Annotated in this window: 198 protein-coding genes, 2 tRNA genes, 1 other RNA gene and 3 pseudogenes; 133 read left to right on the forward strand and 71 right to left on the reverse strand. The window is 69.2% G+C overall.

The window, feature by feature from the left end; translation table 11 throughout:
• Positions 1–44 precede the first annotated feature (44 nt).
• The 17 genes from GTO19_RS17140 to GTO19_RS17220 all read left to right on the forward strand — a co-directional run bounded on the left by GTO19_RS17140 (position 45) and on the right by GTO19_RS17220 (position 17,951).
• Positions 45–401 carry a type II secretion system protein gene (locus tag GTO19_RS17140; RefSeq protein ID WP_291020578.1) on the forward strand — a complete coding sequence of 119 codons (357 nt, stop codon included), beginning with the start codon at positions 45–47 and terminating at the stop codon, positions 399–401.
• Positions 402–462: 61 nt separating this feature from the next.
• Positions 463–915 (forward strand): type II secretion system protein, encoded by a 453-nt coding sequence (locus GTO19_RS17145; RefSeq protein ID WP_291020179.1) that lies wholly within the window; start codon positions 463–465, stop codon positions 913–915.
• A gap of 55 nt (positions 916–970) precedes the next feature.
• The gene (locus tag GTO19_RS17150) at positions 971–2,140 is read left to right on the forward strand and encodes a type II secretion system F family protein (RefSeq protein WP_291020182.1); all 1,170 of its coding nucleotides are present in this window, start codon (positions 971–973) and stop codon (positions 2,138–2,140) included.
• 12 nt (positions 2,141–2,152) lie between these two features.
• On the forward strand, positions 2,153–3,814 hold the full coding sequence (locus GTO19_RS17155; protein WP_291020185.1) for a GspE/PulE family protein: 1,662 nt from the start codon (positions 2,153–2,155) through the stop codon (positions 3,812–3,814).
• Positions 3,815–3,818: 4 nt separating this feature from the next.
• Positions 3,819–4,865 carry a hypothetical protein gene (locus GTO19_RS17160; protein ID WP_291020188.1) on the forward strand — a complete coding sequence of 349 codons (1,047 nt, stop codon included), beginning with the start codon at positions 3,819–3,821 and terminating at the stop codon, positions 4,863–4,865.
• 116 nt (positions 4,866–4,981) lie between these two features.
• A complete protein-coding gene (locus GTO19_RS17165) occupies positions 4,982–5,263 on the forward strand; it encodes a DUF427 domain-containing protein (protein WP_291020191.1) in 282 nt (93 codons plus the stop codon).
• A gap of 2 nt (positions 5,264–5,265) precedes the next feature.
• Positions 5,266–6,462, forward strand: a complete 1,197-nt coding sequence (gene egtB, locus GTO19_RS17170) for an ergothioneine biosynthesis protein EgtB (RefSeq protein ID WP_291020194.1) — start codon at positions 5,266–5,268, stop codon at positions 6,460–6,462.
• The gene (gene egtD / locus GTO19_RS17175; RefSeq protein ID WP_291020197.1) at positions 6,459–7,478 is read left to right on the forward strand and encodes an L-histidine N(alpha)-methyltransferase; all 1,020 of its coding nucleotides are present in this window, start codon (positions 6,459–6,461) and stop codon (positions 7,476–7,478) included. The genes egtB and egtD overlap by 4 nt, the downstream gene beginning before the upstream one ends.
• Before the next feature lie 107 nt (positions 7,479–7,585).
• Positions 7,586–8,251, forward strand: coding sequence for a TetR/AcrR family transcriptional regulator (locus GTO19_RS17180; RefSeq protein ID WP_291020200.1), 666 nt, complete (start codon positions 7,586–7,588; stop codon positions 8,249–8,251).
• Positions 8,248–9,138, forward strand: coding sequence for an SDR family oxidoreductase (locus GTO19_RS17185; protein WP_291020203.1), 891 nt, complete (start codon positions 8,248–8,250; stop codon positions 9,136–9,138). Before GTO19_RS17180 ends, GTO19_RS17185 begins: the two co-directional genes overlap by 4 nt.
• Positions 9,135–10,748, forward strand: a complete 1,614-nt coding sequence (locus tag GTO19_RS17190; RefSeq protein WP_291020205.1) for an acyl-CoA carboxylase subunit beta — start codon at positions 9,135–9,137, stop codon at positions 10,746–10,748. The genes GTO19_RS17185 and GTO19_RS17190 overlap by 4 nt, the downstream gene beginning before the upstream one ends.
• A 35-nt stretch (positions 10,749–10,783) precedes the next feature.
• Positions 10,784–11,956: an acyl-CoA dehydrogenase family protein gene (locus GTO19_RS17195; RefSeq protein WP_291020208.1), complete on the forward strand. Its 1,173-nt coding sequence runs from the start codon at positions 10,784–10,786 to the stop codon at positions 11,954–11,956.
• Entirely contained in the window at positions 11,953–12,783 is an 831-nt protein-coding gene (locus GTO19_RS17200; protein ID WP_291020211.1) for an enoyl-CoA hydratase/isomerase family protein, read from the forward strand. Before GTO19_RS17195 ends, GTO19_RS17200 begins: the two co-directional genes overlap by 4 nt.
• Complete coding sequence (locus tag GTO19_RS17205) at positions 12,780–14,711, forward strand: biotin carboxylase N-terminal domain-containing protein (RefSeq protein ID WP_291020214.1); 1,932 nt, start codon at positions 12,780–12,782, stop codon at positions 14,709–14,711. Before GTO19_RS17200 ends, GTO19_RS17205 begins: the two co-directional genes overlap by 4 nt.
• Positions 14,708–15,856 (forward strand): acyl-CoA dehydrogenase family protein, encoded by a 1,149-nt coding sequence (locus GTO19_RS17210; RefSeq protein ID WP_291020217.1) that lies wholly within the window; start codon positions 14,708–14,710, stop codon positions 15,854–15,856. The genes GTO19_RS17205 and GTO19_RS17210 overlap by 4 nt, the downstream gene beginning before the upstream one ends.
• Positions 15,857–15,881: 25 nt before the next feature.
• Positions 15,882–16,370 (forward strand): thioesterase family protein, encoded by a 489-nt coding sequence (locus GTO19_RS17215; RefSeq protein ID WP_291020220.1) that lies wholly within the window; start codon positions 15,882–15,884, stop codon positions 16,368–16,370.
• Positions 16,371–16,382: 12 nt separating this feature from the next.
• Positions 16,383–17,951 carry an aldehyde dehydrogenase family protein gene (locus GTO19_RS17220; protein WP_291020223.1) on the forward strand — a complete coding sequence of 523 codons (1,569 nt, stop codon included), beginning with the start codon at positions 16,383–16,385 and terminating at the stop codon, positions 17,949–17,951.
• A 66-nt stretch (positions 17,952–18,017) separates the two neighbouring features.
• Here GTO19_RS17220 and GTO19_RS17225 read toward each other — a convergent pair whose 3' ends face one another.
• Entirely contained in the window at positions 18,018–19,772 is a 1,755-nt protein-coding gene (locus GTO19_RS17225) for a tannase/feruloyl esterase family alpha/beta hydrolase (protein ID WP_291020225.1), read from the reverse strand.
• 337 nt (positions 19,773–20,109) lie between these two features.
• Between GTO19_RS17225 and GTO19_RS17230 the strand changes: the two genes are divergently transcribed.
• Together GTO19_RS17230 and GTO19_RS17235 are read left to right on the forward strand one after the other, a co-directional pair.
• Positions 20,110–20,571: a MarR family winged helix-turn-helix transcriptional regulator gene (locus tag GTO19_RS17230; RefSeq protein WP_291020227.1), complete on the forward strand. Its 462-nt coding sequence runs from the start codon at positions 20,110–20,112 to the stop codon at positions 20,569–20,571.
• A gap of 88 nt (positions 20,572–20,659) precedes the next feature.
• Positions 20,660–21,031, forward strand: coding sequence for a hypothetical protein (locus GTO19_RS17235; RefSeq protein ID WP_291020229.1), 372 nt, complete (start codon positions 20,660–20,662; stop codon positions 21,029–21,031).
• A 52-nt stretch (positions 21,032–21,083) separates the two neighbouring features.
• On the opposite strand, the gene GTO19_RS17240 is transcribed toward GTO19_RS17235, so the two are convergent.
• Together GTO19_RS17240 and GTO19_RS17245 are read right to left on the reverse strand one after the other, a co-directional pair.
• Entirely contained in the window at positions 21,084–21,818 is a 735-nt protein-coding gene (locus GTO19_RS17240) for an HNH endonuclease signature motif containing protein (RefSeq protein ID WP_291020232.1), read from the reverse strand.
• Between the two features lie 117 nt (positions 21,819–21,935).
• Entirely contained in the window at positions 21,936–22,913 is a 978-nt protein-coding gene (locus GTO19_RS17245; RefSeq protein WP_291020235.1) for a Bug family tripartite tricarboxylate transporter substrate binding protein, read from the reverse strand.
• A 136-nt stretch (positions 22,914–23,049) separates the two neighbouring features.
• On the opposite strand from GTO19_RS17245, the gene GTO19_RS17250 reads away from it, so the two are divergent.
• Positions 23,050–24,030, forward strand: a complete 981-nt coding sequence (locus tag GTO19_RS17250) for an amidohydrolase family protein (protein WP_291020238.1) — start codon at positions 23,050–23,052, stop codon at positions 24,028–24,030.
• Here GTO19_RS17250 and GTO19_RS17255 read toward each other — a convergent pair.
• Positions 24,011–24,415, reverse strand: coding sequence for a DUF2784 domain-containing protein (locus GTO19_RS17255; protein ID WP_291020241.1), 405 nt, complete (start codon positions 24,413–24,415; stop codon positions 24,011–24,013). The genes GTO19_RS17250 and GTO19_RS17255 overlap by 20 nt on opposite strands.
• Positions 24,416–24,525: 110 nt before the next feature.
• On the opposite strand from GTO19_RS17255, the gene GTO19_RS17260 reads away from it, so the two are divergent.
• Positions 24,526–25,923, forward strand: coding sequence for an ATP-binding protein (locus GTO19_RS17260; RefSeq protein WP_291020243.1), 1,398 nt, complete (start codon positions 24,526–24,528; stop codon positions 25,921–25,923).
• Positions 25,924–26,060: 137 nt separating this feature from the next.
• Here GTO19_RS17260 and GTO19_RS17265 read toward each other — a convergent pair whose 3' ends face one another.
• From GTO19_RS17265 to GTO19_RS17290, 6 genes are read right to left on the reverse strand one after another with little or no spacing between them, the layout of a single operon-like run.
• Entirely contained in the window at positions 26,061–27,236 is a 1,176-nt protein-coding gene (locus GTO19_RS17265) for an ABC transporter substrate-binding protein (protein ID WP_291020245.1), read from the reverse strand.
• A 49-nt stretch (positions 27,237–27,285) separates the two neighbouring features.
• On the reverse strand, positions 27,286–29,142 hold the full coding sequence (locus tag GTO19_RS17270) for a long-chain fatty acid--CoA ligase (protein WP_291020248.1): 1,857 nt from the start codon (positions 29,140–29,142) through the stop codon (positions 27,286–27,288).
• Between the two features lie 22 nt (positions 29,143–29,164).
• Positions 29,165–29,953 carry an ABC transporter ATP-binding protein gene (locus GTO19_RS17275; protein WP_291020251.1) on the reverse strand — a complete coding sequence of 263 codons (789 nt, stop codon included), beginning with the start codon at positions 29,951–29,953 and terminating at the stop codon, positions 29,165–29,167.
• A complete protein-coding gene (locus tag GTO19_RS17280) occupies positions 29,950–30,777 on the reverse strand; it encodes an ABC transporter ATP-binding protein (protein WP_291020254.1) in 828 nt (275 codons plus the stop codon). The genes GTO19_RS17275 and GTO19_RS17280 overlap by 4 nt, the downstream gene beginning before the upstream one ends.
• 5 nt (positions 30,778–30,782) lie before the next feature.
• Positions 30,783–31,859: a branched-chain amino acid ABC transporter permease gene (locus GTO19_RS17285; RefSeq protein WP_291020257.1), complete on the reverse strand. Its 1,077-nt coding sequence runs from the start codon at positions 31,857–31,859 to the stop codon at positions 30,783–30,785.
• Positions 31,860–31,868: 9 nt separating this feature from the next.
• Positions 31,869–32,744, reverse strand: a complete 876-nt coding sequence (locus tag GTO19_RS17290) for a branched-chain amino acid ABC transporter permease (RefSeq protein WP_291020260.1) — start codon at positions 32,742–32,744, stop codon at positions 31,869–31,871.
• A gap of 122 nt (positions 32,745–32,866) precedes the next feature.
• Here GTO19_RS17290 and GTO19_RS17295 point away from each other — a divergent pair, with 122 nt between their 5' ends.
• The 3 genes from GTO19_RS17295 to GTO19_RS17305 are packed head-to-tail and all read left to right on the forward strand — an operon-like array spanning position 32,867 to position 35,435.
• Complete coding sequence (locus GTO19_RS17295; protein ID WP_291020262.1) at positions 32,867–34,270, forward strand: acyclic terpene utilization AtuA family protein; 1,404 nt, start codon at positions 32,867–32,869, stop codon at positions 34,268–34,270.
• A 5-nt stretch (positions 34,271–34,275) separates the two neighbouring features.
• The gene (locus GTO19_RS17300; RefSeq protein WP_291020579.1) at positions 34,276–34,647 is read left to right on the forward strand and encodes a hypothetical protein; all 372 of its coding nucleotides are present in this window, start codon (positions 34,276–34,278) and stop codon (positions 34,645–34,647) included.
• A complete protein-coding gene (locus GTO19_RS17305; RefSeq protein WP_291020265.1) occupies positions 34,644–35,435 on the forward strand; it encodes a crotonase/enoyl-CoA hydratase family protein in 792 nt (263 codons plus the stop codon). The genes GTO19_RS17300 and GTO19_RS17305 overlap by 4 nt, the downstream gene beginning before the upstream one ends.
• 13 nt (positions 35,436–35,448) lie before the next feature.
• On the opposite strand, the gene GTO19_RS17310 is transcribed toward GTO19_RS17305, so the two are convergent.
• Positions 35,449–35,898 (reverse strand): acyl-CoA thioesterase, encoded by a 450-nt coding sequence (locus tag GTO19_RS17310; RefSeq protein WP_291020268.1) that lies wholly within the window; start codon positions 35,896–35,898, stop codon positions 35,449–35,451.
• A 67-nt stretch (positions 35,899–35,965) separates the two neighbouring features.
• On the opposite strand from GTO19_RS17310, the gene GTO19_RS17315 reads away from it, so the two are divergent.
• The 6 genes from GTO19_RS17315 to htpX all read left to right on the forward strand — a co-directional run bounded on the left by GTO19_RS17315 (position 35,966) and on the right by htpX (position 42,666).
• Positions 35,966–37,783, forward strand: coding sequence for an ABC transporter ATP-binding protein/permease (locus GTO19_RS17315; RefSeq protein WP_291020581.1), 1,818 nt, complete (start codon positions 35,966–35,968; stop codon positions 37,781–37,783).
• 59 nt (positions 37,784–37,842) lie between these two features.
• Complete coding sequence (locus GTO19_RS17320) at positions 37,843–38,757, forward strand: LysR substrate-binding domain-containing protein (RefSeq protein WP_291020270.1); 915 nt, start codon at positions 37,843–37,845, stop codon at positions 38,755–38,757.
• A 146-nt stretch (positions 38,758–38,903) separates the two neighbouring features.
• The gene (locus GTO19_RS17325; RefSeq protein WP_291020272.1) at positions 38,904–39,815 is read left to right on the forward strand and encodes an amino acid ABC transporter substrate-binding protein; all 912 of its coding nucleotides are present in this window, start codon (positions 38,904–38,906) and stop codon (positions 39,813–39,815) included.
• A gap of 46 nt (positions 39,816–39,861) precedes the next feature.
• Entirely contained in the window at positions 39,862–40,908 is a 1,047-nt protein-coding gene (gene pyrC, locus GTO19_RS17330) for a dihydroorotase (RefSeq protein WP_291020274.1), read from the forward strand.
• Between the two features lie 15 nt (positions 40,909–40,923).
• The gene (locus GTO19_RS17335) at positions 40,924–41,661 is read left to right on the forward strand and encodes a DUF3025 domain-containing protein (RefSeq protein ID WP_291020276.1); all 738 of its coding nucleotides are present in this window, start codon (positions 40,924–40,926) and stop codon (positions 41,659–41,661) included.
• Between the two features lie 135 nt (positions 41,662–41,796).
• Entirely contained in the window at positions 41,797–42,666 is an 870-nt protein-coding gene (htpX, locus tag GTO19_RS17340; protein WP_288254187.1) for a protease HtpX, read from the forward strand.
• A gap of 69 nt (positions 42,667–42,735) precedes the next feature.
• Here htpX and GTO19_RS17345 read toward each other — a convergent pair whose 3' ends face one another.
• From GTO19_RS17345 to GTO19_RS17360, 4 genes are all read right to left on the reverse strand, one after another.
• Positions 42,736–43,443: a glycine zipper 2TM domain-containing protein gene (locus GTO19_RS17345; RefSeq protein WP_291020280.1), complete on the reverse strand. Its 708-nt coding sequence runs from the start codon at positions 43,441–43,443 to the stop codon at positions 42,736–42,738.
• Positions 43,444–43,493: 50 nt separating this feature from the next.
• Positions 43,494–45,362 (reverse strand): NAD(P)/FAD-dependent oxidoreductase, encoded by a 1,869-nt coding sequence (locus GTO19_RS17350; protein ID WP_291020281.1) that lies wholly within the window; start codon positions 45,360–45,362, stop codon positions 43,494–43,496.
• Between the two features lie 62 nt (positions 45,363–45,424).
• On the reverse strand, positions 45,425–45,904 hold the full coding sequence (locus GTO19_RS17355) for a type II toxin-antitoxin system VapC family toxin (RefSeq protein ID WP_291020283.1): 480 nt from the start codon (positions 45,902–45,904) through the stop codon (positions 45,425–45,427).
• On the reverse strand, positions 45,901–46,149 hold the full coding sequence (locus GTO19_RS17360) for an AbrB/MazE/SpoVT family DNA-binding domain-containing protein (protein WP_291020285.1): 249 nt from the start codon (positions 46,147–46,149) through the stop codon (positions 45,901–45,903). Before GTO19_RS17360 ends, GTO19_RS17355 begins: the two co-directional genes overlap by 4 nt.
• 96 nt (positions 46,150–46,245) lie before the next feature.
• Between GTO19_RS17360 and GTO19_RS17365 the strand changes: the two genes are divergently transcribed.
• The 4 genes from GTO19_RS17365 (at position 46,246) to GTO19_RS17380 (ending at position 49,232) form a co-directional block, all read left to right on the forward strand.
• Positions 46,246–46,815, forward strand: a complete 570-nt coding sequence (locus tag GTO19_RS17365) for a DUF2239 family protein (RefSeq protein ID WP_291020287.1) — start codon at positions 46,246–46,248, stop codon at positions 46,813–46,815.
• Positions 46,816–46,824: 9 nt separating this feature from the next.
• Positions 46,825–48,180 carry an MATE family efflux transporter gene (locus tag GTO19_RS17370; protein ID WP_291020289.1) on the forward strand — a complete coding sequence of 452 codons (1,356 nt, stop codon included), beginning with the start codon at positions 46,825–46,827 and terminating at the stop codon, positions 48,178–48,180.
• A gap of 36 nt (positions 48,181–48,216) precedes the next feature.
• An RNA gene (rnpB, locus tag GTO19_RS17375) (RNase P RNA component class A) lies at positions 48,217–48,566 on the forward strand.
• A 90-nt stretch (positions 48,567–48,656) separates the two neighbouring features.
• Positions 48,657–49,232, forward strand: coding sequence for a porin family protein (locus tag GTO19_RS17380; protein ID WP_291020292.1), 576 nt, complete (start codon positions 48,657–48,659; stop codon positions 49,230–49,232).
• A gap of 45 nt (positions 49,233–49,277) precedes the next feature.
• On the opposite strand, the gene GTO19_RS17385 is transcribed toward GTO19_RS17380, so the two are convergent.
• Genes GTO19_RS17385 through GTO19_RS17415 form a run of 7 tightly spaced genes read right to left on the reverse strand, consistent with a single transcriptional unit; the run spans position 49,278 to position 56,706 of the window.
• On the reverse strand, positions 49,278–50,978 hold the full coding sequence (locus GTO19_RS17385; RefSeq protein ID WP_291020294.1) for an MBL fold metallo-hydrolase: 1,701 nt from the start codon (positions 50,976–50,978) through the stop codon (positions 49,278–49,280).
• A gap of 53 nt (positions 50,979–51,031) precedes the next feature.
• Positions 51,032–51,772 (reverse strand): aspartate/glutamate racemase family protein, encoded by a 741-nt coding sequence (locus tag GTO19_RS17390; protein WP_291020296.1) that lies wholly within the window; start codon positions 51,770–51,772, stop codon positions 51,032–51,034.
• 7 nt (positions 51,773–51,779) lie between these two features.
• Positions 51,780–52,538: a GntR family transcriptional regulator gene (locus tag GTO19_RS17395; protein ID WP_291020298.1), complete on the reverse strand. Its 759-nt coding sequence runs from the start codon at positions 52,536–52,538 to the stop codon at positions 51,780–51,782.
• Positions 52,535–53,428: an ABC transporter permease gene (locus GTO19_RS17400; protein ID WP_291020300.1), complete on the reverse strand. Its 894-nt coding sequence runs from the start codon at positions 53,426–53,428 to the stop codon at positions 52,535–52,537. The genes GTO19_RS17395 and GTO19_RS17400 overlap by 4 nt, the downstream gene beginning before the upstream one ends.
• The gene (locus GTO19_RS17405) at positions 53,428–54,348 is read right to left on the reverse strand and encodes an ABC transporter permease (RefSeq protein ID WP_291020302.1); all 921 of its coding nucleotides are present in this window, start codon (positions 54,346–54,348) and stop codon (positions 53,428–53,430) included. Before GTO19_RS17405 ends, GTO19_RS17400 begins: the two co-directional genes overlap by 1 nt.
• A 10-nt stretch (positions 54,349–54,358) precedes the next feature.
• Positions 54,359–55,645: a PotD/PotF family extracellular solute-binding protein gene (locus tag GTO19_RS17410; RefSeq protein WP_291020304.1), complete on the reverse strand. Its 1,287-nt coding sequence runs from the start codon at positions 55,643–55,645 to the stop codon at positions 54,359–54,361.
• 53 nt (positions 55,646–55,698) lie between these two features.
• Positions 55,699–56,706 (reverse strand): ABC transporter ATP-binding protein, encoded by a 1,008-nt coding sequence (locus GTO19_RS17415; protein ID WP_291020306.1) that lies wholly within the window; start codon positions 56,704–56,706, stop codon positions 55,699–55,701.
• A gap of 221 nt (positions 56,707–56,927) precedes the next feature.
• On the opposite strand from GTO19_RS17415, the gene dapF reads away from it, so the two are divergent.
• From dapF to GTO19_RS17545, 26 genes are all read left to right on the forward strand, one after another.
• A complete protein-coding gene (gene dapF, locus GTO19_RS17420; RefSeq protein ID WP_291020308.1) occupies positions 56,928–57,806 on the forward strand; it encodes a diaminopimelate epimerase in 879 nt (292 codons plus the stop codon).
• Positions 57,807–57,832: 26 nt separating this feature from the next.
• Complete coding sequence (locus tag GTO19_RS17425; protein WP_291020310.1) at positions 57,833–58,531, forward strand: DUF484 family protein; 699 nt, start codon at positions 57,833–57,835, stop codon at positions 58,529–58,531.
• Between the two features lie 58 nt (positions 58,532–58,589).
• On the forward strand, positions 58,590–59,540 hold the full coding sequence (locus GTO19_RS17430) for a tyrosine recombinase XerC (protein ID WP_291020312.1): 951 nt from the start codon (positions 58,590–58,592) through the stop codon (positions 59,538–59,540).
• Between the two features lie 23 nt (positions 59,541–59,563).
• Complete coding sequence (locus GTO19_RS17435) at positions 59,564–60,748, forward strand: class I SAM-dependent methyltransferase (protein WP_291020313.1); 1,185 nt, start codon at positions 59,564–59,566, stop codon at positions 60,746–60,748.
• 64 nt (positions 60,749–60,812) lie between these two features.
• Positions 60,813–61,901 (forward strand): GTP-binding protein, encoded by a 1,089-nt coding sequence (locus GTO19_RS17440; RefSeq protein WP_291020315.1) that lies wholly within the window; start codon positions 60,813–60,815, stop codon positions 61,899–61,901.
• A gap of 256 nt (positions 61,902–62,157) precedes the next feature.
• Complete coding sequence (gene dksA, locus GTO19_RS17445) at positions 62,158–63,222, forward strand: RNA polymerase-binding protein DksA (RefSeq protein ID WP_291020317.1); 1,065 nt, start codon at positions 62,158–62,160, stop codon at positions 63,220–63,222.
• Between the two features lie 31 nt (positions 63,223–63,253).
• A complete protein-coding gene (locus tag GTO19_RS17450; RefSeq protein WP_291020319.1) occupies positions 63,254–65,074 on the forward strand; it encodes an STAS domain-containing protein in 1,821 nt (606 codons plus the stop codon).
• Between the two features lie 171 nt (positions 65,075–65,245).
• A complete protein-coding gene (gene hslV / locus GTO19_RS17455; protein WP_009519073.1) occupies positions 65,246–65,794 on the forward strand; it encodes an ATP-dependent protease subunit HslV in 549 nt (182 codons plus the stop codon).
• An 11-nt stretch (positions 65,795–65,805) separates the two neighbouring features.
• On the forward strand, positions 65,806–67,137 hold the full coding sequence (gene hslU, locus GTO19_RS17460; RefSeq protein WP_291020323.1) for an ATP-dependent protease ATPase subunit HslU: 1,332 nt from the start codon (positions 65,806–65,808) through the stop codon (positions 67,135–67,137).
• Between the two features lie 563 nt (positions 67,138–67,700).
• Positions 67,701–68,117, forward strand: a complete 417-nt coding sequence (gene mraZ, locus GTO19_RS17465) for a division/cell wall cluster transcriptional repressor MraZ (protein WP_070397235.1) — start codon at positions 67,701–67,703, stop codon at positions 68,115–68,117.
• Positions 68,118–68,125: 8 nt separating this feature from the next.
• Entirely contained in the window at positions 68,126–69,049 is a 924-nt protein-coding gene (rsmH, locus tag GTO19_RS17470) for a 16S rRNA (cytosine(1402)-N(4))-methyltransferase RsmH (RefSeq protein ID WP_291020325.1), read from the forward strand.
• 85 nt (positions 69,050–69,134) lie between these two features.
• On the forward strand, positions 69,135–69,446 hold the full coding sequence (gene ftsL / locus GTO19_RS17475; protein ID WP_291020327.1) for a cell division protein FtsL: 312 nt from the start codon (positions 69,135–69,137) through the stop codon (positions 69,444–69,446).
• The gene (locus GTO19_RS17480; RefSeq protein WP_291020329.1) at positions 69,443–71,179 is read left to right on the forward strand and encodes a penicillin-binding protein 2; all 1,737 of its coding nucleotides are present in this window, start codon (positions 69,443–69,445) and stop codon (positions 71,177–71,179) included. Before ftsL ends, GTO19_RS17480 begins: the two co-directional genes overlap by 4 nt.
• Positions 71,179–72,687 carry a UDP-N-acetylmuramoyl-L-alanyl-D-glutamate--2,6-diaminopimelate ligase gene (locus tag GTO19_RS17485; protein ID WP_291020331.1) on the forward strand — a complete coding sequence of 503 codons (1,509 nt, stop codon included), beginning with the start codon at positions 71,179–71,181 and terminating at the stop codon, positions 72,685–72,687. The genes GTO19_RS17480 and GTO19_RS17485 overlap by 1 nt, the downstream gene beginning before the upstream one ends.
• On the forward strand, positions 72,684–74,111 hold the full coding sequence (gene murF, locus GTO19_RS17490) for a UDP-N-acetylmuramoyl-tripeptide--D-alanyl-D-alanine ligase (RefSeq protein ID WP_291020333.1): 1,428 nt from the start codon (positions 72,684–72,686) through the stop codon (positions 74,109–74,111). Before GTO19_RS17485 ends, murF begins: the two co-directional genes overlap by 4 nt.
• On the forward strand, positions 74,101–75,279 hold the full coding sequence (gene mraY, locus GTO19_RS17495; protein ID WP_291020335.1) for a phospho-N-acetylmuramoyl-pentapeptide-transferase: 1,179 nt from the start codon (positions 74,101–74,103) through the stop codon (positions 75,277–75,279). The genes murF and mraY overlap by 11 nt, the downstream gene beginning before the upstream one ends.
• Entirely contained in the window at positions 75,276–77,138 is a 1,863-nt protein-coding gene (gene murD / locus GTO19_RS17500) for a UDP-N-acetylmuramoyl-L-alanine--D-glutamate ligase (protein WP_291020337.1), read from the forward strand. Before mraY ends, murD begins: the two co-directional genes overlap by 4 nt.
• Positions 77,135–78,457, forward strand: coding sequence for a putative lipid II flippase FtsW (gene ftsW / locus GTO19_RS17505; protein WP_291020339.1), 1,323 nt, complete (start codon positions 77,135–77,137; stop codon positions 78,455–78,457). Before murD ends, ftsW begins: the two co-directional genes overlap by 4 nt.
• Positions 78,454–79,533: an undecaprenyldiphospho-muramoylpentapeptide beta-N-acetylglucosaminyltransferase gene (gene murG / locus GTO19_RS17510; RefSeq protein WP_291020341.1), complete on the forward strand. Its 1,080-nt coding sequence runs from the start codon at positions 78,454–78,456 to the stop codon at positions 79,531–79,533. Before ftsW ends, murG begins: the two co-directional genes overlap by 4 nt.
• The gene (gene murC, locus GTO19_RS17515) at positions 79,530–80,930 is read left to right on the forward strand and encodes a UDP-N-acetylmuramate--L-alanine ligase (protein ID WP_291020343.1); all 1,401 of its coding nucleotides are present in this window, start codon (positions 79,530–79,532) and stop codon (positions 80,928–80,930) included. The genes murG and murC overlap by 4 nt, the downstream gene beginning before the upstream one ends.
• Positions 80,927–81,865, forward strand: coding sequence for a D-alanine--D-alanine ligase (locus GTO19_RS17520; RefSeq protein WP_291020345.1), 939 nt, complete (start codon positions 80,927–80,929; stop codon positions 81,863–81,865). Before murC ends, GTO19_RS17520 begins: the two co-directional genes overlap by 4 nt.
• Before the next feature lie 10 nt (positions 81,866–81,875).
• Positions 81,876–82,673 (forward strand): cell division protein FtsQ/DivIB, encoded by a 798-nt coding sequence (locus tag GTO19_RS17525; protein WP_291020347.1) that lies wholly within the window; start codon positions 81,876–81,878, stop codon positions 82,671–82,673.
• 13 nt (positions 82,674–82,686) lie between these two features.
• Positions 82,687–83,916, forward strand: coding sequence for a cell division protein FtsA (gene ftsA, locus GTO19_RS17530; RefSeq protein ID WP_291020349.1), 1,230 nt, complete (start codon positions 82,687–82,689; stop codon positions 83,914–83,916).
• Positions 83,917–84,149: 233 nt separating this feature from the next.
• The gene (ftsZ, locus tag GTO19_RS17535) at positions 84,150–85,364 is read left to right on the forward strand and encodes a cell division protein FtsZ (protein ID WP_291020351.1); all 1,215 of its coding nucleotides are present in this window, start codon (positions 84,150–84,152) and stop codon (positions 85,362–85,364) included.
• A gap of 395 nt (positions 85,365–85,759) precedes the next feature.
• On the forward strand, positions 85,760–86,683 hold the full coding sequence (lpxC, locus tag GTO19_RS17540) for a UDP-3-O-acyl-N-acetylglucosamine deacetylase (RefSeq protein ID WP_291020353.1): 924 nt from the start codon (positions 85,760–85,762) through the stop codon (positions 86,681–86,683).
• A gap of 13 nt (positions 86,684–86,696) precedes the next feature.
• Positions 86,697–86,873 carry a hypothetical protein gene (locus GTO19_RS17545; protein ID WP_009520413.1) on the forward strand — a complete coding sequence of 59 codons (177 nt, stop codon included), beginning with the start codon at positions 86,697–86,699 and terminating at the stop codon, positions 86,871–86,873.
• A 25-nt stretch (positions 86,874–86,898) separates the two neighbouring features.
• On the opposite strand, the gene GTO19_RS17550 is transcribed toward GTO19_RS17545, so the two are convergent.
• A complete protein-coding gene (locus tag GTO19_RS17550; protein ID WP_291020355.1) occupies positions 86,899–87,687 on the reverse strand; it encodes a hypothetical protein in 789 nt (262 codons plus the stop codon).
• A 102-nt stretch (positions 87,688–87,789) separates the two neighbouring features.
• Here GTO19_RS17550 and folE point away from each other — a divergent pair, with 102 nt between their 5' ends.
• From folE to GTO19_RS17590, 8 genes are all read left to right on the forward strand, one after another.
• A complete protein-coding gene (gene folE, locus GTO19_RS17555; RefSeq protein WP_291020357.1) occupies positions 87,790–88,518 on the forward strand; it encodes a GTP cyclohydrolase I in 729 nt (242 codons plus the stop codon).
• A gap of 25 nt (positions 88,519–88,543) precedes the next feature.
• Entirely contained in the window at positions 88,544–88,966 is a 423-nt protein-coding gene (locus GTO19_RS17560) for a BLUF domain-containing protein (RefSeq protein WP_009520410.1), read from the forward strand.
• Positions 88,967–88,970: 4 nt separating this feature from the next.
• Positions 88,971–89,852, forward strand: coding sequence for an EamA family transporter (locus GTO19_RS17565; protein WP_291020360.1), 882 nt, complete (start codon positions 88,971–88,973; stop codon positions 89,850–89,852).
• 10 nt (positions 89,853–89,862) lie between these two features.
• A complete protein-coding gene (locus GTO19_RS17570) occupies positions 89,863–90,696 on the forward strand; it encodes a DUF429 domain-containing protein (RefSeq protein ID WP_291020362.1) in 834 nt (277 codons plus the stop codon).
• Position 90,697: 1 nt separating this feature from the next.
• Positions 90,698–91,201, forward strand: coding sequence for a 6,7-dimethyl-8-ribityllumazine synthase (locus GTO19_RS17575; RefSeq protein WP_291020364.1), 504 nt, complete (start codon positions 90,698–90,700; stop codon positions 91,199–91,201).
• 47 nt (positions 91,202–91,248) lie between these two features.
• On the forward strand, positions 91,249–91,719 hold the full coding sequence (locus GTO19_RS17580) for a DM13 domain-containing protein (RefSeq protein WP_291020366.1): 471 nt from the start codon (positions 91,249–91,251) through the stop codon (positions 91,717–91,719).
• Positions 91,720–91,829: 110 nt separating this feature from the next.
• On the forward strand, positions 91,830–92,051 hold the full coding sequence (locus GTO19_RS17585) for a hypothetical protein (RefSeq protein WP_291020367.1): 222 nt from the start codon (positions 91,830–91,832) through the stop codon (positions 92,049–92,051).
• Entirely contained in the window at positions 92,051–92,578 is a 528-nt protein-coding gene (locus tag GTO19_RS17590; protein ID WP_291020369.1) for a thermonuclease family protein, read from the forward strand. Before GTO19_RS17585 ends, GTO19_RS17590 begins: the two co-directional genes overlap by 1 nt.
• Here the strand turns inward: GTO19_RS17590 and GTO19_RS17595 are convergent.
• From GTO19_RS17595 to gpmA, 3 genes are all read right to left on the reverse strand, one after another.
• The gene (locus GTO19_RS17595) at positions 92,564–93,331 is read right to left on the reverse strand and encodes a molybdopterin-synthase adenylyltransferase MoeB (protein ID WP_291020371.1); all 768 of its coding nucleotides are present in this window, start codon (positions 93,329–93,331) and stop codon (positions 92,564–92,566) included. The two genes, GTO19_RS17590 and GTO19_RS17595, sit on opposite strands and share 15 nt — an antisense overlap.
• A 47-nt stretch (positions 93,332–93,378) precedes the next feature.
• Positions 93,379–94,857, reverse strand: coding sequence for a S41 family peptidase (locus tag GTO19_RS17600; protein WP_291020373.1), 1,479 nt, complete (start codon positions 94,855–94,857; stop codon positions 93,379–93,381).
• A gap of 141 nt (positions 94,858–94,998) precedes the next feature.
• The gene (gene gpmA, locus GTO19_RS17605) at positions 94,999–95,742 is read right to left on the reverse strand and encodes a 2,3-diphosphoglycerate-dependent phosphoglycerate mutase (protein ID WP_291020375.1); all 744 of its coding nucleotides are present in this window, start codon (positions 95,740–95,742) and stop codon (positions 94,999–95,001) included.
• Between the two features lie 82 nt (positions 95,743–95,824).
• On the opposite strand from gpmA, the gene GTO19_RS17610 reads away from it, so the two are divergent.
• The 6 genes from GTO19_RS17610 (at position 95,825) to GTO19_RS17635 (ending at position 103,225) form a co-directional block, all read left to right on the forward strand.
• Positions 95,825–96,235, forward strand: coding sequence for a rhodanese-like domain-containing protein (locus GTO19_RS17610; protein WP_291020377.1), 411 nt, complete (start codon positions 95,825–95,827; stop codon positions 96,233–96,235).
• Between the two features lie 31 nt (positions 96,236–96,266).
• Complete coding sequence (grxC, locus tag GTO19_RS17615) at positions 96,267–96,527, forward strand: glutaredoxin 3 (protein ID WP_291020379.1); 261 nt, start codon at positions 96,267–96,269, stop codon at positions 96,525–96,527.
• A gap of 104 nt (positions 96,528–96,631) precedes the next feature.
• Positions 96,632–97,090, forward strand: a complete 459-nt coding sequence (secB, locus tag GTO19_RS17620; protein WP_291020381.1) for a protein-export chaperone SecB — start codon at positions 96,632–96,634, stop codon at positions 97,088–97,090.
• 10 nt (positions 97,091–97,100) lie between these two features.
• Positions 97,101–98,123 carry an NAD(P)H-dependent glycerol-3-phosphate dehydrogenase gene (locus tag GTO19_RS17625; protein ID WP_291020383.1) on the forward strand — a complete coding sequence of 341 codons (1,023 nt, stop codon included), beginning with the start codon at positions 97,101–97,103 and terminating at the stop codon, positions 98,121–98,123.
• A 281-nt stretch (positions 98,124–98,404) separates the two neighbouring features.
• Positions 98,405–100,819 carry a hypothetical protein gene (locus tag GTO19_RS17630; protein WP_291020385.1) on the forward strand — a complete coding sequence of 805 codons (2,415 nt, stop codon included), beginning with the start codon at positions 98,405–98,407 and terminating at the stop codon, positions 100,817–100,819.
• A 45-nt stretch (positions 100,820–100,864) separates the two neighbouring features.
• Positions 100,865–103,225 carry a hypothetical protein gene (locus tag GTO19_RS17635; protein ID WP_291020387.1) on the forward strand — a complete coding sequence of 787 codons (2,361 nt, stop codon included), beginning with the start codon at positions 100,865–100,867 and terminating at the stop codon, positions 103,223–103,225.
• A 57-nt stretch (positions 103,226–103,282) separates the two neighbouring features.
• Here GTO19_RS17635 and panC read toward each other — a convergent pair whose 3' ends face one another.
• From panC to panB, 3 genes are read right to left on the reverse strand one after another with little or no spacing between them, the layout of a single operon-like run.
• Complete coding sequence (gene panC / locus GTO19_RS17640; protein ID WP_291020389.1) at positions 103,283–104,137, reverse strand: pantoate--beta-alanine ligase; 855 nt, start codon at positions 104,135–104,137, stop codon at positions 103,283–103,285.
• Between the two features lie 58 nt (positions 104,138–104,195).
• Positions 104,196–104,984, reverse strand: a complete 789-nt coding sequence (locus GTO19_RS17645) for a hypothetical protein (protein WP_291020391.1) — start codon at positions 104,982–104,984, stop codon at positions 104,196–104,198.
• A gap of 7 nt (positions 104,985–104,991) precedes the next feature.
• Entirely contained in the window at positions 104,992–105,867 is an 876-nt protein-coding gene (gene panB / locus GTO19_RS17650) for a 3-methyl-2-oxobutanoate hydroxymethyltransferase (RefSeq protein ID WP_291020393.1), read from the reverse strand.
• A 100-nt stretch (positions 105,868–105,967) separates the two neighbouring features.
• Here panB and nadC point away from each other — a divergent pair, with 100 nt between their 5' ends.
• The 4 genes from nadC to GTO19_RS17670 all read left to right on the forward strand — a co-directional run bounded on the left by nadC (position 105,968) and on the right by GTO19_RS17670 (position 111,611).
• Complete coding sequence (nadC, locus tag GTO19_RS17655) at positions 105,968–106,831, forward strand: carboxylating nicotinate-nucleotide diphosphorylase (RefSeq protein ID WP_291020395.1); 864 nt, start codon at positions 105,968–105,970, stop codon at positions 106,829–106,831.
• A gap of 11 nt (positions 106,832–106,842) precedes the next feature.
• Positions 106,843–107,946: a quinolinate synthase NadA gene (gene nadA, locus GTO19_RS17660; RefSeq protein WP_291020397.1), complete on the forward strand. Its 1,104-nt coding sequence runs from the start codon at positions 106,843–106,845 to the stop codon at positions 107,944–107,946.
• An 85-nt stretch (positions 107,947–108,031) separates the two neighbouring features.
• The gene (locus GTO19_RS17665) at positions 108,032–108,583 is read left to right on the forward strand and encodes a CesT family type III secretion system chaperone (protein ID WP_291020399.1); all 552 of its coding nucleotides are present in this window, start codon (positions 108,032–108,034) and stop codon (positions 108,581–108,583) included.
• Between the two features lie 19 nt (positions 108,584–108,602).
• Positions 108,603–111,611 (forward strand): hypothetical protein, encoded by a 3,009-nt coding sequence (locus GTO19_RS17670; RefSeq protein WP_291020401.1) that lies wholly within the window; start codon positions 108,603–108,605, stop codon positions 111,609–111,611.
• A gap of 24 nt (positions 111,612–111,635) precedes the next feature.
• Here the strand turns inward: GTO19_RS17670 and nadB are convergent, their stop codons facing one another.
• Genes nadB through GTO19_RS17685 form a run of 3 tightly spaced genes read right to left on the reverse strand, consistent with a single transcriptional unit; the run spans position 111,636 to position 114,311 of the window.
• Positions 111,636–113,237: an L-aspartate oxidase gene (gene nadB, locus GTO19_RS17675; RefSeq protein ID WP_291020403.1), complete on the reverse strand. Its 1,602-nt coding sequence runs from the start codon at positions 113,235–113,237 to the stop codon at positions 111,636–111,638.
• Positions 113,234–114,088 carry a ScpA family protein gene (locus GTO19_RS17680; RefSeq protein ID WP_291020405.1) on the reverse strand — a complete coding sequence of 285 codons (855 nt, stop codon included), beginning with the start codon at positions 114,086–114,088 and terminating at the stop codon, positions 113,234–113,236. Before GTO19_RS17680 ends, nadB begins: the two co-directional genes overlap by 4 nt.
• A 10-nt stretch (positions 114,089–114,098) precedes the next feature.
• On the reverse strand, positions 114,099–114,311 hold the full coding sequence (locus tag GTO19_RS17685; RefSeq protein WP_291020407.1) for a DUF3460 family protein: 213 nt from the start codon (positions 114,309–114,311) through the stop codon (positions 114,099–114,101).
• Positions 114,312–114,469: 158 nt separating this feature from the next.
• Here GTO19_RS17685 and bamE point away from each other — a divergent pair, with 158 nt between their 5' ends.
• On the forward strand, positions 114,470–114,994 hold the full coding sequence (bamE, locus tag GTO19_RS17690; RefSeq protein ID WP_291020409.1) for an outer membrane protein assembly factor BamE: 525 nt from the start codon (positions 114,470–114,472) through the stop codon (positions 114,992–114,994).
• A gap of 6 nt (positions 114,995–115,000) precedes the next feature.
• Here the strand turns inward: bamE and metG are convergent, their stop codons facing one another.
• Positions 115,001–117,052 (reverse strand): methionine--tRNA ligase, encoded by a 2,052-nt coding sequence (gene metG, locus GTO19_RS17695; RefSeq protein ID WP_291020411.1) that lies wholly within the window; start codon positions 117,050–117,052, stop codon positions 115,001–115,003.
• 102 nt (positions 117,053–117,154) lie between these two features.
• Between metG and GTO19_RS17700 the strand changes: the two genes are divergently transcribed.
• The 5 genes from GTO19_RS17700 to GTO19_RS17720 all read left to right on the forward strand — a co-directional run bounded on the left by GTO19_RS17700 (position 117,155) and on the right by GTO19_RS17720 (position 125,282).
• On the forward strand, positions 117,155–117,676 hold the full coding sequence (locus GTO19_RS17700) for a hypothetical protein (protein ID WP_291020413.1): 522 nt from the start codon (positions 117,155–117,157) through the stop codon (positions 117,674–117,676).
• 95 nt (positions 117,677–117,771) lie between these two features.
• Positions 117,772–121,245, forward strand: a complete 3,474-nt coding sequence (locus GTO19_RS17705; protein ID WP_291020415.1) for a hypothetical protein — start codon at positions 117,772–117,774, stop codon at positions 121,243–121,245.
• A gap of 146 nt (positions 121,246–121,391) precedes the next feature.
• Positions 121,392–122,483, forward strand: coding sequence for an iron-sulfur cluster carrier protein ApbC (gene apbC / locus GTO19_RS17710; RefSeq protein WP_291020417.1), 1,092 nt, complete (start codon positions 121,392–121,394; stop codon positions 122,481–122,483).
• A gap of 73 nt (positions 122,484–122,556) precedes the next feature.
• Positions 122,557–124,344, forward strand: a complete 1,788-nt coding sequence (locus GTO19_RS17715) for a hypothetical protein (RefSeq protein WP_291020419.1) — start codon at positions 122,557–122,559, stop codon at positions 124,342–124,344.
• 86 nt (positions 124,345–124,430) lie between these two features.
• Positions 124,431–125,282: a GNAT family N-acetyltransferase gene (locus tag GTO19_RS17720; RefSeq protein ID WP_291020421.1), complete on the forward strand. Its 852-nt coding sequence runs from the start codon at positions 124,431–124,433 to the stop codon at positions 125,280–125,282.
• Positions 125,283–125,298: 16 nt separating this feature from the next.
• On the opposite strand, the gene GTO19_RS17725 is transcribed toward GTO19_RS17720, so the two are convergent.
• On the reverse strand, positions 125,299–126,876 hold the full coding sequence (locus GTO19_RS17725; protein ID WP_291020423.1) for a benzoate-CoA ligase family protein: 1,578 nt from the start codon (positions 126,874–126,876) through the stop codon (positions 125,299–125,301).
• A 25-nt stretch (positions 126,877–126,901) separates the two neighbouring features.
• Positions 126,902–128,479, reverse strand: coding sequence for a 3,4-dehydroadipyl-CoA semialdehyde dehydrogenase (locus tag GTO19_RS17730; RefSeq protein ID WP_291020425.1), 1,578 nt, complete (start codon positions 128,477–128,479; stop codon positions 126,902–126,904).
• 138 nt (positions 128,480–128,617) lie between these two features.
• Between GTO19_RS17730 and GTO19_RS17735 the strand changes: the two genes are divergently transcribed.
• From GTO19_RS17735 to boxA, 4 genes and pseudogenes are all read left to right on the forward strand, one after another.
• Positions 128,618–129,550: a helix-turn-helix transcriptional regulator gene (locus tag GTO19_RS17735; RefSeq protein WP_291020427.1), complete on the forward strand. Its 933-nt coding sequence runs from the start codon at positions 128,618–128,620 to the stop codon at positions 129,548–129,550.
• A 135-nt stretch (positions 129,551–129,685) separates the two neighbouring features.
• Positions 129,686–131,344, forward strand: a complete 1,659-nt coding sequence (gene boxC / locus GTO19_RS17740; RefSeq protein WP_291020429.1) for a 2,3-epoxybenzoyl-CoA dihydrolase — start codon at positions 129,686–129,688, stop codon at positions 131,342–131,344.
• A 37-nt stretch (positions 131,345–131,381) separates the two neighbouring features.
• A pseudogene (boxB, locus tag GTO19_RS17745) lies at positions 131,382–132,808 on the forward strand (benzoyl-CoA 2,3-epoxidase subunit BoxB).
• Positions 132,809–132,937: 129 nt separating this feature from the next.
• The gene (gene boxA, locus GTO19_RS17750) at positions 132,938–134,215 is read left to right on the forward strand and encodes a benzoyl-CoA 2,3-epoxidase subunit BoxA (protein ID WP_291020431.1); all 1,278 of its coding nucleotides are present in this window, start codon (positions 132,938–132,940) and stop codon (positions 134,213–134,215) included.
• An 80-nt stretch (positions 134,216–134,295) separates the two neighbouring features.
• Here the strand turns inward: boxA and GTO19_RS17755 are convergent, their stop codons facing one another.
• The gene (locus GTO19_RS17755; protein ID WP_291031243.1) at positions 134,296–135,987 is read right to left on the reverse strand and encodes an integrin; all 1,692 of its coding nucleotides are present in this window, start codon (positions 135,985–135,987) and stop codon (positions 134,296–134,298) included.
• A gap of 324 nt (positions 135,988–136,311) precedes the next feature.
• Here GTO19_RS17755 and GTO19_RS17760 point away from each other — a divergent pair, with 324 nt between their 5' ends.
• From GTO19_RS17760 to GTO19_RS17780, 5 genes are read left to right on the forward strand one after another with little or no spacing between them, the layout of a single operon-like run.
• Positions 136,312–136,929 carry a DUF3305 domain-containing protein gene (locus tag GTO19_RS17760; RefSeq protein ID WP_291020434.1) on the forward strand — a complete coding sequence of 206 codons (618 nt, stop codon included), beginning with the start codon at positions 136,312–136,314 and terminating at the stop codon, positions 136,927–136,929.
• 1 nt (position 136,930) lies between these two features.
• Positions 136,931–137,548, forward strand: a complete 618-nt coding sequence (locus tag GTO19_RS17765; RefSeq protein WP_291020436.1) for a DUF3306 domain-containing protein — start codon at positions 136,931–136,933, stop codon at positions 137,546–137,548.
• Positions 137,475–139,577 (forward strand): 4Fe-4S binding protein, encoded by a 2,103-nt coding sequence (locus tag GTO19_RS17770; RefSeq protein WP_291020438.1) that lies wholly within the window; start codon positions 137,475–137,477, stop codon positions 139,575–139,577. The genes GTO19_RS17765 and GTO19_RS17770 overlap by 74 nt, the downstream gene beginning before the upstream one ends.
• Positions 139,578–139,597: 20 nt before the next feature.
• Positions 139,598–140,215 carry a molecular chaperone TorD family protein gene (locus tag GTO19_RS17775; protein WP_291020440.1) on the forward strand — a complete coding sequence of 206 codons (618 nt, stop codon included), beginning with the start codon at positions 139,598–139,600 and terminating at the stop codon, positions 140,213–140,215.
• A gap of 21 nt (positions 140,216–140,236) precedes the next feature.
• Positions 140,237–140,542, forward strand: a complete 306-nt coding sequence (locus tag GTO19_RS17780) for a DUF1330 domain-containing protein (RefSeq protein WP_291020442.1) — start codon at positions 140,237–140,239, stop codon at positions 140,540–140,542.
• Between the two features lie 10 nt (positions 140,543–140,552).
• Here the strand turns inward: GTO19_RS17780 and GTO19_RS17785 are convergent, their stop codons facing one another.
• From GTO19_RS17785 to GTO19_RS17800, 4 genes are all read right to left on the reverse strand, one after another.
• A complete protein-coding gene (locus GTO19_RS17785; protein WP_291020444.1) occupies positions 140,553–142,268 on the reverse strand; it encodes an integrin in 1,716 nt (571 codons plus the stop codon).
• Between the two features lie 8 nt (positions 142,269–142,276).
• On the reverse strand, positions 142,277–144,031 hold the full coding sequence (locus GTO19_RS17790; RefSeq protein WP_291020446.1) for an integrin: 1,755 nt from the start codon (positions 144,029–144,031) through the stop codon (positions 142,277–142,279).
• Between the two features lie 140 nt (positions 144,032–144,171).
• A complete protein-coding gene (locus tag GTO19_RS17795; RefSeq protein ID WP_291020448.1) occupies positions 144,172–146,286 on the reverse strand; it encodes a cache domain-containing protein in 2,115 nt (704 codons plus the stop codon).
• Entirely contained in the window at positions 146,271–147,647 is a 1,377-nt protein-coding gene (locus GTO19_RS17800) for a sigma-54 dependent transcriptional regulator (RefSeq protein WP_291020450.1), read from the reverse strand. The genes GTO19_RS17795 and GTO19_RS17800 overlap by 16 nt, the downstream gene beginning before the upstream one ends.
• 408 nt (positions 147,648–148,055) lie before the next feature.
• On the opposite strand from GTO19_RS17800, the gene GTO19_RS17805 reads away from it, so the two are divergent.
• The 7 genes from GTO19_RS17805 to GTO19_RS17835 all read left to right on the forward strand — a co-directional run bounded on the left by GTO19_RS17805 (position 148,056) and on the right by GTO19_RS17835 (position 154,793).
• On the forward strand, positions 148,056–148,286 hold the full coding sequence (locus GTO19_RS17805) for a formate dehydrogenase (protein ID WP_291020452.1): 231 nt from the start codon (positions 148,056–148,058) through the stop codon (positions 148,284–148,286).
• Positions 148,287–148,375: 89 nt separating this feature from the next.
• Positions 148,376–151,336, forward strand: a complete 2,961-nt coding sequence (locus GTO19_RS17810) for a formate dehydrogenase subunit alpha (RefSeq protein WP_291020454.1) — start codon at positions 148,376–148,378, stop codon at positions 151,334–151,336.
• Positions 151,337–151,346: 10 nt separating this feature from the next.
• Positions 151,347–151,949, forward strand: a complete 603-nt coding sequence (gene fdh3B / locus GTO19_RS17815) for a formate dehydrogenase FDH3 subunit beta (protein WP_291020456.1) — start codon at positions 151,347–151,349, stop codon at positions 151,947–151,949.
• On the forward strand, positions 151,949–152,200 hold the full coding sequence (locus GTO19_RS17820) for a hypothetical protein (protein ID WP_291020458.1): 252 nt from the start codon (positions 151,949–151,951) through the stop codon (positions 152,198–152,200). The genes fdh3B and GTO19_RS17820 overlap by 1 nt, the downstream gene beginning before the upstream one ends.
• 11 nt (positions 152,201–152,211) lie before the next feature.
• On the forward strand, positions 152,212–153,417 hold the full coding sequence (locus tag GTO19_RS17825) for a formate dehydrogenase subunit gamma (protein ID WP_291020460.1): 1,206 nt from the start codon (positions 152,212–152,214) through the stop codon (positions 153,415–153,417).
• A gap of 22 nt (positions 153,418–153,439) precedes the next feature.
• The gene (locus GTO19_RS17830) at positions 153,440–153,835 is read left to right on the forward strand and encodes a hypothetical protein (protein WP_291020462.1); all 396 of its coding nucleotides are present in this window, start codon (positions 153,440–153,442) and stop codon (positions 153,833–153,835) included.
• A 109-nt stretch (positions 153,836–153,944) separates the two neighbouring features.
• The gene (locus GTO19_RS17835; RefSeq protein WP_291020464.1) at positions 153,945–154,793 is read left to right on the forward strand and encodes a formate dehydrogenase accessory sulfurtransferase FdhD; all 849 of its coding nucleotides are present in this window, start codon (positions 153,945–153,947) and stop codon (positions 154,791–154,793) included.
• Positions 154,794–154,827: 34 nt separating this feature from the next.
• On the opposite strand, the gene mdoH is transcribed toward GTO19_RS17835, so the two are convergent.
• The 10 genes from mdoH to GTO19_RS17885 all read right to left on the reverse strand — a co-directional run bounded on the left by mdoH (position 154,828) and on the right by GTO19_RS17885 (position 165,572).
• Positions 154,828–156,780: a glucans biosynthesis glucosyltransferase MdoH gene (mdoH, locus tag GTO19_RS17840; protein WP_291020466.1), complete on the reverse strand. Its 1,953-nt coding sequence runs from the start codon at positions 156,778–156,780 to the stop codon at positions 154,828–154,830.
• A complete protein-coding gene (locus GTO19_RS17845; protein ID WP_291020468.1) occupies positions 156,777–158,336 on the reverse strand; it encodes a glucan biosynthesis protein in 1,560 nt (519 codons plus the stop codon). Before GTO19_RS17845 ends, mdoH begins: the two co-directional genes overlap by 4 nt.
• Positions 158,337–158,525: 189 nt before the next feature.
• Complete coding sequence (locus GTO19_RS17850) at positions 158,526–159,935, reverse strand: sigma 54-interacting transcriptional regulator (RefSeq protein ID WP_291020470.1); 1,410 nt, start codon at positions 159,933–159,935, stop codon at positions 158,526–158,528.
• A 13-nt stretch (positions 159,936–159,948) separates the two neighbouring features.
• Entirely contained in the window at positions 159,949–160,656 is a 708-nt protein-coding gene (locus GTO19_RS17855) for a hypothetical protein (protein ID WP_291020472.1), read from the reverse strand.
• Entirely contained in the window at positions 160,646–162,064 is a 1,419-nt protein-coding gene (locus GTO19_RS17860; RefSeq protein ID WP_291020474.1) for an ATP-binding protein, read from the reverse strand. Before GTO19_RS17860 ends, GTO19_RS17855 begins: the two co-directional genes overlap by 11 nt.
• A 13-nt stretch (positions 162,065–162,077) precedes the next feature.
• Complete coding sequence (miaB, locus tag GTO19_RS17865) at positions 162,078–163,448, reverse strand: tRNA (N6-isopentenyl adenosine(37)-C2)-methylthiotransferase MiaB (RefSeq protein ID WP_291020476.1); 1,371 nt, start codon at positions 163,446–163,448, stop codon at positions 162,078–162,080.
• A 66-nt stretch (positions 163,449–163,514) separates the two neighbouring features.
• A complete protein-coding gene (locus GTO19_RS17870) occupies positions 163,515–163,988 on the reverse strand; it encodes a hypothetical protein (protein ID WP_291020478.1) in 474 nt (157 codons plus the stop codon).
• A 55-nt stretch (positions 163,989–164,043) separates the two neighbouring features.
• On the reverse strand, positions 164,044–164,604 hold the full coding sequence (locus tag GTO19_RS17875) for a YaeQ family protein (protein WP_291020480.1): 561 nt from the start codon (positions 164,602–164,604) through the stop codon (positions 164,044–164,046).
• 62 nt (positions 164,605–164,666) lie between these two features.
• Positions 164,667–164,743, reverse strand: a tRNA-Met gene (locus GTO19_RS17880).
• A 46-nt stretch (positions 164,744–164,789) separates the two neighbouring features.
• Entirely contained in the window at positions 164,790–165,572 is a 783-nt protein-coding gene (locus GTO19_RS17885; protein WP_291020482.1) for an enoyl-CoA hydratase, read from the reverse strand.
• Positions 165,573–165,692: 120 nt separating this feature from the next.
• Between GTO19_RS17885 and GTO19_RS17890 the strand changes: the two genes are divergently transcribed.
• From GTO19_RS17890 to GTO19_RS17905, 4 genes are all read left to right on the forward strand, one after another.
• On the forward strand, positions 165,693–166,487 hold the full coding sequence (locus GTO19_RS17890; protein ID WP_291020484.1) for an enoyl-CoA hydratase-related protein: 795 nt from the start codon (positions 165,693–165,695) through the stop codon (positions 166,485–166,487).
• On the forward strand, positions 166,487–166,927 hold the full coding sequence (gene paaI, locus GTO19_RS17895; RefSeq protein WP_291020486.1) for a hydroxyphenylacetyl-CoA thioesterase PaaI: 441 nt from the start codon (positions 166,487–166,489) through the stop codon (positions 166,925–166,927). Before GTO19_RS17890 ends, paaI begins: the two co-directional genes overlap by 1 nt.
• Positions 166,924–168,219 (forward strand): phenylacetate--CoA ligase PaaK, encoded by a 1,296-nt coding sequence (gene paaK / locus GTO19_RS17900; protein ID WP_291020488.1) that lies wholly within the window; start codon positions 166,924–166,926, stop codon positions 168,217–168,219. Before paaI ends, paaK begins: the two co-directional genes overlap by 4 nt.
• A 98-nt stretch (positions 168,220–168,317) precedes the next feature.
• Entirely contained in the window at positions 168,318–168,824 is a 507-nt protein-coding gene (locus GTO19_RS17905; protein ID WP_291020490.1) for a hypothetical protein, read from the forward strand.
• Positions 168,825–168,840: 16 nt separating this feature from the next.
• Here the strand turns inward: GTO19_RS17905 and GTO19_RS17910 are convergent, their stop codons facing one another.
• From GTO19_RS17910 to GTO19_RS17920, 3 genes are read right to left on the reverse strand one after another with little or no spacing between them, the layout of a single operon-like run.
• The gene (locus GTO19_RS17910; protein WP_291020491.1) at positions 168,841–170,643 is read right to left on the reverse strand and encodes a peptidase M61; all 1,803 of its coding nucleotides are present in this window, start codon (positions 170,641–170,643) and stop codon (positions 168,841–168,843) included.
• Positions 170,640–171,359, reverse strand: a complete 720-nt coding sequence (locus tag GTO19_RS17915; protein ID WP_291020492.1) for a DsbC family protein — start codon at positions 171,357–171,359, stop codon at positions 170,640–170,642. The genes GTO19_RS17910 and GTO19_RS17915 overlap by 4 nt, the downstream gene beginning before the upstream one ends.
• Positions 171,360–171,400: 41 nt before the next feature.
• Entirely contained in the window at positions 171,401–172,537 is a 1,137-nt protein-coding gene (locus GTO19_RS17920) for an FAD-dependent monooxygenase (RefSeq protein WP_291020494.1), read from the reverse strand.
• A gap of 76 nt (positions 172,538–172,613) precedes the next feature.
• Here GTO19_RS17920 and GTO19_RS17925 point away from each other — a divergent pair, with 76 nt between their 5' ends.
• On the forward strand, positions 172,614–173,498 hold the full coding sequence (locus GTO19_RS17925) for an MOSC N-terminal beta barrel domain-containing protein (RefSeq protein WP_291020496.1): 885 nt from the start codon (positions 172,614–172,616) through the stop codon (positions 173,496–173,498).
• Here GTO19_RS17925 and GTO19_RS17930 read toward each other — a convergent pair.
• Genes GTO19_RS17930 through GTO19_RS17940 form a run of 3 tightly spaced genes read right to left on the reverse strand, consistent with a single transcriptional unit; the run spans position 173,473 to position 176,928 of the window.
• Positions 173,473–174,396 (reverse strand): AraC family transcriptional regulator, encoded by a 924-nt coding sequence (locus tag GTO19_RS17930; RefSeq protein ID WP_291020498.1) that lies wholly within the window; start codon positions 174,394–174,396, stop codon positions 173,473–173,475. The two genes, GTO19_RS17925 and GTO19_RS17930, sit on opposite strands and share 26 nt — an antisense overlap.
• Positions 174,397–174,400: 4 nt before the next feature.
• The gene (locus GTO19_RS17935; protein ID WP_291020500.1) at positions 174,401–176,458 is read right to left on the reverse strand and encodes a molybdopterin cofactor-binding domain-containing protein; all 2,058 of its coding nucleotides are present in this window, start codon (positions 176,456–176,458) and stop codon (positions 174,401–174,403) included.
• Positions 176,455–176,928 carry a (2Fe-2S)-binding protein gene (locus GTO19_RS17940; protein ID WP_291020502.1) on the reverse strand — a complete coding sequence of 158 codons (474 nt, stop codon included), beginning with the start codon at positions 176,926–176,928 and terminating at the stop codon, positions 176,455–176,457. Before GTO19_RS17940 ends, GTO19_RS17935 begins: the two co-directional genes overlap by 4 nt.
• Before the next feature lie 126 nt (positions 176,929–177,054).
• Between GTO19_RS17940 and ychF the strand changes: the two genes are divergently transcribed.
• Complete coding sequence (ychF, locus tag GTO19_RS17945) at positions 177,055–178,146, forward strand: redox-regulated ATPase YchF (protein WP_291020504.1); 1,092 nt, start codon at positions 177,055–177,057, stop codon at positions 178,144–178,146.
• An 80-nt stretch (positions 178,147–178,226) separates the two neighbouring features.
• Here ychF and GTO19_RS17950 read toward each other — a convergent pair whose 3' ends face one another.
• The 6 genes from GTO19_RS17950 to GTO19_RS17975 all read right to left on the reverse strand — a co-directional run bounded on the left by GTO19_RS17950 (position 178,227) and on the right by GTO19_RS17975 (position 183,409).
• Positions 178,227–178,589: a hypothetical protein gene (locus tag GTO19_RS17950; RefSeq protein WP_291020506.1), complete on the reverse strand. Its 363-nt coding sequence runs from the start codon at positions 178,587–178,589 to the stop codon at positions 178,227–178,229.
• Positions 178,590–178,635: 46 nt separating this feature from the next.
• Positions 178,636–179,112 carry a type III secretion system chaperone gene (locus GTO19_RS17955; protein ID WP_291020508.1) on the reverse strand — a complete coding sequence of 159 codons (477 nt, stop codon included), beginning with the start codon at positions 179,110–179,112 and terminating at the stop codon, positions 178,636–178,638.
• 252 nt (positions 179,113–179,364) lie between these two features.
• A complete protein-coding gene (locus tag GTO19_RS17960; RefSeq protein ID WP_291020511.1) occupies positions 179,365–180,189 on the reverse strand; it encodes a hypothetical protein in 825 nt (274 codons plus the stop codon).
• Positions 180,190–180,294: 105 nt separating this feature from the next.
• Positions 180,295–181,458 (reverse strand): MFS transporter, encoded by a 1,164-nt coding sequence (locus GTO19_RS17965; protein WP_291020513.1) that lies wholly within the window; start codon positions 181,456–181,458, stop codon positions 180,295–180,297.
• Positions 181,455–181,937: a YqaA family protein gene (locus GTO19_RS17970; RefSeq protein ID WP_291020515.1), complete on the reverse strand. Its 483-nt coding sequence runs from the start codon at positions 181,935–181,937 to the stop codon at positions 181,455–181,457. Before GTO19_RS17970 ends, GTO19_RS17965 begins: the two co-directional genes overlap by 4 nt.
• Before the next feature lie 65 nt (positions 181,938–182,002).
• Positions 182,003–183,409 carry a hypothetical protein gene (locus GTO19_RS17975; protein WP_291020517.1) on the reverse strand — a complete coding sequence of 469 codons (1,407 nt, stop codon included), beginning with the start codon at positions 183,407–183,409 and terminating at the stop codon, positions 182,003–182,005.
• A 265-nt stretch (positions 183,410–183,674) separates the two neighbouring features.
• Here GTO19_RS17975 and dusB point away from each other — a divergent pair, with 265 nt between their 5' ends.
• The 3 genes from dusB to purH are packed head-to-tail and all read left to right on the forward strand — an operon-like array spanning position 183,675 to position 186,549.
• On the forward strand, positions 183,675–184,703 hold the full coding sequence (gene dusB / locus GTO19_RS17980; RefSeq protein WP_291020518.1) for a tRNA dihydrouridine synthase DusB: 1,029 nt from the start codon (positions 183,675–183,677) through the stop codon (positions 184,701–184,703).
• Positions 184,700–184,939 (forward strand): Fis family transcriptional regulator, encoded by a 240-nt coding sequence (locus GTO19_RS17985; RefSeq protein ID WP_291020520.1) that lies wholly within the window; start codon positions 184,700–184,702, stop codon positions 184,937–184,939. Before dusB ends, GTO19_RS17985 begins: the two co-directional genes overlap by 4 nt.
• A gap of 23 nt (positions 184,940–184,962) precedes the next feature.
• Positions 184,963–186,549: a bifunctional phosphoribosylaminoimidazolecarboxamide formyltransferase/IMP cyclohydrolase gene (gene purH / locus GTO19_RS17990; protein ID WP_291020522.1), complete on the forward strand. Its 1,587-nt coding sequence runs from the start codon at positions 184,963–184,965 to the stop codon at positions 186,547–186,549.
• Positions 186,550–186,639: 90 nt separating this feature from the next.
• On the opposite strand, the gene hemL is transcribed toward purH, so the two are convergent.
• Together hemL and GTO19_RS18000 are read right to left on the reverse strand one after the other, a co-directional pair.
• Positions 186,640–187,947 (reverse strand): glutamate-1-semialdehyde 2,1-aminomutase, encoded by a 1,308-nt coding sequence (gene hemL / locus GTO19_RS17995; protein ID WP_291020524.1) that lies wholly within the window; start codon positions 187,945–187,947, stop codon positions 186,640–186,642.
• A 4-nt stretch (positions 187,948–187,951) separates the two neighbouring features.
• The gene (locus GTO19_RS18000; RefSeq protein ID WP_291020526.1) at positions 187,952–188,902 is read right to left on the reverse strand and encodes a bifunctional hydroxymethylpyrimidine kinase/phosphomethylpyrimidine kinase; all 951 of its coding nucleotides are present in this window, start codon (positions 188,900–188,902) and stop codon (positions 187,952–187,954) included.
• 148 nt (positions 188,903–189,050) lie between these two features.
• On the opposite strand from GTO19_RS18000, the gene GTO19_RS18005 reads away from it, so the two are divergent.
• The 6 genes from GTO19_RS18005 (at position 189,051) to GTO19_RS18030 (ending at position 198,911) form a co-directional block, all read left to right on the forward strand.
• A complete protein-coding gene (locus GTO19_RS18005; protein ID WP_291020529.1) occupies positions 189,051–189,224 on the forward strand; it encodes a rubredoxin in 174 nt (57 codons plus the stop codon).
• Positions 189,225–189,315: 91 nt separating this feature from the next.
• Positions 189,316–189,711 (forward strand): response regulator, encoded by a 396-nt coding sequence (locus tag GTO19_RS18010; RefSeq protein ID WP_009517772.1) that lies wholly within the window; start codon positions 189,316–189,318, stop codon positions 189,709–189,711.
• Positions 189,711–190,076 (forward strand): response regulator, encoded by a 366-nt coding sequence (locus GTO19_RS18015; RefSeq protein ID WP_009517771.1) that lies wholly within the window; start codon positions 189,711–189,713, stop codon positions 190,074–190,076. The genes GTO19_RS18010 and GTO19_RS18015 overlap by 1 nt, the downstream gene beginning before the upstream one ends.
• Positions 190,077–190,099: 23 nt before the next feature.
• A complete protein-coding gene (locus GTO19_RS18020) occupies positions 190,100–190,636 on the forward strand; it encodes a chemotaxis protein CheW (protein ID WP_291020533.1) in 537 nt (178 codons plus the stop codon).
• A gap of 59 nt (positions 190,637–190,695) precedes the next feature.
• Positions 190,696–192,954, forward strand: a complete 2,259-nt coding sequence (locus GTO19_RS18025) for a methyl-accepting chemotaxis protein (RefSeq protein ID WP_291020535.1) — start codon at positions 190,696–190,698, stop codon at positions 192,952–192,954.
• A gap of 32 nt (positions 192,955–192,986) precedes the next feature.
• Positions 192,987–198,911, forward strand: a complete 5,925-nt coding sequence (locus GTO19_RS18030; RefSeq protein ID WP_291020537.1) for an Hpt domain-containing protein — start codon at positions 192,987–192,989, stop codon at positions 198,909–198,911.
• On the opposite strand, the gene GTO19_RS18035 is transcribed toward GTO19_RS18030, so the two are convergent.
• Positions 198,884–200,377: a deoxyribodipyrimidine photo-lyase gene (locus tag GTO19_RS18035; protein ID WP_291020540.1), complete on the reverse strand. Its 1,494-nt coding sequence runs from the start codon at positions 200,375–200,377 to the stop codon at positions 198,884–198,886. The genes GTO19_RS18030 and GTO19_RS18035 overlap by 28 nt on opposite strands.
• A 66-nt stretch (positions 200,378–200,443) precedes the next feature.
• On the opposite strand from GTO19_RS18035, the gene GTO19_RS18040 reads away from it, so the two are divergent.
• The 7 genes from GTO19_RS18040 to GTO19_RS18070 are packed head-to-tail and all read left to right on the forward strand — an operon-like array spanning position 200,444 to position 206,118.
• Positions 200,444–201,040 (forward strand): YqgE/AlgH family protein, encoded by a 597-nt coding sequence (locus GTO19_RS18040; RefSeq protein ID WP_291020542.1) that lies wholly within the window; start codon positions 200,444–200,446, stop codon positions 201,038–201,040.
• 1 nt (position 201,041) lies between these two features.
• Positions 201,042–201,443 (forward strand): Holliday junction resolvase RuvX, encoded by a 402-nt coding sequence (gene ruvX, locus GTO19_RS18045; RefSeq protein WP_291020544.1) that lies wholly within the window; start codon positions 201,042–201,044, stop codon positions 201,441–201,443.
• Positions 201,440–201,943 carry a bifunctional pyr operon transcriptional regulator/uracil phosphoribosyltransferase PyrR gene (gene pyrR, locus GTO19_RS18050; protein WP_291020546.1) on the forward strand — a complete coding sequence of 168 codons (504 nt, stop codon included), beginning with the start codon at positions 201,440–201,442 and terminating at the stop codon, positions 201,941–201,943. Before ruvX ends, pyrR begins: the two co-directional genes overlap by 4 nt.
• Positions 201,940–202,902 (forward strand): aspartate carbamoyltransferase catalytic subunit, encoded by a 963-nt coding sequence (locus GTO19_RS18055; RefSeq protein ID WP_291020548.1) that lies wholly within the window; start codon positions 201,940–201,942, stop codon positions 202,900–202,902. Before pyrR ends, GTO19_RS18055 begins: the two co-directional genes overlap by 4 nt.
• Positions 202,899–204,017 carry a histidinol-phosphate transaminase gene (gene hisC, locus GTO19_RS18060; protein ID WP_291020550.1) on the forward strand — a complete coding sequence of 373 codons (1,119 nt, stop codon included), beginning with the start codon at positions 202,899–202,901 and terminating at the stop codon, positions 204,015–204,017. The genes GTO19_RS18055 and hisC overlap by 4 nt, the downstream gene beginning before the upstream one ends.
• Positions 204,014–205,333, forward strand: coding sequence for a dihydroorotase (locus tag GTO19_RS18065; RefSeq protein ID WP_291020552.1), 1,320 nt, complete (start codon positions 204,014–204,016; stop codon positions 205,331–205,333). The genes hisC and GTO19_RS18065 overlap by 4 nt, the downstream gene beginning before the upstream one ends.
• On the forward strand, positions 205,330–206,118 hold the full coding sequence (locus tag GTO19_RS18070) for a 1-acyl-sn-glycerol-3-phosphate acyltransferase (RefSeq protein ID WP_291020554.1): 789 nt from the start codon (positions 205,330–205,332) through the stop codon (positions 206,116–206,118). Before GTO19_RS18065 ends, GTO19_RS18070 begins: the two co-directional genes overlap by 4 nt.
• Positions 206,119–206,136: 18 nt before the next feature.
• On the opposite strand, the gene GTO19_RS18075 is transcribed toward GTO19_RS18070, so the two are convergent.
• The gene (locus GTO19_RS18075; RefSeq protein ID WP_291020556.1) at positions 206,137–207,333 is read right to left on the reverse strand and encodes a helix-turn-helix domain-containing protein; all 1,197 of its coding nucleotides are present in this window, start codon (positions 207,331–207,333) and stop codon (positions 206,137–206,139) included.
• 242 nt (positions 207,334–207,575) lie between these two features.
• On the opposite strand from GTO19_RS18075, the gene GTO19_RS18080 reads away from it, so the two are divergent.
• Positions 207,576–209,714, forward strand: a complete 2,139-nt coding sequence (locus GTO19_RS18080; protein WP_291020558.1) for a PQQ-dependent dehydrogenase, methanol/ethanol family — start codon at positions 207,576–207,578, stop codon at positions 209,712–209,714.
• 117 nt (positions 209,715–209,831) lie between these two features.
• On the opposite strand, the gene GTO19_RS18085 is transcribed toward GTO19_RS18080, so the two are convergent.
• A complete protein-coding gene (locus tag GTO19_RS18085; protein WP_291020560.1) occupies positions 209,832–210,479 on the reverse strand; it encodes a glutathione S-transferase in 648 nt (215 codons plus the stop codon).
• A 109-nt stretch (positions 210,480–210,588) separates the two neighbouring features.
• Here GTO19_RS18085 and GTO19_RS18090 point away from each other — a divergent pair, with 109 nt between their 5' ends.
• The 4 genes and pseudogenes from GTO19_RS18090 to GTO19_RS18105 all read left to right on the forward strand — a co-directional run.
• The gene (locus GTO19_RS18090) at positions 210,589–210,975 is read left to right on the forward strand and encodes a DUF2946 family protein (RefSeq protein WP_291020562.1); all 387 of its coding nucleotides are present in this window, start codon (positions 210,589–210,591) and stop codon (positions 210,973–210,975) included.
• A 67-nt stretch (positions 210,976–211,042) separates the two neighbouring features.
• On the forward strand, positions 211,043–211,522 hold the full coding sequence (locus tag GTO19_RS18095; RefSeq protein ID WP_291020564.1) for a copper chaperone PCu(A)C: 480 nt from the start codon (positions 211,043–211,045) through the stop codon (positions 211,520–211,522).
• 22 nt (positions 211,523–211,544) lie between these two features.
• Positions 211,545–211,793: pseudogene (locus GTO19_RS18100) on the forward strand (PepSY domain-containing protein); the annotation flags it as partial.
• Positions 211,721–212,734: pseudogene (locus GTO19_RS18105) on the forward strand (PepSY-associated TM helix domain-containing protein); the annotation flags it as partial. The pseudogenes GTO19_RS18100 and GTO19_RS18105, both read left to right, overlap by 73 nt.
• Here GTO19_RS18105 and GTO19_RS18110 read toward each other — a convergent pair.
• Positions 212,721–213,833: an ABC transporter ATP-binding protein gene (locus GTO19_RS18110; protein WP_291020566.1), complete on the reverse strand. Its 1,113-nt coding sequence runs from the start codon at positions 213,831–213,833 to the stop codon at positions 212,721–212,723. The pseudogene GTO19_RS18105 and the gene GTO19_RS18110 overlap by 14 nt on opposite strands.
• Positions 213,834–213,920: 87 nt before the next feature.
• Here GTO19_RS18110 and GTO19_RS18115 point away from each other — a divergent pair, with 87 nt between their 5' ends.
• The 5 genes from GTO19_RS18115 (at position 213,921) to GTO19_RS18135 (ending at position 218,127) form a co-directional block, all read left to right on the forward strand.
• Positions 213,921–215,540 (forward strand): iron ABC transporter permease, encoded by a 1,620-nt coding sequence (locus GTO19_RS18115; protein WP_291020568.1) that lies wholly within the window; start codon positions 213,921–213,923, stop codon positions 215,538–215,540.
• Between the two features lie 46 nt (positions 215,541–215,586).
• On the forward strand, positions 215,587–215,844 hold the full coding sequence (locus GTO19_RS18120; RefSeq protein ID WP_291020569.1) for a type II toxin-antitoxin system prevent-host-death family antitoxin: 258 nt from the start codon (positions 215,587–215,589) through the stop codon (positions 215,842–215,844).
• 9 nt (positions 215,845–215,853) lie between these two features.
• Positions 215,854–216,273, forward strand: coding sequence for a type II toxin-antitoxin system VapC family toxin (locus GTO19_RS18125; protein WP_291020570.1), 420 nt, complete (start codon positions 215,854–215,856; stop codon positions 216,271–216,273).
• Between the two features lie 102 nt (positions 216,274–216,375).
• Positions 216,376–216,837 (forward strand): hypothetical protein, encoded by a 462-nt coding sequence (locus GTO19_RS18130; RefSeq protein WP_291020571.1) that lies wholly within the window; start codon positions 216,376–216,378, stop codon positions 216,835–216,837.
• Between the two features lie 36 nt (positions 216,838–216,873).
• Entirely contained in the window at positions 216,874–218,127 is a 1,254-nt protein-coding gene (locus GTO19_RS18135; protein WP_291020572.1) for a nucleoside recognition domain-containing protein, read from the forward strand.
• Positions 218,128–218,140: 13 nt separating this feature from the next.
• On the opposite strand, the gene GTO19_RS18140 is transcribed toward GTO19_RS18135, so the two are convergent.
• On the reverse strand, positions 218,141–218,569 hold the full coding sequence (locus GTO19_RS18140) for a VOC family protein (RefSeq protein ID WP_291020574.1): 429 nt from the start codon (positions 218,567–218,569) through the stop codon (positions 218,141–218,143).
• Between the two features lie 189 nt (positions 218,570–218,758).
• Here GTO19_RS18140 and GTO19_RS18145 point away from each other — a divergent pair, with 189 nt between their 5' ends.
• Complete coding sequence (locus tag GTO19_RS18145) at positions 218,759–219,949, forward strand: ATP-binding protein (RefSeq protein ID WP_291020576.1); 1,191 nt, start codon at positions 218,759–218,761, stop codon at positions 219,947–219,949.
• A gap of 31 nt (positions 219,950–219,980) precedes the next feature.
• Here the strand turns inward: GTO19_RS18145 and GTO19_RS18150 are convergent.
• Positions 219,981–220,055: transfer RNA gene (locus GTO19_RS18150), tRNA-Arg, on the reverse strand.
• A 55-nt stretch (positions 220,056–220,110) separates the two neighbouring features.
• Positions 220,111–222,692, reverse strand: a 2,582-nt coding sequence (locus tag GTO19_RS18155) for a translocation/assembly module TamB domain-containing protein (protein ID WP_291020577.1), incomplete at its 5' end; no start/stop codon positions are given.

Genomic DNA, 222,692 nt, shown 5'->3' on the forward strand with positions numbered 1-222,692 from the left:
TCAAATCCGCGCCGCGATGCCCCGCTGCGCACGCCGTTGGCTACATGCGTGAAATATCCGGGTTAGTGGTGCTCGCGGTGCTGGCCATCCTCGCGGCAATCGTGACCCCGGCCTACCTCGACCGCGTGGACGATGCCAAAGAAACCGTGCTGCGCCAGAACCTGGTTGGCATGCGCCAGGCCATTGACCAGTTCTTCCGGGACAAGGGCCGCTATCCGCAGACGCTGGACGAACTCGTGCAGCAGCGGTATCTGCGCGCCGTGCCCGAAGACCCGATCACGCAGCGCATGGACTCATGGGTCGCCATCCCCCAGCGCGCGGGCGAGACGGCTTCGGTGTTCGATGTGAAAAGCTCGGCCCAGGGGCGGGCTCGCGACGGGAGCTGGTTCCGTGATTGGTGACTGCCCTTGCCGCCGCGAAGCGAGGCCACATTCGGCGCAGCGCGAACAACGTGGGTTTACCTTGTTGTTCGCGCTGCTGATGATGTTCCTGCTGGCCCTGGCGACGCAGCGTGTCATGGCTGTGGTGTCGCAGCAGGCCCAACGCGAACGTGAGGCGGAGTTGCTTCGGGTGGGTTCGGCCATCGCAGCGGCCATCGGCCGATACCACGAGGGCACGCCCGGTACGGTGAAGCGTTGGCCGTCGTCGCTCGAAGACCTGCTGGATGACCGCCGCATGATCGGCCTGCGCCGGCACTTGCGCGAGGTCTACGCCGACCCGATCACGCGCCAGCCCCGCTGGGGCTTGGTGGCCGCTCCCGATGGGGGAATCGCGGGGGTCTACAGCCTGGGTGGCGGCGTGCCCATCACCTCCGGTTCTCTTGAAGCGGTTCGATGGGGCTTCGCGGGCGCGACGTCTTACCAGCAGTGGCGCTTCGTGTACGTGCCCACGTTGCCTCAGGCCGCACGGCCTTGAACGCGGAAACAGCATGGATTTCATGGTTCGATGCACCCGTCCCGGCGACGCCAGCGTGACCGAAGCGCGGCGCCAAGCCGGCTCTTTGGAGGCGCTTCGCGAGACTTTGCTGCACGAAGGCTGGATCGTGCTGGACGTCCGTCTGCTAGGTGTAGCGCGAGGCTCGAGCAATAGCCGGCAGGCATTGGGAAGGACGGCCTACGCGGTCTTCTGCCGCGAGCTGACAACCTTGTTGCGCGCCGGCATGAGCGTGGTCGAAGCGGTGGATACGCTCGCCGCGCGCCAACGGGTGGAGGCTCAGCCCAGGCGCATGGTGTCCCCGGCTCCGATGCTGCTGCAGCACCTTTCTCACGGCCTGCCACTCTCCCGCGCGCTGGGGATGTTGCCGGACACGCCCGGGGTGTTGGTAGCGGCGGTTCGCGCGGGTGAGCGCACCAGCGACCTCGTTCAGGCGCTGCAGGACTACCTTCGTTTCGACGAGCTCGTGGAGCGCTTGCGCAAACGAGTGGTCAGTGCTGCCATCTACCCCGCCATGGTCACGGCGCTTGGCCTGGGCATCTCACTGTTCCTCTTGCTGGTGGTGATGCCCAGTTTTTCCCGCATGTATGCAGGACTGCAAGGTGGTGCCACGGGGTCAGGCAATGCCATGGTGCTGTTGAGCGTGTGGATCAAGGCCCATCAGGGGGCGGCCTTCGCTACGTTGGCGTTGGCCGTGGTGCTGATCGCTTGGTGGGTGTGGCGCGGTGGGGCCAGGCGTGCGCTGGACGCGGCCATCGAGGGCGTTCCCTGGCTCAGGGTACGCGTGCGGGACTTCCGCCTGGCCATGATGTACCAGACGTTGGCCCTGATGCTCAGCGGGGGCTACGCCATGGTGGACGCCTTGCGTGTGGCGCGTGACGCGGCGCTGGACCGGCGCTTGCGCGAGGGGCTGGACGCCTGCATGGCGCAGGTGGAGCAGGGGAAAGGCGTGGCCGAAAGCCTGGCGTTGCAGGGGCTGTGTGACGAGGTGGGCCGGCGCCTCATGGCCGCGGCCGAGCGCAATGGCGCGTTTCCGCGAGCGGCGGCGGTGGTCGCCGATCTGCACGGCGAACGCTTCGAGCTGTTCATCGAGCGCATGACCCGCGTGGTGGAGCCCGTGCTGTTGCTGGCCGTGGCCCTGATGGTTGGGGCCATCGTGGTCACCATGTATCTGCCGGTGTTCGACATGGCCACGCGCCTTCGCTGACAAGGAGGATTCATGACGAGCACACCATCGCCCGCTGAAGGCTTCTCGCCAACGGACGACCTGCGCCTGAATCAAGCGGTCGAAGTGGCTCGGCAGGCCCATGCGGCGCAGGCCGCTTGCATCTGGGCAGGGCTCGTGCAAGGACTCGCCTTGGATGAACCCACCTTGTCGGCGGCGCTGCTGCGACAGCAAGGGATTGCCGTCATGTTGGGCTCGGCTCTGCCGACCGGCGCACACGTGAGGCGTGTCGGCGGCGCGGGCGCGAGTCTGTATCGTGTGGAGACGGATCAAGGTGTGTTGCTGGCAGGGCCAGATCCCTGGTCCACAGCGAGCCAGGCGGCACTGATGCGCCAGCAAGGTGCGTCCGTGCGACTGGCGCTTGCGGACGCGGCTTGTCTGGCCTTGCTCGCGCAGCGGGCCGCTCAGGCCACTACGAATGGTGCACCAGCGCTCACGGCACAGGCTTCTTCCGGTGCGGCCGGCGCCGACAGCCCCGTCGTGCGCTTCGTGGACCAGGCGATCGCGCACGGCCACGCCGAGGGCGCGAGCGACATCCACTTCGAAAGTGATCGCCGCGGTGTCGGCGTGAAGTACCGGTTGGATGGCGTGATGCTGCCGGGACCTCGCCTCGACGATGCCCAGCGGGCCGAGGAGGTGATTTCTCGCATCAAGGTGATGGCGCAGCTGGATATCACCGAGCGCCGCCGCCCTCAGGATGGACGCATCCGATGGAGCGCGCCAGTGAGCGCATCCGATGCGATCGACATGCGGGTGTCGGTGATGCCCAGCATCTTTGGAGAGGATGCCGTTCTGAGGCTGCTGGACAAATCACAGCTTCGTCAGGGGCAGGACGAAATCTCGCTCGACACGCTGGGGTTCAAGGGTGAGGCAGCCCGGACCATGCGGCAGCTCGCGATGCGTCCCCACGGTATGCTGTTGGTGACGGGGCCGACGGGCAGCGGCAAGACCACGACGGTCTATGGTGCTCTGTCTGAGGTCAACGATGGATTGGGCAAGATCATCACCATCGAAGATCCGGTGGAGTACGAGCTGCCCGGCGTGTTGCAGATTCCGGTGAACGAGCAGAAGGGGCTCACATTCGCCACAGGCTTGCGCTCGATCCTGCGGCACGACCCCGACAAGATCCTGGTCGGCGAGATCCGGGACGGCGAGACCGCGCGCATCGCGGTCCAATCGGCCCTCACCGGACACCTGGTTTTCACCACGGTTCACGCCAACAGCCTGCTCGACGTGCTGGGACGTTTCGAGCACTTCGACATCGATCCGTTTTCCCTGGCTTCGGCGCTCAATGGCGTGGTTGTGCAGCGTTTGCTGCGGCGTCTGTGCACGCATTGCCTGCGGTTGGACGATCCCTCGCAGGACGATCGGAAAGTGCTGGGTGCGCTGTCGATCGAGCTGCCTGCGCGAGTACCTGTGGCTTGCGGTTGTGATCTGTGCCGGCACAGCGGTTACCGAGGACGTATGGTGGTCGCGGAAGTCCATTCGCTAGACGATCGGGTAAGAGACCTCATGGTGCGTCGCTCCAGCATCGCAGAGCTGCGTGCGGCCATGCGGGGTGCAGCGGCTCGGCCTCTGCTGCACCAGGCCATGGACGAGGTGAAGGCGGGAGTGACCAGCCTGGAGGAGGTGCGACGTGTGGTCGGCTGGGCGTAAGCGCGTGTCGGTGTATCTGGGTGCCGGCCGCGCACTCGTCGTCCATCCATCGAAGGGGGAGATGGAGGTGGTCCTGCCATCAACGCGCCCGTTGATTGATCTGTTGGATGCGGTGGATCTCCAGACGGGGCGCGAGCAGGATCGCCCATGGACCGTCGATCTTCACCCCGGGACAGCCTTGTGTCCGGCGGTTGCGGTAAGCCTCCCGCGCGGCCTCAAGCGCGTGGACGAGGCAATGACGGTTGTTCGCGCGTTGGCATTGCAGGCGATGGGCTTTGCTGCCGATGAACAGGCCGATCTCAGGTGCGCCTTGCCCGTGAACTGGGCGGCTGGACGATCGGTGGTCTGCGCCGCGATGGCGGCGGGTACGCACGATCTGTTGCTGGACTGGTCGCAACGCCATGGCGGTCGCGTGGGTGCATTGCGACCGATGTGGTCGCGACTGACGCGGCCGAAGCCTGTGCCGATGGGGTGGGCGGATGCGCTGCGCTTCGAGCAGTATGTGGCGCATGGGGTATTCGATGCGACGGCCCAGGACTCCGTGTCGCTCGACATCGACTTCCTGGCGCTCCAGCGACAAGCCACGAGGCGGCGGCTCGCGCTGGTCGCCAGTTTGCTCACGTTGGTTGGCATCGGCATCGCAGATGTCTGGCTGTGGCGCGATGTTGGGCGTTTGCAGGCTGAAGTCGCGGCACTGGAGGCGGATGTGAACGCGCGGCGCGCAGCCGCCAGGGTTGAACCCGCACCGCTGACCGAGGCTCAGGCCAAGGCGCTCAAGGCTCTGTCCTGGGATTGGAACCGCGTCTACGGGCCGCTGGAGAGCATCGAGATTCCCGGTGTGCGCGTGATTTCTTTGGACGTTGACGCGATGGGTGGGCACGGGCGCGTCGAGTTTCATATGCCGGACGAGACCTCCATCCTGGCGATCACCGAGGGCTTGAACGATTCCGCTGCGCAAGTGGAGTGGCGCCTGCAGTCGGTGAACCGTGTCGGAGGTGGAGCGCCCGCCGGTGGAGGGGTGCGCGCCGTGTGGACGGGCGTCTTCAAGTAGGACAAGCGCTCAAATTCCCTGTCTACGCCCCCTGGTTTGCGCTGCGGGCTTGCATCACGTAAGAAATACGCCCAGGATTCGACCCATCCCATTCGAACAACACCCGAGGAGCGCGCATGAAGGCGATCTGGAAGGGCACCGTCGTTGCCGAAAGCGACGACATCGTGCTGGTCGAAGGCAACGCCTACTTTCCCGCCAGCGCCGTGCGCGCCGACGTGTTGCAGCACAGCAACCACCACACCTACTGCCCCTGGAAGGGACAGGCCAGCTACCACAGCCTGCTCATCGACGGCGAGCTCAACCGCGACGCCGCCTGGTTCTACCCCGACCCCAAGCCCGAGGCCGAGATGGTGCGCGACCGCGTGGCCTTCTGGCGCGGCGTGCAGGTGGTGGACTGAGCATGCGCCGCGACGCCATCGCCGACACGGCCGCGCGTTTTGCCGAGGTGCGCGCGCGCAGCGTGGCCCTGTGCGCCCCGCTGGCGCCCGAGGACCACGTGGTGCAGCCCGTGGTGGACGTCAGCCCGCCCAAGTGGCACCTGGCGCACACCACCTGGTTCTTCGAGGCCATGCTGCTCGCGCACGCCTCGCCGGGCTACACCGCTTTCCACCCGGCCTATGGCTACCTCTTCAACAGCTACTACGAAAACGAGGGCGAGCGCTGGCCGCGCGCGCAGCGCGGCCACCTGAGCCGGCCCACCGTGGCCGAGGTGCTGACCTACCGCGCGCACGTGGACGCCGCGGTGCACGCCTGGCTCGCCACCGAGCCGCCCGCGCACTGGCTGGAGCGCCTGGAGCTCGGCCTGCAGCACGAGCAGCAGCACCAGGAACTGCTGCTCACCGACATCAAATACATCCTGGGCCACAACCCCCTGCGGCCCGCCTATTCGCTCGACGACACCACCGCCGTGACCGTGACGACCGAGCACCTGCCGCAAGCCGCCGCGCTGCAATGGACGGACCACCCCGGTGGCGTGGTTGCCATTGGCCACGCGGGCGACGGCTTCGCTTTCGACAACGAGGGCGCGCGCCACGAGGTGCTGCTCGCACCCTTCGCCATCGCGGATCGCCTGGTGAGCAACGCCGAGTACATCGCGTTCATCGAAGCCGGCGGCTACCGGCAGGCGAGCCACTGGCACGCCGACGGCTGGGACTGGCTGCGGCAGAACGCCGTCGTCGCGCCGATGTACTGGTTTCGCGGTGAGGGTGGCGCGTGGTGGCACCAGACCCTGTGCGGCCCGCAGGCCCTGCCGCCGCACGCGCCCGTCACCCACATCAGCTGGTTCGAAGCCAGTGCCTACGCCGACTGGGCCGGCGCGCGCCTGCCCACCGAGTTCGAATGGGAGGCCGCCGCCGCGCAAGGCATGGCGTGGGGCCAGCGCTGGGAATGGACCGCCAGCGCCTACACGCCGTACCCGGGCTTCCACCGCGCCGAGGGCTCGGTCGGCGAATACAACGGCAAATTCATGGTGAGCCAGCAGGTGCTGCGCGGCGCGTCCTTCGCCACGCCGCCGGGGCACCAGCGCCTCACCTACCGCAACTTCTTCCAGCCGCCGCTGCGCTGGCAGTACACCGGCATCCGCCTCGTCAAACCATGACCCGACGCCGCCACACCGCCCCCGCCATGCGCCCCGCGCGCGACACCACACCGTCTCCGGCCATCGCGCCCGAGTTGCGCGGCTTCGCCGACGACGTGCTCGCCGGCCTGTCGGGCAACCCCAAACGGCTCTCGTCCAAGTACTTCTACGACGACCGCGGCTCGCGCCTGTTCGAACGCATCATGCGGCTGCCCAGCTACTACCCCACGCGCTTGGAAGCCGCCATGCTGCGCCGCCACGCGAAGGACCTGCTCGACGCGCTGGACACGGGCGGCTCGCCGATCGAGATGCTCGAACTCGGCAGCGGCGACGGCCGCAAGACCCTGGCCCTGTGCCGCGCCTGGCTCAAGGCGGGCGCGGAACTGGTCTATCGGCCGATGGACATCTCCGCCCAGGCGCTGGAACACCTGGGCGCGCGCATGGCGCGGCAGTTGCCCGCGCTCACCGTGCACCCCCTGTGCGGCGACTACTTCCAGACCTGGCCCATCCCCAGCGCGCGCCGCCGCCAGGTGGCCCTGTTCCTGGGCAGCAACCTCGGCAACTTCACCGACGCCGAGGCCGCGCGCTTCCTGCGGCGCGTGCGCGTGCACCTGCGCGTGGGCGACAGCCTGCTGCTCGGCCTGGACCTGCGCAAGGACCCGCACACCGTGCTGGCCGCCTACGACGACCCCGAAGGCGTCACCGCCGCCTTCAACCTGAACCTGCTGCGCCGCCTCAACCGCGAGCTCGGCATGGACTTCGACCTCAAGCGCTTTCGCCACTACGCGAGCTACTGCCCCTTGCAGGGCGTGGCGCGCAGCTTCCTGGTGAGCCAGACGCGCCAGACCGTGCGCAGCCACCTGCTCGACCACGCCTTCGACTTCGGGGCGGGCGAGTTCATCTACACCGAGCAATCGCAGAAGTACGAGCGCGCGGGCGTCGAGGCCCTGGCCCAGGGCAGCGGCTTCGAGGTGAAGGCCTGGTTCGAGGACCCCGAGCTGCCCTACGCGCTGGTGGTGTGCCGGGCCACAGGCTGAGCCCGGGCGACAGCGCAGGCCCCTGTCGGCCAGGCGACAGCGGGCATCGGTATTTTCACCAAGCATCCGCTTGCTGAAATTGACGGCCGCTGCTATGTTGGCGGCCGATGCCAACCGACACCCTGGCCGATGAGGCCCCCCAGCGCCGCAGCCGCGGCCGCCCACGCAAGACCGCGGATGAACGCGACGACGGCAACCGCCGCCAGGCCCTGCTGCGCGCGGCCGCGCACCTGTTCCGCCGCAAGGGCTTCGCGGCCACCAGCACGCGCGACATCGCCGCCGCCGTGGGCATGCGCTCGGGCTCGCCCTTCTATCACTTCGAGAACAAGGAAGCGCTGCTCGCCGCCGTGATGGCGGAGGGCATGCAGCGCGCGCTGCAGCACCAGCGCGAGCGCATGGAAGCGGCCGTGGCCGCCGCGCCCGAGGCCTTGAGCGCGCGCGAGTGCCTGCGGGTGCTGGTGCGCGGCCACTTCCACAACCTGCTGGGCCCCGAGAGCGACCACATCCCGGTGATGCTCTACGAATGGCGCTGGCTCGCGCCGCCGCAGAAGCAGGTGGTGAGCGAGCTGATGGCCGAGTACGAGGCCGTGTGGGTGCCGGTGCTGCAGGCGCTGCGGCGCGAAGGCGCGCTCAAGGGCGACACGGCGCTGGCGCGGCTGCTGATCTTCGGCGCGCTGAACTGGACGGCGCAGTGGTACGACGCCGAGGGACCGGCCTCGCTCGACGAACTGACGGAGGCCGCGCTGCAACTCTTCGTCAAGGAGCTTCAATGAGCGAGCACTACCGCTCCGTCTTTCGCCCCGGCCTGTTGGCGGGCCAGGTCATCGTCGTCACCGGCGGAGGCTCGGGCATCGGCCGCTGCACCGCGCACGAACTCGCCGCGCTGGGCGCGCACGTGGCGCTGGTGGGCCGCAAGCCCGAGAAGCTGCTGTCCGTGGTCGACGAGATCACGGCCGATGGCGGGCGCGCGAGTGGCCACGCGGGCGACATCCGCCAGGAGGACGCGGTGCGTTCGCTGGTGGGCGACATCGTGTCCGCGCACGGCCGCATCCATGGTCTCGTCAACAACGCGGGCGGGCAGTACATCAGCCCGCTGGAGAAGATCGGCGCCAAGGGCTGGCAGGCCGTGCTGGACACCAACCTCATGGGCGGCTTCCTGGTGGCGCGCGAGTGTTACCTGCAGAGCTTTCAGGCGCACGGCGGATCGATCGTGAACATCGTGGCCGACATGTGGGGCAGCATGCCCGGCATGGGCCACAGCGGCGCGGCGCGCGCGGGCATGGTGAGCTTCACCGAGACCGCCGCGCTGGAGTGGGCGAGGAGCGGCGTGCGCGTGAACGCCGTGGCGCCGGGCTACATCGCCTCCAGCGGCATGGACCACTACCCGCCCGAGGCCGGACCCATGCTGCGCGAGATGCGCCAGACGGTGCCCCTGGGCCGCTTCGGCAACGAGGCCGAGACCAGTGCCGCCATCGCCTTCCTGCTCTCGCCGGCGGCCAGCTTCATCAGCGGCAGCGTGCTGCGCGTGGACGGCGCGCGTCCGCAGGTGCGCATGGGCTGGGGCCAGGTGGCCGCGCCGGCCGAAGCGCAGTCGCGCGAGGCCGTCAGGCCGTTCGACGGCTTTCACCGCTACGTGCCGCCCAAGGTGTTCCAGTCATGAGCTTCGCCTCCCGCTTCAACCCGCACAGCGAGGCCGCGCAGCTGCGCCGCGCGGCCATGCTCGAACGCATCGCCCAACTGCGCGCGCTCGAGGAGCGCGCCGCCGCCGCGTCGGCCCAGGCCAAGCCCGTGTTCGACAAGCGCGGCCAGTTGCTGCCGCGCGAGCGCATCGCGCTGCTGCTGGACGCGGGCGCGCCCTGGTTGCCGCTGTGCACGCTGGCGGGTTTCCTGCAGGACACGAAGGACCCCGCCAAGTCCGTGGCCGGGGGCGGCGTGGTGGCGGGCATCGGCTTCATCAGCGGCGTGCGCTGCATGGTGGTGGCCAGCGACTCGGGCATCGAGGCCGGCGCCATCCAGCCGCGCGGGCTGGAGAAGATCCTGCGCGTGCAGGACATCGCGCTGGAGAACAAGCTGCCCTTCGTGCACCTGGTGGAGAGCGCGGGCGCCAACCTCACCAAGTACAAGGTCGAGGGCTTCGTGCACGGCGGCTCGCTGTTCCGCAACCTGGCGCGGCACTCGGCGGCGGGGCTGCCGGTCATCACCGTGCAGCACGGCTCGGGCACGGCGGGCGGGGCCTACATGCCGGGCCTGTCGGACATCGTGGTGATGGTGCGCGGGCGTTCGCGCGCCTTCCTCGCGGGGCCGCCGCTGCTGAAGGCCGCGACGGGCGAGGTGGCCACCGAGGAGGAACTGGGTGGTGCCGAGATGCACACCAGCGTGTCCGGCCTGGGCGAGTACCTGGCGGAAGACGACCGCGAGGCGCTGGGGCTGGCGCGGCGCGTCGTCGATCAGTTGCGCGAGGGTTTCGCGCGCACGGCGGCGCCGCCGGCGCCCGCTCCCCAGCTGTCCGCCGACGACCTGCTCAGCCTCATGCCCACCCACCACCGCGAGCCGGTGGACATGCGCGAGGTGATGGCCCGCCTGGCCGATGGCTCGGATCTGCTGGAGTTCAAGCCCCTGTACGGCGCCGCCACCGTGTGCGCGCAGGCGCGCATCGGCGGCCACGCGGTGGGCTTCATCAGCAACAACGGCCCCATCGACGTGGCCGGCGCCAACAAGGCCACGCACTTCATCCAGTGGATGTGCCAGCTCGGCCACCCCCTCATCTACCTGCAGAACACCACCGGCTACATGGTGGGCAAGGACAGCGAGCAGGGCGGCATGATCAAGCACGGCAGCAAGATGATCCAGGCCGTGACGGGCGCCACCGTGCCGCAGCTCACCATCCAGTGCGGGGCTTCCTTCGGCGCCGGCAACTACGGCATGTGCGGGCGCGGCTTCGAGCCGCGTTTCCTGTTCAGCTGGCCCAACGCGCGCACCGCCGTGATGGGCGGCGAGCAGGCCGCGCGCACCATGCAGATCGTGGCCGAGGCCGGCCTGGCGCGCAAAGGCCTCACGCCCGACCCGGCGCAGATGCAGCAGCAGTTCGAGCAGATCGTGCAGGTCTTCGAGAGCCAGGCCGACGCCTTCCACACCAGCGGCCTGGTGCTGGACGACGGCGTGATCGACCCGCGCGACACGCGCGCGGTGCTCATCTTCTGCCTGGACACCTGCGCCGAGGCCGCGCAACGCACGCCGCGCCCCTTGCCCTTCGGGGTGGCGCGCATGTAGGTCCGTCACGCACGCATCCAAAGAGGAGACAAGCCATGCAGTTCACGCACGAGCACCGCGAAATCCAGAAGACGCTCAAGCGTTTCATCGACGACCACATCAACCCCCACGTCGACGAGTGGGAGGCCGCCGAGATGTTTCCCGCGCACGAGGTCTTCAAGGGCCTGGGCGATCTGGGCCTGCTGGGCCTGACCAAGCCCGAGGCGCACGGCGGCGCGGGCCTGGACTACAGCTACAGCGTGGCCATGGCCGAAACGCTCGGCCACATCCACTGCGGCGGCGTGCCCATGGCCATCGGCGTGCAGACCGACATGGCCACGCCCGCGCTGGCGCGCTTCGGCAGCGAGGAGCTGAAAGCGCAATTCCTCGCGCCCGCGATCCGCGGCGAAGCGGTCGGCAGCATCGGCGTGAGCGAGCCCGGTGCCGGCAGCGACGTGGCCGCGATCAAGACCACGGCCAGGAAGGACGGCGACGACTACGTCATCAACGGCCAGAAGATGTGGATCACCAACAGCCTGCAGGCCGACTGGATCTGCCTGCTGGTGAACACCAGCGACGGGCCCGCGCACAAGAACAAGAGCCTGGTGATGGTGCCGCTGCGCGAGAACGGCAAGCCGGTGAAGGGCTTCGAGGTCGGCAAGAAGATCCGCAAGATCGGCATGCACAGCAGCGACACCGGCCTGCTGTACTTCGACGAGCTGCGCGTGCCGCAGCGCTACCGCATCGGCCAGGAAGGCGCCGGCTTCGTCTACCAGATGCAGCAGTTCCAGGAGGAGCGGCTGTGGTGCGCGGCCAGCACGCTGCAGAGCCTGAACAACTGCATCGAGTGGACCATCGAGTGGGCGCAGGAGCGCAAACTCTTCGGTGCGCAACTGGCCGACCAGCAGTGGGTGCAGTTCAAGCTGGCGGAGCTCAAGACCGAGGTGGAGGCGCTGCGCGCGCTCACCTACCTGTCGTGCGACCGCTACGTGGCCGGCGAGGACGTGACCGAGTGGGCCACCATGGCCAAGCTCAAGGCCGGGCGCCTGAACCGCCTGGTGCCCGACACCTGCCTGCAGTTCTGGGGCGGCATGGGCTTCACGCTGGAGAACAAGGTGGCGCGCATGTACCGCGACGGGCGACTGGCCTCCATCGGCGGCGGGGCCGACGAGGTCATGTTGGGCATCCTGAGCAAGATCATGGGGATCGCCAAGAGGCCGGTGCGATGAACCGGGCCCTGATCGTCGACCGCGACGGCGCGGTGGAGCGCTGGACGCTCAACGACCCGGCCTCGCGCAACGCGCTGAGCGACGCCATGGTGGTGGGCCTGTACGCCGCCTGCCTGCGCGCGAAGAACGACCCCACGCTGCGTGGCGTGGTGCTGGCCGGGGCTGGCGGTGCGTTCTGCGCCGGTGGCAGCCTGGGCGGATTCGCCCACGCCATTGGCCAGCCGCTGCAACCGGGCCAGACGGACCCTTTGATCGAGGTGAACCGCGGCTTCGGTGACCTGCTGCACGCCTTGAGCAGCTTGCCGCAGTGGCTGCTGTGCGCGGTGGACGGCCCCGCCATGGGCGGCGGCTTCGGCCTGGTGTGCTGCGCGGACGTGGTGATCGCCACCGAGCGCGCCAGCTTCGCCACGCCCGAGGTGACGCTGGGCCTGCCGCCCGCGCAGATCGCGCCCTTCGTGTGGCGCCGCCTGGGGGACGCCACGGCGCGCCAGTGCCTGCTGAGCGGTGCGCGCTGGGGCGCACGCGAGGCGCAGGCCGCGGGCCTGGTCAACCGCGTGGTGGCCGATGGCGCGCTCGACGCCGCCGTGGCCGAGGCCACCGCCGCGCTGAACCGCGCGGCGCCGGGCGCGGTGGCGGCCACCAAGCAGCTCCTGCTGCGCCTGAGCGACGACCGCCCCGACCTGCGCGACGAAGCGGCCATCGCCTTCGCCAGCGCGCTGCGCGGGCCCGAGGCCGCGGCCGGCCTGGCGGCGTTCGCCAACAAGCGAGCCGCGCCCTGGGCGCAGGAGCCACCGTCCACGGACGCGCCGAAAGCGAGCCGGTCATGAGGCGCCTGCTGATCGCCAACCGCGGCGAGATCGCGCGCCGGGTCATTCGCACCGCGCACCGCATGGGCATGGGCACGGTGGCCGTGTTCAGCGAACCCGACGCGAACGCCCTGCACGTGCGCGAGGCCGGCCGCGCCTTCGCGCTGGGCGGCGCGAGTTCGGCCGAGTCCTACCTGCGCATCGACCGCCTCATCGAAGCCGCGCGCGCCACCGGCGCCGACGCGGTGCACCCGGGCTACGGCTTCCTCAGCGAGAACGCCGACTTCGCGCAGGCCGTGATCGACGCCAGGCTCACCTGGGTGGGACCGCCGCCCGCCGCCATCCGCGCGCTGGGCAGCAAGTCGGCCGCCAAGGCGCTGGCGCAGGCGCACGGCGTGCCGGTGCTGCCGGGCTACTTTGGCGCGGACCAGCGCGACGGGACCTTCATCGCCGAGGCCCAGCGGATCGGCTACCCGGTGATGGTGAAAGCCGTGGCCGGTGGCGGCGGGCGCGGCATGCGCTTCGTCACCGAGGCCGCGCAACTGCCCGCCGCGCTGGCCAGCGCGCGCGCCGAGGCGCTGGCGGGCTTTGGCAGCGCCGACCTGCTGATCGAACGCGCGGTGCAACGCCCGCGCCACGTGGAGGTGCAGGTCTTCGCCGACACGCACGGCCGTTGCATCCACCTGGGCGAGCGCGATTGTTCGGTGCAGCGGCGGCACCAGAAGATCATCGAAGAAGCGCCGAGCCCGGCCGTGGGCCCTGAGCTGCGCGAGCGCCTGGGCGCGGCGGCCGTGGCGCTGGCCCAGGCGGCCGGGTACGCGGGCGCGGGCACGGTGGAGTTTCTGCTGGACGACAGCCAGTTCTTTTTGATGGAGATGAACACCCGCCTGCAGGTGGAACACCCGGTGACGGAGATGCTGAGCGGCCTGGACCTCGTCGAGTGGCAGATCCGCGTGGCGCGTGGCGAGCCGCTGCCGCTGGCGCAAGACCAGGTGCGCCTGCAGGGCCACGCCATCGAGGTGCGCCTGTGCGCGGAGGACGAGCGTTTCAACCCCCACACCGGCACCGTGCGCGCCTTCGCGGAACCGCCGCCAGGCGATGGCGTGCGCTTCGACCACGCCATCGAAACCGGCACCGAGGTGACGCCGCACTACGACGCCATGCTCGGCAAACTCATTGCGCACGCGGCCACGCGCGAGCAGGCCATCGAACGCCTGGCGCAGGCGCTGGACGCGACCGTGCTGCTGGGCCTGCCCAGCAACCGCGCCTTTCTGGCGGCCTGCCTGCGCCACCCGGTGTTCGGCGCGGGCCAGGCGCTCATCCCCTTTCTCGCCGAGCAGGGCGACGGCATCCGCGCGGCCTTGCAGGCACCACCCCATGCCGTGCTCGCCGGGGTGTTGACGGCCGCCTACGCCGGCCAACCCGCGCCGGACACGCTGCCGTGCCCCTTCGCGCGCCCGCTGCGGTGGCGCCATGGCGAGGCGGTGTTCGACCTCGCCGTGCTCGAACAGGGCAAGGGCCGCCTGAACCTCACCGTGGATGGGCGAGCGCACAGCGCCGTTCTCGAGGCGGTGGGCGTCGCCGTCGATGGCGTGCACCACGCCGCGGCCGCCGTGCCACTGGGTGACGGCGGCTGGCACGTGCAGGTCGGCCCGCACACCCTCACGCTGAGCGACCTGAGCCATGCGGCGCGCGCCAGCGGCGGCGCCACGGGCGCGGTGAGCGAGCTGCGCGCGCCCTTCAACGGCAAGCTCGTGGCCGTGCACGCGCAGCCCGGCGCGCGCGTGGCCAAGGGCGACACCCTGTTCGCCATCGAGAGCATGAAGATCGAACACCAGATCGTCGCGCCGCGCGATGCCACGGTGCAGTTGGTGTCCGTCTCGGCGGGCCAGCAGGTGGCGCCGGGGCAGTTGCTGGTGAGCTTCGCTTCCCCAGAGGTGGCGGCATGAGCTGGGACCGCGCCGACACCGAGGCCCTGCTCGACACCGTGGACCGCTTCGCGCGCGAGGCCCTGGTGCCGCATGTGAACGACTGGGACGCGCAGGCCAGCTTCCCGCGCGAGCTGTACCGCGAGGCCGCGCGCATCGGTCTGCCGGGCCTGGGCTACCCCGAGCACCTGGGCGGCACGCCCGCGCCCTGGCGCGCGCGCAACGCGGTGTCGCAACTGCTCGCGCGGCGCACCGCCAGCGGCGGCCTGCTGGCCAGCCTGTTCAGCCACAACATCGGCCTGCCGCCCATCCTGAAACACGGTTCGCCCGAGTTGCAGGCCGAGATCATCCCGCCCGTGCTGCGCGGCGAGAAGATCGCCGCGCTCGGCATCACCGAACCCGGTGGCGGCAGCGATGTGGCCAGCCTGCGCACCACCGCGCGCCGCGACGGCGGCGACTACGTCATCGACGGCGAGAAGACCTTCATCACCTCCGGTGTGCGCTGCGACTGGATCACGCTCGCCGTTCGAACAGACCCGCAGAACAAAGGCGCCAGCGGCATCAGCCTGATCGCCGTGCCCTGCGACGCCAAGGGCATCAGCCGCACGCCGCTGCACAAGATGGGCTGGCACGCCAGCGACACCGGCCACCTGCGCTTCGACGGCGTGCGCGTGCCGGCGCGCTGCCTCATCGGCGAGGAGCACAAGGGCTTTCGCTACATCATGGGCAACTTCAACGGCGAACGCCTGGGCATGAGCGCGCTGGCCCTGGGTTTCGCCGAGGCCTGCCACGACGAGGCCCTGGCCTGGGCGCGCGAGCGCAAGACCTTCGGCGAGGCGCTCATCCAGCACCAGGTGATCCGCCACAAGTTGATGGACATGCGCATGCGCATCGCGTCGACGCAGGCCTGGCTGGACGCGCTCGGCGACCGCATCGACGCGGGCGACGAGGGGCCCGACTGGGTGGGCAACGTCTGCCTGCTCAAGAACCACAGCACCCAGGCCATGCAGGCCAACGCGGACGCGGCCGTGCAGATACTGGGTGGCATGGGCTACATGCGCGGCACCGCCTGCGAACGCATCTACCGCGAGGTCAAGGTCATGATGATCGGCGGCGGCGCCGAGGAGATCATGAAGGACCTGGCCGCGCGCCAGTTTGGCGCCTGAGCCCCGGTCGACGGGAGACAACACCATGAGCATCGCCAATCCCAACCCGCCCGTTCGATTCGAACCCGAGTTCGTGCAGGCCATCGTCGAACTCTTCGAACAGAAGATCGTCTTCAACCAGCACATCGGCTTGAAGATCGACGAGGTGCTGCCCGAGCGCGTGAGCGGCCACCTGGACATGCGGCCCGAACTCATCGGCCACTACGCCCACCATCGGTTGCACGGCGGCGTCATCAGCGCCGCGCTGGACGCCATGGGCGGCCTGGCCGTGCTGGCCGGCATGGCCGCGCGCCACATGGACGACAGCGTGGAGCAGCGCATGCACCGCTTCGCCAAGCTCGGCACCATCGACCTGCGCATCGATTACCTGCGCCCGGCCGTGGGCAGCGCGCGCTTCACCATCCACGCCGAAGCGCTGCGCCTGGGCTCGCGCGTGGCCAGCACGCGCATGGCGTTTCATGGGGCCGACGGCACCTTGCTGGCGGTGGGGGCGGCGGCGTACATCGTGTCTTGAGGAGGCTTGGTGATGAGCGATTTCCAGCTGACCTATTCCACGATGTTCGCGCCACCGCGCGCGCTGCACGAACGCTTCGAGGCTGCGCTGAAAACGGTGCGCGCCGGGCTCGGGCAGGACCACGGGCTTTTCATCGACGGCGCCTTCGTGTCACGCACCGCGCTGCTGGACAAACACAACCCCGCGCGCCAGAGCGAGCTGCTGGGCCGCTTCGCCCAGGCCTCGGTGGCCGACGTGGACCTGGCCGTGGCCGCCGCGCGGCGCGCGCTGCCCGCCTGGCGCCGCACCCCCTGGCCAGAGCGCGTGGCCCTGCTGCGCCGCGCCGCGCGCCTGGTGGACGAGCGCCTCTACGAGATGGCGGCCATCGTCTCGCTGGAAGTCGGCAAGACCCGCATGGAAGCCCTGGGCGAGGTGGCGGAGGTCAGCGCCTTCTGCGACATCTACGCGCGGCAGATGGAAGAGAACGGCGGCTACGACCGCGCCTTGCCCGACGACCCGCTGCCCGACATGAAGAGCCGCAACCGCAGCGTGATGAAACCGTATGGCGTGTGGGCCGTCGTCGCGCCCTTCAACTTCCCCTTCGCGCTGGCGGGCGGGCCCACGGCGGCGGCGCTGGTCACCGGCAACACCGTGGTGCTGAAGGGCTCGGTGGAGACGCCGTGGTCCGGCCTGCTGCTGGCGCAGTGCCTGAAGGACGCGGGCCTGCCCGACGGCGCCTTCAACTGCCTGGTGGGCGACGGCGCGAACGTGGGCGAAGCGCTCATCCAGCACGACGGCATCGATGGCGTCACCTTCACTGGCTCGTACGATGTGGGCATGCACATCCTGCGTGCGCAGGTGAACCGGCGCTGGCCGCGCCCCTGCATCGCCGAGATGGGCGGCAAGAACGCGGCCATCGTCACTGCGCGCGCCAACCTCGACGTGGCGGCGCAGGGCATCGTGCGCTCGGCCTTCGGCCTGTCGGGGCAGAAGTGCTCGGCGCTGTCGCGCGTGTATGTGGACCGCTCGGTGGCCGACGCGCTCATCGAGCGCCTGCGCGCGGCGGTGGCGAAGGTGGCCGTGGGCGAACCGCAGCGCGAGGCCAGCTGGACCGGCCCCGTGACCACGCGGGCCGCGCAGGCGCGCCATGCCGACTGCCGGCGGCAACTGGACGGCGCGGGCGCGCGCATCGTGGCCGAAGGGCCCTTGCCGCCCGACGCGGGCGAGGGCTTCTACTGCGCGCCCCTGGTGGCCGAGGCACCGCTGGACCACCCGCTGTGGCGCAAGGAAATGTTCGCGCCGCTGGTGATGCTGGGCCGCGTCGACAACGCCGAACAGGCCATGGCCGAGGCGAACGCCAGCGACTTCGGTCTGACGGCGGGCTTCTTCGGCGCGGAGGACGAGGTCGCCTGGTTCCTGGAGAACATCGAGGCCGGCGTCACCTACGTCAACCGGCCCCTGGGCGCCACCACCGGCGCCTGGCCGGGCTACCAGCCCTTTGGCGGCTGGAAGGGCTCGGGCAGCACAGGCAAGGCGCTGGCGTCGTTCCACTATCTGCCGCAGTACATGCGGGAGCAGTCGCAGACGCGGATCGAGCCCTGATCCGCGTGTGAACCCATGAAGAAGCCCCGCGGATGCGGGGCTTGCGACTGTCCGGGGTGCGAGACCTCAGTCAGCGCAGGTGTACGAGGCGGCGAGCGCCACGTCGCCCGACTGGTACTGCGGGTGTTGCGGGTACGAGCACATGGGCAGGGACTTGGCGCCGGCCGTCACGGTCGGGTTCTTGCTGGGCGCTTCGTTCTTCTCCACCCAGTCCACCACCATCTGCAGCCCGTTGAAGCTGTTGGGAATGGCCACCGAGGGGATGGCGTTGCCGTCGCCATCGACGGCCAGGTTGGTGCCGCTGAGGCCATGACCCGTCTGCGGCAGCACCCACAGGCGCGCGAAGGCGTCCACCACCGGGCGGGTCATCTTGTCCAGCACCGACTGGTAGTAGTCCAACTGCGCGCCCGTGGAGGCCAGGCTGTCGTTGCTGCCGATGGTGATGAGCACCTTGCCGCCGCGTTTGTAGAAGGTCGACAGGTCGGGGTTGGTCGCGTCCAGGTGCCGCGAGATCTCCACGCGGCGCGCGTTCAGCATGCCGCCTTCCACGTAGTCCAGCGGGTTGGCGTTCAGGTCCTTGAACAGGAAGCCCGTCACTCCCAGGATGCCCAGGTGGCTGTGGATGGTGGCGCCGGGATCGGCCCCTTCCTGTCCCACGTGGCGCGTATTGATCAGCAGGCCCGAGCCGCCCGGATCGGTGGTGGGGGCCCACATGCCGAAGGACGTGGTGCCGTTGGCCAGCGGCGTGGCGAACGCGTAGGGCGAATAGATGAACTTGAGGGTCTCGATCTGGCCGTCGGTGAAACAGGCGGTGGCCGTGTTGTCCGTCGGGTTGGGATCGACGTTGCCGGGGCATCGTTTGTCCAGCCAGGGATTGCGGCCCGGTGCGCCGGCCTTGACGTTGAAGATGTCGCGACAGGCCGTGTAGTTGTTGATGATGCCGTCGACCAGGCCGTCGAGCTTGTCGCACTGGCGCATGAACTCCGTGCGGATGGCGGCCACCTTCACCGGCGGTACCCAGTTGGCCAGCGGCTTCTCCTGAATGCGGATGAGCTCGGGCGCCAGCGTCAGCGTCGAGAAGCTGACGATGGGCACGGTAAGCGCGGCGCCGTCGTAGTCCTGCGGGTAGCGCTGCATCACCGTCAGGCCTTCGCGGCCGCCTTGCGAGCCGCCTTGCCAGTAGGTGAAGCGCGGCTTTTCGCCATACATGCGCTGCGTCAGCGTCACGCCCACGTCGCGGGTCTTCTTCATCTGCATGAAGCCCAGGTTCTTCATGGCCTCTTCGTTCAGCGCCCAGTTGGTGTCCATGAAGCTGTGGCCCGAATCGCTGCCCCAGGTGGCCGCGCGCAAGCCCAGGATCGCCGCCGAAGGGTTGCCCGGCGGGAAGCCGTTCATGCCGCCGCCACCGGTGTGCACCGCACGCCGCGCCCAGTTCTCCGGCAGGGAGACGCGGAAGTTGATGACGGGCGCGCTCGGGTCCACCGCGTAGATGGCGCCGGTGATCGAGCAGTAGGCCTGGTTGCCGCCAGCGGCGGCGGTCCAGGTGGGCGCGTTCAGCGTCACCGCGGCCACGGGCTCGCCAATGTCGGCCGGCGCAATGGACGTGCCCAGCTTCGCGGCCGAGCAATCGGCCTGGGCGATCGAGATGTCGCTGGCCGCTGGCAGCAGGGAACCCGGTGCGGGAATGGACAGGCTGGCTTCGGCCGGCGGGGGAGCGGCAGGCCCGCCGCTCCCCCCTCCGTCACCGCCTCCCCCTCCACAAGCCGCCAACAGGGCTGCGCTACCGGCCAACGCGAGGGCCGATCGCAAAAAGTAGGTCATGTTTGTCTCCTCGGATTGTTTGATGCGAAATGGACCGCTTGTCGTTGCGGCCTCAACAAAAGGTTAGTTTGCTTAACTAAATTTCTGGATAGGTGAATACCCGCGAGACCGACTTTCACGAGCGGGCAGAATCGGTTCCGCATGGCGGCGCCTTGGTGGTGCCCGCATGGAGGAGTGAGTGCTCATGACGGCGCGCAACGCCACAACGAAACAGAAAGCGCCCGCTGCGCCGGCGGCCGCGCGCCGCGCTGCGGCACCCGCGGCGAATGCGGCGAATGCGGCCCGGCCCCGGTCCGAGGACCCCAGGCCGGCCGACGTCTCCACGCCGGCGGGCCGCTTGAACGAAGGGGATCTGCAGTGGCTGGTGGGCTACCAGCTCGCGCAGGCGTCCATCGTGACCATTGCCGCTTTCGACGACGTGGCGGGCATTCCGCATGGCCTGCGCACGGTCGAATACACCCTGCTGGCCCTCGTGCATGGCAACCCGGGGGTGTCACCCGCGCAGTTGGCCAAGGCCCTCGGTTTGAGCGCGCCGTACATCACCACCGGCCTGGACAAGCTGGTGCGCCGTGGGCTGATCGTTCGCGAAGCGAACGAAAACGACCGCCGCGGGCAGCACCTTCGGTTGACGAAAGCGGGCGAGGCGCTGGCGGTTGACCTGACGGCGCGCCTGCTGGACAGCGAGCGTGCGGCCTTCAAGACCCTGAGCGCGGCCGAGCAGATGATGTTGGCCGAGCTGCTGCACAAGCTGGCGCGTTCGCGGCATGCGCCGGGACGTGCGCCTGGCGCGGAAACCTGAGGTGTCGGGTCCCGTGCGCCTTGCAACCAAAGCGCGCCACCGGTCACTCACGGCCTCCCTCGGCCGTCGCCGTCTGCACTTCTCCCGCATGAAGATCCGCCCTCCGTCTCCTTTGCTAGCTCAGACCCAGCGCGGCGACCCGATCCGCACCGTCAATGCGGACATCGCCGCGGCCGAACTAGACCCCGACAGCGAGGAAAGCCGAGCCTTGTACAAGAAGCCCGGCGTCCGCTTGACGCTGCCGCCGACGCAAGACGGCCCTCAGAACCGCCCGCCGATCGAACTGGCCGATTTTTTCGGTGAGCGGATCGCCGCCGAGCAACTGGCCAAGGACCCGGACGCTCGCGTCGCTGCCGAACTGTTGAACCGACGCGACGAGACGCTCGACATCGGGGAACGGCAGCGCACGAGGGAGGAACAGCGAAAGCAGCGGGCGGGTCGCTACGGGCGGCGGGGGTGAAAAGACGTCGCAGGACACCCCGAGGTTGAAAATGTCCTTCCTTGTTGAAAAGTCATGACGTTTTCAACCTGTCTGAAGGCTCAACCCTTAGGCGATCCACCCTTGCATAGAGCCTAGCTCTGAGCTCGAGTGCACCAGTTCCGTGGTGCAACTCTCTATGGCAGTTCGGGCAGATCGCGACTGTGTTGTCCACGGTGTCTGCACCGCCACTGGCGAGCGTTCTGACATGGTGAACTTCAAGATAGGGCAGGTCATTCACCGTTCGGAAGGGCGCTGACTTTCCGCAGCATTCGCACATGCCCTGGGCATTCTTGAGCACCCAAGCCTTGACCGCCGCATCACGTGCATGGTCGGTGACCAGTTTCGTGCTCGTCGCGGGCCTTTGTTGCCCCGACGGGACGGGTAAGTGGGGCTGATTCAGCAGGGCGAGCACCTCCGGTTCATAGGCCGTTCCGGTGTCGCTGTCCCCAACCAGGATCTCCTGCATGAGGCGTTCGAGACGAGGACGAACGTTCGCGCCAACGTTCTTTTGAGGCTTGAGCCCTGGAACCCAAGGTTGGCCCCGTTCGCTCAGAACGGCTGAGATGTTTTGCATCCGCCGTTCGTACGCACCGGGGGCGCGCGAGAACCGTTGGCTCAACTCACGGTAGAGACCGGCCTTGCTAAGGCGCTCACCGTTCAGCAGCCGCTTGTAGGCCTCCAGCGTGGCCTTGAGTTCAGCATCGCTCCAAGCTTCTTCTGTTCGAAGGAGTTGGGGTGGCGGCGCTTCGTGAGGTCCTTCGGGCATTGGCGCATTGACGATCCGGCGGGGATCGCCGTTCTGCGCGCGTTTATACCGGGTACGGGTATACCGTGTGGGTGAAATTCAAGGAGTGGCGATACGCGTCCTCACGCGAGGGCACCCTCACTCCGGCTTAAACCCCGACGCCTTCACCGGCGCCTCCCACCGCTTCAGGTGCTCCGCCACCATCGCCCCCGTCGCCGCCGGCCCCGCGTGGCTGGGCACCAGGCCATACCCACGGATCTTTTCCTGGATGCCCGGGTCGGCCAGCGCCTGCCCCACCGCCTGGCTGATGCGTTCGGCGGTTGGCGGGTTCAGGCCCGCCGGGCCGAAGTAGGCGAAGAAGGCGTCGGCCGCCATGTTGATGCCTTGCTCCTTGAGCGTGGGCACGTCGGGCAGCGCGGCCGAGCGCTGTTCGCCCGTCACGGCGAGGATGCGCAGGCGCCCGGCGCGGTGGTGTTCGATGGTCTCCGATGCCGTGTCCACCATCAGCGGGATCTGCCCGCCCAGCAGGTCCTGCGCGGCGGGCGCGCCGCCGCGGTAGGCCACGTGCGTCATGGGAATGCCCGTGGCCTGGCCGATGAGCAGGCCGGCGAAGTGCGGCACCGTGCCCGCGCCGGAGGTGCCGTAGCTGGCCTTGGTGGGGTTGGCCTTCATCCAGTCCAGCACGTCCTTGAGTTTGCCCTGCGGCGCGCCAGGGCCGGCGGTGACGGCGAAGTCGAACACCGTGGCGCGCGCGATGGGGCTGAAGTCCTTGAGGGGGTCGTAGCCGACGTTGCTGTAGAGGTAGGGCGAGATGACCAGCGCGCCGCTGGGCGCCAGGATGATGGTGTTGCCGTCCGGCGCGGCGCGCCGCAATTCGCCCAGCGCCAGCCGCCCGCCCGCGCCCGGCTTGTTCTCCACGATCACGTTCTGTTTGAGCGTGTCCTTCATCTTCTCGGCCACGATGCGCGCCACCGTGTCCACCGAGCCGCCCGGCGGAAAGCCCACCCACACGCGCAGGGTGCCTGCGTCTTGCGCCTGGGCCAGTTGCGGCAGGCCCAGTTGGGCGGCGGCCAGCAGGGCAGCGCCCGCCAGGGCGTGGAAGTGTCGGCGTTGCATGCGTGTCTCCTCGTTGTGATGCACCGATTCTGGGATTTCGCACCACACTGACGCATGCGTGTTTACCCGTGAAGGTATGCTTGCTAACGGTTGCGCGACGACGCCACCCGCGACACAACAACACCGGAGACAAGACATGCCCGTCATCGACGTTCACACCCACATGTACACGCCCGCCTGGCTGGAGTTGCTCAAGGCCAAGGGCGGGGCCTACAACATCCAGCGCCGGCCCGACGGGCAGGACGAGATCTTTCGCGGCGACACGCCGGTGGCCATTCCCCAGCCCGGCCACTTCGACTACGCGCTGCGCATCCAGCAGATGGACGCGGCCGGCATCGACATCTCCATCGTGTCGCTCACCTGCCCCAACGTGTACTGGGGCGACGAGGCCACGAGCTGCCAGGCGGCGGTGGAGTCGAACGACGCGATGGCGCGCGCGCAGGCGCAGTACCCGGACCGCATCCGCTGGTTCACCTCGCTGCCGTGGGAGTACCCGGAGCGCGCGGTGCAGGAGCTGGAGCGCTCCTGTGCGAACGGCGCGGTGGGCGTGATGGTGCTGGCCAACATCTCCGGCCGCAGCCTCACCGACCCGTTTTTCGAACCCGTGTGGGCCGCCATCGACCGGCGCGGTCTGCCGGTGTTGGTGCACCCCACGGACCCGCCGGGCGTGGACCTGATGGACATGACGAAGTACGACCTGAGCTGGTCGGTGGGCTTCATGTTCGACACCACGCTGGCCTTCACGCGCATGATCTTCGACGGCTTCTTCGACCGCTTCCCGAACATGAAGCTGATCGCCTCGCACGGCGGTGGCACGCTGCCTTACCTGGTGGGCCGTTTCGAGAAGGGCGACGAGGTGGAGATCCCCCAGCGCCGGCGCATGAAGCGCAAGCCCACCGACTACCTGCGCCACATTTACTACGACAGCATCACCTACGACCCGCGCTCGCTGCAGTACCTGGTGTCGGTCGTGGGCGCTTCGCAGGTGATGCTGGGCACCGATTGGCCGCACCAGGTGCACGACGTGAAAGGTGCGCTGGGCAAGATCGACACGCTGGGGGCGGAGGCGCGCGAGGCGGTGCGCGGGGGGAATGCGCTCAAGGTGTTCGGGCTTTGAGCGGCCGCACCCACCACCACGCCAACCCCACCAGCCCCGCGAACGCGGTGTAAGCCGCCACGAACACCCACCACGGCGCCTCCCAATACAGCAGCCGCGAGAGCCAGTGCTCGATGAAGCTCTCGCGGTAGCCGCTCTGGCCGGCCAGGCGGCGCAGGTCCTGTTCCCACACGGTCAGCGGGCACAACTGGCCGAGCCAGGCCTGGGCCGCGATGAAAAGCATCAGCCCCAGGTGCGCGGCGCGCAGGCCGAAGCGGCGCACCCAGCGCCAGCCCAGGGCGCCGCCGGCCAGCACCAGCGGCAGCAGGCCCACCACGAACAGCACCACGCCCACGTGAAGGGCGAGCAGGGCGTCGGCCAGCCAGCGGGCGGTGTCGGGGCTCATGGGCCATTGTGTTCACCGCACCGTTGCGGCGCGAACACCCCTCCGTGAGAACCCGGTGGCGCGGATGTATCCATATGTCACACTGCCGCCGTTCGGGCTGTGGAGAGAGGATGGACTGGCTCACGCTGTTCGGTGATCTGCGCTTCATGACAGGCGCCCTGGTGGCCTTGTTGGGGGTGATCTTCATCGCCTATGCGCACGAGGATTCCTGGCCTTATGTGCGCTGGCTCGCGGGCTCGGCCATGCTGTTCGGCCTGACCGCGGTGGCGTTTCGCGTGGCGCAGAAGTTCTTCGGCGTCACGGCCGAGGGGGTGGGCCCGCCGGCCGCCCTGATGGTGGCTGTCTCGCTGGCCGCGCTGCTGGTGGGCCTGCACACCTACCTGTCGCACCGCAGCGATCACCAGTGGCGGCGCTTCTTCCTGCTGTGCGCGCTGGGCATGGCCTGGGTCGCCCTGGTGGTGACCGTGCTGCGCGACCACCCCTTCCGCGGGCCGCTGGCCTCGGCGAGCCTGCTGCTGGCAGCGGCCGTCTGGTTGCTCTGGCACTGGTGGAACGAGCGCTGGTCCGGGCAACTGGCCCTGGCCGGCGCGTTTCTCGTGCAGCCGCTGCTGCTGTTTGCCGCCATCCGCGTGGGCATGGACGTGAAGGCGTTTCGGGAGCTCACGCCGCTGCCCATCGTGGTGGTGTATTTCTTCGTGCTCACGCTGATCCTGCAGCGCGACGCGCGCCGCCTGGCGCGTGAGCTGTACCGCAGCGAGCGGGCCGAGGCCGCGTTGAAGCGCCTGGCCGACAACCTGGACCGCACGGTGCACGAGCGCACCGCGCAGCTGGAGGCGCTCAACCAGGGCCTGCGCGCTTTCTCGGGCATGGTGTCGCACGACCTGCGTGGCCCGCTGCGCAACATCCACGGGCTGAGCGAGATGGCGCGCGAAGCGATCGAGGAGGGCCAGCCCGTGCAGGCCCTGCCGCTGGTGCGCAAGCTGGGCCATGAGTCGCTGCGCGCCAGCCGCATGGTGAGCGATCTGCTGGACCTGGCGCGCGTGGAGCAGCAGGCCCTGCAGAAGGCGCAGGTGGATTTCAACGAGCTGGTGCGCGAGTGCGTGGAGCAGTTGGCGATGGAGTACCCCACTGCGCAGCAGGCCGTGCGCGTGGGGCAGCTGCCCGTGGTGGAGGTGGACCGCGGCCTGATGGCGCACGTGGTGACCAACCTGGTGGGCAACGCGCTCAAGTACGGCCAGGGCCGCCCCGGCTTGGCGGTGGATGTGCACGCGCAGCGCGAGAACGGCCGCTGGCGCTTCGCCGTGAGCGACAACGGCCCCGGCTTCGACGAGTCGCGCGCGGGCGAGCTGTTCCAGCCCTTCAACCGCCTGGCCGGCGAGGCCGTGCCGGGCACCGGCCTGGGCCTGACGGTGGTCAGGCGCGTGGTGCAGGAGCACGGCGGCGAGGTGGGCGCCACCGGCCGGGTGGGCGAGGGCGCGCGCTTCTGGTGGACCTTGCCAGCCACCTGAGCCAGTCGCACAGAGCGCGCAGACAAAAAAAAGCCACCGGGGCTTGCAACACCGGCGGCTGCCGCGCATGGCCCGTTGACCGGGCGGCGCGAAGTCTCAGGAAGCTGTCGTTCCTCCAGAACCCCTTGGCTGGCGCCTCATTTGGCGGCGTTGGTGTTCATGTACTCCGTGACCACCTTCCAGCGGTTGTTCTCCAGCACGGACATGCGCGTGGCGTTGCTGCCCAGGCGCTTCTGCGCGGTGAAGGTCATCTCGGCGCTGCCGAAGATGTCGGGCGGAATGGTCATGGTGTCCATGGCCTTGATGAAGCTCTCGGTGGTGAGGTTGGGGCCGGCCTTGGTGGCGGCGCGGATGAAGGCGTCGACGGCCGAGTAGCCATAGACCGAGAACACCGTGGGTTCCTCGTTGAACTTGGTCTGGTACTTGTTGGCCCAGAAGCGGATGGGCTGCGAGGCCGCGTCCAGGTAGGGGTGCTGCACCGTCATGGTGGCGTACAGGCCGTTCATGGCCGGGCCGCCCAGCTTGTGGATCAGGTCGGTGTAGGCGGCGCTGGAGCCGATGAAGGTGGGGTTGAAGCCCAGGCGCTTGGCCGTGGCAATGCCGCCGATGGTCTCGCGAATGATGGTGCCCAGCACCACCATGTCGCACTGCTCGGAGGCCAGCTTCTGCATCTGGGACGAGAAGTCGGTGGCACCGCGCTTGTAGCTGGTCTCCACCGCGAGCGACATGCCGGCGGCCTTGAGGCCGTCCTCGGCACCGCGCTTGACCTCCAGGCCGAACTCGTCGTCCTGGTACATGGTGCAGATCTTCTTGGCGCCCTTTTCCTTGGCCAGGCGGGGCACGGCCACGCGCATCTGGTCGTAGTAGGTGGCGGCGAAGCTGTATTTGAGCTTGTGGAAGGGCTCGTACATCTCGCGCGCGGCCGTGACGGGGAAGAAGTTGATGACGTTCTTCTGGAACTGCACCGGCATGGCGGCCATGTTCTGCGCCGTGCCGATGTGGCCCACCATCATGAAGATCTTGTCCTGGTTGACCAGCTTCTGCGCCGCGAGCACCGCGTTGCGCGGGTCGTACTTGCTGTCCTCGACGATGAGCTTGATCTTGCGGCCATTGACGCCGCCTTGCTCGTTGAGTTCGTCCACGCGCAGCATCATGCCCAGGCGCACCTGCTTGCCGAAGCCGGCGATGGGGCCGGAGAGGTCCTGGATCGAACCGAGGACGATCTCGTCCTTGCTCACGCCCTGGCTTTGCGCCAGCGCGCTGCCGGCGGTCAGCGCGACTGCCGCGCCGATCAGGCTCAGTGTGGTCTTCATCGCTTGAGTCTCCTGGTGGTGGTGATGAGGGAGGGAAGGGGGCGGCCGCTCACTGGTACATCGCCTCGATGCGGTCGGCGTATTTCTTCTGCACCAGCTTGCGCTTGAGCTTCATGGTGGGGGTGAGTTCCTCGTCCTCGGCGGTGAGCTGGGTGTCGAGCAGGAAGAACTTCTTAACCTGCTCGACGCGCGCGAACTTCCTGTTCACGCGGTCGAGTTCACCCTGGATGAGCGCCTGCACCTCGGGGGCGCGCGTGAGGCTGGCGTAGTTGGAGAAAGGCACGTCGTGGTCCTGCGCGAACTTCTCCACGTTCTCCTGGTCGATCATGATGATCACCGTGAGGTAGGGACGCTGGTCGCCGATGACAACCGCATCGGTGATGTAGGGCGAGAACTTGAGCTGGTTCTCGATCTCGCTGGGCGTGACGTTCTTGCCCCCCGCGGTGATGATGATGTCTTTCATGCGGTCGGTGATTCGGAAAAACCCTTCCTCGTCCACCACGCCCACGTCGCCCGTGTGCAGCCAGCCGTCGGCGTCGATGGTCTCGGCGGTCTTCTCGGGCAGGTTCAGGTAGCCCATGAACACGTTGGGCCCACGCACCAGGATCTCGCCGGTCTGCGGGTCCAGCTTCACCTCGTTGTATTGGGCGGCCGGGCCGATGCTGCCGGGCTTGATGCGCTGCGCCGGCACGCCGGTGGAGGCGCCGCAGGTTTCCGTCATGCCCCAGACCTCGAGCATGGGCACGCCCAGGGCCAGGTACCAGCGCACGAGTTCGGGCGAGATGGGGGCCGCGCCGGTGACGAGGAAGCGCGAGCGGTGGATGCCGATGAGCTTGCGCACGTTGTCCAGCACCAGCAGCCGCGCGAGCCGGAAGCGCAGCTTGAGGCCGGCGGGCACGGCCTCGCCCTTGAGCACGTGGTCGGCCACGCGCTGGCCCACGCCGATGGCCCAGGCGTAGGCGGCCTGCTGCAGGCGGCTCGCCTCCTTCAGGGCGATCATCACGCCGGAGTAGAACTTCTCCCACACGCGCGGCACGGCGGTGAAGACGGTGGGCGCGATCTCGCGCACGTTCTCGGGCACGGTCTCGGGGTTCTCGACGAAGTTGAGCCGCGCGCCGGTGTAGAGCGAGAAGTACTCGCCGCCCATGCGTTCGGCGATGTGGCACAAGGGAAGAAAGCACATGCACTCGTCGTTCTCGTCGCGCGCGATGAGGGTGTTGTAGCCGCGCACGGTGTAGACCAGGCCCTGATGCGAGTGCATGGCGCCCTTGGGCTTGCCCGTGGTGCCCGAGGTGTAGACGAGGATGGCGAGGTCCTCGGCGCGCACGCCGGCCACGCGCTGTTCCAGCATCTGCGGGTGCTGTGCCAGGTGCTCGCGGCCCAGGGCGCGCAAGGCGTCCAGGCTGATCACCTGCCCGTCGCGGAAATCGCGCAGGCCTTCCATGTCGATCACCACGATCTTCTTGAGCAGCGGCAAACGCTCCCGCACGGCCAGGGCCTTGTCGAGCTGTTCCTCGTCTTCCACGAACAGCACGGAGGTGCGCGAGTCCTCGCAGAGGTAGTGCACCTGATCGGGCGCGTCGGTGGGGTAGATGCCGTTGGCCACGCCACCCGCGCTGAGCACGGCCAGGTCGGTCAGCACCCATTCGATGGTGGTGTTGGACAGGATGGAGGCGGTGTCTTTCGGCGCAAAGCCCAGGGCCATCAGGCCATGGGCGATCTCGCGCACCGCCTGGCCGGTCTGGTCCCAGGTCCAGCTGCGCCACAGCCCCATGTCTTTCTGGCGCATCCACACCTTCGGGCCGCGCGCCTTCACGGCGTTCCAGAACAGTGCGGGGATGGTGTCGCCGTCCAGGACGATGCGCGTCTCGGGCTGGATGTGGGAGAGGTCCCAGAGGGTGCTCATGTCGTGTTCCCTTCGTCGCCGCTCAGCGCCAGTTCTTCTTTTTCTTCCAGCGGCGGTCGGCGCGCACGCCGGCTTCCTTCATGCCGAGGTAGAACTCCTTGATGTCGTCCTTCTCGCGCAGGTGGGCACAGGTGTCTTCCATCACGATGCGCCCGTTCTCCAGCACGTAGCCGTAGTCGGCCGCGTTGAGCGCCATGTTGGCGTTCTGCTCGACCAGCAGGATGGTGGTGCCGCGCTCGCGGTTGATGCGCACCACGATCTCGAAGATCTCCTTGGTGAGCTTGGGCGAGAGGCCCAGGCTGGGCTCGTCGAGCAGGACCAGGTCCGGGTTGGCCATGAGCGCGCGGCTGATGGCCAGCATCTGCTGCTGGCCGCCCGAGAGCAGGCCGGCGTCCTGCGCGGCGCGTTCCTTGAGGATGGGGAAGTAGCCGAACACCATGTCCATGTCGCGTGCCACGCCGTCGCGGTCCTTGCGGGTGTACGCGCCCATGAGCAGGTTGTCGCGCACGCTGAGCAGGGGGAACACCTCGCGGCCCTCGGGCACGTGCAGCAGGCCCTGCTGCACGATGTGCGCCGGGTCTTGCGCGGTGATGTTCTCGCCCTTGAACTCCACCGAGCCCTTGCGCGGGTCGATGATGCCGCTGATGGTCTTGAGGATGGTGGTCTTGCCGGCGCCGTTGCTGCCCAGCACGGTGGCGATCTCCCCGCGGCGCACCTGCAGGCTCACGCCGCGGATGGCCTTGATGGGGCCGTAAGCGCTCTCGACGTTGGAGAGCTTGAGGACGGGGGCGTCGGAGGTGGGGACGCTCATGCAGGCACCTTCGCGTTTTCGCGGCGCAGGCTGGACACGTCGTCCACGCTGCCCAGGTAGGCTTCAATCACGCCGGGGTCGGCCTGCACCTCGGCCGGCGTGCCGGTGGCCAGTTCGGTGCCCATGCTCATGGCCAGCACACGGTCGGACACCTTGGACACCAGGCTCATGTCGTGTTCCACCATCAGCACCGTGACGCCGAGTTCGTTCTTGATGTCGGTGATCCAGAAGGCCATGTCCTCGGTCTCTTCCACGTTCAGGCCGGAGGAGGGCTCGTCGAGCAGCAGCAGGCGCGGCTCGGTGCACAGGGCGCGCGCCAGTTCCACCACCTTGCGCACGCCGTAGGGCAGGCCGGCCACCAGGCTTTCGCGGTGGTGCTGCAGGTCCAGCAGGTCGATGACGTGCTCGACCTTTTCGCGCGCCTCGATCTCGGCGGCGCGGGTCTTGCGCGTGAAGAAGAGCTCGCTCCAGAGCCCGGTGCGGCGGTGCGTGTGGCGCCCGATCAGCAGGTTCTGCAGCACGGTGGCGTGTTCGAACAGCTCGATGTTCTGGAAGGTGCGCGCGATGCCCAGGCGCGCGATGGTGTGCGGCGCCTGGTCCGTCAGGCGCACGGGGCCCCCGTGGCCTGCGTAGTCGATGGTGCCCGTGGTGGGCGTGTAGATGCGGCTGATGAGGTTGAACACCGTGGTCTTGCCCGCGCCGTTGGGGCCGATCAGGGTGAAGACCTCGCCCTTCTTCACGTCGAAGCTCACGTTGTTGACCGCGAGCACGCCGCCGAAGCGCACGCTGAGGTTCTTGGCCGAAAGCAGGGTGTCGTCGTTCATCGCGTTCACTTCAAGCGGTCGGATTTCTGGAACGCCTTCTGCCGCTTGAACATGCCCTGGCGGTAGAACGGGAAGAGTTGGAAGTACGCGCGGATCTTGAGCCAGCGCCCGTACAGGCCCATGGGTTCGAACAGCACGAAGGCGATGAGGACCGCGCCGTACACCGCGCCCTGCAGGCCGGCGGACTGGCCGATGGCCTCGGGCAGCACGTCCTTGCCGAGCGCGATGAGCTGCGGCATGACGATGAGGAAGATGGCACCGAGGAAGGCGCCGTGGATGGAGCCCAGCCCGCCGATGACGACCATGAGCAGCAGGTCGATCGACTGGATGATGGAGAACTGCTCGGGCGAGAGGAACTGGATCTTGTGCGCGTACAGCGCGCCACCCAGGCCCGCCAGCGCGGCCGACAGTGCGAAGGACAGGGTCTTGTAGCGCGCCAGATGGATGCCCATGCTCTGCGCGGAGATCTCCGAGTCGCGGATGGCGACGAAGGCGCGGCCGGTGGACGAGCGCATGAGGTTGACGATGGCCAGGGTGCTGAGCACGCACACCACCAGGCAGAGGAAGTAGAAGGCGCTGGTGGAGGAGAGCTCCCAGCCGAACAGGGCCGGCGGGTTCACGATGAGGCCCTTGTTGCCGCCGGTGACGGACTCCCAGCGGGCGATGCCTTCTTCCACGATGAAGCCGAAGGCCAGCGTGGCCATGCCCAGGTAGATGCCCTTGACGCGCAGCGCCGGCAGGCCCACCACCACACCCACGGCCGCCGCCAGCAGGCCCGCGCAGGCCAGGGCGATGGGAAAGGGCACGCCCGCATTCACCATGACGGCCTGCGTGTACGCGCCCACGCCCAGGAAGGCCGCATGGCCGAGCGAGAACAGCCCCGTGAAGCCGGCCAGCAGCATCAGGCCCAGGCCCACGATGCCGTAGATCAGCACGAAGGTGAGCTGGGCCAGCCAGTACTCGTCGATCGCCCAGGGCGCCACCAGCAGGAACAGGCACAGCAGGCCGTACCAGAACAGGTGCCCGCCGTGCTTGGCGAGGCGGATGTCCTGGTCGTATTGGGTCTTGAAGAGGAATCGCATCGTTCGGCCTCAGACTTTTTTTCTCAGCTTCTCGCCGAACAGCCCATTGGGCTTGAGCACCAGCATGATCAGCACCACGATGTAGGGCGCGATGTCCTTGAAGCCCTCGGGCAGGTAGAAGCCGGCCACGGCCTCGACGATGCCGATGATGAGACCGCCCACGATGGCGCCGGGCAGGCTGCCGAAGCCGCCCACCACCGCCGCCGGAAAGGCCTTGAGGCCGATGAAGCCCATGTTGGCGTGCACGAAGGTGATGGGCGCCAGCAGCAGGCCCGCGATGGCCGCCACGCCGGCCGCCAGGCCCCACACCAGGCCGTTGAGCCGCTTGACCGGAATGCCCATGTAGTAGGCGGCCAGCTGGTTCTGCGACGCCGCCTGCATGGCGATGCCCAGCTTGCTGTAGCGGAACATGGCGAACAGCAAGGCGCAGAGCACGGCGGTGGCACCGATCACGACGATCTGCTCGGCCGAGATGACCAGCGCGCCGAGCTTGAGCACCTGCCCTGCGTAGGGCACCGGCAGCGTGTGCGTCTCGGTGCCGATGGTGGGGATCATGGTGATGAGCCCGCGCAGCAGGTAGCCCACGCCGATGGTGAGCATGACGATGGAGAAGGCGGGCTGCCCCAGGATGGGGCGGATGACCAGGCGTTCGAGCGCGATGCCGAACAGGGCCATGCCCGCGATGGCGGCGACGACGGAGAGCCAGAAGGGGAAACCCAGCAGCGTCATGGTGAGCAGGCCGCCGAAGGCGCCCACCATCATGAGGTCGCCCTGCGCGAAGTTCACGGTCTCGGTCGCCTTGTAGATGAGCACGAAGCCCAGCGCGATGAGGCCGTAGATGCATCCCTGGGCCGCCCCGCTGATCAGCAGTTGCAGCAGTTGCACGGAACTGTCTCCTGTCGTTGTATTGCCACCGGGGGGCTGAAGATTTATAGCTGTCCTCCCCGGGACTGCCGCTAGGGGTTCTCCCCCATCGGCAGTCGCGCAGGCGCCAGGATGATGGGGCGATGAAGTCAGTACGCATTGGCGCCGGCCTGGGTTTCTACGGTGACGCGTGGGAGCCCGTCGCCGCGAGCATCGAACGCGGCGACGTGCAGTTCATCGCCAGCGACCACCTGGCCGAACTCACGCTGGCCATCCTGCAGAAGGACCGCCAGCGCGACCCCGCGCTGGGCTACGCGCGTGACGTGGTGCCGCTGCTGCTGCGCCTGTGGCCGCTGATGCAGCGCCATGGCGTGCGCTTCGTCTGCAACGCCGGCGGACTCAACCCGCGCGGCGCGGCGCAGGCGGTGCTGGCGGCCTTCGCGGCCAAGGGCCTGAAGGCGCGCATCGCGGTGGTGACGGGCGACGACGTGCTGCCGCGGCTGGCCGACACAAGCGGTGCCGGTGGTGCATTCGCCCACCTGTTCACTGGCGCGCCGGTGGACGCGGTGCGCGAGCGCCTGGTGTTCGCCAACGCTTACCTGGGGGCCGATCCCATCGTGCAGGCGCTGGACGAGGGCGCGCAGATCGTCATCACCGGCCGCGTGGCGGACGCGGCGCTGTTCCTGGGCCCGATCGCGCACGCGCATGGCTGGAGCATCGAGGGCGCACTGGAAGGGGCCGAGCTCGACCGCCTGGCGCAGGGCCTCGCGGTGGGACACCTGCTGGAGTGCTCGGGCCAGGGCAGCGGGGGCAACTTCGGCGCCCAGGGGCACTGGCAGACCATTCCCGATCTGGCGCACATCGGCTACCCGATCGCCGAGGTCGCCGCCGACGGCAGCGCGCTCATCACCAAGGCGCCGGGCACGGGCGGGCGCATCAACTTCGACACCGTGCGCCAGCAGTTGCTGTACGAAGTGCACGACCCGCACGCGTACCACAGCCCCGACGTGGTGCTGGACATGGGCGGCATCCGCCTGGAGGACGAAGGACAGGACCGCGTGCGGCTCACGGGCGCGCGCGGCCGCGCGCCGGGCGACCGGCTGAAGGTGGTGGCGGGATTCCGCGACGGCTACAAGGCCGAGGTGACCTGGGGCTTCTCCTGGCCGGACGCCTGGGACAAGTCGCAGCAGGCGCAGGCGACCATCCGCGCCTTGCTGAAGGAGCGGCGCATGCCGCACGAGGAGCTGTATGTGGAGTACCCGGGCCTCAATTCCGCGCACGGGCCGCTGGCGCCGCTGCCGGCGGTGGACGCGCTCAACCAGCTCAACGAGATCTGGACGCGGCTGGTGCTGCGCACCAACGAGAAGGCCGCGGCCGAGGGCTTCGGGCGCCTGTTCCCGTGGATGGGGCTCAGCGGCCCGGCCTACACCTGCGGCTTCACCGGGCTACACAACGTGAGCGAGCTGCTGGGGATCTGGCCGACGCTGGTGGAGCGCGAGGGTGTCGAGGCGGGCGTGCGCATCGAGCTGCTGGGAGACGAATCTTGAGCCGGGTGCGCATTCCCCTGGCCCGCATCGCCCACGCGCGCAGCGGCGACAAGGCCGACTGGGTGGATTTCGGCCTGTTCGCCTGGAACACCGCGGGCTACGCGATCCTGCAGCGCGAGGTCACGGCCGAGCGCGTGCGCGAGCACTTCGCGCCCTGGCTGCCGGGCGAGGTGGATGCCTGGGCCCTGCCCAACATCCTGGCGATGAAGTTCGTGCTCAAGGGCGCGCTGCAGGGCGGTGGCGCCCGCAACCTGCGCCTGGACAACCTGGGCAAGGCCATGGCCGCGGCCCTGCTGCGGCTGGAGATCGAGGTGGAGGCGGCCGAGCTGGATGCCGCGCGGAAACAGGCACCCGTCGGCTGGTGGGGAACACCATGACAGTCCGCACCGAATCCTTCGACGACATCCGCGTCGTCACCCTGGACCGCCCCGACGTGCGCAACGCGGTGGACAGCGCCACCGCGCGCGATTTGCATGCGGCCTTCCTGGCCTTCGAGGACGATGCGGCGGCGAAGGTGGCGGTGTTCCACGGCGCGCACGGCCACTTCTGCGCCGGCTGGGACCTGCAGTTCGGCGCCCGCGCCGCCCGGGCGGGCGAGGGCGGCGCGCTCGCCGACCTGGACTTCGACCGCGCCGACGCCCGCGCGATCGGCCCCATGGGGCCTTCGCGCCTGCGCCTGTCCAAGCCCGTGATCGCTGCCGTGAGCGGCGCGGCCGTGGCCGGTGGCATGGAGCTCGCCCTGTGGTGCGACATGCGCGTGATGGAAGCCGACGCCTACTTCGGCGTCTACTGCCGGCGCTGGGGCGTGCCGCTGATCGACGGCGGCACGGTGCGCCTGCCGCGCCTGATCGGCATGGGCCACGCGATGGACCTGATCCTCACCGGGCGCAAGCTCGAGGCGGACGAGGCCCTGCGCATGGGCCTGGCCAACCGTGTGGTGCCGCACGGGCAGGCGCGCGAGGCAGCCATCGCGCTGGCGCGCCAACTGGCCGCGTTCCCGCAGGCCACCATGCTGGCCGACCGCGAGAGCGCCTACGCTCAGTGGGACATGCCGCTGCCCGATGCCTTGCAGCAGGAGTGGCAGCGCGGCAAGGCCCGCATTCCCGACGCGCTGGAGGGCGCGCAGCGGTTCGCCGCGGGACAGGGGCGGCACGGGCGGTTCTGAGGCCGCCGCCGGCTCAGACCGGCGCTTTCCAGCCAGCCTTGGACTCCTCGGGAATGGGCCGGGGTCGACCTTCGTGATCGATCGCCACGTAGGTCAGGCTGGCCTCGGTCACCTTCAGGTACTGGCCCTGAGCCGAGATGCGCTCGGCGAAGACCTCCACCATCACGGTGATGGAGGTGCGTCCGATGCGCGTGACCTGCGAGTAGAAGCTCAGGATGTCGCCCACGCGCACCGGCTGCTTGAAGACGAACTGGTTCACGGCCACCGTGGCCATGCGCCCGCGCACCAGTCGGGCCGGTACCACGGCGCCGGCCAGGTCGACCTGGGCCATGACCCAGCCGCCGAAGATGTCGCCGTTGGCGTTGACGTCCGCCGGCATGGGGATCACCTTGAGCACCAGTTCGCGGTGGTCCGAAGGCAATGAGGGCAATGGCGCGTGGGCGGGGCTTGAATCGTTGGGCATGGGCACAATCTCCGGCTGACTCCCACGATTGTCTTGCATGCGCCGCGACAACCCCAGCCAAGGCCACATGGCCTTGCCTCCCACCTCTGCCAATGCCGCGCCCGTGTCCACGGGCCGCTCCGACTGGTCTACCCTCCAGCGCCTGCTGCCCTACCTGTGGCAATACAAGTGGCGCGTGATGGCCGCGCTGGCGTTCATGGTGGCGGCCAAGGTGGCCAACGTCGGCGTGCCGGTGCTCTTGAAGCAGTTGGTTGATGCCATGAACATCCCCGCGGGCAGCGCGCAGGCCCTGCTGGTGGTGCCGCTGGGCCTGCTGCTGGCCTATGGCGGCCTGCGCCTGTGCACCAGCCTGTTCACCGAGTTGCGCGAACTGGTCTTCGCCAAGGCCACCGAAGGCGCGACGCGCCACATCGCGCTGCAGGTGTTCGGCCACCTGCACAGCCTGAGCCTGCGCTTCCACCTGGAACGCCAGACCGGCGGCATGACGCGCGACATCGAGCGCGGCACCCGCGGCGTGCAGTCGCTCATCTCGTACTCGCTCTACAGCATCGTGCCCACGCTGATCGAGGTGGTGCTCGTGCTCACGCTGCTGGGCACGCAGTTCGACATGGGCTACGTGTGGATCACGCTGGCCGCGCTGGTGCTGTACGTGGGCTTCACCGTGGTGGTGACGGAGTGGCGCACGCAGTTTCGCCGCCGCATGAACGAACTCGAATCGGCAGGCCAGACGCGGGCCATCGATTCGCTGCTGAACTACGAGACGGTCAAGTACTTCAACAACGAGCTGTACGAGGCCACGCGCTACGACGAGGCCTTGCAGAAGCTGCGCAAGGCGCGGCTGGTGAGCCAGCGCACGCTGTCCCTGCTCAACGCGGGGCAGCAGCTCGTGATCGCGACGGCGCTGGTGCTGATGCTGTGGCGCGCCACGAACGGCGTGGTGGCGGGCGAGCTCACGCTGGGCGACCTGGTGATGATCAATGCCTTCATGATCCAGCTCTACATCCCGCTGGGCTTCCTGGGGGTGCTCTACCGCGAGATCAAGCAGAGCCTGACGGACCTGGAGAAGATGTTCTCGCTGCTGGAAAAGGAGCGCGAGGTGGCCGACGCGCCCGGCGCGCAGCGGCTCTCGCTCGATGGTCCGCCGGCCGTGCGCTTCGAGAACGTGCACTTCGCGTACGAGCCTGCGCGCGAGATCCTGCACGGCGTGAGCTTCGAGATCCCGGCCGGCAGGACGGTGGCCGTGGTGGGGCCTTCGGGCTCGGGCAAGAGCACGCTGGCGCGCCTGCTCTACCGTTTCTACGACGTCAGCAACCACGGGGAGGGTGGCCGCATCACCATCGACGGCCAGGACATCGCCGAGGTCACGCAATCGAGCCTGCGCGAGGCCATCGGCATCGTCCCGCAGGACACGGTGCTGTTCAACGACACCATCGAATACAACATCCTCTACGGCCGGCCCGAGGCCGGGCACGACGCGGCGGTGGCGGCGGCCGAGGCCGCGCACATCCGCGGCTTCATCGAGCGCTTGCCACAAGGCTGGCGCACCATGGTGGGTGAGCGCGGGCTCAAGCTCTCCGGTGGCGAAAAGCAGCGCGTGGCCATTGCGCGCACGCTGCTCAAGAACCCGCCGATCCTCATCTTTGATGAAGCGACCAGCGCGCTCGATTCGGCCAACGAGCGGGCGATCCAGGCGGAACTGCGCCAGGTGTCGAAGCACAAAACCGCGCTCGTCATTGCCCACCGCCTGTCCACGGTGGTCGACGCCCACGAGATCCTCGTGCTGGACAGCGGACGGATCGTCGAACGTGGGCGGCACGCCGATCTGGTGGCGCAAGGCGGCGCCTACGCCCGCATGTGGGCACTGCAGCAAGCCGGCAACGATTGAGCCCCGATCGCGAAAACCCCAGCGGGTTTCGAGCCTTCACCACACCATAATCGCGCGCCATGGAAACCAAGTGGCTGGAAGATTTCGTCAGCCTTGCCGAGACCCGGAGCTTCAGCCGCTCGGCGCAGCTGCGGCACGTCACCCAGCCGGCGTTCTCGCGCCGCATCCAGTCGCTGGAGGCCTGGGCCGGCACGGACCTCGTCGATCGCTCGTCGTATCCCACGCGGCTCACGCCGGCGGGGCAGACGCTGTACGAACAGGCGCTGGACCTGCTGCAAACCCTCAACACCACGCGCGCCATGCTGCGCGCACACACGGCGGCGGCGCAGGACGTCATCGAATTCGCCGTGCCGCACACCCTGGCCTTCACCTTCTTTCCGCAATGGCTGTCGGGTCTGCGCGAGACGGTCGGCCCCGTGAAGAGCCGGCTGATCGCGCTCAACGTGCACGACGCCGTGATGCGCCTGGTGGAAGGCAGTTGCGATCTGCTGATCGCCTACCACCACGCGGCGCATCCCATCCAGCTGGACACCTCGCGCTACGAGATGCTGCCCCTGGGCACCGAGGTGCTGGCGCCCTACAGCCGGCCCAACGCGCAGGGCGGGCCGCTGCATGCACTGCCTTCGCCCAGCGGGCAGGCCCAGCCCTTCCTGGGCTACGCGCCGGGGGCCTACCTGGGCCGCGCGGTCGAGCATTTGCTCAAGGACACGCCGCTGGCCGCCCAGCTCGAGCGCGTCTACGAAACCGACATGGCCGAAGGCCTGAAGGCCATGGCCATCGAAGGCCACGGCATCGCCTTCCTGCCCGCCAGCGCCGTGCGCAACGAGGTCGCGGCCCGCCGCCTGGTGCCCGCGGCCGAGGGCCTGAGCCTCACGCTGGACATCCGCCTGTACCGCACACGGCCGATGGACACCAGCAAGGGCAAGCGCGCCGCCATCGGCTTCTGGAATCGCCTGAGCGACCTGCTCCCCTGAGCCGCCGCTCACCGCCGATCGGCACGCCGATTCCTTTGGTGCGGTCGTGCAAAGAAATACCGCATTGGCGGTAGCGGTCACTGGCGAAGTGCGACGTATCGTCCCGTCCCACCGTGGATGCACGACACACCGACAGGACGCTCGCCATGCCCCAGCCCTCACTTCCCGTCTTCCTGCGCACGGCCCTGGCTGCGCTGGCCTTCGTGTCTTCAGCCGGCCCCGCCCCGGCCAATGACGCGGGCCCCGTGATCAACCAGATTCGCGCGCAGGGCCGCATCGTGATCGCTCACCGCGAATCCTCGGTGCCGTTTTCCTACCTCGGGCCGGACAAACGCCCCATCGGCTACGCGGTGGACCTCTGCCGCCGCCTGGCCGCCGCCGTGCAGGCCAGACTGGGCTTGCCCGGTCTTCAGATCGATTTCCTGCAGGTGACACCGGCCAACCGCATCGACGCCATCGAGACCGGCAAGGCCCATCTGGAATGCGGCTCCACCACCAACAACGCCGCGCGGCGCGAGAAGGTGGCCTTCACCATCCCCCACTTCATCACCGGCGCGCGCATGCTGGTCAAGGCCGGCAGCGGCATCGAACGCATCGACCAGCCCGAGATCAAGCGCGTCGCCGTCACCCGCAACACCACGCCGCTGGGCGCGGTGCGCCGCATCAAGGCCGAGCGCGGGCTGCGCATGGACATCGTCGAGAGCGAGGACCACGAGAAGGGCGTGCAGATGGTCGAGCGCGGCGAGGCCGACGCCTTCGTGATGGACGACGTGCTGCTCTACGGCCTGGCGTCCACGCGGCCCGATCCGGCTGCGTTGAAGGTGGTGGGCCGCTTCATGACGACGGAGCCGCTGGCCATCATGCTGCCCAAGGGCGATGCGGGCTTCAAGAAGATCGTGGACGACGAGATGCGCCGCCTGATCTTCAGCCGCGAGATCCATGGCATCTACCAGCAGTGGTTCGAGCAGGCGATTCCGCCCAACAACGTGCCGCTGAACCTGCCCATCAGCTACCTCCTGCGCGACTTCTGGAAGTTTCCCACCGACCAGGTGCCATGAGGCCTTGAACGGCCCCCGTGGTGGCGGCTGCGACAATCGCGGCACCATGAGCGCCGCCACCCCCGATACCCTGACCCTCACCCGTCCCGACGACTGGCACCTGCACGTGCGCGACGGAGCCGCCCTGCAGGCCGTGGTGCCCCACACCGCCGCGCAGTTCGGCCGCGCGATCATCATGCCCAACCTCAAGCCGCCGGTGACCACGGCGGCACAGGCGCAGGCCTACCGCGAGCGCATCCTCGCGGCCGTGCCCCCGGGCCTGGCCTTCGAGCCGCTGATGACGCTATACCTCACCGACAAGCTGCCGCCCGATGAAATCGCGCGCGCCAGGGCGGCCGGCGTCGTGGCCCTCAAGCTCTACCCCGCCGGTGCCACCACCAACAGCGACGCGGGCGTGACCGACATCCGCAAGACCTACAAGACGCTGGAGGCCATGCAGCGCGAGGGCCTGAAGCTGCTGGTGCACGGCGAGGTCACCTCGGCCGACATCGACCTGTTCGACCGCGAGGCCGTGTTCATCGACCAGGTGCTGATTCCGCTGCGGCGCGACTTCCCCGAGTTGAAGATCGTGATGGAGCACATCACCACCAAGGAGGCCGCGCAGTACGTGGCCGAAGCGGGTGCCCATACGGCGGCCACCATCACCGCGCACCACCTGCTCTACAACCGCAACGCCATCTTCCTGGGTGGCATTCGCCCGCACTACTACTGCCTGCCCGTGCTCAAGCGCGAGACGCACCGCGTGGCCCTGGTACAGGCCGCCACCAGTGGCAGCGACCGGTTTTTCCTCGGCACCGACAGCGCCCCGCACCCCGCGCACCTGAAGGAGCACGCCGTGGGCTGCGCGGGCTGCTACACGGCGCACGCGGCCATGGAGCTCTACGCCGAGGCCTTCGAGGCCGCTGGCGCGCTCGACAAGCTCGAAGGCTTCGCCAGCTTTCATGGGCCCGACTTCTACGGTCTGCCGCGCAATGCCGGCACCGTCACGCTCAAGCGCGAGAACTGGACGACGCCCGAGTCCTATGCGTTCGGCGAGGCCGAGCTCAAACCCCTGCGCGGCGGCGAAGCCTTGCGCTGGCGGCTGCTGGCCTGAGCGCGGCCCGAGGCCATGGCCATCGACTGGTCGGCCCCGTGGTTCGCGCCCCTGGCCGGGTCGGGCCGCGCCGTACAGGCCGCGCAGGCGCAAGGCCTGTCCTTGCCCCTGGCGCTGAACCGTGAAGCCCCGGGCCCGCTGCGCGCCGTGCCCCAGGCAGCGCTGCCAGAAGGCGAGGCCTACGAAGCGTTCATCGCGAACAGTGGCAGCGTGCCCACGCGCGAGAACGCCCACGATCTGTTCAACGGCCTGATCTGGCACCGCTTTCCCGCGAGCAAGCGCCAACTCAACCGGCTGCAGGCGCAGGCCATCGCGGCCGACGGCGTCGGTGCGGTGCGTGGGCCCCTGCGCGACGCCATCACCCTGTTCGACGAAAACGCGGCGCTGCTGCGGGCGCCGGAGCCGCTGTGGCGCGCCCTGCTGGCGCGCGACTGGCACGGCTTGTTCCTGGAGCAAGGGCCGATGTGGCGGCAGGCACGGCTGGTGCTGTTCGGGCACGCGCTGTTGGAGAAGCTCGCGCAGCCTTACAAGTCGATCACGGCGCACGTGCTGGCCTTGCCCGTGCCCGAGGCGCTGGGTGACGACCTGACGGCCTGGGACGCCTGGCTGGCCGAGCGCCTGGACGCCGGGCGCCTGCGCGCCAAGCCCTTCACACCGCTGCCCGTGCTGGGCGTGCCCGGCTGGTGGCCCGCCAACGCCGACCCCGCGTTCTACGCCGACCCCACGGTGTTTCGCCCGCCGCGCGCCGCTTGAATCCGGCGCCATCAACCCCACTTGTCGTGCCGGTATCATCCGCTGCCCTTGACGGGGCACAGGGAACCTGCAGGCCCGAACCAGGGTCATCTTGCGCAGCCGGCACGCACGAGGCCGGCGCCTAACGGAGCACACATGAAACGCATCCTGCTGTTCGTTCTGACCAACTTCGCCGTCATGGCGGTGTTGTTGATCACCACGCGCATCCTCGGCGTGGACCGTTTCCTCACGGCCAACGGCCTGAACATGACGGCGCTGGCCGGCTTCTCCCTCGTCATCGGTTTTGGCGGCGCCATCATCTCGCTGCTGATGAGCAAGCCCATGGCCAAGTTCAGCACGGGCGCGCGCGTGATCAACCAGCCGCAGACGGCCGACGAGGCCTGGATCGTGCAGACGGTGCAGAAATTCGCCGACAAGGCCGGCATCGGCATGCCCGAGGTTGCCATCTTCGAGGGCGCGCCCAACGCCTTCGCCACCGGCGCGTTCAAGAACAGTGCGCTGGTGGCCGTGTCCACCGGCCTGCTGCAGAACATGACGCGCGAAGAGGTCGAGGCCGTGATCGGCCACGAGGTCGCGCACGTGGCCAACGGCGACATGGTCACCATGACGCTGATCCAGGGCGTGATGAACACCTTCGTGGTGTTCCTGTCGCGCGTCATCGGCTACGCGGTGGACAGCTTCCTGCGCCGCGGCAGCGACAGCAACTCGGGCCCCGGCATTGGCTACATGGTCACCACCATCGTGATGGACATCGTGCTGGGCTTCCTGGCCGCCATCATCGTGGCCTGGTTCAGCCGCCAGCGGGAGTTCCGCGCCGACGCGGGTGCCGCGCAGCTCATGGGCCGCAAACAGCCCATGATCAACGCCCTGGCCCGCCTGGGTGGTCTGACGCCGGGCGAGTTGCCCAAGACCATGCAGGCCCTGGGCATCACGGGCGGCCTGGGCAAGCTGTTCAGCACCCACCCGCCGATCGAAGAGCGCATCGCCGCGCTGCAGGCGAGCTGATCGCGCCGCGAGCGCCCAGCAAAAAGGCCACCCGAGGGTGGCCTTTTCTTTTGTCCGTGGAAACGGCGTTCAGCGGTTGCGGTCGTGGTGCGGGTGGCCGGGGTAGTAGCCGGGACCAGGGTGGCCGCGCCAGCCCGGGGGGCGGTGGTAACGCTGGCCGCCGATGATCACGACCTCGGTGGAGATGTTCGAGTAGCCGGACGGGTAGCCGTTGTCGTAGACCACGTGCGGGGGCGGCGTCTCGTAACGCACTTGCGGGCGCGACGGGTACGTGACGGGCGGCGGGGGCATGGCGTCCACCGGCGTGACGTTCAGGCGCACGTAGCGGCCCGGGTCTTGCGCCATCTGCGTGCGGTACTGGCGGCCGGCGTACTCGTAGACCACGTCGTACGCCACGGTGCGCGGCTCGTAGAAGGTTTGCGTGCCGCAGCTGCGGACGATTTCGGTCTGTGGCGGGCTGGCGCCTTCGATGCGGTTGCCCAGCATGGCGCCGCCGATGAGACCGATGACGGTGGCCGCGGCGCGGCCGCTGCCGTCGCCGATGGCGTTGCCCGCCGCGCCGCCCGCGATGGCGCCCATCACCGCGCCCGCGCCCGATTTGCGGCCCGGGTAGGTGACCTGCTCATCGGTGCAGACCTGCTGCGGCACCGCCACCTGCTGGATGATGGGCGTGCTGCTGATGACGCGGCCTTGCTCTTCCTGGGCGTGGGCCGTGCCGGTGGCGGCGGCCGCTGCTGCCGCCAGGGGAAGCCAGACAAGCGTTCTGAGGGTGTTCACGGAAGGCTCCTGATAGAGGAATGGGGAGACTGCATGCTGCCCCCGCTGCGTCAAGCCGGCGTGCCGGCCTTGTCACTTTTTGTAAAGGCGCCGACGGGCGGCTGGCCGAGCAGTTCGCGGGCCAGGGCCTCGGCCACCTTCAGGCCGTCCACGCCGGCCGACAGGATGCCCCCCGCGTAGCCGGCGCCTTCGCCGGCCGGGTACAGGCCGCGCGTGTTGGGGCTCTGGAAGCTGTCGTCCCGGTCGAGGCGCAGCGGCGAGGAGGTGCGCGTTTCCACGCCGGTGAGCAGGGCGTCGGGCAGGTCGTAGCCGCGGATCTGGCGGCCGAACACGGGCAGGGCCTCGCGGATGGCGTCGATGGCGTAGGCCGGCAGGGACGGGGCCAGGTCGGTGAGGTGGATGCCGGGTTTGTACGAAGGCTCGACCTCGCCGAGCGCGGTGCTGGGCCGCGCGGCGAGGAAGTCGCCCACGCGCTGGCCCGGTGCGCTGTAGTCGCGTCCGCCGAGCTCGTAGGCGCGGCTTTCCAGTTGACGTTGCAGCACCACGCCGGCCAGCGGGTGGTGTTCGCCCCGCTCGCGCAGGGCCTGGGCCTGTGCGGCGTAGCGCGCGCCGTCGGCCTCGCCGAAGGCGGCGGTCCACAGCGGGGTGTCTTGCGGAAAGGTCTGCGGGTAGTCGGCCGGCTCGATGCCCACGACCAGGCCCGAGTTGGCGTTGCGCTCGGCGCGCGAGTACTGGCTCATGCCGTTGGTGACCACGCGGCCGGGCTCGGACGTGGCGGCCACCACCGTGCCGCCCGGGCACATGCAGAAGCTGTAGACGGCACGGCCGTTCTTCGCGTGGTGCACGAGCTTGTAGTCGGCCGCGCCCAGCAAGGGGTGGCCGGCGTGGCGTCCCCAGCGGGCGCGGTCGATCAGGCTTTGCGGGTGCTCGATGCGAAAACCCACGGAGAAGGGCTTGGCCTCCATGGCCACGCCCATGTCCCACAGCCAGGCGAAGGTGTCGCGCGCGCTGTGGCCCAGGGCCAGCACCACGCGCCGCGCAGGAAGTTCGACGGGCTCATCCGTGTCGAGCCGGTGCACGCGCAGGGCGCGCAGGCGGCGCCCGGCGCCCTCGCCCGCGGTGATCAGCCCCGTGAGCTGGTGCTGGAAGCGGATCTCGCCGCCCAGCGCGAGGATCTTCTCTCGCATGGCCTCCACCACCTTCACCAGTTTGAAGGTGCCGATGTGCGGGTGCGCGGTGGTGAGGATGTCCTCTGGGGCGCCCGCCTCCACGAATTCGCGCATGACCTTGCGGCCGAGGAAGCGCGGGTCCTTGATCTGGCTGTAGAGCTTGCCGTCGGAGAACAGCCCGGCGCCGCCTTCGCCGAACTGCACGTTGCTCTGCGGGTTGAGCGCGCGGCGGCGCCATAGGGCCCAGGTGTCCCGGGTGCGCTCGCGCACCGGCTTGCCGCGCTCCAGCACGATGGGTTTGAAACCCATCTGCGCGAGCGCGAGCGCGGCGAACAGGCCGCAGGGGCCGAAGCCCACCACCACCGGACGCTCGTCCCCGGATGCCGGGAAACCCGCCGGCGCCTGGCCCGGCGCCGTCCACGACATGTCGGGTGTGGGCCGCACGTGCGGGTGCTTCGCGTGGCGCGCCAGCAGGTCGGCTTCGGTGGCTGGGTCGGCCAGTTCGACGTCGACGATGTAGACCGCCAGCAGCTCGGCCTTGCGGGCGTCGAAGCTGCGCTTGAAGACCTGCAGCCTGGCGATGGCGGTGGGTTCGACGCCCAGCACCTGCGCGGCCTGGCGGGTGAGGGCGTCGACCGGGTGAGGCGGCGGCGCGCGGTCGGCCTCGGTTTCGGCGGGGGCGTCGGCGGCGCGGCGCTCTTCGGCCGGCAGCTCGGCCAGGGTGAGTTTGAGTTCGGCGATGCGGATCATGGGTCGTGGGGCTTGTGGCGATCAAGCGGACCAGGAAGCGGGCGATTGTCGCCGGCCCGCGCTCAGGACGGCGTGACGAGGGGCAGCCGAGGGAAGTGGCGCCGGAAGCGGTTCGGATCGCGCGTGAGCAGTTGCAGGCCCTGCAGCCAGGCGTGGGCGCCGATGTAGAAATCGGGCAGGGGCGCGCTGCGCTGGCCCTGCTCGCGGCGGTAGAGCTTGAAGGCCTGGCCGGCGAGGAAGGCGGCGTCCCAGGGCAATTGCGCGCGCTGCAGCGGCAGTCCGGCGAGCGTGGCCTCCAGGTCGGCCGCTGTCTCGAAGCGCGGGCTGAGCTCGGCCAGGATGATCGGGTTGATCAGCAGCGGGCCGGTGTCGGCGCAGCGTTCGAGCTGGTCGATCGACCAGTCGGCCCAGTTCGGGTCGTCGGCGAACACATCGATGAGCACGCAGGTGTCCACCAGGGTGCCGGACACGCCACCCTCGCGCAGGTAGCGCGGGTCGGGTTCGGCCACGTGGCCGCTCGCGAACGGCCCGGCGCCGCTCATGGCAGCGGCCCGCGCAACCACTGCACGAAGGCGTCCGTGTCCATGTCCTTGAAGCCGCTGGCGTTGGCGCTGCCGCGCGTGCGCTCGAAGGCCCGGCGCGTGCGCGAGACGGCGGGTTTGACGGCGCGCATCAGCACGTCGCCGTTGGGCAGCACCTCGAAGTCGACCTCGCTGTGCGGCAGCAGGCGCGCCCGTTCGCGCACCGCCTGGGGAATGGTGACCTGGCCCTTGCTGGTGATCTTCATGGTAAGACTCTGGTGGAGTAAGAATCTTACCGACTTCGAGGGGCGTCTGGCACAATGACCCGGGTAAAAATAAATAACCCGGGTATAATTCGCCGCATGTCTGAAGAAGCTACCCCCCAATGCACCGCCTTCCTGGGCGCCCGCCGTGTGGCCTTCGGCGCCTACGACGAGGTGGCCCGCGCACTGGCCGCCCTGGATCTGTCGGCTGGTGGTCTGCTGGTGTTCGACGACGCCAGTGGTGCCCAGATCGACTATCCCCTGCCGTCACCACCGTCCCCGCCCCGCGAGGCCCCGGCCCCCCAGGTGGGCCGCCCCCGCCTGGGCGTGGTGGCGCGCGAGGTGACCCTGCTGCCGCGCCACTGGGACTGGCTGGGCCGTCAGCCCGGCGGTGCCTCCGCCGCATTGCGCCGGCTGGTGGACGAGGCGCGTCGCGCGAACGCCGGGCGCGACGCGCAGCGCGAGGCCACCGAGCGCGCCTACCGCTTCATGAGCGCCATCGCGGGTGGCTTCCCCGGCTTCGAGGATGCCTCGCGTGCGCTGTTCGCCCATGATGCGAGCGCCTTCTCCCGCCACATCGCCCCCTGGCCGCCCGACGTGCAGGCGCACGCCAACTGGCTCGCGCGCGACGCCTTCACGCTCACCGAACCCATAGCCCCCCATCACTGATTGCCTCCCATGCCACCCTCCACCCAAGGCCCGCTCTGGCGGGTCTATCTCGTGTTCCTCGTGCCCATGGTGCTGTCCAACATCCTGCAGGGGCTGTCGGGCACGCTCAACGGCATCTTCATCGGGCAGATGCTGGGCACGCACGCGCTGGCGGCGGTGTCGGGCATGTTCCCCATCGTGTTCTTCTTCATCTCGCTGGTGATCGGCCTGGGCGCGGGTGCGTCGGTGCTGATCGGCCAGGCCTGGGGCGCGCGCGAGCCGCACAAGGTCAAGGCGATCGCGGGCACGGCGCTCATGCTGGGTGCGCTCATCGGCATCGCCGCCGCGGTGCTGGGTGTGGTGTTCGCGCGGCCCGCCATGCAGGCCCTGGGCACGCCGCTGGACGTGCTGGACGACGCCGTGGCTTACGCGCGCGTGATGCTGCTGATCATGCCGCTGCTGCTGGTGTTCATCCTGTTCACGCAACTGCTGCGCGGCGTCAGCGACACGGTCTCGCCGCTGATGGCGCTGCTGATGTCCACCGCGATCGGCCTGGCGCTCACGCCGGCGCTGATCAAGGGCTGGCTCGGCCTGCCGCCGCTGGGCATCCAGAGCGCGGCCTACGCGGGCCTGGTGTCGTACGCGATGGCACTGGCGTTCCTGGGCTGGCGCCTGGCGCGCCGCAGCAGCGTGTTGGCCTTCGACGCCGAGATGCGCGCCGCGCTCCGGCTGGACCGCGCCATCCTTGGCAAGGTCATGCGCATCGGGCTGCCCACGGGCGTGCAGATGGTGGTGATCTCGGTGTCGGAACTCATCATCCTGGCGCTGGTGAACGGCCATGGCTCACAGGCCACGGCCGCGTACGGCGCGGTCACGCAGGTGGTGAACTACGTGCAGTTCCCTGCCTTGTCCATCGCCATCACCACTTCCATCCTGGCGGCGCAATCCATCGGCGCGGGGCGGGTCGATCGCCTGGGCGACATCCTGCGCACCGGGCTCTGGCTCAACCTGGTGCTCACGGGCGCGCTGGTGCTGCTGGGCTACGCGCTGTCGCACCACCTGCTGGGCCTGTTCCTCACGCAGGCCGAGGTGCGGCTGCAGGCCGAGCACCTGCTGCACATCATGCTGTGGAGCATCCTGATCTTCGGCTTCCAGGCCATCGTGGGCGGGCTCATGCGCGCCAGCGGCGTGGTGATGGTGCCCATGGCGATCTCCATCTTCTGCATCCTGGGTGTGCAGTTGCCGGCGGCCTGGCTGCTGGACGCGCGCTTCGGCCTGCCGGGCATCTGGATTGCCTTCCCCGTGGCCTACGTCGCCATGCTGTTGCTGCAGACGGCGTTCTACCGCTTCGTGTGGCGGCACCGGCGCATCGAAAGGCTGATCTGAGCACCCCTCAAGGACGCGGGAGATAATCCCGCCCGTGAAGCGCGCCAGACCGCCGCTGGCACGAGACCCGAAAGGGTGTGCTGGAGGAACGTCCGGACTGCACAGGGCAGCGTAGGAGGTAACACCTCTCCACCGACAAGCCCCGAGGGTTCGCCCGAGGGGCCCTAAGGTGAGGATCAGAGCAACAGAGACGAGCCGATTCAGTTCGGGTGAAACGGGCAATCTCTACGCGCAGCAACACCAAATAGGCCAGCGTTGATGTGGTCCCGCGGAGCTGGCGGGTAGGTGGCATCGAGCCGTCCGGGTGACCGGCGGCCCAGAAGAATGGCGGTCACGTTCCGGGCAACCGGGACGCACAGAATCCGGCTTATCGGCGCGCTTCACACTTTTCTTTCCGTCATGCGCAAGGCCCCAGGGGTGGGAACGGCAATTGCCATCGGGTCCGGGAGTGTTTCTCTCCAACGAAAGGACCGCACATGACGAACCTCAGCAAACCCTTGCTCGCCTCCCTGCTCGCCGTGGGGGTGGTCACCGCCGCCTCCGCCCAGCAGCGGGTCCAGTCCACGACCGACCCCAGGCTGTACGGCGAGATCGGTTTGTCGCAACTGAAGCTCGAGGCCGAGGATGGCCCCTTGCGCGCCGAGGCCAAGCCCGGCCTGCTGACCGGCACGCTGGGCTATCAGTTGTGGCCCTTCCTGGCCATTGAAGGCCAGGTGGCCGGCAACGTGATGAAGGACGAGATCAAGCTCAATGGCGTGAACACCGGCGTCGATGCCAAGATCCCGCACATGTATGGCCTGTTCGTGAAGCCGACGCTGCCCATCGGCGACCGCGTGGAGCTCTTCGCCCGGGCGGGCGTGGTGCGCACCAAGCTGAAGCTGTCCACGGGTGGCATCGACGTGGACGACACGGGGACCAGTGGCGCCTATGGCGTGGGCATCAACGTCAACCTGAGCCCGGTGTCGTATCTGCAGGCCAACTGGATGAATTACTACGACAAGGACGACATCAAGCTCCAGGGTGTGGGCCTGATGTACGGGCGGCGCTTCTGAACGAGCCCCATCGTCCGAGGGCAGGCCGCCTCGCGCGGCCCGCGCTCAGGCGTTGAAGCCGCCGAGCGCGCGGATGCGCTCGACGTGCGCCAGCAGCGAGCGCCGCGCCACCGGCCACAGGCGCTCGGGCACGTCGTCGTAGGCCAGCGGCACCCAGTCGTCCAGGCCGCCGTCGGGCCGCGCCTGCATGGCGCGCGCGATCTTGGCCTCGCGGGCGAGGCGGTGGGCCTTGAGCTGGTCGATGGCGCGCCGCGCGCCGCCCTCCACGGGAGCGGACAGGTTGTCGGCCGTGCGCCTCAGGTCGCCCAGCACATGGCCATGCGCGGGCAGGATGAAGTCGATGCCGTGCCCGTCGCACAGCGCCGCGAGGCGCTCGAGCGAGCCGAGGTAGGCGCTCATGTCGCCATCGGGCGGGTCGATGACGGTGGTGCTGCCGTTGAGGATGTGGTCGCCTGAGAACAGCAGGCCGTCTTCCAGCAGCACCAGGCAGAGGTGGTTGGCCGCGTGGCCGGGCGTGTGCACGGCCATCAGCGTGTGCGTGGTGCCGTCCGCCGCCTGCAGCACCAGGCGCTCGTTGTCGGCCAGGGCGCGATCGGGTGTGAAGCGGCTGTTCTCGCGCGCCGTGGCCGCGCTGGCCAGGCCCAGGATGGGGGGCGGCGTGGCGCCGGCCCGCGCGCACAGGCTTTGCAGGCGGGCGGCACCGGGCGAATGGTCGGGGTGCGAGTGCGTGCAGACAATGGCGCGCAGATCCGCGCCGCAGGCGCGCCACAGGCGCTCGATGTGCGCGCTGTCGTCCGGGCCGGGGTCGATGGCGATGTAGCCGCTGGCCGGGTCGCCCACGATGTAGCTGTTGGTGCCGGGGCCCGTCATCACGCCGCTGTTGGGCGCGGTCAGGCGCATCACGTGCTTGAGCAGCGGCACAGGCTGTTCGTGCTGCCAGTCCAGCGGGTGCACGATCTGACCGTCGGGACACACCAGCGCAAGCTCGCCGAAAGGCGGCTCGTGCTCCATGTGGCGCGACTCGCGGCCGCGCACCTGGCCCGCGCGCGGGCAGCTCGTCCACAGCGGCTCGTCGTGCGCGGCGCAGGCGTCGAGCACCGATTGCACCGTGGCGTGCGCCTGCAGGCGCTCCAGCGTGCGGATGGTGGGGAAGATGATGAAGAACTGGCCGGCCGCGTGGCGCGCCAGCGCGTCGGCCGGGCGCACCCACTGCGGCTCGAACTGCTCGCTCTCGTCGGCCACGGGTTCCTGGCCCTCGGGCATGCGGGCGATGAGGAAGGGCACGTCGAAGCGGCGCGGGAGGTCGCGGTCGGTGATCCAGTGCGCGAAGACGAAGACCTCGTCGGCCGCCAGCCGCAGGCCGCGCGCGGTGCACTGCGGCGCGAAGGGGGCCCGGCGGTCCAGCGCGGCGATGTCCTCGGCCGTGGCCCAGGCGCCGTCCGCGCGGCGCGCCAGCAGCACGCCCAGTTCCTCGAAACTCTCGCGGATGGCGGCGATGGCGTGGGTCAGGCGCAGGTCGGTTTGCGTGGGCCGTCGCGCGGCGGCGCCGAAGGCCTGGGCGTCGGCGGCGTCGATGCCGCCGCCCGGGAAGACGTAGGCGCCGGGCGCGAAGCTGGCCGTCATCGAGCGTCGCGTCATCAGGACTTCGACGCCGTCGGGGCCGTCGCGCAGGAGCAGCACGGTGGCGGCGGGGCGCAGCGGCGCGATGGGGCGGGGCGGGTGCAGGAGCTGGGTGGGGCGGACCATGCGCGCGATTGTGCGCGAGGGACCGCAGGCGCGCAGTCGCCGGCAGGCGGGGCTCAGGCAGCGGGCCCGAGCGCGCGCATTTCCGCCGACAGGCCCTGCCAGGCGATGTCGAAGCCCGGCGTGCCACGCACGGGCGGCAGTGGTGGGCTGCGCAGCGCCCAGTGCGTGCCCGCGACCACGCTGTCGATCACCGGCACCGGCACCATGGCCTGCACCGCCGCTGCCATGCCCGCCAGCCCGGCGCCGCCCAGGATGACGGCCTGCACGCCCAACTGGCGCGCGGCATCGGCGCAGGCCTGGGCCAGCAGGCGCTGCGCACCCGCCGGATCGGCCGCGAGCTGCGCGCCCGTGGGCACCACGGTGTGGATGCCCGCGAGCTGCTGCGCCTGGCCGAGCGATTGCGCGAGCCGCTGCAGCATGGGGCCCCAGCGTTCGCCACCGGTGACGATGGCGTAGCGTCCGTGGCGCGCGGCTTCGATGAAGGAGGCCTCGGCCAGGCCCGTCACCGGTGCCGGGCTGGACTCGCGCAGGGCCATGAGGCCCGGGTCGCCGAAGCAGCCGATGAGCACCGCGTCGGGCGTGCGATCGGGCGTGGCCAGCGCCGCCGCCCAGGCGTCCAGCGCCGCGTGGCCCGCCACCGCGAAGCTGGCCTCGTCGGCAATGTAGGGCGCGCCGAAGCGCGCCGTGACGGTGCGCACCCGCACGTGCGAGCCGGCCGCGGCCTGCACGTGCCGCTGCAGCAGCGCGCTCACCGAGGCCGAGGTGTTGGGGTTGATGACCAGCAGCTCGCGCATGGCGCGTTCAATCCGGCGCGCCGAACAGGTCGAGCAGGTCCGGTCCGCCGTCGCGCGCGGGCGGGAACACCAGCTGCGCCTCGAGCCGGCGCAGGTGCTCGTCCATCAGCCGCGCCGCTTCTTTCGCGTCGCGCAGCTTGATGGCGGCCAGCAGCGCGCGGTGTTCCTGACAGCCGCAGGCGGTGGCGTCCTCGCTGGCGCGGCCGTGCGTGGGGCTGTAGGCCATCAGAATCAGGGAGGTGCGCGAGACCATTTCGCGCAGCACGCCGCCCAGGGTGCCGTGGCCCGAGCGTTCGGCGATGTGCAGGTGGAAGTCGCCCGAGAGGCGGATCGCGCGGTGCATGTCGCCCGCGCCGCGCGCGGCCTCCTCGTCGCGGATGCAGCGGGTGAGCACCTGCATGTCCGCGGTCTCGGCGTGGGCGATGAAGCGCGCCACCAGCGGCGCCTCCACCAGGCGGCGCACCTCGAACACCTCGCGCGCCTCCTGCTCGCTGGGTTGCGCCACGGTGGCGCCGCGGTTGGGCGTGAGCGTGACGATGCTCTCGTTGGCCAGGCGCACCAGCACCGGGCGGATGCGCGTGCGCGACACGCCGAAGGCCTCGGCCAGGCGGTCCTCCACCAGCTTGGTGCCGGGCAGCAGGCGGTGGTCCAGCACGGCGGAGATCATGCGGTCGTAGATGTCCTGGTCGCTCGGGCTGGCGCTGGCGGCGGCGCGTCGGCCGCGCGGCGATGCGGCGACCGCGCCGCGCGGGGGCATGCGTGTCATCGGCGCCCCTTGCCCTGGCGCCGCCCCAGCCACACGGCCAGTCCCACCGTGAGACCCATCACCAGAAAGGACACGACCGTCGTCACCGTGCCCAGCGCGTAGATGGCCGGCGTGGTCACGGTGGAGGTCAGGCCCTGCAGCTCCAGCGGCAGCGTGTTCACGTCGCCGATGGCCTGCGAGGTGCGCGCGATCTCGTCCCAGCTCAGCGTGAAGCCGAACATGCCGATGCCGATCACCGACGGCCCGATCAGGGGCAGCACCACGTGGCGAAAGCTCTGCCAGCGCGTGGCGCCCAGGTCGCGCGCGGCCTCCTCGTAGGCCGGGTCGAAGCGGTTGAACACCGCGAACATGATCAGCAGGCCGAAGGGCAGGGTCCAGGTGAGGTGCGCGCCCAGGGCCGAGGTGAACAGGCCCAGCGCGGTGCCGTAGCCCTCCAGCGTGGCGGTGGCGCCCAGCGCTTCCAGCGCCGACTTGATGCCGCCATCGAGCAGGCGGAACTGCAGGCCGATGCCCAGCGAGACGATGATGGACGGCATGATCAGGCTGGCCACGGTGACGTAGAAGAGCGCGTCGCCGCCGCGCAGGCGCTTGCGAAAGGCCAGGCCGGCCAGCACCGACAGCACCACGGTGAGCAGCATCACCACCGCGCCCAGGCCCAGCGAGCGCAGGAAGGCCGAGCCGATGTCCACCGTGCCCAGGCCCTCGGCGAGCTGGCGGAACCAGTGCAGGGAGAAGCCGCGCAACGGGAAGGTGAGGCCACCCTCGGGCCCCTGGAAGCTCAGCACGAAGATCACGAACATCGGTCCGTACATGAACAGCACGAACAGCGCGAAGACGAAGGCCAGCGGCCAGAAGCCGGGTGCGCGGGCATCGGAGACTCGGGCCTGCATCAGAGTTCTTTCCGGATGTCGACGAGCCGCGTGAGGCCCCAGATGATCATGAGCACCACCGCCAAAAGGATCACCGCGTTGGCCGCCGCCAGCGGGAACTGCAGGTAGCTGGTCTGCACCTGGATGATCTTGCCCACCGAGGCGATCTGCTGGCCGCCCATCACGCCGATGGTGACGAAGTCGCCCATCACGATAGTGATGACGAAGATGGAGCCGATGATGATGCCGGTCTTGCACAGCGGCACGATCACGTTCCACAGCGTCTGCCAGGCGCTGGCGCCGGCGTCGCTGGCCGCTTCCAGCAGGCTGCGGTCGATGCGCATCATGCTGTTGAAGATGGGCACGATCATGAACATGGTGTACAGGTGCACAAAGGCCAGCACCACCGAGAAGTCGGAGAACAGCAGCCACTCCACCGGCTCGTCCACCACGCCCAGGCCGGTGAGCGCCTGGTTCACCAGGCCGTTGCGGCCCAGCAGCGGCACCCAGGAGATCATGCGGATCACGTTGGACGTCCAGAACGGCACGGTGCACAGCACGAACAGCGCCGTTTGCACGCCGCTGGAGCGCACATGGAAGGCCAGGAAATAGGCCACCGCGAAGCCCAGCACCAGCGTGATGAGCCAGACCAGGAAGCTGAACTTCAGCGTGGACAGGTAGGTCGAGAGCGTGACGCAAAAATCGCCGTGGTCGGTGAGCGCGCCACAGCCTTCGAAGATGCTGGCGTAGTTGCGCAGCGTGAAGCCGGGCAGCAGCTCGTACTCGTTGAAGTCCCAGAAGCTGACCATCAGGATCAGCCCCAGGGGCAGAAGGAAGAACAGCACGAACACCAGCGTGTACGGCGTGGCCTGCCACCAGGCCGCCACCGGCCGCTCGGGCGTGTCGGCGACGCCGTGCGCCGCTGGTGTGGTGCTGCTCATGGGTGGCGCCTCAAGCCGCGACGAACTCGTTCCACTTGCGGACCATGTACTCGTTCTCGTCCATCACCGCGTTCCAGCAGGCGATGCCGCCCATGCGCTCCTCGTACGAGCCGCCGTCGCGCTTCTCGCCGGCCTTGGCCAGCAACTGGCCATTGGGGCTCTTGATGTCCTTCTCGGCGGCCTTGCCCTCCATCCAGTAGGCCCACTCGTAAGCCTCCATTTTGGCCTTGGCGGTGTCGAGCACCGCGCTGTAGTAGCCCTGGCGGTTGAGGTAGGCGCCGGCCCAGCCGTCGAGGAACCAGTTGATGAACTCGTAGGCACCGTCGAGCTTGCGCCCGCTGAGGGTGGCCGGCAGACCGAAGCCGGCGGCCCAGGCGCGGTAGCCCTCCTTGAGCGGCTGGAAGGTGCAGGCTAGGCCCTTGGTGCGCACGGCGGTCACGGCCGGGCTCCACATCGACTGGATCACCACCTCGCCCGAGGCCATGAGGTTCACCGACTCGTTGAAGTCCTTCCACAGCGCGCGGAACTGGCCGGCCTTCTTGGCCTCGATCAGGGTCTTGATCGTGAGGTCGATCTCGGCCTTGCTCATGTTGCCCTTGTCGGGGTATTTGTGCAGGCCCATGGCCTCCACCACCATGGCCGCGTCCATGATGCCGATGGAGGGGATGTTCAGGATGGCGGCCTTGCCCTTGAACTCGGGGTTGAGCAGTTCGGCCCAGGAACCGATGGGGCGCTTGATCAGGTCGGGCCGGATGCCCAGCGTGTCGGCGTTGTAGACCGTGGGGATCAGGCTCATGAACTGCGTCGGCGACTTGGCGAAGGCCTTGCTCTTCTCGCCCTCCAGGAAGATCACCTTCTTGGGCGCCGTGCCCTGGTCGCCCACGGCCTTGCCACCCACCGTGCCGGTGGTGAAGAGCGTGGTGATCTTGTCGGCGTTCTTGATCTTCTTCGTGTCGATGCCCTTGAGGTTGCCCGTGGGCACGATCTTCTTGAGCGAGAAGTACTCGGTGTCGATCAGGTCGAAGCTGTTGGGCGCGGTCACCGCGCGTTTGGTCACGTCGTCGGTGGTGACGGCCACGTACTGGATCTCGATGCCGGTGTCGGCCTTGAACTTCTCGGCGATGGCCTTGTCCTGGTTCACCGCGGTGCCGAGGTAGCGCAGCACGATCTTCTCCTGCGCGTGCACGGCCGGCGCCAGGCCGCTGGCCAGGATGCCGGCCATGCCGGCGCTGCCCTGCAGCAGGCTGCGGCGCGAGATGCCGGCGGGGCCGGGTTTGCTGTCGATGGGGTCGGACATGGGTGTGCTCCTGAGTGGGTGGGTGAAGGGGAGGGCGGGGAAAGGGAAGGGCATCAGGCGGCGAAGCGGTGGGCGCGCTGGGGGTCCCAGGTGAGGCGCGCGCGCTCGCCGAGGCGGTAGGGGCGCTGCAGGAAGCGGGCCTCGGGCAGCATGACGGAGACCGCCTCGTTGCCCGCGCCGTCGAGCCGCAGGCCCAGCAGCACGTAGGTGCCCTGGTACTCCACGTCGCTCACGGTGGCCTGCCAGTCGGCGCCGGCCTGGGCCTCGTCGAGGCTGATGTGGTCGTTGCGCACGGCCACCTTGCCGTCGGCGGTGGCCAGCACGTTGTGCCCGCCCATGAAGCGGGCCACGAATTCGGTGGCGGGGCGGTTGTAGACCTCGTGCGGGCTGCCGACCTGCTCGATGCGGCCCTGGTTCATCACCACCATGGTGTCGGCCAGGGCCATGGCCTCTTCCTGCGAGTGCGTCACGTGGATGAAGCTCAGGCCCAGGTCCTTCTGCCACCGGCGCAGCTCGGCGCGCATCTGGATGCGCAGGAAGGGGTCCAGCGCGGACAGGGGCTCGTCCAGCAGCAGCACGCGCGGCTGCGTGACGAGCGCCCGCGCCAGGGCCACCCGCTGCTGCTGGCCGCCCGAGAGCTCGCCGGGCTTGCGCTGCGCCAGGTGACCCATGGCCACGCGCTCCAGCAGGGCCTGCGCCTTGGCCTGGCGCTCGGCCCTGGCCACGCCCTTCATCTTCAGGCTGAAGGCCACGTTGTCCAGCGCCGTCAGGTGCGGGAACAGGGCGAAGCTCTGGAACATCATGGCCGTGCCGCGGCTGGCCGCCGGCAGCGTGGTGATGTTGCGGTTCTCCAGCAGGATGTCCCCGCTGGTGGTGCTTTCGTGCCCCGCGATCATGCGCAGGGTGGTGCTCTTGCCGCAGCCCGATGGCCCCAGCAGGCAGCAGTAGCTGTCGGGGGCGATGCGCAGGTCGATGCTGTCCACGGCCACGCTGGCGGGGCCGTAGCGTTTGGTCAGCGCGATCAGCTCGACGGCGGCGGGGGTGGGGGCTTCGGCGTGCATGCGCCACCGGCTTGCACGAGTTGTGCCAGGCGGTTTGTACGCAATCCGGCACCGATTGCGTACAAGAATCCGGCCGTTTGTGCACGGTACTGGGGCGCGGGGGAGCCGGGCGACGCCCGCCGGTGCGTGCGCACCGTGGCGAGGCGCACCAGCCCTGCGCGCCGTGGGTCGATTGCGTGCGCCGCGCCCGCACAGGTTCCGTGCGCGGATAATTCGCGCCCATGCAGATCCGCTTCACCAAGATGCAGGGCGCGGGCAACGACTTCGTCGTGCTCGACGAGACGCGCGGATTGCTCGGCCTGAACGCGGCCCAGTACCGCTTCCTGGCCGACCGCCACTTCGGCGTCGGCGCCGACCAGATCCTCTCCGTGCGCCCCGCGCCCGGGCCCGGCCTGGACTTCGAGTACGTCATCCACAACGCCGACGGCGGCGAGGTCGAACACTGCGGCAACGGCGCCCGCTGCTTCGTGCGCTACGTGCACGACAAAGGCCTGAGCGAGCGCAACCCGCTGCGCGTGCAGGTGAAGAACGGTGTGCTGGAACTCAAGCGCCTACCCGATGGCCGCGTCACCGTGGACATGGGCCCACCGGTCTTCGCTTTGGCCCAGGTGCCTTTCGACGCCAGGGGCCTCAAGGCCGAGAAGCTCGGCAACTTCGAGCGCTGGCCGCTGCCCGTGCCTTACGCGGGCGACCAGCCCGTGGCCGTGCTGTCCATGGGCAACCCGCACGCCGTGCTGCGGGTGGACGACGTGGACAGCGCGCCCGTGGCGGCGTGGGGCCCGCTGATCGAGAACCACGAGCGCTTCCCGCAGCGCGTCAACGCCGGCTTCCTGCAGGTGGTCGACACCCGCACCGTGAAGCTGCGCGTGTACGAGCGCGGCGCCGGTGAAACCCTGGCCTGCGGCACCGGCGCCTGCGCCGCGGTCGTGGCGGGCATCCGCCTGGGCTGGCTGGGCTCGCGCGTTGACGTGCACACCCGCGGCGGCGTGCTCACCATCGAATGGATCGACACCGCCAGCCACGACGCCCCGGTGTTCATGACCGGCCCCGCCACCCCCGTGTTCGAGGGCGAGATCACCGTCCCCGATGCATTGAACTGAAACGATCGCTTCTTCCGCCCAAGACCATGAACCAGCCGATCCCGCCCATCACCGAAGACGACATCGCCCAGTACCTGGCCAACAGCCCCGATTTCTTCGAGCGCCACGCCAGCCTGCTGGCGGCGGTTCAGCTCACCAGCCCGCACGGCGGGCGCGCGGTGAGCCTGCAGGAACGCCAGGCCGAGATGCTGCGCGAGAAGATCCGCGGCCTGGAGCTCAAGGGCGCCGAGCTGCTGCGCCACGGCAAGGAGAACACCGCCATCGCCGACAAGCTGCAGCGCTGGATGCGCGAGCTTCTGCTGGTGCGCGACGCGCGCGAGCTGCCGCGCGTGGCCGCCACCGAGCTGGCGGCGCAGTTCCTGGTGCCGCAGGTGGCCATCAAGGTCTGGGACGTGTCGGCCGAGTTCGACGACGAGGACTACGCCCACGGCGCCAGCGAAGACGCCCAGGCCTTCGCCAGTTCGCTCGCGCTGCCGTACTGCGGCCACAACCCGGGCCTGGAGGCCGCGCAGTGGCTGGCCGATCCGGAATCGGCCAGTTCGCTGGCGCTGATTCCCCTGCGCGCAGGCGCCGCGCCCGAGGCCTTCGGCCTGCTGGTGCTGGCCTCGTCCGACCCGCAGCGCTTCGCCCCCGACATGGGCACCGACTTCCTCGAACGCATCGGCGAACTCACCAGCGCCGCGTTGTCGCGGCTGCGCCCGGTGGTGCCCGCGGCGGTGGAATGAGCGCGGCCCGGCCACCCGAGCGCGCTCGCACCGCGGCGCGTGGCGCGGAGGTCTTCTGATGACGCCACCGGCCCGCCACGACGACGCGGGCCTGGTGCGGGCCTACCTGGACCACGTGCGCGTGGACAAGCGCCTGGCCGAGCGCACCCTGGCGCTCTATACCGCCGACCTGGAAAAACTGCAGGCGAACGCGCGCGAGGCCGGCGTGTCCCTGGTGGACGTCACGCCCGCGCATGTGCGGCGCTGGGTGGCGCAGATGCACTCGGGCGGGCGCAGCGCGCGCGGCATCGCGCTCATCCTCTCGGGCTGGCGCGGCTTCTATGGCTGGCTTGGCCGCCAGGGCCTCATCCAGCAGCACCCGGTGAACGACGTGCGCGCGCCCAAGGCCGGCAAGCCCCTGCCCAAGGCCCTGCCGGTGGACGAGGCCGTGCGGCTGGCGAGCTACGAGGACGCCGAGGACGACCCGGCGCTGGAGGCGCGCGACGCCTGCATCGCCGAGCTGCTGTACGGCTGCGGCCTGCGCATCGGCGAACTGGTGGGCCTGGATGTGGCGGCCAGCGGCACGGCGCGCGGCTGGATCGATCTGCAGGAGGGCGAGGCCCACGTGCTCGGCAAGGGCAGCAAGCGGCGCAGCGTGCCGGTGGGACGCGCGGCGCTGGAGTCGCTGCGGCGCTGGCTGGACCTGCGCGTGGCGTTCGCGCGCGAGGACGCGGCGCTGTTCATCGGCCAGCGCGGCCAACGGCTCACACCGCAAACCATCCGCGTGCGGCTCAAGCGCCGCGCCCTCAAGGCGGGCCTGGCCACGCCGGTGCACCCGCACATGCTGCGCCACTCCTTCGCCAGCCACCTGCTGGAGTCCAGCGGCGACCTGCGCGCGGTGCAGGAACTGCTGGGCCACGCCAACATCGGCACCACGCAGGTCTACACGCAGCTCGATTTCCAGCACCTGGCGCGGGTGTACGACGCCGCCCACCCGCGCGCCCAGGCCCGCAAGCCGCGCGGCAAGTGAGCGCGGCCGCGACAATCGCGGCCATGAAATCCATCCGACTCAAGCCCGGCAAGGAACGCTCGCTGCAGCGACACCACCCCTGGGTGTTCGACGGCGCCATCGCCAAGGGCGGCGCCGACCCGGGCGAGACCGTGCGCGTGGACAGCGCCGACGGCCAGTTCCTCGCCTGGGGCGCCTACTCCCCGGCTTCGAAGATCCGCGTGCGCGCCTGGAGCTTCGATCAAGGCCAGCGCATCGACGCCGCCTTCTTCAAGGACCGCCTGCGCGCCGCCATCGCCCTGCGCGAACGCCTGGCCATCGCCAGCGATGGCGTTCGCCTGGTGCACGCCGAGTCCGACGGCCTGCCCGGTCTGGTGGTGGACCGCTACGGCGACACCCTGGTCGCCCAGTTCGGCGCCGCCGGCGTGGAGCGCTGGAAGGACGTGATCGCCGACGCCCTGGTCGATCTCACGGCTTGCGAGCGCCTGTACGAGCGCAGCGACACCAGCAGCCGCCGCCTGGAAGGCCTGGCCGACGCCACCGGCTGGCTGCGCGGGCAGGGCGGCACCGCGCTCGAGCTGAACGAGCACGGCTGGCGCCTCGGCCTGGACGTCGCCAGCGGCCACAAGACCGGCTACTACCTCGACCAGCGCGACAGCCGCGCCGCCTGCCGCGACCTCGTCCAGCGCTTCAAGCTGGCCGAGGTGTTCAACGGCTACTGCTACAGCGGCGGCTTCACCGTGGCCGCGCTCGCGGGCGGCGCCCGGCGCGTGCTCTCGGTCGATTCCTCCGGCCCCGCGCTGGAGCAGGCCCGCGCCAACGTGGCCTTGAACGGCTTCGACGCCGCGCGCTGCGAGTGGCTCGACGCCGACGTCAACGCCAGCCTGCGCCGCCTCATCGACGAGGGCCGCCAGTTCGACGGCATCGTGCTCGACCCGCCCAAGCTGGCGCCCACCGCGGCGCACGCCGAGCGCGCCGCGCGCGCCTACAAGGACATCAACCGCCTGGGCTTCAAGCTGCTGCGCCCGGGCGGTGTGCTGTTCACCTTCTCCTGCTCCGGCGGCGTGGGCGTGGAGCTGTTCCACAAGATCGTGGCCTCGGCCGGGCTGGAGGCGGGCGTGGACGGCGTCTTCCTGCAGCGCCTGGGCGGCGCCTGTGACCACCCGATGACGGTGAACTTTCCCGAGGGCGAATACCTCAAGGGCCTGGTGGTGATGCGCCGGCCCTGAAGCGGGCGTGCATCTTGCTGGCCTACACTCGTCCGCCTTCGCTGTCCCCACCCCTCCAAGCACCATGGCCCTGATCCCCGCCACCATCCTTACCGGCTTCCTCGGCTCCGGCAAGACGACCCTGCTCAAGCGCGTGCTCACCGAGGCCCACGGCCAGAAGATCGCCGTCGTCGAAAACGAATTCGGCGAAGAGAACATCGACAACGAGATCCTGGTGGCCGACACCACCGAGAACATCATCCAGATGAGCAACGGCTGCATCTGCTGCACCATCCGCGACGACCTGCGCGCCACCCTGGCCGACCTGGCGCAGAAGAAGCGCAAGGGCGAGCTCGACTTCGAGCGCGTGGTGATCGAGACCACCGGCCTGGCCGACCCCGGCCCCGTGGCCCAGACCTTCTTCATGGACGACGAGGTGGCCGAGCAGTACCTGCTCGACGCCATCGTCACCCTGGTGGACGCCAAGCACGCCGCCGACCAGCTCAACGACCGCCAGGAGGCCCGCCGCCAGGTGGGTTTCGCCGACCAGATCTTCATCAGCAAGGCCGACCTGGTCTCCCCGGACGAGGTGGAGGCCCTGACCCACCGCCTCAAGCACATGAACCCGCGCGCGGCCATGCGGCCCGCGCACTTCGGCGAGGTCGCCATCAAGGAGGTCTTCGACCTGCGCGGCTTCAACCTCAACGCCAAACTCGAGATCGACCCGGACTTCCTCAAGGCCGACGAACACGATCACGACCATGGCCACGAGCACCACGGGCACGACCACCACGACCATGACCACGCCCACGGCGAGCATTGCGACCACCCCTCGCACCAGCACGGCCACGGCCACGGCCATCACCACCACCACGACGACGACGTCAAGAGCTTCGTCTACCGGGCCGAGCGCCCCTTCAGTCCCGAGAAGCTCGAGGATTTCCTCGGTGCCATCGTGCAGGTCTACGGCCCGCGCATGCTGCGCTACAAGGGCGTGCTGCACATGCAGGGCACCGAGCGCAAGGTCATCTTCCAGGGCGTGCACCAGCTCATGGGCAGCGACCTCGGGCCCGAATGGGGCCCCGACGAAAAGCGCGTGAGCAAGATGGTCTTCATCGGCATCGACCTGCCGCGCGACATCCTCGAACAGGGACTCGAGCAGAGCCTGGTCTGACGAACCGGCCGGTGCACGGGGCCTGCCGTGTCGTTTGTCTCGCTTCGGCGCACCGCGGGCTGCCGGCCGGCGCCGATCCCGTTTCGCGCATGGCTACAATCGCGCCCCGAATCGAACGGGACTTTTGTCACACAGCATGGGGGTATAACAGCCCCTTCGCCGAAGGCGGGTCCGGGTTTCGACCTGTCGCCATCGGTCCACGCGCCGGGCATGATCCCTTGTCAGGGGCGCCCCAGCCATCCTAAGGAGACCCGTTGTGAAAGCCCCGGCTTCCAAGGCAGCGAAAGCAGGCAAGTCCGTCGCCTCGGGCGCCTCCGCGCGTGCCGCCAAGCCGGCTGCAACGGCCAGGTCTGCCTCGGCCAAGGCCGCGCCCAAGAAGGCGCCCGCGGTGAAGAAGCCCGTGGCCAAGGCGCCCGCAAAGCCCGCCGTGAAGGCCGCTGCCAGGAAGGCGCCCGCCAAACCGGTGGCCACGAAGGCGGCTGCCAAGCCAGTGGCCAAGGCGGCAGCCAAGAAGGCCGTGGCCAAGGCGCCCGCGAAGGCCCCGGTGAAGAAGGCACCTGCACAAGCGGCCGTGAAGCCCGTCGCGAAAGCGGCCGCCGCGCCTGTCAAGGCCGTCACGTCGGCGGCCAAGGCGGCGTCAGCGGCCAAGGCCGTCATTTCCAAGGCCAAGGTGGCCAGTCCGCCCCCGCCGATCGTCATCGAACCCTCGCCCCCTCCCATGGGCAAGCGCGAGGCCCGCAAGGTCATGCTGGCGCAGATGTCCCAGCCGGCCTCGGTCCCCAGCCACGCCCCGGACGCCGCCAAGGCGACCTTCTCCCACATGAATGAACGAACCGTCATGACGCCCCCCGCCCCCTCATCCCTCCAGAAGGACCCCAAGCGGGCCAACAACTGGAAGACCCTGCCGGTCGAGCAGCTCACCGATCAGGACGTGCAGGCCATGCCCGACAGCGAGTACATGAACGACGTGCAGCTGGCCTTCTTCAAGCTCAAGCTGCAACGCCTGCGCGCCGACATGCTGAACAACGCGGGCGAGACCACCGAGCACCTGCGCGAGGACACCGTGGTCGTGCCCGATCCGGCCGACCGCGCCACCATCGAGGAAGAGCACGCCCTGGAGCTGCGCACGCGCGACCGTGAGCGCAAGCTGCTCAAGAAGATCGAGCAGGCCCTCGCCCGCATCGACGCGGAAGACTACGGCTACTGCGACGAAACCGGCGAGCCCATCGGCGTGGGCCGGCTCATCGCGCGGCCCACCGCCAGCCTCTCGCTCGAAGCGCAACAGCGCCGCGAACTCAAGCAGAAGATGTTCGGCGACTGAGCGCCGGCTGATCGATCCACGGCCCGGTTCCATGTCCAAGGACGACTCCAGCGGCGGCTTTCTTTCCAAGGTGGTGAAGTTCGTTCGCCACCCGACCACGAGCTGGGCGGATCTGGACACGCGCCAGTCGGACCGCGAAAGCGAGTACAGCAAGGCCGCGCTCAAGGAAATGATCGAGCGCAAGCGGCGCAACGACTTCGTGCGCAAGCGCGAGTTCGACATGCTGCGCAAGATCCGTTCGCGCGAGGGCAGCCCGGCCGAGGCGCAGGGCATGCGCCCGTCCTTCTTCCAGAGCAGCATCCCCTCCAAGCCCGACGACCGGGCCATGACGCTCAAGAAGATCGACGAGATCGAAGCCCAGATGTCCATGCAGTGGTGGAAGACCAAGGGCGCGGACTCGATCACCAGCACCGGCTCGCCCGGCCCCAACAGCGCCGCGCAGCCGCCCGGCACCCTGCCGCAGAAGGGCCGCGAGGCCTCGCCGATCCGGCCGCTGCCGCAGGTGGACCCGGCTCGCCTGCGCGCCCAGTACGACGTGACCGAACCCGCTCCGCTGCTCAACGCCGCGGCGCCGCGTGAGCACCAGCCCACCGAACCCATGGACCTGCGCGCGGCGACCGCCGCAACGGCGCCGGCGCCCGTGAAGCCCGCCAGCGCCGGTCCACGCACCGGCCTCATGGCGCCACGCGCGGGCACGCCCAGCGGCCAGGGCTCCGAATTCTCCGCCTCGCACTTCTACGCGCTCGACGTGCAAGAAGTCGCGCAGGACCCCGAGGTCGAGGAGGCCGCGATCCGCTTCGCCAACGGCGACGACGCGGGCGCCGAACAGGGCCTGCTCGAGGCCGTGTCCGAAGGTGGGCCGCGGGTCGACCAGGAGGCCGACTGGCTCGCCCTGTTCGATCTGTACCGCGCCACCGGCCAGCTGGCCCCCTTCGAAAGCCGCGCGGTGGAGTTCGTGAACCGCTTCAGCCGCTCGGCCCCGCAGTGGTACGACATGCCGGCCGCGGTGCACCGCATGGTCGGCGCGGCCCAGGAACCGGCGGCGGCCACGCAGGCCCGCGCCGTCTGGGCCTGTGAGCCCGAACTCGACGCGCACGCCGTGGGCACGCTGCAGAACGTGCTGTCGCGCGCGCGCTCGCCCTGGGTGCTCGACTGGACCTTGCTCACCAGCATGGACCAGAAAGCCGCCCGCGCCCTGCTGGGCATCGTCACGCTGTGGACGGATCAGGACGTCGACCTGCGTTTCGTGGGCGGCTCCAAGCTGCGCGACGTGCTCAAGAACATGACGCACTCGGGCCGCCGCGATGTCGAGCAGCTCTGGTGGGAGCTGCGCATGGCGGTGCTGCGCCTCATGAACCGCGCCGACGAGTTCGAACTCACCGCGCTGGATTTCTGCGTCACCTACGAACTCTCGCCACCGGGGTGGGAACGTCCCCGCTGCCGCTACCAATCCGTGCGTGGTGATGGCGACGAAGGCCACTCGGTGCTCGGCGAATCGGTGATCGAAGCCGTGCAGTCCACCCTGTCGGGTGAGGCGGGCATCGACTCCCAGCCCGGTTCGTCGATCAACCACCTGGGCCTGGTCGAACTCTCGGGCGAGATCCGCGGCGACGCGCAGAGCACCATCGACATGCTGGAGCAGCGCCTGGAGGGCGCCGACGTGCTGATCCTGTCGTGCCGCAACCTGATCCGCGTCGATTTTTCGGCCGCGGGCACCTTGCTCAACTGGGTCTCCAACCACCACGCGCAGAACCGGCTGGTGCAGTTCGTCGATGTGCATCGGCTGGTCTCGGCCTTCTTCCACGTCATCGGCATCACCGAGTACGCGAAGGTCGTTCTGCGCAATGACTGAAGTACACCCCCGCCGCGCTGCGCGCGACCCCCTCTAGGGGGCGGCACCTGCGGCCCGGCAAAGCCGGTTCCGCGGTGCCCCCGGCTGGACCACGTCGTGCGGGCGGGTCGCGCGCCGGCTTTTTCTCAGTGGCCCCTTGAGGGGGGCTCTCGCATCCCCATTTGGCATCCCATGGAATCCTTTCACGGCACCACCATCGTCTGCGTCCGCCGGGAAACCCCGCAGGGCGTTCAGGTCGCCATCGGCGGCGACGGCCAGGTCACGCTCGGCAACATCGTGATCAAGGGCACCGCCCGCAAGGTGCGCAAGCTCTACAACGATCGCGTGCTCGCCGGCTTCGCCGGCGCCACGGCCGACGCCTTCACCCTGTTCGAGCGCTTCGAGGCCAAACTGGAAAAGCACCAGGGCCACCTGGCGCGCGCCGCCATCGAACTCACGCGCGACTGGCGCACCGACCGTGTGCTGCGCCGCCTGGAGGCCATGCTGGCCGTGGCCGACCGAACCGCCGCGCTCGTGATCACCGGCAATGGCGACGTGCTCGAACCCGAGCACGGCATCGTGGCCATCGGCTCGGGCGGCGCCTACGCGCAGGCCGCGGCCAAGGCCCTGGTCGACCACACCCAGCTCAGCGCCGAAGACGTGGTGCGCCAGTCGCTCGCGATCGCGGGCGAGCTGTGCATCTACACCAACATGAACCACACCATTGAAACGCTCGACTGAGGCCGTTTGACATGTCTTCGATGACACCCCAGGAAATCGTCTCCGAGCTCGACCGGTTCATCATCGGCCAGAACGACGCCAAGCGCGCCGTGGCCATCGCGCTGCGCAACCGCTGGCGCCGCCAACTCGTCGATGAAAAGCTGCGCCCGGAGATCACGCCCAAGAACATCCTCATGATCGGGCCCACCGGCGTGGGCAAGACCGAGATCGCGCGCCGCCTGGCGCGCCTGGCCGACGCGCCCTTCATCAAGGTCGAGGCCACCAAGTTCACCGAGGTCGGGTACGTCGGCAAGGACGTGGACAGTATCGTGCGCGACCTGGCCGACATCGCCATCAAGCAGACGCGCGAGGCCGAGATGCGCAAGCAGCGCTCCCGCGCCGAGGACGCAGCTGAGGAGCGCATCCTGGACGCGCTGATCCCGCCGCCGCGCGCGGTGGGCTTCGAGCCGCAGGCGACACCGGACAGCGCCACGCGCCAGGCGTTCCGCAAGAAGCTGCGCGAAGGCGAACTCGACGACCGTGAAATCGAGATCGAGCTGGCCGAGCCGCGCCCCACGATGGAAATCATGGGCCCGGCCGGCATGGAGGAAATGGCCGAGCAATTGAAAGGCCTGTTCGGCCAGTTCGGTGCGGGGCGCAAGCAGGTGCGCAAGCTGCGCATCGCCGAGGCCATGAAGCTGCTGATCGATGAGGAGGCGGCCAAGCTCGTCAACGAGGACGAGATCAAGACGCGCGCGCTGCACAACGCCGAGCAGAACGGCATCGTGTTCATCGACGAGATCGACAAGGTGACCTCGCGCAGCGACACCGGCGGCACGGCCGAGGTGTCGCGCCAGGGCGTGCAGCGCGACTTGCTGCCCCTGGTGGAGGGCACCACGGTGTCCACCAAGTACGGCCCGATCAAGACGGACCACATCCTGTTCATCGCGAGCGGGGCGTTCCACCTGTCCAAGCCGAGCGACCTCATCCCGGAGTTGCAGGGACGCTTTCCCATCCGCGTGGAGCTGCAGTCGCTGTCGGTGGACGACTTCGAGGCCATCCTGACGCAGACGCACGCCTCGCTGGTGCGGCAGTACCAGGCGCTGCTGGCCACGGAAGGGGTGACGCTGGCGTTCCAGGCCGATGGCATTCGTCAGCTCGCGCAGATCGCGTGCGAGGTGAATGAGCGGACCGAGAACATCGGGGCCCGGCGGCTGTCGACGGTGATGGAGCACCTGCTGGACGAGGTGAGTTTCGACGCGGCGAAGCTACAGGGGCAGACGGTGACGATCGACGCTGCCTTCGTTCAGGAACGCTTGGGGGCGCTGAGCAAGGACGAGGATCTGTCGCGGTACATCCTCTGAGTGCTGTTCGGTTTGCGCTCGGCGGGTTTCGCTCGTTGCACCTCGCGGGCTCGCGGCCACTGGGTGCCTTGCTCCGCGAATGTCCCCCGGACCGGGCTGTGCCCGGTCCTCCTCCTTTATTTCGCTGCGCAAGGCACCCAGCGTCCGCGAGCACAGACACGGTGGNNAGGAGGAGGAGCGGAGCGCGCCAGCGATCCGCTCCGGGGGACAGTCGCGGAGCCGGACACCCGGTCGCCGACGACCGGACCAGCCGGAGAAAGTCGGAGAAGGTCGGGGAAAGCAGGAGAACGCCGAGCCACCCAGACCCCCACCGCCCGTCGCCTCGTGAAACGCCCCTGGAACGTCCCACGGGCGTTTCCGTTTTGAAGCTTCACTTGCACTGCCTGTTGTAAGTGCTTGCTTTTTATGTGCTTTTTGGCGTCCCAACTCCCTCGAAATCGGCTCTAAGTGGTTGATTTCATTGAAAAAATGTGTACTCAACCCCTGGCGCGGGAGTGTTTTCCTGCTACAGTGGGATTTAGTGCAATTAAGTGGTGGTATCTGCCATCCGAGGGTCCAAAGCGGTGTTCCAGGGCGCGTCTTCGCTCAGTCTCGATGCCAAGGGGCGGCTGTCTGTGCCGACCCGGCACCGCGACGCCCTGGGCGGCTCCCTCACCATCACCAAACACCCCCACGGCTGCCTCATGGTCTTCCCCCGCGAGGCCTGGGAAGACTTCCGCGGTCGCATCGCCAACCTGCCCATGCAGGCCCAATGGTGGAAGCGCATCTTCCTCGGCAACGCCATGGACGTGGAGGTGGATGGCACCGGTCGCGTGCTCGTCTCGCCCGAATTGCGCGCCGCCGCCGGCATCAGCAAGGACGTCGTGCTGCTCGGCATGGGCGCCTACCTTGAACTCTGGGACGCCCAGGTGTATGCCGCGCAGGAGGCCGAGGCCATGAAGGCCGAGATGCCCGACGTGTTCAAGGACTTTTCCTTCTAAGGGTGGTGGTGGAGACCTCATGGACCCATCTGACCGTCCTGTTGACCGAAGCCGTGCAGGCGCTGTCGATCAACCCGGACGGCCACTACGTCGATGCCACCTTCGGGCGCGGTGGGCACAGCCGCGCCATTCTGCAGAGGCTGTCGCCCCAAGGGCGGCTGACCGTCTTCGACAAGGATCCCCAGGCCATCGAAGTGGCGCGCCAGCTCGCCGCGCAGGATGCGCGCGTGTCGGTGCACCACAGCGGCTTCGCCTCCATCGCCGACCTGCCGCCGGCCAGTGCCGACGGGCTGCTCATGGACCTCGGCGTGAGCTCCCCGCAGATCGACGACCCCGCGCGGGGTTTTTCCTTTCGCCACGACGGCCCGCTGGACATGCGCATGGACACCACGCGTGGCCAGAGCGTGGCCCAGTGGCTCGAAACGGTGCCCGTCCCCACCCTGTCGGAGGTCATTCGTGACTATGGCGAAGAACGGTTTGCTTCACAGATTGCAAAGGCGATTGATCGTCGCCGACAGGAACGGGGCCCTGTTCGAACCACCGGCGAGCTGGCCGAAATCGTGGCTGGCGCGGTCAAAACCCGCGAGCCGGGCAAGGACCCTGCAACGCGCACATTTCAGGCTCTTCGGATTTTCATCAACGCCGAGCTTGAAGAGCTGCAACAGGCGCTAGAGGCCAGCCTGCACCTGCTCAAGCCCCAAGGTCGCCTCGTGGTCATCAGCTTCCATTCCCTGGAAGACCGCCCGGTCAAGCAGTTCATGGCGCGCCATTCGCGCACCGTGGTGGACCGCCGCGCGCCGTTCGCCGAGCCCGCGCCCACGCGCCTGGCCGACGTGCACCGCGTGATGCCCTCCGACGCCGAGGTGCAGGCCAACCCGCGCGCGCGCAGCGCCGTCATGCGCGTGGCCACGCGCACGGAGGTGGCGGCATGAGCGCCGCGCCGGGCCGCCCCAAGCAAGCTCGCACCCCCTTGGGGGGCAGCGCAGCACACGCAGTGGCAAGCGCGGGGGCCTTGTCATGATCAGGCTCAACCTCGTGCTGCTGCTGGCGGTGCTGGCCAGCGCCTTCTACCTGGTGCACACCCAGTACGAGTCGCGCCGCCTCTACTCCGCGCTCTACCGCGCACAGAGCCAGGCCAAGCAGCTCGATGCCGACCACGAGCAACTGGCGGTGCAGCGCCGCGCGCAGGCCGCGCCGGCCCGGGTGCAGCAGCTCGCCACGCGGCACTTGCAGATGCGCCAGGTCACACCCGGCATCACGCAGTACGTGAGCGGTCGCGCCACCGCGCCGGCAGCCGCGCCGCGGGCCGAGGGGGAGGGCGCGCGATGAGCCGCAGCATCAACTACGCCTCCAGCCCGCTGCTGGCCAGCAAGACACCGGTGTGGCGCAGCAAGTTCATCGTGGCCGGCCTGGCGCTGGCCTTTGCGGGGCTGGCGGGGCGCGCCGCCTACGTGCAGGTCATCGGCAACGACTTCTTCAAACGCCAGGGCGAGGTGCGCTTCGCGCGCAACCTCGAACTGCCCGCCAACCGCGGCCGCGTGCTCGACCGCAATGGCCTGATCCTCGCCTCCAGCGTGGTGGCGCAGAGCATCTGGGCCATCCCCGAGGACGTGGAGAAGAACCACCCGAAGATGCGCGAGCTGGCGAAGCTGCTCGACATGCCGCTGGCCGATCTGCGCAAGCGCCTGGCCGACAACGACAAGACCTTCGTCTGGGTGAAGCGCCAGGTGGACGAGCCGATCGCGCAGAAGATCGCCGCCCTCGACATCAAGGGCATCTACCAGCGCCGCGAGTACAAGCGCCGCTACCCCGAGGGCGAGGCCACGGCGCACGTGGTCGGCTTCACCAACGTGGAAGACCGCGGTCAGGAAGGCGTGGAGCTCGCCTTCAACCAGCAGCTGGCCGGCAAGGCCGGCTCGCGCCGCGTCATCAAGGACCGCCTGGGCCGCGTGGTCGAGGACGTGCAGGACGTGGTGCCACCTGTGGACGGTCCGGATCTCGCCCTGTCGCTCGACAGCAAGGTGCAGTACTTTGCCTGGCAGAAGCTGCGCCAGGCCGTGCTGTTGCACAAGGCCAGGGCCGGCAGCGTGATCGTGATCGACACCATCACCGGCGAGGTGCTGGCCCTGGCCAACTACCCCAGCTACGACCCCAACCTGCGGCGCAACCTCAGCGGCGAGCAACTGCGCAACCGCGTGCTCACCGACACCTTCGAGCCCGGCTCGACGATGAAGCCCTTCATCGCAGCGCTCGCGCTCGACAAGGGTCTGGTGCGCCCGAACACGTCCATTGCCACGGCCCCGGGGCGCATCACCATCGGCGGCTCCACCATCCGCGACACGCACCCGCACGAGGTGCTGACGGTGGCCGAGGTGATCCAGAAGTCCAGCAACGTCGGCACGGTCAAGATGGCCATGCAGATGAGCCCGCGCGAGATGTGGGAGATGTACGCGCAGGTCGGCTTCGGGCAGAAGCCGCAGGTGCCTTTCCCCGGCGCCGTGGCGGGCCGGTTGCGGACCTACAAGAGCTGGCGCCCCATCGAGCAGGCCACCATGAGCTACGGTTATGGCCTGTCCACCTCCCTGTATCAACTCGCGCAGGCGTACACCGTCTTCGCGCGCGACGGCGAGCTCATTCCGCTGACCCTGCTCAAGAGCGACGTGCCCGCGCAGGGCGTGCGCGTGTTCAGCGAGCGCAACGCGCGCGCGGTGCGCGACATGCTGGCGCTGGCTGCGCAGCCCGGTGGCAGCGCCACGCGTGCGCAGACCATGGGCTATTCGGTGGGCGGCAAGACCGGCACCGCGCGCAAGCAGGAGGGCAACGGCTACGCCGAAGGCAAGTACCGCGGCTTCTTCGTCGGCATGGCGCCCATCGAGCAGCCGCGCATCATCGTCGCGGTGATGATCGACGAGCCCACCGACGGCAAGTTCTACGGCGGCGTGGTCGCCGCGCCCGTGTTCAGCGAAACCGTGCAGGAAACGCTGCGCATCCTCGGCGTGCAGCCCGACATGAACGTCAAGCCGCAGATCGTCACCACCGATCCGGTGGAGGAGGCGTTTTGATGGTGCAGACGCTCGTCCACCCCGAAGCCGTGGCGCAGTGGCTGCGCGCCAGCGTCACCGGCGCGCTGGTGTGCGACAGCCGCCGCGTGCGCGAGGGCGACGGCTTCGTGGCCTGGCCCGGCGCGGCCACCGACGGACGCCGCTTCGTGGTCGATGCGCTTCGCACCGGCGCCAGTGCGGCCGTGGTCGAGCGCGAAGGCCTGGAGGCCTACGACTTCCGCCACGACCCGCGCGTACTGGCCGTGCCCGGCCTCAAGGCCCAGGCCGGCCCCATCGCCAGCGCCTGGTGCCACGAGCCCAGCGGCGCGCTCGACGTGATCGCCATCACCGGCACCAACGGCAAGACCTCCAGTGCCTGGTGGGCGGCGCAGTTGCTGGCGGCCTGCAACCGCCCGGCGGCGGTGGTGGGCACGCTGGGCATGGGCCGCCCGGGCGGCGATCTGCAGGTCACCGGCCTGACCACGCCCGACCCGGTGATGTTGCAGCACGGGCTGCGCGCTTTCGTTGAACAGGGCCTGCGCGCCTGCGCCATCGAGGCCTCGTCGATCGGCCTGGAGGAAGGCCGGCTGAACGGCACGCGCGTGGCGGTGGCCGTGTTCACCAACTTCACGCAGGACCACCTCGACTACCACGGCAGCATGGACGCCTACTGGGCCGCCAAGCAGCGCCTGTTCGACTGGCCCGGCCTCAAGGCTGCGGTGGTCAATGCCGACGATGCGCACGGCGCCGGCCTGCTTGCCCGCCTGCAGGGCCGCGGGCTCGACCTGTGGTCCCTCGCCATCGACCGCGAGGCGCGGCTCGAGGCGCGCGGCCTCACCACCACCCCCGCGGGCCTGGCCTTCGAACTGATCGAACGCGACGAACGCGGCCAGGAACGCCAGCGCCAGGCGCTGAACCTGCCGCTGGTGGGCCGCTACAACGTGCACAACCTGCTGGGCGTGCTGGCCGCGGCGCGCGCGCTGGGCGTGCCCTTCGCGGTTGCCGTGCAGGCCTGCGCTGCACTCACGCCCGTGCCCGGCCGCATGCAGCAGGCGCAGGCCGACACGCCCGGCGCGCCGCTGGTGCTGGTGGACTACGCGCACACGCCCGACGCTCTGGAGAAGGCCCTCCAGGCGCTGCAGCCCCTGGCTGCGCGACGCGGTGGCGCGCTGTGGGTGCTCATCGGCTGCGGCGGCGACCGCGACCCGGGCAAGCGCCCGCTGATGGCCGCCGTGGCCGAGCGCGAGGCCCGCCACGCGGTGCTCACCAGCGACAACCCGCGCGGCGAGGATCCGGTGGACATCCTGTCGCAGATGGCGCGCGGCCTGAGCCGCGCCGACGCCGCGCGCACCGTCGTGGACCGCGCCGAGGCCATCGTTCTGGCCGTGCGCGAGGCCGCGCCCGCCGACGTGGTGCTGGTCGCCGGCAAGGGGCACGAGGACTACCAGGAGGTTCGCGGCGTGCGGTCGCCGTTCTCCGACATCGAACACGCGCGCCGCGCGCTCGCCCTGCGCAAGGAAACCGCATGAAGACCTTGGCCGAACTCCTGCCCACGCTGCCCGGCGCGCGCGCCGTCGGCCGCATCGCCTCGCCCATCCAGCGGGTGCACTCCGACACCCGCAGCCTGCGCGCGGGCGACCTGTTCGTCGCGCTGAAGGGCGAGCGTTTCGACGCGCACGACTTCCTGCCGCAGGCAGCCGCCACCGGTGCGGTGGCCGCGCTCGCGCAGCGCGGGCTGGCCGAGGCCGGTCTGCCCGGCGTCGAGGTGCCCGACACCCGCGCCGGCCTGCTGCAGCTCGCACAGGCCTGGCGCGCGCAGTTCGCGCTGCCGCTGATCGCCGTGACCGGCAGCAACGGCAAGACCACGGTCACGCAGATGGTCGCCAGCATCCTGCGGGCCCACGCGGGCGAGGCCGCGCACGCCACGCAGGGCAACTTCAACAACGACATCGGCGTCCCGCTCACCCTGCTGCGCCTGAACGCCTCGCACCGTTGCTCGGTGGTGGAGCTGGGCATGAACCACCCGGGCGAGATCGCCCAGCTCGCCGCCATTGCCGCCCCCACCGTGGCCTTGGTGAACAACGCCCAGCGCGAACACCAGGAGTTCATGAGTTCGGTGGAAGCCGTGGCGCGCGAAAACGGCACGGTCATCGCCGAGCTGGACGCCGACGGCGTGGCCGTGTTCCCCAGCGACGACGTGCACACGCGCATCTGGCAGGCGCTGGCCGGCGCGCGCCGGACCATCACCTTCAGCGACAACGACCCCGATGCCGCCGTGCGTGCGCTCGCCGCCGAGTGGCAGGACAACGCCTGGGCGCTGCACTTCGCCTCGCCCCTGGGCGAAGGTCAGGCGCAACTGCGCATCGCCGGCCGCCACAACGTGCGCAACGCGCTCGCCGCCGTGGCCTGCGCGGTGGCCGCCGGCGTGCCGCTCGCCGCCATCGTGCAAGGGCTGAACGACTTCGAGCCCGTGGGCGGTCGCTCGCGCGCCATCACGGTGCGGGTCGACGCCCGCGTGGTCACGCTGATCGACGACACCTACAACGCCAACCCCGACTCCGTGCGCGCCGCCATCGACGTGCTTGCCACGCTGCCCGCGCCGCACCTGCTGGTGCTGGGCGACATGGGCGAGGTCGGCGACCAGGGCCTGGCCTTCCACCTCGAGGTGCTGCGCCACGCCTACGCGCGCGGCATCGACGAAGTGCGCGTGAGCGGCACGGCCATGTGCGAAGCCGCCGAGGCCATGCGCTCGGCCAGCGAGCCGGCGCCGCGCTGTGTGCCCGAGGTGGACGCGCTGGCCACCGACGTGGCCGCCGAAGTCGCCACCGGCGTGGTGGCCAGCGTGCTGGTCAAGGGCTCGCGCTTCATGCGCATGGAGCGCGTGGTGCGGGCGGTGCGCGCGCTCGACCCGACGCAGGCCGTCAACGACAAGGATTCCTCCCATGCTGCCTAGCATCGCCCTCTGGCTGCAAGGTCTCTCGCCCGACCTGGGCTTCCTGCGCGTGTTCCAGTACCTCACCTTCCGCGCCGTCATGGCCGCGATGACGGCGCTGGTGCTCGGCCTGGTCGCCGGCCCCTGGTTCATCCGCCGCCTGGCCGCGCTCAAGATCGGCCAGCCGATCCGCGAGTACGCCATGCAGACGCACCTGAGCAAGGGCGGCACGCCCACCATGGGTGGCGTGCTGATCCTCTTCGCCATCGCGCTGTCCACGCTGCTGTGGTTCAACTGGAGCAACCGCTTCGTCTGGATCGTGCTCATCGTCACCCTGGGTTTCGGCGCCGTCGGCTGGGCGGACGACTGGCGCAAGGTGGTGCACAAGAACCCCGAGGGCATGCGCTCGCGCGAGAAGTACTTCTGGCAGTCGCTGATCGGCCTGGTCGCGGCGTTCTACCTGGTGTTCGCGGTGTCCGAGACCAGCAACGCGCGCGTGCTCGAGCTCTTCATCGACTGGGTGAGCTCCGGCTTCACGCTGGACCTGCCGCCGCAATCCGGTTTCATCGTGCCCTTCTTCAAGGAAGTGAGTTACCCGCTGGGCGTGGCCGGCTTCGTCATCCTCACCTACCTCGTGATCGTGGGCGCGAGCAATGCGGTCAACCTCACCGATGGCCTGGACGGCCTGGCCATCATGCCGGTGGTGATGGTGGGCTCGGCGCTGGGCATCTTCGCCTACGTCACCGGCAACGCGGTGTTCGCGCGCTACCTGCTGCTGCCGCACATCCCCGGCGCGGGCGAACTGCTCATCTTCTGCGCCGCCATGGCCGGTGCGGGCCTGGCCTTCCTGTGGTTCAACACGCACCCGGCGCAGGTCTTCATGGGCGACGTGGGCTCGCTCGCGCTCGGCGGCGCGCTCGGCACCATCGCCGTCCTGATCCGCCAGGAGATCCTGCTCGCCGTGGTGGGCGGCATCTTCGTGGTCGAGGCGCTGTCGGTGATGCTGCAGGTGACCTACTTCAAGTACACCAAGAAGCGCTTCGGCGAAGGCCGGCGCCTGTTCCAGATGGCGCCGCTGCACCACCACTTCGAGAAGAAGGGCTGGAAGGAGACGCAGGTGGTGGTGCGCTTCTGGATCATCACCATGCTGTTGTGCCTCGTCGGGCTGTCCACCCTGAAGCTGCGATGAAAGACCAGCCCGTCCTCATCCTCGGTCTCGGCGCCTCCGGCCTGTCGATGGCGCGCTGGTGCGCGCGCGAAGGCGCGCGCGTGACCGTGGCCGACACGCGCGAGGCGCCGCCGCAACTGGTGGCCCTGCAGGGCGAGTGCCCCGACGCGGTGTTCATTGGCGGCGCCTTCGACGACGCCCTGCTGGCCCGCGAGCCCTGGGCGCTGATCGCGCGCAGCCCCGGCCTGACGCCGGCCGAGCTGCAGGGCGTGTTCGCCTTCGCGCGCGAGCGCGGCGTGCCGGTGCTGACCGAGCTCGACCTGTTCGCCCAGGCCCTGCAGGCCCTGGCGCAACGCGAGCGCTTCCCCTACCGGCCCCAGGTGCTGGCCGTCACCGGCACCAACGGCAAGACCACCGTCACCTCGCTCGCGGGCCAGTTGCTCGACCGCGCGGGCTGGTCCGTGGCGGTGGCGGGCAACATCGGCCCGGCCCTGCTGGACGTGCTGGCCGCCGCGCTGCATGCGGAGGCGGTGGCGCAGGCAGCGGACGACGAACGCGAAGCCGCGGAAGCGGCCGAGGCCGAGGCGAAAGCCGCCGCCCAAGCGCAGGCCGAGCAGGCGACAGCCGCCGTGGCGGCGCCGCCTGCCGAACGCGAACCCGAAACCGGTCCCCTGTTCGACGACGCGCCCGGCGAGTCCGCGCAGGCGGGTGAGGCCATCGAGGCGGGTGCGAGCGAGCCGTCTGGCGAGGCCGTCGACGAACCCGCCCCCGCCGCACCCGACGACGAAGGCCCCACGCTCATCGCACCGCCGCCGCCCGAGCCGCCCCAGCCGCCGCACCTGCCGCGCGCGTGGGTGCTCGAACTGTCCAGCTTCCAGCTCGACGGCACCGCGCAGGGCGCCTGGGCCGGCGTGCCCACCGCGTCCACGCTGCTCAACCTCAGCGAGGACCACCTCGACTGGCACGGTGACATGGGCGCCTACACCCAGGCCAAGGCCGCCGTGTTCGGCGCCAATGCGCTCATGGTGCTCAACCGCGACGACGAACGCGTGATGGCCATGAAGCCCGGCCTCGTCACGGTCAAGATCGGCAACCGCAACCGCCAGGTGCCGGCGCGCGCGTGGTGCACCTTCGGCCTGGACGCGCCCACCCGCGCGGGCGACTGGGGCCTGGAAACCGTCAACGGCATGACCTGGCTGGTGCGCGCACTGGCGCTGGACGAGACGCGCGCGAAAGGCCGTGCTCAGGAAGACGAAGAGATCTACTTCCAGCGCCTCATGCCCGCCGAGGCCCTGCGCATCCGTGGCCGCCACAACGCCGCCAACGCGCTGGCCGCACTGGCGCTGGCCACCTCCACCGGCGCGCCGCTGGCGCCCATGCTGCACGGCCTGCGCGAGTACCGCGGCGAGCCGCATCGAGTCGAGCCCGTGGCCATCGTGGACGGTGTCGAGTACTTCGACGACAGCAAGGGCACCAATGTCGGCGCCACGCTGGCGGCCGTCAACGGCCTGGGCGCCGAGCGCCGCCTCGTGGTGATCCTCGGCGGCGACGGCAAGGGCCAGGACTTCACGCCACTGGCCGCGCCGCTGGCCCGATACGCGCGCGCGGTGGTCTTCATCGGCCGCGACGCGCCGCTGCTGCGTGCCGCCGTCGAGGACGCGCTGCGCGGCGCCGGTGTGCCGATGCACGACGCGGGCGAGCTCAGGGCCGCCGTGCCGCTGGCCGCGGAACTCGCGCAGTCGGGCGACGCGGTGCTGATGTCGCCCGCCTGCGCCAGCCTGGACCAGTTCCGCAACTACGTGCAGCGCGCCGAGGTCTTCGTCGCCGCCGTGCGCGAACTCGCCGAGGCGCGTGGCATGAGCCTGGAGGGCGGCCTGTGAGCCAGCGCAAGGCAGCCAAGCCCGCCCAGGGCCCCGGTCTGATGGCTCGCCTGGGCACCCGCCTGCGCGGGTGGCTGCAGGGCCTGCTGCCCGCCTGGGCCGCCGGTGCGCTGGCGGGCGCGGGCGGCGATGGCATCCCCGTGCGCCTGTCCAGCCGCAGCTACGGCCGCCAGCGCGGCGCATCCGTGCACGTCACCGGCTTCGACCAACCGCTGCTGTGGGTGGTGTTCGCGCTCATGGCCTGGGGCCTGGTGATGGTCTATTCGGCCTCCATCGCGCTGCCCGACAACCCGCGCTTCGAGAACTACGCGCACACGCACTTCGTGCTGCGCCATGGCCTGTCCATGGCCATCGCCTTCGTCGCCGCGCTGCTGGCTTTCCAGGTGCCCATGCGGCGCTGGGAGCAGCTCGCGCCCTGGCTGTTCGCGCTGGCGCTGCTGCTCATGGTGGCGGTGCTGGGCATCGGCAAGGGCGTCAACGGCGCGCACCGCTGGATCTCGCTGGGCGTCATGAACTTCCAGCCGTCCGAACTCGGCAAGCTCGCGGTGCTGCTTTACGCGGCCAGCTACATGGTCCGCAAGATGGAGATCAAGCAGAACTTCTGGCAGGCCGTGTGGCCCATGGCCGTGGCGCTGCTGGTGGTGGGCATGCTGCTGCTGGCCCAGCCCGACATGGGCGCCTTCATGGTGATCGTGGTCATCGCCATGGGCATCCTGTTCCTGGGCGGCGTCAACGCGCGCATGTTCTTCCTCATCGCGCTGGTGGTGGTGGGTGCCTTTGCCATGATGATCATGGCCAGCGACTGGCGGCGCGAGCGCATCTTCGCCTACCTCGACCCCTGGAGTGCCGAGCACGCGCTGGGCAAGGGCTACCAGCTGTCGCACGCGCTCATCGCCTTCGGCCGCGGCGAGATCTTCGGCGTGGGCCTGGGCGGCAGCGTGGAAAAGCTCAACTGGCTGCCCGAGGCGCACACCGACTTCCTGCTCGCCGTCATCGGCGAGGAGTTCGGCCTCTTGGGCGTGCTGGTGCTGATCTCGCTGTTCCTGTGGATGACGCGGCGCATCATGCACATCGGCCGCCAGGCCATCGCGCTCGACCAGGTCTTCTCCGGCCTGGTGGCGCAGGGCGTGGGTTTGTGGATGGGCTTCCAGGCCTTCATCAACATCGGCGTGAACCTCGGCGCCTTGCCCACCAAGGGCCTCACGCTGCCCTTCATGAGCTACGGCGGCTCGGCGATCCTGTTGAACCTGATTGCGCTGGCCATCGTGCTGCGCGTGGACTTCGAAAACCGCCAGATGATGAAAGGCGGTCGATCATGACAAGGGAACCCTGCGCCCTCGTCATGGCCGGCGGCACCGGCGGCCACATCTTCCCCGGGCTCGCCGTGGCCGAGGCGCTGCGCGCGCGCGGCTGGCGCGTGCACTGGCTGGGCGCACCGGGCAGCATGGAAAGCCGGCTCGTGCCGCCGCGCGGCTTCCCGCTCGAAGCCATTGATTTCGGCGGCCTGCGCGGCAAGGGCCTCGTCACCAAACTGCTGCTGCCGCTGAACCTGCTGCGCGCCTTCTGGCAAAGCATTCAGGTGGTGCGCCGCGTGAAGCCCGACGTGCTGGTCGGACTGGGCGGCTACATCACCTTTCCGGGCGGCATGATGGGCGTTCTGCTGGGCAAGCCCCTGGTGCTGCACGAGCAGAACTCGGTGGCCGGCCTGGCGAACAAGGTGCTGGCCGAGGTGGCGGACCGCCGCTTCAACGCCTTCCCGGACGCGCTGTCCAAGGCCGAGTGGGTGGGCAACCCGATGCGCGCGGCCTTCCTGAACCAGCCCGCGCCGGCCGAGCGTTTCGCCGGCCGCACGGGGCCGCTGCGCCTGCTGGTGGTGGGCGGCAGCCTGGGCGCGCAGGCGCTCAACCGCATCGTGCCGCAGGCGCTGGCCCTGATCCCCGAGGCACAGCGCCCACGGGTGCTGCACCAGAGCGGTGAGAAGCAGATCGAGGAACTGCGCGCCAACTACGCCCAGGCCGGCGTGCATGCCGAACTCACCCCGTTCATCGACGACACCGCCAGCGCCTACGCCGAGGCCGACCTGGTGATCGGCCGCGCGGGCGCCAGCACCGTGACCGAACTCGCCGCCGTGGGCGCGGCCTCGCTGCTGGTGCCGTTCCCGGCCGCGGTGGACGACCACCAGACGCACAACGCGCGCTTCCTGGTGGACGCGGGCGCGGCCTGGCTGGAATCGCAGGCCGGGCTCACGCCCGACAAGCTCGCCGTGCTCTTGCAGGGCATTGACCGCGCGCAGCTGCAGGCCATGGCCGAGAAGGCGCGCGCCGTGGCCAGGACAGGCGCCACCGAGGCCGTGGTGGGCGCCTGCATCGAACTAGCAAAGGTCAGAGTGCAATGAAGCACGCCATCCGTCACATCCACTTCGTCGGCATCGGCGGCGCCGGCATGAGCGGCATCGCCGAGGTGCTGCTCAACCTGGGCTACACCATCTCCGGCAGCGACCTGGGCGAAAGCGCCACCACGCGCCGCCTCGAATCGCTGGGCGCCAAGGTGTGCATCGGGCACGAAGCGAAGCACATCGAAGGCGCCGACGCCATCGTCACTTCCACGGCGGTGAAGGCCGACAACCCCGAGGTGGTGGCCGCGCACGCCAAGCTGGTGCCCGTGGTGCCGCGCGCGGTGATGCTGGCCGAACTGATGCGCATGAAGAAGGGCGTGGCCATCGCCGGCACGCACGGCAAGACGACGACGACCAGCCTGGTGGCCAGCGTGCTGGCCGAGGCCGACCTGGACCCGACCTTCGTGATCGGCGGGCGGCTCAACAGCGCGGGCGCCAACGCGGCCCTGGGCAGCGGCGAGTACATCGTGGTCGAGGCCGACGAGTCCGATGCCTCCTTCCTCAACCTGCTGCCGGTGATCTCGGTCGTCACCAACATCGACGCCGACCACATGGACACCTATGGCCACGACTTCGGCCGCCTCAAGGGCGCCTTCGTGGAGTTCCTGCACAAGATGCCGTTCTACGGCGCGGCCGTGGTCTGCGTGGACGACCCCGCGATCCGCGAGATCCTGCCGCAGATCGCGCGCCCCATCACCAGCTACGGCATCGCCAGCGACGACGCGCAGGTGCGCGCCATCGACGTGCGCGCCGTCGGCGGTCAGATGCACTTCACCGTGCAGCGCCGCAACGGCGTGGCCCTGCCCGACCTGGACGTGGTGCTCAACCTGCCCGGCCAGCACAACGTGCTCAACGCGCTCGCGGCCATCGGCATCGCGGTGGAGCTGGGCGTGCCCGACGCCGCCGTGCTCAAGGCGCTCGCGGGCTTCAAAGGCGTGGGCCGGCGCTTCCAGCGCTACGGCGAGGCCGCGCTGCCCGGCGGCGGCCACGCCACCATCGTCGACGACTACGGCCACCACCCGGTGGAGATGGCCGCCACCATCGCCGCCGCACGCGGCGCTTTCCCCGGCCGCCGCCTGGTGCTGGCCTTCCAGCCGCACCGCTACACCCGCACACGCGACTGCTTCGAGGACTTCGTGAAGGTCATCGGCCAGGCCGACGCCGTGCTGCTGGCCGAGGTCTACGCGGCCGGCGAGGCACCCATCGTCGCGGCCGACGGCCGATCGCTGGCGCGCGCGCTGCGCGTGGCCGGCAAGCTGGAGCCGGTGTTCGTGGACGACGTGGCCGACATGCCGCAGGCCGTTCTGGACAACGCGCGCGGCGGCGACGTGGTGCTGTGCATGGGCGCGGGCACGGTCGGCGCGGTGGCGGGACGAATCATGGAGTTGGCGAAATGACGACGATGGATTTCGGCAAAGTGGCCGTGCTGATGGGCGGGCGGTCCGCGGAGCGGGAGGTCTCGCTCATGTCGGGCACCGGCGTGCTCAAGGCCCTGCAATCGAAGGGCGTGGACGCGCACGCCTTCGATCCGGCCGAGCGCGAGATGGGCGAACTCAAGCGCGAGGGTTTCGCGCGCTGCTTCATCGCGCTGCACGGCCGCTTCGGTGAGGACGGCACGGTGCAGGGCGCGCTGGAGCTGCTGGGCATTCCCTACACCGGCCCGGGCGTGATGGCGTCCGCGGTGGCCATGGACAAGCTCATGACCAAGCGCATCTGGCTGGCCGAGGGACTGGCCACGCCGGCCTGGCGCCAGGTGCGCAGCGCCGCCGACACGCGCGCCGCCTTCGAGGCCCTGGGCTCGCCCATGATCGTCAAGCCCGTGCGCGAAGGCTCCACCATCGGCCTCACCAAGGTGATCCGTGCCGACCAGTGCGAGGCCGCCTACGCCCTGGCCGCCAAGCAGGACCCGATGGTCATGTGCGAGCAGTTCATCGCCGGTGACGAGGTCACCTGCCCGGTGCTGGGCACGGGCGAGTCGGCCCGCGCCCTGCCGGTGATCCGCATCGTGGCTCCCGAAGGCAACTACGACTACCAGAACAAGTACTTCACCGACGACACGCAATACCTCGTGCCCTGCGGCCTGCCCGACGGCGAGGAGGCCGCGATCCAGGCGCTGGTGCTCAAGGCCTTCCGCACCCTGGACTGCCGTGGCTGGGCGCGCGCCGACGTGATGATCGATGCCGCCACGCGCAAGCCCTGGCTGCTGGAAATCAACACCTCGCCCGGCATGACGGGCCACTCGCTGGTGCCGATGTCGGCTCGCGCGGCCGGCATCTCCTACGAGGACCTGTGCGTGCAACTGCTGGCCACCGCCAGCCTGGACAACGCCTGAACCGTTCGATATGCCCCCGACGACCGACATGCCCCTGGACGTGAAGCTGATGGCCCTGGCCACCCAGCTTCTGCTGGGCGTGTTCGCGCTGCTCGCGCTCGGTGCACTGGGCACCTGGGCCGTGCGCCACCCGGCCTGGACGGTCAAGGGCATCAGCGTGCACGGCGACGTGGCGCACCAGAACGCCGTGGGCCTGCGCGCCCAGCTCGCCACGCAGATGCGCGCGCGCCTGTCGTCGAGCTTCCTCACCGTGGACCTGGAGCAGGTGCGCCAGATGTTCGAGCAAGTGCCCTGGGTGCGCCGCGCGGTGGTGCAGCGCGAGTTTCCCAACCGCCTGCGTGTGACCCTGCAGGAGCACGACGCCGTGGCCTGGTGGGGCGAGCAAGGCTCCGGCGAACTCGTGAACTCGCACGGCGAGGTGTTCGAGGCCAGCCCCGACGACGTGGACGGGCTGCCCGAACTGGCCGGCCCCGACGGCCGCGCGGCCGAGGTGCTGGCGCTGCATCAGGCGCTGCAGGCGCAGTTCGCGCGGCTCGAGCTCGGCCTGGACCGCCTGCAACTCGGCGAGCGCGGCGGCTGGCGCGCGCGCCTGCACAGCGGCGCGGTCATTGAACTCGGCCGCGGCACGCCCGAGGAACTGCAGGCCCGCGTCCAGCGCTTCGTCGGCACGCTGCCGCAGATCACCGAACGCTACGCGGGTGCGCTGCAGACCGTGGACCTGCGCTACCCCAATGGCTACGCCCTGCGCGTGCGCGGCGTGACGACCACCAACGACCAAGCCACACCCAATACACCTTCGAACCGGTAACGCCCACACCATCATGCCCAAGGAATACAAGGACCTCGTCGTCGGACTCGACATCGGCACCGCCAAGATCATGGTGGTGGTGGCCGAGGTGCAGCCCGGTGGCACGCTCAAGCTCGCCGGACTGGGTGTGGCCGCGAGCCATGGCTTGAAGCGCGGCGTGGTGGTCAACATCGACGCGACCGTGCAGAGCATCCAGCAGGCCCTGAAAGAGGCCGAGCTGATGGCCGACTGCCGCATCGCGCGCGTCTACACCGGCATCACCGGCAGCCACATTCGCGGCATCAACAGCAGCGGCATGGTGGCCATCAAGGACCGCGAGGTGAGCGCCACCGACGTGGCGCGCGTGATCGAGACCGCCAAGGCCATCAACATCTCCACCGACCAGCGCCTGCTGCTGGTGGAGCCCCAGGAGTTCGTGATCGATGGCCAGGAGGTGAAGGAGCCGATCGGCATGAGCGGCATCCGCCTGGAGGCCAAGGTGCACATCGTCACCGGTGCGCAGAGCGCGGCCGAGAACATCATCAAGTGCGTGCGCCGCTGCGGGCTGGAGGTCGACCAGCTCATGCTCAACCCCCTGGCCAGCAGCCAGGCCATCCTCACCGACGACGAGAAGGAACTCGGCGTGGCGCTGGTGGACATCGGCGCCGGCACCACCGACGTGGCCATCTTCTCGGGCGGCGCGATCCGCCACACGGCGGTGATTCCTATCGCAGGCGATCTCATCACCAGCGACATCGCGATGGCGCTGCGCACGCCCACCAAGGACGCCGAGGACATCAAGGTGGAAAGCGGCTGCGCCAAGCAGTTGCTGGCCGACCCCGATACGCAGGTGGAGGTGCCCGGCCTGGGCGACCGCGGCCCGCGCCTGCTGGGCAAGCAGGCCCTGGCCGGCGTGATCGAGCCGCGCGTGGAAGAAATCTTCTCGCTCGTGCAGCAGGTGCTGCGCGACAGCGGCCACGAGGAAATGCTCTCCAGCGGCATCGTGCTCACCGGCGGCAGCGCCGTCATGCCCGGCATGGTGGAACTTGGAGAGGACATCTTCCTCAAGCCTGTGAGGCGCGGCGTGCCCAACTACCACAGCGCGCTGTCGGACATGGTGGCGCAGACGCGCGCCGCCACCGTGATGGGCCTGCTCGAGGAAGCGCGCCTGGCGCGCGTGCGCGGCCACAAGGTGGCGCAGAAGGCGGGCTCGGTGTCGGGCACCTTCGAGCGCGTCAAGAACTGGTTCATGGGAACGTTCTAGACATGAAACACCCCTGCCACGCTGCGCGTGACCCCCTCAAGGGGGCGGCACCCGAGGCCCGGCAAAGCCGGTTCCTCGGTGCCTCTGGGCTCGACCCGGGCGTGCGAAGGCGCCGACGACGAGGACGGTGTGACGAACACACCGGGCCTCCCGGATGACCCGAACCGTTTTCCCGATTTCCGTTTTCGCATTCAAGGCATCAGACAAAACTGGCAACTGCAAAGGAGCACCCAATGAGCATCGAAATGATCGAAGTTGAAGAATTCAACCTGGGCACGCAGATCAAGGTCATCGGCGTGGGCGGCGGCGGCGGCAACGCGGTCGAGCACATGATCGCCCGCCAGGTGCAGGGCGTGGAGTTCATCTGCGCCAACACCGACGCCCAGGCCCTGGCCCGCAGCGCGTCGCACAAGACCATCCAGCTCGGCATCACCGGCCTGGGCGCGGGCAGCAAGCCCGAGAAGGGCCGCGAGGCCGCCGAGGGCGCGGTGGACGCCATCCGCGAGGCCATCGAGGGCGCGCACATGCTGTTCATCACCGCCGGCATGGGCGGCGGCACGGGCACCGGCGCGGCGCCGGTGATCGCGCGCGTGGCCAAGGAGATGGGCATCCTCACGGTGGGCGTGGTCACCAAGCCCTTCGACTGGGAAGGGGGGCGCCGCATGGTCAACGCCGACCAGGGCCTGGCCGAGCTCGAGGCCAACGTGGACTCGCTGATCGTGGTGCTCAACGAGAAGCTGCTGGAGGTGCTGGGCGACGACATCACCCAGGACGAGGCCTTCGCGCACGCCAACGACGTGCTGAAGAACGCCGTGGGCGGCATCGCCGAGATCATCAACGAGTACGGCAACGTCAACGTCGACTTCGAGGACGTGCGCACGGTGATGGGCGAGCCGGGCAAGGCCATGATGGGCACCGCCACCGCGGCCGGCCCCGACCGCGCGCGCATCGCCGCCGAGCAGGCCGTGGCCTGCCCGCTGCTGGAGGGCATCGACCTGTCCGGCGCCAAGGGCGTGCTGGTGCTGGTGACGGCGGCCAAGGGCTCGCTGAAGCTGGCCGAGTCCAAGCTGGCGATGAACACCATCCGCGCCTACGCCTCGGCCGAGTCGCACGTGATCTACGGCGCCGCCTACGACGACAGCCTGGGCGACGAGATGCGCGTGACCGTGGTCGCCACGGGCCTGTCGCGCCAGGGCCAGCAGCGCCGCCAGCCGCCGCTGCAGGTGCTGCGCACGGGCACGGACGATGTGCCGTTCAACGTGCCGACGGTGAACCAGGCCGTGGGCGGCCCGGGCGCGGGCTCGGCCCAGCCGGACTACCAGCACATGGCGGTGCCCAGCGTGTGGCGCACCAACCGCACGCAGGCCGCGGCCAAGGTGGACGCGCTGGCTTCGGGGGGGATGGACGACTTCGAGATTCCTGCTTTCCTTCGTAAGCAGGCGGATTGAGGTTGTCTGCGTTCGTGGCGGTAGCGAGCCTGCACCTCGCGGGCTCACGGCCACTGGGTGCCCTGCTCCGCGAATGTCCCCCGCCAAGGGCTGCGCCCTTGGCTCCTCCTTTATTTCGCTACGCAGGGCACCCAGCGTCCGCGAGCCGAAGAAGCAGTGGCGCGCCCACAGACCGAGTGCCAACGAGGTCGTCGGTGATCGGGTGTCCGGCGTAGCGACATAAAGGCGGAGGAGCGGAGCGCGCCAGCGATCCGCTCCGGGGGACAGTCGCGGAGCCGGACACCCGAGCGCCGATGACCGACCCCTCCGGAGAAAGACGCTTCGAGAACCCAAACCTATTAAGGCCATCGCCATTTGCAACCATGCTCTGGGGCCGTGAAAACTACAATCCGAGGATGCTCGCTCAACGCACCCTCAAATCCCTGACCAAGGCGGTCGGCGTCGGCCTGCACAGCGGTCAGCGCGTTGAGTTGACGCTGCGTCCCGCCGCCCCCGACACCGGCATCGTGTTCCGGCGCGTCGACCTGCCCGAGCCCGTGGACATCCCCGTCAACGCGCTCGCCGTCAGCGACACCCGCCTGGCCTCCACCATCTCCAACGGCGGCGCCAAGGTGCATACCATCGAGCACCTCATGAGCGCCTGCGCCGGCCTGGGGCTGGACAACCTGCTCATCGACATCACCGCCGAAGAGGTGCCCATTCTCGACGGCTCCTCCGCTTCTTTCGTCTACCTGCTGCAAAGCGCCGGCATCGTGGCCCAGAACGCGCCCAAGCGCTTCATCCGCATCGTCGAGCCCGTCGAGGTGCGCGAGGGCGAGGGCCGCGGCCTCAAGTGGGCGCGGCTCGACCCGTACCACGGCTACAAGCTCAGCTTCGAAATCGAGTTCGACCACCCGGCCGTGAACGCCTCCGGCCAGCGCGTGGAATTCGACCTGGGCAGCGGCAACTACGCACGCGAGATCGCGCGCGCCCGCACCTTCGGCTTCACCAGGGACGTGGAGATGATGCGCTCCCACGGCCTGGCGCTGGGCGGCGGGCTGGACAACGCCATCGTCATGGACGACGTGAAGGTGCTCAACGCCGACGGCCTGCGCTACGGCGACGAATTCGCCAAGCACAAGATCCTCGACGCCATGGGCGACCTGCACATCGTCGGCAAGCCGCTGCTGGCCGCCTACAGCGCCTTCCGCAGCGGCCACGCCATGAACAACCAGTTGCTGCGCGCGCTGCTGGAGCGGCCGCAGTCCTATCAGATCGTGAGCTTCAGCAACGAGCGCGAGGCGCCGCAGGGCTTCGCCCAGGTCGCGCCGGCCTGGTGAAGCGGGCCAGCGCATGCTGCTGTTCCGCTGGACCGTCCTGCTGCTGCTGATCGCAGCGGGCGTGTGTTTCGCGTTCTACATCGGCACCGGCCAGGCGCGCTACCGCCAATGGGGCCTGGTGATCCTCAAGTGGACGGTGATCGCGGCCCTGGGGTTCTTCGCGGTGTTGGCGCTCGAGCGGCTGCTATGAGCGCGCCGGCCCCGACGACGCTTTCTCAGGGCCGGCCCTTCACCCGACACCGCCGTCCCGCGCCGTCGCGCTCCTCGAAGGTTTCCCTTGCGCGTTGCGCGATGTGGGGCTCCGGGTCTTTGGCCAGGTCCAGCAGCGTGGGGCAGGACAGGCGGGGATTGTTCAGCAGCGTCAGCTTGTCCGTGCCGGATCCGCTGGCCAGCACGAAGGCCTCGATCTCCGGTGTGAGCTGCGGGCTGCGCGCCAGTTGGTAGCCCAGCAGCGACGACCCCCGGCCGCTGCGCGCGATCGCCATCAGCAGCGCCGCGGGCGCATTGGGGTTGCCCGCAATGGCGGCGCCGGCATGCCCCTGACGGTACAGCGTCCACAGCTCCTCGGCCTGCCAGACCGGTGAGGCCAGGGCAGCGTCGCGCACCAGCGCGCTCGGGTCTGCGAACAGGCGCAGCAGTGCGGCCCGGGGCAGGCTGGGGTGGGGGGCGGTGTACTGGCGCACGCCGATGTCGGGGTCGCCCGCCAACGCGACGAGTGTGTCGGCCGGGGTAGCCGGATTCATGGCCACGTAGGCGCGCGTGTCCCGCGAGGGCGACCGGGCCAGATCGGCGAGCAGCTCGGGCGCGATAGGCTGCCGCTGCAGGAAGTTGTACTTGTCGGATTCGCTGACGTCGGGGCGGGTGGCCAGGTAGCGTTCGGCGCCTTCCCGGGGCCGGCGCGGCCCGAGCCAGGGGTCGAAGGCGTCGTTGATGCAACCCGCGAGAGCGCCCGTCAGAACGAGGCCCGACAGCCACCGCCGGCTGCAATTTCGCCAATGGGTCATGGGGTGCTCCAGAAGCTGTGGCCCGCGCCACCCGGGCCGATCCTGCTCCGGCGCGCAAGGCCATACGCCCGGGGGGAATGCGCGCCGGTGTTAGCATGCCCGATGCTCATGAAGACCGACCCTGACCAGACCCCGGCCACGCCGCCTTCCGGCGACGAAGGCGTGCCCGTGTCCGTCAAGATCCGCGAACGCCTGAAGGCCGCGCGCCAGCGCTTTCACTCCAACGACAACATCGCCGAGTTCATCGAGCCCGGCGAGCTGGAGAAGTTGCTCGACGAGGTCACCGAGAAGATGCAGGGTGTGCTCGAGTCGATGGTGATCGACACCGAGAGCGACCACAACACGGGCAACACCGCGCGCCGCGTGGCCAAGATGTACCTGAAGGAGGTCTTCGCGGGCCGCTACGTCAAGGGTCCCTCGGTCACCGAATTTCCCAACGCCGAGCACCTCAACGAGCTCATGATCGTGGGCCCGATCACGGTGCGCAGCGCCTGCAGCCACCATTTCTGCCCGGTCATCGGCAAGCTGTGGATCGGCGTCATGCCCAACGAGCACACCAACGTCATCGGGCTGTCCAAGTACGCTCGCCTGGCCGAGTGGATCATGGGCCGTCCGCAGATCCAGGAAGAGGCGGTGATCCAGCTCGCCGATCTGATCCAGGAAAAGACGCAGCCCGACGGCCTGGCCATCGTGATGGAGGCCAGCCACTACTGCATGGCCTGGCGCGGCGTGAAGGACATGAACAGCAAGATGATCAACTCGGTGATGCGCGGCGTGTTCCTCAAGGACGCCAACCTGCGCCGCGAATTCCTGGCCCTCGTTCCCCGCTGAACCACTTTCCGCAAAGAAGCCCACCATGCTGGTCCGCCTGCTCTATGTCAGCCGCGCCGTCGACAAGGACCCCAAGGCCATCGACAGCATCCTGGAGTCCTCCCGCCAGCACAATCCCTCCCACGGCATCACCGGGGTGCTGTGCTACGGCGGCGGCATCTTCCTGCAGGCCATCGAGGGCGGTCGCCGGGCCGTCAGCCAGCTCTACAACCAGATCGTGGCCGACCCGCGCCACCAGGACGTGGAGCTGCTGCACTACCAGGAAATCACCGAGCGCCGTTTCGGCGGCTGGACCATGGGCCAGGTCAACCTCGCCAAGCTCAACGCGTCCATCGTGCTCAAGTACTCCGAGCGCCCCGAGCTGGACCCGTACGCCGTGTCGGGCGAGGTCTCGCTGGCGCTGCTCGAAGAGCTGATGGCCACGGCCAGCATCATCGGCCGCGCGTGAGCGGGTGTCGCTCGACGCCTTCCTGCTCGTCCTGCTCGCGGGCCTGATCCACGCCGGCTGGAACATCGCCGCCAAGCACGCGGGCGGCGACACGCGCTTCGCCTGGTTTTCCTCCGCGCTGATCGCCGTCATCTGGGCGCCCGTGGGCTGGTGGTTCGCGCGCACCGAATTGCCGCGCTGGGGCGCTGCCGAATGGGCCATGGTGGTGGCCAGCGGCGTCATCCATGTCTTTTACTTCACCACGCTGCTGCGCGGCTACCGGCGCGCCGACCTCACGGTGGTGTACCCGCTGGCGCGCGGCAGCGGCCCGCTGATCACGGCGCTGGTGGCGGTGCTGTTCCTGGGGGAGCGGATCAGCGCACTCGGCGCGGCGGGCATCGCGGCGGTGGTGGGCGGGGTGTTTCTCATCGCCGGCGGGCCCGGCCTGTGGCGCGCGGCGCACGACCCGGCGGCGCGCGAGCGCGTGCACCGCGGCTTGTACTACGGCGCGCTCACTGGCCTGTCCATCGCGGCCTATTCGGTGGTGGATGGCTACACGGTCAAGGTGTTGCTGGTGTCGCCCATCGTGCTGGACTACATGGGCAACCTGGTGCGCCTGGTGCTGTTCTCGCCGCGCGTGCTGCGCGACCGCGCCGAGGCCTGGCGCCTGTGGCGGCTGCAGTGGCGCCACGCGCTGCTGGTGGCGGTGTTCAGCCCGGTGGCCTACGTGCTGGTGCTGTTCGCCATGCAGCGCGCGCCGCTGTCGCATGTGGCGCCCGCGCGCGAAGTGTCCATGCTGTTCGCCGCGCTGATCGGCGGGCACTTGCTGCGCGAGGGTGACCGCGGCGTGCGCCTGCTCGGGGCGTTGTGCATCGGGCTGGGCGTGGCGGCGCTGGCCCTGGCCTGAGAAGCGGGGCATGGACTTCACGCTGCTCGGCTGCGATTTCACCAGCGCGCCCACGCGGCGCAAGCCCATCGTGCTGGCGGTGGGCCGCGCGGAGCGGGGCCGCGTGGTGCTCGGCGGCATCGAGCGCTTCGAGTCGCTGGACGCCTGGGCCGAACGGCTGCGCGCGCCCGGCCCCTGGGTGGGCGGCTTCGACCTGCCCTTCGGTCTGCCGCGCGAACTCGTTCAGGCCCTGGGCTGGCCCCTGGACTGGCGTGGCTGCATGTCGCACTACGCCGCTTTGCCGCGCGCGGCCATCCGCGAGGCCTTCGCGGCGTTCTGCCAGGCCCGACCCGCGGGCGGCAAGTTCGCGCACCGCGCCACCGACGGCCCGGCCGGCTCCAGCCCGAGCATGAAGTGGGTCAACCCACCGGTGGCCTTCATGATGCACGCGGGCGTGCCACGCCTGATCGCCGCTGGCGTGCACCTGCCCGGCCTGCTGGACGGCGACCCCCAGCGCGTGGCACTGGAGGCGTACCCGGGCCTGCTGGCGCGCAGCGTGCTGGGTGCCACCTCCTACAAGAGCGACGACAGGGCGAAGCAGACCGGCGAGCGCCTGATCGCGCGCAAGACCCTCATCAACGCGCTGGAGAACGGCCAGGCACCGCTGCTGCAGACCGCGGGCCTGCGCCTTCGGCTCACGCACGCGCAGCGCGACGACCTGGCCGACGACGCCAGCGGCGATCGCCTCGACGCGGTGCTGTGCCTGCTGCAGGCTGCCTGGGCCCTGCAATGCCAGCGCGCGGGCGATGCGCGCTGGGGGCTGCCGGCGTTCGACCCGCTCGAAGGCTGGATCGTCGGCTCCTAGAATGCCCGACATGGCCGAAGCACCCCCCCTCATCGACCCGCCCCCGTTGCCGCGCGATCTGCGCTTCGCCTTCGTCGAGGCCTCCTGGCACGCCGACATCGTCCAGCGCTCGCGCGACGCCTTCTTCGCCGAGATGGCGCGCGCCGGCTTCGGCCCCGAGACCATCGACGTGTTCGACGTCGCTGGCGCCTTCGAGATCCCGCTGCACGTGCAGCGCCTGGCGCAATCGGGGCGCTACGCGGCCGTGGTGGGCAGCGCGCTGGTGGTCGATGGCGGCGTGTACCGGCACGACTTCGTCGCCGACACCGTGGTGCGCGCGCTGATGGACGTGCAACTGAAGACCGGCGTGCCCGTGATCTGCGCGGTGCAGGCGCCACACCACTTCCACGAACACGTGGAGCACCGCAAGTTCCTGCAGCAGCACTTCGGCGCCAAGGGCACCGAGGCCGCACAGGCGCTGCTGAGCACGGTGGCCAGCCTGCGCGGCCTGGACGGACGGCGGTAAGAAGCCGGTGCCCACGGCGACCGACGGACGTACCGACAGGAGTCGCGATGAAACGTTTCCTCTGGCTGACGCTGTCCCATGGCCTGGTGCTCGCCCTGGGCTTCGCCGCCGGCATTTACACGCTGCCGCTGCTGGTCGCACCCGCGGCGCCCGACGCGCAGCAGGTCGGCCAGGCCAGTGAAGGGGCGCTGTTCACCGGCCTGTTCCGTCGCGACCTGAAGGACAGCGACCCGCTGCACTGGGGCGAGGGCGAGGTCAGCGTGGGCGCCACGCGCATCACCCTGCGTGGCCGGCTCGCGCCGGGCCCCGATTACCGGCTCTACCTGTCGCCCGAGTTCGTGGAAACCGAGGCCGACTTCGCGCGTCTGAAACCGCGCATGCAGCAAGTGGGCCCGGTCAAGACCTTCGAGAATTTCATTGTCGAACTTGCACCTGGCGTGGAGCCGGCGCGCTACAACACGGTGATCGTCTGGTGTGAAACCTTCCAGCAGTTCATCACGGCCGCGCGGTACCGGTGACATGCGTCTATCAGGCGGCGTCGCCGGGGGTGTCGTCGCCGCACGCCGGTCCGGCGCCGGCCCCGGGCTGGTGCATCATCGGGCCTTCCCAACGCGGTAACGGAGCCACCATGAATCTCGCCAAAGTCGTCGGTATCGTCCTCATCGTGGCGGGGGCCATCGGCCTCGTCATGGGCGGCTTCAGCTACACCAAGGACACCGAGGCCGTGAAGCTCGGCCCGGTCGAACTCTCGGTGAAGCAGAAGGAAACCATCAACGTGCCCGTGTGGGCGGGCATTGGCGCCATCGCGGTGGGCGTGGTGCTGTTGGTCATGGGCGGCCGCAAGGGCTGATGCGGCGCCTGGCGGGGGTGGCGGCCGGCGCGCTGCTGGTCGGCGTCACCGCGTCGTCTGGGGCCGACGAGTCGGTGTACGCGGCGCGCGTGATGCGCGTGTTCGACGCCGACACCGTGTGGGTGCAGCCCGACACGGGCGGGCGTTGGCGCAAGCTGCGGCTGGACGGCGTGGACGCCCCCGAAATCTGCCAGGCCATGGGTGTGGCCGCGCGTGATGCCCTGGCGGCGCGGCTGCTGGCACAGGCCGTGACCGTGCGCGAGCGCGCCCACGACAGCTATGGCCGGGGGCTGGTGGTCATCGAGCGTGAGGGTGAGGACGTGAACGCCTGGCTGGTGCGCACCGGCTGGGCCTGGGCCTCGCGTTGGCGGGGGCAGGGGGTCTATGGGAAGGATGAGGACCGCGCACGCGATGCGCGCCGCGGCCTATGGGCGACAGGAGAAGCGCCCGAGACGCCGCGCGACTTCCGACGCCGCCATGGACCTTGCGAGCCGCCCTGGCCCGCGCCGGCCTCAGTGGCCCGCTGAGCCGTGGCCTGACCCGCAGACCGGGCAGGCCGGATCGCGCTGGAGCGCGACCTCGTGAAAAGCCAGGTCGCGGCCGTCGACCATGAGCAGGCGGCTGGTGAGCCGCGAACCCAGGCCCGAGAGGATCTTCAGCGCCTCGGCCGCTTGCATGGTGCCCACGATGCCCACCAGCGGGGCAAACACGCCCATGGTGGCGCAGCGCACCTCGTCCACGGCCGCGTCGGGCGGGAACACGCAGGCGTAGCAGGGGGCCTCGGGCTGGCGCGCATCGAACACGCCGACTTGGCCATCGAGGCGGATGGCCGCACCCGACACCAGCGGTTTGCGGTGGCGCACACAGGCGCGGTTGACCATCTGGCGCGTGGCGAAGTTGTCGCAGCCGTCGATCACCACGTCGGCCGTCGGCACCAGTGCGTCGAGCAAGGCGTCGTCGGCGCGCTGGCGAATGGCGTTGACCTGCACGTCGGGGTTGATGGCGGCGATGGCCTCGCGCACGGAGTCGGCCTTCGGCCGGCCCACGCGCGCCAGGTTGTGTGCGATCTGGCGCTGCAGGTTGGTTTCGTCGACCGTGTCGTGATCGATCACGGTGATGCGGCCCACGCCCGCGCTGCCCAGGTAGAGCGCCACCGGAGAGCCCAGGCCGCCCGCTCCGATGAGCAGCGCGTGCGAGGCCAGCAGGCGCTCCTGGCCTTCGACACCGAGTTCGTCGAGCAGGATGTGGCGCGAGTAGCGCAGCAGTTGGGCGTCGTTCACGCGGTCTCGCGCGAGGGAAGGGCAGGCCGGCACGCGGCCTGCGGGGCTCAGTTCTCTTTCTTCTCTTCGGTGCGCACGGTCTGCGACTTGCTGATCACCACCGGCTGACCCTTGAGCTGGTTGAGGGCCTGCATGAGCTGGAAGTCCTTGTCGCTGCCGAACTCGGGCACCAGGCGCTGGCCGGGGTTCTTGCGGGCTTCCTCTTCGAGCTTTCTGCGCGCCGCCTCACGGGCTTCCTCGCGCTTCTGCTCGGCTTCCCGCTGAGCGTCCGTCATGGGGCCGTGCGGGGTGCTCCCGAGGCTGTTGTTCAGATCGGCCTCGCGCGTGCGCAGCGCGGCAAACAGGTTGCCGTCGGCGGTTTCGTCCACCATCACGTTGGGCACGATGCCCTTGCCCTGGATGGACACGCCCGAGGGCGTGTAGTAGCGCGCGGTGGTGAGCTTGAGGCCGGTGTCGGGGCCCAGCGGGCGAACGGTCTGCACCGAGCCCTTGCCGAAGGTCTGGCTGCCCATGATCGTGGCGCGCTTGTGGTCCTGCAGGGCGCCGGCCACGATTTCGCTGGCCGAGGCCGAGCCTTCGTTGACCAGCACCACCATCGGCACGCGCTTGTAGAAGCCCTTGGTGTTCTCGGTCAGGCGGCGGATCGGGTCGTTGCCGCCACGGCGCAGGTAATGCTGCGGAATGGCCTTGTAGATGAACTGGCTCTCGGCGAGCTGGCCGTTGGTGGACACCACGGTCACGTTCTCGGGCAGGAACACGGCCGACAGACCCACGGCCGCGTCGAGCAGGCCGCCCGGGTCGTTGCGCAGGTCGAGCACCAGACCCTTCATGTTCGGATCGGCGCGGTAGAGATCTTCCAGCTTGCGCGTGAAGTCCTCCATGGTGCGCTCCTGGAACTGCGAGACACGCACCCAGGAATAGCCCGGTTCGATCGTGCGCGACTTGACGCTGACGGTCTTGATCTCTTCGCGCGTGATGGTGACGGTGAAGCTGCGGTCCTCGTCCTTGCGCAGGATGCTCAGCAGCACCTTGGTGCGCGGCTCGCCGCGCATGAGCTTGACCGCCTGGTTGATGTCCAGGCCCTTGACGGCGGTGTCGTCGATGCGGGTGATCAGGTCGCCGCTCTTGAGGCCGGCGCGGAAAGCGGGCGAGTCCTCGATGGGCGAGACCACCTTGACCAGTCCGTCTTCCATGGTGATCTCGATGCCCACGCCCACGAAGCGGCCGCTGGTGCCCTCGCGAAATTCCTTGAAGGACTTCTTGTCGAAGTACTGGGAGTGCGGGTCGAGGCTGGCGACCATGCCCGAGATGGCGTCCGAGATGAGCTTTTTCTCGTCCACCGGCTCCACATAGTCCGTCTTGACCATGCCGAACACGGCGGCCAGTTGCTGGAGCTCTTCCAGCGGCAGGGGGTTGAGCGTGTTGCGCGCCACCGCCTGCAGTTGCACCGTGGTGAGAGCACCCGCCACCGCGCCAATGGCCACCCAGCCAACGGTCCTGAGCCTGGATCCGACCCGCTTCGTCATGGAATCACCTTTGCAATCTGCCCAACAAGGGCCCTTGACCCTGCGGCGGGCCAATATACACCTTGGAGAATGGGCCTTCGTGAGGGTTCCCCGCCGGCCGGCGGCGGTTTTGCACGCCCCGGCGGGTGCGGGCCCGGGGACTCAGGCTTTACCCTGATTCGCCACCGCGGCGGCGGCCTTGGCGGCGGCCTCGGCGTCGCCCAGGTAGTAGTGGCGGATCGGCCTGAGCTGCGCGTCCAGTTCGTACACCAGCGGAATGCCGTTGGGGATGTTCAGCCCCACGATGTCGGCGTCCGAGATGCCGTCCAGGTACTTCACGAGGGCGCGAATGCTGTTGCCGTGCGCGGCCACCACCACGCGCTTGCCCGACTGGATGGCTGGCGCGAGCGCCTCGTTCCAGAAGGGCATGACGCGGGCCACGGTGTCCTTCAGGCATTCGGTCAGCGGCACTTCCTCGGGCTTGAGGCGGGCGTAGCGGCGGTCGCTGCGCTCGCTGCGCGGGTCGCTCGCCTCCAGCGCGGGCGGAGGGGTGTCGTAGCTGCGGCGCCAGACCAGCACCTGCTCATCGCCGTATTTGGCGGCCATGTCGGCCTTGTTCAAGCCCTGCAGGGCGCCGTAGTGCCGCTCGTTCAGCCGCCAGTTCTTGACCACGGGCAACCAGGTGCGGTCCATGCCGTCCAGCACGTGCCACAGGGTGTGAATGGCCCGTTTGAGCACGCTGGTGTATGCGATGTCGAAATCGTAGCCCTCGGCCTTGAGCAGGCGGGCGGCTTCCCGGGCCTGCGCCACGCCGGTGGGGGTGAGGTCCACGTCGGTCCAGCCGGTGAATCGGTTTTCGAGGTTCCAGGTGGATTCGCCGTGGCGGATCAGGACGAGCTTGTGCATGGCGGAGTGCGGGGCGGCGGGCGCCGGAAAGGTCGGAAACCGCGCATTTTAGAATCGCGGCCTTTCCCACCAAGGTATCACCGTGAGCTTCTTCATCGAGAACTGGGTCCTGATCGCCGTGGCGTTCGTCTCGGGCGCCCTGCTGGTGTGGCCGGCCGTCAAGGCCGGCGGCAGAACCGGCACCCTCAACGCCAACGACGCCGTGACGTTGATGAACCGCCAGAAGGCGGTCGTGATCGACGTCTCCGAGGCCAAGGAATTCGCCGAGGGCCACATCGTCGGCGCGAAGAACGTGCCGCTGGACGAGCTGGAAACCAAGCTGCCCGCCGTGGTCAAGAACAAGGCCCTGCCGCTGATCTTCGTCTGCCCGAACGGCGCGCGCGCCAACCGCGGCGTGGCGGTGGCCAAGAAGCTGGGCTACGAAAACGCCCAATCCCTGACCGGCGGCATGGGTGCCTGGCGCACCGCCGGCCTGCCGGTGGAGAAAGCCTGATCATTCAGGTTTTGCCCCGGCGAGCACGCGTATGTCCAAGGTCACCATCTACTCCAGCGATTACTGCCCCTACTGCCACCGCGCCAAGGCCCTGCTGCAGGCCCGCGGCGTCACGGACTACGAGGAGATCGTGGTGGACGGCCGGCCCGACTTGCGGGCCCGCATGACGCAACTGGCCGGGCGCACCAGCGTGCCGCAGATCTTCATCGGCGACACCCACGTGGGCGGCAGCGACGACCTGCACGCGCTGGACGCGCGCGGCGGCCTGGTGCCGCTGCTGCAGGCGGCCTGAAGCGCTGCCAATCTGTCATGGGCGGCTGACATAATCCGCCGTTGCGCCCGCTGAGGGTTCTCCCCGGCGGGCTTTTTCATTTCCCGACACACCCGAGACGCACCATGGCCGACACCGACACGCCCGTTTTCCAGATCCAGCGCATCTACCTGAAAGAGGCCTCGCTGGAGCAGCCCAACTCGCCGGCCATCCTGCTCGAGCAGGAGCAACCCACGGTGGACATCCAGCTCGGCGTGGACGCCCAGCCCGTGGCCGAGGGCGTGTTCGAGGTGCGCGTCACCGCCACCGTCACCACCAAGATCAAGGACAAGACCGTTTTCCTGGTCGAGGCCCGGCAAGCCGGCATCTTCGAGATCCGCAACCTGCCCGACGAGCAGATGGGCCCGATCATGGGCATCGCCTGCCCGCAGATCGTCTATCCCTACCTGCGCGGCAACGTGGCCGACCTGATCCAGCGCGCCGGCTTCCCGCCGGTGCACCTGGCCGAAATCAACTTCCAGGCCATGTACGAGCAGCAGCAGGCCGGCCAGGACACGGCCGAGGCGCCGCGCATCATCACCTGACCCCCGGCGGATGGGTTTCGCCTCTCCCTCGCACACCGTGGTGCTGGGCGCCGGCGCCTGGGGCACGGCGCTGGCCATCTCGGCCGCGCGACACGGATCCACCCGCGTGAGCCTGTGGGCGCGCGACCCGGCGCAGGCCATCGCGATCGACCGCGAGCGCGAGAACCGGCGCTACCTGCCGGGCCTGGCCCTGCCCGAGGGCTTGCGCGTGGTGTCCGGCGAGGCCGCACCCTGGGTGGCCGACGCCGACCTGGTCATCGTGGCCACACCCATGGCGGCGCTGCGGAGCTGGTTGAACGAACTGCGCGGCCTGGCGGTACCCGTGGCCTGGCTGTGCAAGGGCTTCGAACGCGCCGCCTCGCCCGGCGCGCCCGGCCTGCTGGGTCACGAGATCGCCGCTGCCGTGGCGCCCGGCGTGAGCACCGGCGTGCTCAGCGGCCCGAGCTTCGCTCAGGAGGTGGCGCGCGGCCAGCCCACCGCCCTGGTGGCGGCGAGTGCACACGCCGAGGTCCGCGACGCCCTGGTGGCCGCTTTCCACGGCCCCACACTGCGCGTGTACGCCAACGACGACGTGCCCGGCGTCGAGGTGGGGGGCGCGGTGAAGAACGTGCTGGCCATCGCCACGGGTCTGTGCGATGGGCTCAACCTGGGCCTGAACGCACGCGCCGCGCTGATCACGCGCGGCCTGGCGGAGATGACGCGCCTGGGCCTGGCCCTGGGCGCGCGCGCCGAGACCTTCATGGGGCTGTCGGGTCTGGGCGACCTGGTGCTGACCGCCACCGGCGACCTTTCGCGCAACCGGCAGGTGGGACGACTGCTGGCCAAGGGGCAGACGCTGGACGAGGCGGTGGCCTCGCTGGGTCACGTGGCCGAGGGCGTGTACAGCGCGCACACCGTGGCGCAGCGCGCGCGCCAGCTCGGGGTGGACATGCCCATCACCGAGGCGGTGGTGGAACTGCTCGAAGGGCGGCTGCGGCCCGATGAGGCGGTCGCCGCGCTGATGGGGCGTGACCCCAAGACCGAAGGGCTCTAGGCAATCGGCGCACGGGTCGATGGCATCGAGCCGTCGGCGACGCGCGCGGTGGCGGCGCCCAGCGGCCCGCAGATCACGGGGCTTTGACGTCGGCCAGGCGCCGGAACCTGGCGCCTGGTGGCAGCACTTAACGCCGCCATTGCAACGGTCAACTCTTAGCCATGCACCCCTCCGGTCGCCTGCGTTCGACATCAGCGCCTGCGCGTCTCTCCGATCATCGTGTATCGCAGTCTGCCGATCCGGCGCCACGGATCTTCGTGCCAGCGGTGTCCCGGGACGACATGTCCCTGGACACGCGCGAGGCGTTCGAGCGCGGCCTGAACCACTTCTCTGCGTTCGCTGACGCCTACTCGGCAGACGACGTGCACAGCCAATGGCTGTGCCTGTTGCAATTCGCCGTCCTCGTGGGCGACCAGGATGACCTGCTGGTGTTGTTGAAGGCGGCGCATGGGACGCTGGCGAGGCCTGTCGCCATGCGTGTGCTGCTCGCCACGCTGGATTTCGTGCCACACGCCTACCAACGCCTGTCCCCGGGTGCCGCGGAACGGCTGCTACGACAGTGCCTGAGCTGGGCCGGTTCACACGCCGATGGCGATTGGTGGCATCTGCTGGAGCGGTTCCGCCAAGTCTGCGTGCCTTTGCCCAAGCCTGTTGAATCCGGGCTGAAGTGGATGCTGCTTCGCCTGCTGGGGGTCAATGTCGGCGCTGTCTCGCCTCAGGCGCTGATGCGGTTGACCATGGCCTTCGGTGTCGGCCCGCTGTGCGGCGATGTCGCTGCCGCTTCCTCACGCGTTGGCGGAAACCTCCCGCTCGCGCCCGAGTCCCCGTTCACGAAACTGCCGCAGGACGTGCAACGGGTCATCCTTGCGTGGGTCTTGGAGGACCTGGTGTCCGTGCAGAGGTATGGCAAGGGGTTGATGAGCGTTTGCAAGGGGATCAACGCCCTTGCAGCCCCGTTGCTGCAGTCTTTCGAGGAAACATTGCCCCACTACTGGTGTGATGCCTCCCGGTTGAAGGCGTCCCCGCGTGCGTCCGTCCTCGGGTGGGTGGCCGTCATGGCTCGCCGCATTTTTGAACCCTTGCAGCAATGCTGGCCATCGGAGACGAATGCTGTCGAGCAGTCAAAGTGGAACGCATTGGTCAACTCCATGCGGAGCGAAACCCACAAGATGGCCTGGGCGGTATGCCAGCTGCAGAACGCCGAGCAGATGGGTGCCGCAATGACGGCGCTGTTCGACGGGATCCGCGAACACGAAAAGGGGCCGAACTACCTCCACGATCTGCCCGACACCTTTGCGCAGATGGTGTGTCTGGCAGCAGCGGACGCATCGCATTTCGGCGCACTGCTGGCGACGCTGCTGAAGTGCATCGACAACTGGAGCGTCGAAGCCAGCTTCTTCAATGGCATATGGCTTCATGTCGAGGCTTGTGCGCCCGCGGATGTCCGAGACGCGTTCGATCGGCGGAGGAAGGCGGCGCTCCAGGAGAACGAGCCACCCGGGTTCTTGTACGCAAAAATTCTGGACATCCTGTCGCCAGCGCAGGGCTTTGGCGCCCTCAGGTCTCTGAGGTCGCTTCTTGGCGGCACATCCCTGTCGTGGCTGCAACTGATAGGCAAGACGCACCAGGCATCCGAGGCGAAGGCTTGTGGTCTCGTCGAATCGGCTTCGTGGTGGGACTACGCGCAAACCGAGGTGGCGCAGTTTTTGTGGCATTTGCACAAGGCCTTGCCGCGCCAGGCCCCCGTGCCGGTCGCCGTGTTCGAGCACGTTCCCCTGAAGCTGTTGCGCCAGGCGTTCACGGTGTTGGAGCCGACGCTGCGCCAAGCCCTGCTTCGGCGGCCAGCGGTGTTCTCCGGGAGCGGAGGGTGTCTGCAATTGCCGCTGTTGTGCGACTACTGCCTGGATGAGGCCATCGATCCGGACAGCCGCATGGCGTTCTTGCGATGGTGGGTGGCGGCGCAGGAACCCGAAGCGGTCTCCGGTTGGGGTGCGCTCGCGCTCCAGTGGGTGGTACCACCTCAGGAGCCCAGTGACGAGTACGTGTTCCGGCGCGCCCAGGGGGGCGAAAGATTCCAGGCTGGCATCAGCGAGGTCCGGTCGCTCTTGGCGCTGGGCATGTGGAGCGACAGCCAGTTGCGGGCGTGGTTGACGCAGTTGTTGTTTCGGGCGACCGGTGCCGCGGATATCGACCAGGTGCTTGCATTGGCGGAGCAGCAGCTGCCCAAGCCGATCCACAAGGACTTTTGGCTTCAGGTGCTCGATTGGATGCCCCTCATCTGCGAAGACGACCCGGCCATGCCGGGTCCGTTGCAGGTGTGCCTGGCGGCCATCCAGAGCTTCCCTGAAGACGACCAACTGGAGTTGCTGACGGCATTCTCCGAGGCGAGTGTGCTCCTCCCCCTGCCCACAGCCCTGTGGATGTGTCTGGTTCTGCGTCAGCAATGTGGCGAGGCGGGCTTCTCGGTGACCCTGCTTCAGAGATTGCGCGTCGAGCAGCTCAAAGTGCTGGAGGCGCACTTTCACGACATGCGCATGACGAAGGGCTGGACCTTGGCTGAGGAAGCGCTCCAACGCCTCGACGCTGAGTTTGACAAGACGGATGGGATCGTCGACGCGGCGCTCATCGGCGAAGCACTCTCCGAATTCCGCGATCGCGCCATTCGGCCTGCCGCTGACGGCACGGACAGCGATTGAACGTCTGCCCGGCAGGCGCGCTGGTCCACAACACGCCCTTGCACCATGAATCGATCCCACCCGCGACTGACACGCTCGTTCTCCGAACCCGCCTTCCGGCGTTTGCATCACCGGGTGCCCCAGGCGCCGGCTGAAAACGAAGACGCCATCGACCTGCAGGTCCTGGCGCTGCCGGACGCGGTGGCCCAGGCCCGGACGCAGGAGCTGCTGGCCGAGCTCGAGCACGGGGACGCCTGTCTCAAAAAGCCGGTCAGCCGTGCGTTTCTGTTCGCGGCGGTCGAGCATCTACCCGGGATCTTCCAGCACACCTCTTCCCAGGCGGCCGAGAGCGTGATGCGGCACTGCCTGAAGTGGGCCGGCGCTTTGCCACGCGGCGACCAGTTGGCTTTGCTGGACCGTTTGCGCCGTGCCTGTCCCCCCGCCATCGAAGCGGAATTGCAGGACATGTTCCTGCGCCTGCTGGGCGTCGACAGGGTCCGCTTGACCATGTTCACGGGGCCGTTCCCGAGAGCGTTCAAGCCCGCGGACTGGCCACTGGACCACGCCGGCTCGGCGTCCACGGAGGTGTTCCCGTTTTTCGCGCTGCCAGAGGAATTGCGCCGAACCATCCTTCATTGGGTCATCCCCGAGCCGGGCCAGGCGCACTTCCTGCCGTCGGTGCGGGCGCACGCGGCGACGCTGATGCCGGTGTGCCAGACGTTCCAGCACGAACTCGCCCCACGGGTGGACCTGGCGCACCGGTGGCCGTGGACCCGCGTCGATCGCCTGCCGGCTTCGGCGCAGGAGGCCATTGAGGGCTTCCAGCGGCTGTGCATCGGTACCTGTGGCCGTCTGCGGGAGCGCCCGCTCAACCAATTCACGCGGAAAGAACAGGTGCAGTTGTCCGCAGAGATGACGCATCTGGCGCAGCACCTGAAGCAATTGGCCTGTGTGATTGGTCTGACGTCGTCCGATGTCGGTGAGGTATCCACGGCGATGGCGTCGCTGTTTGCTGCTGCCAGACAACTGGACTGGTTGTGGCTGGATTTCGGTCAGGGGATGGTGGCCGACGTGCTGGGCCAGGTCCTGTGCCTGGCTTACGAGGGCCGGGAGTCGGCGCACGACTTCCAGGCGGTGCTCCAGGCCTGGCGGGCTGGCGCCGAAGAAAGTATTCCTTGCCTTGACATCGAGCTTCATCTCGGCGCCTACGCGCCAGCACACTGCCTATCGCTTGTGAGCGCGGCCAAGCCCAAACCGTGGAGCCAGAGCCCCGCCCGCAAGTACCAGCTGGAATTCCACAAGCTGTCGGACGGTCAGCGGTGGCGAGACCTTCAATGCCTGAGGGCGCGCCTTTCCTCCTTCAATGGGAGCCTGTCGACGCTTTGGCTCATCGCCGCCACGCACCAGGCGTCCGTGACCGAACACGGCTGCCTCGTCGCATCGGAAAAATGGTGGAACTTCGCCGCGGCTGCCCTGCGCGGGTTCCTGGTCGAACTGGACACGTACTGGCCCCACGACGCAGGCCTGCCGGTGCTCACCCTCTTCCGTCGCCTGCCCGGCGATCTGCTGCGCTGGACCTTCCAGACCCTGGATGTCGAGGTGCGTGAGTCCTTGCTGCTCCGGCCCCTCGCCTTTGACGAGAAAGGGGACTGCCTGCAGTGGGCGCTGCTGTGCGACTTTTGCCTCGATCCCAGCATCCCTGAGGCAAGGCGCGCCAATGGCCTGGGCCTCTGGCAGAGGCTCTACCCGGCGCTGGCGAAGCCGATGCAGGCGGCGGCATCGCAATGGGAGACGCTGTCCGGCCCCCCCTTGCACGCCTGGCCGGCGCCTGGCACCGGCGACAGCCCGGGATTTCAACAGGCCCTGGCCGATCTGGACGCTGACCTGACCCATGCGGGTGCGGTGGGGCCGAAGACCCTGCGCAAGCGCTTGATGGCCTTGATGCGTCAGGCGGGCGGGCCCGAAGACTTCGCGGCGGCGCTCGGGCTGGCGGGGCGGCAGGGCGTGTTCCACCTGGACTTCCTGTTCTGGGTGCTGGACCGCCTTCCGCGGGTCTGCCGCGACAGCCCCTGGATGCTTGCTGATCTGGTCTGGGATCCGCTCAGCTCGGCCAGCGCCCATCTGACGGACGACGGCCAGCAGGCGTGCCTGGATCGATTGGTCCTGGCGTGCGAGGTGTTCCCTGCCCCCGTCGCCGCGCAGATGTTGTCGGCCCTCACCGTCAAGCTGTATGGACGCGGGCAGGAGGTGCCCGACGCGATCCGCGCGTGCCTGCCAGCGCTGTGCAAGCAATGCCTGGACCAGTACCGCGGCGTGGTTGGCGATCAGGTGCCGGTGAAGGAGGCCTGGGTCTCACTGGCGGCGTGGCGGCAACAGCTGCAGGCGGCGGGCGCTCCGGCGGAGGTGCTCGAAGGCATCGGGTACTGACTGGCACAGCGGGCCCGCCAGGTTTACGGGCGGGTGCTGTCCCGCAACAGCGCCCGCTCAGCCCACCTCCAGGTTGTCGATCAGGCGCGTCTTGCCCAGCCGCGCCGCGCCCAGCACCACCAGCGCATCGCCGGCTTTGGGCGGCTGCAGGTCCTCGCGGCGGCGAACGGTCAGGTAGTCGGGCTGCCAGCCGCGCGCGGCCAGGGCCTGCATCGCACGCTGTTCCAGGCCGGGCAACTGGCGCTCCAGTCCATCGGCCGCGGCCAGCGCGTCGCGCGCCAGGCCACGCAGCGCCAGCGAGAGCTGCACCGCCTCGGCGCGCTCGGCCTCGCTCAGGTACATGTTGCGCGAGCTCAGCGCCAGGCCGTCGGGGGCGCGTTCGGTCGGGGCGCCCACGATGTCTACCGGCAGGGCGAACTGCTTCACCATGCGCCGCATGATGAGCTGCTGCTGGTAGTCCTTGAGCCCGAACATCGCGGTGCGGCGGCCCTTGGCCTCGCTGAACACGCATTGGAAGAGCTTCATCACCACGGTGCACACGCCGGTGAAGAAACCGGGGCGGAAGTGCCCTTCGAGGATGTCGGCGAGCTCGGCGGGCGGATGCACCTTGAAGCCCTGCGGCTCGGGGTACATCTCGCGCTCGCTGGGCGCGAAGACCACGTCGCAGCCCGCGCCGCGCAGCTTCTCGCAGTCGGCCTCCAGCGTGCGCGGGTAGGTGTCGAAGTCCTCGTGCGGCGCGAACTGCAAACGGTTGACGAAGATGCTGGCCACGGTCACGTCGCCCAGTGGCTTGGCGGTCCTGACGAGGGCCAGGTGGCCCGCGTGCAGGTTGCCCATGGTGGCCACCAGGGCGGGGGAGTCGTGGGGGCGCAGCGCGTCGCGCAGGTCGGCGATGGTGTGAACGAGTTTCATGAAAGCGATCGAGGAAGGCCGGGTGGGCGTGGAGCCCGATGGAATTATCTCCCTGGCGTCATGGGCGGCCGGTGGCGTGGCGCAGCACCTCGCCGAGCGAGCGGGCGTCGGGGGCGTACCACGCCATCGCGGCGCCGCACAGCAGCAGGAACACCGCGGTCAGCGCGAAGGGCAGGGCCGTGCGCCGCACGGCGGTTTCGATCCAGTGGCGCGTCGACAGGCCGCGCAGCCGGCGGTACAGCGTGGCAGCCAGCACGCCATCGAGCAGCAACTCGGCCAGCAGTGCGGGCGCCGTGTAGACGACGTAGAACGAAGACAGGGCCAGGCCGATGGCCAGCGCGATCACCACCAGCGGCAGGGCGAATTCGTCGGCGTCCCCGACATCGAAGCCGCTGCTGGAGCCGCCCGAGGCGATGGGGCCGGGGGGCGCGGAGGCCGGCGCGTCGAATCCGGCCGATGCGCCCGCGCCCCCGAAGTCGCCGCCGCCACCGGACACGGGTTCGTGCGGGCCCGACGAAGCGGCGCCACGCGAAGCGCCTGCGCCGCCATCGCCCGAGCCGGCCGGCGCGTCAGCGAGCCAGTCCTCGGCCCGCGTGCGCAGCCACAGCCAAAGCAGGGCGAGAAAGACCAGATAGGCCAGGGCCAGCGCCAGGGGGTAACGCAGCCACATGGCGGACAAGCCCGCCTGCAACAGCAGGAACGACGCCAGCAGCCCCGCGGCGCCCGTCAGCGCGACCAGCAGGCCCATCTGCAGGCGCGGCCAGGCGTCGGCCTCCAGCCGCCGCTGCAGGCGCAGCAGCAGCAGCGAGCGGGTCAGGGCCGCATCGCGCGGGCGCGTGGGCCGCATGGGCGCCTCACCAGGCGTGGACCGCGTCGTCGGGGAAGCTGCCGTCCTTGACGGCGCGCACATAGTTCGCCATGGCGTCGCGCACCGAGCCCGCGCCGTCCATGAAGTTGCGCACGAACTTCGGGTTCTTGCCCAGGTTCACGCCCAGCATGTCGTGCATCACCAGCACCTGGCCGGCCGTGCCCTTGCCCGCGCCGATGCCGATGGTGTGGCAGCGCGGCAGTTGCTGCGTGATCTCGGTCGCCAGCGTGGCGGGCACCATCTCCAGCACCAGCATGGTGGCGCCAGCGTCCTGCAGTTCGAGCGCATGGCGCTTGAGCGCGAGCGCGGCCTGGTCGTCGCGGCCCTGCACGCGGTAGCCGCCGAGCGCGTGCACGGTCTGCGGCGTGAGGCCCAGGTGCGCGCAGACCGGAATGCCGCGTTCGACGAGGAATCGCACGGTGTCGGCCGTCCAGCCGCCGCCTTCGAGCTTGATCATGTGCGCGCCCGCATGCACCAGTTGCGCCGCGCTGCGCATGGCCTGTTCTTTCGACTCGTGGTACGCGCCGAAGGGCAGGTCACCCAGCAGCCAGGCCGTGCCCTGCACGCGGCGCAGGCCGCGCGCCACGCTTTCCACGTGGTAGGCCATGGTCTCGAGCGTGACGCCCGCGGTGCTGGCCAGGCCTTGACACACCATGCCGAGCGAGTCGCCGACCAGGATGCATTCGACGCCGGCCGCGTCCGCCACCGCCGCGAAGGTGGCGTCGTAGGCGGTCAGCATGGTGATCTTTTCGCCGCGCTCGCGCAGCTCGTTCAGGCGCGGCAGGCTGACGGGTTTGCGGGCGGGCAGGGGAGAGGCCGCCGGCAGCGTGCCGTAAGGTGTGGCGGGGGTGGGGTTGCTCATGTCGTGGTCCGGCGCGGGCCGGGCGGTGAACGAGAATGCGGGGGACTATAGTGCATTGCACCATGCGGGTGCACACCCGGCCGATGGCCCTTTCCCCACGATGAAACACCTCAGCGAATACACCTCCGCCGACATCGCCGCGCTGGCCGCGCAGGACGTCGCGCGGGCCCTGGCCGAAGACGTGGCCACCGGCGATCTCACCGCCGCGCTGGTCGATGCGGCACGCCCCGCGCGGGCCCGCGTGCTCGCGCGCGAGAGCGCCGTGCTCTGCGGCGCGCCCTGGGTGGAAGCCGCCGTGCGCGCGCTCGATCCGCAGGCGGTGATCACCTGGCATGTGGCCGAAGGCGCGCGTTGCGAACCCGACCAGACCGTGCTCACCATCGAAGGCCGCGCGCAGCCGCTGCTGACGGCCGAGCGCACGGCGCTGAACTTCCTGCAACTGCTCTCGGCCGTGGCGACGCAGACGGCCACCTACGTGGCCGCCGTGGCCGGTACGCGCGCGGCCATCGTGGACACCCGCAAGACCCTGCCGGGCCTGCGTCTGGCGCAGAAGCACGCGGTCACGGTGGGCGGTGGCGTGAACCACCGCATCGGCCTGTTCGACGCGGTGCTGATCAAGGAGAACCACATCGCCGCCGCGGGCGGCGTGGCCCAGGTGCTGCAGCGCGTGCGCGACACCGCGCCGGCCGCGCGCTTCGTCGAGATCGAGGTCGAGACGCTGGAGCAGCTCGACGAGGCGCTGAGCCACGGCGCCACCATGGTGCTGCTGGACAACATGGACCTGCCCACGCTGCGCGAGGCCGTGCGCCGAAACGCCGGCCGCGCCATCCTCGAGATCTCGGGCGGCGTGAACCTCTCCACCGTGCGGGCGCTTGCAGAAACAGGTGTCGACCGCATCTCCATCGGGGCCCTGACGAAGGACGTCAAGGCGATCGACTTTTCCATGCGCTTCGAGGCGCTGTGAGGAGGACTGGCATGAGCAACGAAGCCATCATCGACGTCGAGTACGAACAACCCGCCTGCCCCACGCAGCACGCCTGGGCGCGCGTGCCGGTGGAGCCCGGGCCGAAGCAGCGCGCCGAGCTGAAGGCGCGCATCAAGGCGCTGCTGAAAGAGCGCAACGCGGTCATGGTGTCGCACTACTACGTGCACCCCGACCTGCAGGACCTGGCCATCGAGACCGGCGGCATCGTGAGCGATTCGCTGGAGATGGCGCGCTTCGGGCGCGACCACCCGGCGACCACGCTGGTGGTCTCTGGCGTGCGCTTCATGGGCGAGACGGCGAAGATCCTGAGCCCCGAGAAGACGGTGCTGATGCCCGACCTCGACGCCAACTGCTCGCTCGACCTGGGCTGCCCCATCGATCAGTTCAGCGCCTTCTGCGACGCGCACCCCGACCGCACGGTGGTCGTCTACGCCAACACCAGTGCGGCCGTGAAGGCGCGCTCCGACTGGCTGGTCACCAGCAGCTGCGCGCTCGACATCGTGCGTGCGCTGAAAGACAAAGGCCACAAGATCCTGTGGGCGCCCGACAAGCACCTGGGTGGCTACATCCAGCGCGAGACCGGCGCCGACATGCTGATGTGGAACGGCTCGTGCATCGTGCACGACGAGTTCAAGGCCTTCGAGCTGGAGGCGCTGAAGAAGGAGCACCCCAAGGCCAGGGTGCTGGTGCACCCGGAAAGCCCGGCGGACGTGGTGGCGCTGGCCGACGCGGTGGGCTCGACCTCGGCCATTCTCAAGGCCGCCAAGGAGTTCGACGCGAGCGAGTTCATCGTCGCCACCGACAAAGGCATGATGCACATGCTGCGCCAGCAGAACCCCGGCAAGGTGTTCATCGAGGCACCGACGGCCGGCAACAGCGCCACCTGCAAGAGCTGCGCGCACTGCCCCTGGATGGCCATGAACGGCCTGGCCGGCGTGGCCCAGGTGCTGGAGAAGGGGCTCAACCAGATCCACGTGGACCCGGCGCTGATCCCGCGCGCGCGCCAGCCGATCGACCGCATGCTGGCCTTCACGGCCGCGCACAAGGCAGGGCAGGACGCCGGCGCGCTGGTGCCGAACATCGGCGCGGCCTGAGCGTCGCGCGCTGCCTGTGCGCAGCGTAAGAAGTCCGTGAGGCGGAGCGGGTTGCAGAAGGGGCAGAGGGCGTTACCCACTGCCCATGAGCAACGGGCAAGACCTCCATCACGACGAAGACCGTGCAGCCACATCGCCGCTGCACACCGCGATACGGCAGCACCTGTCGCGGCCCGGTGCCACCAACCTGGGCTTCCTGCAGGTGCTGGCCGAGTTGTGCGAGGTCACCGGCTGGGTGCCACCCGACGTGTCGGCCCTCGGGCCGTTCGATCCGGTGTCGTTCGAGGCGGCTGTCGCGGGGGTCGGCATGTGCCTGTCCTGCGTGCCGGGGGGCGGTGGCGGCGTGTACCTGGCCTGCCTGTTCGGGCAGTTGCCCGAGCGGGCCGCGTTGCAGGCGGCGACGCGCCTGCTCGAACTCAACCTGTTCCTCCACACCCACGGCCGGTCGGCCTTCTGCATCGATTCACAGTCCGGGGACGTGGTCTGCGGGTGCCGCTTCGATGAGGGCAGCTTGTCCGCTGCCTCGCTGTTCGATGGCATGCGACTGATGAGCGAGCAGGCCCTGCGGTGGCGCGAAGGGTGGTTTCTGGACCCGGCCCCGGCCTGCGATCCGCTGGCGCGATCGGTGTACGCCTGAGGGCGCGCGAGCCGGTCCCATGAAGCTGTCATCACGCGCCAGGAGCAGCGCATCCTCGTCCGGCAAGGCCTCGTTGAACAGCAGTTGGGTGGGAGACGATTCGGTCGGCCTTGGCGACTCGTCCCGATCGCGCCCGTGGGCCGAGCGGGTGCCCAGGCCCGGCTTCCTGCGGAAGGAGTCCGCTCTGCAGGCCTCGATCAGGCACCACAACCTGATGGCCGTCGCCACGGTGCTCGGCCCGCAGGCGATGGCGGTCGGGCTCGATGGCACGCCGATCGTCGACGACAAGCAGGTCCTGGCCTTGTGGTCGGTGCTCAAGAAGCGATCCCGCCTCGGCCACGCCGAGATCGTGGAGTCGCTCGTCGACGTGGCGCGGCAGTGCCTGATTCACGATTGCACGCCCCGTGAATTCGCCAAGCGCCTCAGGCACGCACCGGTTGACCCCGTGATGTCCTTGCACGAACCGAACGCGGACGACGTCACTGGCCAGGTGCGATGGGTCCTTCTCCTGGGCAGGCTGACGCTGGACAAGGTCGTGACGAGCCTGCCGCTGGCCGGTGCCGGTGGTGTGCCCCATCGCCAACTGCGGGAGAAGCAGGCCATGGTCGACCAACAGGCCGCCCGCCTCGTGGCCCTGGAGATGTGGTGCGAGATGGCGCGGGGCGACGCGCGCTTCGGGCAGGACGCGGACGCGGTCGACATCCTTGTCGATGCGGCGGCGCGCCATGCGAAGGACGACGTCGGCGGTGCGCTGGCCGCGTTCAGGGAACTCGTCCTGCTCTGCGAGGACCTGGGACCGCAGGACCTGCTGGAAGACACCAGGGCGGTCCTCCGGGAGGCCGAGGAGACGCTGGAGCGGGACGGGGCCGTGTTCGCGCAGTACCTCGAACCCGTTGCAGCCGCCCCCGCCGTCTCCATCGCCGATCGGATCGAGGCGCTGCTGAAGCGGCAGCCCGAGCGGCCGCTCAGCTATTGGACGTACTGCTGCGAGCACTGGATGCAGGCCAGGCAGCGCGCACTCGAAGACCAGCGGCGCAGAATTCAGAGCGCCCGGGATCACCTGACGGGCCAGTTGCACAAGCAGCGCCCATCCCGGCTCGTGGTCGGGCGAACCCTTCAGGTGCTCGAGGTGGCGCGCACCGTCAAGGAGCTGTCCGGGTACCTTGCCCGGTGCGACCGTGGGGCCGAGGCCGAGCGGACGCTGTTCCAGCTCAGGGCCTTGCTGGTGGACATGCGCACCAGCGAAAAGGCGGACAAGCGATTGGGTGGCGCGGCGCGCCCATGGATGCGCCGCCTGGTGGACGAGACCTGCCTGCCCAGGGGCCGGAACTGCCATGCCAAGGCCATGGCGCGCATCTGGGTCTCCCTGGGGCAGCACCTGGCGCTGCTGGATGAGCTGGTCAACGCGCTGGTGGCCAGCGAGCTGGCGCGGCTGGAGGCGGCGTTGGCGGAGGTGCTCGCCGAACGCCAGGCCCTCGCGTCGACGACCGGGCCGCTGCACCAACTGCGCGTGGCCCTGCTCGTGCGCGTGTGGGAGGCCTCGCTGCCACCGACCACCGTGCCCTATGCGTCCGACACCCGTGGGTTCTGGGGGACGGCGGCCTATTCGATGCTCCGGGACGGCGTGTGCACCTACGTTTCGCGCCTGGTCATGGACAGCATCGCCACGGCCATCCGGGACCTCGCCTGCGAGAGCGACAGCGTCCCCGACGAACTCGTCGACTGGCTGGCCTTCGCGTTCGGCGGTGGTTTGACGGTCTATTCCCTGTACCGGATGCACGCCATCCGCCGGGTGCCCGAGATCGAGCACCGGCAATCGACCTTCGCCGACGTGCTGAAGTGGTCGTCGGGCCTGCTGGTGGCGGTGCAGGCGGTGGGCGGGCTGGGCGTCACGGTCGCCCAGGGGGTGATGGGCGCCAGCGGTGTGTCCGCCGTGGCCTATCGCTTGTGGAGCGAGGCTGTGTGGTCCAGCGCCGTGATCGAAACCTCGCGATGGCTGCGCGAGGCCCTGCAAAGACCGCTCACCTTGCAGGCGCCGGGCATTCCCGGTCTCGGCCCGCGCATCAAGACCATCGAGCTGCGGCGCCTGGATGGCCAGATGATGCCGCCGGCGCACGCGATCGAGTTCCACTCGATACGGGACGGCGGCTACACGGCCGCGACGACGCTCTTGAGCGGCTCCCTGGGCCAGGTGGACCTGAAGACACTGGCGTTCGGCTTGTCGCGCATCGGCCTGGCCGTGGGCGAGGCCGCGGACGCGGCATGGCCAGAGATCGCGAAGCTGATCTTCGCGGCCCGCCACCCCGAGGAATACCGCGTGGTGGTGAAGGACATGGGCCCGACGTCGTGGAGCGACACCCTCGAGCAAATCGACACCCAGGCCGCGGCCCGCTCCGCGTTCGGTGGCTGGGTGAACTGGTGGGCCAACTTCACGGCGATGATGTACGAGCTGTACGCGGAATCACACACCGAGGCCATGCGCGTGCTGGCCTTCGTCGGTGGCTTCGTGCTTGGCGCGACGACGGCACCGCGCAGCCGCACCATCGACGACTACATGAACGCTTTCAAGGGGTATGTGGTGACGTCCGGCCTGATGCCGCGGCTGTACGGCGCCCTGGTGTCCGGCATACCGCCGCTGAAGCGCCAGCACGACGCGCACGAGCGGCAGAAGATCGAGCAGCGTTGCCTGGCCCTGGACCAGACGATCGGCCGGGCCGCGTACCAGACGGCGCAGCGGTTCCGCTGCTGGGTGGAGGCGCTGGCGAAGACCCTCGCCTCGGTGCCGGCCGATGCGCGGCCCGACTTCAACACCGTACTGCACCAGCAGTGGCGGGACGACGCCAATCCGCTGGCGCACCTGGACGAACCCGTCGACGTGAGAGACCTTCTGCAGGCGTGGCGCAAGGAGGTGAAAGGCGATTCCCGGCAAGCGGCGCATCGCCTGACGATTGGCGAGCTGCTGAAGACGGTGCCAGCCTCGCCGGTCATCGGCGACGCCGACATGCAGGCCCCGCAGGCGCTGGTGTAGCGGCCCGCGGCGCGGGCCCCGGCCTCAGCGCGCCGGCGGCACCAGGATCGTGGGCTTCGCTTCCGGCAGCATCGCCGGGTAGTCCCGGCTGAAATGCAGGCCGCGGCTTTCGCGGCGCAGCATCGCCGACATCACGATCAGGTCGGCCACCTGCACCAGGTTGCGCAGCTCCAGCAGGTCGCGCGTGACGTGAAAGCGCGCGTAGAACTCGTGGATCTCGCGCTGCAGCAGGGTGATGCGGTGCGCCGCACGCTCCAGGCGCTTGTCGGTGCGCACGATGCCGACGTAGTCCCACATGAAGCGGCGCAACTCGTCCCAGTTGTGCGAGATCACGACCATCTCGTCGGCGTCGGTCACGCGGCTGTCGTCCCACAGGGGCAGCGCGGGCGGCTCGTTGGCCTGCTGCGCGCGGATGGCGCCAGCGGCCGCCTGCGCGAAGACCATGCACTCCACCAGCGAGTTGCTGGCCAGCCGGTTGGCACCGTGCAGGCCGGTGCAGGTGGTCTCGCCCACGGCGTACAGGCCGGCGATTTCCGTGCGGCCCTGCAAGTCGGTGACCACGCCGCCGCAGGTGTAGTGCGCGGCCGGCACCACGGGGATGGGCTCCTTCGTGATGTCGATGCCCAGTTCGGCGCAGCGCGCCAGGATGTTGGGGAAGTGCTCGCGCAGGAACTCGGGGCTCTGGTGCGAGATGTCCAGGTGCACGCAGTCCAGGCCATGCTTCTTCATCTCGAAGTCGATGGCACGCGCCACCACGTCGCGCGGCGCGAGTTCGGCGCGCGGGTCGTGGTCGGGCATGAAGCGGTGGCCGCCCAGGTCGTCGCCCAGGTGCGGTGGCAACTTGAGCAGGCCGCCTTCGCCGCGCACGGCCTCGGTGATGAGGAAGCTCTTGGCCTGCGGGTGGTACAGGCAGGTGGGATGGAACTGGATGAACTCCATGTTCGCCACCTGGCAGCCCGCGCGCCAGGCGGCGGCGATGCCGTCGCCCGTGGCCGTGTCGGGGTTGGTGGTGTACAGGTACACCTTGCCCGCGCCACCCGTGGCCAGCACGGTGTGGCGGGCCGAGAAGGTGACCACCTCGTCTCGCACGGTGTCGAGCACATAGGCGCCGAAGCAGCGGCGTTCGCCGTCCGGGGAGCCGAGGTGACGCTCGGTGATCAGGTCCACCAGCATGTGGTGCTCGAACACCTGGATGCTGGGCGTGGCCTTCACGCGCTGCACCAGCGTGGCCTGCACGGCGGCGCCGGTGGCGTCGGCCGCGTGCACGATGCGCCGGTGGCTGTGGCCCCCTTCGCGGGTGAGGTGCAGCTCGCCGTCGGCGGTGGAGAAGGGCACACCCAACTCGCGCAGCCAGGCGATGGCGGCGGGTGCGTTCTCCACCGTGAACTCGGTGGCCTCGCGGTCGCTCAGGCCGGCGCCGGCCACCAGCGTGTCTTCCACGTGGGACGCATAGCTGTCGCCCTCGGCCAGCACGGCGGCGATGCCGCCCTGGGCCCAGTTGCTGGAGCCGTCCAGCAGCGCGCGCTTGGTGATGACGGCCACGCGGTGCGTGGCGCTCAGGTGCAGGGCAGTCGACAGCCCGGCCAGGCCACTGCCAATGACCAGGACGTCAAAGTGTTGGTTCATGTTGCTGGGGTGTAGGCTAGGCGCACGTAGATCGGTGCGAAGGCCTCGGCCTGGGTGAGCTCGATCAGGGTTTCCTTGGCGAGCTCGAGCATGGCGATGAAGGTGACGACCACCACCGGCACGCCCTTGCTGGTGTCGAACAGGTCGCCGAATTCGACGAACTGGCGGCCCTGCAGGTGGCGCAGCACGATGCTCATGTGCTCGCGCACGGAGAGCTCCTCGCGGCTGATCTTGTGGTGCTGCACCAGCTTGGCGCGTTTGAGGATGTCGCGCCAGGCGCTCTGCAGGTCGATCATCTCCACGTCGGGAAAGCGCGGTTGCAGCGCCTGCTCGACGTAGATCTGGGCGCGCAGGAAGTCGCGGCCGTACTGGGGCACTTCGGACAGGCGCTGCGCGGCCAGTTTCATCTGCTCGTATTCGAGCAGGCGGCGCACGAGTTCGGCGCGCGGGTCCTCGGCTTCCTCGCCCTCGGCCGTCTTCTTGGGCGGCAGCAGCATGCGCGATTTGATCTCGATCAGCATCGCCGCCATCAGCAGGTACTCGGCGGCCAGCTCGAGGTTGCTCGCGCGGATTTCCTCGACGTACTCGAGGTACTGTCGCGTGACGCCGGCCATGGGGATGTCGAGGATGTTGAAGTTCTGCTTGCGGATGAGGTAGAGCAGCAGGTCCAGCGGGCCCTCGAAGGCCTCGAGGAAGACCTGCAGCGCGTCGGGCGGGATGTACAGGTCCTGCGGCAGCTTGAACAGCGGCTCGCCATAGAGCCGCGCCAGCGCCACGTTGTCGATCACCGTGGGCAGCACCTCGTCAAGGCCCTGCGGGGCCTCGTCCAGAGAGGGTGCCGGTTCGGTCATCGCGCCCGGCTCACTGGAAATCGGAATTCGTCTGGTAGACGTAGGGCTTCTGCGGCACCTCGGCCGCCTCGGCCGCGGCCGAGAACTCTCGGTCGATGGTCTTGTCCCAGAGCAGGCCGCGGCCCTCGCGTTGCTTCGCTTCCAGTTCGGGCCGGGCGGCCTTGAGCTGGTCGATGAACTGGGTGACCTCGGAGCGGTAGTCGGGGCGGCGGAAGAAGGACATGGCGTGGGGGTGTCCGGTTCGGGAAAACCATCGATTTTACCGACGGGTCCGACCCGCCGTGCGGCGAGGCGAGACGAGGCCAGAAGCCCGGCGGTTACCGATCGCTACGCGGTCCCGGGTGCCTCGGCCTACACTGCCGGTCCACTCTGGAGACCCGCATGACCCGACCGAACACCCGCAGCGCCTGGTGGCGCCTGGGCCGCCTCATCACCGGCGTGCTGGCCGCCGTGGGGTTCGTGGGCGCCTGCGACCTGCAGAACATCGCCGAGCTGGAGCCCGGTGTGTCCACCGAGGCCGACGTGCGCGAGAAGTTCGGCCAGCCCGAGGCCGTGTGGGAGGGCGAGGAGGGCGCCCAGATCTACGAATACAACCGCCAGCCCGAAGGCGTGGTGAATTACATGATCACCATCGGTCCCGATGGGGTGCTGGTGAAGGTGTCGCAGGTGCTCACCGAAGAGAACTTCGCCAAGGTGCAGCCGGGCATGCCGCTGGAGCAGGTGCGCCGCCTGCTGGGCAAGCCCCGCAAGGTGCAGACGTTTGCTCTCAACGGCGAGACGCACCAGGACTGGCGCTTCCAGGCCAAGGGCCAGACCGAGCCGATGATCTTCAGCGTGGCCTTCGACAAGGACCTCCGGGTGATCAGGTCCGGGACGATGCCCGACCCGGACCTGCGGAAGAACTGAGCCGGTTCAGCGAACTCTCATGCCCGGCTGCGCGCCGGGCGAAGGCTCCAGCACGAAGATGCCGGGCTGGGCCTTCTCGTCGGCGTGGCTCGCCGCCAGCACCATGCCCTCGCTCAGGCCGAACTTCATCTTGCGCGGCGCCAGGTTGGCCACCAGCACGGTGAGCTTGCCCTTCAACTGCTCGGGCTGGTAGGCGCTGGCGATGCCGCTGAAGACATTGCGGGTCTTGCCCTCGCCCACGTCGAGCGTGAGGCGCAGCAGCTTGGTCGAGCCCTCGACGCGCTCGCAGTCCACGATCTTCGCGATGCGCAAATCGATCTTCGCGAAGTCGTCGATGGTGATGGTGTCGGCCAGGGCCTCGCCGCCGGGCAGGGGCGCGGCCTCCACCGGCGCGGCTGGAGGCTCGAACAGGGCTTCCAGCTGCTTCGGGTCCACGCGCTGCATCAGGTGCTGGTAGGCCTTGATGGCGTGCCCCGCACCCAGCAGGCCGCTGGCGTCGGCCCATTGCAGCGGCTTCACGTTCAGGAAGGACTCGACCTGTGCGGCCAGCGCGGGCAGCACGGGCTTGAGGTAGAGCGTGAGCAGGCGGAAGGCCTCGATGCAGGTGCTGCACACGTCGAGCAGGCGCGCCTCCTGGCCCTCCTGTTTGGCCAGCTCCCAGGGCTTGTTCTGGTCGACGTAGGCATTGACCTGGTCGGCCAGGGCCATCACCTCGCGCAGCGCCTTGCCGTACTCGCGCGTGTCGAACAGCGTGGCGATGGCAGGCGCCTTGGCCTGCAGCGCCCGCAGCAGCGCGGCACCATCGGCCGAGGCGGTACCCAGCTTGCCCTCGAAACGCTTGGCGATGAAGCCCGCCGCGCGGCTGGCGATGTTGATGAACTTGCCGATCAGGTCGCTGTTGACGCGCAGTTGGAAGTCGTCCTGGTTGAAGTCCAGGTCTTCGTTGCGCGGGGTGAGCTTGGCGGCCAGGTAGTAGCGCAGCCACTCGGGGTTCATGCCGAGGCTCAGGTACTTCAGCGGGTCCAGGCCGGTGCCGCGGCTCTTGCTCATCTTCTCGCCGTTGTTCACGGTGAGGAAGCCGTGCACGAACACGGCATTGGGTGTCTTGCGACCGCTGAAGTGCAGCATGGCCGGCCAGAACAGCGTGTGGAAGGAGATGATGTCCTTGCCGATGAAGTGGTACTGCTCGGTGGACGGATCGGCCATGAAGGCGTCGAAATCGACCTTCTGCTTGCCCAGCCAGTTCTTGAGCGAGGCCAGGTAGCCCACGGGCGCATCCAGCCACACGTAGAAGTACTTGCCTGGCGCGTCGGGGATTTCGATGCCGAAGTACGGCGCGTCACGCGAGATGTCCCAGTCGCCGAGCTTGGTCTGGCCCTTGTCGTCGGGTGCGATCCACTCGCTGATCTTGTTCAGCACCTCGGGCTGCACGGCGCCGCTGTTCGTCCACTGCTTGAGGAAGTCCAGGCAGCGCGGGTCGGAGAGCTTGAAGAAGAAGTGCTCGGAGTTTTTCAGCAGCGGCTTGGCGCCCGACAGCGCGGAATAGGGGTTGATGAGGTCCGTGGGGCTGTACACCTTGCCGCAGACCTCGCAGTTGTCGCCGTACTGGTCCTTGGCGTGGCAGTTGGGGCATTCGCCCTTGATGAAGCGGTCGGGCAGGAACATGTTCTTCTCGGGGTCGAAGAACTGTTCGATGGTGCGGGTCTCGATCAGGCCGGCGGCCTTGAGGTCCTTGTAGATGTGCTGCGCGAGCTCGTGGTTCTCCGGCGCGTCGGTGCTGTGCCAGTTGTCGAAACCGATGTGAAAGCCATCGAGGTAAGGCTTGCGGCCTGCGGCGATATCGGCCACGAACTGCTGCGGCGTTTTTCCCGCCTTGTCGGCCGCGATCATGATCGGCGCGCCGTGCGCGTCGTCGGCGCAGACGAAGTGCACCGTGTGCCCCTGCATGCGCTGGAAGCGCACCCAGATGTCGGCCTGGATGTATTCCATGATGTGGCCGATGTGGAAGTGGCCGTTGGCGTAGGGGAGGGCGGTGGTGACGAAGAGCTGACGGGGCATGACGGCACTCATGATGAAGCCGTGCATTTTATGAGGGGCAGGAACCGCGCCGCGGCGTGTGAGCACTGAGGCGGTCATTGCGCTGCGCTTCGGGAGCCCTTCATGGCCGAACTTCATCACCAGCTTGACCAGTACCTGACCTCCATGGGCCTGGGCTTCGCAAGAAGCGATCCTCTGGGATGCCTTCTGTTCGACACCGCGGAGGGTCTGCCTCTCGGGGCGGTGCCTGCTGGCGGCGACCGCATCCGCTTGTTCGCGTGTGCGGGCTATGTGAGCGCCGAGCAATTGCGCGGCCTTCACGAAGGCATCGGAGAACGCGGCACCGACGCGGCCGACGACGCGCAGGCGCCGTTCGATGGGCTGGAGCAAGACGCGGTGGCCCGTTGGTCCGCCGAAGGCGCCGACTGGGCCGTCGCCGTCGAGCGCACCAGTGGCGCCGTCACCCTGTCCATGTTCCTGAGCGGGTTGCCGCGCCGTTCACACGACTGGCAAGCCTGCCTGGACGGTTTCGCTCGGCAATTCGACGACTGGCGCGGGCGCCTGCGGGCCGCGCCGCCCGCGCCGCACCGGTGCGCCATCGAACATTTCCCGGGCTTGAACGCGGGCCACGCGCTGCGTTGTTGAGCAGGAGGCCTCCCCGCCTGCCCCGTGTTGGCCTGCATGCAACAGCCCGATCCACCTCCCTCTGTCCTCCCCTTGCAAGAGCATTTCCCACTGCCATGACTCCACAGAAATCCCCCCCAAAGAACCTGTCGACAGGAACCTCGGGCACTTCATACCAGTCGAGCAAGCCCGCGTCGACGAAGCGACATCCGTCGGCGTCGAAAAATGAGGGCGGCCACGCAAAAGGCAGCCACGCATCGCCCACCACCGGCCTGAGTTCACAGCACAAGCACCAGGCCTCATCACGCGGCCAGCGGAGGGGCCCTTCGTCGATCGCGCGCAAGGACTTCGTTGATGTCGAGCACCTTGACCTGCTGCTCGGCGCCATCGATGTCCTTGCCATGAAGGGGATGCCTGGTCTCGCCACGAGCGGCGAAGGCGTTGTTCCGAAGGAGCACCTGCGCCTGCGGGACGAGGAGCGCCAGGTGTGGCAGGCCGCCATCGAACTCATGGCGGCGAAAGGCGAATTCACCGTCGCCCGGCGCTTGCTGGCCATGTGCGACACGGCCACGCGGGCCGCCCTGTTTCAGGCGCTGTCGCAGCCCTGTCTCCAGGCGATGCTGTCAAACCCCGTCAAGCGCGAGCAGCGGTCCTTCGTCCAGCTGATTCGCACCACCATTGAGCACGCCATCGTGAAAGGCCGGAGCGAGTGGGCGCTCCCCCTGCTGGACATGCTGCCGCCCTTCGATCGGGCCGATGCGCTCCTGAGCCTGACCGATCTCCACTCCTCGCCCCAACCCCTGGTGGCGAGCAAGGCGCCAGAGGCCCTGACGAGGAGCGCTGCCATGTCCGACGAGTGCTGGGAGGTGTTGGTGCTGGTGCTCCAGCCGGTGGTGGACAGCGTGGCGGATCAAAAGGGGCAGCCCGTGCTCGAGCTCGGCCCCAAGCAGATAAGCGTTTCCCAACCGCTGCAGGCCGGGCGTGATGTCTCGCACGCCTTCTCCCAGGCGATCGCCTATCTGCAGACACAGGGGCATGTCTTGCAGGCCTGCCAGTTGCTCTCGATGTGCGATCCCCTGGCGTGCGCCTACGTGCTGCAAGGTCTCATGCAGGAGTCACCCGCCTGCGTCGAGCATCTGGTGGGGCACAGCCTGTTCGCTAAGGCCGTGGCCGGCTGCCTGGCGCACGTGGAGGGCATGCCGCTGGATGACCGGACCAGGCTGCAGGGCACCCTGAAACAACTGGAGAAGTACCGCCCGAAACCCGCGATCGCCGGCGTGAGCGCCGAGCGGGCGAGCAGCTTCTGGCAAGCCTACGCCGAGTGTTCCGACGCAGAGCGCAAGGACCTTCGGTGGCGGGTGCCTGCTTCGTTTCCCCCCCGCGAAGCGGCGGGGATCGACACCGGGCAATTGCCGTCCGACGTGTCCCAGGACATCGATCTCGCGTTCGCGGTCAGCCCCGAGGCCGGCCTGCTGGCCTGCGAGGGGTGGCTGGGCCAGTTGCCGGCATTGACGCTGAGCCATCCGGCGAAAGCCTTGTCCCTGGCATGGACCGTGGTGTGCGCCCTGGAGACGCATGCACCGTCGGAGCAGTGGACCGAGGCGCAGCGCAACCGGCGAACCCGCTGGATCGAGCGGCCACTGGAACAGCCGCTGGGCGTGTGGACGCTGGCGGTGCTGCCCGGCATCGCGCAGGCGGATCAGTCGGTCGTGCTGGCGGCGCTGGTCGAGCAGGCCGCCAATGTGCCTGTGCCGCGATGTGTGGCCCTTCTGGCGCAATGGGTGGACGTGCATGCCCAGCTGCTGGGTGCCGCTGGATCCAGCGGCCTGGCAGCGAGCGCGCAGCCCTTGCGCCATGGCCTGCTCCAGGGACTCACCAGCCTCCTGAACGATCTCGGGCCTTACGGGGATGAAGGACTTCGGTCCTCGATGAAGGCGCTCATGACGCGGCTGTCTGGCGGGCTGGGCAAACGCTTCGAGAAGGCATTGGCGGGCGGGCGGCTTGAGGAGGCCGCGGACTGGGTCGGCGAAATGTTCCAGTCGGGCGACCCTGAGGCGGGCGATTGCTTCATGAGCCTGGTGGCCGCCATCAAGAAGACCCTCGGGGCGGTCGATCTGGCGTTCGGCCAAGGCGAGGGCGGGCTGAGCGTGGTGTCCACGCTGGCACCGCAGGGTGAAGCCGTTCCCCTCATCGCTCCTGGGTTGGGCCAGCAACAGGTGGTGCTTGAGCGCGCGGTCTTGTGCCTGGAGATCTGCGGCAACGGCGACGAGTCGCCCTTCCTGCCGGCCTTGCACCGGTGGCTGCAGGCGAATCCGGTCGATGGGTCCCTGCTGGCACCCGATGACCGGCGCAAGATCGAGGCCTATCGGACGCGTGTCCAGGTGGCCAGGCAGAGCCTGACCACCTGGACGCCCGGCGCCAGCTCGCTCCATCAGGTGCGGCGCTGGCTGGGTGCACTGCGTCTCCTGGGGCAGCCGCTCGGCCAGGAGGACGCGCAGGCCATCCTGGATGAGCTGTCCCGGCCCGAGTTCGGCCAGTGGATGGACGCCGTGATGCAGACGAGTGAAGGGCGGGCCGTCATCGAACGTGTCTTGTTCGACCTGTTGTGCAGCCCGCATGTCGATGAGCGCACGCTTCGCTGGCTCGTCGGCCGGCATGCGCACCGCATGAACCTGTCGGCGGCCCTGGGCCGGGCGCCGCAGCCGAACGGACAGGGTGAGGTGCCACCCACGGGCGTCGAGGGCCTGTTGTCACTGGTCAAGGCCCTGGTGCGGTTTCCCTCCGTGCTTCAGATGCACATCGACACCGAGGGCCCTCGCGGCACCGAATGGCGGGAGTTGATGGAGTTGAGCCGCTGGTTGAGCACGCACTACCAGGATCCCTTGCAGCCCACCGCGGGCGAGACCTGGACGTCGCCCTTCTGGAGCTACGTGGGCGATCATGGCCAGGTCGAGGGGCTGGTGAAGAAGGCGTGGAGCACGAGCTTGGTGCATGGCTTGCCCTGCCCCGACTGGGTTCACAAGGGATGCCTGACAGCTGAGCGGATGGTTCGCCAGAGCTTCAATCTGTGGGATGGCAAGGTTCTGAACGCCTTCGCGCAAGCGCTGGCCAGCGCCAAAGGGCTTGAGGCCACGGCCGTCTGGCCCACCCTGTTGCACCACCTGATGCTGGCCATCACCAGCAGTTCGACAACCATCGATGCCTTCGCCAAGAGTGCCCGTAACCGGCTCTACAGCCTGGCGGATGCCCAGCCGCACGAGAGCTTCCAGTTCGACCCCTCGTGGGCCGTGGCTTCGGTGACGGCGTTTCGTGCGCGCCTGAACCAACACCAGGCGCAGGGTGCCACGGTGATCGACGAGCAGCTCCTCGTTCGCGCGGCCGCTCTGGTGGCGGTGTGGCTGGCCGCGACGCGGCGGCATCCCCAATGGACGCAGGCCTTGAATGACGACGACCGCCGCTGGGTCGAGGGCCTGGTGAAACTGGCGCAGGGGATGGACTGGAGCCGTCCCAGTCTGAAGGATCAAGAGAGTCAGCACCTGAAGGACTTCGCCACCCAGTGGTTTGACAGCTTGGTGAAGGCCGACCACTGATCGATCGGGCCCGGCGGCGGGGTGGTTGAACCCCCTGGATGGCAGGGGTGCCTCTGCGGCGGTAGACTTCCGCCGCCGCAGAGCACCCGCCCCCGCGTCCCCGCGCGGCGTGGCGGTCTTCCCCACACCCCAGGAGCCATCCCCCCATGCCCGTCGACCAACAGGCGCTGATGCAGGCGCTGCAAGCCGTGCAGGACCCGAACACCGGGCGCGATTTCGTCTCCACCAAGGCGCTCAAGGGCCTGCAGGTGAACGAAGGCGACGTGTCTTTCGAGGTTGAACTCGGCTACCCCGCCAAGAGCCAGATGCCCGCGCTGCGCAAGGCGCTGATCGCGGCGGCGCGATCGGTGCCGGGCGTGGAGAACGTGTCGGTGAACCTGCAGACCAAGGTCACCGCGCACGCGGTGCAGCGTGGCGTGCAGCTCATGCCCAATGTCAAGAACATCATCGCCGTGGCCTCGGGCAAGGGCGGCGTGGGCAAGAGCACCACGGCCGTGAACCTGGCACTGGCGCTGGCGGCCGAAGGCGCCAAGGTCGGCGTGCTCGACGCCGACATCTACGGCCCCAGCCAGCCCATGATGCTGGGCATCGAGGGCCGGCCCGAGAGCATCGACGGCCAGACCATGGAGCCGCTGGAAAACTACGGCGTGCAGGTCATCTCCATCGGCTTCCTCATCGACCGCGACGAGGCCATGATCTGGCGCGGCCCCATGGCCACGCAGGCGCTGGAGCAGCTGCTGCGCCAGACCAACTGGAAGGATCTGGACTACCTCATCGTCGACATGCCGCCCGGCACCGGCGACATCCAGCTCACGCTCTCGCAGCGCGTGCCCGTCACGGGCGCGGTCATCGTCACCACGCCGCAGGACATCGCCCTGCTCGACGCGCGCAAGGGCCTCAAGATGTTCGAGAAGGTGGGCGTGCCCATCCTGGGCATCGTCGAGAACATGGCCGTGCACGTGTGCGAGAAGTGCGGTCACGTGGAGCACATCTTTGGCGCCGACGGTGGCAAGAACATGGCGGCCGAATACGGCATGGATTACCTGGGCGCGCTGCCGCTGAACATGAGCATCCGCGTGCAGGCCGACGGCGGGCGGCCCACCGTGGTGGCCGACCCCGAGGGCGAGATCGCGGGGCTGTACAAGTCGGTGGCGCGGCAGGTGGCGATCAAGATCGCGGCCAAGGCCAAGGACTTCAGCTCGAAGTTCCCGAGCATCAAGATCTCCAGCGACACCTGAGCGGCGCGAGCGCGGAACCGCGCGCCAGTCCTTGCCCACCCAGGCGATCGCTGTCGTTTGGGAGGAGAGAAGGATGCTGCGCAAGGTTTCAAGCCCGGGTGCTGTCGGGGGCGCTCATGCGGTGTCGCTGCCTCGCGGCACTCTTGTCATAGAAAAAGCCGGAGTCAAGCTCCTCGACGTCGAGCAGCTCCGCCGTGTGGCGTTGAGCGACATCGAGTCCGTGCTGAACGACGCGCTGCAAGACGCGGTCGATGACCCGAACTGGTCCGATCACTTGCTGCACTACGCCGGGCTTTTCGATCAACTGCAGAGCGACTCGCAATGGCCGGACGGGCTCATCGTGGCCCGCGCCTTGCGGGACGGTCTTCTGCAGGCCCTCGACCAGAGGGGTGCGTCGGCCTTGGGCCTGGATGAGCTGTCTCGCCGGGCGCTGATCGAGCAGCGCCTGGACGATGGGCCGATCGGACGGTTTGGCTGGGCGCTGCGCACGGGGGACTTGCACGCGGCGGCGGCGTGCGTGCAGGAGGTGCAGGCCTTGAACGAGGTCCTGGCGCTGGAGATGGCGAGCGATGTGGTGGAGGTGCTGACCACGGAGTTGGCGCATGCCGATTTGCGGGTGGGATGGGCGACGATCGAGACCCGGCCCGTCTTCGAGGACCAGATCGGGTACCGGATGGCCGATCTGCGACGGCAGTTCGTCGTGGTGTTGCGAGCGTGGTCTGTCCTGCAATGCCTGAACATGGCGCCGTCCCTTCCTTTGGCTTCGTCCTGCCAGCGCTGGCTGCTGGAGCGGCTGCCCACCGACGAAGTCCAGCCGGCGGTGCTGGACTTGCTCAAGGAGTCACGGAACGACCGGGCGCTGCGCTCGGTCCTGATGGACCTGTTCGAGCAGGCGCTGTGCTCGTCCAGCGCCAAGCCTGAGGAACTGGAGTGGCTGATCCTTCAGTACGCGGAGCACATCGACCTGGCCGATGTGCTGGCGCCCATACGCCCGCCCGCAGACCCGAAGGCACTGCCGGTGTCCGGCTTTGACCGCCTGATCGAACTGGCCCAGAAACTCGCCGATCCTTCCCACCGGGAACGGGTGGGGCAAGCCCACCAGGATGCCTGGCGTACCGGCTGGGCGGTGCTGCTGGACCTGAGCCAGTACCTGTTCGAGCACAAAGGCGAGACATCCTGCCTTGACGTTGGCGAGGAGGAAATCCCTCTTGCGGCGTGGCAGCAATTGCCTCACTACCTGCGCCGGCGAGACCGCGAGCCAAAGGTGTCCGGCGCCGACACCCTCTTCTTCGGTATCTGGCTGTGCTCGGCCTCGAATGGACTCCGATCTGTCACTACCGATGGGTACATGCTGTCGAGACTGGGGCTGAAATGGTCGCAAATGAAGGGCTACGACCTGCTGCCGTTCTGGGAGCCGCCGGTGCGGGAGCGTCTGTTCGCCAGCCTGGCGTCGCACGCCTTGAAGGGATTGTCCCAACCGCAGCAGCAAGCGCTGCTGCGGCGCAATCTGATGGGCATTCTCTTGCGATCGACCGTCGCGGTGCTGACGATCGCGGTGAAACTCGCTGCCCAGATGCGGTTCGCACCTGGACCCGACTGGGCCACAGCGAGTGTCGAGGCTTGCCTGCAATGGGCCGATGAGGTGTGCGGCGATACCACCATCCAGGGGACAAAAGGCGAAGCACTGGCCCAACTGTGGCGGTACTACGCGGACCGGCATCCCGAATGGCTCGATGCGATGAAGACCCGCTATCCCTGGGTCAGCGAGGCCATCGACGAACTCGAACAGGGTGAGAAGCAGGGCTACCGCACCGAAGCCATCATCTCTCGACGCTTGAAGGAGCAACTGATCAAGCAGTGACGCAGCGTGCACTTACCGCCTCCGCGGTATGGCCATTGCTTGCGGCTTGGGCTTTCATCGCGGGTATCCACGAGGACCCCCTTGCCATGAAGACGCCCGCTCACCGCATCCAGCGCATGTCGCGCACCGACCTGGCGCTGGCCCTGCAATGGGCCACGCGCGAGGGCTGGAATCCCGGTCTGCACGACACCGACCTGTTCCACGCGATCGATCCGCGCGGCCACTTCATGGCCTGGATCGGCGAACAACCCGTGGCCTGCATCAGCGGCCTGCGCCACGGTGTGGGGTATGGCTTCGTGGGCCTCTACATCGTGGAGCCCCGCTTTCGCGGCAAGGGCCTGGGGCTGGCGGTGTGGAACGCGGCGCTGGAGCACCTCAAGGGCTGTGTGGTCGGGCTCGACGGGGTGCCTGAGCAGCAGGGCAACTACGCGCGCAGCGGCTTCGACCTGGCCTGGCGCAACCGGCGCTACAGCGGCGTCGGCCTGGGCCCGCGCCCGCCGCACCCGCGCATCGTGCGCCTGGCGGGCATGCCGTTCGACAGTGTGGCCGCCTACGATCGGCGCTTTCATCCGGAGCCGCGCCCGGCCTTCCTGCAGGGCTGGATCCGCCAGCGCCGCGGCACGTCGCTGGGCTGGCTGCAGGACGGCGAGTTGCGCGGTTACGGGGTGCGGCGCGCCTGCGTGCAGGGCCACAAGATCGGCCCGCTGTGCGCCGATTCGCCAGCCATTGCCGACGGCCTGATGCAGGCCCTGTGCGCAGGCGTGGGGCCGCAGGAACCCGTTCACCTGGACATGCCCGAGCCCAACCGCGAGGCATTGGCGCTGGCCGAGCGGCACGGCTTCGTGGCGGGCTTTCCGACGGCGCGCATGTACCGCGGGCCGCGGCCCCATGTGGACCTGGCGCGGCAGTACGCGCTGACGGCGCTGGAGATCGGCTAGGACTGCGCCGCCGGGCTCAGCCCGCCGCCTTCTCCCGTTCCCGCAGCCGGAAGCGCTGGATCTTGCCGGTGGCGGTCTTGGGCAGTTCGTCCACGAACTCGATGAAGCGCGGGTACTTGTAGGGCGCCAGGCGCTCCTTCACGAAGGCCTGCAGATCGGACGCGCTGGCCTGCTGGCCGGGCTTGAGCACCACGTAGGCCTTGGTCTTGGTCAGACCGTCGCTGTCTTCCTTGCCGATGACGGCGGCCTCCAGCACGGCGGGGTGCTGCACCAGCGTGGCCTCCACCTCGAAGGGGCTCACGTAGATGCCGCTGACCTTGAGCATGTCGTCGTTGCGGCCGGCGTAGGTGTAGGTGCCGTTGGCGTTGCGCAGGTACTTGTCGCCGCTCTTGGTCCAGCCGCCCTGGAAGGTGTCGCGGGTCTTGGCGCGGTTGTTCCAGTACATCAGCGCGGCGCTGGGGCCCTTGATGTAGAGGTCGCCGATCCCGGAGGACCCATCGGCGTTGTCGGCCACGGGTCGGCCATCTTCGTCGCGCAGCTCCACCTCGTAGCCCGGCACGGGGCGGCCGGTGCTGCCGTAGTGCACCTCGCCCGGCACGTTGGACAGGAAGATGTGCAGCATTTCAGTGGAGCCGATGCCATCGATGATCTCGACGCCGAAGTGGCGCGTCCAGCGCTCGCCGATGTCCTGTGGCAGCGCCTCGCCGGCCGAGGAGCACAGGCGCAGGGCCACCGCGCTTCTTGCGGGCAGATCGGGGCTGGCGAGCATGCCGCCGTAACCCGTGGGCGCGCCGCAGAAGATGGTGGGCCGGTGCTCGGTCAAACGCTTGAAGCAGGCCTGCGGCGTGGGCCGCTCGGCCATCAGTACCACGCTGGCGCCCACGCTCAGCGGAAAGCTCAGCGCGTTGCCCAGGCCGTAGGCGAAGAAGAGCTTGGCGGCGGAGAAGACCACGTCGTCCTCGCGCATCTTGAGCACGCCCTTGCCGTAGAGCTCGGCCGTCCAGTACAAGTTGCCCTGCGTGTGCACGGTGCCCTTGGGCGCGCCGGTGGAGCCGCTGGAGTAGAGCCAGAAGGCGGGCTCGTCGGCGTGCGTGTCGGTGGGCTCGGCGGGCCGCGCGCGCGACAGCAGGTCGGCGAAGTCGTGCGCGCCCGCGGGCAGCTTGTCGGCGCGGGAGACGATCAGGTGCTTGACGTCGTGCGTGCGCAGCGCCAGAGCATCTTCGATCACCGGGACCAGCGCGCCCGACACGATGGCGGCCTGCGCGCGGCTGTCGCCCAGCATGTAGGCAATGTCCTTGGCCGGCAGCAGGGTGTTCACCGCCACGGGCACCACGCCTGCGTACAGCGCGCCCAGGAAGGCCACCACCCAGTCGCTGCTGTCCTGCGCGAACAGCAGCACGCGCTCCTCGCGGCGCAGGCCCAGGGCCTGCAACGCACCGGCGCAGCGGCGCACGGCCTCGTCGAGCTCGCCGTAGCTGAGGCGGCCGCGGTCGTCGATGAGGGCGGTCTTGTCCGCGCGCGCGGCGTTGGCCGCGAGCAGGTGGCGCGCGAAGTTGAAGCGCGCCGGTGGCGCGGCCACGGTGTCGGTGCTCATGGCTTGTCTCCTCGGGATCGTGGACTCAATACGTCAGGGGCGTGGCGCTGGCGGCCAGCGCGTCGAGCGCGGCCGTGCTCGCCTGCACCGCGCTGCGGCGGTGGTAGAAGCCCAGGGCGCGCAGGCCGCCGAGTTCTTCGCCGCCGCCCGCGCGGCCGGGGCCGCCGTGCAGGGAATGCGGCATCACGTTGCCATGGCCGGTGTGCAGGCTGGCTACGTCGGGCGAGATGGCGTGCACGCGGCCGTGGCTGTCGGCCAGCTCCAGCGCGGCGCGCGCGGTGAAGGCCGGGTCGGCGCTGTAGACCGAGGCCACGAGCGAGCCCTGGCCGCGGCGGATGAGTTCGAAGGCCTGGACCTCGTTGTCGTAGGGCATGAGGGTGGAGACGGGGCCGAAGACCTCCACGTCGTGCAGCACGCGCGCGCCGACGGGGTCGGTGGTGCCCAGCAGCACGGGCTGGGCGCAGGCGGCGACGGCGGGATCGGCGTCCACCAGGGCCTGGTTGCGGCCGTCGTACAGGGGCTTGGCCTCGGCCAGCAGTTGCGCGAGGCCTTCGCGCACGCCGTCGAACTGCGCGCGGCTCACCAGCGCGCCCATGCGCACGGCCTCATTGCGCGGGTTGCCCACGCTGATCCTGGCGAGCTTGGCGCCGATGGCCTGGGCCGCCGCGTCGTACAGCGCGCGCGGCACGAAGGCGCGGCGGATGGCGGTGCACTTCTGGCCGCTCTTGACGGTCATCTCGCGCACCACCTCGCCCACGAAGAGCGCGAAGGCCTCACTGTCGGCGGTGGCGCTCGGGTCGAGCAGGGCGCTGTTGAGGCTGTCGGCCTCGATGTTGCAGCGCACCGAGCGCTCGGCGATGGCCTTGTGCCCGCGGATCTGCGCCGCCGTGCCGGCCGAGCCGGTGAAGGACAGCACGTCAAAGGGCTGCAGCGCGTCCAGCAGGCCGGCCGACGAGCCGCAGATGACCGACAGCGCGCCGGCCGGCAGCACGCCGGCCTCCACCACGTCCTGCACCATGCGCTGCGTGAGCCAGGCGGTGGGCGTGCCCGGCTTCACCACCACGGGCACGCCAGACAGCAGCGCGGGCGCGGCCTTCTCCCACAGGCCCCAGCTGGGGAAGTTGAAGGCGTTGATGAACAGCGCCAGGCCGCGCGTGGGCGTGAGGATGTGCTGGCTCTGGAAGGCCGGGTCCTTGCCGAGGCGGATGCGCTCGCCGTCGAGCAGGGCGCGCGCGTCGCCGAGTTTTTCACCCCAGCGCGCGTACTGGCCGATGGTGAAGATGCCGCCGTCGATGTCCACGGCCGAGTCGCGCGTGACGGTGCCCGAGTTGGCGGTGGCGATGGCGTAGTAGTCGTCGCGTTTGGCCTGCAGCACCTGGCCGATGGCGCCGAGCAGGCCGGCCCGTTCGCGGTAGCTGAGCGCGCGCAGCGCGGCGCCGCCCTGTTCGCGGGCGAAGGCGAAGGCACTGGCCAGGTCCAGGCCCTCGCGGCTCACGCGCACGAGTTCGGTGCCCAGCACCGGGTCGAAGAGGGGGGTGCCGGGGCCTTGGCCCGCCTGGGCCTTGCCGGCGACGATGTTGGGCAGCAATTGGGTGGTGGTCATGGCTGGGGACTGGTGTCGGGACCGCCTAAGCGATAAAGTGCACTATGTTGCGTGCGGCGAAATGTGCATTAAAGTGCATGTCTTGCCAATTTGCAAGCCCGCAAACCCTTAGCCCGAGTCTCCCGACCGCCGCCAACCATGGACGCCGACGCCAGCGCCGCCGCTGCCACCCCCCCCTCCGTCGAAGACGAGGGCCGGCACCCCTTCCTCGTGGCGCTGGGCGAGCGCGTGCGCACCCTGCGCTCGCGCCGCGGCATGACGCGCAAGGCCGTGGCGCTGGCGGCCGACGTCTCCGAGCGCCACCTGGCGAACCTGGAGTACGGCACGGGCAACGCCTCCATCCTGGTGCTGCTGCAGGTGGCCGAGGCCTTGCAATGCTCGCTGGCCGAGCTGCTGGGCGACGTCAGCACGAGCTCGCCCGAGTGGCTGCTGATCCGCGAGATGCTGGCCGGCCGGCCCGAGAGCGACCTGCGCCGCGTGCGCGTGGCCATCGGCGGCGCGCTGGGCCAGGGCCGCACCGAGAGCGACAGCACGCGGCACACGCGCATCGCGCTCATCGGCCTGCGCGGGGCGGGCAAGTCCACCCTGGGGCAGCGCCTGGCGGACGATCTGGGCTACGCCTTCATCGAACTGAGCCGCGAGATCGAGAAGTTCGCTGGCTGCAGCATCGAGGAGATCCACGCGCTCTACGGCACGCCGGCCTACCGGCGCTACGAGCGCCGCGCGCTGGAAGAGGCCATCCAGATCTACCCCGAGGTGGTGATCGCCACGCCCGGCGGGCTGGTGTCGGACGCGGCCAATTTCAACGTGCTGCTGGCCCACTGCACCACCGTGTGGCTGCAGGCCGACCCGGCCGACCACATGGGCCGCGTGGCGGCCCAGGGCGACATGCGGCCCATGGCCGCCAGCCGCGAGGCCATGGAAGACCTGAAGCGCATCCTCGGGGGCCGCTCGGCCTTCTATTCCAAGGCCGACCTGCACTTCAACACCAGCGCCTACGCGGGCGTGGACGAGGCCTTCCTGGCCCTGCGCGACCAGGTGCAGCGCCTGATCGCGACCCCGAGCCGCTGAACGACGGCCGACGAACGGCTGAAACATGCAGCAAAATGCATTGACTGCGTTTGAATGCATGCACTATTATTCGTGTCATGCCGCTGGCACCGGAAATCCAGTGCCGCCGATGCCCCACCGCCCGAGGAGACTTTCATGAGCCAACCCGCCCCCGTCGACTACCGCACCGAGCCCGGCCAGTACCGCCACTGGAAGCTGTCCGTGGACGGTGCCACCGCCACCCTCGCCGTCAACATCGACGAAGACGCCGGCATCCGCCCGGGCTACAAGCTCAAGCTCAACAGCTACGACCTGGGCGTGGACGTGGAGCTGCACGACGCGGTCAACCGCATCCGCTTCGAGCACCCGCAGGTGCGCACCGTGGTCGTCACCAGCCTGAAGGACCGTGTGTTCTGCTCCGGCGCCAACATCTTCATGCTCGGCCTCTCCAGCCACGCCTGCAAGGTGAACTTCTGCAAGTTCACCAACGAGACGCGCAACGGCCTGGAGGACTCGTCGAGGCACAGCGGCCTGAAGTTCATCGCCGCCGTCAACGGCGCCTGCGCCGGCGGCGGTTACGAGCTGGCCCTGGCCTGCGACGAGATCGTGCTGGTCGACGACCGCAGCAGCGCCGTGAGCCTGCCCGAGGTGCCGCTGCTGGGCGTGCTGCCCGGCACCGGCGGCCTGACCCGCGTGACCGACAAGCGCCACGTGCGCCACGACCTGGCCGACATTTTCTGCACCACCAGCGAAGGCGTGCGCGGCCAGAAGGCCGTGGACTGGCGCCTGGTCGACTCCATCGCCAAGCCGCAGCAGTTCGCCGCCCACGTGGCCGCGCGCGCCCAGGCCCTGGCCGCCCAGAGCGACCGCCCGGCCGATGGCAAGGGCGTGGCCCTGCCGCGCATCGAACGCACCGACAGCGCCGACGGCATCGCCTACCAGTACGTCAACGTCACCATTGACCGCGCCAAGCGCACCGCCACGCTGACGGTGAAGGCGCCGACCAGCGCCCAGCCCACCGACATCGCCGGCATCGAGGCCGCGGGCGCCGCGTGGTGGCCGCTGCAGATGGGCCGCGAGCTCGACGACGCGATCCTGAACCTGCGCACCAACGAGCTGGACATCGGCACCTGGCTGATCAAGACCGAAGGCGATGCCGCCGCCGTGCTGGCCAGCGACGCGACCCTGCTCAAGCACCAGGACCACTGGTTCGTGCGCGAAACCATCGGCCTGCTGCGCCGCACCTTCGCCCGCATGGACGTGTCCTCGCGCAGCCTGTTCGCGCTGATCGAGCAGGGTTCCTGCTTCGCCGGAACGCTGGCCGAACTGGCCTTCTGCGCCGACCGCACCTACATGCTCGCGCTGCCCGACGACGAAGCGAACGCGCCGAAGATCACGCTGGGCGAGTTCAACCTGGGCCTGCTGCCCATGGTCAACGGCCAGTCGCGCCTGCAGCGCCGCTTCTACGAAGAGACGCCCGCCATGGAGGCCGTGCGCGGTGCCGTGGGCCAGGCGCTGGACGCCGACGCCGCCTTCAAGCTGGGTCTGGTGACCGCCGCGCCCGATGACATCGACTGGGCCGACGAGGTGCGCATCGCCATCGAGGAACGCGCCGCCATGTCGCCTGACGCCCTGACCGGCCTGGAGGCCAACCTGCGTTTCGCCCAGAAGGAGAACATGCTGACGCGCATCTTCGGCCGCCTCTCCGCCTGGCAGAACTGGATCTTCATCCGCCCCAACGCCGTCGGCGACAAGGGCGCGCTCAAGGTCTATGGCAAGGGCGACAAAGCGCTCTTCGACTTCAATCGCGTCTGACCCACCAACCCCGCCACCGAACCCGAGGAAGAACGACATGTCCACGATCAACTACAGCGAGAAGATCCCGAACAACGTCAACCTGTCCGAAGACCGCACGCTGCAGCGCGCGCTGGAAGGCTGGCAGCCCAACTTCATCAACTGGTGGGACGACGTCGGCCCCGAGGGTTCGACCAACCACGAGGTCTACCTGCGCACGGCGGTCAGCGTGGACCCGCAGGGCTGGGCCCAGTTCGGCCACGTGAAGATGCCCGACTACCGCTGGGGCATCTTCCTCAACCCCGGCGAGGCCGATCGCAAGATCCATTTCGGTGACCACAAGGGCGAGGCCGCCTGGAACGACGTGCCCGGCGAGCACCGCGCCAACCTGCGCCGCATCATCGTCACGCAGGGCGACACCGAGCCGGCGTCGGTGGAGCAGCAGCGCCACCTGGGCCTGACCGCGCCCAGCATGTACGACCTGCGCAACCTGTTCCAGGTCAACGTGGAAGAGGGCCGCCACCTCTGGGCCATGGTCTACCTGCTGCACAAGCACTTCGGCCGCGACGGCCGCGAAGAGGCCGAGGCGCTGCTGGAGCGCCAATCGGGCGACCAGGACAACCCGCGCATCCTCGGTGCGTTCAACGAGAAGACGCCCGACTGGCTGGCCTTCTTCATGTTCACCTACTTCACCGACCGCGACGGCAAGTACCAGCTCGCCGCGCTGGCCGAGTCCGGGTTCGACCCGCTGGCCCGCACGACCAAGTTCATGCTGACCGAGGAAGCCCACCACATGTTCGTGGGCGAGACCGGCGTGTCGCGCGTGATGCAGCGCACCGCGAGGTGATGAACGAGCTCAAGACCGACGACCCGGCCAAGGTGCGCGCCGCCGGCGCCATCGACCTGGGCACCGTGCAGCGGTACCTCAACTTCCACTACTCCGTCACCATCGACCTGTTCGGTGCCGACCAGTCGAGCAACGCCGCCATCTTCTACAGCTCGGGCCTCAAGGGCCGTTACGAAGAAGGCAAGCGCAGCGACGACCACGTGCTCAAGGGCCAGACCTACAAGGTGCTCGAGGTGAAGGACGGCCAGCTCGTCGAGAAGGAAGTGCCCATGCTCAACGCGCTGAACGAGGTGCTGCGCGACGACTTCATCACCGATTCCGTGGCGGGTGTGAACCGCTGGAACAAGGTGCTGGAGAAGGCCGGCATTCCCACGCGCCTGACCGTGCCGCACAAGGCCTTCAACCGCCAGATCGGCGCGCTCGCGGGCATCAAGATGTCGCCCGAGGGTCGCGTCGTCAACGACGCCGAGTGGAACGCGAAGAAGGGCGAGTGGCTGCCCACGCCGGAAGACTTCGCCTTCGTGGCCTCGCTGATGGGCCGCGTGGTCGAGCCGGGCAAGTTCGCTGGCTGGATCGCGCCGCCGGTGATGGGCATCAACCGTCAACCGGTCGACTTCGAGTACGTAAGATTCGGCTGACCCCCTGCGCGGCTTCGCCGCTCCCCCCTGGAAGGGGGGCGATGCCTGAGGCCCGGCAAAGCCGGTTCCTCGGCATCCCCGGCCTGGGCCCGTGCGTGTCACTGGGCCCTTGTTGTTAGGAGACTGCTCATGAACGCCCCTGTTGAACTCGCTGTCATCCAGCAGCACCTGATCGACCCCGAGATCTGCATCCGCTGCAACACCTGCGAGGCGACCTGCCCCGTGGGCGCGATCACGCACGACTCGAACAACTACGTGGTCGACGCGAGCAAGTGCAACCTGTGCATGGCCTGCGTGCCGCCGTGCCCGACGGGCTCGATCGACAACTGGCGCACCATGCCCAAGGTGCGCGCGTACACCGTCGAGGAACAGTTCGGCTGGGAGTCGCTGCCCGAGGAACTGCCGCCCGAGGAACTGGCCGCTGCCGGCGCGCAAGCACCCGCGGCCGAGGCAGTGGCCCCTGCGCCCGCACCTGCTGCCGCCACCACCGAGGACAAGTTCGTCGCCAGCCGCTACGGCGCCACGCTGCCGCCCTGGTCGGCCGCGCACGCCTTCACCAACCTCTACGGCCCCAAGGCCGCGCAGAAGACCATCACCGCCACGGTGACGGGCAACCTGCGCGTCACCGACGTCGGCACCGACTACGACACGCACCACATCGTGCTGGACTTCGGCACCATGCCCTTTCCCGTGCTGGAAGGCCAGAGCATCGGTGTGGTGCCGCCGGGCACCGACGCCAAGGGCCGCGCGCACCACGCGCGCCAGTACAGCATCGCCAGCCCGCGCAACGGCGAGCGCCCGGGCCACAACAACCTCTCGCTCACCATCAAGCGCGTGCTGGAGGACTACGACGGCCAGCCGGTGCGCGGCGTGGCCAGCAACTTCATGTGCGACCTGAAGGTGGGCGACAAGGTGGAGGTGATCGGGCCTTTCGGCGCGAGCTTCCTCATGCCCAACCACCCCAAGAGCCACATCGTGATGATCTGCACCGGCACCGGTTCGGCGCCGATGCGCGCGATGACGGAGTGGCGGCGGCGCTTGCGCCAGTCGGGCAAGTTCGAGGGCGGCAAGCTCATGCTCTTCTTCGGCGCGCGCACGCAGCAGGAGTTGCCGTACTTCGGCCCGCTGCAGAGCCTGCCCAAGGATTTCATCGACACCAACTTCGCCTTCAGCCGCACGCCGGGCCAGCCCAAGAAGTACGTGCAGGATGCGATGCGCGAGCGCGCGGCCGATCTGGCCCAACTGCTCAAGGACCCGAACGCGCACTTCTACGTGTGTGGCCTCAAGAGCATGGAAGAGGGCGTGGTGCTGGCGCTGCGCGACATCGCCGCGGGCGCCGGGCTGGACTGGGAGGCGGTGGGCGCGTCGCTGCAGCGCGAAGGGCGTCTGCACCTCGAAACCTACTGAGGGCGGGCGCCGCCTCGGCGGCCTTGCGGCACCGGACGGCGCTCGGCTCGCGTCAGGCGTGGCGTGGGCCGTGCTGGTGCTCAGTACAGGTACACGGCGCCCACGTCCTCGCCCGCGGCATTGCCCTGGTCGCCGCCCACCCCGCTGCTGTTGTTGGCGGCGTAGGGGCAGCCCACGGCCAGGCTCATGCCCTGATCGCCCAGGCCATCGGCGCGGCCCGCGAGGGCCAGGGCGCGGCCGAAGTCGGAGACGCTCGTCCTTTGGGTGTTGGAGGCCTTGACGTAGGCCTGCTGCCGCCAGCCGGCGCTGGTGTGCCTGAAGAGATAGACCGCTCCGCTGGAGTTGGCGTTGTCGTTGTCCTGTTCGCCCTGGAGGCCGCGCGCGTCGCTGTCTTCGCCCGGGGTGCCCACCGCCAACGTCTTGCCGTCGGCCGACAGGGCCACGCTGCTGCCGAAGAAATCGCGCGCCCCGGTGTTCGAGGCCTTGAGGTAACTGGTCTGGCGCCATTGCGCGCCTCGGCGCGCGAAGACATAGGCCGCCCCACTGCGGTCGGCTCCGGTGTTGTCCTGATCGCCATCGATGCCGGTGGCCTCGCTGCTTTCCAATTGACTGCCGACGGCCATGACCTGGCCATCGGCCGACAGCGCGATGGCGCTGCCGAACCAGGCACCGTTGCGGGCGTTGGAGGCTTTCACGTAGGCCTGCTGGCCCCAGCGGTCCCCTTGGCGGGCGAAGACGTACACCGCGCCGCTGTCGTTGGTGGTGTTGTCGCTCGGGTCGCCGCCGACACCCCGGGCGGCGCTGTCGTCGCCGATCGCCCCCACGGCCAGGGTCTGACCGTCGGCCGAGAGCGCGAGCACGCGGCCGAAGTTGTCGAAGGCGTCCGGATGGGAGACCTTCACATAGGCCTGCTGTGTCCAGGCGCCACCCGCGCGGGTGAACACATAGGCCGCGCCGCTGCCCCGCAGGTCATTGTTATCGGGACCGTTGACGGTGTTGGCACTGCCCGCTTCGAGCGGTGCGCCCACGGCCAGGGTATCGCCGTCGCCCGAGAGCGCGACCTGCTCGCCGAATCGATCGGCTGTGTCCGCGTTCAGGGCATTCACCGCCTGCTGCAGGCCCCAGCTGTCGCCCGTGCGGGCGAAGACGTAGACCGTGCCGCCGACCGGCAAGGGGACGCCGGGCGAAAAGGGGTTGCCCTCGCCCGGCGCGCCGACGGCCAGCGTGTCGCCCTGGGCTGACAAAGCCAGGCTCGCGCCGAATTTGTCGTGCTGCTGGGGGGCGAGGCCTTGCAGCACGGCCCGCTGCCGCCAGGTGGTGCCCTCGCGGGCAAACACATGGACCGAGCCGATGTTGCTGCTGGCGGAGTCGTAGCCGGACGCCCCCACGGCCAGGTACTGGCCGTTCGCGGACAGCGCCACGCTGCCGCCGAACAGATCGCGGTCGGCCGGGGCGGCGGCCTTGACGTAGCCGATGGCCGGGACCAGCCGGTCGTTCACACCCAGCTCGGCGGTGTCGACGCAATGCTGGTTCTGGCAGGTCTGCAGGCGGTAGCGCGCGTTCACCCGATCGGGCAGGAAGACCGGGTGCTCGTACTGCGTGGTGTCGGCCGGCAGTTCGGCGATGGGCGTGTAGCCCGATGCGCCGTCGGGGTCTTCGAGCAGGCGGTAGCCGGTCTCGTCGGGCATGTCGTTCCAGGTGAAGTGAAACGACTTGATGGCGGTGGGCGTGAGGCTGAAGTTCGCCGAGGTACTGGCGGCGACGGCGGGCACCCGAACACTGGCGGAGGAGGGCTCGGCGCTGGAGCCCCCGCCACAGGCCACGACGGCGCAGGCCACCAACAACAGGGATGCGCGGACAGCGCAGAAGCGGATGAATTTCACGTGGGGCGGGTGGAGTGGAGCAGGCCGCGATTGGATGCGCGCAGGCCCCGTGACATCCATACCGCCTAGGCATTACGCCGCGCACCCATAACAGGAGGGAAATGAATCGACGCCGAAATCGCCTCGCCCATACCCTGCCGAGCTCCGGGATATCTCCCTGGGGGTATGGCCGCGGATGACGTACAGTCGTCGTTCCGTATGCATGCTGCCCATATGTCCCCCATGCCCGCCCGGCAAAGGCCCGTCATCGAGGTCGATGTCGTGATGCGGCGCGAGCCCGTGCAGGGGCCGATGGCGCGCTGGCAAGCCTGGCGCTGGGTGCTGGCGGACGTGATGCTGCATGCCGCGCCCGAGGAGGCCGCGTTGCTGGTGCCTGACGAGTCCCATGAACCGCAGGCCGTCGAGCCGATCGACACCGGCCTGGTCGTCGAAGGCAGCCAGCACTGGCTGCACCCGCGCTTTCGCGTCGAGCTCTTTCGCGACGACGCCGAGGGCTACATGCTCAACCTGGAAAGCCCCAAGCCCTGCTTCTGGGTGATGTGGCGCGCCGAGGAGGACCGCCTGCTCGATGGCGAGCCCGTGGCGGTGCCGCAGGTCGTCACGCTCAGCTACCACGACGCGGGCCGCTGGCTGGACGCGCAGGAGCGCGTGGACCAGGTGCCCGCGCCGCCCGAGGTCGTCGACTGGATGCGCGCCTTCGTCGATGCGACCTACGTGCCCGAACCCAAGAAGCGCAAGCGCCCCGAGAGCTTCCGCCCGCTGACCGACCGCTTCGGCCAGCCCGTGCGCGTGAGCACGGACAAGCGGCGCGGCGGCGCCGAAGGTGCCTGAGATGGCGAACGGGAACGATGGCTTTCTCTCGCGCTGGTCGCGTCGCAAGCAGGCGGTGCGAGACGGGCTGGTGCCGCCGCCGGAGCCCGCGGCTGCGGCGAACACCGAGGCCTTGCCCATGCCATCGGCGCCCCAGGCCGCCCCGCCCGCAGGCGAGGCCGCCGACGGCGCGTCGCCCGCGCCACGCGAGTCGACCCCGCCGCCCACGCTGGACGAGGTGGCGCAACTCACCCCCGAGGCCGACTTCAGCCGTTTCGTCGCGCGTGACGTTTCCAGCGAGGTGCGCAACGCCGCGGTGAAAAAACTGTTCGCCGATCCGCGCTTCAATGTGATGGACGGACTGGACGTCTACATCGACGACTACAGCCTGCCCAGCCCGCTGTCCAAGGCCGACATGGCCAGCATGGTGGGCGCGCGCTTCCTCAAGCTGGTGGACGACCCGGACGAAGCCAAGGCGTCCGCCACGGCCAGCGATTCCACACCGAGCGGCGGACCCACCGCCGCCACTACCGGCGACGCCGTCGCCGACACGCCCCCCACCCACGATGACCACGCTGATCTGCAACTGCAACCAGACCATTCCCCTGGACGCGAAAGCCCTGGGCACGGCGCTGGATGAAGACCTGACGACGCACACCACGCTGTGCCGGCGCGACGCGGCCGCGTTCCAGCGCGCCAGTCGCAGCGGCGACGATCTGGTGGTGGCCTGCACGCAGGAAAGCCGGCTGTTCACCGAGCTCTCACAGCAGACCGAGGGCGCGGTGGCGCTGGACGTGCGGCCCATCCGATTCGTGAACATTCGCGAGACCGGTGGCTGGGGCCGCGAAGCCAAGGCCGCCACGCCCAAGATGGCCGCGCTGCTCGCCGCCGCGCGACTGCCCGATCCGGAGCCCGTGCCCACCGTCACCTACCGAAGCGAGGGCCGCCTGCTCATCATTGGCCCGCTGGATGAGGCCGAGCGTTTTGCCGAGCGTGTCGCCGACGTGCTGAACGTGACCGTGTTCGCGCAGGGCGGGCGCGGCCAGCAGGCGCGCACCTGGCCGGTGTTGAGCGGACAGCTCGGCGCCATCCAGGGCTGGCTCGGCGCATTCGACGTCGAGTGGTCGAGCGCCAACCCGATCGACCTGGACCTGTGCACGCGCTGCAACGCCTGCGTGGCCGCCTGCCCCGAGGGCGCCATCGGGCTCGACTACCAGATCGACCTCGACAAGTGCCGCAGCCACCGCGCCTGCGTGAAAGCCTGCGAGGCCGTGGGCGCAATCAACTTCCAGCGCGAGCCCGCCACGCAGCGCGAGCGCTTCGACCTCGTGCTCGACCTGCGCGAGGCGCCCGCCTTCTCGCAGCACGCGCACCCTCAGGGCTACTTCCACCGGCCCGGCGGCTTGCGCCACGACGAAGGCGTGGAGACCCTGGTCCCCCTGCGCGACATGGTGGGCGAGTTCGAGAAACCGAAGTTCTTCACCTACAACCACAAGATTTGCGCGCACGGCCGCAACGAGACCGTGGGCTGCGACGCCTGCATCGACGTCTGCTCGGCGCTGGCCATCCGCAGCGAGGTCGATCGGCAGCAGATTGCCGTGAACCCGAATCTTTGCGTGGGCTGCGGTGCCTGCACCACCGTCTGCCCCACGGGCGCGCTGGGCTACGCGTACCCGCGCGCCAGCGAGCAGGGCAACAAGCTGCGCACGGTCCTGTCCACCTACGCCAAGGCCGGTGGCCAGGACGCCGCCTTGCTGCTGCACAGCCAGGCCGCCGGCAGCGAACTGATCGAGGCGCTCGGCCGCGAGGCCATGCTCAGGCCCAAGGCCGTCAAGGGCGTGCCCGCGCGCGTGATTCCGCTGCCGCTGTGGCACACCGCGTCCGTGGGCCTGGACCTGTGGCTCAGCGCGTTCGCGTATGGCGCCTCGCAGGTCTGGGTGCTGATGACGGACGAAGAGGCCCCGCAGTACCGCGACGCGCTGCGCGAGCAGATGGCGGTGGCGCAGGCCATCGTCAGCGGGCTCGGCTACAGCGGCACGCACTTTCGCCTGATCGAGGCGCGCGACGTGGCCACGCTGGACGTGCAGCTCGCCTCGCCGCCCGCGCAAGGCGTGAAGCGCCGCGCGAGTTATGCCGTGCAGCGCGAAAAGCGCGCCACCATGGAACTCGCGCTCGACCACCTGCTGCAGGACAGCGCTGCGCACCCTCGCACAGTGGAGGCGGTGGCCTTGCCCGCGGCCTCCCTGTTCGGCGCGGTGAACGTGAACCAGGACGCCTGCACCCTGTGTCTGAGCTGCGTGAGCGCCTGCCCGGCCAACGCCTTGCTCGACAACGCCGAGCGACCGCAGTTGCGCTTCGTCGAAAAGAACTGCGTGCAGTGCGGCCTGTGCGCCACCACCTGCCCGGAGGACGCCATCACCCTGCAGCCGCGCCTGCTGCTCACCGAGCAGCGCCGCCAGCCGCGCGTGCTCAACGAAGCCAAGCCCTACGCCTGCGTGCGCTGCGGCAAGCCCTTCGGCACGCTCAAGGGTGTGGAGCTGATGCTGGGCAAGCTGGCCGGCCATTCCATGTTCCAGGGCGAGGCACTGGAGCGACTGAAGATGTGCGGCGACTGCCGCGTGGTGGACATCTACACCAACCCGAACGAAACGCGCATCACCGATCACTGAGACCAGTCACCGCACACGCCATGATGGAACGCATCCCCGTCTCCTCCACGCTCGATGAAGAAACCGCGCGCGCCGAGGTCTATGGCCTGCTGGCCGCCCTGTACTACGCGCCACCCACGGCGGAGCTGTTGAGCCAGTTGCGCGTGGCCGCGACCGAGGCACCCGCCGCCGGTGGCTTCCTGGAAGAACCCTGGCGTCAGGTGGTGGCCGCCGCGCGCGAGGGCAGCGACGCGCAGATCGCCGACGAGCACGACGCCTTGTTCGGCGGCGTGGGCAAGCCCGACATCCACCTGTTCGGTTCGCACTACCTCAGCGGTTTCCTGAACGAGAAGCCGCTCGCGCAATTGCGCACGGACCTGGCCGCGCTCGGCCTGGCGCGTGAAGAGGGCATGTCCGAGACGGAAGACCACGTGGCCTACGTGTTCGAGGTCATGCGCTACCTGATCGCCGGCGACGACGTGGAAGTGGCCAACCTCACGCGCCAGCGGGAGTTCTTCACGAAACACGTTCAGACCTGGGTGCCGCAGCTCTGTGAGACCATCTCGGCCCACCCCAAGGCGCGCTTCTACGCGGCGGTCGCGGGGTTCACGCAGGCCTTCATCGGTGTCGAGGCGCAGGGCTTCGACATGCTGGTCTGATCACCAGCCAAAGGAGCGGGCATGGCAGGCAAGGGGTACTGGATCGGTCGCGTCGACGTGAACGACCTGGAGCAATACAAGCGCTACGTCGAAGCGAACGCGTCGCCGTTTCGCGAGCACGGCGCGAAATTCCTGGTGCGCGGCGGACGCTTCGAGTGTGTGGAGGGCGACAGCCGCTCGCGCAACGTCGTGATCGAGTTCCCCTCGTACGAGCAGGCCATGGCCTGCTACCGCTCGCCAGGCTACCAGGCCGCCATCGCGCTGCGCGCGACGGCGTCGGTGATCGACCTGATCGTCATCGAGGGCTACGAGGGACAGCAGCCCTGACCGTGGCACTTCAGTACAGGTAGACCGCGCCCGACCCGGCCTCGTCGTTGTTGCTGTCGTGCGCGGCGTTCCAGCCGCTGGCCGAGCTGCTTTCGCCGTAGGCGCCGACAGCCAGGGTCTGGCCATCGGCCGACAGGGCGAGGTCCATGCCGAAGGTGTCGCCGGGGCCGCTATTGGGCGCCTTCACGTAGGCGCGCTGCCGCCAGGTCAGCCCCTGGCGCCTGAACACATAGGCCGCGCCGACCTCCGACGAGCCGTCGTTGGCCTGGTCGCCCCCCAGTCCGTCGGCGGTGCTGCGTTCGTACGGGGCGCCGACGACGAGGGTGTTTCCATCGCCCGACAGTGACACGGCGCGGCCGAATTGGTCGTCCATGCCGGGATGGGCGGCCTTGAGGTAGGCCTGGTGAAGCCAGTTCATGCCGTCGCGGCCGAACACGTGGACGGCGCCGCTGAGGGAGGCGCTGCCGTCCAGCGGGTCGCCCACCACGCCGCTGTCGTCGCCGCGCGCGCCGATGGCCAGCGTGGTGCCGTCCGAGGAGAGCGCCACGCTCGCGCCGAACGACAGCTCCGCCAGGTCGTGCGGCGCCTTCAGTTCGACCTGTTGGGTCCAGTTCGCGCCGCTGCCCGTGAAGACGTAGGCCGAGCCGCCGTACGGCGTGGTGCTGCTGCTCTCGGGCGCCCCCACGGCCAGTGTGTCGCCGGCGCCGCTGAGCGACACCTTGCTGCCGAAGAAGGCCTGGTCCTCTGGCGCGCTCGCCCTCAGCAGCGCCCGCTCACTCCACAGCGTGCCATCGTCGACGAACAGATAGACCGCGCCGTTGTTGCGGAGGGCGCCGGCGCTTTCCATCGGGTCGCCGACCGCCAGCACGGTGCCCGCGGCCGACAGCGCCAGGCTCTGGCCGAAGGAGCGGCCGGGAGCGGCGTTGGATGCCACCAGTTGCTGCCGCTCGCTCCAGGTGCCGCTGGCGCGCGCGAACAAGTGCACCCGGCCCGTGTTGCCGGCACGGGCGCCAACGGCCAGCGTGTCACCGGTGGCCGACAGGGCCAGGCTCTTGCCGAAGCTGTCGTGCAAGGCATTGGCCGGCGACTTCAGGAAGGCCTGCAGTTGCCAGCGCTGGCCTTGGCGAACATGCACATAGACCGCGCCGCTGTTGACCTGGTCGTTCGCGGAGGCGGGCTCCTGCGCGGCAATGCCGCTGAACGCGCTGCTTTCGCCGGGCGCACCCACGGCGAGCGTGCTGCCGTCGCTGGACAGGGCCACGCTGTAGCCGAATCGGTCGTCGGCGGTGGAGACGTCCGCCTTGAGGAAGCCGATGGCCGCGACCAGCTGGCCCGACACGCTCACGGGCGCGGAGTCGAGGCAGGTGCCGGCCCGGCAGGCCTGCAGGATGTAGCGCGCGTTGACCCGCGCGGGCAGGAACAAGCCGTGGTCGTGCGCGGTGGTGTTGGCGGGCAGCGTGGCCAACAAGGTGTAGCCCGAGGTGCCGTCCGGGTCCTCGAGCAGGCGGTAGTTGGTCTCGCCGGCCACGTCGCTCCAGGTGAAACGGAAGGTTTTGGCGACCATCGGCGTGAGCGTGAGGACCGGTGCCTGCGGACCCGAAGCGGAGGGAAGGGTGACGGAGGCGGCCGATGGCGCGCTGTCGGAGCCGCCGCCACAGGCGGCGAGAGAGCCGGCCAGGACCAGCAGCGCAAGGCGCGCGAGAACAGGTGTCGGTGGCGTTGCCATATCGCCTCTCAGAAAAGGTACGCGGCGCCCGCTCCGGGCACGCTGTTGTCGGAGGCATCGCCGTTGACCGTGGTGGCCGCGCTGCTCTCACCGCCAGCACCCACGGCCAGCGCTTGTCCGTCGGCGGACAGCGCGACGCTGGCGCCGAAGCCGTCGTTGACGTCGGCGTTGGGCGCTTTTACGTAGGCCCGCTCTTGCCAGGCGCCGCCGCTGCGCTTGAAGACGTAGACGGCCCCGCTCGTGCTCCGGCTGTTGTCGGACGGGCTGGTGCCGTCGCCGCTTTCGCCGCTGGCGCCCACGGCCAGGGTGTCGCCGTCGCCGGACAGCGCGAGGGAGGTGCCGAAGCGGTCCATTGCGTCGGTGTTGGCGGCTTTCAGGTAGGCCTGCTGCTGCCAGTGGCCGCTGCTGCGCGAGAACACGTAGACGGCACCGTTGGACACCCCCCCGTTGTCCAGCGGGTCGGTGCTGCGGCTCCTCTCGTCCTCGGCACCCACGGCCAGGGTGTCGCCATTGGCGGACAGCGCCACGCTGACACCGAAGCGGTCGCGGGCATTCGGGTTGGATGCCGTTAGGTAGGCCTGCTGCTGCCAGTGGCCGCCGCTGCGCGTGAAGACGTAGGCGGCGCCGCTGAAGACGAGGTTGTCGTTTTGCCCGCTGTCGCCCCAGGCGCCCACAGCCAGGGTGTCGCCACTGGCGGACAGCGCCACCCTGAAGCCGAAAAAGTCCTGCAGGTCGGTGGGGGACGCTTTCAGGAAGGCCTGCAACTGCCAGGCGCTGCCGCTGCGCGAGAACACATAGACGGCGCCGCTGGCCATGAGGCTGCGGTCGTACGGGTCGGTGCCTGAGCTGCTCTCGGCCTCGGCGCCGATGGCCAGGGTGTCGCCGTTGGCGTTCAGCGCGAGGCTGTTGCCGAACTGGTCGTACAAGCCGGTGTTGAAGGCTTTCAGATAGGCCTGCTGTTGCCAGGCGCCGCTGCTGCGCGAGAACACGTAGACAGCGCCGTTGCGTGAGCCGCTGTTGTCGAGCGGGTCAGCGCTGCGGCTGCGCTCTCCCGTGGCACCCACGGCCAGGGTATTGCCATCGGCGCTCAGCGCGAGGCTGCCGCCGAAGCGGTCGTAGGTGTCGGGGTTGGAGGCTTTCAGGCGGGCCTGCAGATGCCAGGTGGCGTTGGTGCGGGTGAAGACGTAGACGGCGCCGCTGCCGTCGAGGCTGTTGTCCAGCGGGTCGGCGCCCTGGCTGCTTTCGCCGCTGGCACCCACGGCCAGGGTGTCGCCATTGGCAGACAGCGCGACCGCCACGCCGAAGCGGTCGTTCGAATCGGCATTGAGGGCCTTCATGTAGCCGACTCCCTGGCTCAGCGGGCCCGACACCGAGACCGCCGCGGAGGCGGTGCACGTCGCGCCCTGGCAGGCCTGCAGGATGTAGCGCGCGTTGACCCGCTCGGGCAGGAATACCCCCTCGAGGTCGTGCTGCGTGGCATCGGCAGGCAAGATGGCCACAGGGGAATAGCCCGAGGTGCCGTCCGGGTCCTCGAGCAGGCGGTAGTTGGTCTCGCCGGCCACGTCGGTCCAGGTGAAGCGGAAGGTCTTGATGGCGGTCGGCGTGAGGCTGAGGGTGGGCGCCTGCGGACCCGTTGTCTCGGGCGCGGTGGTGGCCTGGCCCGATGACACGATGCTCAGCTCGCCGCCGCCACCGCAGGCGCCGAGCAGCGCCGGGAGGGCGATCAGGGCCGTGCGGATCAGGAAGGAGGACAGGGATTGCATGGTCGTTTCGCAGGTGGAAGCTGGCGAAGCGATTGGACTGGGTACCCCCTACCGGTTTCCATACCCCCATGGCAGTAATCACAGAAGCGTCAGGCCGTCTGTGTCCTGTGCCGCGCCGCGCGGCGCAGCGTTCGCGGGTGTCAGCGCGGGCCGGGCCGGCCGTCGTTCGTGGGCGTCGCCTCGGGTGCGCGCGGCTCGGTGAACAGGCGCACGGTGAACACCGCACCGCGCTTGCCATCGCCGCGGTTGGCCGCGTCGATGCGTCCGCCGTATCGCTCCACCAGTCCCTGGCTGATCCACAGGCCCAGGCCGTTGCCGTCGTTCTTCGTGGTGAAGAACGGGCGGAACAGGCGCTCGAATGCGGCCTCGCCCAGGCCGCAGCCGCTGTCGATCACCTGCAGCTCGGCACCGCCGTCCACATCGCGCGTGACCAGGTGCAGGCTGCCGCCCTCGGGCATGGCCTGGATGGCGTTGATGAGCAGGTTGATGATGACCTGCTGCAGTTCCTGCCGGTTGATGCCCACCGGGTGCGTGGCGCCGCGCTCGCGCACCACGGCGATGGCGGTCTGCGACAGCAGGTGGCCCACCAGCACCAGGCAGTCGTCCAGGGTGCGCTCCAGCGACAGCGCCTCGACGTAGCCCGCGTACTCGGTGGGCCGCGCGTACTGCAGCAGTTGCGTGACGATGATGCGCATGCGCTCGACCTGCTGGTCGAGCAGGCGCAGCTCGCCCGTCACAGGGGCGGTGGCCGCGCCCAGCGTGTCGCGGATGAGGTCCAGGTTGCCCTGCATCACCGCGATGGGGTTGTTGATCTCGTGCGCGATGCTGGCCGTGAGCTGGCCGATGGCGGCCAGCTTCTCGCTCTTGACGAGCTGCGCCTGCGCGAGCTGCAGAGATTCGTTGCTGGCCTGCAATTCGCGTGTGCGCTCGGCCACCTTGCGGTCGAGTTCGTCGGCCCAGCGCTGCAGCGCGCGCGTCTTTTCGTCGATGGTGTCGAGCAGGTGGTCGAGGTGGCCGGCGAGTTCGCCGAGTTCGTCGCGCGCGGGCAGCGGCCCCACGCGCGCGCCGTCCTGGCCCTGTTCCACGCGCTGCATGGTCAGGTTCATCTGCTGCACCGGCTGGAAGATGCTGCGCGCCCAGCGCAGCGAGAACCAGGCCGAGGCCGCCATCACGCCCCCGAAGATGAGGCCGATGAGCGCCAGCATGGCGTAGCGCACCAGGCGAAACGGCGCTTCAGTGAAGCCCACGTAGAGCATGCCGATGCGCGTGCCGTGCGCGTCGGCGACCGGTTGGTAGGCCGAGACGTACCAGTCGTTCACCACGAAGGCCAGGTCCAGCCAGGTGCGGCCCTCGCGGAGCACGGTGTCGCGCACCGCCTGCGATACGCGTGTGCCGATGGCGCGGCGGTCCTGGAATAGGCGCACGTTGGTGGTGATGCGCACGTCGTCCAGGAACAGCGTGGCCGTGCCCTGGCTGCTGAAGGGCAGCGAGCCGTCCGGGTAGACGATGCGGTTGATGTGGTCGATGAAATCGAGGTTCTGGTTCAGCAGCACGCCGCCGCTGAGCAGGCCGAGGACGCGGCCGTGCGCGTCGGTCACGGGCAGGGTGGCCTGGGCCACCATGGCGCGCTCTTCGGCGCTGCGCTGCGTGGGCGTGGCGTTGCGCGTGGGCACCAGCGCGATGCCGAGTCGCGACACCAGGTGCGGCGCCAGCGCCTGCAGTGCGGGGCGTTCGAGCACCAGCAGGCTGGCCTTGGCGCGGTCGCGCCGGGTTTGTGTGGACTCGGTCAGCGCGCGCGGCTGCGCCTGCATGCCGGCGCGCCGGTCCTCCAGGCTGAGCCCGGGCGGCGCACCGCGCGCGAGCGGCTGGCCGCCCGGGTCGTAGAGCACGAGGAAGTCGAGGCCCAGGCGCTCGCGTTCGGTGGCCAGATGGGCCGAGAGCCGCTCCCGCGCATCGGGCGTGCCGGGGCGCAAGCCGTCGGCCAGCGCGCGCGAATCGGCCACGCCTTGCGTTCCCGAGCCGATCTCGGTGAGCACCTGGTCGAAGTAGCCTTGCGCCACGGCCAGGTCGCTCTGCACCTTGGTGATCAGCAGGCGGTCATAGGCCTGGTTGCTCCACACCGCCAGCGCCAGCACCAGCAGCGGGAACGCCACCAGCAGCGGCAGCAGCGCCATGGCCAGCAGCTTGTTGCGCACCGAGGTGGCCAGCCACCGCGGTGTGCGCCAGGGTGAGCCGCCGTTCAGGCCACGCCCCATTCGGCCACGCGCCTTTCGAGTGTGCGGCGCGATACGCCGAGCAACTGCGCGGCGCGCGTCTTGTCGCCCTGCACCGAGTCGAGCACGGAGAGGATGTGCATCTTCTCCAGCGTGTGCAGGTCGGTGGGCTTCTCGGTCGTTGGTGCCTTCGGCGTGCCCGGGTAGAGCGCCGACACGTTGAGGCTGCCCAGGATGAGCGAGCGCTCGATGAGGTTGCGCAGCTCACGCACGTTGCCCGGCCAGTCGTACTGCTGAAGGAAATCCATCTCCTGTTCGCTGATGCGCAGTGGCGCGACGCCAAGCGCGGGCGAGAGCTGCGCCATGAAGTGCGCCACCAGGGCGGGGATGTCGGCCTTGTGCTCGCGCAGCGGCGGCAGCGCGAGCTCGACCACTTGCAGGCGGAAGTAGAGGTCCTTGCGGAAGCGGCCGGCGTCGACCTCGGCGCTGAGTTGGCGGTTGGTGGCGGCCACGATGCGCAGGTTGACCGGCACGAGCTGTTCGCTGCCCACGGGACGGATGCGCAGGTCCTCGATGGCGCGCAGCAGCGTGGCCTGGATGGGCAGCGGCAGCTCGGCGATCTCGTCCAGGAACAGCGTTCCGCCCTGCGCATAGTGGAACAGGCCGTCGCGCGTGCGCGTGGCGCCGGGGAAGGCGCCCTTGGCGTGGCCGAAGAGTTCGCTGGCGATGAGATCGGGCGAGACGGCCGCGCAGTTGACCGGCACGAAGGGGCCGCCCGCGCGCGCGCCCATCGCGTGCAGTTCGCGCGCGACGAGTTCCTTGCCGGTGCCGGACTCGCCCTGAAGCAGCACGGTGCTGTCCACACTGGCCACGCGCTCGAGCGAGCCGCGCAGCGTGGCCATGGACGGCGAGGCACCCACCAGCGTGCCGCGTTGCGCGGCGGCGGGCCCCATGGCGCGGCGCAGCACGAAGTTCTCGCGCCGAAGCCGTGATCGCTCATGGCACTGTTTGATGGCGTTGAGGATCTGCGGCACGCGAAACGGCTTGAGGATGAAATCGGACGCGCCCGCGCGCAGGGCCTCGATGGCGGTGTCCAGGTCGGCGAAGGCGGTGATGAGGATCACCTCGCCGGTGTATCCCTGCTCGCGCAGTTCCTTGAGCCACTCGACGCCGCTCTTGCCGGGCAGCGAGATGTCGAGCACCACGAGGTCCACATGGTGGCCGCGCAGCCATTCGGCGCCTTCCTCGGCGCTGGTCGCGCTCATCACGAAGTGGCAGCGCGGCGCCAGCGTCTTGACGAGGAAGTTGAGCATGCCCTGTTCGTCGTCCACCACCAGGATGGACCAGTGGGGCCAGCCGTCCAGGCTGCGATCGGGGCTCGTCGGGGTGTTGATGGTCTCCACCATCGGATTCTATGGAGGAGCCCGATGGATTCACTCGGGCATTGGCCTTGGCGCGTCGTTTCGCCACGGCCTGCAAGAGCGACAAGTTGTCGCGATCCACTTGACAGGATGACGCGCCGCATCGTCGACGCGGTCCAAAGTTTTGCGGGTTTGCCCTTGCTTCGTACCGCCAGCGTGCTCACTTTCGAATCGCGTTGAGAGGGGTTCTCATTGCCATCGATTGGCATGCTTCTGGCTTTTCGGTCCTCGCATGCTTCGCCGCGCCGGTCGGTGCGCTCGTCACGCGAGGACACCCCTGTCAACATTCACATGCACTCGCTTGCATACCCCTGGGGGTGGAAGTAGATTCGCCCATATGCAAGGAGCCCACACGTGGTGTGTGCGGGCCCTGCGTACCTGGAGACACGCATGAAAGAGTCCTCCCGCTCCGGCCCGGCCGAGGGCCGTTCGCGCCTGAGCCGCCGCACGCTGTTCGCGGGTGCGGGCACCGTCGGCGCCGTGGCCGCGGTGGCCACCGTGATGCCCGGCGTCCAAGCCCCCGAGACCGCCGCCGCCGAGCCGAAGCCGGCGCCCGAACGTGGCGGCGGCTACACGCTGAGCGAACACGTCAAGCACTACTACCGCACGACGCGCATCTGAGCGTCGCCGCGAGAACGAACAACCCACGAACGGTCCCGTCCGCTGACAGCCCGCCCCACGGCAGTCATCAGCGCCCCAGGAGACACACCATGTTGCTGACCAAGAAATCCTCTTCCACCGGTGGCCGCGGCGCGCCGGCGCACGCCACCTTCGTGAATGCGCTGCAGCGGGGCCTGTCGTCCGCGCTGCCCACCATGGACCGACGTTCCTTCCTGCGCCGATCGGGCCTGGGCGTGGGCGTCGGCCTGGCGGCGGGCCAGCTCGCGCTGGTGAAGAAGGCCAAGGCCGCGTCGGGCGGCTCCATCGACGGCACCGGCAAGATCGAGGTGCGCCGCACCGTGTGCACGCACTGTTCGGTGGGCTGCGCCACCGACGCCATCGTCGAGAACGGCGTGTGGGTGCGCCAGGAGCCGGTGTTCGACTCGCCCATCAACCTGGGCGCGCACTGCGCCAAGGGCGCTTCGGTGCGCGAGCACGGCCACGGCGAGTACCGCCTGCGCTACCCGATGAAGCTGGTCAACGGCAAGTACCAGCGCATCAGCTGGGACGAGGCCTACGACGGCATCGTGAAGAAGATGAAGGCGCTGCGCGAGGCCAGCGGCCCCGATTCGGTGTATTTCGTTGGCTCGTCCAAGCACAACAACGAGCAGTCCTATCTGCTGCGCAAGTTCGTGAGCTTCTGGGGCACGAACAACTGCGATCACCAGGCCCGCATCTGTCACTCCACCACGGTGGCCGGCGTCGCGAATACCTGGGGTTACGGGGCGATGACCAACTCGTACAACGACATGCAGAACAGCAAGTGCGCGTTGTACATCGGCTCCAACGCCGCCGAAGCGCACCCGGTCTCGCTGCTGCACATGCTGCACTCCAAGGAGAACGGCTGCAAGATGATCGTGGTGGACCCGCGCTTCACCCGCACGGCGGCCAAGGCCGACGAGTACGTGCGCATCCGCTCGGGCACCGACATCCCCTTCCTCTTCGGCCTGCTGTACCACATCTTCAAGAACGGCTGGGAAGACAAGAAGTACATCAACGACCGCGTCTACGGCATGGAGGCGGTGAAGGCCGACGTGATGGCCAAGTGGACGCCCGACAAGGTGGAGGAGGCCTGCGGCGTCAAGGAAGAGCAGATGTTCCGCGTGGCCGAGATGATGGCCAAGAACCGCCCGTCCACGCTGGTGTGGTGCATGGGTCAGACGCAACACACCATCGGCAACGCCATGGTGCGCGCCTCGTGCATCGTGCAACTGGCGCTGGGCAACATCGGTGTCAGCGGTGGCGGCGCCAACATCTTCCGCGGCCACGACAACGTGCAGGGCGCCACCGATGTGGGACCGAACCCCGACTCGCTGCCCGGCTACTACGGCATCGCGGCCGGCTCGTGGAAACACTACGCCGCCGTCTGGGGTGTGGACTACGACTGGATCAAGTCGCAGTACGCCGAGGGCATGATGGAAAAGTCCGGCATCACGGTGTCGCGCTGGATCGACGGTGTGCTGGAGAAGAACGAGCTCATCGACCAGGGCCCGAACATCCGCGGCATGTTCTTCTGGGGCCACGCGCCGAACTCGCAGACGCGCGGCCTGGAGATGAAGAAGGCCATGGACGCGCTGGACCTGCTGGTGGTGATCGACCCCTATCCATCGGCCACGGCGTCGATGGCGGCCATGCCGAGCGACAAGATCAATCCCGAGCGCGAGGTCTACCTGCTGCCGGCGGCCACGCAGTTCGAAACCAGCGGCTCGGTGACGGCGTCCAACCGCTCCATCCAGTGGCGCGAGAAGGTGATCGACCCGCTGTGGGAAAGCCGCAGCGACCACATGATCATGCATGAGTTCGCGCAGAAGCTCGGCTTTGCCGAGCAGCTCAGCAAGAACTACAAGATGCAGAAGGTCAAGGGCCGCGACGAGCCCGTGCCCGAGGACATCCTGCGCGAGATCAACCGCGGCATGTGGACCATCGGCTACACCGGCCAGAGCCCGGAGCGCCTGAAGGCCCACATGCGCAACATGGGCGCCTTCGACATCAAGACCCTGCGCTGCAAGGGCAAGGTGGTCGACAAGGAAACCGGCTACGACATGTCGGGCGACTACTTCGGTCTGCCCTGGCCTTGCTACGGCACCGCGGAAATCAAGCACCCCGGCTCGCCCAACCTGTACAGCACCGAGCGGCACGTGATGGACGGCGGCGGCAACTTCCGCGCCAATTTCGGCGTGGAGCGGGACGGCGTGAACCTGCTGGCCGAAGACGGCTCGCATTCCAAGGGCGCGGAGATCACCACCGGCTACCCCGAGTTCGACCACGTGCTGCTCAAGAAGCTGGGCTGGTGGGACGAGCTCACCGAGGCCGAGAAGAAGGCCGCCGAAGGCAAGAACTGGAAGACCGACCTGTCCGGCGGCATCCAGCGCGTGACCATGAAGCACGGCTGCCACCCGTTCGGCAACGCCAAGGCGCGCGCGGTGGTGTGGAACTTCCCCGACGCGATCCCGCAGCACCGCGAACCGGTGTATGGCACGCGCCCGGACCTCATCGCCAAGTACCCCAGCCACGACGACCAGAAGAACCGCTGGCGCCTGCCCATCCTCTACAAGTCGCTGCAGGCGAAAAACGTCGAGGACAAGCTGCACGAGAAATTCCCGCTGATCATGACCTCGGGCCGTCTGGTCGAGTACGAGGGTGGCGGCGAGGAAACGCGCTCCAACCCCTGGCTGGCCGAGCTGCAGCAGAACATGTTCGTGGAGATCAACCCGCAGGCGGCGAACGCGCGCGGCATTCGCCAGGGCGAGCAGGTGTGGGTGAGTTCGCCCACCGGTGCACGCCTGAAGGTGATGGCCCTGGTGACCGAGCGTGTGGGCCCCGACACGGTGTTCCTGCCGTTCCACTTCTCGGGCCACTGGCAGGGCACCGACATGAAGCCCTACTACCCGGACGGCGCGTACCCGGTGGTGCGTGGCGAGGCGGTCAACACGGCCACCACCTACGGCTACGACATCGTGACGATGATGCAAGAGACCAAGACCACGATCTGCAACGTCGAGAAGGCGTGAGGAGCACAACATGGCACGAATGAAATTCCTCTGTGACGCCGAGCGCTGCATCGAGTGCAACGCCTGCGTCACCGCCTGCAAGAACGAGCACGAGGTGCCCTGGGGCGTCAACCGCCGCCGCGTCGTCACGCTCAACGACGGCGTGCCGGGCGAGAAGTCGATCTCGGTGGCCTGCATGCACTGCACCGACGCGCCCTGCATGGCGGTCTGCCCGGTGAACTGCTTCTACCGCACCGACGAAGGCGTGGTGCTGCACGACAAGGACGTCTGCATCGGCTGCGGCTACTGCTTCTACGCCTGCCCCTTCGGCGCGCCGCAGTTCCCCTCGCAGGGCACCTTCGGCGTGCGCGGCAAGATGGACAAGTGCACCTTCTGCGCCGGCGGCCCCGAAGCCCACGGCAGCCAGAGCGAGTTCGAGAAGTACGGCCGCAACCGCCTGGCCGAAGGCAAGCTGCCGGCCTGCGCCGAGATGTGCTCCACCAAGGCCCTGCTGGCCGGCGACGGCGACACCGTGGCCGACATCTTCCGCACCCGCGTGATCACGCGCGGCAAGGGCGCGGAAGTCTGGGGCTGGGGCACCGCGTATGGCACCGCCGAAGGGAAGAAGTCGTGATGAAACGCCTGAGCCTCACCTCCCTTGCGATGGCGGCCCTGCTGGGCCTGGTGGCCTGTGGCGAGAAGCCGCAGGAAATGAACGCCAATGGCGTGAAGCAGGACAACGCCGCCTACAGCGGTGTCGGCCAGAGCCAGTACGTGCAATCCGGCTGGAGTGCCGGCGACAAGGGCAGCTGGGAGAAGCAGCTCAAGACGCGTGCGCAGTACGGCCAGAACGACTACACGCGCATCGGTGCGCAGCCGAAGTGAGGGCGATGGCCATGCACAAGCCAATCAACCCGCGCTGGCGTGCCTGGCTCGCGGCGCTGCTGCTGGGCACGGGCCTTGCCACGGCATCGGCCCAGGCGCCCAAGCCGGTCCCTGACGACCCCGCGCCGGCGCCCCAGCAGGCGACGCCGGCGCCGGCCGGACAGGGCGGCATCAAGAGCCAGAACATCTTCGACATTCGCCCCGACGCCGACACCGCGCCCGGCTACCGCGACCAGACCAACGCCGAGCGCCGCCAGGTGCAGCCCGGCAACAACGCGCCCATGTGGCGCGACGTGAGCAAGGGCGTGACCGGCTCCACCATGTTGCCCTACCCCGAGTACGGCAACCTGATCCAGGGCTTCGTGCAGTACCCCGGTTCGCGGCTCACCACCGCCGGCGAAGCCTGGCGCCAGGTGCGCAACAACTGGATCATTCCCTACGGTGGCTCGCTGCTGCTGATCGTGCTGGTGGCGATCGCGCTGTTCTACTTCGCCAAGGGCTCCATCAAGCTGCACGGCGCCGAGACCGGCCGCAAGATCGAGCGCTTCACCTACTTCGAGCGCGCGGCGCACTGGATGAACGCGATCGCCTTCGTGGCGCTGGCGGTCTCCGGCATCGTCATGGCCTTCGGCAAGTTCTTCCTGCTGCCCATCATCGGCGCCACGCTGTTCGGCTGGCTCACCTACGCGCTGAAGAACGTGCACAACTTCGTCGGCCCGCTGTTCGCGGTGTCGCTGGTGGTGGTGATCTTCACCTTCATCAAGGACAACCTGCCGGCCAAGGAAGACATCAACTGGCTGCTCAAGGGCGGCGGCCTGTTCAGCGGCAAGGAAGTGCCCTCGCACCGTTTCAATGCGGGCGAGAAGGTGGTGTTCTGGGCCGGCGTCTTCTTCTTCGGCCTGATCGTGGTGGGCTCCGGCCTGTTCCTGGACAAGCTGCTGCCCGTGCTGGAGTTCACCCGCGCCAACATGCAGGTGGCGCACATGATCCACGCCACGGCCGCGGCGCTGATGATGGCGCTGTTCCTCGGCCACATCTACCTGGGCACCATCGGCATGAAGGGCGCCTACAAGGCCATGAAGACCGGCTACGTGGACGAGACCTGGGCCAAGGAGCACCACGAGCTCTGGTACGACGACATCAAGGCCGGCAAGATCCCCGCGCAGCGCTCGGCGAACAAGCCCGAAGGCGCGGCCGGCCAGCCGGCGAAGGCCTGACCGATTCCTGGAGACAGACCGCATGAGCATCCGCACGATCGCCGCCACTCCCGCCATCGCCCTGGCCCTGCTGGCCACCAGCGCGCTGGTGCAGGCCAAGCTGCCCGCGCCGCCGCCGCCCACGCCCGAAGCCGCCGCCAAGGCCGACGAGGCCAAGGCCCGCACCGCCTACAACGCCAAGGTCGAGGCCTACAAGCTCTGCAAGGCGATGGACAAAGCTGCGGCCAGCTACTTCAAGACCACCGGCGCGGGCAAACAGCCCTCGCCGGGGGCGCCGGCCTGCACCGACCCGGGGGCGTTCGCCTACACGCCGCCCAAGCCCCTGGAAGCGGCGGGCGCGCATTCGCCGCCCGAGACGGCCACCAAGCCACCGAGCAGCCAGACCCCGGCGGCAGCGCCGACGCCCAAGAAGCCCTGAGCCTCGGCTTGGACTGCCTCCGGCGGCAGCCGTCCGATGCCCCTGCGTGGGGCAACAGCAAAGGCCGCACCCTCCGGTGCCGGCCTTTTTCTTTAGTAGTCTTGCCCCCATGCGCCTGCCCCAACTGACCGAGGCCCGAGCCCCGCTGACCGAGGCGGTCGACGCTGTCGACGAGTTCGGCCAGCGCCGGGCCATCCACATCCCCGCCGAGCGGGACCTCACCGTTTACGTGGACAAGCGCGAGCTGGTGACGCTGATGACGCTGGGCGCTCAGCCCGAGTGGCTCACCCTGGGCTACCTGCTCAACCAGCGGCTCATTGCGTCGGTGGAGGACATCGAGTCCATCACGGTCGACTGGGATGTGAACGCCGCGAGCGTGAAGACGCGCCACGGCATCGAGCGCATCGAGGAGCGCACGGCCAGGCGCGTGGTCACCACCGGCTGCGGGCAGGGCAGCGTGTTCGGCGGCCTCATGGACGACCTCGACCGCATCGCGCTGCCCCCGGGTGTGCTGCGCCAGTCACAGGTCTACGCCATCGTGGACGCGATCCGGGTGAAGGAGAGCACCTACAAGTCCGCCGGCTCGGTGCACGCCTGCGCGCTGTTCCGCGGCACCGAACTCGCCCTGTTCGTGGAAGACGTGGGGCGCCACAACGCGGTGGACACGATCGCGGGCTGGCTGGCGCTGCAGGACGATGCGCCTCGCGACAGGGCGGAAGGCATGCTGGACAAGGTCTTCTACACCACCGGCCGCCTGACCAGCGAGATGGTCATCAAGAGCGCGCAGATGGGTGTGGCGGCGGTGATCTCGCGCAGCGGCATCACGCAGATGGGCCTGCAGGTGGCGCGGCGCGTGGGCCTGTGCGCGGTGGGTCGCGCCACCAACAAGCACTTTCTTTGCTACGCCAACCCCGAGCGGCTGGTGTACGACGCGGTGCCCCAGGCGGCGCGGGCCTGATCGGTCGGCGGACCCGGTCGGATCAGGCGAGCGCTCAGGCCGCCTTCAAGGCGAGCCGGCTCGCGTGTTTCCATGCCCGCCGCAGCACGGCCGGCGACCACGACTCTTCCGGAATCAGCAGCACGCCGCGTGCGCGCATCCACTGGCCCAGGTCCACGTGGCTGGTGGCCACGGTGAGCGGGATGGCCAGCAGCAGGGGCAGGGCCACGGGCGCCAGCCACAGCAGGGCGGCGGCGTTGAGCAGGGCCACGCCCAGGCCCATGAGGGCGATGACGGTGGTCATGGGCGCCAGGCGCTGGGCGGCGTCGCGCCAACTCACGCCATTGGCTTCCCGCGGGGGCGACTTCCATTCCAGTTTCAAGCCAGTGAGCGCGACCAGCACGAACAGCGAGTGCGCCAGCATGCGGATGGGCGCCTGCAGCACGGCCAGCAGGGTCTCGGCCACGGCGCTGAGCATCAGCGTGCCGGTGCCGCCGAACTGGCGCTGCTCGCGCTTGAGGAAGACGGCGATCAGGCCCAGGATGCGCGGCATGAACAGCAGGCACAGCGTCCAGACCCACAGGCCGCGCAGCTCGGCCGGCAGGGCGTGCCAGCTCGGCAGCAGGGTGCTGTCGGCCACCCACAGGGCAGTGCCGATGGTGAGGAAGCCCAGCCACAGCGGTGCCGACAGGTAGGACATGGCGCCGATGGCGAACATGCTGCGGTGCACGCGGTGGATGCCGGGCTCGGCCATCAGGCGCGCGTTCTGCAGGTTGCCCTGGCACCAGCGGCGGTCGCGCTGCAGCTCGCTCAGCAGGTCGGGCGGTTGCTGCTCGTAGCTGCCCTGCAGGTCGGAGACCAGCCACACGTGGTAGCCGGCGCGGCGCATCAGCGCGGCCTCGACGAAGTCGTGCGACATGATGCCGCCGGACATGCCGCCCGTGCCCGCGATGGGTGCGAGCGCGCAGTGCTTCATGAAAGGCTCGAGCCGGATGATGGCGTTGTGGCCCCAGTAGTGCGATTCACCGAGCTGCCAGAACTGCATGCCCAGCGTGAACAGGCGGCCGGTCACGCGCGAGGCGAACTGCTGCGAGCGCGCATGCAGCGTGGCGTGGCCCACGGCCTGGGTGGCGGTCTGGATGATGCCGGCGCGCGGGTGCGCCTCCATCAGCTTGACCATGTCGGCCAGGCAGCGGCCGCTCATGACGCTGTCGGCGTCGAGCACGACCATGTAGCGGTAGTCCTTGCCCCAGCGGCGGCAGAAGTCGGCCACGTTGCCGGCCTTGCGGTGGGTGCGGCGCGTGCGCAGGCGGTAGTACACCTCGATGGCGGGCAGGCCGCTGGTGGCGAGTTCGCTGCGCAGGTTTTCCCAGGCGGCGCGTTCGGCGCGCTGGATCGCGGGGTCGTAGCTGTCGGACAGCACGAAGACGTCGAAGACCTTGGATTCGCCGGTGGCGGCGAGCGACTCGCAGGTGGCGCGCAGGCCGGCGAAGACGGTGGCCACGTCCTCGTTGCAGATCGGCATGATGATGGCGGTGCGCGCCTCGGGGTTCATCACGTGGTCGCGAACCTCGGCGGCGCGCAGTGTGTGCCGGTCACCGAAGAGCGAGACCCAGAAGCCCATGAGTGCGGTGACGAAGCCGGTCAGCACCCAGGCCGAGAGCACCACGAACAGCGTGAGCTGCGCCACGCGAAGCACGCCGTTGCCGCCCTCGGGCTGCAACTCCCAGAACATCAGCCCGGCCATCAGCGTCCAGGCCAGGGTGAGCGCAACGAAGATCGCGCGGCGCCAGTTGGCGGCGTTCTGCCAGGGCTCCAGCGGTTCGCCGGCCTGCGTGGGGCGGGGGCCATACGGGGGCAGCAGGCCGCTGGCCGTGCTGAGCAGGGCGGTGCCGATGCTGTTCCAGAAGCCACGCCAGGGGCGCGGCGTCATGGAGCCCCGGTTGATGGGGGGGGCGGTCACCGCGTTCGGGTGACGCTCTTCCCGCAGCAGGCTGCGGGGCTTCATTCGGGCAGCAGAAGTTGCGTCCATGTTTCGCTCACGGTGTGTTGCTGGTGTTGAAGGAAGGCGCGCAGTTCGACCGGTTGGGTGGGGTCGATGCGCTCCACGCGCAGGCTCAGGCGCCAGGTGCGCGTGGCCGGGTTGGGGTAGGCCACGGCTTCGAGCACGCGGCCGTTGGCGTTGGTGCTGACCTTGGGCTCGACGGTGGCGCCGGCGGGCAGGGCGTCCAGCGCGGGGCCGGCGAAGTCGAGCACGAACTTGGGCTGGGCGGCCTGTTCGGCGGCGTTGAGCTTGGTGTAGCCGTAGCCGCGGCGGCTCTGCGTCACCCAGCTCGAGGGCGGACGCTGCTGCTCGTCGCCCTGCCAGGCCAGGTCGTAGCGCAGCTCCATCGGCTGGCCGGGCACCAGCGGCTGCGCCGGCACCCAGTAGGCAACGATGTTGTCGTGTGTCTCGTCGGGCGTGGGCAACTGCACCAGTTCCACGCGACCAGCGCCCCAGTTGCCCACCGGTTGCACCCAGGCGCTGGGGCGGCGCTCGTAGCGGGCCTCCACGTCTTCGTAGCTGACGAAGCGCCGGTCGCGCTGCATGAGGCCGAAGCCGCGCGGGTTGGTGGTGCCGAAGGAGCTGACGGCGATGGCCTTGGGCCGCTGCAGCGGGCGCCACATCCACTCGCCCTCGCCGGTGACCAGCATCAGGCCGTCGGAGTCGTGCACTTCGGGACGGAAGTCGCCGGGCAGGGGCTGGTTCTCACCCGACAGGAACATGCTGGTGAGCGGCGCGATGCCCAGGGTGGCCACCGGCCCGGCGCCCTCACGCGCGAACAGGCGCAGGCGCACGCTCATGGTGGTGGTGAAGCCGGGACGGATGACGAATTCGTAGGCGCCGGTGACGCGCTGCGATTCGAGCAGGGCCATGACCGTGAGCTCGCGCGCGTCGGCGGTGGGGCGGCGCAGCCAGAACTCGCTGAAGCGCGGGAATTCCTCGCCCTTGCCGCCCACGGTGTCGATGGCCAGGCCGCGCGCCGACAGGCCGTAGCCCTGTTGCGCGCCGAGGGCACGGAAGTAGCTGGCGCCGAGGAAGACGGCCAACTCGTCCTTGTAGGCGATGTTGTTGAGCGGGTAGTGCAGACGAAAGCCCGCGTGGCCCAGATCACCCCAGCCACTGGTGTCGAAGCTGTTCTTGCCGAAGTGGAAGTCCTCGGCGCGGTAGGGCAGGGTGCGCACCTGGCCGTCGGGCGCGACCTCGTGGATGCGCACCGGCTGGGTCTGGTACAGGCCGAGGTGGAAGTACTGCGCCTCGAACGGCAGGTTCAGGTCGCGCCAGGTGGAGCGCTCGGTGCGGAAGCGGATGTCGCGCAGCTGGTCGTAGGTGATGCTGGCCAGGGCCGGGGGCAGCTTGTCGCCGCTTTCGCGCCAGGGTTCGGCGGCGCGCGTCTGGGCGAGGTGGGCGAGCTGGTCCCAGCTCAGGGCCCGGGCCGGGGAGGACACCAGCGCCAGCGCGGCCAGCAGGCCGCTCAGGCGCCAGGCCGTGGCACGCAGGGGGAAGGGAAAAACCGAAGGCATGCCCCTATAGGGCAAGCCCTGTGCCAAAACCGAAAAGCGCTTTCAGATCAAGGGCTTGGCGTCGCCGCGATCGGCATTTCGGCGGATTCGGCCTCCGAAATGCGGGTAAACCCTCGAATTTGTCGTCGATCGGCGACGGATGGTGGGGTGGCCTGAAATATCCCCAATGAAATCAACGATCTTCGGCTGTCAGGTATCGGCGACAGCCTCGTCTCCGCCGATGTCGGGGGCGCTGGCCCCGTCGCTCTTGAACAGGCCCGGGGTGAGCGCGTGCTTCTGCAGCAGGCGATAGAACTCCGTGCGGTTGCGCTGGGCCAGGCGGGCGGCGTCGGCCACGTTGCCATCGGTCATCTTGAGCAGATCGACGAGGTAGTCGCGCTCGAAGCGCTGGCGTGCCTCGGTGAAGCTGAGCACCTCCACCGAAGGCGTGCGCAGCGCGCGCTGCACCAGGGCCAGCGGCACCAGCGGCGTGGTGGACAGGGCGCAGACCTGCTCGACCACGTTGTAGAGCTGGCGCACGTTGCCGGGCCAGGTGGCCATGGTCAGCGCCTTGAGCGCCTCGGGCGCGAAGCCCGAGCTGCGCTTGCCGTATTTGGCGGCCAGCTTGGCGAGGAAGTGGTTCGCCAGCAGGGGGATGTCCTCGCGCCGCTCGGCCAGGGTGGGCAGGGTGAGCGTGACGACGTTGAGGCGGTAGTACAGGTCCTCGCGGAACTGGCCCTCGGCCATGGCGGCCTCCAGGTCGCGGTGCGTGGCGGAGACGATGCGCACGTCCACCGGCACCGACTGGCTGGAGCCCAGGGGGCGCACCTCGCGCTCCTGCAGCACGCGCAGCAGCTTGACCTGCAGCGCCGGCGGCATGTCGCCGATCTCGTCGAGCAACAGCGTGCCGCCGTCGGCGGCCTGGAACAGGCCCTTGTGGTTGCTCACGGCGTCGGTGAAGGCGCCCTTCATGTGGCCGAACAGCTCGGATTCGAGCAGGGCCTCGGGGATGGCGCCGCAGTTGACCGCCACGAAGGGCTTGCCCGCGCGCGCGCTGGCCTTGTGGATGGCGTGCGCCAGCATCTCCTTGCCGGTGCCCGAGTCGCCCCGCAGCAGCACGCTGGCATCGCTTTGCGCGACCATGCGCGCCTCGGCCAGCAGGTCGTCCATGCGGTTGGAGCGGCTCACGATGTCGCGGCGCCAGGCTTCGTCCGAGCGCCGCGAGGGGCCGGCCGGCGTGCTCAGCGCCAGGGCCTGGGCGATCTTGTCGAGCAGTTCCTTGGCTTCGTAGGGTTTGGTGAGGTAGCCGAACACGCCGCGCGCGGTGGCGTCGACGGCGTCGGGAATGGTGCCGTGCGCGGTGAGCAGGATGACCGGCAGCGAGGGGTGGCGCGCGCGCACGTCGGCGAACAGGGCCAGGCCGTCGCGCCCGGGCAGGCGCACGTCCGACAGCACCAGCTGCGGGCGCTCGATCTCGAGCTGGGCCAGTGCGGCCTCGGCCGAGCCCACGGCCGTGACCTGGTAGCCGGCGGATCCCAGGCGCATGGACAGCAGGCGCAGCATGTCCGGGTCGTCGTCGACGACGAGGATGCGCGCGCGGTGGTGCGGGTGTTCGCTCATGCCGGGTCCCGCCTCAGGGTGCACGCGGCGCGGGCGCAGCGGGCGCCGGCGCGCGGTTGTTGATGCTGCGTTCGATGGCGCGCATGGCCTCCAGGCGCTCGTTGAGCTGGTCGATGCGGCGCTGGTGGTCGCGCAGTTGCGCGGCCTGTTTGTCCATCGCCTCTTCCAGCTTGCGCTGTTCCATGAAGCGCTGCACAAGCAGCCGGGCCAGGGGCTTGAGCGGCGCGGCCTCGGGCGTGGGGCTGTTGGCCACGCGCTGGGCGAGGCCGAGGGCGCGGGCCGTCTCCACGGGCTGGTTCAGGTGCATCAGGGCAAGGGACAGGCGCAACTGCCGCTCGGGCACGCCACCCGGATCGCCCAGGGCGGCGATCTCCAGGCTCAGCTCGGCGGGCGTGAGGGCGCGCACGCGGTCGGCGTAGCGCAGCAGTTGCGCAGCGGCCTCGGCTTCGGGCGCCGTGGCCTGTGCGGGTTGCACGAGGGAAGGCATCGGCGGGGCGACGGGCGCCGCGGCCACGGCCGCGGGCGTCGACGCCTGGACCGGCTGAGGGCTGGCCGCGCTCACGGGGGACAAGGCGGGCCCGGTCGGCGCCGGGGCGGGGGCGGGCGGCAGGGGCGTGGTGGCGCAGGCGCTCAGGGCGCAGGTGGCCAGCCAGAGCCCGACCCGTGCGCGGGTGGTGCCGAAGGGGACGGGCGCCGGGGCGGGCGCGAATTCATGTGGCATGGGGCAACTCGATGCGAAAGTGGGCACCCGGGGTGCCGGCGAGCAACTCGACGCGGCCGCCATGGGCGACGACGTATTCATGGACGATGGACAGGCCGATGCCGGTGCCGCGCACCGCGCCCTCTGGCTGGCGTTCGCCCCGGTAAAAGGGTTCGAAGATGCGGTCGCGGTCGGCCGGGGCCACGCCGGGCCCCTGGTCGACGATGTCGATGCTCACGCGACCGGGCAGGCTCAGCAACACCAGGCGGATGGTGCCACCATGCGGTGAAAAACGGATGGCGTTGAGCAGGAGATTGCCGATCGCCGAGACCATTTTTTCGCGATCGACCTGCAGCCAGACCGGCTCGCCTTCGACGCGCACCTCCAGGCCATGCGCCAGCCAGTGCAGGCGCTGGGCTTCCACCAGGTCGTCGAGCAGGCCGCGCAGGTCGGTGCGCTCGCGCTTGAGCTGGCGCGCCTCGAAGGCCACGGCGTTGAAGCGCAGCAAGGCCTCGATCTGCGTCTGCAGCACCTGGGTGTTGTGCTGAAGGATGTTCACCACCTCGGCCTGATCGGGGTTGAGCGGGCCGGCGATGCCGTCGCCCAGCACCGACACGCCTTCGCGCAGGGAGGCCAGCGGTGTCTTGAGCTCGTGCGAAATGTGCCGCAGGAAGCGCGCCTTGTCGGCGTCGAGCTCCATCAGGCGCAGGCGCAGCCAGTCGAGCTGCTGTCCGACGCGGCGCACGTCGCGCGGGCCCACGATGTCGATCGGCTGGTCGAGCCGGTTCTCGCCGAGCGAGACGATGGCGCGCTCCAGCCGCTTGAAGGGTTTGGCCAGCCAGATGCCGAAGCCCAGCGCCATGCCCGCAGCCAGCAGGATGGCGCCGGTGACGATGCGCGTGAGCTGGTCCTGGTTGCGCTGGAAGCGCGCCTGCAACGCGGCGTTGCGCCCGGCGATGATGGACTGCACCTTCTGCGCGATGGAGGCGCTGTGGCCGTCGAGTTCGCGAAAGGCGCGCGCCACGTCGCGCTCGCGGTCCAGCGCGGTCTCGGGCGGGCCGTCGAGCAGGTCGGCCACCACCTGCATCTGCTCGCGCCAGTTCTGCGCGAACTCGGGCGGCAGTTCGTTGTCCTGCAGGCGCTGGAGGATCTCGCGCGCGTGGCCCGCGGCTTCGGTGAAGCGCTGGCGCAACTGGTTGTCTCGCAACACCAGCGACTGGCGCGCCGCGCGCTCCATGGTGAGGCTGCGCTCGGACAGCGACTGCGCGGCGGTGGACAGGGCGATGGCCTGCTCCGCACCCTCACGGCTTTGCTGCAGCAGGGTTTCCAGCGACAGCAGGGAGCGCACCGCGGCGCCACCGAGCAGCGCCCCGATGAGCAGGAAGGCGACCAGCAGCAGCTGCTGGAACGAGAGCGAGGAGGGTCGCACGCGCTCCCTTGCCTCAGGCGGTTTCGCGCACCAGCACCTCGCCGCGCAGCGAGTGGGGCAGCGCGTGCGTGATGCGCACCTCGAGCATCTGGCCGATCAGGCGCGCGCCCTGCGGGCCGCCGTCGAAGTTGACGATGCGGTTGCACTCGGTGCGGCCCATGAGTTCGGCCGCGCCGCTCGGCCCCGGGCGGCGGGCGGCGCCTTCCACCAGGATGCGCTGCACCGTGCCTTCTCGGCTGGCGCTGATGCGGCGCACATTGGCCTCGATGGTGGCCTGCAGGTGCTGCAGGCGCTTGAGCTTGACCTCGTGCGGCGTGTCGTCGGGCAGGTTGGCCGCGGGCGTGCCCGGGCGCGGGCTGAAGATGAAGGAAAAGCTGCTGTCGAAGCCCACGTCCTCGATGAGCCTCATCATTTTGTTGAAGTCGTCCTCGGTCTCGCCGGGGAAGCCGACGATGAAGTCGCTGCTCATGGAGATGTCGGGCCGGATGGCGCGCAGCTTGCGGATCGTGCTCTTGTATTCCATGGCGGTGTAGCCGCGCTTCATGGCCATGAGGATGCGGTCGCTGCCGTGCTGCACGGGCAGGTGCAGGTGGTTCACGAGCTTGGGCACGTTCGCGTAGGCCTCGATCAGGCGCGGCGTGAACTCATTGGGGTGGCTGGTGGTGTAGCGGATGCGCTCGATGCCCGGGATCTCGGCCACATAGTCGATGAGCAGGGCGAAGTCGGCGATCTCGGCCGTGCCGCCCATGGCACCGCGGTAGGCGTTCACGTTCTGGCCCAGCAGCGTCACCTCCTTCACGCCCTGGTCGGCCAGGCCGGCGATCTCCACCAGCACGTCGTCGAAGGGGCGGCTCACTTCCTCGCCACGCGTGTAGGGCACCACGCAGTAGCTGCAGTACTTGGAGCAGCCTTCCATGATGGAGACGAAGGCCGAGGCACCATCCACCTTGGCCGGCGGCAGGTGGTCGAATTTCTCGATTTCGGGGAAGCTGATGTCCACCTGGGGCTTCGCCTGGCGCTCGCGCTGAGCGAGCAGCTCGGGCAGGCGGTGCAGGGTCTGCGGGCCGAAGACCACGTCCACGAAGGGCGCGCGCTGGATGATGGCCTCGCCCTCCTGGCTGGCCACGCAGCCGCCCACGCCGATGAGCACGCCCTTTTGCTTGAGGTGCTTCACGCGGCCGAGGTCGGAGAACACCTTCTCCTGCGCCTTTTCGCGCACCGAGCAGGTGTTGAAGAGGATCAGGTCGGCCTGCTCGGGATCGTCGGTGGGTTCGTAGCCCTGGGCGGCACCCAGCACGTCGGCCATCTTGTCCGAGTCGTACTCGTTCATCTGGCAACCGAAGGTCTTGATGAACACCTTTTTGTGGGGACTCTGTTCGCTCATGGCATGGCTCCTGCGGGCGCGGCGCGCCCCTTGCACCCCGTGGCGGGGTGCGCATTCACGTGGGGATCAGCGGGTGGCGGGCAGGGTGGTCGGCGTGGCCGCGCCCTGCTGCGATTCGAATTCGAAGTTGCGTTCGACGCCCAGGGTGCGGCGTCGTTCCTTCTTCTCGGCTTCGGTGAGGACCCAGACCTGGGTGACCTGACCCTGGCGGTCCATGAGGTAGTTGACCGTGAGCTCGCGGTTCACCAAGGCGGCCGACTGCCGGATGCGGTTGCCTTCGTCGAGGATGCGCGCGCCGGGCGTGAAGCGGGTGACCCGGTCGTCCATTTCGAGATAGGGCGGCTGCTTGACGGTCATGGTGCCGCGCAGCGCCTGCTTGGGGAACTGGCGCACGCCCGGCTGGGCGCCGACGGCGGGCGCTGGCAGGATGGTGGTGGTCGTCGTGGTGGTGCTGGTGGTGGACGCTTCGGACTGCGCCTGGGCGGCGGCACCGAAGGCCAGCAAGGCCACGATCGTGAGGGGCTTGAGACAGCGGTTCATGGTGTAGATCCAGAGGCTGAACGAAGGCGGCGATTGTCTCACGCCTCCCCTCGGTTCATCGCCAGCGCACCGGCTCCAGGCTCACGCTGCCGCGCTCGCCGCTGAGCGTGAGCACGCCTTCCAGCACGGTGGCCTGAAGCTGCATGCTGCGTTCTGCCAGCGCCGCCAGCGCCGGCGCCGCTTCAGCGGGCAGGCGCCAGACCTGCAGCCTGTCCAGCCGGGTGAGCTTGCCCTCGATGCCACGCCACCAGACCTCGGCGGCGGGGCCGAAGGCGTAGACGCGCACCGCGTCGGCCTGGCTGCAGGCCTTGGCCATGGGCTTGTCCTCGGGTTGGCCCACCTCCACCCACAGGCGCTTGCGGCCGGTGAAGTCGGTGAGGTGCAGATCGGGGTCGTCCGGGTCGGACAGGCCGGCGCCGAAAGCCAGGGTGCCGTCGCCCTTGCAGGTGTCGACCAGTTCGTGCGCGTTCAATGCCAGCGCGGCCAGGCGGACCATCATGCGCTCGTCCGTCTCGCTCGGGTGGCGGGCCAGGGTGAGGGCGTGGTCGGCGTAGTAGCCGTGGTCGATGTCGGCGACCTGCAGGTTCGCCTTGAAGACGGTGGACTTGAGGGCCATGGCGGATCGGGCGGCGGGAATGAAAAAGGCGGGTTCCGTTGCCGGAACCCGCCTCGCGAATCTGGTGGCGATAGGTGGACTTGAACCACCGACATCAGCATTATGAATGCTGCGCTCTAACCAACTGAGCTATATCGCCGAAGCCGCGCATTATAGCCCATGGCAAGGGCCGGTTTGAAGCGGCTTCAGGCGTTCTTGAAGTCGGGCGGGCGCTTTTCCACGAATGCCGCCATGCCTTCCTTCTGGTCCTGGGTGGCGAACAGGGCGTGGAACATGCGGCGCTCGAACATCACGCCATCGGACAGGCCGCTCTCGAACGCGCGGTTGACCGATTCCTTGGCCGCCATGACGGCGAGCTGGGAGAAGCCGCAAATCACCAGCGCGGCGCCCAGGGCCTCGTCCATGAGCTTGTCCAGCGGCACCACGCGGCTGACCAGGCCGGCGCGCTCGGCCTCGACGGCGTCCATCATGCGGGCGGTGAGCGCCAGGTCCATGGCCTTGGACTTGCCGACGGCGCGCGGCAGGCGCTGCGTGCCGCCCGCCCCGGGGATGATGCCGAGCTTGATCTCGGGCTGGCCGAACTTCGCGTTGTCGGCGGCGATGATGAAGTCGCACATCATGGCCAGCTCGCAGCCGCCGCCCAGCGCGAAGCCGCTCACGGCGGCAATCACGGGCTTGCGCACGCTGCGGATGGTTTCCCAGTTGCGGGTGATGTAGTCGCCCTTGTAGACGTCGGCGAAGGTGTAGGTCGCCATGGCGCCGATGTCGGCGCCGGCGGCAAAGGCCTTTTCGCTGCCGGTGACGATCATGCAGCCGATGTTCTCGTCGGCGTCGAAGGCCTTGAGGGCGGCACCCAGCTCGTCCATCAGCTGGTTGTTCAGCGCATTGAGTTGCTTGGGGCGGTTGAGCGTGACGATGCCGACGCGGCCTTCGGTGCGCACGGTGATGCATTCGGGGGTGGTGCTCATGGATCTCCTCGGGGGTGGTGGTTCTGTCCAGCCAGTGACTATAGCCTCAGGGAAAATATTAGCCGACCGATCGGTTGGTTAATGGTAAATTGCCGGCCAGCCACCCAACGAGGAGACACGATGAGCGACACCACCGTGGTGTACGAGGAACGCGGGGCCGTGGCCCTGCTGACCCTGAACCGCCCCGAGGCGTTGAACAGCTTCACGCGCGCCATGCACCGCGACCTGTGGTCCGCGCTGGACCGCGCCGAGGCGAACGCCGCCATCCGCGCGCTGGTGATCACCGGCGCGGGACGCGGTTTCTGCGCCGGTGCCGACCTGGCCGAGTTCGATTTCGAGCCCGGCCCGGACCTGGTGCAGCGGGCCGACCCCGGCCCGGTGATCGAGCAGGCCTTCAACCCCACCGCGCGACGGCTCATGGCGCTGCGCATGCCGACGATCGCGGCCGTCAACGGCGTGGCGGCGGGTGCGGGCGCCTCCATCGCCATGTGCTGCGACATCGCCATCGCGGCCCCCAACGCCAGCTTCATCCAGGCCTTCAGCAAGATCGGCCTGATCCCCGACGCTGGCGGCAGTTGGCTGCTGGTGGAGCGGCTGGGTCTGGCGCGTGCCATGGCCCTGGCCATGACGGGTGACAAGCTGCCCGCCCAGCAGGCCAAGGACTGGGGCATGGTCTGGGACGTGTCCGAGGATTGCGTGGCCAGCGCGCTGGCCCTGGCCGACAAGCTCGCCGCGATGCCCACCAAGGCCCTGGTGGCCACGCGCGGCCTGCTGCGCGAGGCCTCCACGCGCAGCTTCACGCAGCAGCTCGACGTGGAGCGCGACACGCAGTCGGCGCTGGGCAAGACGCACGACTACATCGAGGGCGTGATGGCCTTTCGCGAGAAGCGCCCCGCGCGCTTCAAGGGGGAGTGATGACGCCCGAGCAACGCGCCGAGAAGGTGGGCACCACCATGTTCGCGGTCGACACCGCCAGCAAGGACACCATGGGCATGGAACTGCTGGCCTGCGGCCCCGGCCGCGCCACCATGCGCATGGCGGTCAAGCCGCTGCACCTCAACGGCCACCAGATCTGCCACGGTGGCTTCATCTTCACGCTGGCCGACTCCACCTTCGCTTTCGCCTGCAACAGCCACAACAGGAACGCGGTGGCCGCCGGCTGCAGCATAGAGTTCCTGCGGCCCGCGCACGCGGGCGACGTGCTCACCTGCGAAGGCATCGAGCAGACGCTGGCGGGCCGCCACGGCATCTATGACATGAAGGTCAGCAACCAGCGCGGCGAGGTGGTGGCGATGTTCCGCGGCAAGAGCGCGCAGATCCCCGGCCATGTGTTTCCCGAAGAGGCCCCCGAATGAACGCCTTCCCTCTTGAACCGATCGAAAAGGCCAGCGTCGACGAGTTGCGCGCGCTGCAACTCAAGCGCCTGCGCGCCACGCTGGCCCACGCCTACGCCAACTCGCCGGTCTACCGCGCCAAGTTCGATGCCGCGGGTGTGCACCCCGACGATTGCCGATCGCTCGACGACCTGGCGAAGTTCCCCTTCACCACCAAGGCCGACCTGCGCGACAACTACCCCTTCGGCATGTTCGCCGTGCCGCGCGAGCGGTGCGTGCGCATCCACGCCTCCAGCGGCACCACCGGCAAGCCCACGGTGGTCGGCTACACCCAGCGGGACATCGACACCTGGGCGAACGTGGTGGCGCGCAGCATCCGCGCCAGCGGCGCGCGCCCCGGCGACCTGGTGCACGTGAGCTACGGCTATGGCCTCTTCACCGGTGGCCTGGGCGCGCACTACGGTGCGGAAAAGCTGGGCCTGACGGTGGTGCCCTTCGGCGGTGGCCAGACCGAGCGCCAGGTGCAGCTGATGCAGGACTTCCGGCCCGACATCATCATGGTCACGCCGAGCTACATGCTGGCCATCGCCGACGAATTCGAGCGCCAGGGCCTGGACCCGCGCGACAGCAGCCTGCGCATCGGCATCTTCGGCGCCGAGCCCTGGACAAACGACATGCGCCTGGCCATCGAGCGGCGCATGGGCATCGACGCGGTGGACATCTACGGCCTGAGCGAGGTGATGGGCCCCGGCGTGGCCAACGAGTGCGTGGAGACCAAGGACGGCCCGACCATCTGGGAGGACCATTTCTATCCCGAGATCATCGACCCCGAGACGGGCGAGGTGCTGCCCGATGGCGAGCTGGGTGAGCTGGTGTTCACCAGCCTGACGAAAGAGGCGCTGCCCATCATCCGCTACCGCACGCGCGACCTCACGCGCCTGCTGCCAGGCACGGCGCGCACCATGCGCCGCATGGAGAAGATCACCGGCCGCAGCGACGACATGATGATCGTGCGCGGCGTGAACGTGTTTCCCACGCAGATCGAGGAGCTGATCCTCAAGCGCAGCGCACTCACGGCGCACTACCAGTGCGTGCTGACGCGCGAAGGCCCCATGGACTGCCTGACCGTGCGCGTGGAGACGCGCCCGGGCCTGTCGCCCGAGGCCGAGGAGGCGCGCGGTGCCGCGCGTGAACTGCAGCACGACGTGAAGACCTTCGTGGGCACGAGCATCGAGGTGGTGCTGCTGACCGAGGGTGGCGTGGAGCGCAGCCAGGGCAAGGCCAAGCGGGTGATCGACCAACGGCCGCGATGAATCGCACGGCCGGAGGCGGGTTTGTGGCGAATTGAGGTCAAACCCGCTGGTCACCCCCGGGGGGTATCGTTACATTCCCGGCGAAAACCCGGGATGTGATGGACAAACAGCTCATCTTCTTCAAGACGGAGCAGGGCCGCGAGGCCCTGACCAGCCGCCCTGCCGGCCTCGGCCCGCGCCTGCGGTCCCTGCTGATCATGGTGGACGGCAAGCGCAGCGTGGCCGAGTTCGACAAGCTGCTGGGGGCCGACGCGGCCCCCTTGCTGGAGCAACTGGCCGCGCAGGGCTGGGTGGAGAGCGACGCGGCGGCGACGGGCGCGGCGCTCAACGGCGCCGGTGGCGCCGTGGCTGCCGTGCCCGTGCTCACCGACGCCGTGTCCGCCGCGCCGGCATTGCCCTTCGCCGACGCGCGCCGCCTGGTGGTGCGCTTCGTCAACGACCAGCTCGGCCCCATGGGCGAGTCGCTGGCCATGCGCATCGAGGGCTGCAAGACGCCGGCCGATCTGCAGGCCATCCTGCCGCGCGTGCGCGACGGCCTGCTGAACTTCAAGAACGCCGCGACGGTGGCGCAGTTCGATCAGGACGTGGCCTCGCGCCTGCCCTGAGTGGGGCTGGCGGCGCTCAGCCGCCCAGCCAGCCCGCCAGCCGCTGGGCGTCGTCCACGCCCAGGCGCAGGGCCTGTTGCTCGGCGGGCCAGTTCAGCGTCAGGCGCAGCAGCTGCCGGTCGCGCGAGACCAGGGCCGTGAGCTTCACGCGGTCGCCGCGCAGGGCATCCACGTCGTCCAGGCGGTGCACACGCCAGGCCTCGGCGGGCGCCCCGCGCCGCGCGGGCGCGAACTCCACGCCCAGCCACTCGTCACCCGCCGCGAAGCCGGCGGCCTCGGCGGCGCCGCCGCGCAGCACGGTCTTGATGGTGAGCGCGCCGCCCGCTTCGACCAGGCGCAGGCCCAGGCGCTGGGCAAGCGGGGCAGCGTCGTGCTGCACCTTGGCGCCCAGGGCCTTGAGCAGGCGCTCGGCGGGCAGGTCATCCGTGCCGTGCACCCAGGCGGCGAGTTCGCCGTCGTAGGCGCGGCCGCCCACGCGGCGCAGCGCCGCGCGCACGTCGCTCTCGCGCATCGGGCCGCCCTCGCAGCGGCGCCAGAGCTCGCGCATGAGCTCGTCCAGTGAGCCACGGCCCTCGTCGCGCAGCGTGAGGTCCAGGCACAGCGCCACCAGCGCGCCCTTGGTGTAGTAGCTCACCGTGGCATTGGGCGTGTTCTCGCCGATGCGGTAGTACTTCACCCAGGCGTCGAAGCTGGCCTGGGCCACGCTTTGCAGCAGGCGCCCGGGCGTCTGGGTCACCTGGTTGATGTTCTTGGCCACGAGCTGCAGGTAGGTGGCGTCGTCGATCAGGCCCGCGCGCCGCAGGAACAGGTCGTCGTAGTAGCTGGTGAAGCCTTCAAAAAACCACAGCAGCTCGGTGTAGTTCTCCGCGTCATAGCCGTAGCGCGCGAATTCCCTGGGCCGCAGGCGCTTGACGTTCCAGGTGTGGAAGTACTCGTGGCTGATGAGACCCAGCAGCGTGGTGTAGCCGTCGATGGCCTTGAGCGCGCGGTCCTTGGCGCCGGCACGGGGCAGGTCGCTGCGCTGGCAGATGAGGGCGGTGCTGTTGCGGTGTTCGAGGCCGCCGTAGCCGTCGCCACTGGCGTGCAGCATGAAGACGTAGCGATCGAAGGGCGGGGCGCCGTCGCCGTGCCAGAAAGCGATCTGCGCCTCGCAGATGCGGCGCGTGTCCTCGACCAGGCGTTCGGTGTCGGCCCAGCCGCCCGCGCCGGTGAGCACGAAGCGGTGCGGCACGCCACCGGCCACGAATTCGGTGCTGAAGAAGCGGCCGAGCGTGAAGGGGCAGTCGGCGAGTTCGTCGTAGTCGGCGGCGAGGTAGTCGCCAAAGCCATCGTCGTCCGTGCGAGTGGCGCCCAGGCCGCTGGCGGCTTGCCAGCCTTCGGGCGCGGCCCCGCGTTCGAGCGCGAGCGCGTGCGGCTGGTCCTCGAATCCGAGGGCGCGCAGGCAGGTGCTGGTGGCGTTGAAGAAGCCGCGCGTGGCGTCCAGGTAGGCGGTGCGCACCGAGGCGTCGAAGGCGTAGACCTGGTAGCGAAGTTCCAGCGGCTGGCCGGCGGCGCAGTCGGCCTGCCAGCGGTGTTTGTCGAGCTGTTTGAGGGCCACCGCCTGGCCGTCCTGGTGCGCGCTCAGGTCCTGCAGGTGCTGGGAGAACTCGCGCACCAGGTAGCTGCCGGGAATCCACACCGGCAAAGCGAAGCGCTGTCCGGCGGCGGGCCGGTCGACGGTGAGCGTGACCGCGAGCAGGTGGCTGTGCGGGTTCTCCACCGCGATGCGGTAGTGAACGGCGGCGGCCGCGCGGCGCGGGGAACGGCGCCCTTGGCTCATTTGGCCTTGGCGCTCTTGAGCAGGGTCTCGAGGCGCTCGGCGTCGATGGCACCCGGCACGCGCGTGCCGTCGACGAAGAAGATGGTGGGCGTACCGTTGATGCGCAGCTCGCGCCCAAGGGCGACGTTGCGCTCCACGGCGGCGGTGTCGCAGCTGGCGCCGGGAATGGCGGTGCCGCGCAGCATCCAGTCGAGGTAGGTCTTGCCCTTGTCCTTGGCGCACCAGAGCGACTGGGCCTTCTTCACCGAATCGGGGCCGAGGATGGGGTACATGAACACGTGGATGGTCACGTCCTCGACGTCGGCCAGCGTCTTCTCCAGCCGCTTGCAGTAGCCGCAGTTGGGGTCGCTGAAGACGGCGATCTGGCGCGTGCCCTTGCCGTGCACCACCTTGAACGAATCCTTCAGCGGCAGGCTGGAGAAATCGACCGCGCTGAGTTTTTGCGTGCGCTGTTCGGTCAGGTCCACGCGGTTGCGGGTGTCGAAGATCGAGCCCTGCATCAGGTAGTTGCCCTCGCTGTCCGAGTAGAGGAGTTCGGAGCGGTTGATGCGGATTTCCCAGACGCCGGGGAAGGGCGTCTTGCTCACTTCTTCAATGGGCGGCAGGTTGGGCAGGCGCTCGCTCAGGTTCTTGCGGATGGTGGCTTCGTTGGCCGAGGCGGCGAAGGCCAGGCTGGCGAGCAGCGGCAGGCAGAGGGTCTTGAACGAGAGTTTCATGAAAGGGCCTCGGGGGAAACCGTGTGGGTGGGGCTGGCAGTTCAGAGCGACAGGCCCATGGCCTGGCGCGCGAACCAGCGCTTGAGCGGGCCGCTGCGGTGAAAGCCTGCGAGCCCGCGGTTGCGCAGCAACTGCACGCGCGGGTCGCTCAAGCCGAACAGCGAAAACAGGCCGTCGGTGACGAGCGACATGGCCTGGACATCGGCTGAGCGGGCGCGTTCGTAACGTCTGAGCAGTTTGGCGTCGCCGAGTTCTCGCCAGTACTCGCGGGCGTGCAGCACGCGGGCCAGTTCGGCGGCATCGGCCAGGCCCAGGTTCAAGCCCTGGCCGGCCAGCGGGTGCACGGCGTGGGCGGCGTCGCCGGCCAGGGCCACCGCGCCCTGCGGCGTGTGGGTGAACCAGCGCTGCGCGCGCGACAGTTGCAGCGGCCAGGCCTGCGGGGGCGCCAGCGGCGTGAGGGTGCCCAGGGCCCGGGCACAACGCGCCTGCACGGCCTCGGCGAAGGCCGCGGGCTCGGCCTTGAGCCATTCGTCGGCCTGCTGGGCCGGCAGCGACCACACCAGGGCGAGTTCGTGCCCATGGGCGCCGCCCATGGGCAGCAGGGCCAGCACCTCGCCGTGGGCGAACCACTGGCGCGCCACGCCGCCGTGTGGCTGTTCGGCGCGCAGCCGCGCGGCCAGGGCCTTGTGGGGGTAGGCGTGGGTGTCGTAGTCGATGCCCAGGGCCTGCCGGGTAGCGCTGTGGCGGCCCTCGCACACCACGGTCAGGCGGGCGGGCGGGGCCTCGGTGACCCGTTCGACGCCGGCGGCGAAGCCCACTGCGTCGGCCAGGCGTTGCTCCAGCGCGGGCACGTCCACGATCCAGGCGAGGGCCTCGGTGCCCAGCTCGCCGGCATCGAAGCCCAACTGCCCGCCATCGTCGCCCCAGACCTGCATGGCGCGCACCGGCGTCACGGCGCCGGGCACGGCGTCGGGCCAGGCGCGCAGGGACACCAGGAGGTCGCGCGAGGCCTTGTTCAAGGCGTAGGCGCGCACGTCGTGGGCGCGCGGGGAGGATTCGGGGGCCGCCAGGGCCACGCGCAGGCGGTCTTGCGCGAGCAGCAGGGCCAGCGCCTGGCCCACCACGCCGGCGCCGCGGATGGCCACGTCGGCGCGTCGGGGGGAGGATGAACTGGACATGGCGGGATTCTAGGAGCGCGGCACAATCCGGCGTTTTGCTGATACCCATACCCCGCATTCACCTACGCATCCCACCATGAGCGACAACAACGACGTGCAGGCCACCATCGAGCAACTGTGGATCTATCCCGTCAAGTCCTGCGCAGGGGTGCGTCTGGAGGAGGCCGAACTGACCGACACCGGCCTGCTCTACGACCGGGCCTGGATGGTGGTCGACGAACGGGGCGAGTTCGTGACGCAGCGCGAGTTGCCGCGCATGGCGCTGATCCAGCCCAGCTTCAAGATGGGGCAATTGGTGCTGCGCGCGCCGGGCATGCTTTCGCTGCACCTGGCCCTGGACGCGGCCGAGGACCCGGCCACCGTGCGCGTGTGGAACGACACCGTCGAGGCTTACGACATGGGCGACATCGCGGCGCAGTGGTTCAGCGATTTCCTCGGGCCGGACGCGCCGGAATCGCTCAAGCGCCTGCGCCTGGCGCGCTTCGATCCCGAGGTGCGCCGCCCCAGCGACCCGAAGTGGACCGGTGGCCGCGAGGCCGGCACCCAGTTCGCCGACGGCTTCGCGGTGTTGCTGACCAGCGCGGCCTCGCTCGATGAGCTCAACGCCCGCCTGGTGGGCGATGGTCACGCGCCTGTGGACCAGCGCCGCGTGCGACCGAACATCGTGCTCGGCGGCCTGCAGTCGCACGACGAGGACCGCGTGGGCGCGCTGACCATCACCACCGACGACGGCCCGGCCGTGATCGAACCGGTGAAACCTTGCGCGCGCTGCTCGATTCCCGACGTAGACCCCGATTCCGCGCTGCCCGGCCACGTGGTGGGCGACACGCTGCGCGGCTACCGCGCGGATGCGCGCGTGGGTGGCGCCATCACCTTCGGCATGAACGCCATCGTGCTGGAGGGCGACGGCCGCACGCTGCGCGTGGGGCAGCGCGTCAGCGCGGACTGGCGCTTCGATTGAGGCCGGCGGGCGCTGCGGCGCCGAACTGCGCGCGAAACTGAGCCGGCGTGAGGCCGGTGTGGGCGCGGAACTGTCGGGTGAAGTGCGGCTGGTCGGCAAATCCGCTGAGGTAGCCCACCTCGGCAAGCGAGGCCGTGCTGGCGGCGAGATGGTGCGCCGAATGGTTCAGGCGCGCCTGCGCGAGCAGGCCGCTGAAGTGCCCGCCCTGCCCGGCGAGCCGGCGCTGCAGGGTGCGCGGACTCAGGCCCATGGCCTGCGCCAGGCGCGCGAGTGTCCAGCCGCGCGCGGGGTCGGCTTGCAGCAGCGCGAGCGGGGTGGGCGCGTCGTCCACCGGCGTGGGGGCAATCGTGCCGCTCCATTGCCATTCCCAGGCGTGCAAGCGCGACGGCCATCGCGCCGTGGCGCGCCAGCCCTCGTCGAACAGCCAGGCCCGCGTGCCGCACGGCCGCGCGCGCAGACCCGACATGCCCAGCCGCTGCGTCAGCGCCAGCAGCAGGCCGACGACCAGCAGGTCCTCGGCGTCGGTGGGCGGTGCCGCGCGGCGCAGCGAGAGGTGGCGCAGACTCAGCGCCGCCGGGCCGGTGGCGCGCCCCTCGACGCGGTGGCGCGAGTGCACGAAGCGCTCCAGCCGCTGCCAGCGTTCCAGCAGATCGAAGGGGTCGCGCGCGGGGGCGAAGGCGGTCAGCAGGGGGTCGTCCGGCAGGTCGTGCACCGCCTCGCCCAGGCGCGCGACGACGCCGGGGCCGTGGGTCTGCCACAGGGCTTGCAGGTGCGCGCGCTTGTCGGGCAGCGCCACGCGGCCCAGGTGGGTGGGCGCGGCAGGGGGTGGCGCGATGCCCTGGCGGCGCAGGCCCTGCTGCACCACTCGCATCATCGCGGCCGGCGCGAAATCGTCCATGGCCTCAAGTCTGCGCCAGAACCGCCGGGTCGATGGGAAAGCGCGTGACCCGGTGTCCGGTGGCCGCGCGCACGGCGTTGGCGATCGCCGCCGCCGCGGCGACGATGACCGTCTCGCCGGCACCGCCCGGCGCCTCGCCTTCGTCGATCAGCACCACCGCCAGGGGAGGCAGGTCGGTCATGCGCGGGATGGGTGCGCTGGCAAAGCTGTCGCTGCCCACGCCATCGGCCGCAACCACGAGCGCGTCGCTCAGGGCCATGCCCAGGCCCCACACCAGGTTGCCTTCGCACTGGGCGCGCACGGTGTCGGGGTCGATGAGGTGGCCGCAGTCGTGCGCGCAGCCCAGGCGCGTGACGCGCACGCTGCCATCGAGCGCCACCTGAACGTCGGCTACCACGGCCGCGTGGCTGAGCTGCTTGTAGGTGCCGCAGGCCACGCCGCGTCCACTGCGCGTGGCGGTCGGCGCGGCGGGCGCGTCTGCCACGGCGGCGCGAAGCGCGCGCGCCAGGCGCGGCTCGGTGATGTGGGCCAGGCGGAAGTCGACCGGGTCCAGCCCGGCGGCGCGCGCGCACTCGTCGATGGCGGATTCGATGGCCAGGCCGTTCGGCCCCGCGCCCAGCCCGCGCCAGGGGCCGGTGAACACCGGCAGGCGGGCCAATGCGAAGCGCACGTCGGCGTTCGGCACGCGGTAGGGCAGCGCGGCACCGCGCGCCACCCCGGGGTCGCCGGCCACGGTGTCGGTGATGCGCTGCAGCCAGGCCGGTACGCCGGCCGAGGTGAAGAGGATGTGGCTGCTGGCGAAGTGGTGCTGCCAGTCGACCAGCCGGCCTTCGCGCAGTCGCGCGCGCAGGCGGTGGCTGGAGGGCGGGCGATGGAAGCCCTGGCGGAACTCCTGGGCGCGGGTCCATTGCACTTTCACGGGCGCGTGCACGGATTCGCACAGCAGAGCGGCCTCGAGCTCCACGGTGCAGATCGTCTTGCCGCCGAAGGCGCCACCGACGCGGCAGGGGTGCACGCGCACGCGATCCGCGTCGAGTCCCAGGGTCTTGCTCACCACGTCGCGCTGGTACCAGGCGTCCTGCGAGCCGACCCAGAGGTCGAGCGCGCCGTCGGTGCCCGGCACGGCCACCGCCGCGCGGGGTTCGATGGCCGCGTGGGCTGCGAAGGGAATGTCGATGCGCAGATCGACGTCCCAGGCGGGACCATCGTCCACACGGCCTTCGTCAAGCACCTCGTGCGGTGGGCGACCACGCGCGCGGTGCGCATCGATGTCGAGCAGGCGCGCGACCGTGGTGTCGTCCCGGCCGCCGCTGTCGCACAGCCAGCGCACGGCCAAGGCGGCCTCGATACGGTCGAGCGCGCCCGGCGTGCGCGCCACGATGCCCAGGCCGTCGGCCTGCGCCTGCCGCAGGCGCTTGTCGCGCACCAGGGCCACGAAGCCGGGCTCCGCCCGCGCGGCGGCCTCGTTCCAGGCCAGCGGCTGCGACGGCAGCTCGGGCGAAGTCGGCGCGCGCAGCACGCGGCCGAACAGCAGGCCGGCGGGCCGAATGTCCGCCACGTACAGCGGGGCACCGGTGACGATCTCGTGCCCGTGGACCAGCGGCAGGGGCGCGCGCGCTGGGGGGCGGCGGCGGAATGCGCGCAGGGAGGAGGCCGGCAGCGGCTCGGCGGAGAACCGCCCGTCGGTGTCGCCGCGCGCCAGGGCGTCCCGCAGCGTGGCGCAGGCCTGGGCCAGGGGCAGCGCGAAGTCGCGCACGGATTCGCTGCCCACCGTGGCGCGCACGCGGGCGGTCACCCCGGTGGCAGGCAGGGCGACCGAAACCGCCCGTGCGTCCACGCCCAGCTCGTCGGCCGCCACCTGGCGCAGCGCCGTCGCAATCTGCTGGCCCATCTCGGCGCGCGGCAACCGCAGCGTGAAGCGCCCCTCCTCGTGGTGGATCCAGCCGAGCGCGTCCTCATGGCTTGACGTCGGCCGCTTGGGAAATACCGGCAGCGTGCACCCCGGCACGGCGAAGCTCACCGCAAGGCCAGCGCTTGCCGCCAGGAAGCCACGGCGCTTCACCGCGCCACCCCGGCCAGCGCACGGGCAGCGCGGTGCACCGCCGCGCGCACGCGCTGCTGCGTGCCGCAGCGGCACAGGTGCCCCGCCAGCGCGGCGTCGATCTGCGCGTCGCTGGGCGTCGGGTGCTCGTGCAGCAGGGCCGCCGCCGCGACGATCTGGCCGGCCTGGCAGTAGCCGCATTGGGGCACGCGCTCGTCGAGCCAGGCATGCTGGACGGGGTGCAGGCCCGTCGCGGCGCTGGCCAGTCCTTCCACGGTGGTGATGCGCCGGCCGGTGACAGCGCTGGCCGGCAGCAGGCAACTGCGCGCTGGCGCGCCGTCCACCAGCACCGTGCAGGCGCCGCAATGGCCCTGCCCGCAGCCGTGCTTGGTGCCGACGAGGCCCAGGTGTTCGCGCAGCACCCAGAGCAGGCGCTCGTCGTGCCAGGCGGGCGCGATGGCCTGGCGCTGTCCATTGATGTCGAGTTCCATGGCGGGTCTCCGTATCGAGGTGCCCGCATGCTGCGCGCCGGCCAGCCGGCCGTCTTGAACGAGCGCGCCACGCGAGGCGAAAACACCCCTGGGCTACACTGCCGGGTTCGTCAAGAGGTTTCTCCCATGAGCTTGAAATGCGGCATCGTGGGCCTGCCCAACGTGGGCAAGTCCACGCTCTTCAACGCCCTCACCAAGGCCGGCATCGCGGCCGAGAACTACCCGTTCTGCACCATCGAGCCCAACACGGGCGTGGTCGAGGTGCCCGACCCGCGCCTGGCGAAGCTGGCCGAGATCGTCAAGCCCGAGCGCATCGTGCCGGCCATCGTGGAGTTCGTGGACATCGCCGGCCTGGTGGCGGGCGCGAGCAACGGCGAAGGCCTGGGCAACAAGTTCCTGGCGCACATTCGCGAGACCGACGCCATCGTCCACGTGGTGCGCTGCTTCGAAGACCCGAACGTCATCCACGTAGCCAACAAGGTCGATCCGATCGCCGACATCGAGGTCATCCAGACCGAGCTCTGCCTGGCCGACCTGGCCTCCGTGGAAAAGGCCTTGCACCGCGTGAGCAAAACCGCGCGCTCGGGCGACAAGGAGTCGATCAAGCAGATGGCCATCCTGGAAAAATGCCAGGCCGCGCTCAACGATACCCAGCCGGTGCGCACCATCGATTTCAGCAAGGAGGAGCAGGCGCAGCTCAAGCAGTTCTTCCTGATCACGGCCAAGCCTGCGATGTTCGTGGCCAACGTCTCGGAAGACGGTTTCGAGAACAACCCGCTGCTCGATCGCCTCGAGGCATTCGCTGCCAGGCAGAACGCACCCGTGGTCGCCATCTGCGCCAAGATCGAGGCCGAGCTCTCGGAGATGGACGACGCCGACCGGCTCGAATTCCTCCAGGAACTGGGACAGGAGGAGCCCGGCCTGAACCGGCTGATCCGTGCCGCCTACCAGTTGCTTGGCCTGCAGACGTACTTCACCGCCGGCGTGAAGGAAGTGCGCGCCTGGACCATTCACGTGGGTGACACCGGCCCCCAGGCCGCGGGTGTGATCCACACCGACTTCGAGAAGGGCTTCATCCGCGCCCAGACCATCGCCTTCGACGACTACATCGCCCACGGCGGCGAGCAGGGTGCGAAGGAGGCCGGCAAGATGCGCGCCGAGGGCAAGGACTACGTCGTCAAGGACGGCGACGTCATGAACTTCCTGTTCTCGGGCTGAGAGGCATCGCCTGCGCGGCGATGCACCAATGACAAGGGCCCTGAAACGGGCCCTTGTTGTTTTCGCGGGAGCAGCGGCGTTCAGCGGTCGTCCGCGCCGCCCTCGGGATCGTGTCCCGCCGAGCCTGGCGCATCGCGCAGGAAGGCCATCAGCCGGCTCAGTTCCGACTGCAGTTGCGGATCGGCCGCCGCTGCGTCGGCCAGGTGGCTGCTGCGCATCAGCGCCACCGTGGCGTCGCGCCGCGCCTGGCGGCGGGCCACGTGGTCCAGCAGCCATTCGCGGCGCGCGCTGTCCCTGGGGTTGGCCGCAGCGGATGGCGCCACGCTCGGGCGGCGGAAGATCAGGTTCCCACTCGCGGGGCCGATGGCAGGCGTTGACGGATCCGCCACTTCATGGGCGGGCGCTGCGGTCGCGTCGTCGGAAGCGGACGTGTTGGTGGACATGCGGGGCCTCAAAAAGGGATGAGTGGACGTGAGCATCAGGCACGACTCAGGCGCGCGTCAACATGGCGCTCGGTACCTTGGGCGCTTCGCCGTTGGACGAGTCCGCGCCCTCGATGTACATGGTCCACAGCAGGCGCAGGCCTTCCAGCCGCAGCAATTCGTTGGCCAGCACGATGTGCCGGTTCGACTCGTCTTCCAGGAACACGTCGTTGATCAACATCAGGGTCTCGTCCTCGTCGTCCTTGGCCAGACGCATGCTGCCCAGTTCGCCCCACAGCAGGTTGAAGGTCAGCGCGGCCGAATGAACCTTCGGCCGAGCCGCTTCGGAGGGTTCGCCCAATGCCGTGGTGAGCACCAGGCGCGTGGGGTGCTGCGCCCACTCCACCACGCACTCGCCGCCGGTTTCCAGGTGCACCAGCCAGGTGGCTTCACGCAGTTCGACCACGGCCTCGACGGCCTCGCTGTGTTCGGCCGCGGCCACCAGGCAGGCGGCGGCGTCTTCGGGAGTGCGGAGTTCGGTCATGGGGCCTCGGCGGACGGTGGCTGGGGATGTGCTGGCTTGAGTGGCGGAACGGGCCGATCGGTTCGAAACGTCCTGAGGCTAGATCGATTGACCGATGCCGGCGTCAGGGATGAAGCCTGTCGTGCGATCGGATGGGCAGACAACTTGCAGTGGGCCTGCAAATGACAAAGCGTGGCCGCCTCTTTTGAAGGCGCCACGCCGTGCTTTGGACGAATCTGGGCGATGCGCTTGCCGTCCAGTTGCAGACGTTTGTCAGACGGCCTGCTGCTTCTTTTCCTCGGCTTTCAGCAGTTCGCTGCGGTACTCGGTCAGCGCATGGCGATCACCTTCGCCGACCTGGTTCAGCAAAGCGGTGTTGTCGAGGTAGTGGTTCAGCTTGTCCAGTTCACTCGTGTCCTGATCGGCTGCCCGCTTTGGAGGGTCTGGCAGATTCCTCAGCAAAGTGGGCGCGAAATGGAGGAAGCCTCCATCCATGAGGGAATCCGACACCTCGCTCTTCGTTTTTTGAATCGCCCACGCTGTTCGCGCGTCGAGCACAGGAAGGGTCTCGTTGATGGCGTCGATCAAGCCAAGGTCGTCTGCGTCGAGGCAGGTGGTGGCGGGTTCCTGGCTCACGATCGCTTCGGTGGGGACCACTGTTGGCGTGGGCGTTTCGTTCTTGAGTTCGTGTTCGTACTGGGTGGGATAGGCGATGCGATGGGCCAGCTTGTACAACTCGTTGTCGTACTTCACCACCTTGTTGTCCGACTTTTCTTGAGGCAGGCGCTCAGCCAGATCCTTCGCCGCCTGTTGAGCAACGGGATGGGTGTTGTGCCTCTTCTGCAAATCGGCAAATGTCCGAAGCCCTTTCGCTGCGCCAGCCTTGCCGCCATGCGGATGGAGGTACTTATCTACCCAGTTGCGTTTTCCGCTGCTCAGACGTCGACCTTGAAGGCTCAGGTCGCTGCCAGGCTTGAGAAACTTCAGGGTGAGGACCAGGGACTCGGGGCTGGTCAGGGCCTTAGCCTGAACCTTTTGCTTGTACTGGTGGTCGTGATACGCCTTGATCGGCTTTTGGAGGATGCCGGGGAGTGCCATGGGGAATCTTTCGAAGGTGGGTTGACGCAATCGCCGTCAGCCTTGGGGGACCGGACCCGCGCTCTGTAACGGCCCTGCCTTGAAAGGTTCGCCTTAAGAGGTGGCTTAGGCAGCCGTCCGCGCCTGCCGCTCCGCCCATTGGCTAAGTCCGATGGCCAGGATGGCCACCCCCAGCCCCGTCCAATGCAGGTCCAGCATCCGCCCCTGCGCGATCATCACCCCACCCAGTGCCGCCCCCAGCGCCTGCCCTCCATACATGGCCGAGCTGTTCAAGGCCACCGTGGCCGGCGCCAGCGGCGGCGAGCGTTGCACCAGCCGCGCCTGCTGCGCCGAGTTGGCGGAGAAGCAACCCAGGGCCCAAGGCACCAGCACCAGCGCCTGCATCCACACCGAGCCGCGTCCCAGTGGCCAGACCAGCAGCGAGAGTGCGATCAGGCACAGGGTAATCAGCACCGCACGCGGCGCGCCCATGCGGTCGATGGAGCGGGAGATGAGCACGTTGCCCAGCAAGCCGAACGCGCCGAACCACAGGAAGAGCAGCGACAAACCGCCGCCACCCAGGCCGTGCGTCTGCGCGAAGTAGGGCGCGAAGTACGAAAACAGCGTGAACTGCGCGAAGGCCGACAGCAGCGTCACGCCCACGGCCATCATCAGCGGCGCCGAACCCAGGGCCCGGCCCCAGGATTCGCGCGACAGCGCGGCTGGCCGCACGCCGTTGGGCATGGCGCGCCACACCCAGACGCTGACTACCAGCGCCATCATCGCCACCAGCCCGAAGGCCCAGCGCCAGCCCAGCACACCGCTGATCCAGGCCGCCAGTGGCATGCCCATCACCGACGCCACCGACCAACCCAGGAACACGAAGGTGATGCCCCGACCGCGCTGCTCCGGCGGAACCAGCAAGCCGATGCAGGCCGCCGCCTGCGGCGTGAACACGGCCGGCGAAACCACGGCCAGCACGCGCAAGGGCAGCAGCGCCGCGTAGTTCGGCGCCAGCGCGCAGGCGGCGTGCAGCAGGCCATACCAGATCAGCGACCAGGTGAGGAGGCGGCGCCGGTCCCAGCCCGCCACCAGGCCGGCGAACAGTGGCGCGCCCAGGCCCATCAGGATGGCGGCTGCCGTGATCAGTTGCCCTGCCTGTGGTACCGAAATGTCCAGCGACTGGCTGATGTCATTGAGCGTGCCGGGCACCACCATCACGCCGGTACCGATGACGAAGTTGCCAACCATCAGCGCCCACAGACTGTGGGGCAGGGTGTTGCGGCTCACAGGGCCAGCCTTTCGGGAAAGAACCACAGCAGGGCGGCGGTCATGCAAAGGTAGCGCGCGAACTTGCCGATCGCCATGTAGGCCAGGCAAGGCCAGAACGGGAAGCGCAGCCAACCGGCCACCGCGCACAGCGGGTCACCCACCACGGGCAGCCAGCTCAGCAGACAGGCCTTGGGGCCGAAGCGCTCAAGCCAGCGCAGGGCGCGCAGTTCGGTGCTGTTGCCGCGCGCGCGGTCCACCAGGCGGTGGGTGCCCAGGCCCATGGCCCAGCTCACCGCGCCACCCAGGGTGTTGCCAGCGGTGGCCACCAGCACGGCGGGCCAGAAGAGCTCGGGGTTGAGCTTGATGAGCCCGAACACCGCGGGCTCGGAGCCCATGGGAAGCAGCGTCGCCGAGACGAATGCCACGACGAAGACGGTCGTCAGACCGTACTCGGGCAGAGCAAGCAGTTGGGCGAGGTGCTGGAACCAGGGGGGCATGGGCGCGGCGGGTGGGCCGCGCGGATTCTGTCACTTTCGCCTTGGCAGGCCGATCGACGGCGTGTTTAGGCCCGGCTCAGCGAAAGGACTGCGCGCGTGACTGGAAGGGGTGGCAAAGGTTTGAATGGCGCGCGCAGAGGCGTTGTTGGAACGCCGACGTCTTGCACCAGCGTCTTCGCGCTTGTCAGAAGCGGTGGCTTGTCCTCAGCCAGCGATTGCGCCGAGGTCTTGTGTGCGGCAATGATTGCCTGGCTTTCCTGGAGTGTCCTATAGACGAAATCCTTGAAAGGGCTCCCATCGGCGCTGGCGGTGCCAATCAATTGCCCCAGATGCTCGCCGTACCGCCTGAGCACGCTCCGCGCTTGAGGTGACAGCTTTTCGGAGTTGCAGTAGTCCTCAAATACCTGTTTGGTGACGGACCAGATTTTCAAGCAGGTTTCATAGTGCTTTTTTATTTCTTGGGCGTTCATGCCCAGTTGGTAATGGAATCCTCCTGGGGCATTTCCAAGCTCGTACTTTTTCTGACCGTCCTCGTTGAGTTTTCCTCGGGCGCCATCTTCGATGCACTTGACCGTGTGGTTGAAGTCACGCGCCAACAGTTCGAAGCGGGTAACGTGTTGCACCCAGGCCGAGCCCAGCGTCTCCAGTGTTACGTGGTCCATCGAGCCGTCGCTCTTTTTCAGCGCGGCCTGCACATCGCGTTGAAGTTGTTCCGTGGTGTGAATCTGCGCCTCCGTGGCATCCCCCGTGGCGAGTTGGAACTGCAGTTCGTACTGGCTGTTCACGACCTGCTCGACGGCATGCGCGAGCGTGCCCAGGGGGCTGCCGCTCTTGACCGTCTCAAGATAGGCCGGCAAGGTTTCCTGAAATGGCTGCTTCAGCTTCATTTTTCGCTGCTTGAACGCCGAGTCGCTCTCACCCACCAGTTTCGTCGGTTCGGGATCGTGTTTTTGAGCAAACGCGTGCACGCGTGGATCAATCGGCTCGAACTTGCCTTCTTCGCTGAATTTGGGTCGGGTCGCCGCTTCCATGACGGCCTTGACGGCCCTGAGTTGGAAGAAATTCATGTAGCCAGACAACTGGTTCAACTCATTCTGCAGTTCGTGGGTCGACTGGGTGGGTGGGTACGCCGTCGACAAGTCCGGCGTGGCGGCATTGCCAAGCGGTCGCTTGGGCATAGGCCGATGCAACGCCTTCTTGGATCGGGTCGAATAGGTTGAGTAGGCTGTCCTCTTGTTGGCTTCCGGAGGAGGGTTGTTCTCAAACAATTTGGCGGCGTTGAGCGACCTGTCCGGACTCTTGCCGTGATCCCTTGCTTTTCTGGCCACTCCACTTTTTTTGATATGGATGACGTGGGTGTCCGGTAGCCGTTGGAGGTCCTCGACGTCAACCCTTTTGTCGGTGGTATCTGGAAGCCGCAAGCTCTTTACGTCGCTATTGATGCGCTTGGCGTTGTCGTGGATGCGTCCCATGTCTGATGAAGCTGAGCTTTGATCTGAGTGAAAGTGTGAGGGGAATGGGTGGAAACCGGCTGGAGCCACGTGACTGTGTTGTCCCGCCTCGCGAAGCGCTGCACTGCTCGGCCCGCTATTCAGCGTCGGTTGGGTGACGGGCCCGTCAAAGCTGTTCCGGGCTTAGGCCATTGCTGAAAATTTGGGCAGATACAATCCGCCCTCCGCCGCCGGACCGCACCGGCCCCTTCTGTCCGAACCGCCGCCACGCCAGTTCCGCCCCGCCATGCAGATCGGCGCCCACGTCCTGCCCAACGCCCTGTTCGTCGCGCCCATGGCCGGTGTGACGGACCGGCCTTTCCGCAAGCTGTGCAAGCGGCTGGGGGCGGGCTACGCGGTGAGCGAGATGGTGACCAGCCGGCGCGAGCTGTGGGACAGCCTCAAGACCTCGCGCCGCGCCAATCACGAGGGCGAACCCGCGCCGATCTCCGTGCAGATCGCCGGCACGGATCCGCAGTCCATGGCCGATGCCGCGCGCTACAACGTCGACCGCGGCGCGCAGATCATCGACATCAACATGGGCTGCCCGGCCAAGAAGGTGTGCAACAAGTGGGCAGGCAGCGCGCTCATGCAGGACGAGGCGCTCGCGATCGGCATCGTCGAGGCCGTGGTGCGGGCCTGTGAGCCGCATGGCGTACCGGTCACGCTCAAGATGCGCACCGGCTGGTGCGACGCGGTGCGCAACGCGCCCGTGCTGGCCGTGGCGGCCGAGAGCGCTGGCGTGCAGATGCTCACCGTGCATGGCCGGACGCGCGAGCAGGGCTACAAGGGCCAGGCCGAACACGACACCGTGGCGAACATCAAGAGCCGCGCGCGCATTCCGGTGGTGGCCAATGGCGACATCGACTCTCCCGAGGCCGCGCGCGAGGTCCTGCGGCGCACCGGCGCCGACGCGATCATGGTCGGCCGAGCCGCCCAAGGCCGTCCCTGGATCTTCCGCGAGATTGCTCACTTCCTCTCGACTGGCGAGCACCTGCCCCCGCCCGGCCTGGAGCAGGTCAAGACCTGGTTGCTGGAGCACCTCGACGACCACTACGACCTGTACGGCGAGAGCACGGGCGTACGCAGCGCGCGCAAGCACCTGGGCTGGTACGTGCAGTCGCTGCCTTTGCCGCCCGGTGAGGCCGCGCGTTTTCGCGCGGGTGTCAACGCCACCCACACCATCGATGACCAACGCCGTGTCGTCAGCCGGGCTTTCGATGTCTGGATCGACGCGGACTTCGGCGCCATCGCCGACTGGAAGCTGGCCGCATGAAAAAGACCAATACGCTGGACGAGTGCATCCGCGACAGCCTGGAGGCCTATTTCCGCGACCTCGATGGCACCGAGCCCGCCAACCTGCACGACATGCTGTTGAAGGCGGTGGAGCGCCCCCTGCTCGAGGTGGTGATGGCCCAGGCGCAGTACAACCAGTCGCGCGCGGCGCAATGGCTGGGCCTGAACCGCAACACCCTGCGCAAGAAGCTGCTCGACCACGGCCTTCTCGACTGAATTTCCAACCTTCCCTGCTACCCATGCGCGCACTCATCTCCGTTTCCGACAAGACCGGCGTGGTCGACCTCGCCCGTTCGCTGCACGCGCTCGGCGTGACCCTGCTCTCCACCGGCGGCACCGCCAAGCTGCTGGCTGATCAAGGCCTTCCCGTGACCGAAGTGGCCGAAGTCACTGGATTCCCCGAAATGCTCGACGGCCGCGTGAAGACGCTGCATCCCAAGGTACACGGCGGCTTGCTGGCGCGGCGCGACCTGCCCGAGCACATGGCCGCGCTGCGCGAGCACGGCATCGAGACCATCGACATCCTGGTGGTGAACCTGTACCCGTTCGAGGCCACGGTGGCCAAGGCCGGCTGCACGCTGGCGGACGCCATCGAGAACATCGACATCGGTGGCCCGGCCATGGTGCGCAGCGCGGCCAAGAACTGGAAGGACGTGGCGGTGCTCACCGACGCGTCGCAGTACGCTGGCGTGGTCGAGGAACTCAAGGCCAGCGGCAAGCTGAGCGACAAGACCCGCTTCGCCCTGTCGGTGGCCGCGTTCAACCGCATCAGCAACTACGACGGCGCGATCAGCGACTACCTCTCGTCCATCGAGTTCGACGAAGCCGCCGAGGTGCCGACGCGCAACGCCTACGCAGCGCAGGCCAACGGCCGCTTCATCAAGCTGCAGGACCTGCGCTACGGCGAGAACCCGCATCAGACGGCCGCGTTCTACCGCGACCTGTATCCGGCCCCGGGTTCGCTCGTCACCGCGAAGCAACTGCAGGGCAAGGAGCTTTCGTACAACAACATCGCCGACGCCGACGCGGCCTGGGAATGCGTCAAGAGCTTCGACGAGCCGGCCTGCGTGATCGTCAAGCACGCCAACCCCTGCGGCGTGGCCGTGGGCAGCGGCCCGCTGCAGGCCTACCAGAAGGCCTTCCAGACCGACCCCACCAGCGCATTCGGCGGCATCATCGCGCTCAATCGCCCGCTCGACGGCGCCGCGGCCGAAGCGATCAGCAAGCAGTTCGTCGAGGTGCTCATGGCGCCGGGCTACTCGCCCGAGGCGCTGGCGGTGTTCAAGGCCAAGGCCAATGTCCGAGTGCTGCAGATCGACCTGCCACCGGGTGGTCCTACCGCCTGGGACAAGGGCCTGAACCTGTCGGACGTGAAGCGTGTGGGCTCGGGCCTGCTGATCCAGTCGGCCGACAACCACGTGCTCCAGCGCGAAGACTTGAAGGTGGTGACGAAGCTGCAACCTACGCCGCAGCAACTGGATGACCTTCTGTTCGCATGGAAGGTGGCCAAGTTCGTCAAATCCAACGCCATCGTCTTCTGCAAGGACGGCATGACCATGGGCGTGGGCGCGGGACAGATGAGCCGCCTCGATTCGGCGCGCATCGCCAGCATCAAGGCAGGACACGCCAAGCTCTCCCTGCAAGGAACGGCGGTGGCCAGCGATGCCTTTTTCCCGTTCCGCGACGGCCTGGACGTGGTGGTCGATGCCGGTGCGAGCTGCGTGATCCAGCCCGGTGGCTCCATGCGCGACCAGGAGGTCATCGATGCCGCGAATGAGCGCGGTGTGGCGATGGTGTTCTCCGGGGTGCGGCACTTTCGGCACTGACTCCGGCAGCGGCCTGCGGGCCGCTTCCCCCCTTCCAGGGTGCGTCGCCCGCGGCCCAGCCAAGCCGGTACCGCGGCGACTCTCGACGAGTCATGCCGCTCGCGGCAGCGTCTTGAACACCTCTTGCGCCGCCGCCACGGTGTCGGCGATGTCCTGCTCGCTGTGGGCCGCGCTCACGAAGCCGGCCTCGTACAGCGCGGGCGCGATGTAGACGCCGCGGTCGAGCAAGCCGTGGAACAGCGCGTTGAACCTCGCCCCCTCGGTCTTCATCACGGCCTGGTAGTTCTGAGGCAATTCCGGCATCAGGAAGAAGCCGAACATGCCGCCCTCGGCGTCCACGCAAAACGGCACGCCCGCCTGGTCGGCAGCGGTCTTGAGGCCATCCACCAACTGGCGCGTGCGCGCCGACAAGGCCTCGTAGAAGCCGGGCCTGCGAATCTCGGCCAGCGTGGCCAGTCCGCAGGCCGTGGCCACCGGGTTGCCCGACAGCGTGCCCGCCTGATAGACCGGTCCCAGCGGTGCGAGCTGCTCCATCACCGCGCGCTTGCCGCCAAAGGCCGCCAGCGGCATGCCGCCGCCGATGACCTTGCCCATCACGGTCATGTCCGGCTCGAAGCCGGGAATCAGCTTCGCGTAGACGCTCTGTGCGCCACCCAAGGCCACGCGAAAGCCGGTCATGACCTCGTCGAACACCAGCAGGGCGCCATGGCGGGTGCACAGCTCGCGGCAGCGCTTCATGAAAGGCACGCTGGCGCGCACGAAGTTCATGTTGCCTGCGATCGGTTCGATCATGAGGCAGGCGATGTCGGCGCCGTGCTCGGCAAAGGCGGCCTCGAGCTGCTGGGGGTTGTTGTACTCGAGCACCAGGGTGTGCTGCACCACCTCGGGTGGCACGCCTGCGCTGGTCGGGTTGCCGAAGGTGGCCAGGCCCGAGCCGGCCTTCACCAGCAGCGCGTCGGCGTGACCGTGGTAGCAGCCCTCGAACTTGATGATCTTGCGCCGGCCGGTGGCGCCGCGCGCCAGGCGCATGGCGCTCATGGCGGCCTCGGTGCCCGAGCTCACGAGGCGCACCATCTCGAGGCTCGGCACCAAGTCCACGATGGCTTGCGCCAGCTCGACCTCGCGTTCGGTGGGGGCGCCGAACGAGAAGCCGTCGAGCACGGCCTTCTGGACCGCTTCGAGCACCGCCGGATGGCCATGGCCCAGGATCATGGGGCCCCAGGAGCCGATGTAATCGATGTGGCGCTGGCCGTTGGCGTCCCAGAAGTAGGCGCCTTGGGCGCGTTGCACGAAGCGCGGCGTACCTCCCACGGCGCGAAAGGCGCGCACTGGCGAATTGACGCCGCCGGGAATCAGGATCTTGGCGCGCTCGAACAGGTCCAGGTTGCGATCGGGCATGGGGTCAGTGTCGGGTGGTGTCCAGTGGGAAGTCGCCAGCGTCCAGCGCACTGTCGGGCGCGCCAGGGTCGGCCGGAGAATCGTCATCGGGCGCGGGTTCGTCCTCGTGGGCCCAGAACAGGCGATCGGGCACGGCGTGGCCCATGCCAGGCTGGAAGCCGGCGTCGAGGCACTGATCCAGATAGGTCAGGGCTTCTGCGCAGGCGGTCTGCAGGTCGGCCCCGCTGGCAATGAGTGCGCACAGCGCGGCCGACAGGGTGTCGCCGGCACCGGCGAAAGTGGCCTCGAAACGCTCATAGCGGGCAGTGGCCAGCACGGTTTCAGGCGAAGCCAGGTGGCTCTCGAGGTGCTGGTCGGCTGCATTGAAGCCAGTGACCAGGGTGTAGGGCACACCGTGCACCGCAGCGGCCCGTGCCACCTCGCGCGGGCCAGGCGGGCGGTCCCCTTCCCACTCGGGCAGCAGCCAGCGGCACAGGGTGCTGTGATTGCCGACCAGTACCGTGGTCTGCGGCAACAGCAGTTCGGTGCAGGCGTCCAGGTAGTTCTCTATGTCGAGCTCATCCCACCAGGACAGGTCCGGCATGTAAGTGATCACCGGCACTTCGGTGTAGTCGCTGGTGATCTGGGCCACCGCGCTGAGGTTCTCGGGCGTTCCCACGAACCCGACCTTGATGGCCCTTACGGGCATATCCTCCAGTGCGCAGCGCGCCTGGTCGACCACCGCTTCCTCATCCAGACTGAAATGGTCGCGGATGGCGGAGGTGTCGCGCACGTAGGCGCCTGTGACCACGGGCAGCACATAGGTGGAGGCGCTGGCCATGGCGGTGAGGTCGGCACTCAGGCCGCCGGCCCCACTCGGGTCGTTGGCGTTGAACGTCATCACGCAAGGCAGGGCGGACTCGCCCGGGGCCGTCGTGGCCTCGCGGTCGACGGAGGAATCGGCGGGGTCGGACATGGTGGGGATTGTGCGGGCTGCGCCGGCTGGCTGGCACTGTGGTGCAAGGGCCTCTGGACGCCGGCCATTCGCCTGTGAAATCACGCCGCAGAGCGCTTGAACAGGCTGGATACAATCGTTGCATTCTACGATACAGACCACAAAAACCATGAGTGACAGCAAGACTTGGATGTGCCTGATCTGCGGCTGGATCTATGACGAAGCAGCAGGCGCACCCGAGCACGGCATCCCTGCCGGCACCCTCTGGGCCGACGTCCCGATGAACTGGACCTGCCCCGAATGCGGCGCCCGCAAGGAAGATTTCGAAATGGTTCAGATCTGAGCGGACGGCTGCCTCGCGGCTGCCGATCCATTGTCCTGGTCCGGGTGGGCTGCCACGCCGGGCCCGATTGTGGTTGAGGAGCCCGTCCATCGTGAGTGCATCGCCTGCCCTGAAGGTTCTCGTCGTCGACGACAGCAACACCATCCGGCGCAGCGCCGAGATCTTCCTCAAGCAGGGCGGCCACGAGGTGCTGCTGGCCGACGATGGCTTCGACGCCCTGGCCAAGATCAACGACTATCAGCCCGATCTGGTTTTCTGCGACATCCTGATGCCGCGACTGGATGGCTATCAGACCTGCGCGATCATCAAGCGCAACGCCCGCTTCGCGGGCATTCCGGTCGTCATGCTCTCGTCCAAGGACGGCGTCTTCGACAAGGCGCGCGGCCGCATGGTCGGGTCCCAGGACTACCTCACCAAGCCATTCACCAAAGACCAATTGCTGCAAGCCGTGCAGCAGTTCGGCGCCAACCTCAACGGAGTTTCCTGATGCCCATCCACAAGATCCTCGTCGTCGACGATTCGAAGACCGAGCTCATGGTCCTGTCGGATCTGTTGACCAAAAACGGCTACACCGTGCGCACCGCCGAGAATGCGGACGAGGCCTTTCGTCGTCTTGGTGAGGAAAAGCCCGATCTCATTTTGATGGACGTGGTGATGCCCGGCCAGAATGGCTTTCAGTTGACGCGTGCCATCACGCGCGATCCTCAGTATTCGAGCATCCCCATCGTCATGTGCACCAGCAAGAACCTGGAGACGGACCGTGTATGGGGCATGCGGCAGGGCGCTCGCGACTACGTCACCAAGCCCGTCAACGGCGAAGAGTTGCTTTCCAAGATCCGCGCGCTGGCCTGACGCGCACCCCGGACACCAACAGCATGGCCAAACGACAGTCGCTGAAAGAACTCCAGGAACGACTGGCTCAGCGTCTCACGGCTGCGAAATCCGAGGCGCTGACCGCGACGTGGCTTGCCATTGAGGCGGGAGGCCGCCGCTACCTGCTGCCATTGGTGCAGTCCGGGGAGATCTTTCCGTGGTCAACCGTGCAGGCCGTGCCCTACACCAAGTCCTGGTACGTGGGTGTGGCCAATCTGCGTGGGGGTTTGCACGGCGTGGTTGATCTGGCGGAGCTCGTTCAAGGATCGGCGCGTCGAGCAATCCGCCCGGCCGAACGCATCACATCCGAATCCCGCCTGGTGAGTCTGCATGGCGCGCTGGGGCTGAACGCCGTGCTGTGGATCGACCGCTTGTTGGGTCTGCGCAATCCAGGTGCATTCAGCGCTGTGGGCGAACGCCCGCCCGAAGCGCCCGGCTATGTGACCCGTGTGCTCGTCGATGCGCAAGGGCAGGACTGGCAAGAGCTGGACCTGCAACTGCTGGTGAGCGAACCCGAATTTCTGGCCGTCGCGGCCTGACGAAGCCGATACCCGGCACCCGACGTTTTCGTCACCTGTTGTGAGTTGGAAGGTAAACCATGGCCACGCTTGATCGATTCCAAGGGCTGTTCTCCAAGAAGAACAAGGAGGCGGATGAGCCTGACCTGGCCGGTGTGACCGATCAGGAGATCGCCGAGCTCGCCGCCGCCCGGCTGGCGCCTGACGCCCATTCTGGGGACATCGACGACAACCTGCTGATCACGGAGGACGATGGCGAGGTCACCAAAGACGCGCTGGTGTCGCTGCCCATTCTGGGACGCCGTCCGGCCGAACAGCACCAGCGTTCGTTGGCGGTGCTGCTGGCTTTCGCGCTGCTCGTGCTTGGTGCCATCACGTTCTTCGTGTTGAGCCAGGCAGAAAAGATCAGCCAACAGGTGGCGGCCAGCGGCCAGGCGCTCATGCAGTCGCAGCGTCTGGCCAAGAGCGTGTCGCAGGCGCTGGTGGGCAGCCCCACGGCCTTCCCTGAAGTGCGCGACAGCGCGAGCGTGCTGGCCACCAGCGTGCGCGGTCTCAAACAGGGCGACAGCAACATGTCGATTGAGCCGCTGGGCCCCGAGTATGGTGGTGCCCTCGACGACCTGCTGCCGCGCATCGACGCCGCTGAACGCAACGCGTCGGCCGTGCTGGGCCAGCAGGCCACGCTGACGCAGGTGGGTGCCGCCCTGCGCACGATCAACCGCCAGTCGTCCGACCTGCTGGAGATCGCCGAAACGATTTCCTCCCTCAAGCTGCAGCAGAACGCACCGGCGGCTGAAATCTCCGCCTCCGGCCAGTTGGTGATGCTGACGCAGCGCATCGGCAAGTCGGCCAACGAGTTCCTCACGCTGGAGGGGGTCAGCCCCGAGGCCGTGTTCCTGCTCGGTAAAGACCTGATCACCTTCAAGGAGGTTGCGGACGGCCTGCTCAAGGGCAGCGACGAACTGCGGCTGGTGGCCGCGCGCGACCCGCAGGTGCGCGAGCGACTGCAGGTGCTGCTGCAGCGCTATGAGGAAACCCGTGTCGAGGCCGGCGCGATTCTCGGCAACCTGCAAGGCCTGGTGGCCGCGCGCGAGGCGCAGGCCGCCATCGTGGCCGACAGCGAGGCATTGCGCGTGGGACTGGAGAAGCTGCAGCAGGACCTGTCCGGCCGCTCCGGCCTCGGTGGTGGTCAACTGCTGGCCCTGGCGCTGTCCACGGTGTTCGCGCTGTTGTGCGCGGGCGGCCTGGCGTACGTTCAACTGCAGGACAGCCGGCAGCGCCAGATGATGGCCGAAGGCCAGCGGTTGGCGGCCGAGGCCCAGGAGCAGGAAGCCAAGCGCGTCAACGACGCCAACCAGGCTGCCATTCTTCGCCTGATGAACGAACTGCAAACGGTGGCCGAAGGCGATCTGACGCAGGAAGCCACCGTGACGGAAGACATCACGGGCGCCATCGCCGACTCGGTGAACTACACCGTGGAAGAACTTCGGTCGCTGGTGGGCAACGTTCAGGCCACGGCCACTCGGGTGGCGCAGACGACTTCAGCGGTGGAGAACACCTCGACCGAACTGCTCGCGGCTTCCACCGAGCAGCTGCGCGAGATTCGCGAAACCGGCCAGTCGGTGCTCGACATGGCGCAGCGCATCAACCAGGTGTCCAGCCAGGCTCAGGAGTCGGCCCAGGTGGCCCGCGCTTCTCTGGAGGCAGCAGAGTCCGGGCTGCAGGCCGTGCAGGACGCGATCGGCGGTATGAACGCCATTCGCGACCAGATTCAGGAAACCTCCAAGCGGATCAAGCGGCTGGGTGAGTCCTCGCAGGAGATCGGTGAAATCACCGAGCTGATCTCGGACATTACCGAACAAACCAACGTGCTCGCGCTCAACGCTGCCATCCAGGCGGCCTCCGCGGGTGAAGCGGGTCGCGGCTTCTCGGTGGTGGCGGAAGAGGTGCAGCGACTGGCCGAACGCTCGGCCGACGCCACGCGCCAGATCGCGGCGCTCGTGAAAGCCATTCAGACCGACACACAGGATGCGGTGGCCGCCATGGAGCGGTCCACCCAGGGTGTGGTCGCGGGGGCGAGGCTGTCCGACAACGCTGGCACCGCGCTGTCCGAAATCGACCGCGTGTCGCGTCGACTCGCGGACCTCATTGAGCAGATCTCGACCGCCGCTTCTCGCGAAGCCGAATCGGCCAACGAGGTGGCGGGCAGCATTCAGCACATTTTTGCGGTGACCGAGCAGACCGGTGAAGGCACGCGGTCCACGGCCCAACAGGTGCGCGAACTGTCGGCCATGGCCGAGGAACTGCGTCAATCGGTGGCCCGATTCAAGATCGCCTGACACCGGCCACGTCGAACCCTTCAGGGATCCCCATGACCGAAGCGCCCGAAACCGCTCTCCAGGACTTGCCCAACACCGATCTCGGGCCGCTGGCCTGGGTCTTCGAGGAGCTGCGCAAATCGCTCGACGCGGCCAACAAGGCCATTCGGCGATTCGTGCGTGAGAACGAGCAGTCGCGCCACGGCGATCTTGAGGCGGTCGATCCGGCGGCCCTGCGCATGGCGCGCCAGCAGCTGCACCAGGCCGTGGGCGCGCTGGAAGTCGTCGGACTGGGTGCGCCGGCGCAGGTGCTGCGCGGCATGGAATCCGCGGTGCAGCGGTTCGTCCAGAAGCCCGAGAGCTGTGACGAGCAGGCGGCCGCGCGCGTCGAGCGGGCCAGCTTCGCCTTGATCGAGTACCTGGAGGCTGTGCTCAACCACAAGGCGGTGCAGCCCGTGGCCTTGTTCCATCAGTACCGCGAGGTGCTCGAGCTGGCGGGCGCTGAGCGTGTGCACCCGGCGGATCTGTGGGATTTTGATCATCGTGGAATCGACGTGCCTGCGCCACCCAACGCCAAGGCGTTGGAGGTCAGTGCGGCGGTCCGTTCGCTGTTTGACCGCCTGACGCTGCTGGTCGTCAAGACGCAAAGCGCCGCGGCCTGCCAGCAACTGGCCAAACTCTGCGGCGGCTTGTCCGCCGCCATGGACGAGCCTCGCCAGCGCACCTTCTGGCGTGTGGCCGCTGCGTTCTTCGAATCGGCGGGTTCGCAGGGATTGCCCTTCGACATCTACGTGAAGCGTGCGGCCTCGCGCCTGCTCATGCAGTTCGGTCAGCTCGCGTCGCGAACGGGCCAGGTGTCTGAAACCCTGCTTCACGACCTGCTGTTCTTCTGTGCGCAGAGCCAAGTCCCTGCCGGTGTCACCACCCAGCACCTGGAGGCTGTGCGCGAAGCATATGGTTTGCACCGCTACCGCCCGGCCGATTACCACCAGGCCACCCTGGGCCGATATGACCCTGCCGTGCTGGCCCAGGCCCGCAAGCGCATCCAGGCCGCCAAGGAGGCCTGGTCCTTGTTCTCGGGTGGCGACAACTCACGGGCCCGCCAGGTGGGCGACCAGTTCGGTCTGATCGGTGAATCGCTGCTCAAGCTGCACGCGCCCAGCGCACCCTTGTCGGCGGCCCTGGTCAAGGCCACCGATCGCGCGGTGAATGAGCCGGGTGGCGTGCGCCCGGAACTCGCGATGGAGGTGGCGACCACCACCTTGTACCTCGAGGCCGCGTTCGAGGATTTCGATCCCGGCGACCCTCAACTCGCCGTGCGTACCCAGGAACTCGCGCAGCGCCTGACCGACGTGATCGAAGGCAAGCCCGCCCGCCCGCTGGACGACTGGATGGAGCAGCTCTACCGGCGCATCAGCGACCGGCAGACGATGGGCAGCGTGGTCGACGAGTTGAAGGTTTCGCTCGGCGAGGTCGAGAAGTCGCTTGACCAGTTTTTCCGCCAGCCGCAGGAGAAAGCCGGGCTTCATGTGGCCGTGACCCAGCTGGCGCAGATGCGCGGCGTGCTGTCCGTGCTGGGCCTGGACCACGCGGTGCAGGCCGTGACCCGCATGCGCAGCAGCGTGGAGCAGATTCTCGACACCGAGGTGGACGAGGCCTTGGCGCGTGAAGCAGGCACCTTCCAGCAGTTGGGCGACAACCTCAGCGCGCTCAGCTTCCTGGTCGACATGCTGAGCTATCAGCCATCGCTGGCGAAGAAGCTGTTCGTGTTCGACGAGGACAAAGGTGGCCTGGTGCCGCTCATGGGACGCGCCAGCGTGGGCCGCGACCGCTCGCAACCGGCCCGCGACGACGCCGAGGCGCTGCAACAGGGCGTGCGGCGCGTGGTGGACAGTGTGTTCGGCGGCCTCGACGACCTCAGCGGATTGAGCCAGCAACTGGACTCGCTCGCCGATCAGGCCGCGCTGGCCGAGCAGCCCGCCGTGGCCAAGGCGGCGCGTGAGGCCGCCGAGGCTGTGGTGCGCGATGACGCCATGGTCGGCGCGCAGGCCTTGGTCGGATTGACCGAGGTCGCTGTCGCCGAGGCCCCCACCGCCGCGGCAGTCGAGGCGCCCGCGGACGACGGCACCGACGAAGACGACCTGCTCGATATCTTCCTGGAGGAGGCGCGCGAGGTCGTGGCCAATGGCCGCGAAGCCGTGTCGCACCTGCGCGAGCAGCCTTCCGACCTCGACCACCTGACCACGCTGCGCCGCGCGTTTCACACGCTCAAGGGCAGTTCGCGCATGGTGGGTCTCAACGAGTTCGGTGAGGCCGCCTGGGCGATGGAGCAGCTGCTCAACGCCGTGCTGGCCGAGCAACGGCCCGCCAACGAGCCGCTGCTGGGTCTGTCGGGCGAATCGCTGGACCAGTTCGAACGCTGGGTGCGCGACATCGCCGCACAGCAGGCCGGGGCCTGGCGCTCGCAACCCTTCCGCGCCAGCGCCGAAGCCTTGCGGGTTCAAGGGGTGTGGTTGCCCTTGCAGGCGCCTGAAGCCTTGGAGGTTGAAGCGATCGACGTGTCATTGGATGAGCCGGTCGACGCCGCTCCTGCGGACGATGCCGCCGGACCCTCCACTGGCCTGGGCGACTTGCCCATGCCCGAGCCCCTGTCCGACACTGCCTTGGATGTTCCACTGCTGGCCGATATCGACCTGGATCTGCTGGCGCAAACCGCCCAGCCCGCGTCGGTGGAAGCGCCCGCAGAACCGGTCGAACAGTCCGCGGCACACGCCGATCCTGTGGAGCCGTTGGCCGTGGCCGCGGTACCGCCCGAGTTCGATGAGCTGGAAGACTTTCCACGCGAAGCCGTTGAATCCGGGTTTGCCGAGATCGAGCAGATCGAACTGACCGCCCCGGCGCCCCTGCCCGTCGCTGCGCCTGCGCTCCCGGCGGACGTGCCGCCCGAGGAGCCGATGCGCGAGATCGGCCCACTGCGCATTGGCCACAAGCTCTACAACGTATTTCTCAACGAGGCCGACGAGTGGTCTCGCCGCCTGAACACCGGGCTGTCCGAGTGGGCGCTGGAAACCCACGCGCCGGTGCCGGAATCGGCGGAAGCCCTCGCGCATTCCCTGGCCGGAAGCTCGGGCACGGTGGGCTTCGAGTCGCTGTCCGGCATTGCGCGCGCGCTCGAGCATGCGTTGGGCTCGGTGGCTGCACGCCAGCGCGCGGGCCATGAGGCGTCGGCTGCTCTTGGCCAATTGTTCGTCGATGCCGGTGAAGACGTTCGTCGACTGTTGCATCAGTTCGCCGCCGGTTTCCTGAAAGAGGCCAACCCCGAGTTGCTCGCGTCGCTCGTTCGGGTGGTGCACGATCCCCTGGCTTTCAGCGAGCCACCGGCCGTTGCACCGGTCAGCGATCTCGATGACGTGTTCCTCACGGTCACCGACGAGATCGAATTGCTGCCAGCGGATGACGAGCCCGCGTTGACGGCTGCCGCCGGGGCGCCCGTGGTGACTGAAGAGGTGATGCCCACGCCGGAAGCCGCTCCTGTCGATTGGGAGCCGCCCGTCGCAGCCGAGCCCGTTCGCGCCGAATCGCCGGGCAACGTCCATCAGGACATTGACGACGACATCGATGCCGTCGACACCATCGACATCGACCTGTTCCCGATCTTCGAGGAAGAGGCGCAGGAACTGCTGCCCCAGATGGGCGCTGCCTTGCGCCAATGGAGCGCCCGTCCGGACGACGGTGCCGCGCGTGGCGAGGTGCTTCGGGCGCTGCACACGCTCAAGGGCAGTGCGCGTCTGGCCGGCGCCCTGCGCCTCGGTGAAATGGCCCACCGCATGGAGACGGCGGCGGAACGCCTGGGCTCCGATGTTCAGCGCGCCAGTGATCTGGAGGTGCTGCAGAGCGCGTTCGACGCCATTGCCGCTCGCTTCGAGGCCTTGAGACACCCCGATGCGCAGACCGGCGCAGTGCAGCAGTCCGCACCCGAAGTGCAGGTGGCCGAGCCGTCCGAGAATGCCGACGCTGCCCAGGCGCCGACCGGCGCCGCGCCTGCCATCAATACGGTGGCCTTGGGTGCCAACTTCGTCGCGCCGATCGCCCCCGCCCAACTCGCGGCGCGCAGCACGGCGGCTGTGCGGGTGCGACCCGAGCTGCTGGACCGCCTCGTCAATCAGACCGGTGAAGTGATCATCTCGCGCTCGCGCATGGAGGCCGAAGTCGTCACGCTGCGCACCTCGCTCAAGGATCTCACGGGTAACCTTGACCGCCTGCGCCAGCAGTTGCGGGACATCGAATTGCAGGCCGAGACCCAGATGCAGTCGCGTCTCGCCCAGGCGCGCGACCACGTCCAATCCTTTGACCCGCTGGAGTTCGACCGATTCACGCGCGTGCAGGAACTCACCCGCATGATGGCCGAGTCGGTGAACGACGTGGCCACGCTGCAGCGCAACCTGCAGCGCGCTGTGGAAGCCACCGAAGACAACCTCGTGGCCCAGGCGCGCCAGACGCGCGAGCTGCAACGCGACCTGCTGCGCACCCGCATGGTGGAGTTCGAGGGCATCGCCGAGCGCCTGTACCGCGTGGTTCGCCAGGCGTCCAAGGAAACCGGCAAGCAGGTCCGCCTCGACATCACGGGCGGCAACATCGAAATGGACCGGGGCGTTCTGGATCGCATGACCGGCACCTTCGAGCACCTGTTGCGCAACCACGTGGCGCATGGCATCGAAGCGCCCGAGCTGCGCGGGCAGCGCGGCAAACCGGCTGAAGGCCGCATCGACATCCAGTTGCACCAGGAGCGCAACGACGTGTCACTCGTGTTCGCCGACGATGGCGGCGGTATCGACCTCGACCGCCTTCGCGAGAAGGCCCGCGAGGCCGGCCTGCTGGCGCCCGGCGTGGAACTGGACGACGAACAGGCGGCCCAACTCATCTTCGAGGCGGGCATCAGCACCGCCCGCGAGGTGTCGGAGCTCGCAGGCCGTGGCATCGGCATGGACGTGGTGCGAAGCGACGTGCTGGCGCTGGGCGGGCGCATCGAAACCTCCACCCGGGCCGGGCAGGGCACCTCATTCAAGCTGGTGTTGCCACTGACCACCGCCGTCACGCAGGTGGTGATGCTGCGCGCCGGCGAACTCATGTTCGGCGTGCCGTCGAACGTGGTGGAGATCGTGCGCCGCGTGCCGCCGGCCGAACTGCAGGCCGCGTACGCCAGTGGCCACATTCGCCACGGTGACGAAGACGTGCCCTTCTTCTGGAGTGGCGCCCTTCTGCAGTCCTCGGCGCAGTCTCAGGAGCCGCAGAACCGCACGCTGCCTGTGGTCATCTTCCGCAGTGCGGCGCAGCGCGTAGCCTTGCACATCGACGAGGTGCTGGGTAATCAGGAAGTCGTGGTCAAGAACCTGGGCGCGCAGCTCTCGCGCCTGCCGGGCCTCGCGGGCATGTCGGTGCTGGCCTCGGGCGCGGTGGCACTCATCTACAACCCGGTGGCCCTGGCCTCGGTCTATGGCCCACAGGTGCCCGAGTGGGTGCAGAAGCAGTTGTCGCAGCCGCAGCCCGCGGATGCCACTGCCATGGGCGGCGACGCGGGCGCGGACACCGCGCTGGCCAGCGTCCCCCTGGTGCTGGTGGTCGACGACTCGATCACCGTGCGCCGTGTCACCCAGCGCCTGCTGCAGCGCGAAGGCTATCGCGTGGTGTTGGCGGCCGATGGCTTGCAAGCCCTCGAGCGGCTGCAGGTCGAGCGCCCGGCGGTGGTGTTGTCCGACATCGAAATGCCGCGCATGGACGGCTTCGACCTCGTGCGCAACATCCGCGCCGACGCCCGCCTGGCCGATCTGCCGGTGATCATGATCACTTCGCGCATCGCGGAAAAGCACCGCGAGCACGCGCGCGAACTGGGCGTGGACCACTACCTCGGCAAGCCGTACTCCGAAGACGAGCTGCTCGTGCTGGTGGCGCGCTACGCCCGGTCCACCACGGACGCCTGATCTTTCACCACCGCGTACCGCGCGAGCGTCTTGTCGCGCGCCGCTGCGTGGTCCACCAGCGGGGCGGGGTAGTGCTCGCCGATCTCCACGCCGGCGGCGGCCAGCTCCACCGGTGTGGCCTTCCAGGGCGCGTGGATCGCGTGATCGGGCAGTTCGGCGAGCTGGGGCAGGTAGCGTCGGATGAAGCGGCCCTGCGGGTCGAAGCGCTCGCTCTGCGTGATGGGGTTGAAGATGCGGAACCACGGTTGCGCGTCGCAGCCGCTGGAGCTCGCCCATTGCCAGCCGCCGTTGTTGGCCGCCAGGTCGAAGTCGATCAGGTGCTCGGCGAAGTAGCGCTCCCCCCATTGCCAATGGATGCCGAGGTCCTTCACCAGAAAACTCGCCACCACCATCCGCAGGCGGTTGTGCATGTAGCCGGTCTGGTTGATCTGCGCCATCGCGGCGTCCACCAGCGGGTAGCCGGTGCGGCCCTCGCACCAGGCCTTGAACCGCGCGTCCGCGGCTTTGCCGTGTTCGTAGCGCACGGCGTCGTAGGCGGGCTTGAAGGCGCGCTGCGCCACGTGCGGGAAGTTGGCCAGGATCTGGTGGTAGAAGTCGCGCCAGATGAGTTCGGACAGCCAGGTGCTGGCGCCCGCGTTGCCCTGGGCGTGCAGCTCGTGGGCGATGGACGCCAGCGCCCGGATGGACACGGTGCCGAAGCGCAGGTGCGCGCTGAGGTAGCTGGGGCCCTTGATTGCCGGGTAGTCGCGCGCCTCGTCGTAGCGGTCGATGCGCTGCAGGAAGTCATCGAAGAGCTGGTGCGCCCCGTCTTCGCCGGGGGGCAGGGGCAGCTGCGCCAGGTTGGTGCGCTCGAAGCCGATCTCCTCCAGCGTGGGCACGGGGCGCGAGAGCCCCTCGGGCAGCGGCGCCAGCGCACCCGCGTGCTTCGTGATCGGGTAGGCCTTCAAGTGAAAGGGCGTGAGCGCCTTGAGCCAGGCGTTCTTGTAGGGCGTGAACACGCCGAAGGCGCGCCCGGCCTGCGTGAGCACCTCGCGGCGCTCGAAGATCACGTGGTCCTTGTGGGTGCGCAGCAGCACACCCTGGTGCGCGAGCGCGCCCAGCACCTGGGCGTCGCGCGCCAGCGCGGCGGGGTCGTCGTCGTGGTTGGCGAACACGGCCTGCGCGCCCAGTCGTTCGGCCAGTGCGGGAATGGCATGCAGGGCGCGATCGTGCAGCACGATCAGGCCGGTGTCCCGGCGCCCGTGCTCGGCGCCCAGCTCGCGCAGCCGCGTGTCCAGCGCCACCAGCGACTCCCGGATGAATTCGACGCGGCGGTCGGCGCGCGGCAGCGTGTCGAGGATTTCGCGGTCGAACACGAACACGCACCACAACCGGCGGCAGTGGCGCAGCGCGTGGTGCAGGGCCGCGTTGTCGCTGGCGCGCAGATCGCGGCGGAACCACATCAGACCGGTGTCGAATTGGCTCATGGGGTGATGGGGACGGAGGCGACCGGCGAACCCGGGCCGGCGAGGGGCGGGACATAGAATCCGCGCATGGCCGCCGATTTTGCTCCGACCAACCTGACCCATCATTTCCTGATCGCGATGCCCGGGTTGACCGACGAGTTGTTCGGCCGCAGCGTGGTGTTCATGTGCGAGCACAGCGAGCGCGGCGCCCTCGGCCTGGTCATCAACAAGCCCAGCGACATCCTCCTGCCCAAGCTGTTCGAGAAGGTCGAGCTGCCCCTGTCGCGCGAAGACCTGCTGGAACTGCCTGTGTTCCAGGGCGGGCCGGTGCAGACGGAGCGCGGCTTCGTGCTGCACGAGGCCGTCAATCCCGATCAGGACGGTGAGTCGGTCTACGCTTCCACGCTTTCCATTCCGGGTGGCCTGGAGATGACCACCTCCAAGGACGTGCTGGAGGCCATGGCGGCCGGCGCCGGCCCGCGCCGCGTCTTCGTCTCGCTGGGCTACGCTTCCTGGGGGCAGGGTCAGCTCGAGTCCGAGATCGCCGAGAACGCCTGGCTCACCGTGCCCGCCGACATCGAGATCATTTTCGACGCCCCGGTGGCCGAGCGCTACGACCGCGCCATGGCCTTGCTGGGTCTGCAGCAACCGTGGATGCTTTCGCCCGATGCCGGCCACGCCTGACATGCCTGAGGCCGCCGCCACGCTGCAGACCTTCCTGGCCTTCGACGTGGGCCAGCGCCGCACCGGCGTGGCCACCGGCAACCGACTCACCCGCAGCGCCACACCGCAGCCCACCATCGTGGCCACGGGCGACGCGCGCCTGGAGCGCGCGGCCGAGCGCATCCGCGAATGGGCGCCCGACGCCCTGGTGGTGGGCGTGCCCTTCCACCCCGACGGCGCCGAGCACGCCAACACCGCCATGGCGCGCAAGTTCGCGCGGCGCCTGCACGGCCGCCATGGCCTGCCCGTGTTCGAGGTGGACGAGCGCTACAGCACCACCGAGGCACGCGCGCAGGGCGCGCGAGACGCCGACGCGGCCTCCGCCTGCATCATCCTGGAACAGTTCCTGAGGAGCCTGCCTTGACCCCCCCCGATGCCGAAGCGCTCTACGCGCAACTGCGCACGCGCGTGCAGGCCCTGCTCGACGCCGAGCCCGCAACCCGGATCGTGGGCATCGCCACCGGTGGCGCCTGGATCGCCGAGCGCCTGCACGCCGACCTGAAGCAGCCCGGTGCCTGTGGCGTGGTGTCCTCCGTCATGCACCGCGACGACTTTGCGCGCCGCGGTCTGGCCAGCAGCGTGCAGACCCAACTCCCCTTCGACGTGAACGGCGCGAAGCTGCTGCTCGTCGACGACGTGCTCTACACCGGCCGCACGCTGCGCGCCGTGCTCAATGAACTTTTCGACCACGGCCGCCCGCAGAGCGTGCGCCTGGCCGTGCTGGTCGATCGTGGCGGGCGCGAGCTGCCCATCGAGGCGCAACTGTGTGTGGCGCAGGTCGAGGTGCCCGCCGGCCAGTCGCTCGAACTCGCGCGCGACGACAGCGGCCGCCTGCGCTTCGTGCTGGAGGCCATCAAGCCATGACCCCTGCCCGCAACCCCCAGCTCAACAAGAACGGCGAGCTCATCCACCTGCTCTCCACCGAGGGCCTGTCGCGCGACATCCTCACGCACATCCTCGACACCGCGGCCAGCTTCACCAGCGTGAGCAACCGCGAGGTGAAGAAGGTGCCGCTGCTGCGCGGCAAGAGCGTGTTCAACCTGTTCTTCGAAAACAGCACGCGCACCCGAACCACCTTCGAGATCGCGGCCACGCGCCTGAGCGCCGACGTCATCAACCTCGACATCGCGCGCAGCTCCACCGCCAAGGGCGAGTCGCTGCTCGACACCATCGCCAACCTCAGCGCCATGGCGGCCGACATCTTCGTCGTGCGCCACAGCGAGTCGGGCGCGCCCTACCTGATCGCTCAACACGTGGCACCGCACGTGCACGTGGTCAACGCCGGCGACGGGCGCCACGCGCACCCCACGCAAGGCCTGCTCGACATGTACACCATCCGCCACTACAAGCAGGACTTCACGAAGCTGTCCGTGGCCATCGTGGGCGACGTGCTGCACTCGCGCGTGGCGCGCTCCGACATCCACGCGCTCACCACCCTGGGCTGCCCCGACGTGCGCGTGGTCGGCCCGCGCACCCTGGTGCCGAGCGACCTGTCGCAGATGGGCGTGCGCGTGTGCCACACGCTCGAAGAGGGCATCAAAGGCTGCGACGTGGTGATCACCCTGCGCCTGCAGAACGAGCGCATGAGCGGCGCCTTGCTGCCCTCCAGCCAGGAGTACTTCAAGAGCTTCGGCCTCACGCCCGAGCGGCTGAAGTGGGCCAAGCCCGACGCCATCGTCATGCACCCTGGCCCCATCAACCGTGGGGTGGAAATCGACTCCGCCGTGGTGGACGGGCCGCAGAGCGTGATCCTGCCGCAGGTCACCTTCGGCATCGCGGTGCGCATGGCGGTCATGGGCATCGTCGCGGGCAACGAAGCGTGAGCGCCACCGCACCCGACCCCGCCACGCGCTTCTGGAGCCCGGCCCTGCGTGGCCTGAGCGCCTACACGCCCGGCGAGCAGCCGCAGGGCGCGGGATGGGTCAAGCTCAACACCAACGAGTGCCCCTACCCGCCGTCGCCACTCGCCCTGCAGCGCATGGCCGAAGCGGTGGACGAGCGCCTGCGCCTCTACCCGGACCCGACGGCGCTGGCCCTGCGCCAGACCATTGCCGCACAGAACGGCCTGAGGCCCGATCAGGTCTTCGTGGGCAACGGCTCCGACGAGGTGCTCGCCCACGCCTTCATGGGCCTGCTGCGCCACGGCCGGCCCGTGCTGGTGCCCGACATCAGCTATTCCTTCTACCCGGTCTACTGCGCGCTCTACGGCGTGCCGTGCCAGCCGGTGCCGCTGGACGAAGACTTCCGTGTGCGGGTGGCCGACTACCTGCAGCCCAACAGCGGCATCGTGCTGCCCAACCCCAACGCCCCCACCGGCATCGCGCTGCCGCTGGAAGACATCCGCTGGCTGCTGGAGCGCAACACCGGTTCCGTGCTGGTGGTGGACGAGGCCTACGTCGATTTCGGCGCCGAGAGCGCCGCCTCGCTGGTCGACGAGTTTGCGCAGCTGCTGGTGGTGCAGACCCTGTCCAAGTCGCGCGGGCTCGCGGGCCTGCGCGTGGGCTTCGCGCTGGGTCACGCCGATCTCATTCACGCACTGACCACCGTCAAGGACAGCTTCAACTCCTACCCGCTGGACCGCATCGCGCTGGCGGGCGCCCAGGCCGCGCTGGAGGACGAGGCGCACACCGCGTCGCTCGTCCGGCGCATCGTCGACAGCCGCGAATGGCTGGCGCGCGAGCTCGCCGCGCTGGGCTTCGACTGCCTGCCGTCCCGCGCCAACTTCCTGCTTGTGCGGCACCCGCGGCACAGCGCGCTCCAGTTGCAGCAAGACCTGCGCGACCGCAAGATCCTGGTGCGCCACTTCCAGCAGCCGCGCATCGCCGAGCACCTGCGCATCACCGTCGGCTCGCAGCCCGAGTGCGAGGCCCTGGTGGCGGCGCTGCACGAGTTGATCGACCCCGTCCGCCACCGCGACCCCAAGGTGACCCCCGCATGAAGATCCTCATCCAGAACGGCCGCGTGATCGACCCGGCCAGCGGCCGCGACGAGATGGCCGACGTCGCCATCGCGGCGGGCCGCATCATCGCCATCGGCCCCATCGCCACCGACTTCCACCCCGCGCGCACCCTCGACGCCACCGGCTGCATCGTCGCCCCCGGCCTGGTCGATCTGTCGGTGCGCCTGAAGGAGCCCGGCCAGGAACACGCGGGCATGCTCGAAAGCGAAACCGCTGCGGCCGTGGCCGGTGGCGTCACCTCGCTGGTGTGCCCGCCCGACACCGAGCCCGTGCTCGACGAGCCGGGCCTGGTGGACATGCTCAAGTTCCGCGCCGAGAAGCTGCACCGCTCGCGCGTCTTCCCGCTCGGCGCGCTCACGCGCGGCCTGGGCGGCGAGGTGCTGACGGAGATGGCGGAGCTCACGGAAGCCGGCTGCGTGGGCTTCGGCCAGGCCGAGGTCACCATCCAGAACACCCAGGTGCTGCTGCGCGCCCTGCAGTACGCGGCCACCTTCGGCTACACCGTGTGGCTGCGCCCGCAGGACCTGTGGCTGGGCAAGGGCGTGGCCGCCAGCGGCCCGCTGGCCACGCGCCTGGGCCTGGCCGGCGTGCCCGCGGCGGCCGAGACCATCGCCCTGCACACCCTGTTCGAGCTCATGCGCGGCATCCAGGGCGGCGCCCGTGTGCACCTGTGCCGCCTCAGCAGCGCGGCCGGCGTGGCCCTGGTGCGCGCGGCCAAGGCCGAAGGCCTGCCCGTCACCTGCGACGTGAGCGTGCACAACCTGCACCTGACCGACGTCGACATCGGCTTCTACGACAGCCGCTTCCGCCTGCAGCCCCCCCTGCGCCAGCAGCGCGACCGCGACGCCCTGCGCGCCGGCCTGGCCGACGGCACCATCGACGCCCTGGTGTCCGACCACAACCCGGTGGACAGCGACGCCAAGACATTGCCCTTCGCCGAGGCCGAGCCCGGCGCGAGCGCGGTGGAACTGCTGCTGGGCCTGGCCTGCACCTGGGCGCAGCAGGAAGGCCTGGGGCTGATGCAGGCCCTGTCCGTGCTCACGCACGGCCCGCAGCAGGTGCTGGGCACCAGCCTGGGCACGCTGCAGGCCAGTGTGGGCCAACTCGCCGTGGGCGGCGCGGCCGACGTGCTGGTTTTCCACCCCGACGCGCCCTGGGTCGTGGCGCCGTCCGCCTTGCGCAGCCAGGGCCGGCACACGCCGTTCGAGGGCCATGAGATGCCGGTGTCGGTGCGCGCCACGCTGGTGGCCGGGCAGATCGCGCACACCGCCGAGGGCGTGGCGGCGCTGGCGTGAATGCCCTCGGCGGCCAGGTGATTCGACACGGACGCATTCGAGGCGGGCACGCGCGCGCGGCGTGGCGCGCGCTGCGCGCCGTGGCGCACGTGCTGCGCGGGCTGTGGATCATCCGCACCGAGTTCGGCCGCCTCACGCACGCCCAGAGCCAGCTCATCGTGCGCGAATGGTCGCGCCGCATGCTCGCCATCATGGGCATCACGCTCGACGTGCAGGGCCAGGCGCCCGCGCACGGCCCCGTGCTGGTGGTGGCCAACCACCTCTCCTGGCTCGACATCGTCGTGATGAACGCCGCGCACCCCAGCCGCTTCGTCTCCAAGGCCGACGCGCAGCACTGGCCGCTGCTGGGCTCGCTCATCACCGGCGCGGGCACGCTCTACATCGAGCGCGAGAACCGGCGCGACGCGCTGCGTGTGGTGCACCGCATGGCCGAGCGCCTGCGCGAGGGCGAAACCGTCTCCGTGTTCCCCGAGGGCACCACGGGCGACGGTTCCCGGCTGCTGCCGTTCCACGCCAACCTGCTGCAGGCAGCCATCTCGGCCAGCGCACCGGTGCAGCCGGTGGCCCTGCGCTATCTCGACAGCGGCACCGGCCAGCCTCACCCCGGCCCGGTGTTCGTGGGCGAGGACACGCTGATTGCCTCGGTGTGGCGCACCCTGCGCGCCGACACCGTGCGCGCGGTGGTGCGCTACGGAACCCCACAGCGCGCGGGCGACCGCGACCGCCGCGCCTGGGCGGAGGCGCTGCGCGCCGAGGTGCAGGCCGAGCTCGACGCGGCCCGCTAAGCGCGAGTACGTCGCGAGTCAGTGCGCGTCGGCCGAGGCCGCCGCCGCCTCCGGTGCGGCCCGCAGACGCCGGTAAAGCAGCCCGCGCGACACCCCCAGCTGCCGCGCGGCGCGCGCGATGTTGCCGCCGCAGGCCGCCAGCGTTTCCGTGATCACGCGGTCGCGGTGATCGTCCAGCGTGGAGGAGGGCGCCGTGTCGGTGCTCGGCGCGTGCGGCTCGGCATCGCCCTCCTGGGCCGAGGGCGCACCCGTGGCCACCGCGCGGTTGAAGTCCACGCCGTCGGCGCTGCCGATGTGTGCGCGCACCCAGACCGAAAGCCCGTTGGGCAGGCGCAGCGCGCGTGGCTCGCGCACGCGGTGCAGGGCCAGCAGCTCCTCGAAGGCCAGGCCGAAGACCTCCTCCACCGGTGGGTGCGCCAGCGCCTGCGCGCCCGTCAGGCGCTGCGCCACCGGGTTGAGCCAGGCGAGCGCGCCGTTCACGTCCACGCCCGCCAGGCCTTCCAGCGGCGTGCCCAGCACACGCGGGCTGGCCTGGAACTGCAGCACCAGGTGAGCGGGCGACTGCAGGCGCAACAGGCGGTTCTCGATGGTGCTGGCGTAGAGCGCCACCAGCCCCGCCGCGTCGAAGCCGAAGGGCGAGCCCTCGATGGACAGATCCAGCACGCCGGCCAGGCGGCCGTGCACGTCGCGGATCGGCGCGGCGGCGCAGTGCAGGGTCTGCAGCATCTCGTGGAAATGCTCGGCGCCGTGCACCGTGCAGGCGCTGGCCACGCGCGCCACGATGCCCGGCGCCGTGGTGCCGATCTCGCCCTCGGCCAGGTTCACGCCCACGCGGCTGCCCGCGTCCAGCAGGGGCTGGGGCGCCGTGCCCAGCGGCGCGCTGGCGTGAATGACCACGCCCTGGCCGTCGGTGAGCAGCACGCGGCAACTGGTGCCCAGCAACGCCGCGGCGAGCTGCTGCAAATCCTCGTTGCCGGCCGCCAGCAGTTGCTGGTTGCGCGTGAGGCAGGCGTGCATGCGGCTGCGCGTCACCGGGTCGAAGCTCACGGCCTGGCGCGCGTCTCGGCGCGCGGCGGTGCAGCGCATCCACGACTGGATGACCGCCTCGTTCACCAGCCCCGTGGGGCGCTCGCCCTCGTCGAAGAAGCGCTGGCGCGCCAGTGCCGTGCGCTGCTCGGCGGTCTGGAAGAACAAGGGGCGTGCGGGTTCGGCCATGGGCACCTCGGGGTGGGCGAGGGCAGTATGGGCCGCGCGCGACGGCGCGGCGCTGCGGGAAATCCCTGCGCCACGCGCCACTCTGTTCCACGGTGGAACAAAACACTTGAGGGAAATCCCGGGGGTGCTGGGCGATGGCCGGCTGCGGAACATGAGGCCCAAGGCATCCGGTTCCCGGGGGATGCGCGAGCGCACCGACGACCCCACACGCCGGCCCGGAACGGCATAACAGAGGAGACACCATGAGCACCCATTCGCTCGCCACGCGCGCCGCCCCGACGTCGCTTGGCCTGGCGCTGCTGCTGGCCGCCACGTCAAGTGTGCTGGCCCAGCAGACGACACCAGTCAAGGGATCGGCCGCCCACATCACGGCGGTCACGACCCAGGTCGACGGGGCCTTCGTGCGGCAGAACAGCCGCGCCACCCACGACTGGCCCAGCCACGGCCTGGACTACGCCGAGACCCGGCACTCGAAGCTCGACCAGATCAACCCCGGCAACGTGAAGGACCTGGGCCTGGTCTGGTCGTACAACCTGGAGTCCACCCGCGGCGTGGAGGCCACGCCCCTGGTGGTGGACGGGATCATGTACGTCACCGCGTCCTGGAGCATCGTGCACGCCATCGACGTGCGCACCGGCAAGCGCATCTGGACCTACGACCCGCAGGTGCCGCGCGAGGGCGGCTTCAAGGGCTGCTGCGACGTGGTGAACCGCGGCGTGGCGCTGCACGAAGGCCAGGTGTTCGTGGCCTCCTACGACGGCCGCCTGATCGCGCTGGACGCGGCCACGGGCCAGAAGCGGTGGGAGAAGGACACCATCATCGACCGCAAGTTCAGCTACACCATCACCGGCGCGCCGCGCGTGGTCAAGGGCAAGGTCATCATCGGCAACGGCGGCGCCGAGTACGGCGTGCGCGGCTACGTCACCGCCTACGACGCCAGGACCGGTGAGCAGAAGTGGCGCTGGTTCACGGTGCCGGGCGATCCGTCCAAACCCTTCGAGGACGAGTCCATGGCCAAGGCCGCCAAGACCTGGGACCCCGCCGGCAAGTGGTGGGAGGCCGGTGGCGGCGGCACCGCGTGGGACGCCATGGCCTTCGACCCCGACCTGGACCTGCTCTACATCGGCACCGGCAACGGCTCGCCCTGGGCGCACAAGAAGCGCAGCCCGGCGGGCGGCGACAACCTGTACCTGGCGTCCATCGTCGCGCTCAACCCCGACACCGGCAAGTACGTGTGGCACTACCAGGAAACGCCCGGCGACAACTGGGACTACACCTCCACGCAGCCCATGATCCTGGCCGACCTCACGCTGGACGGCAAGAAGCGCAAGGTGGTGATGCACGCGCCCAAGAACGGCTTCTTCTTCATCATCGACCGCACCAACGGCAAATTCATTTCGGCGAAGAACTTCGTCGACGTGAACTGGGCCACCGGCTACGACAAGAACGGGCGCCCGATCGAGACCGACATCGCGCGCGTCGCCGACCGTCCGCGCGAGATCATTCCCAGCGCCTACGGCGCGCGCAACTGGCATTCCATGTCCTTCAACCCCAAGACCGGCCTGGTCTACATGCCGGTGCAGGGCGTGCCCATCTCGCTGGTGGACAACAAGGACTGGAAGTTCAACGCCGTGCGCCCCGGCGAGCCGCACAGCGGCATGGGCTGGAACATGGCCATGTTCGCCAACGTGGAGCCGCCCACCAGCAAGCCCTTCGGCCGCCTGGTGGCCTGGGACCCGGTGAAGCAGGCGCCGCGCTGGACGGTGGAGCACGTCTCTCCCTGGAACGGCGGCACGCTCACCACCGCGGGCAACCTGGTGTTCCAGGGCACGGCCGACGGCCGCTTCGTGGCCTACAACGCCAGCAACGGTGAGAAGCTGTGGGAGACGCCCACCGGCACCGGCGTGGTGGCCGCGCCCGTGACCTACCTGGTCGATGGCAAGCAGTACGTGTCCATCGCGGTGGGCTGGGGCGGCGTGTACGGCATCGCGGCCCGCGCGACCGACCGTCAGGGCCCGGGCACGGTCTACACCTTCGCTGTCGGCGGCAAGGCGCCGGCGCCGGCGTTCGTGGCCTACCGCATGAGCCAGCTCGTCGAGGGCGTGAAGTACGACCCGGCCCACGTGCCCGAGGGCACCGCGCTCTACGTGAGCAACTGCGTCTTCTGCCACGGCGTGCCGGGCGTGGACCGCGGCGGCAACATCCCCAACCTGGGCTACATGGACTCGGCCTTCATCGAGAACCTGGACAAGTTCGTCTTCAAGGGCCCGGCCATGGCGCGCGGCATGCCCGACTTCACGGGCAAGCTCAGCGCGGACGACGTGCAGAAGATCAAGGCGTTCATCCAGGGGACGGCCGACGCGATCCGGCCGAAGAAGTGAGTACCCCCCGCCGCGCTTCGCGCGACCCCCCTCAAGGGGGGCGGCACCTGCGGCCCGGCGAAGCCGGTTCCGCGGTGCCACCCGGTTCAGGGTGGGCGCGCGGGGCGCCCGGGGCGTTCAGGCTGCCTTGGCGCGGCTCAACATGAGTTCCGTATTCGCCTTGCGGTCCGCGTTGAGCTTCTGCACCGTGGGCCGTTCGCCCAGGCGCTTGAGGTAGTCGCGCACCGGCAGATCGGCCAGGAAGTCGCGGCCATAGATGATCTTGGTGGCGCTGCTCACCAGCGGCAGGTGCACCGCGCCCGCGCAGTCGGCCAGGGTGAACGCATCGCCCGCCAGGAAGGGCGAGAAGGTGGTGAGCTTGGCGAAGCCCGCGATGTTCTTCTCGAGCTGCGGCGCGATCTTCTCCTTCGCGCTGTCGCTCACCTTGCCGCCGAAGAAGGCCTCGGGGTAGAGGTTTCGCGCCACCAGCTCCAGGTGCAGCTCCAGGTAGCGCACCAGCTCGCGCACCTTGGCGGCGGCGAAGGCGTCGGCCGGCAACAGCGGGGGGTGCGGGTAGGCGTCTTCCAGGTACTCCAGGATCACGGTCGATTCCGACAGCGCGCCCTGGTCCGTCTTGAGGTAGGGCACCTTGCCCAGCGGGCTGCAGGACTTGTCGGTCTCGCCGATCCAGGCGAGTTCTTCTTCAAAAGGAATGCCTTTTTCGAGCAGGGCGAGCCGCACCTTGTTGTAGTAGTTGCTGGCCGCGAAGCCGCAGAGCTTGAGCATGGGACTGTCTCCGGTGGTCGTTCGAAACGGGCGATCGTGGCCCCGGTGCGCGGGCGGCGCAAGGCCCCGGGCGTCACCGGCGAGACCCCCACCCGTAAAATCCCGCCCCATGTTCCTGCACCGCTGGCTGCGCCGTGGCACCGCGTGGATCGCCCTCCTGGCGGTCTGCTTCGGCGCGTTCGCGCCCACGCTGTCGCAGGCCGCGCTGAAGGCCCGCGGGCCGGACGCGGGCCACTGGGTGCAGATCTGCAGCGCCAGCGGCATCACCTGGGTGCGCGCCGACAGCGGTGACAGCGCCGGGGGCCACGCCAGCGACACGGCGATGACCTGCCCCTGGGGCGTCATCGCCGGCGGCGCGGCTGGCCAGCCACCGGTCCATGCACTGGCCTTGCCCGATGCGGGCCAGCAGCCCTTGCCCAAGGCCCGGGCCCAACGCGGCTGGGACGCCGCGCCCAGTGCCCACGCCCCCGTGCGCGCCCCGCCCCGGGGAATCTGAGTTGTCCGCTCGCGGCAGCGGCCCCAGGGCCGCCCCGCGTTCCTTGCTTTTCAGATCCGGATTCCCCATGAAACACCTGTTCATCGCCTCTTCCTTCGCCATCGCCGCCACCGCCTGGGCCCAAAGCCCGGTGCAGGTGCAGGACGCCTGGGCCCGCGCCACGATCGGCGCGCAGTCGGCCACCGGCGCCTTCATGAAGCTCACCGCCCCGCAGGCCACGCGACTGGTCGAGGTGCGCTCGCCGGCCGCCGGCATCGTCGAAGTTCACGAGATGAAGCTCGAAGGCGATGTGATGCGCATGCGCGCCGTCACCGCACTGCCGCTGGCCGCGGGCCAGACCGTGGAGCTCAAGCCCGGTGGTTACCACGTGATGCTGATGGATCTCAAAGGCCCCGTGAAGGCCGGCGACACCGTGCCGCTGACGCTGGTGTTCGAGGGCGCCGACGGCAAGCGCCAGACGCAGGACGTGAAGGCGACGGCGCGCGCGCTGGCGGCCGCGCCGGCACCGGCGGCCGGCGGCCACGGCGGCGGCCACGGCAAGCACTGATCCGCGTCCGCGAGGCCTTCCCATGTCCTCTTTGCCCGACGCCTCGGGCGCGAGCGCGCGTGCGCGCGTCCGCGTCGACCTGCGCGCCAGCCTCCGCCGGGTGGCATGGCGCTGGCACGCCTTCGCCGGCCTGCTGGTTCTGCCCTTCCTGCTCACGCTCGCCATCACCGGCGCCGTGATGGTCTTCTACACCGGCTTCCAGACGCGCCTGGGGGTCGACCCCCGCGTAGAGCCGCTGCCCACAGCCCAGCCGGTGAGCGCGCAGGCGCTGGCCGCCATGGCCGATGTGCCCGGCGGCAAGCTGCGCACCTACCTCGCACCGCNNATCGCGGCACCGTGCTGCACTGGGTGGACAAGGAGCACACGCCCTTCGCCTGGGCCCAGCGCATCCACGGCACGCTGCTCATCGGCGACGTGGGCGATCGTGTGATCGAGGTCGTCGCCTGGGCCACGCTGGTGATGCTGCTCAGCGGCGCCGTGCTGTGGTGGCCGCGCGGCGAACAGAGATGGCGCTCGCGCCTGTGGCCCGATCCGCGTGCGCGCGGCCTGGGCCGGTGGCGGTCGCTGCACGGCAGCCTGGGCCTGTGCACGGGCGCGGTGCTGGTGGTCTTCCTGCTCAGCGGCCTCACCTGGACCGGCATCACCGGCGGGAAGTGGCTGCAGGCCTGGGGCAGCTTTCCCATCGAGCAGTCCCGCGCCGTGCCGTTGTCGCACGAGCCGCATGCGGCGCTCAACACCGCCGGCCTGCAGGAAGTGCCCTGGGGCCTGGCGCAAACGCCGCTGCCGGCCTCGGGATCGGCCGAAGGCGCTGAGGGCCTCGCCGCCAGCGCGCCGGTGGACCTCGACAGCGTCGCGGCCTTCGCGACGCGCATCGGCTTTCGCGGCCAGCACCAGATCGCGCCGCCGCGCGAGGCTCGCGGCGTGTACACGATTTCCGCCAACACCATGAGCGGCGACCTGGGCCAACCCACGGGCGACCGCACCGTGCACGTGGACCGCCACAGCGGGCGCGTGCTGGCCGACATCGGCTTCGCCGATTACGGCGCCATGGCGAAGACGATGGCTGTGGTGATCGCCCTGCACCAGGGCGACATGGGGCTGTGGAACGCGCTGCTCAACCTGGCGGCCTGCCTGGCCGTGGTGGCGCTGTGCGTGGCCGGCGTGGCCATGTGGTGGCTGCGCAGGCCACGCCGGGCCGTCAGCCCGGCGTGAGCGGCACGCCCGGCGCGGGCGGCGACGAGGCGGAGCCGTTGCGCTCGAAGGTGACCACGTGGTCGACCTCGGCGCGGATGCCGATCCACTCGCCCACCGCGTGGTTGTGGTGCGAGGGCACGTGGGTCATCAGCGTTTCGCCGCTGGCCAGGCGCAGGGTGTAAAGGAACTCCGAGCCGCGGAAGGCCTTGCGCACGATCTGCGCCTTCACCGGCGCGTCGTCGTCGTGAACGATGTCGTCGGCGCGCAGCAGCACGTCGCACAGGCCGGCCTCGTAGGCGCTGGGCAGCGGGCACTCCTCCACGTCCTGCAGCGGGCCCAGCGGCGTCTGCACGGACACCTGGTCGCCCTGGTGCAGGATCTGCGCCGGCGCGAACACGCCATGGCCGATGAACTCGGCCACGAAGCGCGTGGCCGGGCGGTGGTACAGCGCGTAGGCCTCGTCCCACTGGTGCAGCCGGCCCTCGTGCATCACGCCGATGCGGTCGCCGATGGCGAAGGCCTCCAACTGGTCGTGCGTGACGAACAGCGCCGTGGCGTTGGCCGCCTTCAGGATGCCGCGCACCTCGTGCGCAAGCCGCTCGCGCAGGTCCACGTCGAGGTTGGAGAAGGGCTCGTCCAGCAGCAGCAGGCGGGGGTTGGGCGCCAGCGCGCGCGCCAGCGCCACGCGCTGCTGCTGGCCGCCCGAGAGCTCGTGCGGGTGGCGCGCGCGCAGGTGCTCCAGGCCCACCAGGCGCAGCACCTCGCCCACGCGCGCCTCGCGCTGCGCGCGCGGCAAGGCGTGGATGCCGAAGGCCACGTTGGCGGCCACGTCCAGGTGCGGAAAGAGGGCGTAGTCCTGAAACACCATGCCGATGCGCCGCCGCTCCGGCGGCACGTGCAGGCCCGGGCTGCTGACCGTCTCGCCATCGAGCACGATCTCGCCGTCCTGCGCCCGCTCCAGGCCAGCCACCGCGCGCAGCAGCGTGGTCTTGCCGCAACCCGAAGGGCCGATCAGCACGCCGATCTCGCCCGCGGCGAGCCCGAAGCTCACGCCATCGACGGCCGGGTGGGGCGCGCCGGTGTAGCGCACCTGGAGTTGCGAGACCTGCAGGAACATGCGGGCCATTGTAGATATCTACAATTCTCATTTGCGTTGATGCGGTTGAAGGCCTGAGCCGCCGCGCCCAAGACACAACCCGATTCCATGCCGCGCTGGTCCGCTCAGGTGCTCTTGTTGTCGCTGGCCGCCGTGCTGGTGCTGCCGGTGTTCGCACTCGCCGCGTCCTGGTTCGGCTTCGACGCCGCCGCGCAGGACGTGCTGCTGCAGATGGCGCAGACCGTGCTGCCCGACTACACGCTCACCTCGCTGGTGCTGTGCCTGAGCGTGGCGATCGGCGTGGCGCTGGTGGGCGTGCTGACGGCGGCGGCGGTCACGCTGTTCGACTTCCCGGGCCGCCGCGCCTTCGAATGGGCGCTGCTGCTGCCGCTGGCCATGCCCGCCTACGTGGTGGCCTACGCCTACACCGACTTTCTTCAATTCAGCGGCCCGCTGCAGAACGGCTTGCGCGCCAGCTTCGGCCTCAGCGGGCGGCTGCTGCCCGAGGTGCGAAGCACCGGCGGCGCGGTCTGGGTCTTCACCTTCACGCTCTATCCCTACGTCTACCTGCTCGCGCGCACCGCGCTGGCCGAGCGCGCCGCGCAACTCATGGAGGCCGCGCGCCTGCTGGGTGCGCCGCTGGCCCGGCGCATCCGCACCGTGGCGCTGCCGCTGGCGCGCCCGGCCGTGGCGGCCGGCGTGGCGCTCGCGCTCATGGAAACCCTGGCCGATTTTGGCGTCGCCAGCTACTTCGGCATCCAGACCTTCACCGCCGGTGTCTACAAGGCCTGGCTGGTGATGGACAACCGCCTGGCTGCGGCACAACTGGCCACGCTGCTGCTGCTGACCGTGGCGGCGCTGCTGTGGGTGGAGCAGCGCGCGCAGCGGCGCATGCGTTTCGCCACCTTGCGCGGCCAGCGCGCGGGCAGCGCCGAGGCGCAGCCCGTGCGGCTGCACGGTTCGCGCGCCGCCCTGGCGGTGCTGGTGTGCGCGCTGCCCGTGCTGTTCGGCTTCGTATTGCCGGTGCTGTTCATGCTGCACCCGCTCATCGGCGGCTGGGACGTGCTGCCCTGGGGCCAGTTCCAGCAGTGGGCGCTCAACAGCGTGCGGCTCGCGGGCCTGTCCGCTGTGCTGGCGGTGCTGATCGCCCTGGCACTGGGCTTCGCGGTGCGCGCGCAACCCTCGGGCCTCACCCGCGGCGTCTCGCAGCTTGTCAGCCTGGGCTATGCCATCCCGGGCGCGGTCATCGTGGTGGGCCTGTTGCTGCCGGTGGGCTGGGTGCAGGAGCGCTGGCCTGACGCTGGCGTGGGCTACTGGGTCACGGCCACGGCGATGGGCATCGTCTGGGCCTACCTCGTGCGCTTCTCGGCGGTGGCGCTGCAGTCGGTGCAGGCGGGCTACGCGCGCATTCCGGGCAGTCTGGACGACTCCGCCCGCATGTTGGGCACCACCGGCACGGCGCTGGCCGCGCGCGTGCACTGGCCGCTGCTCAAACGCGCCACGGCGGCGGCCGCGCTGCTGGTGTTCGTGGACGTGATGAAGGAGTTGCCCGCCACCCTGGTGCTGCGGCCCTTCAACAGCGACACCCTGGCCGTCGTCACCTACAACCTGGCGCGCGACGAACGCCTGGGCGAGGCCGCGCTGCCCGCGCTGGCCCTGGTGCTGGTGGGGCTGATCCCGGTGATGCTGCTCAGCCGCACGCTGCGGCAGAAACAGGTTTTGTCGTAACATGCAGACAAATTCTGCTGCACATCCGGTGCCGAAAGGAGTGCCCGTGTCCATCCACACCGTACCCAGCCGGGACTTCGCGCGCGACGTGGGCCATGCGAAGCGCCTGGCCACCGAAGGACCTGTGTTCATCACAGACCGAGGCCGCCCGGCGTTCGCGTTGCTGACGATCGAGGACTACTACGCCTTGACCCACACCCAGCCGCAAAGCCTGCTGCAGGCCATGGACGCGATCCCCGGCGGCGATGTCGACTTCGAGCCGCCCAGGATCGACGGCGACTTCAAGCCCGCCGAGCTGGATTGAAGGGCCGGCATGTACCTGCTGGACACCAACGTGATCTCGGAATTGCGAAGCGGCAAGGCACAGCAGTCGCAGACGGTGCGGGCTTGGGCCGCCAGGCAACCGATCAATGAGCTCTACCTGTCGGCGATCACCGTGATGGAGATGGAAATCGGTGTGCAGTTGATGCAGCGGCGTGATGCCGTTCAGGGCGCCACGCTGCGGTCCTGGTGTGACCGGGTCTTGCTTGAATTCGATGGGCGGGTGCTGGGCTTCACGGGCCACACGGTGAAGTGGTGCGCGCCCTTGCACGTGCCCGACAAAAAGTCATTCCGGGATTCGATGATTGCCGCCACGGCCCTTGAGCACCGTTTCGCGGTGGCCACGCGCAACGTGAACGACTTCCTGGTGGCCGGCTTGAAGGTCGTCAACCCTTGGGAACCTGAGGCCTGAGGATGCTATTGCCGATGATCCGTGCGCGGCGGCGCTGACACGCCGCGTAAGTTCTTGTTGCGGCCCTTGTGTGGGCGCACGCGCGCTGCTTCAATCCCGCGCATGGATCGCACACCTCCCCAGCCCCTGGGCGACCGGCGCCAACTCCTGGCCCTGGGCGCCGCCGCCGGTGCTGCCGTGCTCATGGCCGGCTGCTCCTTTCCCTCGCTGCCCGTCCCGGGCCGCCAGGCCCCGGCGGCCGACCCGGCCTACCGCCGCGCCGCGGCCAGCCACCTCTACCGCCGCTACCCGGACCGCATCTACCAGGGCCGCCTGCCGGCCATGCTCTACGCCATCGGCGTGCTGGAGGTGGTGGTCGAAGGCAGCGGGCGTGTGGGCTCGTTCAAGTGGCTGCGCGCGCCCGGCCACGCGCCCGAGGTGGTGGCGCAGATCGAGCGCCTGGTGCGCGACGCCGCACCGTTCCCGTCACCGGGCAGCCGCACGAGCTACATCGACACCTGGTTGTGGGACCGCAGTGGGCGGTTTCAGCTCGATACCCTGACCGAGGGGCAGCTGCAGGTGTAGCCGGGCCCTTGGCCGCAGGCCCTACCATCGCCCCCCATGGCGATGAACTGGGCCTGGATCGGACTCTTCACGGTGGCCTTCGCCACCGCCCTGGTGCGCTGGGCCCTGGGCGAGGACGGCATCCTGCCCGCACTGCTCACCGCGCTGTTCGACGGCGCGCGTTCCGGCTTCGAGATCTCGCTCGGCCTGGCCGGGGTGATGGCGCTGTGGCTGGGCCTCATGCGCGTGGGTGAGCGCGCCGGGATGATCGAATTGCTCGCGCGCCTGGCCGGGCCGTTGCTGCGCCGCCTTTTCCCCGAGGTGCCGCAGGGCCACCCCGCGCAGGGCGCCATGACCATGAACATCTCGGCCAACCTGCTGGGCCTGGACAACGCCGCCACGCCGCTGGGCCTGAAGGCCATGCGCGAGCTGCAGTCGCTCAACACCGAGCCCGCCGGCACCGCCAGCCACGCGCAGATCATGTTCGTGGTGCTCAACACGGCGGGGCTCACGCTGATCCCCACCTCGGTCATCGCCATCCGCCAGAGCGTGGCGCTCAAGCAGGGCCTGGGCGCCGGCTTCAACGCGGCCGACATCTTTCTGCCCACGCTGCTGGTCACCTTCATCGCGCTGCTGGCGGGCGTGCTGGCGGTGGCGGTGTGCCAGCGCCTGCCGCTGTGGCGCGCGCGGTTTCTGCTGCCGGTGCTGGCGGTGGGCGGGCTGCTCGCCGCGGCGGTGACGGCGCTGGCCCGCCTGCCGGCTGATCAGGCCGCGCGCGTCGCCGGCACCACCGGCGCGGCGGTGATCCTGGGCGTGGTGATGCTGTTCGTGATCGCGGGCGCGGTGCGCCGCGTGAACGTGTACGACGCCTTCATCGAAGGCGCGAAGGACGGCTTCGGCGTGGCCATCCAGATCGTGCCCTACCTGATCGCCATCCTCGTCGCCATCGGCCTGTTCCGCGCCGCGGGCTGCATGGATTTCCTGCTCGCGGGCATCGGCGCGCTGGTGTCGGCGCTGGGGTTCAACACCGATTTCCTGCCCGCGCTGCCCGTGGGCCTGATGAAGATCTTCTCGGGCGCGGGCGCGCGCGGCCTGATGATCGACGTGATGCAGGCGCACGGCGTGGACTCCTTCGCCGGGCGCCTGGCGGCCATCGTGCAGGGCTCCACCGAGACCACCTTCTACGTGCTCGCGGTGTACTTCGGCAGCATCGGCGTGCAGCGCACGCGCTACGCGCTGGTGTGCGCGCTGTTCGCCGACGTGGTGGGGCTGATCGCCGCCATCGGCATCGGCTACGCGATGCTGCGCTGATCCGGCTATTTGATCAGCCCTTCGGCATTTCCTTCGGCCCGCCGTTGATGCCCCAGGGCGTGCCGAAGCGGTCGGTGACCATTCCGAAGGTCTTGGCCCAGAAGGTCTCCTCCAGCGGCATGGTGACCTTGCCGCCGTCGCTCAGCGCCTTGAACACGCGCTCGGCCTCGGCCGGCGTGTCGAAGGTGATGGCCATCATCGCGCCTTCGATGCCCTTGAATTCCATGCCGGGGGGCGTGTCGCCGGCCATGAGCGTAAAGCCCGGGTGCACCAGGTAGGCGTGCATCACCAGTTTCTCGCCACCGGGCGGGCAGGGCATCTGGTCCTTCAGGTCGCCATAGGTCATGAGCGCTTCGAGCTTCGCGCCGAACAGCCTGGCGTAGAAGTTCATGGCTTCGGCGCAGTTGCCGTTGTAGGACAGGTAGGGGCTGAGCGAGGTCATGCGGGTTCTCCGTTGGGTGGATGAAGGTGAAGGCCCGGCACGGGGCGTGGGGTGGCTTCACGTGCACGACGAACGAGGAGCCAGTGTTTCGACAAGGAGTTGACCGCTGAGCGCTGAACGGTCATATCAAGTGAGTTTTGTAAAGTTATCGAATTTTGATAACTTTCCAAACTTTGGTATAAACACCCCATGGACCCTATCGGAAACCCCTTTGCGCCCGGCGCGGGCACGCCGCCGCCGGAACTCGCGGGGCGCGACGAGTTGCGCGAATCCCTGCGGGTCAGCCTGGAACGCACCCGCCTCGGACGCCCGGCGAAGAGCGCCATGCTGGTGGGCCTTCGAGGTGTCGGCAAGACCGTGCTGCTGGACCGCATCCGGCAGGATGCGGAGGCCTCGGGCATCCACACCGTGCGGATCGAGGCGCCCGAGGGGCGCTCCTTGCCCGCGATCCTGGCGCCACAACTGCGGCAGGCCTTGTTGCGGCTGAGCCGGCTCGAAGCCGCCAAGAACCATGCGGTCAGGGGACTGCGCGCGCTGGCCGGCTTCGCCAGCAAGCTCAAGGTGACGTACCAGGACATCGAAGTCGGCTACGACTTCGACCCCGAACCGGGCCTGGCCGACAACGGTGACCTCGAGCACGATCTGCAGGCCTTGTTCGAACAGGTGGGTCTGGCGGCGAAAGCGGCCGGCACGGCGGTGGCCCTGTTCATCGACGAGCTTCAGTACGTTGAAGAGGAGCAATTGGCCGCGCTGATCACGGCGATGCACAGGACGGAGCAGAGGCAACTGCCGGTCATTCTGGTGGGTGCGGGCTTGCCGCAGTTGCGCGGGCAGATGGGCAACGCCAAGTCGTACGCGGAACGCCTGTTCGAATTCCCCGAAATCGGGCCTTTGCCCGACGAGGCGGCCCGGCAGGCCATTGGCCGCCCGATCGAGAACGAAGGCGCCACCATTGATGACGACGCCGTCGAGCGCATCCTGGCCCTGACGGAGGGCTATGCGTACTTCCTGCAGGAATGGGGCAGCCACACCTGGCTGGCGGCCAGCGCATCGCCCATCAGGCGGCGCGACGTGGCCGAGGCCTCTACCCAGGCCATCGCGGCGCTGGACGAGAGCTTCTTCCGGGTGCGATTCGACCGCTGCACGCCCAAGGAAAAACGCTACCTGCGTGCGATGGCGGAACTGGGTGCGGGGCCGCACCGCTCGGGCGACATCGCTGCCTGCTACGGCGCCAAGGTCTCGTCGCTGGCGCCTACGCGCAGCGCTCTCATCACGAAGGGCATGGTCTGGAGCCCGAACCACGGGGACACGGCGTTCACCGTGCCCATGTTCGACGAGTTCATGAAGCGCATCATGCCCGGGGACGATTGGCGCGAGTGAATGTGTCTGCCGAGCCGCACACCATTGAGGGTGGCGCCCCCGGCAGGAATCGAACCTGCATCTAGCGCTTAGGAGGCGCTCGTTCTATCCATTGAACTACGGCGGCGCGGGGAGCCGGGATTGTATCGGCGGGGCCTGCGCGGGCCCGTCGGGCGCACGGCCTAGTCGTAGCGCAGCGTGAAGATCAGGTCGATGGCGTTCTCGCTGCCGGCGCGCGCCCGCACGGTCACGCGGCGCGAGACGTCGTAGAAGATGGACACGGTGCTCAGCGTGCCGGCCAGGCTGCGCTCGTAGCTCAGGTACAGGTTGTCGGCGATCTGCTTGCCCAGCATGACGGCGGCCGAGCTGTTGGTGCCGTCGCCCGTGCTGCTGGAGCTGGTGCCGGTGAAGCTGAGCGTGTCCAGGCCCAGGGCCTGCGCGAGGCCGCCGTCGAGCGGACCGCCGTCGCTGCCGGCGAGCAGGGCCAGCGCGGCTTGCTGGAGCACGGCGGCCTCGGCACCCGCACCGCTCGCCGGGCGGCCCAGCACCAGCCAGGCCAGCTTCTCGCTGTCGGGCATTTCAGGGTCGGAGAACAGGCGCACGCGCGGGGCCTGCGCGGTGCCCGTGATCTGCACGCCCACGCGCTGGGTGGTGTTGGGGCGCACGGCGTCGATCTCCAGGGCGGGGTTGTCGTAGGCACCGTTGAAGCGCAGCACGCCGGTTTCGATGGCCAGTTGCTGGCCGTAGGCGCGGTAGGTGCCGCGCACCGTGCGCACCTCGCCGACGATGCGCGGCTCGGGATCGGGTGGGTTGGTGCGGACCTCCAGTTGACCCTCCAGGCGGGTCTGCAGGCCCTGGCCGCGCAGTTCGAAGGAGGGGCCCAGGTCGACGGTGATGCGCACGTCGGGAACGACGGGCACGCCGCCGCGCCGGTCGATGGGGTATTCGGTGCCGCGCACCACCACGTCGTCGCCCAGGCTGGGCGCGGCTTCGTCGGGCAGCACGATGAGGGCTTCGTCGGCGCGCAGCGTGCCGCGCAGTTGCAGGGCCGCGCCTTCCAGGCGCGCGCGCACCTGCCCACTGACGGTGACGCGCCGGTCGGGGCGCGAGGAGGCGCGCAGCTTGTCGGCACTGACCTCGAGTTCGATCAGGGGTTCGCGCACGGTGGCGCCGTCGCGCTGCACGCGCCGCCATTCGGCGCTGCCGCTGGCCTGCAGCACGCCGCCACGCTCGGCGCCGCCGCGGCCTTCGAGCCGGAAGCGTTCGATGACGATGCGTTCGCCCGCGAGCGTGGCGCGCAGCTCGCCGCCCCGAAAGACGATGCCGTCGACGAGGGAGCGCAGGGCCAGGTCCTTGGCCTCCAGCACGCCGGTGAGCTGCGGTGCGGCGCGGGTGCCGGCCACGCTGACCTCGGCGTTCAATGCGCCGCGCACGCGCCAGCCAGGGGGCGCCAGCACACTCCACACGCCCACTTCGGGCAGGCTGGCGCGCACGCGGCCCGACAGCGGCGCGGTGTCGGGCCAGTGCCAGGCACCGTGCGCCGCATCGGGCGGGCTGAGCTCGCTGGCGAGGTCGGCGCTGGCCGTGCCGAAGCGCTCGCTGTCCCAACGCAGGCGCGCGTTGACGCGGCGGCCCTCGGTGCGCAACTCGAGCTCCGCGGTTTTCACACCGGCCTGCACGCGGTTCGCGCTGGCGCGCGGGTCGTCGAAGGCGCCCAGGGTCTGGATGGCGAGGTCGCCGGCGCGCCGCTGCAATTGCGCGCTCAGGCGCGGTGGTTCGCTGGCCTGCGCGGGCAGGCTCAGGTCCCAGCGGCCGTCGAAGACCAGGTCGCCGCCCAGGCCCGCCTCCGCCAAAGCGCCGGTGGGGCGCGTGTCGCTGATGGTGAGCGCGTCGGCCCAGGCCAGCGGCAGTCCGTCGATGCGCCCGCGCGTCTGCAGTGCGCCGGCGCGCCAGACCAACTGCTCCCAGCTGAGGTTCACCGGCGCGAGCGCGGCGCCACCGGCGCGGCGCGGCTGCACCTGCAGGCTGGCGCCGTCCAGTTCGGCGTCGATGGCGTCGCCGCGCGGCTGCCAGCGCGCGCGCAGGGGAGACTGGCTGCTCAGCGCCCATGTCACGGCAGCGCCGTTCTCACGGGTGCCGCTGGTGCCGTTGCCATTGGCCGCGCCGGCGGGCGTGGCCGACAGCTTGAGCCGGCTCAAGGCCAACTGGCCGCGCCGCGCGTTCAGGGGCAGGCCGATGAAACCGAGTTCGCCGGCCGTGTCCAGGTCGGCGCGCCAGCCAGAGGATTCGGCGCGCGTGCGCAGCGCCACGGCCAGGGCATCGGGCGGGCCCTGAACGCTCAGGTGCGTGCTGCCCAGCGCCAGCTTCATGGGCGATTCGCCGGTGCGCTCCAGTTGCAGGCGCTCGGTGTCCAGCGCCAGGTCCAGCCGCGGGGCGGCGCTGCGCGCCTGCGGGCCGGGGAAGCCCAGGGCGCCCAGTCCGCCCTGCCAGCGCAGGCGGGCCTGGGCCTGGCCCTCGGCCTGCCAGTCGGCCAGCGGCGCCAGCGCAGGCCGCACGATCTCGCCCAGCACCGGTGCGTCGGCCAGTGCGCGCAGCCAGGTCAGCAGTCGCGCGCCATCGGCCAGGGCCAGGTCGAGGTCGCCCTGGCCCTGGGCCTGCGCGAGCAGGCCGCTCCAGCGGGCCCGCAGGCCGGGCAGTGCGACGCTGGCCTCGCCCTCGATCAGCGGGCGTGCGGTGTCGATGCGGCCCTGGGCGTCCACGAGGC

Source organism: Hydrogenophaga sp. (assembly GCF_011772445.1).
In the GTDB taxonomy this organism is placed as follows: domain Bacteria; phylum Pseudomonadota; class Gammaproteobacteria; order Burkholderiales; family Burkholderiaceae_C; genus Hydrogenophaga.

What these genes read in the sequence shown, in the direction of transcription:
- GTO19_RS17140 (WP_291020578.1), top strand. Translation starts at nt 45, where the DNA reads ATGCGTGAAATATCCGGGTTAGTGGTGCTCGCGGTGCTGGCCATCCTC.
- GTO19_RS17155 (WP_291020185.1), top strand. Translation starts at nt 2,153, where the DNA reads ATGACGAGCACACCATCGCCCGCTGAAGGCTTCTCGCCAACGGACGAC.
- GTO19_RS17165 (WP_291020191.1), top strand. Translation starts at nt 4,982, where the DNA reads ATGAAGGCGATCTGGAAGGGCACCGTCGTTGCCGAAAGCGACGACATC.
- egtB (WP_291020194.1), top strand. Translation starts at nt 5,266, where the DNA reads ATGCGCCGCGACGCCATCGCCGACACGGCCGCGCGTTTTGCCGAGGTG.
- egtD (WP_291020197.1), top strand. Translation starts at nt 6,459, where the DNA reads ATGACCCGACGCCGCCACACCGCCCCCGCCATGCGCCCCGCGCGCGAC.
- GTO19_RS17180 (WP_291020200.1), top strand. Translation starts at nt 7,586, where the DNA reads ATGCCAACCGACACCCTGGCCGATGAGGCCCCCCAGCGCCGCAGCCGC.
- GTO19_RS17185 (WP_291020203.1), top strand. Translation starts at nt 8,248, where the DNA reads ATGAGCGAGCACTACCGCTCCGTCTTTCGCCCCGGCCTGTTGGCGGGC.
- GTO19_RS17190 (WP_291020205.1), top strand. Translation starts at nt 9,135, where the DNA reads ATGAGCTTCGCCTCCCGCTTCAACCCGCACAGCGAGGCCGCGCAGCTG.
- GTO19_RS17195 (WP_291020208.1), top strand. Translation starts at nt 10,784, where the DNA reads ATGCAGTTCACGCACGAGCACCGCGAAATCCAGAAGACGCTCAAGCGT.
- GTO19_RS17200 (WP_291020211.1), top strand. Translation starts at nt 11,953, where the DNA reads ATGAACCGGGCCCTGATCGTCGACCGCGACGGCGCGGTGGAGCGCTGG.
- GTO19_RS17205 (WP_291020214.1), top strand. Translation starts at nt 12,780, where the DNA reads ATGAGGCGCCTGCTGATCGCCAACCGCGGCGAGATCGCGCGCCGGGTC.
- GTO19_RS17210 (WP_291020217.1), top strand. Translation starts at nt 14,708, where the DNA reads ATGAGCTGGGACCGCGCCGACACCGAGGCCCTGCTCGACACCGTGGAC.
- GTO19_RS17215 (WP_291020220.1), top strand. Translation starts at nt 15,882, where the DNA reads ATGAGCATCGCCAATCCCAACCCGCCCGTTCGATTCGAACCCGAGTTC.
- GTO19_RS17220 (WP_291020223.1), top strand. Translation starts at nt 16,383, where the DNA reads ATGAGCGATTTCCAGCTGACCTATTCCACGATGTTCGCGCCACCGCGC.
- GTO19_RS17225 (WP_291020225.1), bottom strand. Translation starts at nt 19,772, where the DNA reads ATGACCTACTTTTTGCGATCGGCCCTCGCGTTGGCCGGTAGCGCAGCC.
- GTO19_RS17235 (WP_291020229.1), top strand. Translation starts at nt 20,660, where the DNA reads ATGAAGATCCGCCCTCCGTCTCCTTTGCTAGCTCAGACCCAGCGCGGC.
- GTO19_RS17240 (WP_291020232.1), bottom strand. Translation starts at nt 21,818, where the DNA reads ATGCCCGAAGGACCTCACGAAGCGCCGCCACCCCAACTCCTTCGAACA.
- GTO19_RS17245 (WP_291020235.1), bottom strand. Translation starts at nt 22,913, where the DNA reads ATGCAACGCCGACACTTCCACGCCCTGGCGGGCGCTGCCCTGCTGGCC.
- GTO19_RS17250 (WP_291020238.1), top strand. Translation starts at nt 23,050, where the DNA reads ATGCCCGTCATCGACGTTCACACCCACATGTACACGCCCGCCTGGCTG.
- GTO19_RS17255 (WP_291020241.1), bottom strand. Translation starts at nt 24,415, where the DNA reads ATGAGCCCCGACACCGCCCGCTGGCTGGCCGACGCCCTGCTCGCCCTT.
- GTO19_RS17260 (WP_291020243.1), top strand. Translation starts at nt 24,526, where the DNA reads ATGGACTGGCTCACGCTGTTCGGTGATCTGCGCTTCATGACAGGCGCC.
- GTO19_RS17265 (WP_291020245.1), bottom strand. Translation starts at nt 27,236, where the DNA reads ATGAAGACCACACTGAGCCTGATCGGCGCGGCAGTCGCGCTGACCGCC.
- GTO19_RS17270 (WP_291020248.1), bottom strand. Translation starts at nt 29,142, where the DNA reads ATGAGCACCCTCTGGGACCTCTCCCACATCCAGCCCGAGACGCGCATC.
- GTO19_RS17275 (WP_291020251.1), bottom strand. Translation starts at nt 29,953, where the DNA reads ATGAGCGTCCCCACCTCCGACGCCCCCGTCCTCAAGCTCTCCAACGTC.
- GTO19_RS17280 (WP_291020254.1), bottom strand. Translation starts at nt 30,777, where the DNA reads ATGAACGACGACACCCTGCTTTCGGCCAAGAACCTCAGCGTGCGCTTC.
- GTO19_RS17285 (WP_291020257.1), bottom strand. Translation starts at nt 31,859, where the DNA reads ATGCGATTCCTCTTCAAGACCCAATACGACCAGGACATCCGCCTCGCC.
- GTO19_RS17295 (WP_291020262.1), top strand. Translation starts at nt 32,867, where the DNA reads ATGAAGTCAGTACGCATTGGCGCCGGCCTGGGTTTCTACGGTGACGCG.
- GTO19_RS17305 (WP_291020265.1), top strand. Translation starts at nt 34,644, where the DNA reads ATGACAGTCCGCACCGAATCCTTCGACGACATCCGCGTCGTCACCCTG.
- GTO19_RS17310 (WP_291020268.1), bottom strand. Translation starts at nt 35,898, where the DNA reads ATGCCCAACGATTCAAGCCCCGCCCACGCGCCATTGCCCTCATTGCCT.
- GTO19_RS17315 (WP_291020581.1), top strand. Translation starts at nt 35,966, where the DNA reads ATGGCCTTGCCTCCCACCTCTGCCAATGCCGCGCCCGTGTCCACGGGC.
- GTO19_RS17320 (WP_291020270.1), top strand. Translation starts at nt 37,843, where the DNA reads ATGGAAACCAAGTGGCTGGAAGATTTCGTCAGCCTTGCCGAGACCCGG.
- GTO19_RS17325 (WP_291020272.1), top strand. Translation starts at nt 38,904, where the DNA reads ATGCCCCAGCCCTCACTTCCCGTCTTCCTGCGCACGGCCCTGGCTGCG.
- pyrC (WP_291020274.1), top strand. Translation starts at nt 39,862, where the DNA reads ATGAGCGCCGCCACCCCCGATACCCTGACCCTCACCCGTCCCGACGAC.
- GTO19_RS17335 (WP_291020276.1), top strand. Translation starts at nt 40,924, where the DNA reads ATGGCCATCGACTGGTCGGCCCCGTGGTTCGCGCCCCTGGCCGGGTCG.
- htpX (WP_288254187.1), top strand. Translation starts at nt 41,797, where the DNA reads ATGAAACGCATCCTGCTGTTCGTTCTGACCAACTTCGCCGTCATGGCG.
- GTO19_RS17350 (WP_291020281.1), bottom strand. Translation starts at nt 45,362, where the DNA reads ATGATCCGCATCGCCGAACTCAAACTCACCCTGGCCGAGCTGCCGGCC.
- GTO19_RS17355 (WP_291020283.1), bottom strand. Translation starts at nt 45,904, where the DNA reads ATGAGCGGCGCCGGGCCGTTCGCGAGCGGCCACGTGGCCGAACCCGAC.
- GTO19_RS17360 (WP_291020285.1), bottom strand. Translation starts at nt 46,149, where the DNA reads ATGAAGATCACCAGCAAGGGCCAGGTCACCATTCCCCAGGCGGTGCGC.
- GTO19_RS17365 (WP_291020287.1), top strand. Translation starts at nt 46,246, where the DNA reads ATGTCTGAAGAAGCTACCCCCCAATGCACCGCCTTCCTGGGCGCCCGC.
- GTO19_RS17370 (WP_291020289.1), top strand. Translation starts at nt 46,825, where the DNA reads ATGCCACCCTCCACCCAAGGCCCGCTCTGGCGGGTCTATCTCGTGTTC.
- GTO19_RS17380 (WP_291020292.1), top strand. Translation starts at nt 48,657, where the DNA reads ATGACGAACCTCAGCAAACCCTTGCTCGCCTCCCTGCTCGCCGTGGGG.
- GTO19_RS17385 (WP_291020294.1), bottom strand. Translation starts at nt 50,978, where the DNA reads ATGGTCCGCCCCACCCAGCTCCTGCACCCGCCCCGCCCCATCGCGCCG.
- GTO19_RS17390 (WP_291020296.1), bottom strand. Translation starts at nt 51,772, where the DNA reads ATGCGCGAGCTGCTGGTCATCAACCCCAACACCTCGGCCTCGGTGAGC.
- GTO19_RS17395 (WP_291020298.1), bottom strand. Translation starts at nt 52,538, where the DNA reads ATGACACGCATGCCCCCGCGCGGCGCGGTCGCCGCATCGCCGCGCGGC.
- GTO19_RS17400 (WP_291020300.1), bottom strand. Translation starts at nt 53,428, where the DNA reads ATGCAGGCCCGAGTCTCCGATGCCCGCGCACCCGGCTTCTGGCCGCTG.
- GTO19_RS17405 (WP_291020302.1), bottom strand. Translation starts at nt 54,348, where the DNA reads ATGAGCAGCACCACACCAGCGGCGCACGGCGTCGCCGACACGCCCGAG.
- GTO19_RS17410 (WP_291020304.1), bottom strand. Translation starts at nt 55,645, where the DNA reads ATGTCCGACCCCATCGACAGCAAACCCGGCCCCGCCGGCATCTCGCGC.
- GTO19_RS17415 (WP_291020306.1), bottom strand. Translation starts at nt 56,706, where the DNA reads ATGCACGCCGAAGCCCCCACCCCCGCCGCCGTCGAGCTGATCGCGCTG.
- dapF (WP_291020308.1), top strand. Translation starts at nt 56,928, where the DNA reads ATGCAGATCCGCTTCACCAAGATGCAGGGCGCGGGCAACGACTTCGTC.
- GTO19_RS17425 (WP_291020310.1), top strand. Translation starts at nt 57,833, where the DNA reads ATGAACCAGCCGATCCCGCCCATCACCGAAGACGACATCGCCCAGTAC.
- GTO19_RS17430 (WP_291020312.1), top strand. Translation starts at nt 58,590, where the DNA reads ATGACGCCACCGGCCCGCCACGACGACGCGGGCCTGGTGCGGGCCTAC.
- GTO19_RS17435 (WP_291020313.1), top strand. Translation starts at nt 59,564, where the DNA reads ATGAAATCCATCCGACTCAAGCCCGGCAAGGAACGCTCGCTGCAGCGA.
- GTO19_RS17440 (WP_291020315.1), top strand. Translation starts at nt 60,813, where the DNA reads ATGGCCCTGATCCCCGCCACCATCCTTACCGGCTTCCTCGGCTCCGGC.
- GTO19_RS17450 (WP_291020319.1), top strand. Translation starts at nt 63,254, where the DNA reads ATGTCCAAGGACGACTCCAGCGGCGGCTTTCTTTCCAAGGTGGTGAAG.
- hslV (WP_009519073.1), top strand. Translation starts at nt 65,246, where the DNA reads ATGGAATCCTTTCACGGCACCACCATCGTCTGCGTCCGCCGGGAAACC.
- hslU (WP_291020323.1), top strand. Translation starts at nt 65,806, where the DNA reads ATGTCTTCGATGACACCCCAGGAAATCGTCTCCGAGCTCGACCGGTTC.
- ftsL (WP_291020327.1), top strand. Translation starts at nt 69,135, where the DNA reads ATGATCAGGCTCAACCTCGTGCTGCTGCTGGCGGTGCTGGCCAGCGCC.
- GTO19_RS17480 (WP_291020329.1), top strand. Translation starts at nt 69,443, where the DNA reads ATGAGCCGCAGCATCAACTACGCCTCCAGCCCGCTGCTGGCCAGCAAG.
- GTO19_RS17485 (WP_291020331.1), top strand. Translation starts at nt 71,179, where the DNA reads ATGGTGCAGACGCTCGTCCACCCCGAAGCCGTGGCGCAGTGGCTGCGC.
- murF (WP_291020333.1), top strand. Translation starts at nt 72,684, where the DNA reads ATGAAGACCTTGGCCGAACTCCTGCCCACGCTGCCCGGCGCGCGCGCC.
- mraY (WP_291020335.1), top strand. Translation starts at nt 74,101, where the DNA reads ATGCTGCCTAGCATCGCCCTCTGGCTGCAAGGTCTCTCGCCCGACCTG.
- murD (WP_291020337.1), top strand. Translation starts at nt 75,276, where the DNA reads ATGAAAGACCAGCCCGTCCTCATCCTCGGTCTCGGCGCCTCCGGCCTG.
- murG (WP_291020341.1), top strand. Translation starts at nt 78,454, where the DNA reads ATGACAAGGGAACCCTGCGCCCTCGTCATGGCCGGCGGCACCGGCGGC.
- murC (WP_291020343.1), top strand. Translation starts at nt 79,530, where the DNA reads ATGAAGCACGCCATCCGTCACATCCACTTCGTCGGCATCGGCGGCGCC.
- GTO19_RS17520 (WP_291020345.1), top strand. Translation starts at nt 80,927, where the DNA reads ATGACGACGATGGATTTCGGCAAAGTGGCCGTGCTGATGGGCGGGCGG.
- GTO19_RS17525 (WP_291020347.1), top strand. Translation starts at nt 81,876, where the DNA reads ATGCCCCCGACGACCGACATGCCCCTGGACGTGAAGCTGATGGCCCTG.
- ftsA (WP_291020349.1), top strand. Translation starts at nt 82,687, where the DNA reads ATGCCCAAGGAATACAAGGACCTCGTCGTCGGACTCGACATCGGCACC.
- ftsZ (WP_291020351.1), top strand. Translation starts at nt 84,150, where the DNA reads ATGAGCATCGAAATGATCGAAGTTGAAGAATTCAACCTGGGCACGCAG.
- lpxC (WP_291020353.1), top strand. Translation starts at nt 85,760, where the DNA reads ATGCTCGCTCAACGCACCCTCAAATCCCTGACCAAGGCGGTCGGCGTC.
- GTO19_RS17545 (WP_009520413.1), top strand. Translation starts at nt 86,697, where the DNA reads ATGCTGCTGTTCCGCTGGACCGTCCTGCTGCTGCTGATCGCAGCGGGC.
- GTO19_RS17550 (WP_291020355.1), bottom strand. Translation starts at nt 87,687, where the DNA reads ATGACCCATTGGCGAAATTGCAGCCGGCGGTGGCTGTCGGGCCTCGTT.
- folE (WP_291020357.1), top strand. Translation starts at nt 87,790, where the DNA reads ATGCTCATGAAGACCGACCCTGACCAGACCCCGGCCACGCCGCCTTCC.
- GTO19_RS17560 (WP_009520410.1), top strand. Translation starts at nt 88,544, where the DNA reads ATGCTGGTCCGCCTGCTCTATGTCAGCCGCGCCGTCGACAAGGACCCC.
- GTO19_RS17570 (WP_291020362.1), top strand. Translation starts at nt 89,863, where the DNA reads ATGGACTTCACGCTGCTCGGCTGCGATTTCACCAGCGCGCCCACGCGG.
- GTO19_RS17575 (WP_291020364.1), top strand. Translation starts at nt 90,698, where the DNA reads ATGCCCGACATGGCCGAAGCACCCCCCCTCATCGACCCGCCCCCGTTG.
- GTO19_RS17580 (WP_291020366.1), top strand. Translation starts at nt 91,249, where the DNA reads ATGAAACGTTTCCTCTGGCTGACGCTGTCCCATGGCCTGGTGCTCGCC.
- GTO19_RS17585 (WP_291020367.1), top strand. Translation starts at nt 91,830, where the DNA reads ATGAATCTCGCCAAAGTCGTCGGTATCGTCCTCATCGTGGCGGGGGCC.
- GTO19_RS17590 (WP_291020369.1), top strand. Translation starts at nt 92,051, where the DNA reads ATGCGGCGCCTGGCGGGGGTGGCGGCCGGCGCGCTGCTGGTCGGCGTC.
- GTO19_RS17600 (WP_291020373.1), bottom strand. Translation starts at nt 94,857, where the DNA reads ATGACGAAGCGGGTCGGATCCAGGCTCAGGACCGTTGGCTGGGTGGCC.
- gpmA (WP_291020375.1), bottom strand. Translation starts at nt 95,742, where the DNA reads ATGCACAAGCTCGTCCTGATCCGCCACGGCGAATCCACCTGGAACCTC.
- grxC (WP_291020379.1), top strand. Translation starts at nt 96,267, where the DNA reads ATGTCCAAGGTCACCATCTACTCCAGCGATTACTGCCCCTACTGCCAC.
- secB (WP_291020381.1), top strand. Translation starts at nt 96,632, where the DNA reads ATGGCCGACACCGACACGCCCGTTTTCCAGATCCAGCGCATCTACCTG.
- GTO19_RS17625 (WP_291020383.1), top strand. Translation starts at nt 97,101, where the DNA reads ATGGGTTTCGCCTCTCCCTCGCACACCGTGGTGCTGGGCGCCGGCGCC.
- GTO19_RS17630 (WP_291020385.1), top strand. Translation starts at nt 98,405, where the DNA reads ATGTCCCTGGACACGCGCGAGGCGTTCGAGCGCGGCCTGAACCACTTC.
- GTO19_RS17635 (WP_291020387.1), top strand. Translation starts at nt 100,865, where the DNA reads ATGAATCGATCCCACCCGCGACTGACACGCTCGTTCTCCGAACCCGCC.
- panC (WP_291020389.1), bottom strand. Translation starts at nt 104,137, where the DNA reads ATGAAACTCGTTCACACCATCGCCGACCTGCGCGACGCGCTGCGCCCC.
- GTO19_RS17645 (WP_291020391.1), bottom strand. Translation starts at nt 104,984, where the DNA reads ATGCGGCCCACGCGCCCGCGCGATGCGGCCCTGACCCGCTCGCTGCTG.
- panB (WP_291020393.1), bottom strand. Translation starts at nt 105,867, where the DNA reads ATGAGCAACCCCACCCCCGCCACACCTTACGGCACGCTGCCGGCGGCC.
- nadC (WP_291020395.1), top strand. Translation starts at nt 105,968, where the DNA reads ATGAAACACCTCAGCGAATACACCTCCGCCGACATCGCCGCGCTGGCC.
- nadA (WP_291020397.1), top strand. Translation starts at nt 106,843, where the DNA reads ATGAGCAACGAAGCCATCATCGACGTCGAGTACGAACAACCCGCCTGC.
- GTO19_RS17665 (WP_291020399.1), top strand. Translation starts at nt 108,032, where the DNA reads ATGAGCAACGGGCAAGACCTCCATCACGACGAAGACCGTGCAGCCACA.
- GTO19_RS17670 (WP_291020401.1), top strand. Translation starts at nt 108,603, where the DNA reads ATGAAGCTGTCATCACGCGCCAGGAGCAGCGCATCCTCGTCCGGCAAG.
- nadB (WP_291020403.1), bottom strand. Translation starts at nt 113,237, where the DNA reads ATGAACCAACACTTTGACGTCCTGGTCATTGGCAGTGGCCTGGCCGGG.
- GTO19_RS17680 (WP_291020405.1), bottom strand. Translation starts at nt 114,088, where the DNA reads ATGACCGAACCGGCACCCTCTCTGGACGAGGCCCCGCAGGGCCTTGAC.
- GTO19_RS17685 (WP_291020407.1), bottom strand. Translation starts at nt 114,311, where the DNA reads ATGTCCTTCTTCCGCCGCCCCGACTACCGCTCCGAGGTCACCCAGTTC.
- bamE (WP_291020409.1), top strand. Translation starts at nt 114,470, where the DNA reads ATGACCCGACCGAACACCCGCAGCGCCTGGTGGCGCCTGGGCCGCCTC.
- metG (WP_291020411.1), bottom strand. Translation starts at nt 117,052, where the DNA reads ATGCCCCGTCAGCTCTTCGTCACCACCGCCCTCCCCTACGCCAACGGC.
- GTO19_RS17700 (WP_291020413.1), top strand. Translation starts at nt 117,155, where the DNA reads ATGGCCGAACTTCATCACCAGCTTGACCAGTACCTGACCTCCATGGGC.
- GTO19_RS17705 (WP_291020415.1), top strand. Translation starts at nt 117,772, where the DNA reads ATGACTCCACAGAAATCCCCCCCAAAGAACCTGTCGACAGGAACCTCG.
- apbC (WP_291020417.1), top strand. Translation starts at nt 121,392, where the DNA reads ATGCCCGTCGACCAACAGGCGCTGATGCAGGCGCTGCAAGCCGTGCAG.
- GTO19_RS17715 (WP_291020419.1), top strand. Translation starts at nt 122,557, where the DNA reads ATGCTGCGCAAGGTTTCAAGCCCGGGTGCTGTCGGGGGCGCTCATGCG.
- GTO19_RS17720 (WP_291020421.1), top strand. Translation starts at nt 124,431, where the DNA reads ATGAAGACGCCCGCTCACCGCATCCAGCGCATGTCGCGCACCGACCTG.
- GTO19_RS17725 (WP_291020423.1), bottom strand. Translation starts at nt 126,876, where the DNA reads ATGAGCACCGACACCGTGGCCGCGCCACCGGCGCGCTTCAACTTCGCG.
- GTO19_RS17730 (WP_291020425.1), bottom strand. Translation starts at nt 128,479, where the DNA reads ATGACCACCACCCAATTGCTGCCCAACATCGTCGCCGGCAAGGCCCAG.
- GTO19_RS17735 (WP_291020427.1), top strand. Translation starts at nt 128,618, where the DNA reads ATGGACGCCGACGCCAGCGCCGCCGCTGCCACCCCCCCCTCCGTCGAA.
- boxC (WP_291020429.1), top strand. Translation starts at nt 129,686, where the DNA reads ATGAGCCAACCCGCCCCCGTCGACTACCGCACCGAGCCCGGCCAGTAC.
- boxA (WP_291020431.1), top strand. Translation starts at nt 132,938, where the DNA reads ATGAACGCCCCTGTTGAACTCGCTGTCATCCAGCAGCACCTGATCGAC.
- GTO19_RS17760 (WP_291020434.1), top strand. Translation starts at nt 136,312, where the DNA reads ATGTCCCCCATGCCCGCCCGGCAAAGGCCCGTCATCGAGGTCGATGTC.
- GTO19_RS17765 (WP_291020436.1), top strand. Translation starts at nt 136,931, where the DNA reads ATGGCGAACGGGAACGATGGCTTTCTCTCGCGCTGGTCGCGTCGCAAG.
- GTO19_RS17770 (WP_291020438.1), top strand. Translation starts at nt 137,475, where the DNA reads ATGACCACGCTGATCTGCAACTGCAACCAGACCATTCCCCTGGACGCG.
- GTO19_RS17775 (WP_291020440.1), top strand. Translation starts at nt 139,598, where the DNA reads ATGATGGAACGCATCCCCGTCTCCTCCACGCTCGATGAAGAAACCGCG.
- GTO19_RS17780 (WP_291020442.1), top strand. Translation starts at nt 140,237, where the DNA reads ATGGCAGGCAAGGGGTACTGGATCGGTCGCGTCGACGTGAACGACCTG.
- GTO19_RS17785 (WP_291020444.1), bottom strand. Translation starts at nt 142,268, where the DNA reads ATGGCAACGCCACCGACACCTGTTCTCGCGCGCCTTGCGCTGCTGGTC.
- GTO19_RS17790 (WP_291020446.1), bottom strand. Translation starts at nt 144,031, where the DNA reads ATGCAATCCCTGTCCTCCTTCCTGATCCGCACGGCCCTGATCGCCCTC.
- GTO19_RS17795 (WP_291020448.1), bottom strand. Translation starts at nt 146,286, where the DNA reads ATGGGGCGTGGCCTGAACGGCGGCTCACCCTGGCGCACACCGCGGTGG.
- GTO19_RS17805 (WP_291020452.1), top strand. Translation starts at nt 148,056, where the DNA reads ATGAAAGAGTCCTCCCGCTCCGGCCCGGCCGAGGGCCGTTCGCGCCTG.
- GTO19_RS17810 (WP_291020454.1), top strand. Translation starts at nt 148,376, where the DNA reads ATGTTGCTGACCAAGAAATCCTCTTCCACCGGTGGCCGCGGCGCGCCG.
- fdh3B (WP_291020456.1), top strand. Translation starts at nt 151,347, where the DNA reads ATGGCACGAATGAAATTCCTCTGTGACGCCGAGCGCTGCATCGAGTGC.
- GTO19_RS17820 (WP_291020458.1), top strand. Translation starts at nt 151,949, where the DNA reads ATGAAACGCCTGAGCCTCACCTCCCTTGCGATGGCGGCCCTGCTGGGC.
- GTO19_RS17825 (WP_291020460.1), top strand. Translation starts at nt 152,212, where the DNA reads ATGCACAAGCCAATCAACCCGCGCTGGCGTGCCTGGCTCGCGGCGCTG.
- GTO19_RS17830 (WP_291020462.1), top strand. Translation starts at nt 153,440, where the DNA reads ATGAGCATCCGCACGATCGCCGCCACTCCCGCCATCGCCCTGGCCCTG.
- GTO19_RS17835 (WP_291020464.1), top strand. Translation starts at nt 153,945, where the DNA reads ATGCGCCTGCCCCAACTGACCGAGGCCCGAGCCCCGCTGACCGAGGCG.
- mdoH (WP_291020466.1), bottom strand. Translation starts at nt 156,780, where the DNA reads ATGAAGCCCCGCAGCCTGCTGCGGGAAGAGCGTCACCCGAACGCGGTG.
- GTO19_RS17845 (WP_291020468.1), bottom strand. Translation starts at nt 158,336, where the DNA reads ATGCCTTCGGTTTTTCCCTTCCCCCTGCGTGCCACGGCCTGGCGCCTG.
- GTO19_RS17850 (WP_291020470.1), bottom strand. Translation starts at nt 159,935, where the DNA reads ATGAGCGAACACCCGCACCACCGCGCGCGCATCCTCGTCGTCGACGAC.
- GTO19_RS17855 (WP_291020472.1), bottom strand. Translation starts at nt 160,656, where the DNA reads ATGCCACATGAATTCGCGCCCGCCCCGGCGCCCGTCCCCTTCGGCACC.
- miaB (WP_291020476.1), bottom strand. Translation starts at nt 163,448, where the DNA reads ATGAGCGAACAGAGTCCCCACAAAAAGGTGTTCATCAAGACCTTCGGT.
- GTO19_RS17870 (WP_291020478.1), bottom strand. Translation starts at nt 163,988, where the DNA reads ATGAACCGCTGTCTCAAGCCCCTCACGATCGTGGCCTTGCTGGCCTTC.
- GTO19_RS17875 (WP_291020480.1), bottom strand. Translation starts at nt 164,604, where the DNA reads ATGGCCCTCAAGTCCACCGTCTTCAAGGCGAACCTGCAGGTCGCCGAC.
- GTO19_RS17885 (WP_291020482.1), bottom strand. Translation starts at nt 165,572, where the DNA reads ATGAGCACCACCCCCGAATGCATCACCGTGCGCACCGAAGGCCGCGTC.
- GTO19_RS17890 (WP_291020484.1), top strand. Translation starts at nt 165,693, where the DNA reads ATGAGCGACACCACCGTGGTGTACGAGGAACGCGGGGCCGTGGCCCTG.
- paaI (WP_291020486.1), top strand. Translation starts at nt 166,487, where the DNA reads ATGACGCCCGAGCAACGCGCCGAGAAGGTGGGCACCACCATGTTCGCG.
- paaK (WP_291020488.1), top strand. Translation starts at nt 166,924, where the DNA reads ATGAACGCCTTCCCTCTTGAACCGATCGAAAAGGCCAGCGTCGACGAG.
- GTO19_RS17905 (WP_291020490.1), top strand. Translation starts at nt 168,318, where the DNA reads ATGGACAAACAGCTCATCTTCTTCAAGACGGAGCAGGGCCGCGAGGCC.
- GTO19_RS17910 (WP_291020491.1), bottom strand. Translation starts at nt 170,643, where the DNA reads ATGAGCCAAGGGCGCCGTTCCCCGCGCCGCGCGGCCGCCGCCGTTCAC.
- GTO19_RS17915 (WP_291020492.1), bottom strand. Translation starts at nt 171,359, where the DNA reads ATGAAACTCTCGTTCAAGACCCTCTGCCTGCCGCTGCTCGCCAGCCTG.
- GTO19_RS17920 (WP_291020494.1), bottom strand. Translation starts at nt 172,537, where the DNA reads ATGTCCAGTTCATCCTCCCCCCGACGCGCCGACGTGGCCATCCGCGGC.
- GTO19_RS17925 (WP_291020496.1), top strand. Translation starts at nt 172,614, where the DNA reads ATGAGCGACAACAACGACGTGCAGGCCACCATCGAGCAACTGTGGATC.
- GTO19_RS17930 (WP_291020498.1), bottom strand. Translation starts at nt 174,396, where the DNA reads ATGGACGATTTCGCGCCGGCCGCGATGATGCGAGTGGTGCAGCAGGGC.
- GTO19_RS17940 (WP_291020502.1), bottom strand. Translation starts at nt 176,928, where the DNA reads ATGGAACTCGACATCAATGGACAGCGCCAGGCCATCGCGCCCGCCTGG.
- ychF (WP_291020504.1), top strand. Translation starts at nt 177,055, where the DNA reads ATGAGCTTGAAATGCGGCATCGTGGGCCTGCCCAACGTGGGCAAGTCC.
- GTO19_RS17950 (WP_291020506.1), bottom strand. Translation starts at nt 178,589, where the DNA reads ATGTCCACCAACACGTCCGCTTCCGACGACGCGACCGCAGCGCCCGCC.
- GTO19_RS17955 (WP_291020508.1), bottom strand. Translation starts at nt 179,112, where the DNA reads ATGACCGAACTCCGCACTCCCGAAGACGCCGCCGCCTGCCTGGTGGCC.
- GTO19_RS17960 (WP_291020511.1), bottom strand. Translation starts at nt 180,189, where the DNA reads ATGGCACTCCCCGGCATCCTCCAAAAGCCGATCAAGGCGTATCACGAC.
- GTO19_RS17970 (WP_291020515.1), bottom strand. Translation starts at nt 181,937, where the DNA reads ATGCCCCCCTGGTTCCAGCACCTCGCCCAACTGCTTGCTCTGCCCGAG.
- GTO19_RS17975 (WP_291020517.1), bottom strand. Translation starts at nt 183,409, where the DNA reads ATGGGACGCATCCACGACAACGCCAAGCGCATCAATAGCGACGTAAAG.
- dusB (WP_291020518.1), top strand. Translation starts at nt 183,675, where the DNA reads ATGCAGATCGGCGCCCACGTCCTGCCCAACGCCCTGTTCGTCGCGCCC.
- GTO19_RS17985 (WP_291020520.1), top strand. Translation starts at nt 184,700, where the DNA reads ATGAAAAAGACCAATACGCTGGACGAGTGCATCCGCGACAGCCTGGAG.
- purH (WP_291020522.1), top strand. Translation starts at nt 184,963, where the DNA reads ATGCGCGCACTCATCTCCGTTTCCGACAAGACCGGCGTGGTCGACCTC.
- hemL (WP_291020524.1), bottom strand. Translation starts at nt 187,947, where the DNA reads ATGCCCGATCGCAACCTGGACCTGTTCGAGCGCGCCAAGATCCTGATT.
- GTO19_RS18000 (WP_291020526.1), bottom strand. Translation starts at nt 188,902, where the DNA reads ATGTCCGACCCCGCCGATTCCTCCGTCGACCGCGAGGCCACGACGGCC.
- GTO19_RS18005 (WP_291020529.1), top strand. Translation starts at nt 189,051, where the DNA reads ATGAGTGACAGCAAGACTTGGATGTGCCTGATCTGCGGCTGGATCTAT.
- GTO19_RS18015 (WP_009517771.1), top strand. Translation starts at nt 189,711, where the DNA reads ATGCCCATCCACAAGATCCTCGTCGTCGACGATTCGAAGACCGAGCTC.
- GTO19_RS18020 (WP_291020533.1), top strand. Translation starts at nt 190,100, where the DNA reads ATGGCCAAACGACAGTCGCTGAAAGAACTCCAGGAACGACTGGCTCAG.
- GTO19_RS18025 (WP_291020535.1), top strand. Translation starts at nt 190,696, where the DNA reads ATGGCCACGCTTGATCGATTCCAAGGGCTGTTCTCCAAGAAGAACAAG.
- GTO19_RS18030 (WP_291020537.1), top strand. Translation starts at nt 192,987, where the DNA reads ATGACCGAAGCGCCCGAAACCGCTCTCCAGGACTTGCCCAACACCGAT.
- GTO19_RS18035 (WP_291020540.1), bottom strand. Translation starts at nt 200,377, where the DNA reads ATGAGCCAATTCGACACCGGTCTGATGTGGTTCCGCCGCGATCTGCGC.
- GTO19_RS18040 (WP_291020542.1), top strand. Translation starts at nt 200,444, where the DNA reads ATGGCCGCCGATTTTGCTCCGACCAACCTGACCCATCATTTCCTGATC.
- ruvX (WP_291020544.1), top strand. Translation starts at nt 201,042, where the DNA reads ATGCCTGAGGCCGCCGCCACGCTGCAGACCTTCCTGGCCTTCGACGTG.
- GTO19_RS18055 (WP_291020548.1), top strand. Translation starts at nt 201,940, where the DNA reads ATGACCCCTGCCCGCAACCCCCAGCTCAACAAGAACGGCGAGCTCATC.
- GTO19_RS18065 (WP_291020552.1), top strand. Translation starts at nt 204,014, where the DNA reads ATGAAGATCCTCATCCAGAACGGCCGCGTGATCGACCCGGCCAGCGGC.
- GTO19_RS18075 (WP_291020556.1), bottom strand. Translation starts at nt 207,333, where the DNA reads ATGGCCGAACCCGCACGCCCCTTGTTCTTCCAGACCGCCGAGCAGCGC.
- GTO19_RS18080 (WP_291020558.1), top strand. Translation starts at nt 207,576, where the DNA reads ATGAGCACCCATTCGCTCGCCACGCGCGCCGCCCCGACGTCGCTTGGC.
- GTO19_RS18085 (WP_291020560.1), bottom strand. Translation starts at nt 210,479, where the DNA reads ATGCTCAAGCTCTGCGGCTTCGCGGCCAGCAACTACTACAACAAGGTG.
- GTO19_RS18090 (WP_291020562.1), top strand. Translation starts at nt 210,589, where the DNA reads ATGTTCCTGCACCGCTGGCTGCGCCGTGGCACCGCGTGGATCGCCCTC.
- GTO19_RS18095 (WP_291020564.1), top strand. Translation starts at nt 211,043, where the DNA reads ATGAAACACCTGTTCATCGCCTCTTCCTTCGCCATCGCCGCCACCGCC.
- GTO19_RS18110 (WP_291020566.1), bottom strand. Translation starts at nt 213,833, where the DNA reads ATGTTCCTGCAGGTCTCGCAACTCCAGGTGCGCTACACCGGCGCGCCC.
- GTO19_RS18115 (WP_291020568.1), top strand. Translation starts at nt 213,921, where the DNA reads ATGCCGCGCTGGTCCGCTCAGGTGCTCTTGTTGTCGCTGGCCGCCGTG.
- GTO19_RS18125 (WP_291020570.1), top strand. Translation starts at nt 215,854, where the DNA reads ATGTACCTGCTGGACACCAACGTGATCTCGGAATTGCGAAGCGGCAAG.
- GTO19_RS18130 (WP_291020571.1), top strand. Translation starts at nt 216,376, where the DNA reads ATGGATCGCACACCTCCCCAGCCCCTGGGCGACCGGCGCCAACTCCTG.
- GTO19_RS18135 (WP_291020572.1), top strand. Translation starts at nt 216,874, where the DNA reads ATGGCGATGAACTGGGCCTGGATCGGACTCTTCACGGTGGCCTTCGCC.
- GTO19_RS18140 (WP_291020574.1), bottom strand. Translation starts at nt 218,569, where the DNA reads ATGACCTCGCTCAGCCCCTACCTGTCCTACAACGGCAACTGCGCCGAA.
- GTO19_RS18145 (WP_291020576.1), top strand. Translation starts at nt 218,759, where the DNA reads ATGGACCCTATCGGAAACCCCTTTGCGCCCGGCGCGGGCACGCCGCCG.